Source organism: Vibrio sp. YYF0003 (genome assembly GCF_036350715.1).
Taxonomy (GTDB): domain Bacteria; phylum Pseudomonadota; class Gammaproteobacteria; order Enterobacterales; family Vibrionaceae; genus Vibrio; species Vibrio natriegens.
Genome location: NZ_JAZDWA010000005.1, coordinates 115,343 through 346,028 on the forward strand (window position 1 = coordinate 115,343; position 230,686 = coordinate 346,028).

The 230,686-nt window shown below is 45.1% G+C and carries 220 protein-coding genes (2 of these 220 cut by a window edge); 154 read left to right on the top strand and 66 right to left on the bottom strand.

The window, feature by feature from the left end:
* The 3 genes from pnp to V1U08_RS15325 all read left to right on the top strand — a co-directional run.
* Positions 1-1,132, top strand: the 3' portion of a protein-coding gene (gene pnp, locus V1U08_RS15315; protein ID WP_014232881.1) for a polyribonucleotide nucleotidyltransferase. 1,004 nt of this gene lie to the left of the window's left edge; only the last 1,132 of its 2,136 coding nucleotides appear in the window; its start codon lies off the left edge, out of view; its stop codon occupies positions 1,130-1,132.
* A gap of 198 nt (positions 1,133-1,330) precedes the next feature.
* On the top strand, positions 1,331-2,248 hold the full coding sequence (nlpI, locus tag V1U08_RS15320; protein ID WP_330470953.1) for a lipoprotein NlpI: 918 nt from the start codon (positions 1,331-1,333) through the stop codon (positions 2,246-2,248).
* A 215-nt stretch (positions 2,249-2,463) separates the two neighbouring features.
* Positions 2,464-3,810, top strand: coding sequence for an MATE family efflux transporter (locus tag V1U08_RS15325; protein WP_330470954.1), 1,347 nt, complete (start codon positions 2,464-2,466; stop codon positions 3,808-3,810).
* Positions 3,811-3,864: 54 nt separating this feature from the next.
* On the opposite strand, the gene V1U08_RS15330 is transcribed toward V1U08_RS15325, so the two are convergent.
* The 3 genes from V1U08_RS15330 to V1U08_RS15340 all read right to left on the bottom strand — a co-directional run bounded on the left by V1U08_RS15330 (position 3,865) and on the right by V1U08_RS15340 (position 7,935).
* Positions 3,865-4,743 (bottom strand): U32 family peptidase, encoded by an 879-nt coding sequence (locus V1U08_RS15330; protein WP_330470955.1) that lies wholly within the window; start codon positions 4,741-4,743, stop codon positions 3,865-3,867.
* 20 nt (positions 4,744-4,763) lie between these two features.
* Positions 4,764-5,777, bottom strand: a complete 1,014-nt coding sequence (ubiU, locus tag V1U08_RS15335; protein WP_014232877.1) for a ubiquinone anaerobic biosynthesis protein UbiU — start codon at positions 5,775-5,777, stop codon at positions 4,764-4,766.
* Between the two features lie 118 nt (positions 5,778-5,895).
* Entirely contained in the window at positions 5,896-7,935 is a 2,040-nt protein-coding gene (locus tag V1U08_RS15340; protein ID WP_020333899.1) for a sensor domain-containing protein, read from the bottom strand.
* Between the two features lie 352 nt (positions 7,936-8,287).
* Between V1U08_RS15340 and ubiT the strand changes: the two genes are divergently transcribed.
* The 12 genes from ubiT to deoD all read left to right on the top strand — a co-directional run bounded on the left by ubiT (position 8,288) and on the right by deoD (position 19,702).
* Complete coding sequence (gene ubiT / locus V1U08_RS15345) at positions 8,288-8,815, top strand: ubiquinone anaerobic biosynthesis accessory factor UbiT (protein WP_014232875.1); 528 nt, start codon at positions 8,288-8,290, stop codon at positions 8,813-8,815.
* Entirely contained in the window at positions 8,799-9,302 is a 504-nt protein-coding gene (locus tag V1U08_RS15350; protein ID WP_014232874.1) for a GNAT family N-acetyltransferase, read from the top strand. The genes ubiT and V1U08_RS15350 overlap by 17 nt, the downstream gene beginning before the upstream one ends.
* Before the next feature lie 221 nt (positions 9,303-9,523).
* On the top strand, positions 9,524-9,922 hold the full coding sequence (locus V1U08_RS15355) for a DNA polymerase III subunit psi (RefSeq protein ID WP_330470956.1): 399 nt from the start codon (positions 9,524-9,526) through the stop codon (positions 9,920-9,922).
* A gap of 72 nt (positions 9,923-9,994) precedes the next feature.
* Positions 9,995-10,450, top strand: a complete 456-nt coding sequence (gene rimI, locus V1U08_RS15360) for a ribosomal protein S18-alanine N-acetyltransferase (protein WP_330470957.1) — start codon at positions 9,995-9,997, stop codon at positions 10,448-10,450.
* A 166-nt stretch (positions 10,451-10,616) separates the two neighbouring features.
* Positions 10,617-12,206, top strand: coding sequence for a peptide chain release factor 3 (gene prfC / locus V1U08_RS15365; RefSeq protein ID WP_065297327.1), 1,590 nt, complete (start codon positions 10,617-10,619; stop codon positions 12,204-12,206).
* Between the two features lie 154 nt (positions 12,207-12,360).
* The gene (locus V1U08_RS15370; protein ID WP_014232870.1) at positions 12,361-12,543 is read left to right on the top strand and encodes a DUF5363 family protein; all 183 of its coding nucleotides are present in this window, start codon (positions 12,361-12,363) and stop codon (positions 12,541-12,543) included.
* Complete coding sequence (locus tag V1U08_RS15375) at positions 12,530-13,303, top strand: TatD family hydrolase (RefSeq protein ID WP_330470958.1); 774 nt, start codon at positions 12,530-12,532, stop codon at positions 13,301-13,303. Before V1U08_RS15370 ends, V1U08_RS15375 begins: the two co-directional genes overlap by 14 nt.
* A 204-nt stretch (positions 13,304-13,507) precedes the next feature.
* On the top strand, positions 13,508-14,791 hold the full coding sequence (locus tag V1U08_RS15380) for a NupC/NupG family nucleoside CNT transporter (protein WP_014232868.1): 1,284 nt from the start codon (positions 13,508-13,510) through the stop codon (positions 14,789-14,791).
* 550 nt (positions 14,792-15,341) lie between these two features.
* Positions 15,342-16,118 carry a deoxyribose-phosphate aldolase gene (deoC, locus tag V1U08_RS15385; protein ID WP_014232867.1) on the top strand — a complete coding sequence of 259 codons (777 nt, stop codon included), beginning with the start codon at positions 15,342-15,344 and terminating at the stop codon, positions 16,116-16,118.
* A gap of 93 nt (positions 16,119-16,211) precedes the next feature.
* Entirely contained in the window at positions 16,212-17,540 is a 1,329-nt protein-coding gene (gene deoA / locus V1U08_RS15390) for a thymidine phosphorylase (protein WP_329350310.1), read from the top strand.
* Between the two features lie 83 nt (positions 17,541-17,623).
* Positions 17,624-18,844: a phosphopentomutase gene (locus tag V1U08_RS15395; protein ID WP_065297323.1), complete on the top strand. Its 1,221-nt coding sequence runs from the start codon at positions 17,624-17,626 to the stop codon at positions 18,842-18,844.
* A 138-nt stretch (positions 18,845-18,982) separates the two neighbouring features.
* A complete protein-coding gene (gene deoD, locus V1U08_RS15400; RefSeq protein ID WP_014232864.1) occupies positions 18,983-19,702 on the top strand; it encodes a purine-nucleoside phosphorylase in 720 nt (239 codons plus the stop codon).
* Between the two features lie 83 nt (positions 19,703-19,785).
* On the opposite strand, the gene V1U08_RS15405 is transcribed toward deoD, so the two are convergent.
* Complete coding sequence (locus V1U08_RS15405; RefSeq protein ID WP_014232863.1) at positions 19,786-20,391, bottom strand: YtjB family periplasmic protein; 606 nt, start codon at positions 20,389-20,391, stop codon at positions 19,786-19,788.
* A 91-nt stretch (positions 20,392-20,482) separates the two neighbouring features.
* Here V1U08_RS15405 and serB point away from each other — a divergent pair, with 91 nt between their 5' ends.
* Positions 20,483-21,463, top strand: coding sequence for a phosphoserine phosphatase (serB, locus tag V1U08_RS15410; protein ID WP_014232862.1), 981 nt, complete (start codon positions 20,483-20,485; stop codon positions 21,461-21,463).
* Positions 21,464-21,527: 64 nt separating this feature from the next.
* On the opposite strand, the gene V1U08_RS15415 is transcribed toward serB, so the two are convergent.
* Positions 21,528-23,876 (bottom strand): PilZ domain-containing protein, encoded by a 2,349-nt coding sequence (locus V1U08_RS15415; RefSeq protein WP_330470959.1) that lies wholly within the window; start codon positions 23,874-23,876, stop codon positions 21,528-21,530.
* A 121-nt stretch (positions 23,877-23,997) separates the two neighbouring features.
* On the opposite strand from V1U08_RS15415, the gene radA reads away from it, so the two are divergent.
* Both radA and fusA read left to right on the top strand, forming a co-directional pair.
* A complete protein-coding gene (gene radA / locus V1U08_RS15420; protein WP_014232860.1) occupies positions 23,998-25,377 on the top strand; it encodes a DNA repair protein RadA in 1,380 nt (459 codons plus the stop codon).
* 205 nt (positions 25,378-25,582) lie between these two features.
* Entirely contained in the window at positions 25,583-27,670 is a 2,088-nt protein-coding gene (fusA, locus tag V1U08_RS15425) for an elongation factor G (RefSeq protein WP_239948426.1), read from the top strand.
* 72 nt (positions 27,671-27,742) lie between these two features.
* On the opposite strand, the gene V1U08_RS15430 is transcribed toward fusA, so the two are convergent.
* Positions 27,743-28,687, bottom strand: coding sequence for a LysR substrate-binding domain-containing protein (locus V1U08_RS15430; protein ID WP_330470960.1), 945 nt, complete (start codon positions 28,685-28,687; stop codon positions 27,743-27,745).
* Between the two features lie 97 nt (positions 28,688-28,784).
* On the opposite strand from V1U08_RS15430, the gene V1U08_RS15435 reads away from it, so the two are divergent.
* The gene (locus V1U08_RS15435; protein ID WP_330470961.1) at positions 28,785-28,994 is read left to right on the top strand and encodes a DUF1127 domain-containing protein; all 210 of its coding nucleotides are present in this window, start codon (positions 28,785-28,787) and stop codon (positions 28,992-28,994) included.
* A gap of 55 nt (positions 28,995-29,049) precedes the next feature.
* On the opposite strand, the gene V1U08_RS15440 is transcribed toward V1U08_RS15435, so the two are convergent.
* A complete protein-coding gene (locus V1U08_RS15440) occupies positions 29,050-30,744 on the bottom strand; it encodes an AMP-binding protein (RefSeq protein WP_330471056.1) in 1,695 nt (564 codons plus the stop codon).
* A 149-nt stretch (positions 30,745-30,893) separates the two neighbouring features.
* Positions 30,894-31,622, bottom strand: a complete 729-nt coding sequence (locus V1U08_RS15445; protein ID WP_330470962.1) for a helix-turn-helix domain-containing protein — start codon at positions 31,620-31,622, stop codon at positions 30,894-30,896.
* Between the two features lie 402 nt (positions 31,623-32,024).
* Here V1U08_RS15445 and V1U08_RS15450 point away from each other — a divergent pair, with 402 nt between their 5' ends.
* The 16 genes from V1U08_RS15450 to V1U08_RS15525 all read left to right on the top strand — a co-directional run bounded on the left by V1U08_RS15450 (position 32,025) and on the right by V1U08_RS15525 (position 45,963).
* Positions 32,025-32,204, top strand: coding sequence for a Flp family type IVb pilin (locus tag V1U08_RS15450; protein WP_014232854.1), 180 nt, complete (start codon positions 32,025-32,027; stop codon positions 32,202-32,204).
* A 160-nt stretch (positions 32,205-32,364) separates the two neighbouring features.
* A complete protein-coding gene (locus tag V1U08_RS15455) occupies positions 32,365-32,544 on the top strand; it encodes a Flp family type IVb pilin (protein WP_014232853.1) in 180 nt (59 codons plus the stop codon).
* Positions 32,545-32,564: 20 nt separating this feature from the next.
* Positions 32,565-33,047 (top strand): A24 family peptidase, encoded by a 483-nt coding sequence (locus tag V1U08_RS15460; protein ID WP_014232852.1) that lies wholly within the window; start codon positions 32,565-32,567, stop codon positions 33,045-33,047.
* Between the two features lie 75 nt (positions 33,048-33,122).
* The gene (locus tag V1U08_RS15465) at positions 33,123-34,430 is read left to right on the top strand and encodes an ATPase AAA (RefSeq protein ID WP_014232851.1); all 1,308 of its coding nucleotides are present in this window, start codon (positions 33,123-33,125) and stop codon (positions 34,428-34,430) included.
* Positions 34,431-34,445: 15 nt separating this feature from the next.
* The gene (cpaB, locus tag V1U08_RS15470; RefSeq protein WP_041170265.1) at positions 34,446-35,183 is read left to right on the top strand and encodes a Flp pilus assembly protein CpaB; all 738 of its coding nucleotides are present in this window, start codon (positions 34,446-34,448) and stop codon (positions 35,181-35,183) included.
* Between the two features lie 12 nt (positions 35,184-35,195).
* A complete protein-coding gene (locus tag V1U08_RS15475; RefSeq protein WP_014232849.1) occupies positions 35,196-36,662 on the top strand; it encodes a type II and III secretion system protein family protein in 1,467 nt (488 codons plus the stop codon).
* An 11-nt stretch (positions 36,663-36,673) separates the two neighbouring features.
* Positions 36,674-36,895 (top strand): hypothetical protein, encoded by a 222-nt coding sequence (locus V1U08_RS15480; RefSeq protein ID WP_014232848.1) that lies wholly within the window; start codon positions 36,674-36,676, stop codon positions 36,893-36,895.
* A gap of 36 nt (positions 36,896-36,931) precedes the next feature.
* A complete protein-coding gene (locus V1U08_RS15485; RefSeq protein ID WP_014232847.1) occupies positions 36,932-38,206 on the top strand; it encodes a pilus assembly protein TadG-related protein in 1,275 nt (424 codons plus the stop codon).
* 1 nt (position 38,207) lies between these two features.
* On the top strand, positions 38,208-38,678 hold the full coding sequence (locus V1U08_RS15490) for a TadE/TadG family type IV pilus assembly protein (protein ID WP_014232846.1): 471 nt from the start codon (positions 38,208-38,210) through the stop codon (positions 38,676-38,678).
* On the top strand, positions 38,675-39,190 hold the full coding sequence (locus V1U08_RS15495; protein WP_014232845.1) for a TadE/TadG family type IV pilus assembly protein: 516 nt from the start codon (positions 38,675-38,677) through the stop codon (positions 39,188-39,190). Before V1U08_RS15490 ends, V1U08_RS15495 begins: the two co-directional genes overlap by 4 nt.
* A gap of 10 nt (positions 39,191-39,200) precedes the next feature.
* The gene (locus V1U08_RS15500) at positions 39,201-40,424 is read left to right on the top strand and encodes an AAA family ATPase (protein WP_041170264.1); all 1,224 of its coding nucleotides are present in this window, start codon (positions 39,201-39,203) and stop codon (positions 40,422-40,424) included.
* A 120-nt stretch (positions 40,425-40,544) separates the two neighbouring features.
* Positions 40,545-41,876, top strand: a complete 1,332-nt coding sequence (locus tag V1U08_RS15505) for a CpaF family protein (protein WP_374953218.1) — start codon at positions 40,545-40,547, stop codon at positions 41,874-41,876.
* Between the two features lie 8 nt (positions 41,877-41,884).
* Positions 41,885-42,853 carry a type II secretion system F family protein gene (locus V1U08_RS15510; RefSeq protein ID WP_014232842.1) on the top strand — a complete coding sequence of 323 codons (969 nt, stop codon included), beginning with the start codon at positions 41,885-41,887 and terminating at the stop codon, positions 42,851-42,853.
* A 2-nt stretch (positions 42,854-42,855) separates the two neighbouring features.
* Positions 42,856-43,815, top strand: a complete 960-nt coding sequence (locus tag V1U08_RS15515) for a type II secretion system F family protein (protein WP_014232841.1) — start codon at positions 42,856-42,858, stop codon at positions 43,813-43,815.
* 21 nt (positions 43,816-43,836) lie between these two features.
* On the top strand, positions 43,837-44,853 hold the full coding sequence (locus tag V1U08_RS15520; protein WP_330470963.1) for a tetratricopeptide repeat protein: 1,017 nt from the start codon (positions 43,837-43,839) through the stop codon (positions 44,851-44,853).
* A 195-nt stretch (positions 44,854-45,048) separates the two neighbouring features.
* Positions 45,049-45,963 carry a phosphatase PAP2 family protein gene (locus V1U08_RS15525; protein WP_330471057.1) on the top strand — a complete coding sequence of 305 codons (915 nt, stop codon included), beginning with the start codon at positions 45,049-45,051 and terminating at the stop codon, positions 45,961-45,963.
* Here the strand turns inward: V1U08_RS15525 and V1U08_RS15530 are convergent.
* From V1U08_RS15530 to chrA, 3 genes are all read right to left on the bottom strand, one after another.
* On the bottom strand, positions 45,882-47,156 hold the full coding sequence (locus V1U08_RS15530) for an O-antigen ligase family protein (RefSeq protein ID WP_330470964.1): 1,275 nt from the start codon (positions 47,154-47,156) through the stop codon (positions 45,882-45,884). The two genes, V1U08_RS15525 and V1U08_RS15530, sit on opposite strands and share 82 nt — an antisense overlap.
* Before the next feature lie 8 nt (positions 47,157-47,164).
* Positions 47,165-48,400 carry an O-antigen ligase family protein gene (locus tag V1U08_RS15535; protein WP_014232837.1) on the bottom strand — a complete coding sequence of 412 codons (1,236 nt, stop codon included), beginning with the start codon at positions 48,398-48,400 and terminating at the stop codon, positions 47,165-47,167.
* Positions 48,401-48,571: 171 nt separating this feature from the next.
* On the bottom strand, positions 48,572-49,711 hold the full coding sequence (chrA, locus tag V1U08_RS15540; protein WP_330470965.1) for a chromate efflux transporter: 1,140 nt from the start codon (positions 49,709-49,711) through the stop codon (positions 48,572-48,574).
* 114 nt (positions 49,712-49,825) lie between these two features.
* Between chrA and V1U08_RS15545 the strand changes: the two genes are divergently transcribed.
* Complete coding sequence (locus tag V1U08_RS15545; protein ID WP_330470966.1) at positions 49,826-50,743, top strand: LysR family transcriptional regulator; 918 nt, start codon at positions 49,826-49,828, stop codon at positions 50,741-50,743.
* 6 nt (positions 50,744-50,749) lie between these two features.
* Here the strand turns inward: V1U08_RS15545 and ebgR are convergent, their stop codons facing one another.
* Together ebgR and V1U08_RS15560 are read right to left on the bottom strand one after the other, a co-directional pair.
* On the bottom strand, positions 50,750-51,742 hold the full coding sequence (ebgR, locus tag V1U08_RS15550; protein ID WP_330470967.1) for a transcriptional regulator EbgR: 993 nt from the start codon (positions 51,740-51,742) through the stop codon (positions 50,750-50,752).
* A 640-nt stretch (positions 51,743-52,382) separates the two neighbouring features.
* Positions 52,383-53,381: a substrate-binding domain-containing protein gene (locus V1U08_RS15560; RefSeq protein ID WP_330470968.1), complete on the bottom strand. Its 999-nt coding sequence runs from the start codon at positions 53,379-53,381 to the stop codon at positions 52,383-52,385.
* A gap of 460 nt (positions 53,382-53,841) precedes the next feature.
* Between V1U08_RS15560 and V1U08_RS15565 the strand changes: the two genes are divergently transcribed.
* Complete coding sequence (locus V1U08_RS15565) at positions 53,842-54,444, top strand: outer membrane beta-barrel protein (RefSeq protein WP_330470969.1); 603 nt, start codon at positions 53,842-53,844, stop codon at positions 54,442-54,444.
* Positions 54,445-54,476: 32 nt separating this feature from the next.
* Here the strand turns inward: V1U08_RS15565 and V1U08_RS15570 are convergent, their stop codons facing one another.
* Entirely contained in the window at positions 54,477-55,028 is a 552-nt protein-coding gene (locus tag V1U08_RS15570; RefSeq protein ID WP_065300131.1) for a gamma-glutamylcyclotransferase family protein, read from the bottom strand.
* A gap of 213 nt (positions 55,029-55,241) precedes the next feature.
* On the opposite strand from V1U08_RS15570, the gene V1U08_RS15575 reads away from it, so the two are divergent.
* The gene (locus tag V1U08_RS15575; RefSeq protein WP_330470970.1) at positions 55,242-56,426 is read left to right on the top strand and encodes an NnrS family protein; all 1,185 of its coding nucleotides are present in this window, start codon (positions 55,242-55,244) and stop codon (positions 56,424-56,426) included.
* Between the two features lie 56 nt (positions 56,427-56,482).
* Here V1U08_RS15575 and V1U08_RS15580 read toward each other — a convergent pair whose 3' ends face one another.
* The 5 genes from V1U08_RS15580 to V1U08_RS15600 form a co-directional block, all read right to left on the bottom strand.
* Positions 56,483-57,430, bottom strand: a complete 948-nt coding sequence (locus V1U08_RS15580; RefSeq protein ID WP_014232829.1) for a CorA family divalent cation transporter — start codon at positions 57,428-57,430, stop codon at positions 56,483-56,485.
* 142 nt (positions 57,431-57,572) lie between these two features.
* Complete coding sequence (gene glpD / locus V1U08_RS15585) at positions 57,573-59,132, bottom strand: glycerol-3-phosphate dehydrogenase (RefSeq protein WP_330470971.1); 1,560 nt, start codon at positions 59,130-59,132, stop codon at positions 57,573-57,575.
* Between the two features lie 175 nt (positions 59,133-59,307).
* Positions 59,308-60,102, bottom strand: a complete 795-nt coding sequence (locus V1U08_RS15590) for a DeoR/GlpR family transcriptional regulator (RefSeq protein ID WP_014232827.1) — start codon at positions 60,100-60,102, stop codon at positions 59,308-59,310.
* Positions 60,103-60,281: 179 nt separating this feature from the next.
* Positions 60,282-61,799, bottom strand: a complete 1,518-nt coding sequence (glpK, locus tag V1U08_RS15595) for a glycerol kinase GlpK (RefSeq protein ID WP_014232826.1) — start codon at positions 61,797-61,799, stop codon at positions 60,282-60,284.
* 59 nt (positions 61,800-61,858) lie between these two features.
* Positions 61,859-62,710: an MIP/aquaporin family protein gene (locus V1U08_RS15600; protein ID WP_065297295.1), complete on the bottom strand. Its 852-nt coding sequence runs from the start codon at positions 62,708-62,710 to the stop codon at positions 61,859-61,861.
* Positions 62,711-63,458: 748 nt separating this feature from the next.
* On the opposite strand from V1U08_RS15600, the gene glpT reads away from it, so the two are divergent.
* Positions 63,459-64,823, top strand: a complete 1,365-nt coding sequence (gene glpT / locus V1U08_RS15605; RefSeq protein WP_020334317.1) for a glycerol-3-phosphate transporter — start codon at positions 63,459-63,461, stop codon at positions 64,821-64,823.
* 56 nt (positions 64,824-64,879) lie between these two features.
* The gene (glpQ, locus tag V1U08_RS15610) at positions 64,880-65,935 is read left to right on the top strand and encodes a glycerophosphodiester phosphodiesterase (protein WP_330470972.1); all 1,056 of its coding nucleotides are present in this window, start codon (positions 64,880-64,882) and stop codon (positions 65,933-65,935) included.
* Between the two features lie 79 nt (positions 65,936-66,014).
* Here the strand turns inward: glpQ and dapD are convergent, their stop codons facing one another.
* The 4 genes from dapD to V1U08_RS15630 all read right to left on the bottom strand — a co-directional run bounded on the left by dapD (position 66,015) and on the right by V1U08_RS15630 (position 70,922).
* On the bottom strand, positions 66,015-67,046 hold the full coding sequence (dapD, locus tag V1U08_RS15615; protein WP_014232822.1) for a 2,3,4,5-tetrahydropyridine-2,6-dicarboxylate N-succinyltransferase: 1,032 nt from the start codon (positions 67,044-67,046) through the stop codon (positions 66,015-66,017).
* 462 nt (positions 67,047-67,508) lie between these two features.
* Positions 67,509-69,263, bottom strand: coding sequence for a PKD domain-containing protein (locus tag V1U08_RS15620; RefSeq protein WP_330470973.1), 1,755 nt, complete (start codon positions 69,261-69,263; stop codon positions 67,509-67,511).
* A gap of 328 nt (positions 69,264-69,591) precedes the next feature.
* Positions 69,592-69,888, bottom strand: a complete 297-nt coding sequence (locus V1U08_RS15625) for a YebG family protein (RefSeq protein WP_330470974.1) — start codon at positions 69,886-69,888, stop codon at positions 69,592-69,594.
* Between the two features lie 128 nt (positions 69,889-70,016).
* Complete coding sequence (locus V1U08_RS15630) at positions 70,017-70,922, bottom strand: LysR substrate-binding domain-containing protein (protein WP_014232819.1); 906 nt, start codon at positions 70,920-70,922, stop codon at positions 70,017-70,019.
* A 109-nt stretch (positions 70,923-71,031) separates the two neighbouring features.
* Here V1U08_RS15630 and V1U08_RS15635 point away from each other — a divergent pair, with 109 nt between their 5' ends.
* The gene (locus tag V1U08_RS15635) at positions 71,032-72,006 is read left to right on the top strand and encodes a TDT family transporter (protein WP_065297292.1); all 975 of its coding nucleotides are present in this window, start codon (positions 71,032-71,034) and stop codon (positions 72,004-72,006) included.
* Positions 72,007-72,082: 76 nt separating this feature from the next.
* Here the strand turns inward: V1U08_RS15635 and V1U08_RS15640 are convergent, their stop codons facing one another.
* Positions 72,083-73,906 (bottom strand): DUF3413 domain-containing protein, encoded by a 1,824-nt coding sequence (locus V1U08_RS15640; protein WP_330470975.1) that lies wholly within the window; start codon positions 73,904-73,906, stop codon positions 72,083-72,085.
* A 250-nt stretch (positions 73,907-74,156) separates the two neighbouring features.
* Between V1U08_RS15640 and recC the strand changes: the two genes are divergently transcribed.
* From recC to recD, 3 genes are all read left to right on the top strand, one after another.
* Positions 74,157-77,648, top strand: a complete 3,492-nt coding sequence (gene recC / locus V1U08_RS15645) for an exodeoxyribonuclease V subunit gamma (RefSeq protein ID WP_330470976.1) — start codon at positions 74,157-74,159, stop codon at positions 77,646-77,648.
* 387 nt (positions 77,649-78,035) lie between these two features.
* Positions 78,036-81,638, top strand: a complete 3,603-nt coding sequence (gene recB, locus V1U08_RS15650) for an exodeoxyribonuclease V subunit beta (protein ID WP_330471058.1) — start codon at positions 78,036-78,038, stop codon at positions 81,636-81,638.
* Positions 81,638-83,797: an exodeoxyribonuclease V subunit alpha gene (recD, locus tag V1U08_RS15655; protein WP_330470977.1), complete on the top strand. Its 2,160-nt coding sequence runs from the start codon at positions 81,638-81,640 to the stop codon at positions 83,795-83,797. The genes recB and recD overlap by 1 nt, the downstream gene beginning before the upstream one ends.
* Positions 83,798-83,836: 39 nt before the next feature.
* Here the strand turns inward: recD and argA are convergent, their stop codons facing one another.
* Positions 83,837-85,174, bottom strand: a complete 1,338-nt coding sequence (gene argA, locus V1U08_RS15660; RefSeq protein WP_014232813.1) for an amino-acid N-acetyltransferase — start codon at positions 85,172-85,174, stop codon at positions 83,837-83,839.
* 264 nt (positions 85,175-85,438) lie between these two features.
* Here argA and V1U08_RS15665 point away from each other — a divergent pair, with 264 nt between their 5' ends.
* The 5 genes from V1U08_RS15665 (at position 85,439) to V1U08_RS15685 (ending at position 89,716) form a co-directional block, all read left to right on the top strand.
* On the top strand, positions 85,439-85,795 hold the full coding sequence (locus V1U08_RS15665; protein WP_020334309.1) for a DUF2850 domain-containing protein: 357 nt from the start codon (positions 85,439-85,441) through the stop codon (positions 85,793-85,795).
* 237 nt (positions 85,796-86,032) lie between these two features.
* Entirely contained in the window at positions 86,033-87,136 is a 1,104-nt protein-coding gene (gene mltA, locus V1U08_RS15670) for a murein transglycosylase A (protein WP_330470978.1), read from the top strand.
* A 102-nt stretch (positions 87,137-87,238) separates the two neighbouring features.
* On the top strand, positions 87,239-88,048 hold the full coding sequence (gene tcdA, locus V1U08_RS15675) for a tRNA cyclic N6-threonylcarbamoyladenosine(37) synthase TcdA (protein ID WP_014232810.1): 810 nt from the start codon (positions 87,239-87,241) through the stop codon (positions 88,046-88,048).
* 21 nt (positions 88,049-88,069) lie between these two features.
* Entirely contained in the window at positions 88,070-88,498 is a 429-nt protein-coding gene (gene csdE / locus V1U08_RS15680; RefSeq protein WP_330470979.1) for a cysteine desulfurase sulfur acceptor subunit CsdE, read from the top strand.
* 300 nt (positions 88,499-88,798) lie between these two features.
* The gene (locus V1U08_RS15685) at positions 88,799-89,716 is read left to right on the top strand and encodes a sensor domain-containing diguanylate cyclase (RefSeq protein WP_330470980.1); all 918 of its coding nucleotides are present in this window, start codon (positions 88,799-88,801) and stop codon (positions 89,714-89,716) included.
* Between the two features lie 34 nt (positions 89,717-89,750).
* On the opposite strand, the gene csdA is transcribed toward V1U08_RS15685, so the two are convergent.
* The 4 genes from csdA to V1U08_RS15705 form a co-directional block, all read right to left on the bottom strand.
* Entirely contained in the window at positions 89,751-90,962 is a 1,212-nt protein-coding gene (csdA, locus tag V1U08_RS15690; protein WP_239951241.1) for a cysteine desulfurase CsdA, read from the bottom strand.
* The gene (locus V1U08_RS15695; protein ID WP_263837333.1) at positions 90,962-91,561 is read right to left on the bottom strand and encodes a DJ-1 family glyoxalase III; all 600 of its coding nucleotides are present in this window, start codon (positions 91,559-91,561) and stop codon (positions 90,962-90,964) included. Before V1U08_RS15695 ends, csdA begins: the two co-directional genes overlap by 1 nt.
* Positions 91,558-92,448 carry a 2-dehydropantoate 2-reductase gene (panE, locus tag V1U08_RS15700; RefSeq protein WP_330470981.1) on the bottom strand — a complete coding sequence of 297 codons (891 nt, stop codon included), beginning with the start codon at positions 92,446-92,448 and terminating at the stop codon, positions 91,558-91,560. The genes V1U08_RS15695 and panE overlap by 4 nt, the downstream gene beginning before the upstream one ends.
* Positions 92,449-92,557: 109 nt before the next feature.
* A complete protein-coding gene (locus V1U08_RS15705; protein WP_020334302.1) occupies positions 92,558-93,376 on the bottom strand; it encodes a nucleoside-specific channel-forming Tsx family protein in 819 nt (272 codons plus the stop codon).
* A 323-nt stretch (positions 93,377-93,699) separates the two neighbouring features.
* On the opposite strand from V1U08_RS15705, the gene V1U08_RS15710 reads away from it, so the two are divergent.
* Genes V1U08_RS15710 through V1U08_RS15725 form a run of 4 tightly spaced genes read left to right on the top strand, consistent with a single transcriptional unit; the run spans position 93,700 to position 96,935 of the window.
* Positions 93,700-94,296, top strand: coding sequence for an LON peptidase substrate-binding domain-containing protein (locus V1U08_RS15710; protein ID WP_020334301.1), 597 nt, complete (start codon positions 93,700-93,702; stop codon positions 94,294-94,296).
* Positions 94,293-95,651 (top strand): DUF4397 domain-containing protein, encoded by a 1,359-nt coding sequence (locus V1U08_RS15715; RefSeq protein WP_330470982.1) that lies wholly within the window; start codon positions 94,293-94,295, stop codon positions 95,649-95,651. The genes V1U08_RS15710 and V1U08_RS15715 overlap by 4 nt, the downstream gene beginning before the upstream one ends.
* 43 nt (positions 95,652-95,694) lie before the next feature.
* A complete protein-coding gene (locus V1U08_RS15720; RefSeq protein WP_014232801.1) occupies positions 95,695-96,279 on the top strand; it encodes an RNA polymerase sigma factor in 585 nt (194 codons plus the stop codon).
* A complete protein-coding gene (locus tag V1U08_RS15725; protein WP_020334298.1) occupies positions 96,276-96,935 on the top strand; it encodes a ChrR family anti-sigma-E factor in 660 nt (219 codons plus the stop codon). Before V1U08_RS15720 ends, V1U08_RS15725 begins: the two co-directional genes overlap by 4 nt.
* Before the next feature lie 73 nt (positions 96,936-97,008).
* Here the strand turns inward: V1U08_RS15725 and V1U08_RS15730 are convergent, their stop codons facing one another.
* The 4 genes from V1U08_RS15730 to V1U08_RS15745 all read right to left on the bottom strand — a co-directional run bounded on the left by V1U08_RS15730 (position 97,009) and on the right by V1U08_RS15745 (position 100,741).
* Positions 97,009-98,361, bottom strand: a complete 1,353-nt coding sequence (locus V1U08_RS15730; RefSeq protein ID WP_014232799.1) for an AmpG family muropeptide MFS transporter — start codon at positions 98,359-98,361, stop codon at positions 97,009-97,011.
* 68 nt (positions 98,362-98,429) lie between these two features.
* Complete coding sequence (locus tag V1U08_RS15735) at positions 98,430-98,975, bottom strand: peptidylprolyl isomerase (protein WP_014232798.1); 546 nt, start codon at positions 98,973-98,975, stop codon at positions 98,430-98,432.
* Positions 98,975-99,544, bottom strand: coding sequence for a YajG family lipoprotein (locus V1U08_RS15740; RefSeq protein WP_014232797.1), 570 nt, complete (start codon positions 99,542-99,544; stop codon positions 98,975-98,977). Before V1U08_RS15740 ends, V1U08_RS15735 begins: the two co-directional genes overlap by 1 nt.
* A 42-nt stretch (positions 99,545-99,586) precedes the next feature.
* Positions 99,587-100,741, bottom strand: coding sequence for a methyltransferase (locus V1U08_RS15745; protein WP_329350396.1), 1,155 nt, complete (start codon positions 100,739-100,741; stop codon positions 99,587-99,589).
* A 267-nt stretch (positions 100,742-101,008) separates the two neighbouring features.
* On the opposite strand from V1U08_RS15745, the gene bolA reads away from it, so the two are divergent.
* The 11 genes from bolA (at position 101,009) to dinB (ending at position 110,583) form a co-directional block, all read left to right on the top strand.
* A complete protein-coding gene (bolA, locus tag V1U08_RS15750; RefSeq protein WP_014232795.1) occupies positions 101,009-101,317 on the top strand; it encodes a transcriptional regulator BolA in 309 nt (102 codons plus the stop codon).
* 471 nt (positions 101,318-101,788) lie between these two features.
* Positions 101,789-103,129 (top strand): Na(+)-translocating NADH-quinone reductase subunit A, encoded by a 1,341-nt coding sequence (locus V1U08_RS15755; RefSeq protein WP_014232794.1) that lies wholly within the window; start codon positions 101,789-101,791, stop codon positions 103,127-103,129.
* A 5-nt stretch (positions 103,130-103,134) separates the two neighbouring features.
* Positions 103,135-104,379 (top strand): NADH:ubiquinone reductase (Na(+)-transporting) subunit B, encoded by a 1,245-nt coding sequence (locus V1U08_RS15760; protein ID WP_014232793.1) that lies wholly within the window; start codon positions 103,135-103,137, stop codon positions 104,377-104,379.
* Positions 104,369-105,139: a Na(+)-translocating NADH-quinone reductase subunit C gene (locus V1U08_RS15765; RefSeq protein WP_014232792.1), complete on the top strand. Its 771-nt coding sequence runs from the start codon at positions 104,369-104,371 to the stop codon at positions 105,137-105,139. Before V1U08_RS15760 ends, V1U08_RS15765 begins: the two co-directional genes overlap by 11 nt.
* Positions 105,139-105,771, top strand: a complete 633-nt coding sequence (locus tag V1U08_RS15770; protein ID WP_014232791.1) for an NADH:ubiquinone reductase (Na(+)-transporting) subunit D — start codon at positions 105,139-105,141, stop codon at positions 105,769-105,771. The genes V1U08_RS15765 and V1U08_RS15770 overlap by 1 nt, the downstream gene beginning before the upstream one ends.
* Before the next feature lie 7 nt (positions 105,772-105,778).
* Positions 105,779-106,375, top strand: a complete 597-nt coding sequence (gene nqrE, locus V1U08_RS15775) for an NADH:ubiquinone reductase (Na(+)-transporting) subunit E (protein ID WP_014232790.1) — start codon at positions 105,779-105,781, stop codon at positions 106,373-106,375.
* Positions 106,376-106,408: 33 nt separating this feature from the next.
* Positions 106,409-107,632 carry an NADH:ubiquinone reductase (Na(+)-transporting) subunit F gene (gene nqrF, locus V1U08_RS15780; RefSeq protein ID WP_014232789.1) on the top strand — a complete coding sequence of 408 codons (1,224 nt, stop codon included), beginning with the start codon at positions 106,409-106,411 and terminating at the stop codon, positions 107,630-107,632.
* A 143-nt stretch (positions 107,633-107,775) separates the two neighbouring features.
* Positions 107,776-108,780, top strand: coding sequence for an FAD:protein FMN transferase (locus V1U08_RS15785; RefSeq protein WP_014232788.1), 1,005 nt, complete (start codon positions 107,776-107,778; stop codon positions 108,778-108,780).
* Between the two features lie 22 nt (positions 108,781-108,802).
* Positions 108,803-109,036: a (Na+)-NQR maturation NqrM gene (nqrM, locus tag V1U08_RS15790; protein ID WP_014232787.1), complete on the top strand. Its 234-nt coding sequence runs from the start codon at positions 108,803-108,805 to the stop codon at positions 109,034-109,036.
* 116 nt (positions 109,037-109,152) lie between these two features.
* A complete protein-coding gene (locus V1U08_RS15795; protein ID WP_014232786.1) occupies positions 109,153-109,386 on the top strand; it encodes a DUF2789 domain-containing protein in 234 nt (77 codons plus the stop codon).
* 132 nt (positions 109,387-109,518) lie between these two features.
* Complete coding sequence (dinB, locus tag V1U08_RS15800; RefSeq protein ID WP_014232785.1) at positions 109,519-110,583, top strand: DNA polymerase IV; 1,065 nt, start codon at positions 109,519-109,521, stop codon at positions 110,581-110,583.
* A gap of 28 nt (positions 110,584-110,611) precedes the next feature.
* On the opposite strand, the gene V1U08_RS15805 is transcribed toward dinB, so the two are convergent.
* The gene (locus V1U08_RS15805) at positions 110,612-112,537 is read right to left on the bottom strand and encodes a RecQ family ATP-dependent DNA helicase (RefSeq protein WP_330470983.1); all 1,926 of its coding nucleotides are present in this window, start codon (positions 112,535-112,537) and stop codon (positions 110,612-110,614) included.
* A gap of 76 nt (positions 112,538-112,613) precedes the next feature.
* Here V1U08_RS15805 and V1U08_RS15810 point away from each other — a divergent pair, with 76 nt between their 5' ends.
* The 3 genes from V1U08_RS15810 to V1U08_RS15820 all read left to right on the top strand — a co-directional run bounded on the left by V1U08_RS15810 (position 112,614) and on the right by V1U08_RS15820 (position 115,544).
* Complete coding sequence (locus V1U08_RS15810; RefSeq protein WP_329350406.1) at positions 112,614-113,093, top strand: GreA/GreB family elongation factor; 480 nt, start codon at positions 112,614-112,616, stop codon at positions 113,091-113,093.
* A gap of 61 nt (positions 113,094-113,154) precedes the next feature.
* Complete coding sequence (locus V1U08_RS15815; RefSeq protein ID WP_065300081.1) at positions 113,155-113,898, top strand: YggN family protein; 744 nt, start codon at positions 113,155-113,157, stop codon at positions 113,896-113,898.
* A gap of 281 nt (positions 113,899-114,179) precedes the next feature.
* Entirely contained in the window at positions 114,180-115,544 is a 1,365-nt protein-coding gene (locus V1U08_RS15820) for a sodium-dependent transporter (RefSeq protein ID WP_014232781.1), read from the top strand.
* 81 nt (positions 115,545-115,625) lie between these two features.
* Here V1U08_RS15820 and V1U08_RS15825 read toward each other — a convergent pair whose 3' ends face one another.
* The 4 genes from V1U08_RS15825 to tsaA form a co-directional block, all read right to left on the bottom strand.
* Positions 115,626-115,817 (bottom strand): DUF4250 domain-containing protein, encoded by a 192-nt coding sequence (locus V1U08_RS15825; RefSeq protein WP_330470984.1) that lies wholly within the window; start codon positions 115,815-115,817, stop codon positions 115,626-115,628.
* Positions 115,817-116,023 carry a YaeP family protein gene (locus V1U08_RS15830; RefSeq protein ID WP_014232780.1) on the bottom strand — a complete coding sequence of 69 codons (207 nt, stop codon included), beginning with the start codon at positions 116,021-116,023 and terminating at the stop codon, positions 115,817-115,819. Before V1U08_RS15830 ends, V1U08_RS15825 begins: the two co-directional genes overlap by 1 nt.
* A 199-nt stretch (positions 116,024-116,222) precedes the next feature.
* Positions 116,223-117,938, bottom strand: a complete 1,716-nt coding sequence (locus V1U08_RS15835) for a proline--tRNA ligase (RefSeq protein ID WP_330470985.1) — start codon at positions 117,936-117,938, stop codon at positions 116,223-116,225.
* A 111-nt stretch (positions 117,939-118,049) separates the two neighbouring features.
* Positions 118,050-118,760: a tRNA (N6-threonylcarbamoyladenosine(37)-N6)-methyltransferase TrmO gene (tsaA, locus tag V1U08_RS15840; RefSeq protein ID WP_330471059.1), complete on the bottom strand. Its 711-nt coding sequence runs from the start codon at positions 118,758-118,760 to the stop codon at positions 118,050-118,052.
* A 136-nt stretch (positions 118,761-118,896) separates the two neighbouring features.
* Between tsaA and V1U08_RS15845 the strand changes: the two genes are divergently transcribed.
* The 3 genes from V1U08_RS15845 (at position 118,897) to V1U08_RS15855 (ending at position 121,103) form a co-directional block, all read left to right on the top strand.
* On the top strand, positions 118,897-119,151 hold the full coding sequence (locus tag V1U08_RS15845; protein WP_020335158.1) for a type B 50S ribosomal protein L31: 255 nt from the start codon (positions 118,897-118,899) through the stop codon (positions 119,149-119,151).
* Between the two features lie 10 nt (positions 119,152-119,161).
* On the top strand, positions 119,162-119,287 hold the full coding sequence (gene ykgO, locus V1U08_RS15850) for a type B 50S ribosomal protein L36 (protein ID WP_005380299.1): 126 nt from the start codon (positions 119,162-119,164) through the stop codon (positions 119,285-119,287).
* Positions 119,288-119,516: 229 nt separating this feature from the next.
* A complete protein-coding gene (locus V1U08_RS15855; protein WP_014232776.1) occupies positions 119,517-121,103 on the top strand; it encodes an AbgT family transporter in 1,587 nt (528 codons plus the stop codon).
* A gap of 71 nt (positions 121,104-121,174) precedes the next feature.
* Here V1U08_RS15855 and V1U08_RS15860 read toward each other — a convergent pair whose 3' ends face one another.
* Positions 121,175-121,618, bottom strand: a complete 444-nt coding sequence (locus tag V1U08_RS15860; protein ID WP_014232775.1) for a YaiI/YqxD family protein — start codon at positions 121,616-121,618, stop codon at positions 121,175-121,177.
* A complete protein-coding gene (locus V1U08_RS15865) occupies positions 121,615-121,908 on the bottom strand; it encodes a hypothetical protein (protein WP_065297271.1) in 294 nt (97 codons plus the stop codon). Before V1U08_RS15865 ends, V1U08_RS15860 begins: the two co-directional genes overlap by 4 nt.
* Before the next feature lie 1,045 nt (positions 121,909-122,953).
* Here V1U08_RS15865 and V1U08_RS15870 point away from each other — a divergent pair.
* Positions 122,954-123,439, top strand: coding sequence for a GNAT family N-acetyltransferase (locus V1U08_RS15870; protein WP_020335154.1), 486 nt, complete (start codon positions 122,954-122,956; stop codon positions 123,437-123,439).
* Here the strand turns inward: V1U08_RS15870 and V1U08_RS15875 are convergent.
* Both V1U08_RS15875 and V1U08_RS15880 read right to left on the bottom strand, forming a co-directional pair.
* Positions 123,399-123,698, bottom strand: a complete 300-nt coding sequence (locus V1U08_RS15875; RefSeq protein ID WP_014232771.1) for a DUF3301 domain-containing protein — start codon at positions 123,696-123,698, stop codon at positions 123,399-123,401. The two genes, V1U08_RS15870 and V1U08_RS15875, sit on opposite strands and share 41 nt — an antisense overlap.
* A 13-nt stretch (positions 123,699-123,711) precedes the next feature.
* Entirely contained in the window at positions 123,712-124,749 is a 1,038-nt protein-coding gene (locus V1U08_RS15880) for a DUF3549 family protein (protein WP_330470986.1), read from the bottom strand.
* Between the two features lie 79 nt (positions 124,750-124,828).
* Here V1U08_RS15880 and V1U08_RS15885 point away from each other — a divergent pair, with 79 nt between their 5' ends.
* On the top strand, positions 124,829-125,143 hold the full coding sequence (locus tag V1U08_RS15885; RefSeq protein ID WP_020335152.1) for a YqcC family protein: 315 nt from the start codon (positions 124,829-124,831) through the stop codon (positions 125,141-125,143).
* A gap of 5 nt (positions 125,144-125,148) precedes the next feature.
* The gene (truC, locus tag V1U08_RS15890) at positions 125,149-125,925 is read left to right on the top strand and encodes a tRNA pseudouridine(65) synthase TruC (protein WP_330470987.1); all 777 of its coding nucleotides are present in this window, start codon (positions 125,149-125,151) and stop codon (positions 125,923-125,925) included.
* An 84-nt stretch (positions 125,926-126,009) separates the two neighbouring features.
* Here truC and V1U08_RS15895 read toward each other — a convergent pair whose 3' ends face one another.
* The 3 genes from V1U08_RS15895 to map form a co-directional block, all read right to left on the bottom strand.
* Positions 126,010-126,393 (bottom strand): DUF3461 family protein, encoded by a 384-nt coding sequence (locus V1U08_RS15895; protein ID WP_237315147.1) that lies wholly within the window; start codon positions 126,391-126,393, stop codon positions 126,010-126,012.
* 141 nt (positions 126,394-126,534) lie between these two features.
* The gene (gene glnD / locus V1U08_RS15900; RefSeq protein WP_330470988.1) at positions 126,535-129,159 is read right to left on the bottom strand and encodes a bifunctional uridylyltransferase/uridylyl-removing protein GlnD; all 2,625 of its coding nucleotides are present in this window, start codon (positions 129,157-129,159) and stop codon (positions 126,535-126,537) included.
* A 99-nt stretch (positions 129,160-129,258) separates the two neighbouring features.
* Positions 129,259-130,137, bottom strand: coding sequence for a type I methionyl aminopeptidase (gene map / locus V1U08_RS15905; protein WP_014232765.1), 879 nt, complete (start codon positions 130,135-130,137; stop codon positions 129,259-129,261).
* A 395-nt stretch (positions 130,138-130,532) separates the two neighbouring features.
* On the opposite strand from map, the gene rpsB reads away from it, so the two are divergent.
* From rpsB to V1U08_RS16010, 21 genes are all read left to right on the top strand, one after another.
* Positions 130,533-131,261 (top strand): 30S ribosomal protein S2, encoded by a 729-nt coding sequence (gene rpsB / locus V1U08_RS15910; RefSeq protein WP_014232764.1) that lies wholly within the window; start codon positions 130,533-130,535, stop codon positions 131,259-131,261.
* Between the two features lie 131 nt (positions 131,262-131,392).
* A complete protein-coding gene (gene tsf / locus V1U08_RS15915) occupies positions 131,393-132,238 on the top strand; it encodes a translation elongation factor Ts (protein WP_014232763.1) in 846 nt (281 codons plus the stop codon).
* Between the two features lie 147 nt (positions 132,239-132,385).
* Entirely contained in the window at positions 132,386-133,117 is a 732-nt protein-coding gene (gene pyrH, locus V1U08_RS15920) for a UMP kinase (protein ID WP_005494271.1), read from the top strand.
* Between the two features lie 95 nt (positions 133,118-133,212).
* Complete coding sequence (frr, locus tag V1U08_RS15925; protein ID WP_014232762.1) at positions 133,213-133,770, top strand: ribosome recycling factor; 558 nt, start codon at positions 133,213-133,215, stop codon at positions 133,768-133,770.
* Positions 133,771-133,866: 96 nt separating this feature from the next.
* Positions 133,867-134,622, top strand: a complete 756-nt coding sequence (locus V1U08_RS15930; RefSeq protein WP_014232761.1) for an isoprenyl transferase — start codon at positions 133,867-133,869, stop codon at positions 134,620-134,622.
* Between the two features lie 12 nt (positions 134,623-134,634).
* On the top strand, positions 134,635-135,477 hold the full coding sequence (locus V1U08_RS15935; protein WP_041170259.1) for a phosphatidate cytidylyltransferase: 843 nt from the start codon (positions 134,635-134,637) through the stop codon (positions 135,475-135,477).
* 50 nt (positions 135,478-135,527) lie between these two features.
* Entirely contained in the window at positions 135,528-136,733 is a 1,206-nt protein-coding gene (gene ispC / locus V1U08_RS15940; protein WP_118119108.1) for a 1-deoxy-D-xylulose-5-phosphate reductoisomerase, read from the top strand.
* A complete protein-coding gene (gene rseP / locus V1U08_RS15945) occupies positions 136,733-138,091 on the top strand; it encodes a sigma E protease regulator RseP (protein ID WP_330470989.1) in 1,359 nt (452 codons plus the stop codon). The genes ispC and rseP overlap by 1 nt, the downstream gene beginning before the upstream one ends.
* 43 nt (positions 138,092-138,134) lie before the next feature.
* On the top strand, positions 138,135-140,549 hold the full coding sequence (gene bamA / locus V1U08_RS15950) for an outer membrane protein assembly factor BamA (RefSeq protein WP_065302771.1): 2,415 nt from the start codon (positions 138,135-138,137) through the stop codon (positions 140,547-140,549).
* 13 nt (positions 140,550-140,562) lie between these two features.
* Positions 140,563-141,072 carry an OmpH family outer membrane protein gene (locus V1U08_RS15955; RefSeq protein WP_014232756.1) on the top strand — a complete coding sequence of 170 codons (510 nt, stop codon included), beginning with the start codon at positions 140,563-140,565 and terminating at the stop codon, positions 141,070-141,072.
* Positions 141,073-141,078: 6 nt separating this feature from the next.
* Positions 141,079-142,110, top strand: coding sequence for a UDP-3-O-(3-hydroxymyristoyl)glucosamine N-acyltransferase (gene lpxD, locus V1U08_RS15960; protein WP_065300071.1), 1,032 nt, complete (start codon positions 141,079-141,081; stop codon positions 142,108-142,110).
* A 253-nt stretch (positions 142,111-142,363) separates the two neighbouring features.
* Entirely contained in the window at positions 142,364-142,816 is a 453-nt protein-coding gene (gene fabZ, locus V1U08_RS15965) for a 3-hydroxyacyl-ACP dehydratase FabZ (protein WP_014232754.1), read from the top strand.
* A gap of 1 nt (position 142,817) precedes the next feature.
* Positions 142,818-143,606 carry an acyl-ACP--UDP-N-acetylglucosamine O-acyltransferase gene (gene lpxA, locus V1U08_RS15970; protein ID WP_014232753.1) on the top strand — a complete coding sequence of 263 codons (789 nt, stop codon included), beginning with the start codon at positions 142,818-142,820 and terminating at the stop codon, positions 143,604-143,606.
* Between the two features lie 112 nt (positions 143,607-143,718).
* The gene (lpxB, locus tag V1U08_RS15975; protein WP_065302770.1) at positions 143,719-144,858 is read left to right on the top strand and encodes a lipid-A-disaccharide synthase; all 1,140 of its coding nucleotides are present in this window, start codon (positions 143,719-143,721) and stop codon (positions 144,856-144,858) included.
* Between the two features lie 8 nt (positions 144,859-144,866).
* Entirely contained in the window at positions 144,867-145,520 is a 654-nt protein-coding gene (gene rnhB, locus V1U08_RS15980; protein ID WP_330470990.1) for a ribonuclease HII, read from the top strand.
* Between the two features lie 79 nt (positions 145,521-145,599).
* Positions 145,600-149,079, top strand: a complete 3,480-nt coding sequence (gene dnaE, locus V1U08_RS15985) for a DNA polymerase III subunit alpha (RefSeq protein ID WP_330470991.1) — start codon at positions 145,600-145,602, stop codon at positions 149,077-149,079.
* A 47-nt stretch (positions 149,080-149,126) separates the two neighbouring features.
* Entirely contained in the window at positions 149,127-150,086 is a 960-nt protein-coding gene (gene accA / locus V1U08_RS15990) for an acetyl-CoA carboxylase carboxyl transferase subunit alpha (RefSeq protein WP_014232749.1), read from the top strand.
* A 76-nt stretch (positions 150,087-150,162) separates the two neighbouring features.
* Positions 150,163-151,479, top strand: a complete 1,317-nt coding sequence (gene tilS / locus V1U08_RS15995) for a tRNA lysidine(34) synthetase TilS (RefSeq protein WP_330470992.1) — start codon at positions 150,163-150,165, stop codon at positions 151,477-151,479.
* Positions 151,480-151,538: 59 nt separating this feature from the next.
* On the top strand, positions 151,539-151,850 hold the full coding sequence (locus tag V1U08_RS16000) for a c-type cytochrome (RefSeq protein ID WP_014232747.1): 312 nt from the start codon (positions 151,539-151,541) through the stop codon (positions 151,848-151,850).
* Between the two features lie 175 nt (positions 151,851-152,025).
* Positions 152,026-152,364 (top strand): nitrogen regulatory protein P-II, encoded by a 339-nt coding sequence (gene glnB, locus V1U08_RS16005; RefSeq protein ID WP_014232746.1) that lies wholly within the window; start codon positions 152,026-152,028, stop codon positions 152,362-152,364.
* Between the two features lie 106 nt (positions 152,365-152,470).
* Entirely contained in the window at positions 152,471-153,316 is an 846-nt protein-coding gene (locus tag V1U08_RS16010) for an endonuclease/exonuclease/phosphatase family protein (RefSeq protein WP_330470993.1), read from the top strand.
* Here V1U08_RS16010 and V1U08_RS16015 read toward each other — a convergent pair.
* From V1U08_RS16015 to gloB, 3 genes are all read right to left on the bottom strand, one after another.
* Positions 153,313-153,999 carry a YIP1 family protein gene (locus tag V1U08_RS16015; protein WP_330470994.1) on the bottom strand — a complete coding sequence of 229 codons (687 nt, stop codon included), beginning with the start codon at positions 153,997-153,999 and terminating at the stop codon, positions 153,313-153,315. The two genes, V1U08_RS16010 and V1U08_RS16015, sit on opposite strands and share 4 nt — an antisense overlap.
* A complete protein-coding gene (locus V1U08_RS16020) occupies positions 153,996-155,576 on the bottom strand; it encodes a lytic transglycosylase (RefSeq protein WP_330470995.1) in 1,581 nt (526 codons plus the stop codon). The genes V1U08_RS16015 and V1U08_RS16020 overlap by 4 nt, the downstream gene beginning before the upstream one ends.
* A gap of 252 nt (positions 155,577-155,828) precedes the next feature.
* Positions 155,829-156,587, bottom strand: a complete 759-nt coding sequence (gene gloB, locus V1U08_RS16025; RefSeq protein ID WP_330470996.1) for a hydroxyacylglutathione hydrolase — start codon at positions 156,585-156,587, stop codon at positions 155,829-155,831.
* A 37-nt stretch (positions 156,588-156,624) separates the two neighbouring features.
* Between gloB and V1U08_RS16030 the strand changes: the two genes are divergently transcribed.
* Positions 156,625-157,380 (top strand): class I SAM-dependent methyltransferase, encoded by a 756-nt coding sequence (locus tag V1U08_RS16030; RefSeq protein ID WP_014232741.1) that lies wholly within the window; start codon positions 156,625-156,627, stop codon positions 157,378-157,380.
* Here the strand turns inward: V1U08_RS16030 and rnhA are convergent.
* On the bottom strand, positions 157,377-157,841 hold the full coding sequence (gene rnhA / locus V1U08_RS16035) for a ribonuclease HI (RefSeq protein WP_020335128.1): 465 nt from the start codon (positions 157,839-157,841) through the stop codon (positions 157,377-157,379). The two genes, V1U08_RS16030 and rnhA, sit on opposite strands and share 4 nt — an antisense overlap.
* Positions 157,842-157,900: 59 nt before the next feature.
* Between rnhA and dnaQ the strand changes: the two genes are divergently transcribed.
* Both dnaQ and V1U08_RS16045 read left to right on the top strand, forming a co-directional pair.
* On the top strand, positions 157,901-158,623 hold the full coding sequence (dnaQ, locus tag V1U08_RS16040; RefSeq protein ID WP_014232739.1) for a DNA polymerase III subunit epsilon: 723 nt from the start codon (positions 157,901-157,903) through the stop codon (positions 158,621-158,623).
* A gap of 8 nt (positions 158,624-158,631) precedes the next feature.
* Positions 158,632-159,882: a TIGR03503 family protein gene (locus V1U08_RS16045; RefSeq protein WP_020335127.1), complete on the top strand. Its 1,251-nt coding sequence runs from the start codon at positions 158,632-158,634 to the stop codon at positions 159,880-159,882.
* Between the two features lie 90 nt (positions 159,883-159,972).
* On the opposite strand, the gene V1U08_RS16050 is transcribed toward V1U08_RS16045, so the two are convergent.
* Both V1U08_RS16050 and fadE read right to left on the bottom strand, forming a co-directional pair.
* Positions 159,973-161,736, bottom strand: a complete 1,764-nt coding sequence (locus V1U08_RS16050) for a SulP family inorganic anion transporter (protein ID WP_330470997.1) — start codon at positions 161,734-161,736, stop codon at positions 159,973-159,975.
* 184 nt (positions 161,737-161,920) lie between these two features.
* Positions 161,921-164,365, bottom strand: coding sequence for an acyl-CoA dehydrogenase FadE (gene fadE, locus V1U08_RS16055; protein WP_330470998.1), 2,445 nt, complete (start codon positions 164,363-164,365; stop codon positions 161,921-161,923).
* 356 nt (positions 164,366-164,721) lie between these two features.
* Here fadE and lpcA point away from each other — a divergent pair, with 356 nt between their 5' ends.
* Both lpcA and V1U08_RS16065 read left to right on the top strand, forming a co-directional pair.
* On the top strand, positions 164,722-165,297 hold the full coding sequence (gene lpcA / locus V1U08_RS16060) for a D-sedoheptulose 7-phosphate isomerase (protein ID WP_014232735.1): 576 nt from the start codon (positions 164,722-164,724) through the stop codon (positions 165,295-165,297).
* 56 nt (positions 165,298-165,353) lie between these two features.
* Positions 165,354-166,199, top strand: a complete 846-nt coding sequence (locus V1U08_RS16065) for a class II glutamine amidotransferase (RefSeq protein ID WP_330470999.1) — start codon at positions 165,354-165,356, stop codon at positions 166,197-166,199.
* 81 nt (positions 166,200-166,280) lie between these two features.
* Here the strand turns inward: V1U08_RS16065 and purN are convergent, their stop codons facing one another.
* Both purN and purM read right to left on the bottom strand, forming a co-directional pair.
* Entirely contained in the window at positions 166,281-166,928 is a 648-nt protein-coding gene (gene purN, locus V1U08_RS16070; RefSeq protein ID WP_014232733.1) for a phosphoribosylglycinamide formyltransferase, read from the bottom strand.
* Between the two features lie 175 nt (positions 166,929-167,103).
* A complete protein-coding gene (gene purM, locus V1U08_RS16075; RefSeq protein WP_014232732.1) occupies positions 167,104-168,144 on the bottom strand; it encodes a phosphoribosylformylglycinamidine cyclo-ligase in 1,041 nt (346 codons plus the stop codon).
* Positions 168,145-168,324: 180 nt separating this feature from the next.
* On the opposite strand from purM, the gene upp reads away from it, so the two are divergent.
* Positions 168,325-168,951, top strand: a complete 627-nt coding sequence (upp, locus tag V1U08_RS16080) for a uracil phosphoribosyltransferase (RefSeq protein WP_014232731.1) — start codon at positions 168,325-168,327, stop codon at positions 168,949-168,951.
* 92 nt (positions 168,952-169,043) lie between these two features.
* On the opposite strand, the gene V1U08_RS16085 is transcribed toward upp, so the two are convergent.
* Positions 169,044-170,297 carry a uracil-xanthine permease family protein gene (locus tag V1U08_RS16085; RefSeq protein WP_014232730.1) on the bottom strand — a complete coding sequence of 418 codons (1,254 nt, stop codon included), beginning with the start codon at positions 170,295-170,297 and terminating at the stop codon, positions 169,044-169,046.
* 454 nt (positions 170,298-170,751) lie between these two features.
* Here V1U08_RS16085 and V1U08_RS16090 point away from each other — a divergent pair, with 454 nt between their 5' ends.
* Positions 170,752-171,951, top strand: coding sequence for a DUF2066 domain-containing protein (locus V1U08_RS16090; protein WP_330471000.1), 1,200 nt, complete (start codon positions 170,752-170,754; stop codon positions 171,949-171,951).
* Positions 171,952-172,018: 67 nt separating this feature from the next.
* Here V1U08_RS16090 and V1U08_RS16095 read toward each other — a convergent pair whose 3' ends face one another.
* Genes V1U08_RS16095 through V1U08_RS16110 form a run of 4 tightly spaced genes read right to left on the bottom strand, consistent with a single transcriptional unit; the run spans position 172,019 to position 174,870 of the window.
* Positions 172,019-172,459 carry a DUF2069 domain-containing protein gene (locus tag V1U08_RS16095; protein WP_014232728.1) on the bottom strand — a complete coding sequence of 147 codons (441 nt, stop codon included), beginning with the start codon at positions 172,457-172,459 and terminating at the stop codon, positions 172,019-172,021.
* Between the two features lie 22 nt (positions 172,460-172,481).
* Positions 172,482-173,051, bottom strand: a complete 570-nt coding sequence (gene wrbA, locus V1U08_RS16100) for an NAD(P)H:quinone oxidoreductase (RefSeq protein WP_014232727.1) — start codon at positions 173,049-173,051, stop codon at positions 172,482-172,484.
* The gene (gene arsC, locus V1U08_RS16105; protein ID WP_330471001.1) at positions 173,052-173,402 is read right to left on the bottom strand and encodes an arsenate reductase (glutaredoxin); all 351 of its coding nucleotides are present in this window, start codon (positions 173,400-173,402) and stop codon (positions 173,052-173,054) included.
* 16 nt (positions 173,403-173,418) lie between these two features.
* Positions 173,419-174,870: a beta-barrel assembly-enhancing protease gene (locus V1U08_RS16110; protein ID WP_014232725.1), complete on the bottom strand. Its 1,452-nt coding sequence runs from the start codon at positions 174,868-174,870 to the stop codon at positions 173,419-173,421.
* A 315-nt stretch (positions 174,871-175,185) separates the two neighbouring features.
* Here V1U08_RS16110 and V1U08_RS16115 point away from each other — a divergent pair, with 315 nt between their 5' ends.
* Together V1U08_RS16115 and V1U08_RS16120 are read left to right on the top strand one after the other, a co-directional pair.
* A complete protein-coding gene (locus V1U08_RS16115) occupies positions 175,186-175,422 on the top strand; it encodes a sulfurtransferase TusA family protein (RefSeq protein ID WP_014232724.1) in 237 nt (78 codons plus the stop codon).
* Positions 175,423-176,496 (top strand): AI-2E family transporter, encoded by a 1,074-nt coding sequence (locus tag V1U08_RS16120; protein WP_330471002.1) that lies wholly within the window; start codon positions 175,423-175,425, stop codon positions 176,494-176,496.
* Between the two features lie 112 nt (positions 176,497-176,608).
* Here V1U08_RS16120 and bcp read toward each other — a convergent pair whose 3' ends face one another.
* Positions 176,609-177,079, bottom strand: a complete 471-nt coding sequence (gene bcp, locus V1U08_RS16125; RefSeq protein ID WP_330471003.1) for a thioredoxin-dependent thiol peroxidase — start codon at positions 177,077-177,079, stop codon at positions 176,609-176,611.
* A 16-nt stretch (positions 177,080-177,095) separates the two neighbouring features.
* Entirely contained in the window at positions 177,096-177,638 is a 543-nt protein-coding gene (locus tag V1U08_RS16130) for a glycine cleavage system protein R (protein ID WP_020333622.1), read from the bottom strand.
* Positions 177,639-178,022: 384 nt separating this feature from the next.
* Between V1U08_RS16130 and dapA the strand changes: the two genes are divergently transcribed.
* Both dapA and bamC read left to right on the top strand, forming a co-directional pair.
* A complete protein-coding gene (gene dapA / locus V1U08_RS16135; RefSeq protein ID WP_014232691.1) occupies positions 178,023-178,907 on the top strand; it encodes a 4-hydroxy-tetrahydrodipicolinate synthase in 885 nt (294 codons plus the stop codon).
* A gap of 60 nt (positions 178,908-178,967) precedes the next feature.
* Positions 178,968-179,987 (top strand): outer membrane protein assembly factor BamC, encoded by a 1,020-nt coding sequence (gene bamC / locus V1U08_RS16140; protein WP_014232690.1) that lies wholly within the window; start codon positions 178,968-178,970, stop codon positions 179,985-179,987.
* Between the two features lie 73 nt (positions 179,988-180,060).
* Here bamC and V1U08_RS16145 read toward each other — a convergent pair whose 3' ends face one another.
* The 4 genes from V1U08_RS16145 to V1U08_RS16160 are packed head-to-tail and all read right to left on the bottom strand — an operon-like array spanning position 180,061 to position 182,500.
* Positions 180,061-180,264, bottom strand: coding sequence for a DUF2897 family protein (locus V1U08_RS16145; RefSeq protein ID WP_014232689.1), 204 nt, complete (start codon positions 180,262-180,264; stop codon positions 180,061-180,063).
* Positions 180,261-180,962, bottom strand: coding sequence for a M15 family metallopeptidase (locus V1U08_RS16150; protein WP_020333619.1), 702 nt, complete (start codon positions 180,960-180,962; stop codon positions 180,261-180,263). Before V1U08_RS16150 ends, V1U08_RS16145 begins: the two co-directional genes overlap by 4 nt.
* 32 nt (positions 180,963-180,994) lie before the next feature.
* On the bottom strand, positions 180,995-182,131 hold the full coding sequence (gene dapE, locus V1U08_RS16155; RefSeq protein ID WP_330471004.1) for a succinyl-diaminopimelate desuccinylase: 1,137 nt from the start codon (positions 182,129-182,131) through the stop codon (positions 180,995-180,997).
* 18 nt (positions 182,132-182,149) lie between these two features.
* Positions 182,150-182,500 carry an ArsC family reductase gene (locus tag V1U08_RS16160; RefSeq protein WP_065297222.1) on the bottom strand — a complete coding sequence of 117 codons (351 nt, stop codon included), beginning with the start codon at positions 182,498-182,500 and terminating at the stop codon, positions 182,150-182,152.
* Positions 182,501-182,829: 329 nt separating this feature from the next.
* Between V1U08_RS16160 and V1U08_RS16165 the strand changes: the two genes are divergently transcribed.
* Complete coding sequence (locus tag V1U08_RS16165) at positions 182,830-183,117, top strand: winged helix-turn-helix domain-containing protein (protein WP_014232685.1); 288 nt, start codon at positions 182,830-182,832, stop codon at positions 183,115-183,117.
* 67 nt (positions 183,118-183,184) lie between these two features.
* Here the strand turns inward: V1U08_RS16165 and V1U08_RS16170 are convergent, their stop codons facing one another.
* Together V1U08_RS16170 and V1U08_RS16175 are read right to left on the bottom strand one after the other, a co-directional pair.
* Complete coding sequence (locus tag V1U08_RS16170) at positions 183,185-183,514, bottom strand: DUF4156 domain-containing protein (RefSeq protein WP_268668677.1); 330 nt, start codon at positions 183,512-183,514, stop codon at positions 183,185-183,187.
* Between the two features lies 1 nt (position 183,515).
* Positions 183,516-183,872, bottom strand: coding sequence for a DUF2956 domain-containing protein (locus tag V1U08_RS16175; protein ID WP_329350613.1), 357 nt, complete (start codon positions 183,870-183,872; stop codon positions 183,516-183,518).
* Between the two features lie 220 nt (positions 183,873-184,092).
* Between V1U08_RS16175 and V1U08_RS16180 the strand changes: the two genes are divergently transcribed.
* From V1U08_RS16180 to ccmI, 48 genes are all read left to right on the top strand, one after another.
* On the top strand, positions 184,093-184,578 hold the full coding sequence (locus V1U08_RS16180) for a DUF2919 domain-containing protein (protein ID WP_065297221.1): 486 nt from the start codon (positions 184,093-184,095) through the stop codon (positions 184,576-184,578).
* Between the two features lie 46 nt (positions 184,579-184,624).
* Complete coding sequence (locus V1U08_RS16185) at positions 184,625-185,527, top strand: Dyp-type peroxidase (protein ID WP_014232681.1); 903 nt, start codon at positions 184,625-184,627, stop codon at positions 185,525-185,527.
* A gap of 166 nt (positions 185,528-185,693) precedes the next feature.
* Positions 185,694-186,827 carry a flagellin gene (locus V1U08_RS16190; protein ID WP_330471005.1) on the top strand — a complete coding sequence of 378 codons (1,134 nt, stop codon included), beginning with the start codon at positions 185,694-185,696 and terminating at the stop codon, positions 186,825-186,827.
* A 262-nt stretch (positions 186,828-187,089) separates the two neighbouring features.
* Positions 187,090-188,223 (top strand): flagellin, encoded by a 1,134-nt coding sequence (locus tag V1U08_RS16195; RefSeq protein WP_014232679.1) that lies wholly within the window; start codon positions 187,090-187,092, stop codon positions 188,221-188,223.
* A gap of 300 nt (positions 188,224-188,523) precedes the next feature.
* On the top strand, positions 188,524-189,654 hold the full coding sequence (locus V1U08_RS16200; protein ID WP_065300054.1) for a flagellin: 1,131 nt from the start codon (positions 188,524-188,526) through the stop codon (positions 189,652-189,654).
* A gap of 63 nt (positions 189,655-189,717) precedes the next feature.
* Positions 189,718-190,152 (top strand): flagellar protein FlaG, encoded by a 435-nt coding sequence (gene flaG / locus V1U08_RS16205; protein ID WP_014232677.1) that lies wholly within the window; start codon positions 189,718-189,720, stop codon positions 190,150-190,152.
* Between the two features lie 184 nt (positions 190,153-190,336).
* Positions 190,337-192,343 carry a flagellar filament capping protein FliD gene (gene fliD, locus V1U08_RS16210; RefSeq protein ID WP_330471006.1) on the top strand — a complete coding sequence of 669 codons (2,007 nt, stop codon included), beginning with the start codon at positions 190,337-190,339 and terminating at the stop codon, positions 192,341-192,343.
* A 3-nt stretch (positions 192,344-192,346) separates the two neighbouring features.
* Positions 192,347-192,652 (top strand): flagellar protein FliT, encoded by a 306-nt coding sequence (locus V1U08_RS16215; RefSeq protein WP_118119072.1) that lies wholly within the window; start codon positions 192,347-192,349, stop codon positions 192,650-192,652.
* 13 nt (positions 192,653-192,665) lie between these two features.
* Positions 192,666-193,076 (top strand): flagellar export chaperone FliS, encoded by a 411-nt coding sequence (gene fliS / locus V1U08_RS16220; RefSeq protein ID WP_020333610.1) that lies wholly within the window; start codon positions 192,666-192,668, stop codon positions 193,074-193,076.
* 287 nt (positions 193,077-193,363) lie between these two features.
* Positions 193,364-194,830, top strand: coding sequence for a sigma-54 dependent transcriptional regulator (locus V1U08_RS16225; protein WP_065297216.1), 1,467 nt, complete (start codon positions 193,364-193,366; stop codon positions 194,828-194,830).
* Between the two features lie 179 nt (positions 194,831-195,009).
* A complete protein-coding gene (locus tag V1U08_RS16230) occupies positions 195,010-196,041 on the top strand; it encodes a sensor histidine kinase (RefSeq protein WP_118119070.1) in 1,032 nt (343 codons plus the stop codon).
* A 27-nt stretch (positions 196,042-196,068) separates the two neighbouring features.
* Positions 196,069-197,478, top strand: coding sequence for a sigma-54-dependent transcriptional regulator (locus V1U08_RS16235; protein WP_014232670.1), 1,410 nt, complete (start codon positions 196,069-196,071; stop codon positions 197,476-197,478).
* 145 nt (positions 197,479-197,623) lie between these two features.
* Positions 197,624-197,935, top strand: a complete 312-nt coding sequence (gene fliE / locus V1U08_RS16240) for a flagellar hook-basal body complex protein FliE (RefSeq protein ID WP_014232669.1) — start codon at positions 197,624-197,626, stop codon at positions 197,933-197,935.
* 14 nt (positions 197,936-197,949) lie between these two features.
* The gene (fliF, locus tag V1U08_RS16245; RefSeq protein WP_014232668.1) at positions 197,950-199,692 is read left to right on the top strand and encodes a flagellar basal-body MS-ring/collar protein FliF; all 1,743 of its coding nucleotides are present in this window, start codon (positions 197,950-197,952) and stop codon (positions 199,690-199,692) included.
* A complete protein-coding gene (gene fliG / locus V1U08_RS16250) occupies positions 199,685-200,740 on the top strand; it encodes a flagellar motor switch protein FliG (protein ID WP_014232667.1) in 1,056 nt (351 codons plus the stop codon). Before fliF ends, fliG begins: the two co-directional genes overlap by 8 nt.
* 69 nt (positions 200,741-200,809) lie before the next feature.
* Positions 200,810-201,610 carry a flagellar assembly protein FliH gene (gene fliH / locus V1U08_RS16255; protein WP_330471007.1) on the top strand — a complete coding sequence of 267 codons (801 nt, stop codon included), beginning with the start codon at positions 200,810-200,812 and terminating at the stop codon, positions 201,608-201,610.
* 3 nt (positions 201,611-201,613) lie between these two features.
* Positions 201,614-202,933 (top strand): flagellar protein export ATPase FliI, encoded by a 1,320-nt coding sequence (gene fliI, locus V1U08_RS16260; protein ID WP_020333605.1) that lies wholly within the window; start codon positions 201,614-201,616, stop codon positions 202,931-202,933.
* A gap of 5 nt (positions 202,934-202,938) precedes the next feature.
* Positions 202,939-203,382 carry a flagellar export protein FliJ gene (gene fliJ, locus V1U08_RS16265; RefSeq protein ID WP_330471008.1) on the top strand — a complete coding sequence of 148 codons (444 nt, stop codon included), beginning with the start codon at positions 202,939-202,941 and terminating at the stop codon, positions 203,380-203,382.
* 171 nt (positions 203,383-203,553) lie between these two features.
* Positions 203,554-205,488, top strand: a complete 1,935-nt coding sequence (locus V1U08_RS16270; protein ID WP_330471009.1) for a flagellar hook-length control protein FliK — start codon at positions 203,554-203,556, stop codon at positions 205,486-205,488.
* A 79-nt stretch (positions 205,489-205,567) separates the two neighbouring features.
* The gene (gene fliL / locus V1U08_RS16275) at positions 205,568-206,071 is read left to right on the top strand and encodes a flagellar basal body-associated protein FliL (protein ID WP_014232662.1); all 504 of its coding nucleotides are present in this window, start codon (positions 205,568-205,570) and stop codon (positions 206,069-206,071) included.
* Positions 206,072-206,078: 7 nt separating this feature from the next.
* The gene (gene fliM / locus V1U08_RS16280; RefSeq protein WP_014232661.1) at positions 206,079-207,125 is read left to right on the top strand and encodes a flagellar motor switch protein FliM; all 1,047 of its coding nucleotides are present in this window, start codon (positions 206,079-206,081) and stop codon (positions 207,123-207,125) included.
* A gap of 58 nt (positions 207,126-207,183) precedes the next feature.
* The gene (gene fliN / locus V1U08_RS16285; RefSeq protein WP_005448377.1) at positions 207,184-207,594 is read left to right on the top strand and encodes a flagellar motor switch protein FliN; all 411 of its coding nucleotides are present in this window, start codon (positions 207,184-207,186) and stop codon (positions 207,592-207,594) included.
* A complete protein-coding gene (gene fliO, locus V1U08_RS16290; protein WP_330471010.1) occupies positions 207,594-208,019 on the top strand; it encodes a flagellar biosynthetic protein FliO in 426 nt (141 codons plus the stop codon). The genes fliN and fliO overlap by 1 nt, the downstream gene beginning before the upstream one ends.
* Positions 208,006-208,875 carry a flagellar type III secretion system pore protein FliP gene (fliP, locus tag V1U08_RS16295; RefSeq protein WP_330471011.1) on the top strand — a complete coding sequence of 290 codons (870 nt, stop codon included), beginning with the start codon at positions 208,006-208,008 and terminating at the stop codon, positions 208,873-208,875. The genes fliO and fliP overlap by 14 nt, the downstream gene beginning before the upstream one ends.
* Before the next feature lie 24 nt (positions 208,876-208,899).
* A complete protein-coding gene (gene fliQ, locus V1U08_RS16300; RefSeq protein ID WP_014232658.1) occupies positions 208,900-209,169 on the top strand; it encodes a flagellar biosynthesis protein FliQ in 270 nt (89 codons plus the stop codon).
* A gap of 8 nt (positions 209,170-209,177) precedes the next feature.
* Positions 209,178-209,960 (top strand): flagellar biosynthetic protein FliR, encoded by a 783-nt coding sequence (fliR, locus tag V1U08_RS16305; protein ID WP_014232657.1) that lies wholly within the window; start codon positions 209,178-209,180, stop codon positions 209,958-209,960.
* Between the two features lie 9 nt (positions 209,961-209,969).
* Positions 209,970-211,100 (top strand): flagellar biosynthesis protein FlhB, encoded by a 1,131-nt coding sequence (gene flhB / locus V1U08_RS16310; RefSeq protein ID WP_020333596.1) that lies wholly within the window; start codon positions 209,970-209,972, stop codon positions 211,098-211,100.
* A 205-nt stretch (positions 211,101-211,305) separates the two neighbouring features.
* Entirely contained in the window at positions 211,306-213,405 is a 2,100-nt protein-coding gene (flhA, locus tag V1U08_RS16315) for a flagellar biosynthesis protein FlhA (protein ID WP_239948547.1), read from the top strand.
* A gap of 30 nt (positions 213,406-213,435) precedes the next feature.
* A complete protein-coding gene (gene flhF / locus V1U08_RS16320; RefSeq protein ID WP_330471012.1) occupies positions 213,436-214,956 on the top strand; it encodes a flagellar biosynthesis protein FlhF in 1,521 nt (506 codons plus the stop codon).
* 14 nt (positions 214,957-214,970) lie between these two features.
* The gene (locus tag V1U08_RS16325; RefSeq protein ID WP_020333595.1) at positions 214,971-215,858 is read left to right on the top strand and encodes a MinD/ParA family protein; all 888 of its coding nucleotides are present in this window, start codon (positions 214,971-214,973) and stop codon (positions 215,856-215,858) included.
* A complete protein-coding gene (locus V1U08_RS16330) occupies positions 215,851-216,585 on the top strand; it encodes an RNA polymerase sigma factor FliA (protein WP_330471013.1) in 735 nt (244 codons plus the stop codon). Before V1U08_RS16325 ends, V1U08_RS16330 begins: the two co-directional genes overlap by 8 nt.
* 46 nt (positions 216,586-216,631) lie before the next feature.
* Positions 216,632-217,000, top strand: coding sequence for a chemotaxis response regulator CheY (cheY, locus tag V1U08_RS16335; protein ID WP_020333593.1), 369 nt, complete (start codon positions 216,632-216,634; stop codon positions 216,998-217,000).
* Positions 217,001-217,115: 115 nt separating this feature from the next.
* Positions 217,116-217,856: a protein phosphatase CheZ gene (locus V1U08_RS16340; protein WP_014232650.1), complete on the top strand. Its 741-nt coding sequence runs from the start codon at positions 217,116-217,118 to the stop codon at positions 217,854-217,856.
* Positions 217,857-217,865: 9 nt separating this feature from the next.
* Positions 217,866-220,052 (top strand): chemotaxis protein CheA, encoded by a 2,187-nt coding sequence (locus tag V1U08_RS16345; RefSeq protein WP_330471014.1) that lies wholly within the window; start codon positions 217,866-217,868, stop codon positions 220,050-220,052.
* A gap of 29 nt (positions 220,053-220,081) precedes the next feature.
* Entirely contained in the window at positions 220,082-221,194 is a 1,113-nt protein-coding gene (locus V1U08_RS16350; protein WP_330471015.1) for a protein-glutamate methylesterase/protein-glutamine glutaminase, read from the top strand.
* Positions 221,195-221,202: 8 nt separating this feature from the next.
* Complete coding sequence (locus V1U08_RS16355) at positions 221,203-221,979, top strand: ParA family protein (protein ID WP_330471016.1); 777 nt, start codon at positions 221,203-221,205, stop codon at positions 221,977-221,979.
* Positions 221,972-222,976 carry a chemotaxis protein CheW gene (locus V1U08_RS16360; RefSeq protein ID WP_330471017.1) on the top strand — a complete coding sequence of 335 codons (1,005 nt, stop codon included), beginning with the start codon at positions 221,972-221,974 and terminating at the stop codon, positions 222,974-222,976. Before V1U08_RS16355 ends, V1U08_RS16360 begins: the two co-directional genes overlap by 8 nt.
* A 35-nt stretch (positions 222,977-223,011) precedes the next feature.
* Positions 223,012-223,506: a chemotaxis protein CheW gene (locus V1U08_RS16365; RefSeq protein ID WP_330471018.1), complete on the top strand. Its 495-nt coding sequence runs from the start codon at positions 223,012-223,014 to the stop codon at positions 223,504-223,506.
* Between the two features lie 14 nt (positions 223,507-223,520).
* Positions 223,521-224,012: a DUF2802 domain-containing protein gene (locus V1U08_RS16370; RefSeq protein ID WP_330471019.1), complete on the top strand. Its 492-nt coding sequence runs from the start codon at positions 223,521-223,523 to the stop codon at positions 224,010-224,012.
* Between the two features lie 242 nt (positions 224,013-224,254).
* Positions 224,255-224,872: a cytochrome c biogenesis heme-transporting ATPase CcmA gene (ccmA, locus tag V1U08_RS16375; RefSeq protein ID WP_014232643.1), complete on the top strand. Its 618-nt coding sequence runs from the start codon at positions 224,255-224,257 to the stop codon at positions 224,870-224,872.
* A 1-nt stretch (position 224,873) separates the two neighbouring features.
* Positions 224,874-225,542: a heme exporter protein CcmB gene (gene ccmB, locus V1U08_RS16380; protein ID WP_014232642.1), complete on the top strand. Its 669-nt coding sequence runs from the start codon at positions 224,874-224,876 to the stop codon at positions 225,540-225,542.
* Positions 225,543-225,662: 120 nt separating this feature from the next.
* On the top strand, positions 225,663-226,406 hold the full coding sequence (locus V1U08_RS16385) for a heme ABC transporter permease (RefSeq protein ID WP_014232641.1): 744 nt from the start codon (positions 225,663-225,665) through the stop codon (positions 226,404-226,406).
* 11 nt (positions 226,407-226,417) lie between these two features.
* Positions 226,418-226,624, top strand: coding sequence for a heme exporter protein CcmD (gene ccmD / locus V1U08_RS16390; RefSeq protein ID WP_014232640.1), 207 nt, complete (start codon positions 226,418-226,420; stop codon positions 226,622-226,624).
* Positions 226,621-227,106: a cytochrome c maturation protein CcmE gene (ccmE, locus tag V1U08_RS16395; RefSeq protein ID WP_014232639.1), complete on the top strand. Its 486-nt coding sequence runs from the start codon at positions 226,621-226,623 to the stop codon at positions 227,104-227,106. Before ccmD ends, ccmE begins: the two co-directional genes overlap by 4 nt.
* Positions 227,103-229,088, top strand: coding sequence for a heme lyase CcmF/NrfE family subunit (locus tag V1U08_RS16400; RefSeq protein ID WP_014232638.1), 1,986 nt, complete (start codon positions 227,103-227,105; stop codon positions 229,086-229,088). The genes ccmE and V1U08_RS16400 overlap by 4 nt, the downstream gene beginning before the upstream one ends.
* A complete protein-coding gene (locus V1U08_RS16405) occupies positions 229,081-229,635 on the top strand; it encodes a DsbE family thiol:disulfide interchange protein (protein ID WP_020334587.1) in 555 nt (184 codons plus the stop codon). Before V1U08_RS16400 ends, V1U08_RS16405 begins: the two co-directional genes overlap by 8 nt.
* Positions 229,632-230,117, top strand: coding sequence for a cytochrome c-type biogenesis protein (locus tag V1U08_RS16410; RefSeq protein ID WP_020334586.1), 486 nt, complete (start codon positions 229,632-229,634; stop codon positions 230,115-230,117). Before V1U08_RS16405 ends, V1U08_RS16410 begins: the two co-directional genes overlap by 4 nt.
* On the top strand, positions 230,117-230,686 hold the 5' portion of the coding sequence (ccmI, locus tag V1U08_RS16415; protein WP_065302725.1) for a c-type cytochrome biogenesis protein CcmI. It continues 645 nt past the right edge of the window; only the first 570 of its 1,215 coding nucleotides appear in the window; its start codon is at positions 230,117-230,119; its stop codon lies off the right edge, out of view. Before V1U08_RS16410 ends, ccmI begins: the two co-directional genes overlap by 1 nt.

A 230,686-nucleotide genomic window follows, 5' to 3' on the forward strand; every position in this document is an offset into this window, starting at 1 on the left:
TCCACGTACTCACGGTTCTGCTCTATTCACTCGTGGTGAAACTCAGGCGATCGTTACAGCAACTCTTGGTACGCAGCGTGACGCGCAAATCATTGATGAGCTGACAGGTGAGCGTAAAGATCACTTCCTACTACACTACAACTTCCCTCCATACTGTGTAGGTGAAACTGGTTTTGTAGGTTCTCCAAAGCGTCGTGAAATCGGCCACGGTAAACTAGCTAAGCGTGGTATCGCAGCAGTAATGCCATCTGTTGACGAGTTCCCATACACAGTTCGCGTTGTATCAGAAATCACTGAATCTAACGGTTCATCTTCAATGGCTTCTGTATGTGGTACTTCTCTGGCTCTTATGGATGCTGGTGTGCCAATCAAGTCTTCTGTTGCGGGTATCGCAATGGGTCTTGTTAAAGAAGGCGACGATTTCGTTGTTCTTTCTGACATCCTTGGTGACGAAGACCACCTAGGTGACATGGACTTTAAAGTAGCAGGTACTAACACTGGTGTTACTGCACTTCAAATGGACATCAAGATCGAAGGTATCACTAAAGAAATCATGCAAATTGCGCTTAACCAAGCACAAGGTGCACGTAAGCACATCCTATCTGTAATGGATGAAGCGATTTCTGGTGCTCGTGATGATATCTCTGAGTTCGCTCCGCGTATTCATACAATGAAGATCAGCGCTGAGAAGATCAAAGACGTTATCGGTAAAGGTGGTGCAGTTATCCGTGCTCTAACTGAAGAGACAGGTACAACTATCGAAATCGAAGACGACGGCACGATCAAAATTGCAGCGACTGAAGGAGCAGCAGCGAAAGAAGCGATCCGTCGCATTGAAGAGATCACTGCTGAAGTTGAAGTTGGCCGTATCTACACTGGTAAAGTGGCACGTCTGGCGGACTTTGGTGCATTCGTAACAGTACTTCCAGGTAAAGATGGTCTAGTGCATATTTCTCAAATCGCAGAAAAACGTGTTGAGAAAGTGTCAGACTACCTAACTGAAGGTCAGGAAGTTCAAGTTAAAGTTCTTGAAATCGACCGTCAGGGACGTGTACGTCTAAGCATGAAAGAAGCAGTAGAAAAGCCAGCTGAAGAAGCAGCGGCTGAAGCACCTGCTGCTAAAGACGAGTAATCTAATACTCGACTTTCGGTCTTTTATTAGCTTAAGGGCCTGAAAGCATGCTATAAAAGGGGAGCAATTTTGCTCCCCTTTTTTTGTTTTGTTTCGAGGCGTTTACCCTCAGGTGAGGCAATTTATTCTACTATTGCATATAAAGATAAGGCATAAGAGAAACAGACTCGGAGCAGTCCAAATTAGGAGTATCAATTAGTGAAATGGTTTCAAACCGCAAGTTTATGTGTTGCTATCGTACTGACCGGTTGTGCAAATACTTCTCAGCAATCGGCCATGCAGTGGGTTTACCCACCAATGGCGGTACCTCTGCAACCTAGCGTGCAGCAAGAGGTGCAAATTGCGCGTTTATCTCAGCTTCTTCAACGCCCTGATCTGAGTGATGAAGTTCGTGCAAAAATGCACTATGAGCGCGGCAATTACTATGACAGCGTTGGCTTACGTGACCTTGCTCGTTTGGATTTCAACCAATCTTTACAATTGAACCCTGCTCAACCTGATATCTTCAATCTATTAGGGGTTTACTTTACTCAGGTTGGAGAGTTTGATGCCGCTTATGAAGCCTTTGATTCAACCTTAGAACTGGCTCCTGATAACACGTATGCCGAAAGAAACCGTGCTATCGCGTTGTATTATGGCGGCCGGATTGAACTCGCTCTGGAAGACATGAATAAGCACTATGAAGAGATGCCAAGCGATCCATTTCGTGCGTTGTGGCTTTACATCATTGAAGCTGAACAGGATCCGGAGCAAGCAAAAGCGAATCTGCAGAAGCACTATCAACGAGATCGAAGTGAAGAGTGGGGATGGGTCTTAGTGGCCATTATGCTGCGTGACGTTTCAGATGAGCAAGCGCTGAAATTGATCATGGATGGTACACGAGAGAACTACCGTCTTGCTGAGCGACTCACGGAGACTTACTTTTACTTAGGGAAGCGTCATCAGCTGCAAGGCGATTTGGCGAGTGCAATATCACTGTATAAATTGGCGATATCCTTCAACGTTTATGATTACGTAGAGCATCGGTACTCATTTCTCGAGTTAGCTCAGATTTATGAGCAGTTGCAGCAGGACAGGATGGCTAAGCTGAAAGCTGAGCAACAACCAGATAACTAGTCTAAAGCCGCTCACTGAGCGGTTTTTTGATGCTGTCGTGACTCGACGGATGTTCTTTTCCGGTAAGTAAAGGCGAGTGTCTTCTCTGGTTAGTCTTACTTGATTAGAACTCATCACGTTTGCTGTTCGTGTTTTGTTATACATGTTTTTGTCCAGACAGAACAAAATAATTATTAATATTAATTGGTTAGCTTTGCTAACTGCTGGTGGTTGTTATGCAAGGCTCGATATATAGACAGTTTTGGAAGTACACGATTCCAACCGTTGCTGCCATGTTGGTGAATGGTTTGTATCAAGTGATCGACGGCATTTTTATTGGCCGCTATGTTGGTGCTGATGGGCTGGCTGGAATCAACGTGGCGTGGCCTGTGATTGGGACAATCTTAGGCGTCGGCATGATGGTTGGCGTCGGTACGGGGGCTCTTGTTTCCATCAAGCGTGGTGAACAAGACCAAGAAGGTGCCAAACGCATTTTATCTACCGGGTTATTATTACTCGCCGCATTGATGCCAGTCGTTGCGATGGTTCTTTTCTACTTTTCGGACGATTTTATTCGTTGGCAAGGAGCGCAAGGTCAAGTATACGAGCTAGGTCTACAGTACTTACAAATATTGATTGTGTCGTGCATATTCACGCTTGGATCGATCGCTGCGCCATTTTTATTGAGAAACGATGATAGCCCTAACTTAGCCACGATACTGATGGTGACAGGTGCTGCGATAAACATATCGCTAGATTATGTCTTTATTGCTTGGTTGGGCTGGGAGTTGACCGGAGCTGCCATTGCAACCGCGTTGGCACAGATGGTCGTGACGGTTCTTGGTATTGGTTACTTCTTCAGTTCTAAAGCCAAGCTGCGCTTACGTTTTAGCGATTTGCAAATACAGTTTGAGTTCGTGCCTAAGGTCGTGATGATCGGAAGCTCGAGCTTTTTTATGTACGCTTACGGCTCGATCATGGTGGCACTGCATAATTCGTTGTTTGCTCAATATGGTAGTGCGTTATTGATCGGTGCGTATGCGATTCTCGGTTATATCGTCACGGTTTATTTCTTAGTTGCAGAGGGCATTGCTAATGGCATGCAGCCTCTGGTGAGCTATAACCATGGGGCGCGTAATCCGCAAAATATTCGTAAGCTGCTAAAGATAGCCATGGGCACCGCGGTGCTGGGAGGCTTTGCTTTTGTTTCCTTGTTGAATGTTTTCCCTTATGAGGTCGTTTCGGTCTTTAATAGCTCGGATCAGCAGTTAATTGAAAGTGCAGTGATGGGTATCCGCTTTCACATGTTTGCCTTGTTCTTAGATGGTTTCTTAATGGTCTCGGCCGCGTATTATCAGTCGATGAATAAAGGCAGTAAGGCGATGTTCATTACAGTTGGTAATATTATGGTTCAGCTACCATTTCTGTTTATCATGCCTAAAATATTCGGCGTGGTGGGGATTTGGATTGCCTTCCCATTGTCAAACATTGCGTTAAGTTTGGTGGTAATGAGTATGTTGTGGCGTGATGTGAAGAAGTTGCTCAGTGAGAGCCCAGTTGAACCTAGCATGCAATCGTCTTGACAGAAACAAGCAAAATAAAGCGAGGCATTGACCTCGCATTATGTATATCTAGAGTCAGATATTTTTGACGTCCAGACCGGCTAGTTGGTGCCAGTAACCATTGCATTGACGGTCTTCGAGTTTCTGAGGTTTTTCGCCCTGTTCATTGGCACGGAATTGATCTAATTCCGATAGAGTGCTGATACCAAGTGGGCTAAGTCGTACCACATCCACTAATCCCTGCATGCCGGGTAAGTCATTGATTAAGTTGTAGCAGTAACCAGATTGAGTTTGGATACCATTAAGGTTGAAAACTTCCTGGCCCTCTTGGCTGCTTACCTGAATGCCTGTTGGGTACTTAATGCAGCAGGTCTCGCAATCGTCTTTTGCACGGTTCTCAGCGCGCGCCGTAAAGCAACGAGCCGAGTAGGCCAGTGGCAGATAGCCATGGCTGAACACTTCCACTTCAAATTTATTGCGGATACCAAGACTCTCACATTGCGCTAATGTATCACGTAACCAATCACGCGACAGTTCCACAGGCATACACCAGCGCGTCATACCCTGTTGCAGGAATAGGTTTAGTGTATGGGCGTTATAGGTATTAATGGCTGGACCAACAATAAACGGCACTCGGTGCTCTGCGGCTAGCTGAACCGCAGAAACATCATTGGCCTCAATCGCGAAATCACCATTATCGATGTATTTCTTCATGATGTTGACTTCACTTGGTGCTTCCAGCAACGCCATTGTTGATAGCACGACCTGTTTACCCGCAGCGGAGAGTTCTTTTGCGATATCAAACCAATGGGCTGGTTTCATTTCTCGTCGTTTAGAGCAGACCGTTTCACCTAGATAGATGATGTCCGCGGTACTCTCTTTTACTTGCTGATAGAACGCTTCCACATCTTGTTTTGGCCAGAAATAGAGTAATGGACCAAGTGCGTATTTCATTGAATTTTCCATTTTTACCTCTACTGCCATTGGCGGTGATAAGCGCCTAATGTGGTTTGCGTGCCTTCTGATACGTTAGCTAACGTTGCATTCCAGGCTTCTTCCACTTGGTACGCGGCAGGGTTTGCCTGATAACGGTCAATCGCAGCTCGCCAAGTGCGAGTTACTTGTTCTACGTAAGCAGGGCTTCGCTGACGGCCTTCAATTTTTACTGACGCAACATTGGCTGCAAACAGTTCCGGAAGCATAGACAGCGTATTCAGGCTGGTTGGCTCTTCCAGTGCGTGGTAGCGCTTTTTCTCACCTTCGATTTCCGCTTCAAAGCGGCCTTTACATAAGGTCGGATAACCCGCGTTTTCCCCTTCGCTGTAACGGTCAATCAGAATGTTATTGAGTCGCGATTCCAAACCTTGCTCGGTCTCTTGCCAGCGTACGTATTTTGCTGGTGAGCAAGCGCCAACGGTATTCGGTGATTCACCCGTCATGTACGACGATAAATAACAGCGGCCTTCAGACATGATGCATAAACTACCAAAGGCAAACACTTCTAGCTCTACATCGCTGGTGATATTACGCGATAACTGTTTAACCTGATGAATAGACAGGACTCGTGGCAGCACGACACGTTTAACGTTGAAATTCTGTTTATAGAACTCAATGGCTGCCACATTGGTGGCTGAGGCTTGTACTGATAGATGAAGCTCTAACTCTGGGTATTTTCGCGCCGCATACTCCAATACCGCGATGTCAGCGACGATAAGAGCATCAACGCCCAATGACGCGGCGTTGTCTACGGCATTTGTCCAGCGTTCAAAACCATTTGGATGGGCAAATGTGTTGAGCGCTACGTGGATTTTTTTGTTGCGGTCGTGAACGTATTGCACCGCTTTCTCTAGCTTCTTGCCATGAAAGTTTAATCCAGCAAAGTGACGTGCATTGGTATCGTCTTTAAAGCCGATATACACGGCATCTGCGCCACAATCAATAGCAGTCTTTAATGCAGGCAGGTTGCCCGCAGGACACAAGAGTTCCATATGCTCATAATCATTGAGAAAAAGGTGTTCGCATTTTATGAAGGATTATGAATAGCAAAATTGACCTAAGTTAGGTTTAGCTCAATAAACTCAATATTTACTCTTTGGGAGTAACGAGTTAATTCTTGTGACGACGATTTTGCACAAAGAGCTCTTCAATTTCGTGTTTAGGTTGTGGGCGGTAAAAGTGGAAGCCCTGAATCGAGTGACATTGCAGGTTAGAAAGCAGCGTCGCTTGCTGATGGGTTTCGACCCCTTCCGCGACCACGGATAAATCTAAGGATTTACCCAGGTTGATGATGTTTTCGATAACGGTTACTTGTTTAGGCAGTGTGTCAATATCACTAATAAAAGCGCGATCTATTTTGAGCTCATCAATAGGGAAGCGGGCTAGGTAAGAGAGAGACGAGTACCCGGTTCCAAAGTCATCAATCGACAGGGCAAATCCCAGTTTTTTGATGGCGTTTAGCATTTGCAATGTATGTTCACTGTCGCTCATTACGGCGCTTTCTGTTAGCTCAAACGTAATACAGCTTGGATCCAGCTCTGTCGTGCGCAGTAACTTTTCCATAAAGTCGATAAGTTGTGGGTTGCCAAACTGCTCGGGAGATAAGTTAATCGCGACACGCCCTGGCAATACACTTTGCTGCTTCCAGCGTTTTACTGTATTGAAAACATCACGCATCACCACTCGTCCAAGGTGCTCGATTAACCCAGCTCGTTCGGCGACGGGAATGAATGCGCCAGGGCTAATATAGCCCTCGACCGGGTGTTTCCAGCGCACCAGTGCTTCTGCACCGTTGATACTGAAATCGCGCGCGTTTACTTTTGGTTGATACCAGACTTCCAAACCATTTTGCTGCAGTGCTTTTTGTAGCTCAATTTCCAGCCACAAACGCATGCGCGCTTCTTTATTCATTTGATCGTTGAATTTGATCAGTCGGTTTCGCCCGCGATCTTTCGCCTCGTACATAGCAGTATCGGCGTTTTGCAGCAAAATTCGGGCATCTTGGCCATCTTCTGGATAGCGGACACTACCAATTGAACAAGCAAGACGTTTACTAAAGTGATGTAGATCGAAAGGCTGGTTGATCAGAGAGATAATGCGATCCGACAGAATTTCAGCCATTCGCGCATTTTCAGGCTCAGGTAACAGAATACCGAATTCATCACTCCCCAGGTGCCCAAGAATTGCCTGACTTGGTAATAATCGCTTCAGGCGTGCTGAGACCTCTTGGATCACTTTGTCACCAATATGATGGCCCAGTGAATCATTGATATTTTTAAAGTTATCGATATCCAGATAGAAGAGCAGTAGTGGTGTCTGCTTTTTGATCAGTTGTTCCAGGCGTTTAGTAAAACCAAAACGGTTGTACAACTTGGTCAGGGAGTCAATATTCGCATCTTCACCCAAAGACGCCGATAAATTCTTGGGTGCATTGTCGGCATCCTGAATCAAAATGATTTGTGAGGCACTACCCAGAATGGCCGTTGAATCAGCATGAAGCTGTACTTTACGCTCAAATCCACATCGCGCGCTGGTTAGGCAAATAAAAGGTTTATCAGAAATCAGTGTACTTAAAGGGTGGCCGAAGACTTTTTTAGTATTTTCATCAATGAACAAACGGCTAAGCTTTTCACCAAGCAGATCATGCGGTGAGTTTATCCCGAGCAACCTTGCCGATGCTGGATTCGCCGAAATAATGACATCTTCTTCGATAAGTAATAAACCATCGGGCAAAAGTTGGGTGAGTTTGGCAAACTTGCTCTCGGACTCTTCTAGGGAGCGGACAAGAATTTGTTTCTCTGAGGTATCGACAGCATGAAAAACTACATGCCGGATTTCGTTACCTTCATAGACTGGCGACAAACTAAAATGCAGGCTGGTTTCTAGATCCGTTTCATCCAGAGTAATCTCGGCTTCTATATGCGTACCATCGAAAGCGCGTTGATAATAAGGTGCCAGCTTTTTATAAAACTGCTCTCCCAAAACGTGAACATCGTTGAGTCCGATGATCTCTGCATTACTCAATCCGGCGATATCACAATAGCGATCACTCACCATTCGATAATTGTGTTTTTTATCAAGGATGGCGAAAAAGAAAGGGCTATTTGAGGTTAGCGTGGCAAACCAATGTTGTAATTGCTGGGAAGGCATTAGGTTGTTACCGATCTCCGATGAGCCAGATTGCTCGCCCGTTTTAAACGTGCTAGTTGAAAAAAGTTGCTACGGTGACGTTCAACGAGTTAACCGACCACCATTCGTTAAGTCATTGACTTATTTGAATTGAGTTGTTAATTGCCACCAAAATACGGTCGTTCACTATAACTTTGAAAATAGAGTTGTTAAAGCGTTTATCTCATTGTTCTCATCAATAATACACGTAAGGTCAAAAAACGAAGCATTTTTGGTCATCTGAAAACAAGCTGTTTATTGATGCATAACAGGAATCAGTTTCACACAATTGCTTAATATGATCGCCCTGATGATAAAGTAACGGATAATGAACGTGTTAAACAAGATTCGCAGTCAACTAGTCAAGAACGCAGCCAATATCTTGCGCTCTCCAGTCCAGTTATTACCTCAAACGGTTCAGAAAAAAGCCCTACTTGAAGGTTTGAAAATGATATTCAAAGAGGCGCTGGAAGATGGCGATTTTGAATTTCTGGAAGATAAGTGGTTAAAAGTTGCGATTAAAGACTTGAATTTAGCATGGTACATCAGCTATCAAGATGAAAACTTACTTGTTGCTGAAAAACCAGTTCAGGAAGATGTGAGTTTTAGTGGTAATCTAAACGACCTAGTATTAATTGCTGGTCGTAAAGAAGACCCTGATACGTTGTTCTTCCAACGTCGCCTTTCTATTGAAGGGGACACTGAGCTTGGCTTAGAAGTGAAAAACTTAATGGACAGTGTGGACTTAGAGCAGTTACCAAAAGCCATGCAAGTCGCTCTGAATCAATTGGCGGATTTTGTCCAAAAAGGGGTTCAAGAGCCTGCACAACAACCCGGAGTAGCGAATGCTTATTCGAACTGAAGCCCCTGCGGACATTCTAACCATTGACCGCTTATTGAAACACGCTTTTCCAACAGATGCAGAAGCTAATTTAGTGATGCGTTTACGTGAAAATGGCAAGCTGACCTTGTCATTGGTGGCGTGTACGGATGAGGGGGAAGTTATTGGTCATGCTTTATTTAGCCCAGTTACCTTAAATGGTGAAGATTTGTCATGGCAAGGACTCGCGCCATTAGCGGTACACGAAGACTATCGACGTCAAGGTATCGGAGCCGAGTTGATCAAAGAAGGCTTCGACTCTTTGCGTGATTTTGGTTATCCGGTATGTGTCGTGCTTGGCTCGCCAGATTACTATGCTCGTCAGGGCTTTAAAGCTTGTGATGAGATGGGGTTTGAATGCGCATGGGAAGTGCCTCAAGGTGCGTTCCGTATTGCTGAAGTTGTTGAAGGCCAATGTGCAGGACGTTCTGGTCGCATTGATTATTCGCCTGAGTTCGACGACTTATAAGCATCTGAGCAGCTGGTGGTTATGAACCGGCTGCTTTTACAATCGCTGTAGTAAATCGCAAAGTGATGGCTTTGCTATACGTATTAACGTCGAATTCTAGTTAAATCTTTTCCTTTCTTTTTATTTCCCTTATTCCTTCATCGATACATCCAATGTCTTTGGTTGTTAGGTATCGTCACTATAATTTGATAGTATTGCCTGGTTCAAACAGGTGACGGAAAATGTCGATTAACGAGAAACAGTACTTACATGAAATGGGAATCAGCACTTGGGAGTTGATTCATCCAGATAGGTTAGCGGGCTATCAATCACCAATGATTGATCTGCCAAGTGCTTGCAAGCTTCTACTGGTTTCCCCAATCTGTCCTGTGAATGAGTCAGCGATCCTATTCGAGAAAATACTTAAGAGTATGAAGTTAACCCTCGATCAAGCCATGCATCTGGAACCTGAACGCTTCCCTTTATTAGGGGAACATCAGTTGGAGTGGGTATGGTTTGCCGGGTGTGATGTGAATGGGGATCCAAACAGCAAGCAACTCACTTCACCATTACTTCAGGACATTGATGGGAACAACGAACAAAAAAGAGCACTTTGGCAGCAAATTTGTTCTTATTCGTAATGCTGATAAAAGCTCTGGTGTGCGATACGAATCTAAGGCGTATCACTAGCTAAGCATTAAATAGGTTAAATCATGACGATTGAAATTATCCCGATGTGTGAAGCGCATTTGGAACAGGTTTGGCAAATCGAACAGCAAGCACATTCTCATCCTTGGGCTGAGTCATTAGTTCGTGACTTATCAAGCCGAGGTGCTTGTCACCATGTAATGGTAGAAGGTGACTCGGTCCTTGGTTATTTTTATGCTCAGAACATTGTCGGAGAAGTAACACTGCTGAATATTGCAGTCGATCCTTCGCAACAAGGCAAAGGCCATGGTCAAAAATTGCTGGATGCATTTCTATTTCACTGTGAGCAAGTAAAAGCAGAAAGTGCTTGGCTGGAAGTGAGAGAAAGTAACCACGCTGCCATCCATATTTATGAACAAGCGGGTTTTAATGAATTGGACCGCCGTTATAACTATTACCCTGCCAAAACAGGGAATGGTAAAGAAGATGCGATCATCATGAGTTATATCTTCTTCCATTAGTTACCCACAGACTTCATTCGGGATGTTGCCCCTAGAGCAATCAGTTGCCCCTAAAGCGATCTGTTGCCCCTAAAGCAATAATAAGCGAGAATACCGCGCAAAATTGAATCTAAAATGTGCGTTTGCTTTTAAGGCAAGCATACAGACATCAAAGAAGACCAGTTTCATGTCAAATACACCTTTTCTAGGCGAAGTCTCTAAACGTAGAACATTCGCTATTATTTCTCACCCGGATGCGGGTAAAACAACCATTACCGAAAAAGTACTTTTATTCGGAAACGCGATCCAAAAAGCAGGTACCGTTAAAGGTCGTGGTAATGCTCAGCATGCTAAATCTGACTGGATGGAAATGGAAAAGGAACGTGGTATCTCTGTAACCACTTCTGTGATGCAGTTTCCTTACAACGATTGTCTGGTTAACCTACTGGATACTCCGGGGCACGAAGACTTCTCTGAAGATACTTACCGTACATTAACCGCGGTTGACTCTTGTTTGATGGTTATCGATGCAGCGAAAGGTGTCGAGGATCGTACTCGTAAACTGATGGAAGTTACGCGTCTTCGTGATACACCAATTGTCACCTTCATGAACAAACTTGACCGTGACGTTCGCGATCCAATGGAAGTTTTGGACGAAGTTGAAAACGAACTGGGCATGATGTGTGCGCCAATTACCTGGCCGATTGGCTGTGGTAAAGAGTTTAAAGGTGTGTATCACATTCACCGTGACGAGACGATTCTTTACGAATCTGGCCATGGTCATGAGATTCAGGAAGTTCGCATCATCAAAGGTTTGGATAACCCAGAACTGGATGAAAAAGTCGGTGCAGATCTGGCAGAAAGCGTACGTGAAGAGCTTGAACTCGTAATGGGCGCTTGTCCAGAGTTCGAACTGGAATCATTCCTGACTGGTGAGCTAACACCAGTTTACTTCGGTACGGCATTAGGTAACTTCGGTGTTGACCACATGTTGGATGGTTTGACAGAGTGGGCGCCTGCGCCGAAAACTCGTCAAGCGGTTGAGCGTGAAGTTGAAGCGACAGAAGAGAAGTTCTCTGGTTTCGTGTTTAAGATTCAGGCAAACATGGATCCAAAACACCGTGACCGTATCGCCTTTATGCGTATCGTATCGGGCACTTACACTCAAGGCATGAAGATGAACCACGTTCGTCTAGGCAAACAAGTAAGTATCTCTGATGCCGTAACCTTCATGGCTGGTGACCGTTCACGTGCAGAACACGCTTACGCTGGTGATATTATCGGTCTGCATAACCACGGTACTATCCAGATTGGTGATACCTTCACGCAAGGTGAATCACTTAAGTTCTCTGGTATCCCGAACTTTGCACCGGAATTGTTCCGTCGTATTCGTCTGAAAGATCCACTAAAACAGAAGCAGCTGCTGAAAGGTTTGGTTCAGTTGTCTGAAGAAGGTGCGGTACAGGTGTTCCGTCCACTGCAAAACAACGATCTTATCGTTGGTGCGGTTGGTGTGCTTCAGTTTGATGTGGTTGTGGCTCGTCTGAAGTCTGAATACAACGTAGAAGCGATCTACGAAGGTGTAAACGTGGCAACGGCTCGTTGGGTTGAGTGCGGCGACGCGAAGAAACTGGATGAGTTCCAACGTAAGAATCAGAGCAACTTAGCACTTGATGGTGGTGACAATTTAACGTACATCGCGCCGACAATGGTTAACCTGAACCTGGCGAAAGAGCGCTTCCCGGATGTTGACTTCCGTGCGACTCGTGAGCACTAATCGACGTTAACTGAAGCTCGCTTACACCGCGACTGGATTTTAAAACGCCCTTGGCTATAGACTTAGTTAAGGGCGTTTTTATATCAGCAGAAATGATGTGGATTGGACTATATCCATTAAAGTTAAACAAGTGATTAGAGATAGCGGAGTAAAAATGAATTGGTTGAAAAGAGGCATTAAGCGCTACGACGACTGGTGCAAAGAGATGGGGCTCACGCCGGATCAAAAACGTAGCTGTGTGCCTTATAGAAAAGATCCTGCTCATCAGAGTGAGGAGCCAAACGCAGCACCGAAATCTGCCGAGAGCAATAGAAAGTCACAAGATGAAGCTCTTTGATACGCACTGTCATTTTGATTTTGACGTGTTTCAGGATGATTTTGAGCACAACCTGGCTCTTGCTCAAGAACAAGGGGTGAGCCGAATCCTGATACCCTCAGTCGGACCTTCAAACTGGTCACGCATTCAAACCTTAGCCGAGAAATACTCACACTTATACTATGCGCTCGGGTTCCATCCGTATTTTCTGGAAGAGAACTTTGAGCAGCACCTTGCTGAGCTGGAGCATTATCTCAAACAAAAGCCGCCACAGTGCGTTGCAATAGGCGAGTGCGGATTAGATTTTGCTATTGACGTCGATCCTCAGTTGCAAGAAAAGGTGCTTGAAACTCAATTTGAGCTCGCCAGACGTTTCGACCTTCCGGTCATTTTACATAGCCGAAAAGCGCACAATCGACTTATTCAAATGGTCAAAGCGGCGAAGCTACCTAAAGGCGGTGTCGTACATGCTTTTGCTGGTAGCTATCAGCAAGCGATGGAGTGGGTCAGATTAGGTTTTTTCATCGGTGTAGGGGGTACTATTACCTACCCACGAGCCCAAAAAACCCGCGACGCAATTCAAAAATTAGCCCTAGAAAACCTACTTATCGAAACAGACGCTCCAGATATGCCTATACTTGGATATCAGGGGCAGCCCAACCACCCGGCGAAACTCATTCATGTATTAAATGTGCTCGTAGAGTTGCGTAGAGGAGAAAAGCAATCGATTGCGTCGCAACTGTGGAAAAATAGCAATTTTGCCTTATCAATATGTGAATAGAATTCAAAGAAACTGTTTAGATTCGAAAACGTTTTCCTTTTTATTGTGAGTTCTATCACAAAGATTAGTGAATCAATAATGAATCTTATGGGAAAGTGTGAGGGCGGCATTACTTTAATTGATGATGCATGAGTATAATTGCCCCGCTTTTATAGCTCCATTTTGTTACACGCCAATAAATAACTTATAAGGAAGTCATAAACTATGAGCCTGTTTATGAGCCTGGTTGGTATGGTTGTGCTACTTGCTATCGCACTAGCATTCTCATCTAACCGCAAAGCTATCAACTTTAGAACTGTGGGTGGTGCATTCGCTATCCAATTCGCATTAGGTGCATTTGTTCTTTATGTACCTTGGGGCCGTGATCTACTAAACGGTTTCTCTAGTGGTGTATCTAACGTTATCAACTACGGTAACGATGGTTCATCATTCCTGTTCGGTGGTCTTGTTTCTAACAAGATGTTCGAAGTATTCGGTGGCGGTGGTTTCATCTTCGCATTCCGTGTTCTTCCTACACTGATCTTCTTCTCTGCTCTGATCTCAGTTCTGTACTACATTGGCGTTATGCAATGGGTTATCAAGATTCTTGGTGGTGCACTACAGAAAGCGCTTGGTACTTCTCGTGCAGAATCAATGTCAGCAGCAGCTAACATTTTCGTAGGTCAAACTGAAGCGCCACTTGTGGTTCGTCCATTCGTTCCAAAAATGACTCAATCAGAGCTATTCGCGGTAATGTGTGGTGGTCTAGCTTCTGTTGCTGGTGGTGTACTAGCGGGTTACGCATCAATGGGTGTACCTCTAGAATACCTAGTTGCAGCATCATTCATGGCAGCACCTGGTGGTCTACTATTCGCTAAAATTCTTCACCCTGAAACTGATCAGCCTCATGAAAGTATCGAAGAGGCAATGGACGGCGGTGACGACAAACCTGTTAACGTAATCGACGCGGCAGCGGGCGGTGCAGCTTCTGGTCTACAACTAGCACTAAACGTAGGTGCAATGCTAATCGCATTCGTAGGTCTGATTGCTCTTGTTAACGGTATGCTAGGCGGCATCGGTGGTTGGTTCGGTATGCCTGAGCTGACTCTTGAGCTAATCCTGGGTTACGCGTTCTCTCCACTAGCATTCCTAATCGGTGTTCCATGGGCTGAAGCAGTAACTGCTGGTTCATTCATCGGTCAGAAAATTGTAGTGAACGAATTCGTTGCATACTTGAACTTCACACCTTACATCGGTGAAAACGCTCAAGTAATCGCAGCAACTGGTGAAGTAATGTCTGAGAAGACTACGGCTATCATCTCATTTGCACTGTGTGGCTTCGCGAACCTTTCTTCTATCGCGATCCTACTAGGTGGTCTGGGTGGTCTAGCGCCAAGCCGTCGTCCAGATATCGCTCGCATGGGTGTTAAAGCAGTACTAGCTGGTACGTTGTCTAACCTAATGGCAGCGACAATTGCAGGCTTCTGCTTAAGCCTAGCAGCTCTGTAATTTAGAACTGGTTTTTAATATATAGACGCCATATTAAATCATGCCCTGTAGCAAGAAATTGCTGCGGGGCTTTTTTCGTTTTCAGGGCTGAAAACTTTTAGTGCGTCAAATGTAAGGGGTCTTAACTGACGGACTAGAGAATAGAAACCTGGAAATTTTGAGATACAAACCGTTTGCGCTCTATTTGGTGCTACAGTTTTGCGATGAATATCTATAATGTAGACATCACAAGGTGGATACAACCTAATCGATGGGTAAATGAATTACCCTGAAATATTAGATCTCAACGGCATTTTGTTGGGGAGATATGATATTAAAGACACCGCAATCATAGATTGTTGTGCCATAGGCCAAATTGGTACTGTGCGGTGACAAGGATAGCAATTGGCATAAGAAATTTTCGCTGTATATGCCGAGTCTTCATGGAACCAAGTCCGTTCATAAATAGACTACTGAGTCATTTTTTACACAATCTCAACTCGTTGATTATAGTTAGAGTTGCGATGTAAGGCTGAGTAGTGAATTTTTTGAATATTGATCGGAGATAGAAATGAGCGATTTAAAAGCAGCAGCACTACGTGCACTAAAACTTATGGATCTAACTACGCTGAATGATGACGACACTGATGCAAAAGTGATCTCACTATGTCATGACGCGAAAACAGCAGTAGGCAACACGGCTGCAATCTGTATTTACCCTCGCTTTATTCCTATTGCTAAGAAGACACTTCGTGAGCAAGGCACACCTGAGGTTCGCATTGCTACCGTTACCAACTTCCCACACGGAAATGACGACATCGAGATCGCAGTTGCTGAAACAAAAGCAGCGGTTGCTTACGGTGCAGACGAAGTTGACGTAGTGTTCCCATACCGTGCACTAATGGCGGGCGATGAGAAAGTGGGCTTTGAACTGGTTAAGCAATGTAAAGAAGCTTGTGGTGACATTCTTCTTAAAGTGATCATCGAAACGGGTGAACTAAAAGAAGAAGCGCTAATCAAAAAAGCTTCACAAATCTGTATCGAAGCGGGTGCAGACTTTATTAAAACTTCAACAGGTAAAGTGCCTGTGAACGCAACACCAGAATACGCTCGAATGATGCTAGAAGTAATTCGTGATATGGGTGTAGCAGAAACAGTTGGTTTCAAACCTGCAGGTGGTGTGCGTACTGCAGAAGACGCAGCGGCTTACCTAGCAATGGCAGATGAAATCTTAGGTGATAACTGGGTTGATGCTCGTCACTACCGTTTCGGTGCGTCAAGCCTGCTAACTAACCTGTTAAATACATTAGAAGTAACAGACGAAACGGCTGATCCAACAGCGTACTAATTCTAAAAATGTCTGACTGGTAGCCCCAAACAGGGGGCTACCAACCTTCTGTCCTACTTTTACCAAAGCTTTCATCGAGCTTGGGAGGCACTAATGTATTTACCGCAAGAAATCATTCGTAAAAAACGCGACGGCGAAGTTCTTTCTGCTGACGAAATCAACTTCTTTATTCAAGGCGTAGCAAATAACACAGTATCTGAAGGTCAGATCGCGGCATTTGCTATGACTATTTTCTTCAATGAAATGACCATGGATGAGCGTATTGCCCTGACTTGTGCAATGCGCGATTCAGGCATGGTTATCGACTGGAGCCACATGAACTTTGGCGGCCCTATTGTCGATAAGCACTCTACAGGTGGCGTGGGTGATGTGACCTCTCTCATGCTTGGCCCAATGGTGGCGGCGTGTGGTGGTTTCGTACCAATGATCTCTGGTCGTGGCCTTGGTCATACTGGCGGTACACTCGATAAATTAGAGTCAATCCCAGGCTACAACATCACGCCAACTAACGACGTATTTGGTCAAGTGACGAAAGACGCTGGCGTTGCAATTATCGGTCAAACTGGTGATTTGGCTCCAGCCGATAAGCGTGTTTACGCGACCCGAGATATCACGGCTACCGTTGATAACATCTCGTTAATTACGGCGTCCATTCTTTCTAAGAAATTGGCTGCGGGCTTGGAATCTCTAGTGATGGACGTGAAAGTCGGCTCGGGCGCATTCATGCCAACTTATGAAGCATCAGAAGAGCTAGCCAAATCTATCGTTGCGGTAGCAAATGGCGCAGGCACAAAAACAACAGCAATCCTGACAGACATGAACCAGGTTCTAGCGTCTTCAGCCGGTAATGCGGTTGAAGTTCGTGAAGCGGTTCGTTTCCTGACTGGTGAATATCGTAATCCACGTCTGCTTGAAGTCACAATGGCGTCGTGTGCGGAAATGTTGGTGCTTGGTAAGCTGGCAGAAAATACAGATGACGCACGTGCGAAACTGATGGAAGTGCTCGATAACGGCAAAGCGGCAGAATGCTTCGGCAAGATGATTGCTGGTTTAGGCGGCCCTGCAGACTTCGTAGAAAACTACGAAAACTACCTAGAAAAAGCAGAAATCATCAAGCCAGTGTATGCGACGGAAACAGGCATTGTCTCTGCGATGGACACACGTGCTATCGGTATGGCTGTGGTCGCGATGGGCGGTGGTCGCCGCGTTGCAACGGATGAAATCGACTACGCGGTTGGTTTTGATGAGTTCATCCGTTTGGGTGAGGTCGCTGATAGTGATAAGCCTCTGGCTGTTATCCACGCTCGCAGTGAAGAGCAGTGGGAAGAAGCGGCAAAAGCACTACGCAGTGCAATCAAAGTTGGTGGTGAATACACACCAACCCCAGAGGTTTACCGTCAGATTCGTGCAGAAGATATCTAGGTCACCAGACCCTAACTGATTAAGTAATTACATAAGGCCTACTCAACCATACTTATTCGCCGAGTGGGCCTAAGGAACGAGCAATGAAAAGAGCATTTATTTTAGTACTAGACTCATTCGGCATCGGTGAAACGGCTGATGCTAAAGAATTTGGTGATGTAGGTTCAGACACTCTAGGTCATATTGCGGACCAGTGTGAAAAAGGCTTAGCAGATAACGACAAACGTCAAGGCGCACTTCGTCTTCCAAACCTATCTAAACTTGGTTTGGCGATGGCACATAAAGAATCAACAGGTCGCTTTGCTCCTGGTCTAGACGCAGATGCAGAAATCATCGGTGCTTACGGTCACGCGGCTGAGCTGTCTTCTGGTAAAGACACTCCGTCTGGTCACTGGGAAATTGCTGGTGTGCCGGTTCTATTTGATTGGGGTTACTTTAGTGACAAAACCAACAGCTTTCCTGAAGAGTTGACGAATCGCATTCTCGAGCGTGCTGGCTTAGATGGCTACTTAGGTAACTGCCATGCTTCTGGTACTCAAGTACTGGATGATTTGGGTGAAGAGCACATGAAGACAGGTTTACCTATCTTCTATACTTCAGCAGACTCGGTATTCCAGATTGCGTGTCACGAAGAGACATTTGGCCTGGATCGTCTATTAGATCTTTGCCAAATCGCTCGTGAAGAGCTCGCTGATTACAACATTGGCCGTGTTATTGCGCGTCCATTCATTGGCCCGGGCAAAGGTCAGTTTGAACGTACTGGTAACCGCCGTGACTTATCAGTTGAGCCGCCATCAGCTACTGTTCTACAGAAATTGGTAGAAGAGAAACAAGGCAATGTTGTTTCTATCGGTAAGATTGCCGATATCTACGCAAACTGCGGTATCACTAAGAAAGTGAAAGCAACAGGTATCCCAGCACTGTTCGAAGCTACGCTAGAGCAGATCAAAGAAGCAGGTGATAACACCATCGTATTCACTAACTTTGTTGATTTCGATTCAGCTTATGGTCACCGTCGTGATGTGGCGGGTTACGCTGCGGCGCTTGAGTACTTTGATGGTCGCATCAACGAAGTGCTAGAGCTAATGGATGAAGACGACGTACTTATCCTAACTGCGGACCACGGTTGTGACCCGACATGGCCAGGTACAGACCATACTCGTGAGCACATCCCAGTATTGGTTTACGGTCAAAAAGTGCCTGCTGGCTCTCTTGGCCGCCGCGAAACGTTCGCAGATATCGGCCAAACGTTGGCGAGCTACTTCGGTACTTCACCAATGGAATACGGTAAGAACTTCCTGTAATCGGGATACTAAAAACTGGGAGCCTAATGCTCCTGGTTTTATGTTTGCAGTATGAAAGTGCTGCTTGTCGGAAATGAGAAGACTCTGGCTGACAGCGCCTTAAGCGCGGAGCGCTAGAGAAAGGTTAAGGAGAAAAAAATGGCAACTCCACATATCAACGCTGAAATGGGTGCATTCGCAGACGTAGTACTGATGCCGGGTGACCCGCTACGTGCAAAATACATTGCAGAAACTTTCCTTGAAGACGTTGTTCAAGTGTGTGACGTTCGCAACATGTTCGGTTATACAGGAACATACAAAGGTCGAAAAATCTCTGTAATGGGCCACGGTATGGGCATCCCATCATGTTCGATCTACGCGACAGAACTTATCAAAGACTTCGGTGTGAAAAAGATCATCCGTGTTGGCAGCTGTGGCGCTGTGAATGAAGACATCAAAGTACGTGATGTTGTGATCGGTATGGGCGCGTGTACGGATTCAAAAGTAAACCGCATTCGCTTTAAAGGCCATGACTTCGCTGCTATTGCTGATTACAAAATGGTTCGTGCCGCAGAAGACGCAGCAAAAGCACGTGGCATTGATGTGAAAGTGGGTAACCTTTTCTCTGCAGAGCTTTTCTACACGCCTGATCCAGAAATGTTCGATGTAATGGACAAGTACGGTATTGTGGGTGTTGAAATGGAAGCAGCTGGTATTTACGGCGTAGCAGCAGAATACGGTGCTAAAGCACTAACCATCTGTACGGTTTCTGACCACATCAAAACTGGCGAGCAAACCACTTCAGATGAGCGTCAAACCACGTTCAACGACATGATGCTGATTGCACTGGATTCGGTATTACTTGGTGATAAAGAGTAAGCCCCTGTAATCGCAACTAAGCACCTAAAAAACAGCCCGCACAATGCGGGCTGTTTTTATATTCAATTCTGATTACCGGCGAGTTATTTGGTTAGCAGAAGGTTTTCTGCCTTCTTTCTGCGAATTGGTTGCCTGCGTAAAATCATAATGAACAGCATGCCACACACAAAACTCATCAAGACCATCATGTACATGTAGCGATCACTTTTGCGATAGTGGTGGTCAGAAATCGCGGTAACACGGCCTGTTTCGAACGTCACTCGGACAAAACCGACAACAGAACCGTCAGCAATGACAGGCTCAACCAGTTGTTGTCGACCAATTGAAGCGGTTGCCAGTGGGGTGTCTAATCCTAGAACTTCTCGTACTGATAATGCTTCTTCACTAGAGGCCAGGCGCACGCCTTGTGCATCATAGATGGTTGCATCAAATACCAGACGATCTTGTGCAAGTTGATTCGTCAACTGCAGTAATCGCTCCTGATCATTGTTCACAATCATTTCACTGGCAGACAAAGATGCCTGCGAGATCAAAACCTTGGTGAGTGTCTCAAGCTGATGTGCTTGAATTTTTTCGTTGCCCTTACTGATCACCACACTGTTTTTTATCGTGATAAATAGCATCACACACAGTAGTATTAGCGCCAGAATTCGTAGGGCATTCCTTACTGAGAACAAGGACTCACTCATGCTCTTTACTCATCCATTTAAAATAAAACAAAGACTTGCCTTTTTAGCTTGTTGAGGTAACGTTTTAGCAAAGTCACCAAGGATTATATACATGGACGCGTCAAAAAGCTTGCCTATAAGAAAACATACGACACTTTTAAATCGACTGCCTGAAACTCGCTTTGCCTCTCAGTTGGATAGAGCCAAAGCAAATTGGATTATTTTTTCTACTTACCTTTCACCGCGTCATTTTGAAGACATTGACTTTTATACTGGTTTTTACAATCCGGTCCTAGAAACATGGAAGGTGGGTCAGTACGAAGTCGCATTGATGTCAGGTGAACTTACGTCTCAACACGAAACGATTTTAAAAAGCCTTAACTTAGATTACGCATCACTCAATGAAGTTCCTGATTTATCGACTACAGGACTCATTGTGTTTGATATGGATTCGACAGCCATTCAAATTGAATGTATTGATGAGATTGCGAAGTTGGCTGGTGTTGGCGAAGAAGTCGCTGAAGTTACTGAACGTGCGATGCAAGGAGAACTGGATTTTGAACAGAGCCTTCGTCAACGAGTTGGTAAACTCAAAGGTGCTGATGAATCTATTCTTGAACAAGTACGCTCGCAACTTCCATTCATGCAAGACTTTGAAGCTCTGATTGCTACAATGAAAGCGTTGGGCTGGAAAACCGCGATTGCTTCTGGTGGCTTCGACTACTTCTCTGATTACATCAAAGATAAGGTGGGGTTAGATTTCGCTCGCTCGAACAAGCTGGAAATCATCAACGGAAAACTCACGGGTAAAGTGCTTGGTGACGTCGTCAACGCGCAAGTGAAATCCGATATTTTGGTTGAATTAGCGGATGAGTACGAAATCGAGCAGCATAATACGGTTGCGGTAGGTGACGGCGCGAATGATTTGGTGATGATGTCTGCTGCTGGTTTGGGGATCGCGTACCATGCGAAACCGAAAGTCGAGGCACAGGCTCAATCTGCGATTCGTTATTCTGGTTTGGGTGGTGTGCTTTGTATCCTGTCAGGGGCGCTGGTTAAACAACAGAAAATTAGCTGGAAGTCTAAGCCATAGCCTATTGGTAAAAGACAGCTAACTTGCTTCAATATTGAAACACCGCCGAACAGGGCGGTGTTTTTTATTCGGTTAGCTCTAGCCTAACGAGTACTTCTTCCGTGATGTCTTCAAACTCACTGTAACCGATAAGTGCAGTAAGCTCTTTTTCTAGTTTGCTTGCCTGATGCACACTAAACTGGGTTAACTCACTCAAGTCTCTTTGCAGTAGAGAGGTCATAGGTTCAAAAATAGGCGCGGTAGAGAGACGCAGAACATAGAAATCGCCCATCATGCGCGCTTTTTTTATAAACTGAATGCGCTCTTTCAGACTGCTAAAATCCTGATGCAGTTTGGACTCTATACCAGTAACCTTGTTACCGATTTTTGAAGCGCTGATGTAAATGTCTTCGTGTTTTTCCTGTACGCCTTCTATACGTTTGATTAGGTCTGCGATCAGAGTGCTCGTACGACCTTTAAAGATCGGATCCAGAATAAACTTATTGTCATGACCAATCTGAGCAAAAATCTCAACATGTTTGGGTAAGGGCAGGTTTACACCGATAACCGGTGTTTTAAACGATCCCGTTGACGTTTTACTAATGAAAACCGGAGAACTCAGGCTTCTGGAAAGAATAGTACTATGCAGCCTCTCCAGTAGCTCATGGCTTGGCAGTACATCTGCCTGCTGAAGCAACTTGTTCTTATTATGCTCAATGACTTTATTAAGAAATGCGATCACTCGACGTGCTTTGCTGCTTTGACCAATGACCAATTGAACTCTATGACCATCGGGGCTGACTCGTACGACTCGATAAGGCACGTCGGATAGCGGCAAGTTGCTATCGTACAATTGCAGTTCACGAAAGTTAATGGCGACCTCTTGACCTGCGCGCAAGGAGGCTGGAGTTTCTAGCTGAATTCCGAGTCCTCGCTTCGAAATATCAACACTGTATCCCGAACTATTTAATTGCCCTGACATTAACGCGAGTGGCGTTTTAAATCGATATCGAGGCTCTTTACGCCGAGATTGCGCATCAAAATACATCCCTTTGGGTTGGCCGGTTATTCGCCTCGGATGTCGAAACGCATTTAAGGTGTTTGAGGGCAAACGAGGTTTTTCGGTTAACAGATAGTCTTGTCCTGAAGCTTCGTCCGAGATTTCTTGCAAGATCCCCACATGAGTGAGTAAATTCGAGGTTTCTGCCAGCTCAGATGAAAATGAGGCGAGTTCCTCTTTTTCTTGCTCGGAAAGTTCGAAGATAGACACGCGAAAAACTCGCCAGCTTTTTCGCTTTGCTCCTAAATGCCAGAATAGTTGGCGTTGCTCTCTGGTTGCTTCCGGTCTCAGCATCGAATAGAAATAAGTTTTGTTATCGTGCTCGTGAGTAAATGAATAGAGAACGTTAGTGGTGCCTTTTACTCCCGGTGTAATCAGCGATGTCATTCTTTCTTCATGGAACAGGGAGCCAAAAACTTGTTGGTTACGTTCATCGTGCCAGTATTGCCATAGCTTTTGATTATTCGGCGTTAGCATGGCAAGTTTTAGCTCGCTGCCTTGAAAGAACAGCGGCAAGTTGCTGGTATGTTTCAGAGCCAAATGCTCATATCCGCGCGTACGAGCCCGAATGATCTTATCCTGATTATCATGACGTGTGCGTTTCGCATCGCTATTTAGCACTTCATCAATGACTTTGTCGATCACATTGGTTTCGGTTAGGAGAATGGTTCTCAGATATCGAATGGCATCATTTTCGTAGCAGTCTTCAACAGCCAAAATCCGATAAGTCAGAGGTTTTTCAATTCCGGCTAATTGAGATTTACTGGCAAAGTCGGTAAAAGTCACCTCAATGATTTCACCAAGGTTGTATTTAAAGGCGCTGGGTACTTTGAATTTTGCACCAGAGCTTGATAGATCAATGCTTACACCGTGGAGCAGTTGGCCTTTTGAACGATGTATTTCTACTTGTGACTGGACTTTTAAACGCTTCTCCTGACGCTTTAAGTCAAAACCTAATTGGATAGGTACGGCACTAAACGGGCTTTGAGTCTCAGATAGGGAGGAGTGATGTTCTTCGACAGCTTGTTTGCCCATTACTCGAAAATTATTCCGGGTGCTAATAAGCGTTTCCCAGACGCCTTCGGTATAACCACCATACTTTCTGGTGCTTTTGTGATAGGCATTGAATGCAACATCATCTAACCAGTGTGGAATGCCATCAAATATGTATTTTCTGCATTCCCCGTTAACACGGCCGCGTAAATCAATGCTTTTTTTGCACGGTGCCATTAATCGGTTTAATTCTATCTTGACCAAAATTTTGGCTGAAGGTGGCGCGTCCTCGGTCAGTTGGCCAAGGACAAAATCAAAGTCTACAGAACCATAGACCGGGATGAGCCGTTCCGCGAGCGAGAGAATTTCAGATTGCAGCATTATTTCTGTTAGAGTATGTCGTTATTTGAATTGTATCGGCTAAGCGCAGTAAACCTTGAGTATATTCAGTTCTCAAGTCAGTTGGCAGTGCTTGGTCACATTTGTTAAAAATTGAGGCATCATGGCGAAAGCAAAACGAGCGTATGTTTGTAATGATTGCGGCGCAGACTTTCCGCGTTGGCAGGGGCAATGTAATGCGTGTGGTGCATGGAATACGATTACAGAAGTACGAATTGCTGCTTCGCCGACCGTCGCCCGCAATGAACGCTTAAGTGGTTACGCAGGTTCTGCGACAGAATCTCAGGTACAAACGTTATCAGAAATTAACCTGCAAGAAGTGCCACGCTTTACCAGTGGCTTTAAAGAGCTTGATCGTGTGCTTGGTGGCGGTGTCGTTCCCGGCGCTGCGATATTGATTGGTGGTAACCCCGGAGCAGGTAAGTCAACGTTGCTTTTGCAAACCATGTGTTCTTTGTCGGGACAAATGCCGACTTTATACGTAACGGGCGAAGAGTCGCTGCAACAGGTTGCGATGCGTGCTTCTCGTCTTGGTTTGCCAAAAGATCACCTGAAGATGTTATCTGAAACCAATGTGGATAAGATCTGTCAAATTGCTGAGAAAGAGCAACCTCGTATTATGGTGATTGACTCGATTCAGGTGATGCACGTTTCTGATGTTCAGTCTTCGCCTGGTAGTGTCGCGCAGGTCCGTGAGTCCGCGACAGCGCTTACACGATACGCGAAGCAAAACAATGTTGCGGTATTTATCGTTGGTCACGTAACCAAAGATGGTACGCTCGCTGGTCCAAAAGTTCTTGAGCATATTATTGACTGTTCTGTGTTACTAGACGGCGGCACTGATAGCCGATTCCGAACGTTGCGCAGTCACAAAAACCGTTTTGGTGCAGTGAACGAACTTGGCGTATTTGCAATGACAGGGCAGGGGCTCAAAGAAGTGAGTAACCCATCGGCGATTTTCCTTTCTCGCGGTGAAGAAGAGACTTCAGGGTCTTCAGTTATGGTTGTATGGGAAGGGACTCGCCCTCTATTAGTCGAGATACAAGCTCTGGTGGATTATTCGCAACTCGCTAACCCACGCCGAGTGGCTGTAGGCCTCGAACAAAACCGTCTATCTTTATTACTGGCTGTGCTGCATAAACACGGCGGGTTACAAATGGCAGACCAAGACGTGTTTGTTAATGTCGTCGGTGGTGTGAAAGTCACCGAGACCAGTGCGGATCTTGCGTTAGTCATGGCGTTGCTATCGAGCTTTCGTGATCGTGCTCTACCCAAAGATGTGGTTATCTTTGGTGAGGTTGGCTTAGCGGGGGAAATTCGTCCGGTGCCAAGTGGGCAAGAACGCTTAAACGAAGCGTTTAAGCACGGCTTTAAAAAAGCAATTGTTCCTGCCGCGAATATGCCTAAAGGCGGGATTCCGGGCATGCAAATTCATGGGGTTAAAAAATTATCAGAAGCAATCGAAGCATTTGATGAGTTATAACGCGCTAAAATAAGCGTTTCAAAAATGTAAAATCCATTCTCAAATTGAGCGAATAAAGCACATAAATCGCGATACTTGGCTATCATTTGAGGATGGAAAATTTACGTTAAAAATTTTTTTCGTCCATCTGCACGCAAGGGTATCAGTCTTGACAGATTGTGTTATACTCTGCGCGCAATTTATACCTTATAAACAGAGTAAGACAATGGCAGATTTATCAAAGTACAGAAACATTGGTATTTTCGCGCACGTTGATGCGGGTAAAACTACCACCACTGAGCGTATTCTAAAGCTTACTGGTAAAATCCACAAAACTGGTGAAGTACACGACGGTGAGTCTACAACTGACTTCATGGAGCAGGAAGCTGAGCGTGGTATTACAATCCAATCAGCAGCGGTAACTTGTGAGTGGAATGGCCACCGCCTAAACGTTATCGATACTCCGGGACACGTTGACTTTACAGTAGAAGTATACCGTTCACTTAAAGTTCTTGATGGTGGTATCGGTGTATTCTGTGGTTCTGGTGGTGTTGAGCCTCAGTCAGAAACTAACTGGCGCTACGCGAACGAATCAGAAGTATCTCGTCTGATCTTCGTTAACAAACTAGACCGTATGGGTGCAGACTTCTTCAACGTAGTTGACCAAGTTAAGAACGTACTAGCGGCGAACCCACTAGTAATGGTTCTTCCAATTGGTCGTGAAGATGACTTCGTTGGTGTTGTTGATCTGCTATCTCGTAAAGCATACGTATGGGATGACTCAGGTCTTCCAGAGAACTACGAAGTTCAAGACGTTCCTGCTGACATGGTTGACGACGTTGAAGCTTACCGTGAAGAGCTAATCGAAACTGCGGTAGAGCAAGACGACGACCTAATGGAAGCTTACATGGAAGGTGAAGAGCCTTCTATCGAAGATCTAAAACGTTGTATCCGTAAAGGTACTCGTGACCTAGCATTCTTCCCAACATTCTGTGGTTCTGCGTTCAAGAACAAGGGTGTCCAGCTAGTGCTAGACGCTGTTGTAGATTACCTACCTTCTCCAACAGAAGTTGATCCTCAGCCTCTAACAGATAAAGAAACTGGTGAGCCAACAGGTGAAGTAGCGACTGTATCTGCAGAAGAGCCACTACGTGCTCTAGCGTTCAAGATCATGGACGACCGTTTCGGTGCCCTAACATTCATCCGTATCTACTCTGGTGTAATGAAGAAAGGCGACACTGTACTTAACGCTGCGACAGGTAAAACTGAGCGTATCGGCCGTATGTGTGAAATGCAAGCTGACGACCGTAACGAGATCACTGAAGCTCAAGCTGGTGACATCATCGCTGTTGTTGGTATGAAGAACGTTCAAACTGGTCACACTCTATGTGATCCTAAGCACGAATGTACTCTAGAACCAATGATCTTCCCAGAGCCAGTAATCTCAATCGCTGTTGCTCCAAAAGATAAAGGTTCAACTGAGAAAATGGGTATCGCGATCGGTAAAATGGTTGCAGAAGATCCATCATTCCAGGTTGAAACTGACGAAGATTCAGGCGAAACCATCCTTAAAGGTATGGGTGAACTTCACCTAGATATCAAAGTTGATATCCTTAAGCGTACTTACGGCGTTGAGCTAGAAGTAGGTGCTCCTCAGGTTGCTTACCGTGAAACTATCACGCAAGCAATCGAAGACAGCTACACGCATAAGAAACAGTCTGGTGGTTCTGGTCAGTTCGGTAAGATCGATTACCGTATCAAACCAGGTGAGCCAAACTCTGGCTTCACGTTCAAATCAACAGTTGTTGGTGGTAACGTACCTAAAGAATTCTGGCCTGCAGTAGAGAAAGGCTTCGCTAGCATGATGGACACTGGTGTTCTAGCTGGCTTCCCAACTCTAGACGTAGAAGTTGAACTATTCGACGGTGGCTTCCACGCAGTTGACTCTTCAGCTATCGCTTACGAAATCGCTGCAAAAGGCGCATTCCGTCAGTCTATGCCTAAAGCGGGTGCACAGCTTCTTGAGCCAATCATGAACGTTGACGTATTCTCTCCAGAAGACAACGTTGGTGACGTAATCGGTGACCTTAACCGTCGTCGTGGTATGATCAAAGATCAACAAGCTGGTGCTACTGGTGTTCGTATTAAAGCAGACGTTCCTCTATCAGAAATGTTTGGTTACATCGGTCACCTACGTACTATCACTTCTGGTCGTGGTCAGTTCTCTATGGAGTTCGCACACTACGCACCTTGTCCAGCAAACGTTGCTGAGCAAGTAATCTCAGAAGTTAAAGAGCGTAACGCTAAGAAGTAATTCTTAAGTTAACTCTATGACTTTAAAGCCCCGCCTAGTGCGGGGCTTTTTATTAATATCAAAAATAATTTGTCATTCAGTTGGAATGCTTCCGTCTGATAGCACGATGGTTTTAAAGTCTCTATTAACCGACTTTTCAAAGTTGTCTATCTCTTCTTTTAACCATTTTGCAAACTGCTGTGCTTTAGGCCGCTGGAGGTATCCCTTTGGGGCACATAAGTAGTAAGCGAATTTAGGTTTGATGGCGATGTTGCCAATCCGTACCAATTTGCCCGTTCGAAAATATTGATAGGCCAAACTGTGTTTTACAAGCGCCACCCCTTGTAATGATAAGGCAGCCTCAAGTACTAGGTGGGAACCGCTGTATTTTAGCGCTGGTTTGGCAGCATGTTGTCCTAGTCTTTCTAACCACATATTCCAGTCGAGATCAGGCCAAAGATCTTCGATAAGCTCCGCTTTACTCAAATCTTCGATGTTATAAATGCCGTGCTCTTTTTGATAAACCGGATGACAGGCAGGATAGAAAGCTTCATCCATTAACCATTGCGATTCTAAACTAGGGTAGTTTCCTGAGCCGTAACGAACGCATAAGTCTATTTGACTATCTTGAAAAGAAACCAGTTCATTTGTGGGCTCCAGCAAAAGTGAAAGTTCAGGATGACGTTGTCTAAAGGCCGTTATTTTAGGAACTAGCCAATGGTGTGCAAACGAGGGAAGTGTTGAGATAGAAAGTTGGTTTGGGTTGGGATCTTGGTTAATTAGACGAACACCTTGTTGTATATGACTAAATCCTCGTTCTGCTTGAGCAAATAGCAACTCTCCCTGAGGTGTTAGCAATATCTTCCTGTGTTGGCGAACAAACAGGTCAGTACCCAAAAATTCTTCTAACTGCCTGATTTGTTGGCTAATTGCTGCAGGCGTAACAAACAAGTTTTTGGCAGCGGTCTTAAAGCTGCCTTCTTTCGCTGCGATGAAGAAATAGTATAAGCCTTGTAGAGGTGGCATCCGATCTTTCACATTAGTTTTCCTTAACTCAATGGCAGGTTCTATCGTTTGAGATTATTAAGGTAGTCGTTGATTATTAGCTGGTCAATAGAATAAAAGGGTGAAAGAGATGGAAAACATCACGAACAATTGTGAACGAGCTTTGCTAACGACACAACAAAATTGGATTCAGTTAATTTTTTCTAAACTCTACTTATGGAAAAGAAATCATAGGACTCGTCGTCATCTAAGAGAGTTACCTGAACATCTTTGGAATGATATTGGTTTGGAAAAGCATGAGGTGTTAAAAGAAAGCCACAAACCATTTTGGAGGCAGTAGTTTGAAGCAAGGTTGGGTGGCACTCCTCAACGGCTATTGAGGAGTGCTAGCTTAATTATAAGTCTTCTTCCCAGAGTACTAATTGGCCTTTCGGCCAGTTATGGCCAAGTTCGTGGTACTTTTGTTCAAGTACGTGGCGCTTTATTTTCAGAGTTGGGGTAAGAACGCCATTTTCGATATTCCATGGCTCTTTTATCATCAACACGCCTTTTATTTGCTCGTGAGATGCCAGCTCTTTATTCATTCTCTCAATGACTTTACGAGTGGAACGTTCATAACGCTCTTTGTCGAAGTGAGGGAAATCATGAGGCACGACCAGCAATATTGGGCCTGGTAAGCCAAGACCAATCAGACACATCATTTCTATGCGACTGTATTCGAACAATTTCTTTTCTATCGGTACGGGAGAAACGAACTTCCCTTTCGCGGTTTTAAACGTGTCTTTTTTGCGGCCTTGAATCGTAAGATAACCATCAGCATCTATCGCTCCGATGTCACCAGTGTGCAACCAGCCTTCTGAATCGAAAGATTCTTGAGTCGCGATATCATTTTTATAGTAGCCAGAGAATAATCCTTTACCTCGAACCATGATTTCACTGTCATCAGCAATTTTCAGTTCTATACCAGGCCCCGCATTGCCGACAGTACCAATTTTATCGGCTCTAAAAGGATAATTAATCGTGCTGTAAGCAAAGGACTCCGTCATCCCCCAAGCTTCGGTAATATTAAGCCCAACGCTGTGGTACCACTCTAACAAAGCTGGTGATACGGGAGCAGAGCCACACCCTAATACTCGGGCTTGGTCTAAACCTAACCCAACGGCAAGTTTCTTCTTAATCAGCGAATTCACAAAGGGGATCTTGAGAAGAATGTTCAAAGACTTTTGCGGTAACTTATCCTGAATTCGCTGCTGGAATAATGTCCATAACCTTGGCACTGATATGAACAAGGTTGGTCTATGCATTTTTACATCTTCAATAAATGTGTCGAGTGACTCTGGAAATGCTGTGGGTACGCCACCCATAATTGAAGAACCAAATATATACACTCGTTCAGTAATGTGTGCGAGTGGTAGGTAGGAGAACAATCGGTCGTTTGGTTGTATGCCAATATGATTGATCAGCTGTTGCACGGACCAACTGAATGCGCCGTAGGTCAACATTGCACCTTTTGGTAAGCCTGAAGTACCGGATGTATAAACCAGCGACATGAGCTTATCGTCGTAATGTTGTGGACGTTCTACACTTGGCACTTCATTTGCAATGAGTTCAGCATATTGATGCTGGCACATCGGTGCAGAGTTATATGGCAGTGCGATACTGATCAGATCGCCCATTTCATTAATTACTTGCTGAGTTGCCTTTGAGTCGTCCAACTTACCGCCGATAAGCACCTTACTTTCACTGTGCGTGAGGCAGTACTCAATGGTGTCTGCTCCAGCCGTTGGGAAGATGGGCACACTAACGTAATCACCCAGCATCATAGCTAGATCACAGATAAACCACTCTGCGCAATTTTTGGAGATTAACGCTACCTTATCACCTGGATTAACACCAAGGTTGCGTAATGCGCTCACCAGCTTTAGAGCTTGGTCTGCGACTTCAGCGTAAGTGAATTCAACGAATTCCCGATTAATGATTTGCTTTAAGTAAACCTCATTTGGACGCTCTTCTGCCCATTTTAGAATCATTTCATTTGGCGGAGGGAGAGCGCAACCAGCAGAGGAGTTGGCTACATTCGGCTGTTGCATCATAAGTGACTCCATGTCTTCTCGTTTTTTATAATTGTTAACATAATGTTAACTTTAGCATGTGAGTTACTGTACGGGAATGTATTTCGATGAAATTTGCGGCCAAGACAGTGCTATATCTTTTGCAAAACCTACCTAAAAGCTGAGCTCTAAAATTGTTGTCGGTAGCTTGCTGGTGAGAAGCCAGTCTTTTTCTTAAAAATCCGAGAGAAATAAGAAACATCGTGATAGCCGCATTGGTAAGCGATGTACGCAATTTTCATTGAATTGTCTTCGGTGAGCATCTTTTTCGCTAATGCAATACGCTTAGCGGTAACATAATCACGAAAGCACATACCAACCTTGCGACGGAACACTTTCGAAAAGTAGGTGGTAGAGTAGTGGCAGAGAGCAGCTGCATCTTCTTCTCGCAACTCTCGATGTATATTATTTGAGATATAATCAACGACCTCAGAAAAGTTGGCTTTGCCATTCTTAGAGCATGATTTGTTTGGTAACAAAAGAGAGCTTTCAAAGCTATGATTGAAAAAGTATTTTAGCTTTATCTGAGATAACCAATGTGACAGATAGTTATCGTCTAATGCGTAGTATTCAGCGGTTATATGTTGAGGTGGTAGTTTGTTAGCTTCGATACCTTTTGTGTATACAACAATGAGTTTTTTATCTAGATTTTCACAAAGCGTTACAACGCTTTGTAACAAGTCAAATGGACTATCCGTTACGTAATAAAAAAAGTAATTGAATTCTTTATCGCTGATTACTGATATGTCATTGCTGTGGTCGAGTAATTCGAAGTATTGTGTAAATACCCATCGAAAGTGCTCTGGCAGGGATGGTAAAGCCCCCCCAATCCAACACGCTTTAACAAGCCTTTCCATATAAAATCCATTTAATTCATACTTATACAAGAATTTAACGTGGATCAACCCATCTGAATCTCAATCCTTGAGTGTTTAGATTAACCCTTTCGTTTATTAATTTCTGGTTCAAATCATATTTTAGTTTTATCAATTAACTGATTATGGTGGGGATTTTAACGATTAAGTGTGATGTCTATCCCATATTTCATAGCCACCAATCTCATAGTTAATACAGCATACTGATAAATACATTGATAGCAAAAAAGTACCAATGAATGGCAAAAATATCCTAACGTTCTAACACTTTTCTAACCTAAATTGATTTCGAAACCCCTACTTAAGTAGGGACGTTTCATGAGGGGTTAAACACTAAAATCAATATTAAAGATCTCTAAAACGGATCTTTAGGGGGCATTTAAAATGGATAAATTTACACAAGTACTTAAAGACTTTTGGAATGATGAAGAAGGCTTGACACTTCTTGAATATATTCTTGGTGCGGCACTGATTGTGGCGGCAATGCTAAGCTTGGGGTTCTGGTCAGCTTTAGCAACAACGTTCGGCACGATAGAGGGCAAGATCTCTGGTAAAGTTAGCTAAAACATTCCGTTTATTGATTCTGGTTTTGGTGTCTCTTATTCGGGGGCACCAAGTTACCAGATGAACAGTTGACCCGATGATTGTGGCGATGAGTGAAATTGCAACGGTAACGGTATAGTCAGTCACAGCAGTTTTGTTTTTTAGGGGGCAGGATTTTTAAATGAGCAATCTAGTAGATTTTCTCAAAGATTTTTGGGAAGACGAAGAAGGCCTTACGCTTCTGGAGTACATTTTGGGTGCAGCTTTGATTGTTACAGCGTTCTTGAGTTTGGGCTTCTGGACAGGTGTAAAAACCTCGTTTGGTTTAGTCTCCGGTAAAATAGCAGACGAAGCGAGTTAACCTTGCTTAAAGACTATTATATGAATTTACTTATCTGGGTTTTGTTATTCATCATTGGTGTGTCTGATGTCCAGAGGAATCGTATACCAAATAATCTTGTAATAATTCTATTATTGATAGTTGTTATAGATCTGTTTCAGACTCCTGGTTTGTTATGGACTTTGCATATTAAAGGTATGCTAATAACTTTGGGTGTGGGATTTGGCTTGTATGTTGTTAAAGCGATGGCTGGTGGAGATGTGAAGCTCCTGACGGTGGTAGGCTTGTGGTTGGGCGCAGAAGTAATGTGGCAGGTGACCGCGTATGTAGTTGTGGCTGGTGGTATTATTGGGGCGTTTTATCTCATGCTACATATGGCATCTTCAGGGCAATCTTTTAAAGAGCACGTTAAAGTTTATGCAGTTCAACGGGTAACTCGAGGGTGGAGCACCCAGTATCCTCTGGTTATTCCTTTTGCTCCAGCGATTGTAATTGGAATGGCTTATTATTTTTATATTTTTTAGTAAATCATCTTAGATGACATAAACAAGGACATCAACTTACATCTGTCAAGTGCCAATATTAGGAGGGTACCGTCTATGACTATGGTCTCTAAGGGCACTTTAGTGCCACAAATTGATCCACCACCTATACCTTCTTCTGAAGAACACCTAGATATTCCGGCTGCAGTCGTTGAGCATTTATTACTTAAGCATTTAATGGCATTTCCTAAATCTGATTTGATAGAGCTGTCTAATAGAATGTGTGTGGTTTCTTCCATTATCGAGTCGTCACTAGCCCATCTTCGGGGGCGTAGCTGGGTTGAAGTGTATCAGCCATTAAACGCGACAAGCTCTTACTCCAATATTCGTTATGGATTAACAGATCTTGGTTTGGCGGAAGCAGAACTTGCCTTTCGTAAAGAGGCTTATATCGGGCCTGTACCTGTGTCACTAGAACAATATTGGGATATTGTACGTAGACAGCATCTACGTAATCAACCTATAGCAAGAGCTGATGTAGAGAGGGCTCTTGATGATGTTTATGGTGCTGAACGCCTTATTCCAGTTTTGGGGCCTGCGATTAATTCAGGGCGAGCTCTATTACTTTACGGACATGCCGGTACCGGTAAGAGTTACGTTGCGGCTAGAGTATTAAACGCATTAAATACTTCGGTGTTCATTCCTCATGCTGTTTTTGCTGATGGAAATATTATTAAGGTGTTTTCACCGCACCACCATAAAAAACTCGACAACTCGGATACCAAGTCGTTTGTTAAGCTGAGTGATCATTATGATAAACGCTGGGTACTATGCGAAAGACCCAACATTCAAGTTGGTGGCGAGTTGACCATGGATATGCTCGAAGTCAATCATACTGAGCACAATCGAGTTTGGATAGCACCACTACAAATGATGGCCAACAACGGAATCTTAGTTATCGATGACTTAGGTCGTCAATCTATGCCAGTTGCAACTGTACTTAATCGCTGGATTGTGCCGATGGAGTATTTTGTAGATCACCTTGGTTTACCTAATGGGCAACAAATATCGGTCCCGTTTCTGCTTACTCTTGCATTTTCATCCAACCTTCCGCCGAGTTCTATCGCGGATCCGGCATTTTTAAGACGACTTGGCTACAAGATTGAATTTAATCCTCTAGAGTTAGAAGAGTACTGTCAGTTGTGGATGGATTTGTCAGAAGCTTATCAACTGGTTTTAGAAGACGGTTTTTTTGACCGATTAAAGCAGCTTCATGATGATACGGGTACTGGGTATTTCCCATGTCTACCAAAAGATATTTTAGGGATTAGTAGAGATATTTTGAAGTTTGAGGAAATAGGGGAGCTTGTGTCAACAAAGATTCTGACGCGTGCTTGGGGGCTCTATTTCACTGTTGATGAATAAAAGTGAGGGGATGTCATGAGCAGGACACAAATTGTCATGCTGCTATTGTTATCAATCGCGTTCGGTTTGGGGGCCGTGATGATTGCAAAGCAGTGGTTAGATAGTCAGACGCAACCTACCGTGAAGCTTGAAGAAGTTGAGCGACACCCGGTGCTCGTTGCTGCTATGGAAATAGAACCTGGCGTTATTATTGAAGAGAAACACCTTACAACTAAATTGATGGAAGTTGATTGGATAGAGGAAACAACACTAACAGATGCATCTCAAGCAGTGGGCAAAGTGGCTGCAAACTCCATATATGAGGGGGAGTTAGTCAACCCAAATAGAATTGCAGTATTGGGTGAAGGGGTGACATTAGCTGCTATGATACCTGAGGATAAACGAGCTTTAACTATTCGTGTAAACGATGTTATAGGTGTTGCTGGTTTTCTATTACCAGGAAACAAAGTTGATATTCTGAACACAAAGGGCGGCGGAACTAGCACCGTTTTGAAGAATATTAAAGTGTTGGCCGTGGATCAGACTGCTAGAACCAAGGATAACAAACCAGTAATTGTTCGCGCGGTTACCCTAGAAGTGTCACCAAAAGAAGCGGAAAAGCTGTTAACTGAAAATAGTAAAGGCCGAATCCAATTGGCGCTAAGAAACCCACTCACTGTAGATAAAGCACCGCCGAAGAGAACTTATACGCCACGACCAAGTGTAACTGTTATTAAAGGTTCTCAAACTTCCAATGTTCGCGTGAGTAATTAGGTGAATTGAATTATGAAAAGAACAATATTAATTTTAAGCCACTTATTCATGTTACTAGTAAGTGTAACAGTTCATGCGGCTGCGCAGTCCGGGCGAGTGGTAAGCGTACCTCACCACCAGTCAACTCAATTAATGATTTCGGGAAATGCTAAAAAAGTAACCTTAGGTGATCCTAGCATACTGGATATATTGGTACTCAAATCGAACGAGCTTTACTTAATTGGCAAAAAGTTGGGTACTACCAATGTATCGGTTTGGGATCGTAGTGGGCGAATTATTGAATCGTTTAATGTGGAAGTAACGCACGATCTCAATACGTTAAAGTCTAAGCTTTATCAGTTTTTGCCTGATGAGAATATTGAAGTACATAGCACTCAGGACAAAATTGTATTGAGGGGTTTGGTTAGCAATCAGCAAAACATGGATGTGGCTCTAAAGGTGGCTGAAACATTTGCCTCAGGTAAATCAGCAGATCAAAGTGAAGATAAAGAAAATAAAAGCTCAGTCATTAACTTGCTGTCTATTGGGGGCGCACAACAGGTGACGCTTGAGGTTACTGTTGCGGAAGTTCAAAGAACGTTAGTTCGCACCTTTGATTCCAACTTTCACTTTTTTCAAAAAAGCGGGGATATAACGTGGGGAGCTACGACAATAGGAAGCGCGATTGATGATATTGGGCCGATTTTGAGTGGTAACGCAGGTGTCAACGAGTTTGGTTTTTTAGGCTCTTTTCTCGACAGCAATACACTATTTACGTTTGCTCTTGATATAGCCAAACAAAATGGCGTAGCGAAGGTACTGGCTGAACCTAGCTTGACAGCATTGAGTGGCACTAAAGCCGAGTTTGTTGCCGGTGGTGAGTTCCCTATTCCCGTTCCTAACGACGATGGCATCACGATCGATTACAAAGAATATGGCGTAACACTGGACTTTATACCCTATATTCTTAGTGATAAAAAAATAAATTTAAAACTAAATGTCAGTGTGAGTGAGTTGGCGACTTCTGGTGTAGTGACCTATAGCGTTGGTGATACAAACGCTGCTTATTATATACCGCCTTTAACTACACGTAGTGCGGGAAGTACTTTAGAACTGGCTGATGGTCAAACAATGGGCATAGCTGGATTACTCAGTGAAAATGCTCGAAATGTAGATGAAGGTTTACCAGGCGTCGCTGATTTACCAATACTAGGACGTCTTTTCAAAAGTGAACAATTCACTTCAGGAGAGACGGAGTTGGTTATATTAGTTACCCCTCGGTTAGCAAAACCAGTTGATAGACGTAGGATTACATTGCCAACTGATGGGTTCGTCAGTCCAAATGATGTTGAGTTTTACCTACTTGGTAAAGGAGCGCATTTAGACTTCGATAAGTATCAACTTGACAGTAATGATAATACAGTGGAGCAAAACCATACTGATTATCAATTTAGCACTGGGGAAGGTGGTACTGATGGACAGTTTGGCCACAGTTTATAAGGGAGAACAAAATGAAAAAATTATTTAAATTAACTGCTTGTTTTGTATCCCTTTCCTTAGCAGGGTGTGCCAATGATCCTAATTTAGGGGTAGCTTTGAGCCAATTACAAGCAGAACAGACACTCAATTCAGATGCGTGGTACGAAAACATAGACTATCTACCAGACGGTAGTGGTGAGCGTACACAAAGAAGCTTAAAAGTGTACAACAGTAATAGTTCAGCCAAAAAGTAAGCGATCTATGAGTCGCTAATTGGCTAGGAGGTTGCTATGAGGTATACAAAACCAATAGCTACAAGACGATCTCAGCGTGGGATCACTCTAGTGTTAATTAGCCTAATAATGCTGATATTAATAGGCATGGGCGCATTTGCTATGGACTTAAATCACCAAGTTCTTAATAAAGCACGCTTGCAAAATGCGGTGGATTCGGCAGCTCTGGCGGCGGCTGTTGTTGCAGATAATACAAGTGACGTTGACCTCTCTGAAGCTGCCGCAATCAGTGCCTTAAATAGTTTTGCAGCAGCCTCCGGTAATCAAGAGCTTGTCTATACTGCAGAAGATATATCTGTAACCTTCTCCAACGACAAGCAATCCTTTGTTGATGCTGACAGTTTTTCCTTTAGTAGTGGAGATGACGATATTTATGTTCGTGTAGCAGTGAGTGACGTTTCTTTAACTCAATATCTAAGCTATGTATTTGGAGTGGGGAAAAATGTGTCAGCCAGTGCTGTTGCCGGACCTAGTTCTGCAATTCAGTACTCATGCAACATAACGCCTATGGCAGTGTGCGGTGACGCTACTGCAACTGATGAACAAGTATGGGGCTATAATCCTAGTGGCTATGACCCAGAAATATCAAAGGATCCTTCTACAATTAATGCACTTAAAGTAGGAGACCAAAGTAGTACTGATATGGGGCCGGGGAACTTCCAATTATTAGACTTTGGACAAGATACTACGGGAGGAGGTGCAGCTTTAGTAAAAGACGCTCTTACCGGAAATTATAATGCTTGTGCAACTATCGGAACAACAGTACAAACCAAGCCAGGTGGTAGTGTTGGTGCAGTAGCACAAGGCCTTAATCCTCGATTAAATGTTTACAAAGGCTCGATAAAAAATGATGGGACTGTACTCCCTGATATTTATGTTAAACAAGCCGATATCAGTAAAGATGCTGTAACTGGTGATATTACAGGTAGTGACTTCTATTACAAGGACTATAACGACTGTAAAACAGGTGGCTGCGGAGTTGCTTCAGATTACCCGAGTAATGGTACGGCAGAAAGAAGGATTTTAAGAGTCCCAATCGTTGACTGTACGGATTCTGGGTCGGGTAAAACCGACTTTGATGTCCTAGGGTTTGGTTGCTTTTTCTTGATGAAAGAAGTTGCCGGAGATAGTGGTACAGGCTCAGACGACAATGTGTATGGGCAATTCTTATATGATTGTCCAATAAACAACGGCTCTACCAGTGTGGAGCCTTCCGATTCAGGTTTTTATCGTATCCAGTTGTATAAAGATCCTCTAAGCGGAGTATCTTGATATGAGTAATGTACACAAATCTTTAGTTGGAGCTGGTAAATACAGCCAAACAGGCCTAGCGGCACTGGAATTTATTATTTGTCTGCCAGTGTTGCTTATGCTCGCGGTATTACTAATCGATGTCAGTCGGGCATTTATTCAGTACACTGAAATTAATAAAGCATTGCAAAATGGGGTTAGATACGCAGTAGTCGATACGTACGGGACGCTAGATTTTGGAAGTATCGCAGATGAGGCTCAAATTAAAAATATGGTGGTATATGGCAAGCCAATTACAACTGATGCTGATACGAAAGTTGTTAGTTATCTTAACACGGCAGATGTGATTGTTACTCCACCAACTGCTTCTTCGAAAGAAGTAATGATTTCTGCCAGCTATACATACGTGCCAATTTTTAGCAGTCTTCCTTTTACTGACAGTTCGCTTGCTTTTGAAATTGGTGCATCAAGTAAAATGAGGACTTCTCCATGAGTAGATGGTTGCTTCGTCAGAAAGGGGTTACTCAGGTTGAATTTACACTAATTGCATTAGCGGTATTATTAGTTATTTTCTCTATTATCGAGTTCGCACTTTATTTTTACTCTATTCAAATGGCAAATGAAGTCACGCGCAGGGCGGCTCGTTTAGCAACGGTTTGTTATATAGCTGATAGGGACGATATTAAGGAACTTTCTTCTGTTGAAGGTTTGTACCCTCCTGGTTTCAGCAAGGACAACTTGAAGATTAGTTATCTCAACGCGAATGGTAACGAAGTTAACGTGGACGCTTTTTTTTCTTCCTCTACTGACCCAGATGTCCTTAATTCAATTTTTGTGACGATTCGCTATGTGAAAGCCGAAGCTGATTACACCTTTAAATTTTTGGTTTTGTCTTTATTAATTGATGCCGTCGGTGCAACCCCTGACTTTAAGACCATTTTACCTGCCGAGAGCTTAGGGGTTTTAAGGCCGGAGTCAGGACTTGATGTTCATGAAGATTGTTAAGGGAATAGTCATGTTGAAACCAGTAGAAATGAATAAAGAAATTAAAACAAGCAGCATCCACTCCCTAAAAACGAATATTAATATTTGGGTGATTTATGCAACCGCTGAGTTTAAAAGTACGTTGGAAGCTGAGCTATCTAAGTGCGTCAACGTCAATATTGAATGGATAGATTTAAGTAAAATAGCGGTAACCGCCTTAGGCGATATAAGAATACCTGATGTCATTTATATTGAAGCGGGAAGCAGTTGGGCGCAGAAGATCTCCCATATTTACTCCAATGAAGGTAACTTACAGCGAAACCAGACTGCATTGGTAGTATTTGGTGATGAGCATGATACCACTTCACTTAAGTTAGCACTAAAATTAGGGGCTTCGGACTACTTACATCGTGAAGTCGGTTTCTATGAACTGCTGCCGCTGTTGGAGGATATCGCAAACGAAAAAGCTTCAAGCAGTGAGATTGGTGAATTATCTTTGTTTATTAATACCAAAGGTGGATCAGGTGCAACAACTGTGGCAATGAATACTGCCATTGCGTTATCTGAATATTCAAAAGGGAAAGTACTACTTATTGATCTGGGTATGCAATTTAGTGATGCGGCGGATTATCTTAATAGTAAGCCTAAATATAGTATTAATGACGTCATTGATACGATGAATGATCTTGATGACTTATCATTAGACGGCTTGGTATACAAGCACTCTTCTGGTGTTAACTATTTATGTTTTAGTGCTGATAGCATTAAAGATAATTATGATCGCGCGACAAAAGTCAGTGCTTTGGTTCCTTTATTACGTCAATACTATAAGCATATTATTGTTGATATGTCCCATGGAGTTGAACATGTTTTCCAACATGTAGTTGCTCCTGCTTCTTATGTTTATCTGGTTATGCAGCAAAATGTTACGTCAATTAAACATGCTGCGAATTATTTAAAGTCTCTTCAACTGGATTATGGCTTAACAAGTGGTCAGGTTAGGTTGATAATTAATCGTTATGAAAAGAAAACATCAATAACGATTAAAGACATCGAACAAGCATTTCCAAATCAAGACATTCTTTTAGTACCAAATAATTATTCTATTGCAATGGAGTGTTCAAACCTTGGTAAGCCCATTGTGCAATCAAAGAAAAATAGTGCAATTAAGTCCTCTCTAATTGATATTTCACATCAGTTAGAAGAACCAGCAGAAACACAGGTTCAAGGTTGGTTGGGTAAATTATTTTCTTAGCAGGGAGTTGCTATGTTTTTTAAAAGGAAAAATGTCGGCAGTAATTTTTCAGAAGCTGAACTGCTGAATACGAAATCAGAAGCTCAAGTAGAGCATGTTTCCAAGACTAAAAATAGTAGTATGGTTCACTCTTCAGCGATTGAAGAAAAAGTCCGTAAGATGGAAGCTGAAAGAAAGCAGTTAGAGCATGACCAAACGATAAAACATTACTATCACAGTAAGTTACTTGACACCTTGGATTTAGGATTACTTTCTCACCTTCAAGAAGATAGAGCCAAAGAAGAACTACGAGAAGCGGTGGTACATTTAATAGCCGAAGATCAGACTCATCCTTTAAGCTCAGAAGCTCGAAATAGGATGATTCGTCAAATTGAAGATGAGATCTTTGGTCTAGGTCCGCTTGAGCCTTTACTGGATGACTCCACAGTTTCGGATATTCTGGTTAATGGCCCTAAAAGTATTTTTGTTGAACGTTTTGGTAAACTTGAAAAAACACCCCACACATTTTTAGATGACCGCCATTTACGCAGTATTATTGATAGAATAGTCAGTCAAGTAGGCCGACGAATTGACGAGTCTTCTCCTATGGTAGATGCCCGACTTAAAGACGGTTCTCGTTTTAATGCAATCATCCCGCCTTTAGCCATTGATGGTGCATCTGTATCTATTCGTCGCTTTGCTGTCGAGCGACTAAATATGGATAACTTACTACACTTAAACTCTCTTTCAGAAGAGATGGCCAAATTTTTAAATGCAGCTGTGGTTGGCGAACTCAACATTCTTATCTCCGGTGGTACGGGTTCAGGTAAAACTACCACTCTTAATATCTTATCTGGCTTTATTCCTTCTGATCAGCGCATTGTAACCATAGAAGATTCAGCAGAGTTACAACTTCAGCAGCCTCATGTGGTTAGACTCGAAACTCGCCCTGCTAATATTGAGGGTAAAGGTGAAATTTCTCAGCGCGAGTTAGTAAAAAACTCTCTACGTATGAGACCAGACCGAATAGTTGTTGGTGAGGTGCGAGGCAGTGAAGCGGTCGATATGCTATCTGCAATGAATACGGGCCATGATGGCTCTCTCGCGACCATACACGCTAATACCCCAAGAGATGCTTTAAGTCGTGTGGAAAATATGTTCTCAATGGCGGGCTGGAACGTATCAACGAAAAACCTTCGCTCTCAAATTGCGTCAGCCATCAACCTGGTCGTGCAGATGGACAGGCAAGAAGACGGTAAGCGTCGTATGGTCAGTATTCAAGAGATTAATGGGATGGAAGGTGAAGTGATCACTATGTCTGAAATTTTTAAGTTTCAAAGACAAGGTGTGGATGAAAATGGCAATGTGGTTGGTGATTACATTGCTACTGGGATTGTACCTGATTGTCATGATCAATTGATTAAACGAGGTCTGGACGTTCCATTTGAGATATTTAATGAGAAGGTTCGTTAGGAGGGATTATGGACGGTCAATTACCACTGTTTTTACTCTTGTTATTCCTATCAGTATTTTTCATCAGCCAAGCGTTGATAATGCCGTCAGCTGGGAAAAAAGTAAAACATAGACATTTAATTCAACGCATTAAAGATAGCCATAAACACATTGATCAAGAGAGTGTTTCGTTATTAAAAGAAAACTCGCTCAAAAATTTATCAGGCATAGAGCGATTTTTAGTTCAGTTTTCTTTATTTGAAGTGTTTAAAAAGAAATTGGAGCTTGCAGGTATTGAAACAACATTTGGAAAATTCTTATTTTTATCCTTTATTTCAGGGGCTATAGTTTTATTGATCCTCGTTTTAATTGGACAACCTTGGTATATAGGGGTTGGTTGTATGATATCAATTTGGGTTGTTGAATATTTTATTGTTCAAAAGCGTATTGCTGATCGACTCATGAAGTTTGAAGAGCAATTGCCTGAAGCATTGGATATTATAAAGCGAGTACTTCAAGCAGGGCAGCCGATCAACCAGGCGTTTGGAGAAGTCGGAACAGAGATGCCAGCACCTATTGGACCTGAATTTAAGAACACCTTTAGTTTATTGAATTATGGTTATGACATGAGATTGGCCATAATGCAAATGAGTGAGCGCGTACCCACTGTTTCGATGATGGCATTTTCTAGTGCAGTTCTATTACAAAAAGAAACAGGGGGTAACTTAATAGAAAATATTGAAAAATTATCTCGTGTACTGAGGGATAGATTCAAATTAGCAAGAAAAATTAAAACCATTTCTGCTGAGTCTAGGATGTCAGCATGGGTTCTTGTACTTGCACCTTTTGCTATGTACATCATTATTGCAATATTAAAACCAGATTATATATCCACTCTACATAATCATCCAACAGGAATAAAAATGATTATAGGAGGAATGATTTCTTTGTTCTTGGGTTCTATATGGATTAGAAAAATAGTCAATTTTGAGGTGTAGTTATGGAGTTCATAAATAATATATTAGCTAATGCTAATATAAATAAAGAAACATTGTTTATGTTATTTGTTCTCGTAACGACAGTATTGTTTGTGATGACAGTTGGATATATATTTATAGGAGTAAATTCACCTGTTAAAAGAAAGTTAGCTGATTTGTCCGTAGGTCAAAAAGAAAGTCATTCTTCCGCTAATGAAAAACTTTTGAATAGACTGGAGTCTTTAGCTCCACTAACTTCATCTAGTAATGAAAAAGAACGAAACTCTACTCGTATGTTATTAATGCATGCGGGTTACCATCAGAAAAATTCACTCTCTCTTTTTTATTCGATTAAATCTCTAACCACTATTATAGGATTAGTAATTGCTATGGGGTTGTATATATTGCTACCTCAATCTAATAAGCTGTACATATACATGGCTGCTTGTGTATTTATAGGATTAATTTTACCCGATATTCTTTTAAAAAGAATGGTGAAAAAACGTCAGAACAGGATTCGTTCCGGAGTAGCAGATATGCTTGACTTGTTAGTTGTTTGTACTGAGTCAGGGCTCGGTTTTAATGCTTCTTTGCGTCGTGTAGCAAACGAAATGGTTATTTCTCATCCCGAGTTAGCTGAAGAGCTTGATACGGTCTGTATGAAAATTCAAGCGGGTAAATCCATGCCTGATAGTCTGAGAGAAATGATAGTTAGAACAGGATTAGAAGAGTTTCTAGGGTTAGTCAGTATGCTAAGTCACGCTTCACGAGTCGGTGGGAGCTTAGTGGATTCTTTACGAGAGTATACAGAAGACTATAGAGATAAAAGACAGCAAGCCGCAGAGGAAATAGCTGCTAAAATTCCAGTAAAAATGATGTTTCCTATGGTTATATTTATTTGGCCTTGCTTTTTTATTGTTGCAATTGGACCATCATTGATTACTCTGTCTGAAGCATTTTCAGGTGGAAACGCTTTAGGTTAATTTTTATTAAAGGGATTTTTTATGTGGAAGGTTTTTATATTTGTATGTGTCACCATCTTTATCTCTGGATGTGCAAGTAATGATACTAAACAAACAGCATTTGATAAAAGCTTATATTCAGGTAAGCCTGTAGAAGCTTTGACTAACGAGCAACCTCCAAAGAATGAAGAAGAAGCAATATCTCGAGGAGATAGTGCACTAACGAGTAACAATACCGATCTTGCGTTGTATGAATATATACGCTCTCTTACATTTGAAGATGGTATTCATAAGGATAAAACATTGTATACCATTGGGCGTATTCACGAGTCACGAGGTGATTTTGAGCTCGCAGACAAGTCTTATAGAGCTTCTCTGGCTGAAAATCAAAATCATATAGGTTCACTAGAAGAATTAGGGAAGCTTTACACAAGGAAAGGTAAAAAAGGAGTAGGAAAAAGTTATTATCTGAGGGCCCTAAATGCTGATCAATTGCGCCTTGGCGGGGGGGGGGATATAACAGTAGACGATATATCTAGTGAGAGCATTTTATCTCTAAGATATGATGAGAAATCGCCTGTAAATGCCTACACTGGGTTGGGTGTGCTCTATGATATCAACAATAACCATGAGGTAGCCCAAGCATTTCTACGTAAAGCGATAGATATTAAACCTTACAATGAAAGTGCACTTATAAGTCTTGGTTACTCGTATTATATGGTTGGTGACTACAGAAAAGCATCTAACTTTACTAACGCAGCTTTGAATTTAAACAATAATAACGAAAAAGCTATTAATAATTTAGGACTAATAGCTATAGCTCAAGGACAGCCTCGTAAAGCTTTAGGTATTTTTGGGCAACATATGTCCACATCTGAAGCATTGAACAGTGTTGGATATTTCCTAATTCTCAGGGGAGAGCCTGGAGAAGCGATACCTTACCTTCAAGAGGCCATTGACCAGAGTCCATCCTACTATGCAAAAGCAAATGAAAATCTCGAGAGAGCGCTATCTATGGTTAGAGCAGATAGAGATACATCCAAAGCCATTATTCAGTGATAGAAGCATTAGTTAATGGAATTAGAAGGTAAGGGAGCAGAGGCTCTACCTCTATATTTAGAAATCAAGCATGTATTGCGAACTGATAAGTCGCTATTCATGCTTGTTCTTCTTTCAAGCATAATTACATTTTTTATCATTCATTATTTTGAAAATGAGATCACTTACGAGTATCAGTTTAGAGATTACTTGTCGATGGTAATTGGGTGTCTTTATGCTACCTTTCTCGCATGGTCAATTTATCTATATTTTAAGTTTATACTTAGTAGAGAAAATAAACCAACAAAAAAATATATACTTGCTATAAAGAATTTTTTTACCCCTATAAATAAACCTATTGTTTTTATAGTTAGAATTCTGATACTTAATATTTGCTTTTCTAACTATACATACCTGAAACAGATAATCCCAGATATAAACCCATTTAAGTATGATCAGCTATTCTCAAATTTAGACTTTTGGATTCATGGAGAAAAGTTTCCTTGGGAGTGGACACATACGTTCTTTTCCCATTCTATATTTACATACTTTTTTATGTTCTCCTACCAAATTTGGTTCGTATTAATTTGGGGGAGTTTTTTGTACTTTTTGTGTGCCTGTAAAATTGAAAATTATAGGCAGCAGTATCTGCTTAGCTTTCTTTTATCATGGTTTTTCTTAGGAAGTATAATGGCATTATTACTATCATCAGCAGGGCCTTGCTTTTTGAATCACCTTAAACCTAGTAATAATACTTATCTCCCATTATTAGAAATACTCGAAAGTCAAATGCAGTTTCTTGATAATATTCCATTTTATCAAGGGAATGTTATCAATGTACAAAACTACCTATGGGACATCTACGTAAATGGTGATACCAATATAGGAGCTGGTATATCAGCGATGCCAAGTATGCACGTATCTTCTTCTGTTCTTATGGCTTTAGGTGCTTATCAAGTTAATCGAACAGTGGGAATGCTATTTTGGATTTATGCATTAATAATACAAATAGCATCTGTTCATCTTGGTTGGCACTACGCGGTTGATGGTTACTTTTCTTTTATAGCTACGTTATTTGTTTGGTTTTCGGTGAAATTATTTCTTAGCTTGAAATTTCCTGCTAATACATAAGCTGTTGCTATAATAAATAAAATTACTGGTGGTGCATGGTATAATGTTCCGTCATATAAACCATGAATTGTTATTCCTACAACAACTCCGTAACAATAAACATTATTAATATTGTTATCCATTTTAACATTGCGTATAGCCATTCTAATTATATTATAGAGAATTGCTATAAATCCTATGGTCCCTAATATCCCAAACTCTAATAAAAATTGAAGAACAAAATTGTGAGGTTGTAAGAAACCTATTTTAGTCTTGAATATATGCGCTTCTGGACCATGTCCAATAATTAGATTTTCTGATATCAAGTTTATCGACTCTATCCACAAGTCAAGACGCCCTGTAGACAATTTATCTAACGTCAAATCTGGGGATTGTGATAATCGGAAAAATCTATTCAGACCATTCCATTGGTATACATTAAAGGGGATAGAAATTATACATGATACAGTCATTAAGCCCAACGTATACAATACACTTTTAGCTTTTAAAATGAAGTTAATTGATATTAATGATATAGACAATAATGTACTAATCAGTAAGGCGAGTATTGCTCCTCGTCCTCCTAACCAAAAAAGCAATGAGAAGTTAATTACAAATAAAGCATTTAAATACATTTTTTTCTTAAAGCAACTCTCTAATGTCATAGATATTATACAGTATAAGCAACCAAGCATGGCAATATAACCTAAATATCTTATGTTGCTAGCTATAATTATACGGTTTTTCTCATAATTCATAATACTATTTGGATTAAAGTTATAATCCAAGAAAAGTACTAAAGCAGCTATACATATAGATAGACATACTGGAAGAAAAAAGTGCTTATTTTGTCTGTTGTAAGTAAAGTAGATAGATAGATAAAAACAAAATATTATATGAGTAACTATTTCTAAATATCTTATTAAACTATATAAGCTCCTAACTTCTCCCAAATAAACATACAATGATATCAAAGTAGAAATTGTAATTATGGTTAAAAATAATAATAAAATAATCAATTCTTTATAATAAATTGACTTTACATGATTTTTTATCAGTTTTTTGTATATAATATGAATTAAATTAATTACAGATATTTCAAAGAAAAGAACAAATAAAGACCCATAAAAAGGAGAATTAAAGTTAATAAAGGCCGCTATGGAAAGTATAAATAAAACCCTAATTTTTATATTGTCATAGTCTAGCTTATTCATATCCATCCTTAAGTATGATTTATAATTTTATGAGAGCTATATTTTGAATAAGAATATGAAGCTACAACACATAAAATAAAAAATGGTGGCGAGTAGTATAGTGTTCCTGAAATAAAAGCATTAGATATAATGCTTACTAGAATAGCGATAGAGAATAAATTATTAGTGCTTAGCTCATTTTTTATATTAATATAACTGGTTTTATTAATATAAATGATAAATGACAAGAATAGTATTAAACCTATTATACCATAATCAAATAACCACTGAACTATAAAATTATGTGGGTGTCTATATACTGTATCAGAGTTCAGTATGAAACTTTCAGCACCATAGCCAAAAAAAGGCTTTTCTTTTATGAAATTCCAGCTTGTTTCCCATAGTTCAATCCTATTAGTTGATAATGCATTGAGGTCTTTAACATAGTATTCTTTAGCATCTAATAGCCTGTTTAAACCATTCCAAGAATACACGTTGAAAGGTAACGATAAGATTAATGAAGTTATAATAAGACAAATTAAGGTTACCGAGTTTTTAATCTTTAACTCATTGTGTTTATAAATAAATATGATAACTAATGAAATCCCAATCAGATACGACAAAATTGCACCTCTTCCTCCCAACCAAATAATCAGTGAGATACTAGTTATTGTAGATAGTGTAAAGAGTATATTGTTTATCCGCTCACCCATTAATATCTTAATTGATAAGTACAAGGTGCTGATAATCACTATGTGACCTAGGTGTCTTATATTACTGGAAGTAATGATTCTTAGTCCCTCATTATAATCAATATTAGTTAAGTTAAAGTTAATATCAATGAATAACAGTGAGGAAGCTATCAGTATTGAGTGAGGAAGAAAATCAAATGGAAGTTTGTCACTAAGAGAAAAGTATTTAGCTAGACTCATAATAAAAACAACGTGTGTAACCATCACTAAGTATCGAAATATTGATACTACAGTTTCAGCGCTCCAACCCAGCCTATGGATCATTAACAGGCTTGATATAGTTATAGAAGTTATATATAAATATATAACTATATGGATTGGCTTTAATGATAGATAGGTATCATTATTTTTTAAGTTATTTACTAGCCATATTATTGATAACTGAAAGAAAAGTACAATGAACTCCCCTACTAATGGTAAATAAAAATGCATAAAAGGTGTTAGAAATACAGCTAATTTAAGCCTATTATCAATTTGAGACAAAATTGACTGCTGTTCCATTTTTGCTTCCATTCCTAGCCACCACTTTATTTGCTTTTATATGTAATCCTAATTCTAAATTTAATAGATATATTGTTGTTTTTCCAATAAATGTATTTAAATTGAATTTTTACATAGTAAATGTGACTTAGAATCAACTTAGTTTATTTTAAAGAAAGAAAAAGAATGGTTTCAGTCTGTTTTTTATGATAATTGCGGCATGAGGGAAGCCCCAACAAAAAACACAATCATCCACAGCACTGAAACATTCAACTTCTTAAGCAGATAGAAACCCGCAATCACCAAAGCAACATCTATTGGTACAACTACGGCACTGATAAACACAGGTTGGTAAAGTGCTGCGAGTAGTAGCCCTACAACGGCCGCATTTACGCCACTTACAGCTCCGGAAATCGCTGGTTTCGCTGCTAGTTGTTGCCAGTTCTTTAGTACACCGAGTAGCAGAAGGAATCCAGGTAAGAAAATACCTAACGTTGCTACTAGTGCGCCCAGCACTGGTGTATCCGACAACTGATAACCAATATACGTAGCGAACGTAAACATCGGGCCAGGTACGGCTTGGGCGGCTGCATAACCAGTTAAAAATGCGTCCTGGCTGATTTGATCACCAAGGATATTTTCCAACAAAGGAAGTACCACATGACCACCGCCGAATACTAAACTTCCTGCCTGAAAGAAGTCATTAAGTAGGCTTACCATTGGGGTTGTATGTGCAATGAGAGGTAGCCCGAACAGTAGTACTGCAAAGATCACGAGTGGTGTTAAGTTGGGTTTAAACGGTTGTGCAGGAATGGCTGATTCTTTCTTCAAGTAGCGTACACCGACCATGCCAGCGATAATCAAAACCAGCATCTGAGTTGTTATGCCTGGCAGAAGCAAAAGTGCGATCGCTGTTGCGACACATAACCCGGCCGTTAACTTAGTTTGGCAAAAGTTCTTGTACATTCCCCATGTCGCATCGGCTACCACCACAACGGCCAGCAACTTTAATCCGTGTACGATGTTTTGAAACAGAGCCGTATCGGTGACTTGGCTGCTTACCATGGCTAATACCAGCATGATGAGCACCGAAGGTAGCGTAAAACCTATAAAAGCCGCGCATGCTCCCCCTAAGCCACCACGTTTATATCCCAACGCAAATCCCACCTGGCTTGAACCTGGGCCGGGTAAAAACTGGCTTAATGCTACGATTTGTGCATATTCGCTGTCATCCAGCCATTGGAGCTTTTCAACGAAAGTTTGGCGGAAGTAGCCAATGTGAGCGGCAGGGCCACCAAAGCTGATCCAACCGAGCCAAAAGAAAGTTTTAAAAATAGTGAACATGTTGAGCCTATTTATCTAAATAGAATTTTCATGTTGTTAATTTAGCGAGTGGTTTAAAATGACTCAAATTGATAATCTGAATTTAATTTATGAATGAAATAGGATAGGTAGCTAATGAAAGACGACGTTCAATGGCGCAATATTGACTTGAATCTGTTGGTGACATTTTCTTACTTATATCGATATCGAAGTGTCAGTTTAGCGGCTGAGAATAGCTATGTGAGCCAATCCGCAATGAGCCATAGTCTATCTCGTTTACGGTTACTTTTTGATGATCCACTATTCGAGCGTAAAGGACACAAAATGGAACCAACAGAACATGCTCACAATATTGCTCCAATCGTACATAATCTTCTGGACTCGATAACAAAAGACCTACTGACTAAATCTGAGTTTCAGCCAAAGAGTTACTCAGGAGTGTGTCGCATTGGTTTAACGGATTACGCTGAGTTCATTTTTGCGCCAGCTATCTATGATGAAATTCACAGGCAAGCACCTGACGCGAAAATCAGCTTTATTAATGTTGATCGAAGTAATTACATGCAACGAACCGAGCGCGATAAGTTAGATCTTGTGATTGGTAGCATTCCTGCTCCTGAAGAGGACTATTGTAGCCAGTACCTCTATACAGAGAAGCATGTATGTTTATGTGATAAGAAAGTGTTGAACGGTAAGTCAGTGTTATCTGTTGTTGAGTTTGCCAATATCAAGCAAGCATTAGTCAGTCCTGATGGTAGCTTAAAGACACAAGTAGACCAAAAGCTCGCGGAGCACGGTTTGAGCCGCCAGGTCACCGTGGCATCACGTAATTTTCTTACTATTCGTCACTTACTTAAACAGCGAGATCTCATAGCGATTGTGCCGGAAAAGATGGCGCTGGCTGAAGGTTTTTCAGATGATTTAGTGACGATTCAACCACCTATTTCAGTGGCGGATTTTGAGATTTCTATGATATGGCACACCAGTCGCGAAAATGATGAGAAAGGTATCTGGTTGAGAAAGTTAGTAGCAGAAACGATTACTTCTCAGTGATAACGTTTAACCTGTTTTGGTCGTATTACGTAAAATGAGCTCGCTAGGAACATAAACTTTAAGAGGCAACTTACGATCATCACGGTACTTTTCCACCAATAAGTTAACCCCTTGAGTCCCCATCATTTCAGAGTGGATACGTACCGTTGATAGTGGAGGGAAGGTAAAACTAGCGGTTGGAATGTCGTTCATACTGATCACAGCAATGTCGTTTGGAATGTGCAGTCCGCACTCATGGATAGCGCGTAAAACTCCGATTGCAATCGTGTCTGAGGTGACAAATATGGCAGTAGGAATATCTCCTTTAGCCAACATCTCTGTGCCTAAGTCATAGCCGGACTGGCTTGAACCGTCGCCGTAATAGATATCTGATTCTGAAATTAAACCTCTTGGGCTAGCGTATTCGACAAATGCAGTCTTTCGGCTATCAGTCGAGACTGTGTGGCTTTGACCACCTATAAAGCCAATTCTCTGAAAGTCCTGATTGGCATAAAAATCTACGACTTGTTTACTTATCCGCTCGAGATCAGCACTTACACAATCATATGGATTATCTTGTTCAGAGACATCGATGCAGCAAATAAAGCTTTCTAAACGCTTAGGTAACTTATTGATAATCTTTTGCTCTATGTCGCCAACAAGAAGGATACCTGTGATTTTCTGCGTATCGGCTTCCAACTCATTGTTGTAGCAGTTGGTGAGGGTAATACCGAGCTTGTCGCATTGGCTTTCAATGCCATGACGAATCGACAAGTAGTAAGGATCACAACTTTCGACTTCTTGTCGGTAATTATAAAGCGCTAAGAAATGATGCCGCTGGGTGCTCTTTACGGCCGAGCCTTTTGAACTTTTGGAGCGATATTCGAGTTTTTCTGCAATCTCTAAGATCCGACGTTTGGTTTCTTGTTTTACATTTAATGTCGGATCATTATTTAAAACACGCGATACCGTCGCAAGTGATACACCAGCCTCGCTTGCAACGTCTTTTAATTTTGCCATGTACCATTCCCGTAGACACAACGCGCGATCTCGATGAGAAAGCAGTAATACCGCTATTTTAAACAGTGGGTTATGCAGAAACAAATTTTCCGCACTGTTTTCTTTTTGCATTTCATTTGAACATCCACCTTAATGACTTTTCTCCTTAATATAGAGCCCTTTGTTTTTCATAAACGGTGTTTAATTGATCAACTTAATCAATTAAATAATCTTGTGAAAACGTTTACACGATTAGAGGTTGATCACGGATTTCGATCGATATTGGTTGCTAGAATTTAGCCAGTTCTTTTTCAACTATACCCGTGTTGGGCTGATGCTCATGCAGAGCGCACCGCTTAAAAAAACGGTACTCGATGAACTGGCTTTGGAAACACAGTATTCGGGAAGACTAATTAAACCAGATAATGGGGGCTCAACAGTGGGGTGTTGAGCTCTGGGGGTTGCTATCAGCGGCAAACTGTTTATTAGTTTGAATTTATAGATAGCGTTTTGGGTGGGCGATTACCAGCTTAACTAAGTCGTTGATCATTATTGTCCTAGACGAGGTGAACAGCGACTTATCTAGGATGGTAGTTAGCCCACTTTTTCTTACTAAGGCAGCTGCGCTCTTAATCACGTGTGGTCAACTGTTGTTGATAAATTATACTTTTGCCACAGAATCTCTGCGAACTAACGTAGGGCTGAAAATGATCGTCTCATCTTCAACTTTTTCGTTACGAGAAAGCGCTAATGCTAAACGAGTAGCGCGTTCTGCCATCATTTCAATAGGGTAGCGGATGGTAGTTAAGCCTGGATGGACAAAGCGAGCTATGAGTCCATCATCAAATCCCACCATAGAAACTTGTTGAGGCACACCAATGCCGTTTTGATCTAATGTCGCTAAAGCGCCCGCGGCCATGTAGTCGTTATAGGCCACAACTCCTGTGATTTCGAGAGACTTTGTCAGCAGGTTGGTCATTGCTACTTCGCCCCCATCACTGTTTGGCTCACCATATTCGACATAGCTTTTTGACAGCTCAATACCATGTTCTTTTAGTGCACTTTGATAACCTTGTAAGCGCTCATCGGTATCTTCGATGTCATGAGAAGAGGCGATACAGGCGATCTTACGATGTCCGTGACGAATCAAATATTCAGTGGCTAAGAAGGCACCTTTGCGGTTATCGAGAGAAATGCAGCGTTCGGCCAGCTCGGGAATATGACGGTTGATCAATACCAATCCTTTGACTTCTTTGGCATAGGCGATGAGTTCCTCGTCAGAAAGCCCTTTGGCGTGAATGACAAGAGCGTCGCATCGGCTGTTCGCTAATAAATCCAGAGCGCGGCGTTCATCGTCTGCATTATGGTAACCATTGCCAATCAGGATGTGCTTACCATTTTCACGTGCAACGTTATCAACGGACTTTACTAACGTACCAAAAAAAGGATCGGATACATCACTTACCAGCACACCAATAGTATTGGTACTCTGGCTTACCAATGCTCGGGCAGCGGCATTAGGGCGGTAGCCTAATTTACTCATAGCTTGTGTTACAGCATCAATGGAGTTTTGGCTCGCTTTTGGCGATTTATTGATTACGCGAGAGACGGTAGCGACGGATACACCTGCTTCTTTTGCAACATCTTTGATGGTTGCCATATTTGACCTTTATGGGCGAGAACATTTGACTGAAAGTATTAAACACCCATAGTGTAATCAGTTCAATTCAATAGAGAGTTTGCAGTTGGAAATGAGATCTTTACCACCTGTTTTTATTAAGTTTACTGTTAGTGTAAACGTTATACCTTTTATTAAAGTTTTAAAGCGTGTTTTATCATGGAAAACAGCTCATACTCAGACTTTGTCTAGATGAGTAGTGAGACGTCGGAATACATATTGTTATCTTAGAAATGCATGATCAATCTGAACGCGTGTTACTGACTTTTGAAGGCACGACGCTTGTTTAGGAAGTACGTTTAAATAGGTAATATTTATATCAACCATATTTATGTATTGCGTCGCATTTTATTTATCTATCAATATGAATAAGCTTCACTGTAATTATAATCCCTGCGCTTTTTGAAATCGTTTAAATGTATGAAAGGTATAGGAAATTATAATGAAAAAAGTAATGCCACTATTGGTTCTAGGTGCAGTGGTTGCGTCAGCGTCAGCGTCAGTTCAAGCAAATGATAACTGGTATGTTGGTGTTGATGTTCTTAATTCTGATCTTGAAGTTGAAGGGATCTCTTCTGATGATTCGGTGACGGGTTTGGGCATCGTTTTAGGTAGCGAAGTGCAATACTCAGAAAACTTCAAACTGGCTTTGGAAGCTGAGTACGTTAGCTACGGTAGCTTCGAGAAGAAAGAATCTTCCATGGGTGACTGGGTAAAGGTTTCTATTGATGGTTACGCTTTTAACTTGAATGCTAAACCTAAGTACCAATTCTCTGAGTCTGGTTTTTACATCGGTGCGCTAGCTGGCCTTGGTGTAATTGGTGTTGACTTCGAAGTAGCTTCAAACATTTTGGATGCAAATGGCAAAACTGACGGCAGTGATGTGGGTTTTAACTACGGCGCTGAAGTAGGCTATGAATTTGATTCAGGTGTTATTGTTTCTGGCGGTTACCGTGCTTCTTCAGTAACGATTGATGTTGAAGGCGGTGGCGAACTCGATTTCGATTTCGACAGCGTTTATGTTGGCGTAGATTACAAGTTTTAATCTAAAACTAACTGAATACGAAAAAGGAGCCTTTAGGCTCCTTTTTCGATCAACGCATCAATCAGTTCATAATGATGGTCATGAACACCTGCGAGGTTTCCGTATTTCGGTTGATGACGATCATTCTCTTTCGCGTGTTGCCAACCCACGGTATGCCTAACAAAGTGTTCGGCAAAAGAGTGGGAAACCTCCAGACAACCAGCCAAAACGGTATCAACGTAGCTTTGCATTATCGGGCTGTTAGAGCAGGGCGGCAGTGGCTCGTCCTTTACATAAACCCAAATAGCGTGATCGGGATTAAATGGTTGGTCTGTTTCAATTTGATCGGGACTAAGCTGAATACGGTGATAGCCACGTTCACGACGATCGAATTCTGCTAAAGCTTCATCATTGACTTCAAGTAACACGCCGTTGACTTGTCCTTGTCCTTCGTTAACGACCAGCGGGGACAAGGTGTAGCTGTCATCGATTTTGCCCCAATAACGAACTAATCCGTGTGCGATGACTGGAATCGCTGCGCCTGTTTGTCCTGTCAACTTTCGAGAAGCGGAATTAATCAAGCTGCCATAGCCGAATATGTACATCTGTTTACGTCCCTTACTTAATTGCGAACCGCCTTTCTTTATACCTAACCCTTAGTAGAAGCACAAACTTTACCCCCAAAGTATAGTCTTCTCATTAACATGTATTTTTAATGTATGTTTATGGTAGTATCCATTTTGTCGCTGAAAATATCTGGGCTGGCAAGAATGATCCGATCATTCAACCTGCATCGAAACAAGCTTGAGGGCCAAAAAATGCTGAATATCACCGATAAAAAAGTGGAAGAAAAAATCCCTGCATGGCTGCGTTTAGGGTTTCGACCGTTTTTCCTATTTGGCGCTATCTATGCCATCGTCGCGATTGCTTTGTGGGTGTGGATGTTCCAGACCGGACAGCCCAGTGCACTGCGCGTTCCTGCTCTTTGGTGGCATGTGCATGAAATGTTATTTGGTTTTTCAATGGCGATCGTCGCTGGCTTTGTGTTAACCGCGGTACAAAACTGGACGGGAATAAATGGCACCAAGCATTACACACTGTTGGCTATTTTTTCCTTGTGGCTTGCGCCCAGAATTTTACTTTGGACGCCAATCCCTTTGTGGTTAACGAGTACTATCGAAGCGTTATTTTTATTGTTTGTCGCTTATGAAGTAGGGATCCGAGTATACCGCTCTAAAGGGTGGAGAAATCTGTTTTTTGTCCCGCTGTTCTTATTGGCGATCTTTGCTAACTTTGCCAGCTACGCGACGGTGAAGGGCATGCCACCATTTTCCTCTTCAGCGGTTTGGCACGCTATGCTGTGGTGGTTTACCTTGTTATTGTCAGTAATGGGTGCACGGGTCATTCCGTTCTTTACTGCCCGCCGTTTTAATTTCGAAAAAGCGCAACCTTTGGTATGGCTTGATTGGCTGGCAAACCTTCCTTTGGTAATGTTGTTTATCTTAAGCTTCTTCCCTGTAACTTTTTCTCAACTTGGTCAACCTTTAATGGTGTTTGCAGGCATTGCTCAGTTGGTTCGCTTCTTACGTTGGAAGCCATGGCTAACCTTAAGTGAGCCACTGGTTTGGTCGTTGCACGCGGCGTATTTATGTTTACCCGTGAGTTTACTTTTGCGTGGAGCTTGGGGGGATGCATTTGCCAGTCATAACCTGATTCACTTATTTGCGATAGGTGCCTTAGGCGGTTTAATTCTAGCGATGATTTCGCGTGTCACCATGGGGCATACGGGGCGTATGATTTACAAAGGACCGAATATGAGTATCGCCTTCGCTGCCGTTATTGCCGCAGCTGTGGTTCGCAGTTTTGCTGTGATATTTGACCCGGCCAGAATGATGTTGTGGATAGATATCAGCGGCGGATTGTGGATATTCGCATTTGGCATGTTTGTATGGCGATTTGGTTTTATGCTGGTTACCCCGCGTGCCGACGGTCATCCAGGATAAAGCTACAGCGTAAAAAAGAGGAGAGCACATCTCCTCTTTATTGTATCTTCGCGAAACTATTCGTCGTCGCTTTTGTTAGTTAACCCGAAGCGTTTTAACAGCAGCCACTCCAGAGCAAATATAATAATTAATGCTACGCAGAACCAAGTGAAGGCAGTTGCAGAGTCCACGCCAGGCATGCCGCCGATATTAATTCCCAGTAGCCCAGTTAAGAAACTGGTCGGTAAGAAAATAGTGGCAACCAGTGTAAATAGATAACTGTTCTTATTGGTTTTTTCATCGCGATTGTGCTTAATCTCTTCCTGGAACAATGCCACTTCGCCCAGATAAAAGTCGATGGTTTCGTTTATGCGTGTAATATTGTTGTGCGCAAATCGGTACTGGTGGGGTCTGGAAACTACGAGATCGGAGCTTGATTCCAGCAAATCACGGATCGCATATTGCTGCGGACGTATAAAGCGTTTGATGGAAATAAGCGCCTTTTGAGCGGAGATATGCTTATAGGTGGACTCATCGTTCACGTCGAAATGATTAAGAGTTTCTTCAATCGTATCCAGATAAAGATCAATCTTCCCGTTTAAGCCTTCGATGATTTGATTAAGCAGGCTTGCCAAACTCTTTGGTCCCTTCTGTTCAGCCAAGGCCTGGCGGATTTCCATAATCGCACGCGAAGGGATTTTCCGTGTTGAAATCAACGCACCTTGGAAATATAAAATCCGAATACTAAGCATATCTTCTGGAGACGCATTCTCATTCATATTGATGCCACGCAGAATCAACATGAAGTTTTCGTCGTCCAGAGGGTGAAAAGAGGGGCGACTTTCATCGGCGAGTAAATGATCAACGGTCGCTTTAGGCACTTGGTTGTGCTCCAGCCAGCCACGAATATCTGGATGAAGTCTTTCGCAGTGGTACCAATGTTTCGCTTTGATTTCTTGTGATGTCGTTGCTTCTTGAGTTGCTATTGGCGTTGAAAAATCCCAATGCTCAATCATAAACCCCATATTCTTTTCCTTATCATGAGATTACTTGCAGTCTATTGAATGAGTATGATTGCATTTTTAGCGAAAAGTCTACGAAAAATTTCCGAAAGCGCTAAAACAACAAAGCCTGCACGAAGCAGGCTTGGTCACGGGATTGGAGTCATTAGCCCACTTGTGAGAGGTTCACGACTTTCTGTTGTAACTTTTCTTTTAAGTATTCTGCAAGAGATAGCTTTTCTTCGTCGCTCATGTAGAGCCCGAGCTTGGTACGACGCCATAAAATGTCTTCGTCAGTCAGGGCCATTTCATGGTTCATCAAGTAGTCAATTTCACGCTGATATACGCCACCGGCTTGTGTAGAGAAAGCTTGGCCTAAATCGGCTTCACTTGTCGCTCCCTTCATTAGCTCCCACGTTTGTGTTCCAAACTGAGTGACGTAACGCAAAATAAGCGCTTCTGATGCCCAGGCGTACTTGGCGTGGATCTGTTTCGCCAGTTGTTCGCGACTACAGCTGAAGTTACCGCCCGGCAGAGCTTGGTTTGCTGTCCAGTTACCGCCCATTTGTGGCAGGAATGGCGCCAGCTTTTTCATCGCCGCTTCACCCAGTTTTCGGTAAGTCGTTAGTTTACCGCCGAAAACCGAAAGTAATGGAGCCTGATCGAATTCTGCATCTAGCTCTAGCGTGTAGTCTCGCGTGATCGCCTGTGGCGAGTCTGACTCATCATCGCACAGTGGGCGCACACCGCTGTATGTCCACACCACATCTTCGCGCGATAGCTGGTGGACGAAGTGTTGGTTAACAATGTCGATCAGATAATCGACTTCGTCATCAGAGATCGCAACTTCTCGTGGGTCGCCTTTGTATTCGACATCTGTGGTACCGACGATCGAGAACTTATCTAAGTACGGGATCATAAACACGATGCGGTTATCTTTGTTTTGCAGAATATAAGCCTGAGGCTCGTTGTGGATACGAGGAACAACAATGTGCGAACCTTTGATCAAGCGAATATTACGTGGAGAAGCTTGCTCTAATCCTTCATCAAAGAACTGTTTTACCCACGGTCCCGCAGCGTTAACCAGTGCTTTCGCTTTACGTTCAAAACGTTGATCTGTCATTGTGTCGTGGATTGTGACATGCCAGATGCCGTTTTCGCGATGTGCTTTTTCTACCCGGCAGTAGTTACGAACTTCTGCATGGTTTTCACGTGCTGCGAGAACGTTAAGTAGAACTAAGCGAGCATCATCTACCCAGCAGTCGGAGTATTCGAAACCTGTTTTTATCTCTGGTTTTAATAAGCCAGACTTTGCCAGATTAACGGTCTTGCTGCCTGGGAGCGTGGTGCGTTTACCCAAGTTATCGTAAAGGAACAAACCACAGCGGATCATCCACGCTGGACGTAAAAATGGACGATGAGGTAAACGGAAACGCATAGGTAACGCAACATGAGGTGCTTTGCGAAGGATTACTTCACGTTCTGCGAGCGCTTCCGAAACTAAACGAAACTCGTAGTGTTCAAGGTAGCGTAATCCACCATGAATAAGTTTGGAGCTTGCTGAAGAGGTTGCAGATGCAAAGTCGTTAGCTTCATACAAACCAACACTTAATCCACGGCCTGCAGCATCAGCAGCGATACCAGCCCCGTTAATGCCGCCACCGATAATGATCAAGTCTAAAGGAGTGGATGAGTCAGTTGTGGAAACATTTTTTTGTATACTCATAAATTTGACCTCTTTGGTGAGCGAACGAGCATTTTAGAACATGGTTTAATCCTATCTTAGGTTTCGTTTGTGGTCATCTGTTATTTTCGTTTTTGAGCGTTTTGTGTGATTTTGGCACAAAAAAACCTCTGTCTAAGTAAGGCAGAGGTCATTTAAAGGTTCAAGTTTGAGCGAATTATTTATTTTCTTCGTCTGTCGCCCCGTTTGCGTCGACAACTTCAAGAGGGATGGAGGCTTCTTTTAAAATAGACAGAATTTCTTCAGGTGGCTGCTTATTGGTAAATATCATGTTTAACTGAGCGATATTGCCCAGTTTCACCATCGCATTGCGGCCAAACTTAGTGTGGTCTACGGCCAGAAATACGCTGCGACTGTTATCGATGATAACCTGTTTTACTCGTACTTCATGGTAATCGAAGTCCAGCAGTGAACCATCGAAATCAATACCACTGATTCCGAGAATACCGAAATCGAGGCGGAATTGTTTTACGAAGTCCAGAGTGGCTTCACCAACGATACCACCATCGCGGTTACGAACTTCGCCGCCAGCCAGTATCACTTTGATTTCTGGGTTAGGGTAAAGAATGGTCGCAACGTTGATGTTGTTAGTGACCACTCGAAGTTGTTTGTGGTTTTTATTGAGTGCACGTGCAACGGCTTCCGGCGTCGTTCCGATATCGATAAAGAGCGTCGCGCCATCAGGTATGTGTTTGACCACCTCTTCTGCAATCACATCTTTTTCGTTGAAGTTAAGTGCCTTACGCGTGTTGTAAGAGGTATTTTCCGAGCTGAGAGGGATGGTGGCGCCACCGTGATAGCGACGAATTCTGTTATCGTCGGCGAGTTCATTGAGATCGCGTCGGATGGTTTGTGGGCTGACATTGAATCGTTCGACCAACTCATCCGTGCTGACATAGCCTTGTTTTTTCACCAACTCGACAATCTGCTGGTGTCTAGGTATTTGCTTCACTTACGACTCCATTGTGCACGGGTAGCTAGCTCCCAATGCTTAACATTCGAAATATATTGAGTAATTTGGAGATATTGTGCTCGAATTTGCGCGTTGTGAGAAGTAAAGCGATCAAGGAATCGGGGATAAGACGCAAAAAGAGCGCTCGAATGGCGCTCTTTGGTCGTGTTTGTAGGGGATTAATCGTCTTCGTCGTGAAGTTCTGACCAGGTTTGAGCACATTTCACTGCACGCTTCCAGCCTTTGTAGCGACGATTACGTTTCTCTTCATCATCATGAGGCTCAAATGTACGATCAATTACCGCTTTACCTTGCAGTTCATCGAGGCTATCCCAATATCCTACCGCTAAGCCTGCCAGATAAGCTGCACCCAGAGCGGTTACTTCAGTGACTTCAGGGCGAAGTACTTGCGTATTTAGCACGTCAGACTGGAATTGCATCAAGAAGTTGTTTGCTACTGCGCCGCCGTCAACTCTTAGGTTAGCCAACTGGATTCCAGAGTCGGCTTGCATTGCATCCAATACGTCACGGGTTTGGTAAGCGATGCCTTCCAAAGTTGCACGAATAATATGGTTTGAGTTAACGCCTCGAGTTAAGCCAACAATGGTTCCTCGTGCGTAAGCATCCCAGTATGGTGCGCCAAGGCCAGTAAAGGCTGGTACGACGTACACACCATTGGATGTGTCTACTTTTGTTGCGAAGTATTCAGAGTCTTCTGCGCCATTAAGAATCTTAAGCTCGTCACGTAGCCACTGAATAGACGCACCGCCCATGAACACCGCGCCTTCGAGTGCGTATGCCGGTTCACCTTTCGGGCCACATGCTAGTGTTGTCAGCAGGCCGTGTGTAGAGGTCACTTTTTCCTGACCAGTATTCATCAACAAGAAGCAACCTGTACCGTAGGTGTTCTTTGCCTGACCTGCTTCAACACACATCTGGCCGTAAAGCGCAGCTTGTTGGTCACCAGCAATACCAGCAATAGGAATACGCGTACCACCTTTACCACCAATGTTGGTTTTGCCATAGATTTCAGATGAACGTTTTACTTCAGGCATCATTGACGCAGGAATACCCAACTCATCCAACAGCTTTTGGTCCCAACATAGGTCATTGATATTAAATAGCATCGTACGTGAAGCGTTGGTGTAATCCGTTACGTGCACACGGCCTTGTGTCATTTTCCACACCAGCCAGGTATCAACCGTACCAAATAACAGTTTTCCTGCTTCGGCATCTTCGCGGGCACCTTCGACGTTATCAAGAATCCACTTCACTTTGGTACCAGAGAAGTAAGGGTCAAGCACTAAGCCTGTGTTATCACGTACGTAGTCTTCTAAGCCGCGGCGTTTTAAGTCTTCGCAAATTTCTGCGGTGCGTCGACATTGCCAGACGATAGCGTTGTAAACCGGTTTGCCTGTTTCTTTGTTCCAGACGATCGTTGTTTCACGTTGGTTTGTGATGCCAATAGCCGCTAATTGATCGCTGCGGATGCCTGACTTAGCTAAAGCTTCAACTAAGGTTGAACTTTGTGTTGCCCAGATTTCCATTGGATCGTGCTCAACCCAACCTGCTTGCGGATAAATCTGAGTAAATTCGCGCTGAGCGACGCTGACGATATTCGCGTCGTGATCAAGAATTACTGCGCGAGAGCTTGTCGTACCTTGGTCTAGGGCAACAATGTATTTTTGCTCAGTCATGGTAAGAATCCTTTTATTTCGTTATTTATATTTTAGTAAATGTTCGGGTTATGTCGGTTTTAAGCGCGAGCTTGTTCTGTTTCTTCTGTGTCACACTGATTCGGGATCGTACAGCCGTGGCCTTGCTGTGGAAGATAAGCTGCAATCGCTTTTGGATATAGCCAACCACCAAAGCATGCACCTGCGATTGGGGCGAGAATTGGGACAATAAAGTAAGGGATATCTTTCGCGCCAGTCAGTGCATAATCCCAGCCAGCAAAGTAGGCGAACAGTTTTGGTCCAAAGTCACGAGCTGGGTTCATCGCAAAGCCGGTTAGTGGGCCAAGTGAACCACCAATAACAGCAATAAGAATACCAATCAATAGTGGGTTCATTGCGCCGCGAGACGCACCGTTGCTTTCATCACCCAGAGCAAGAATCGCAAACATTAATACCGCAGTAATAACGAATTCGACAGCAAAAGCTCCCATGAAAGAAAGAGAAGCATTTGGGTAGGTAGAGAAAATTCCCGCTGTTGCTAAGGCCTCTTGGCTACTACGAACGAAATTGTGTGCGATTTCATAATCAGTAAAGAGGTTGGCGTACAAGCTGTAGACCAAAGCTGCGGAACAAAACGCGCCAAGTAATTGAGCGATGATGTATGGCAATACTTTTGCTTTATCGAAGCCATGGAACATGGCAAGAGCAATGGTCACCGCTGGGTTAATGTGAGCACCTGAAACGCCGGCTGTACAGTAAATAGCGATGGTCACACCTAAGCCCCATACTATGCTGATTTCCCACTGTCCAAAAGATGCGCCAGTTAACACTAGGGCTGCGACGCAGCCAACGCCGAAGAATATAAGTAATCCTGTACCGATAAATTCGGCCAAACATTCTCCGAACAGAGAAGGGTGTTTGTTGGTTGTCATGGTAAGAGTCCTTTAGTTAATTTTGCTTATCTAGCACGGTAGTATTGTGCATATAAATAATCTTTCGAAAACAAACGAGCGTTGAATTTGAGCGTTTGAGCATAAAAATGTTAATCAAACTCTTAATTTTTGTTAAATAGCGCATCTTTTAATCATAAAGGAAACTTACCGATCATCATTTTTTGAAGTTTAAGGTGTGATGCTTCATTCATGTTACCGATGCGTACATGAATGGGAAACTGGTAAGAGGAGTTTTGTGATGCTGCTGCGTGAAAGGTGATTTGTTGCACTGGTTTAGCATAATAAGTAACCCTAAATAGTTAGATCTTATAAGGAGTTATACGGGCTCTATTAAAGGGGGGGAGTAAGCGACATTCCCGTTTTAGACCGGGATACGTGCTCGCAGAAGCCCAGTTTTGTCTAAACTCGCGTCTAATTTATGCTGCGCCATTGGGGAGGTGCTATCACGTTAGTCACTTTGTGTTCGTCGGATTAATTTTGCGATTTGGTGAGAGAATGCTCTTTTTCAAACATCCACAACATTAACGAAATATGCGTAAAGTTGAACGAAGTTCTAACTAATGAGTTCTAATTAACTGTATTTACTACAATTTAATTCTTATGCAACATTTGTCACAGAAATAGAGTTTTAACTTCATACAATGCGATAAGTTTCGAACGAATGTTTGTTTTGTTTCGTTTTTGTTTTTGGGTTTCTTACCATCGCATTATAAATAATGAGGTTCCTATGTTTGGAATATTCAAACCTAAGGCGCACATCGATCGTCTATCCCCGGACAGTATTGATAGCACCTACTCTCGTCTACGTTGGCAACTTTTCATTGGTATTTTTGTCGGCTATGCGGGCTATTATCTGGTCCGAAAAAACTTTAGTTTGGCGATGCCGTACCTAATTGAACAGGGCTTTAGCCGTGGTGATCTCGGGGTTGCGCTTGCGGCCGTATCTATCGCATATGGACTGTCTAAGTTCCTGATGGGCAGTGTTTCTGACCGTTCTAACCCTCGTTACTTCCTCAGTGGCGGTTTGTTGATGTCTGCGCTTGTCATGTTCTGCTTTGGTTTTATGCCGTGGGCGACGGGCAGTGTAACCGCGATGTTTATTCTGCTGTTTTTAAACGGTTGGTTCCAAGGTATGGGATGGCCAGCTTGTGGGCGAACCATGGTTCACTGGTGGTCACGCAAAGAGCGTGGTGAGATTGTTTCGGTTTGGAACGTTGCCCATAACGTGGGTGGCGGTTTGATCGGGCCACTATTTATCCTTGGTCTTTGGGCTTTTAACGACGACTGGCGTACCGCATTTTACGTTCCTGCTTTTTTTGCCACGTTGGTCGCGGTCTTTATCTGGATGACGGTTCGAGATACTCCTCAATCTTGTGGTCTTCCTTCGATTGAAGAGTACAAAGATGACTACCCTGATGATTACGATAAATCTCACGAACAGGAAATGACGGCGAAGGAAATATTCTTCAAGTATGTGTTCAACAACAAGCTGTTATGGTCGATTGCGATTGCCAACGCGTTTGTTTATTTGATTCGCTACGGCGTGTTGGACTGGGCACCGGTATACCTAAAAGAAGCGAAGGATTTCTCGGTCGATAAATCGTCGTGGGCTTACTTCCTGTATGAGTGGGCGGGTATCCCTGGCACGCTATTGTGTGGTTGGATTTCTGACAAGATATTCAAAGGTCGTCGTGCTCCTGCGGGTATTCTGTTTATGGCTCTTGTGACTGTTGCGGTTCTGGTTTACTGGTTTAATCCAGCAGGCAATCCGACGGTAGACATGCTGGCTCTGATTGCGATTGGCTTCTTGATTTATGGCCCTGTCATGTTGATTGGTTTGTACGCTCTTGAGTTAGCGCCGAAGAAAGCAGCAGGCACAGCGGCGGGTCTGACAGGATTGTTCGGTTACTTAGGTGGTGCCGTGGCAGCAAACGCCATTCTTGGTTACACGGTTGACCACTTTGGCTGGGATGGAGGTTTTATCATCCTAATCGGCTCATGTATCACTTCTATTGTGTGTTTGACCTATGCATTTTTAGGCGAACGAGCACATCACGATCAGAAAGCGCGCGAAAAGGAAGCAGTAGCGTAATATTTATTTAAAGAGGCAGTGGAATACTGCCTCTTCGCTTTATCAAGGAAATATCAATGAAAACAACGTCAGTATGTCTAACATTCTTAGCTCTGAGCTTATCAGCCGGAGCGATTGCCAAACCACTAGTTATTGCTCACCGAGGCGCCTCCGGTTATCTACCAGAGCATACGTTAGAAGCCAAAGCGCTTGCTTATGCCATGAAACCAGATTACATCGAACAAGATGTCGTGATGACCAAAGATGATCAGTTGGTGGTATTGCATGACCATTACCTAGACCGAGTTACCGATGTTGCAGAGCGTTTTCCCGATCGCGCACGTAAAGATGGCCGTTACTACGCGATTGACTTTACTCTGGCAGAAATAAAATCGTTACGAGTGACAGAAGGGTTCAATATCGATGACAACGGTAATAAGGTTGCAGGGTATCCAACTCGATTCCCAATGTGGAAATCTGATTTTACTGTCCCTACGTTTGCTGAAGAAATCGAGTTAATTCAGGGACTAAACAAAACTCTGGGTTACGACATCGGTATCTACCCGGAAATCAAAGCACCTTGGTTCCACCGTCATGAAGGGAAAGACATTTCAAAAGCGGTTCTGAAAGTTTTGAAACAGTATGGCTATGATTCGCAAGACGACAACGTGTATCTGCAGTGTTTTGACGCCAACGAACTTCAACGTATCAACAGCGAGTTGATGCCAGAAATGGGGATGGATCTAAAGCTTGTTCAGCTGATGGCCTACACCGACTGGAATGAAACTATGGTCTACAAGGGCGATACTGCAACGCCATATGACTACGATTGGATGTTCGAGGCGGGTGGTATGAAGAAAGTCGCCAGTTATGCAGAGGGGATTGGCCCTTGGAAACCGATGCTGGTGGATGATAAATCAACCCAAGATAACATCATTATCAAACCACTGATGAAAGCAGCAAAAGATGCCGGTTTACAGGTGCATCCTTATACTTTCCGTGCCGATCCGGGTCGTATTCCTGCTTACACCGATAGCTTCGAAGGCATGATGGATGTCTTCTATAATCAGGTGAAAGTCGATGGTTTGTTTACAGATTTCCCAGACAAAGCGGTAAGTTTCTTGAGTAAGTAACGGATATCGCAAAGTGACAGAAACAAAAATCCCCCAACCGTTTCCGGCTGGGGGATTTTTATATTCTAATTCAAAAAAATTAGTTGTTTGAGTGCAGTTCGCTGTTCAGTTCAACCGCGCTCTTGTTTGCAAGACACTCAACCTGACCTGTTTGAGAGTTACGACGGAATAGCAGGTCAGATACGCCAGCAAGGTCGCGAGCTTTAACGATTTCTACTTCGTTACCTTCTTTATCCAGCATACGAACTTTAGTACCAGCAGTTACGTACAGGCCTGACTCAAGAGTACAACGGTCGCCCAGTGGGAAGCCAAGACCCGCGTTCGCGCCTAGTAGTGAGTTCTCACCGATAGAAACAACCACAGTACCGCCACCTGATAGTGTACCCATGATAGAAGCACCACCACCGATATCTGAACCGTTACCAACCACAACACCAGCAGAAATACGGCCTTCAACCATGCTCACGCCTGTTGTACCTGCGTTGAAGTTGATGAAACCTTCGTGCATAACTGTTGTACCTTCGCCCACGTGTGCGCCAAGACGTACACGAGATGTGTCAGCGATACGAATACCAGTTGGTACCACGTAGTCGACCATTTTAGGGAACTTGTCGACACAATCTACGCTTAGCGTGCGACCAGCCAGACGAGCTTCGATTTGACGATCTGCCAGTTCAGGCAGGTCGATTGGGCCTTCGTTTGTCCATGCGATGTTGTGTAGCAGACCGAAGATGCCATCCAGAACGGTGCCGTGTGGCTTAACCAGACGGTTAGAGATAAGTTGTAGCTTTAGGAAACCTTCAGCAACAGATTGTGGCTGCTCGTCAGAAGCTAGGATAACCAAAACAAGTGGTTGTGCAGATTCTGCTGCTTTAGTTGCGAAAGATGCGTTTGCAGCATCGCCGTTTGCTTCGAAAGCTGCTGCAAGTTCTGCGCTTTGTGCTGCAGAGATCTCGATAGCTTGGTTGCCTTGCTCGTATCCAGCTACTGCCGCTAGCGCGTTTACTAGCTCGTCGCTTGGGTTAAGAACTGGGTTTGGAAAAAACGCTTCGATGATTTTACCGTCACGGTTTTTAGTTGCCGTACCAAAGGCTAGAGAAAAGAAAGCCATAGTTGATCTCCGTCTGTTGAGTCTGGTCTCGTCGTTCGCTGACAAGAAATTAATTATGCCAATCACAGTAAATAAGGGTTCAGAGATTGCGCTGGAAAAATGCTTGAGGACAAGGCAAAAATTTTTTGATGAGTAGTTACTCTACAATCAAAATTTTTAACGCAGTTATCACGCATTTTAACAAGCTAGAACGACCGGTTATTTACTACGATTGATATCAGTTGATAGTCATCATAAAGACACTGTTGGGGAGTTTAAAGAGGTGAAATACAGAAAGTCTGTAGATGGATACCTTTTGTCTTTTAAGAGATATGTCTGTCTGATGAGAAATGTAACCTAAACGCAGCATCTCGCTTGAACAGTAAGAAGTCCAAGGCTCTGAAATGAAACAAGCCAAGTCAAAAAGACTTGGCTTTGTGAACTAACAAGTTACTCGGATATTATCCATCCAGAAGATGGGAATTACTTAACCCTGACCAGTTCAGGTTGCGCATATTCCCAACTAGTCGTGTAGTCATTCAGTGATTTAATCATGTAGATTTCTCCGCCATCAGCGACAAAGGCAAACTGAATATGCTCTTCACCTGTCCCCCATGAACCTTCACGATTGGTTGCCGCAAAACTTTTTGTGACGGTGTTGCTAACTTTGTCAATCACACGGAGCTGGCGACTTTGCTCGCCTTCAGCAATCACATATTCGCTGCCTGTATCAATAAATGCAGTGATTGATGGTTTGTAAGTGTCACTCCAGTTAGATAGGGGAAGTCGACCTGCCCACTGCAAATCTAAGCGGTTGCCATCCTTTAGCGTATAGTAGTTGCCGTCGCCATCGATATAATGGTCACCTGCTTTATCAAACCAGAATACCCCGCCGTGTGAATAGTTTCCATGGTACTCATCTTCAGTATTCTGCAAGTTCCATTGCCCTGACTCAACGAATACGCCAGTAAAACTTTGTGGCGAAAGATTGGCCTCTAAGCCTAACAATACGTCCCCGTTATTACCCAGTTTAATATCGGGGGAATACCAATAGACTCCTTCAGAGATCTCACTGCTTTTCGTGGAAATATCGATCACTTCTAGGTTTGAACCCGCAGCAAATAGATCATCACGACGCACAGCAATGCTTGGAGAATTATAACTTGTAGAGATCTGTTGGCGGGTTGGCGTCGCTAAATCTGCGGAATTAAAATCAAATACTTCAGCTTGATATTCCGTCGCGACAACAACTCGACCTTGTTTGGCAAGAGTATCAACAGTCAGAGAAACAGGCTGGTTAGAAAGGCTAAAGTTTTGTGTTTCACCCGTTGCTAAATCATATACATACAACTGATTAGTTGGTGAATCTGAAGTCATCACTAACAGGTTTAAGCCTGGAACGTAGGCCGCTTGTAACACTTCATACCCGAACTTCAAGCGTTCGTTTACCGCTAGCGCGTTACTTAAGGCTTGTGTTGGTGCTTCAATCACAAAGTCCATTGGCACCTGAAGTGGGCTACCTGATACAGGGTAATCACACTGCTCGTCGTAACATACATTGAGTTCTAAATCGCCACTATAATCGCCAACAGCGAGGTTATGTGGCAACTTTAAGTCAATTAAAGCAGCGTATTCATCATAGGATTTTGGTGTCAGAGATAGCTGGTTGACCCGCACTTCACCGTCTGAACGTGATAGCTTGAGCTGATCGCCATGGTTACCACGAAGACGGATGGTGCGCTGCTTGAGATTATTATCTACGAGAGCGTTGGTTGCCGCGTGATAGTGGATCGTCTCGTTTTCTAACAGGATCGCCTGTTCGTTAAGTTCGACACTATAGTTAATCGTTGCGTTAATTGGAGAGCCAGGAACATGCTCATTACAATACTCATCAAAGCAGGCCAGCATAGAAATCTGATGTTGGGTTGTGCCATTGCCTGCTTTGTAGCCAGGCTCTAAGTCAATCTTTAGTATCCCGCCAGTTTCAGAAGTAAACACAATCTCAGCGTTTTTCACCAGAGGACTTTCTGAAGCAACACCCACATGGATCTGTTGTGCGGTCACTCCTTTTGAATCAAATGCGATATGCGCAGTTAATGGCAACATCGTATGACCGACAATATCGACCGTCGGCTGTGGGCTGAACACGCGAATATTACCGCTGCTATCACTACCACCGCCACCACCTCCGCAGCCGACCAAAAATAACGCAATAACCAAAGAACTAAATTTGTACATAATTTCACCTCTCTGAAAAGTGCCGATATTTTGTACTGCCAATTCATTAACAACAACAATTAGTTACCGTCAAATAGGGCGGCTGGTGCGAATTTCGAGTCATATCAATTAATGGGCAGGATGTCACAATTTTGGATGGCAGTTACTCAACTAAAAGGGATGATTTCAGCCTAGGAAAGAAGTTTTAGGTGGGTGTTTTTACTAAACTAAATGCGTATTGAATATTTTAATTTAGAGCAAGTGAGGCCTTGTTTACATGTTTCATCTGCGGTCTACAGGCATAAAAAAACGCCACAAGATGCGGCGTTTTTTGAAAAGCTTGGAAATCTTATGCGGCGTCTTCGTTTTTGTCTTCTTCAACAGCTTCAAGTTTCTTCGCTTTCTTTGGTGTAGGTCTACGTTTTGCACCTAAAGCATAAAGCACTTCTTCTTTGTTTTGCGCAAGGAACATGGCAAGATCTTCCTGCTTATCTTCCTCTTCAAGAAGTTCACTCTTACCTAGCAGAGAGAATAGCTCGTCCGCCATATCCAGCATTTTGTCATATGCGTCAGCTTCCGCTTTAGAGGTAAAAGTCATTTTCTCTTCTCCATTGCGTTCTACCACGTACTTGACTATTACAGCCATGGTTAGTCCCCTAATTTGGTGAATTGATACTGGCTTTTTATACAGTTTTTAACCAGCTAAGTCTAGAGCAGTAAAGCCTGGTGAGTTAAGAATGCGAAGCGAGTAGAGCTAACTGACCAGCTATTGAACTATTTATTATTTACGGGAGACTGCCAACTCTGGCAAAACTCGATAAAGGTTTTTAGCAGTGGACTTTGATATTTTTCTTTGTGCACTAATAGCCAGAACCGACGTTTCATATCCAGCGGCATTTCAAGAACCTTTACGCGACCTTCGCGAATTGCCGGATCGGCTGATAAACGTGACAAACAGCCAAGCCCTAAACCTGCAGATACGGAGTTGATGAGTGCTTCAGTGGTATTGAGCTGAAATGCCTCGTGCCAGTGCTCTAGACGAGGTGCGATGACACGCAAAAAGAACTCACGTGACCCAGAACCTGCCTCGCGCAATATCCATTCGCTATTTTCCAGCTCTGCCAGATTCATCATTCCCTCGTGCGCTGCGGGATACTCTGGCGAGCAGATCACGCACATCTCATCTTCACTAAATTGTGACGACTGAAGCTCGGGGTGCAGTGTTTTGCCTTCGATCAGGGCGATATCCAGCTCGTAGTCGGTCAATTTGTCACATATTTGCGCCGAGTTTGAGATAAACAGGCTTTGAGAACGGTGGTTGGTGTGCTGGCGAAATGCGCTTAAGAGAAAAGGAGCGACTTGATTGCCGATGGTATCACTCGCTCCAATTCGTAGTTGCCCGGTTAGGGCGTGATCACCTTCAAAAATGCTCTCAATATCTTTAGCACGGTTTAATAACTCATCCGCTAAGGGCAGCAACTTTTGCCCTTCTTGATTGAGAATCAATCGGTTATTGACCCGATCAAACAGATGATGACCGATCTGCTTTTCCAGTTCAGACAGCGCCATACTTACCGCCGCTTTAGAAAGGAAGAGGCTCTCAGAGGCGGCCGTCAGCGTTTTGTGCTGAGTGATGGTGGTAAATACCTTGAGCTGTTTAAGAGAAATATGACTTGCCATAGAATTATGTTTAGTAAACCTGAACGTATGTTCTAAATAATTAGATAGTTTGGAACGAAGTGCAAGCGTATTATTAGCCACATCGAGACTGGCTCTGATAGAGGTTGTGATGATTCAGAAAACAAAAGCAAAACTAATCGACGCACCGACTCCGATGGCGGGGTTAGCACTTGGTATTGCGAGTTTGGGTTGGAGTTGGGAAAACTTCGCTGAATTACATGGCTATGGACAGTGGGTGAGTGCTGGCATTGCCAGTGTATTGCTGACCATTTTGGCGATTAAATTCATTCTACATCATCAATTGTTAAGGCAGGACCTTGCGCACCCAGTCGTGGGAAGCGTTGTACCAACATTTGCAATGGGAACGATGGTGGTTTCTAACTCATTAGGTCAGTGGTTACCGCTTGCGGGTGACGCACTCTGGCTGGTCGCGGTTGTTCTGCACATCGTGTTTTTAGTGAGTTTTGTTTACCATCGAGCAAAAGAGTTTGAATTGCACCACATGGTTCCAAGCTGGTTTGTACCACCTGTAGGCATCATCGTTGCAGATGTGTCGTTCTCGGGTAATCCGGTTTTAGCACCAGTGGCTCAAGGCGCGTTGATGTTTGGCATGGTAGCGTATGCGATCATGTTACCGATGATGATTTACCGTTTCATGTTTACCCATGAAATTCCAGATGCAGCGAAACCAACGATGGCAATCATGGCTGCGCCAGCGAGCCTGTCTTTGGCGGGTTATCTAACCGTCACTGCGACGCCATCGCCAGTGATCATCGCTATGCTATTTGGTATCGCGGTATTGATGACAGCGATCATCTACCTAGCATTCTTTAAATTACTCAGACTGCCATTTAGCCCAGGCTATGCAGCGTTCACTTTCCCAATGGTGATAGGTGCGACAGCGCTGTTTAAAATGGCGAACTGGATGGAGACACAAGGTTTAGCATCGGATTATGTTCAACAAGTTCGAGGCTTAGCGGGTCTTGAACTGATTGTGGCGACATTTGTTGTCTCTTATGTGGCATTACAATACATCAACAACTTGTTGATTCAGCCTCGCTTAATACAAGCGCATCACGCCTAAATAGCAAGATATGAAAAAGCCTCTTGGTGTTACCACCTAGAGGCTTTTTTACTTTTAAGGGGAAGCGAATATGGATTCAGCCTTTTTTATAAAAGCGCGACATCTCGTCGAGAAAATGACGAATAATATTAACCGGAATATGGTGTTCTTTTTCGACGTTTAACTGGTTGTCCAGTTGCTGAGAATGACCGCCTGGGTTTACCACCAGCATCAAATCTTTTCCGATCAAAGCATAGTTATAGTAACTGCCCGCGATGTACCAATCACGAGGGGCAGAGCTATCCAGTAAGTTGTGGCCCACGCTGTAGGCGCTTGTTTTACCCTGAACATCAAACAGCATATTCATCATGGTTGGTACGACGTCAAAATGCGTAGTACGGTAATCAATTTTCTCAGGTTGATGATTGGGTATGGATACGTAAAGAGGAACATGCACCTGAACGTCACTGTAGTTCCCCGTATGGCCCCAGTAGTTCATCTTGTGATCGTTAAACTCCTCGCCATGGTCAGAAGAAATCACCACGATAGTGTTGTCTAAATCGACGCTCTTCAGTACTTCACCAATCAAACTATCGATGTAATACAACGAGTTTTTGTAGCGGTTGTGATAAAGCGAAGCGTCAAAATCGTTGTTTAAAAGAATGTGATCGACGCGTTCCCAGTACGGTTTGAATTTAGCGAACTCAGGTTCTGGGAACAATGTGCCGTGGGCAGAATCATAGAACAGAAAGCCAAAGTATGGCTGTTCACTGTCCTGCTTTTGGAACTCGATGAACTTATCCGTGATCTGTTGATCTCGTTCTACTGCCGTTTCACCTGTCTGTTTCAGGGTTAAGTCGGGTACTTTTTTGAATACCGTGCGAGAAAGCGGTGGGCTGGTCAATGGTGCAGAGCCAAAAATACCCATGCGGTAGCCTTCTTGTTGCAGTGTATCCATAAATAGTGGGGATCGTTGGCTCGCGTAAAAGCTTTCCCAATAGGTGGCAGGTAAACTATAAAATAGGCTAAAGATGCCAGCTTGAGTCGAGTTACCACCGCTCATATGTTGAGTAAAACTCACTGTTTGTTTAGCGAACTCACTGACATTTGGCATGACTTCAGGGGTTGCATCACTGTAGCGCCAAGCATCCACCAAAATAAATAAAACGTTTGGGAGTGTCTTTTTACTTTGCACTTGAACAGGCTCAAGCGGATAGTTTAGAGAGCTACTTTCCACATTGGATAACTCCACCCGGTTCTTCGACGCGATACTTTCATCAACAAGGTTGTGTTTGTAGATAAATTTACGAGCAGTAAGCGGATAGTAAAGCGGCCAGTTGTTCGAATACTGACTGACTTCATCATCGTAAAGTGCGTTTTTGTACGCATGGATCATTTGTGTGCTAAGCAACATGGCAAACCACGCACTGATCAACAAGAACTTTGCTCGGCTTTCTGCGAGCTTATTACTCAGCCAAACGGTACATGCAAGTCCTAGTACTAGAACGGTGACTTCACTGCCGAAAATGAGCCAGCTCATCCAGGAAATATCAAACACATCGCTACCACCCTCAAAAAACATGCGGATTAATAGAGCATTGATGTGGAATTTATATTGTTGAAAAACAAGGATATCGACTTTGAATATGATCAGAAGGCAGATAGAGATAGCGATAACGATGCCTTTGAACAAACGAGTCGGTAGAAAAGAGAGCAATAAACTCAACAACATAAATGGAAGAACAACCAAACCGAGCCACCCAAATTGAGTGGAAGCTAAGTAATAACCTTGCAATAAGGTTAGCGGTTCATTCTGATTGCTAGACAACACGAACGGATAGCAAGTGATAGACAGATACACTGCAAAGCAAGCAAAAAAAGCAATCAGCCAAGCGCTGTTGGACGACGGTTTGCGAATCATACTTTTCATATTTATAAATTATAGGTGGTTAGATTATAAAACAGTGTTTTTTATTTTGGAATGGATGTGAACAATGTCACGTTATGTGTGGGTTTAATCGGAGCTTATTACGTCATTGAAAAGTAGTGTTTTATGCTCAAACTGCGTGATATCTAGCCTTTTGTTATTCCAAGTAAAGAGAACACTGCGGGTTTAAATAGCGCTGTGCTAAGCTAGCTAACAGTTTCAATCGGCACTCGGTGTTCCCAATTTGTTTACTGTTTATCACTCCAACCAAGTTGACGTTCTCAAATCACTTCTAGTTGAACTGATTCGCATCAGTCCGCTGGAAAACCCGTTCGAAAAAGAACAAATACTGGTTCAAAGCCCCGGTATGTCTCAGTGGTTAAAAATGGAACTGGCCAAAGAGTTTGGAGTGGCGGCGAACATCGATTTTCCGCTCCCTGCGACCTTCATTTGGGAAATGTTCACTCAGGTATTGCCTGATGTGCCAAAACGTAGTGCATTTAACAAAGAAGCCATGACGTGGAAGTTGATGCACCTGTTGCCAGGGCTTCTAAACCAAGAGACGTTTTCACCGTTGGCGCAATATCTCAAAGACGACAGTGATAACTCCAAGCTGTATCAGCTGGCAGAAAAAATTGCCGATATATTTGATGGCTACCTGGTATACCGTCCGGAATGGATCGCCAGCTGGGAAGCGGGTCAGAGTGTGCCAGAGCTGGAAGACGAGCATCCGTGGCAGCCAATTTTGTGGCAAGCATTGTACGACCACACGGTTTCTCTGGGGCAGTCTCCTTATCACCGAGCTAACCTTTATGAACACTTTATCGACACGTTAGAGAACTTTAACGGCTACTTCGATCATTTGCCCAAGCGTTTGTTTGTTTTTGGTATCTCCTCTTTACCACCACGTTACATGGATGCGCTAAAAGCGATTGGCGAACACATCGACGTGCATTTGATGTTCACCAATCCATGTCGTTATTACTGGGGTGAGGTTCGAGATCGCAAGTACCTGGCTCGCTTGGCAGCGAAACATCGTCAGCATGTAGTTTGGCAGGATGACCACTCTGAAGTGCAAGGTGAAACCGAGCAGTTGAAAGGGTCTGTAGAAGATAATGTGCTCGACGAACTGCACACTGATGTGGTCGGAAACAGTCTATTGGCTTCGATGGGGAAACTTGGCCGCGATAACATGTATCTGCTTTCTCAACTGGAGTCCCATGAGATTGAAGCGTTTGTTGATGTCGAGCGTGATAGTCTGCTCCATCAACTGCAAGCGGATATTTTAAACCTTGAAGAACACCAGGACGACCAGCAGATTGAGCATAGTGGCCACAAGCAAGTGGTTAGTCTGGGCGACAAATCGCTAAGTCTACACGCTTGTCACAGTCCAATGCGTGAAGTCGAAGTGCTTCATGATCAACTTCTGGCGATGTTCGATGCTGACCCAACGTTAAAGCCACGCGATATTATCGTCATGGTTGCGGACATCAACGCCTACAGTCCCGCAATTCAAGCAGTATTTGGTAATGCGCCGGGTGAGCGTTTTATTCCATATTCGATTTCAGACCGAACGGCGGATCAGGAGAGCCCGATTCTTGCGGCATTTATGCAGTTGGTAAACCTACCGAACACGCGCTGCTTGGCATCGGAATTACTTGAACTGCTGGAAACTCCGGCGATATTGAAGCGTTTTGAGCTAAGTGAAGACGATTTCTTACAAGCCAAACAGTGGGTTGAAGCCTCGGGTATTCGTTGGGGATTGGATGCCAATACCGGACGCGAATTTGAACTGCCGGAAACGCGTCAAAACACCTGGCAGTTTGGCATTCAGCGAATGTTACTGGGTTATGCGATGCCAGAGTCGGCAGGTTTGTTTGAAACCGAGCAAGGCAGTTTGTCTCCGTACAACGAAGTGCAAGGCATGGGCGCAGAGCTTGTGGGTAAGTTAGCGCACTTTATCCAACAAGTCAGCACTTATCGCCGCAAACTCTCTCATGTTCAGACGATTGATGGCTGGCGAGAAACTTTAGTTACACTGCTGGATGACTTCTTCTCAGTCGAGTTAGAAGGCGAAATGGCGCTCAAATCCATTCGCGATACGCTTAGCCAGTTGAAAGAACAGCTCGCCGATGCCGCATTCGAAGAGGTATTGTCACCAGCAATCATCAGCCAATATTTGCAAGATAAACTGTCCGGTACGCGAGTCAGCCAGCGTTTCCTTGCCGGGCAAGTGAACTTCTGTACCCTGATGCCAATGCGTTCCATTCCATTCAGAACCGTATGTCTGCTTGGAATGAATGATGGCGTGTATCCGCGTTCCATGCCGCCGGAAGGTTTTGACTTGATGACGGGCAGAACTAAGCCGGGTGACCGTTCTCGCCGAGATGATGACCGTTACCTGTTCTTAGAAGCAATGTTGTCCGCACAGCAAACGCTGTACATCAGTTATGTCGGTCGTTCGATTCAAGACAACACCGAGCGCGTACCGTCAGTGCTGGTTTCTGAGTTGATGGAATACTGTCACCAAAATTACTGTTTAGGCGGTGATGAAGGTTTACCGGTTGATGAGTCTGGCGACAACTTATTGAAAGCGTTGGTCAATACGCACGCCATGGTGCCATTTAGCCCAAGTGCCTTTCAGGGGATGCACTCCAGCTACGCCAAAGAGTGGATTCCCGCGGCGTTAACCCAGAGTAGCCAATCTCAAGGCTACGTTCGTCATGACTTTAATCGCGCATTGGACGATTATCTGCTGGGAGCCACGTTCCCACTAGAGCTCGATTTAGTCGAGCTGCAACGTTTCTGGCGCTTACCAGTACAGTACTTTTTTAATCGCCGCTTAAAAGTGGTATTTGAGCCACCATTGCCAGTCATGGAAGATGATGAGCCATTTGTACTCGGTGGGCTGGAAAGCTATCAAATGCGTGATGAGCTGTTAGAAACCTTGCTCGAAACCACGTTGACACAGCCAGAGAAGAAAACAGATGTGCTTAAGCACTTTATGAGTCAACAACGTGCACAAGGTAAGTTACCAGTCGGTGCGTTTGGTGATATCGAGTTTGAAACTAACCGAGTTCAGGCTGAAGAGCTGGTGGACAAACTGGCGTTTCTATCTGGCGCACCGCAAGACGATTTAGAAATCGACCTGACCTTTGACTCGTTATTCGAAGGCAATGAAGGCGATGAGAAAAAAGTTCGCCTGACAGGCTGGCTTACTCAGTGTTACCAATCCGGGTTGATTCGCTACCGTAGCGGTAGGGTTCGTTCACAGGATTATCTGGCCGCTTGGATTGATCATCTTGCCATGTCAGCTTCGGGTCATGCCAAGAAAACCCATATTATTGGCTATGACCGCAAAGAAGGTGCGGTTCATTTAATCTACCCTGAAATTGCTGACGCGCAGTATGCCAAGCAATTACTTACGGAATTGGTTCGTCTGTTCTTTGAAGGCATGACTAAGCCTTTGCCTTATTTCCCGCAAACGGCGTTAGCATGTGTTGAAGCCGGATTTAGTCGTGGACACTGGGCTGACGACGAAGAAAAATCTTTGAAGAAAATGGCAGATACATTCAACGATGGCTACATGAGTTCAGGCGAAGGAAACAATGCGTATATTGCACGTATTTGGCCAGCTTGGAATGATGATTTGGCGAAAGAAGTACGCTTATTGACGGCGTTGGTGCTACAAGGTGCGCGTTTAGCGGTTCAAGATGCGGACGATATAAAAGCGTAGCAAGGACAGTTGGATAGAGTAAAGGGAGAGTAGGGTGGCCGCCAGAAAATCATTATTTTGTGTAGGGCGTTCGCTGTACGGCCACAAGGTCAGAGGGACCATGATACTTTTGCTTAATTCATTTGAGTGTTGCCGCCTGAAAGGCTTGGCTTATCTCGTGAGGCGCATACTAACGGTGCAACAGATGGATAACCGTGAGAAAGATCCCACAAAGCCCTAAATTATCCAACTTGGTAAACATATAAATAGAATTTTTAACGATAGATCACACTTCTATCAGTTGATAATCCGGAGAGATTCAGCGTTATGGATCAAATGTCAGGTGCAGAGCTACCTAACCATGATTTAGAAGCCACTGGGCAACAGCAGCCAACACCACTAGAAGCGATGATGTTTCCTTTACATGGTGCGAGGTTAATTGAGGCATCCGCGGGTACGGGCAAAACCTTCACTATTGCGGGTTTATACCTGCGCCTTTTGCTTGGTCACGGCAGTGCAGAGACCAAACATCGCGTCCCGCTTACCGTTGATCAAATTCTGGTTGTGACCTTTACCGAAGCGGCGACAGCGGAGTTGCGCGATCGTATCAGGGCGAGAATCCATGATGCGCGTATCGCTTTTGCTCGCGGACAGAGTTCCGATCCAGTCATTCAGCCTTTGCTTAGTGAGTTCGACGATCACAAGCAAGCGGCGGAAATTCTTCTCCAGGCAGAGCGTCAAATGGATGAGGCTGCGGTCTACACCATTCACGGTTTTTGCCAGCGCATGCTGACACAAAATGCTTTTGAATCCGGCAGCCGATTTAATAACGAGTTCGTGACGGACGAAAGCCACCTTAAAGCTCAGGTGGTAGCTGACTATTGGCGACGTAACTTCTACCCATTGCCATTCACTTTAGCGGGGGAAATTCGTCAGTTGTGGGGTTCTCCATCTGCACTGTTGTCTGACATCAGCAATTACTTAACAGGCGCACCGTTAAGCCTTTCTGTACCTGCGATGAAAGGCAATTTGGCCGATGTTCATACTGAGAATCTGAAAAAAATTGATCAGCTGAAAGCACAATGGCGAGATAGCCAGGATGATTTTTTAGCGCTGATTTCGGATTCAGACATCAACAAACGCAGCTACACCAAAAAGTCTCTGCCGACTTGGTTAGAGGCGGTGAATGCTTGGGCTGCAACAGAAACCACAGGTTATGATTATCCTGACAAGCTGGAGAAGTTTGCGCAAAATATCCTGTCGGAAAAAACACCTAAAGGTAGTGCGCCGCAGCACGCCGTTTTTGAAGCGATTGAGGCTTTTCTTGCCAATCCTATTAGCTTAAAAGCGCCACTGCTTGCCCATGCGATTGAACACTGTCGCGTGATGTTAGCCAGCGCGAAAAATCAGAAGCAATGGCTATCTTTCGACGATTTACTGACTCAACTTTCTGCTTCTATCGATACCGATGAAAGCGAGCTACTGGCTGAGCGAATTCGCACTTTGTATCCGGTCGCGATGATTGATGAATTCCAAGATACCGACCCGCTGCAATACAGTATTTTTAGTCGTATCTATCTGAACAATCCAGAATGTGGTTTGTTTATGATCGGTGACCCGAAACAGGCGATTTATGGTTTCCGTGGCGCAGACATTTTCACTTATATTAAAGCTCGTAACCAAGTAAGTGCCCACTACACGCTAGGAACCAACTGGCGTTCAAGTGCGGATATGGTGCAGGCAGTTAACCAAGTGTTTGCCTTGCCAGACAGCCCATTTATCTATGATTCGGACATTCCTTTCTTACCCGTAAACTACAGTCCAAATGCCGATAAACGCATTTGGACTATGGGTGGTCAAAAGCAACCAGCACTGACTTATTGGTTGCAAAACGCTGAAGAAAAACCGCTGCCAAAAGGCGAATATTTAACTCGAATGGCGGAGGCAACCGCGAGCCAAATCCAAACGATTTTGACTCAGGCTCAGCTGGGGCAAGCGTGTCTGGTGAACGGTGAAAAAGTGAAAGCCGTTCAAGCTGGCGATATCGCAGTACTGGTTCGTACTGGTAGCGAAGGCCGAATGATTAAACAGGCGTTGGCAGATCAAGGCATTGCCAGCGTATATCTGTCTAACCGAGACAGTGTGTTTACCAGCTCGGTGGCTCAAGATCTGCAGCGTCTTCTGCAAGCGGTACTGACACCGGAAAATGACCGAGCGCTGCGTGCGAGTCTCGCCTCTGAACTGTTTGCATTGGATGCCGCCAGCTTGGACGCACTCAATAACGATGAAATCGTATGGGAAAATGCAGTTAATGAGTTCAAAGAATATCGCAAACTTTGGGTTCAACGTGGGGTATTACCCATGCTGCGCGCGGTGATCAGCAAGCGCCATATTGCCGAACGATTGTTAGAAGAAGGCGCGAGCTCACAAGGAGAAAATGGTGAGCGAGTACTTACCGATTTAATGCACATCGGTGAACTCCTTCAGCAAGCCAGCAACGAATTAGATAGTGATCATGGGCTGCTGCGCTGGTTAGCTCAGTCTATCAGTGATGCGGAAAATGGGTTGGGTGGTAGTGATGACCAAATCCAACGTTTGGAATCTGAGCGTAATTTGGTACAGATCGTCACTATTCACAAATCAAAAGGCTTGGAATATGAGCTTGTGTTTCTGCCGTTTGTGTTCAGTTACCGAGAAGCAAGCGAAGCCAAATACTACGACGCCGCCAATGATCGCACTGTTCTGGATATCACCGGTAACGACGCATCAATGCAGCAAGCGGACAAAGAGCGTTTAGCGGAAGACTTGCGTCTGATATATGTAGCGTTAACGCGCGCCGTGTATGCTTGCTTTATTGGCGCTTCGCCTTTGCGTAACGGACGCTCAACCAAAGAACCAACTGGTGTTCACCGCAGCGCAATCGGCTACTTGGTGCAAAATGGTCAAGAGGGCGGAATAAACGATTTGTACCAAGGTTTAAAACAGCAGCAAGATAAGCTTGATTGCGTCGCTTTAGGTGAGCCGCCACAGCAGCTCGAAGAGATGTATGTAGCGCCACAAGAAGAAGTGTGTGACCTCACAGCTAAAGAACTACAAAATCCTATCGACAGAAACTGGCGTATCACCAGTTATTCTGGTTTGGTCAAGCAGGGCTCTCATCAGACTGAACATGACGCCACCATTGAGATTACTGGCTTTGATATTGACTCTTCTGACGAGCAAGACGAAGAGAATTTGGTTGAGCCTGAGCGTTCTATTTTCACCTTCCCAAGAGGCGCGCGTCCGGGGACGTTCCTTCACAGCTTATTCGAGGAAATTGAGTTTACTCAGCCAGCCACGACGGAAGAGAATACCCAAATCATTCTCGGTTTGATGGAAAGTGAGCAGCTGGATGAAGAGTGGTTGCCCATTTTACAACAGCTGATTGATACTGTGCTTGCCACGCCATTAGACGGAAAGTCATTGCTGCTTAATCAAAAAGCGCCATCGCAGCGTTTGGTGGAGATGGAGTTTCTTCTGCCAATTGAAGTGTTGTCCGCTCCGGCGCTGAACCGTGTGATTCAAAGACATGATCCATTGTCTGCCAAAGCGGGGGATTTAGGTTTCCAGACGGTTCAAGGCATGCTCAAAGGCTTTATCGACTTGGTGTTTGAGCATCAAGGCAAGTACTACGTGCTGGACTGGAAATCGAACCACCTTGGCGACGATGTGACTCACTACCATGGTGAAGCACTAAAATCTGCGATGGCGGATCACCGCTACGATTTGCAGTATCAAATTTACGCGTTAGCGCTGCATCGCTTTTTGCGCAGTCGGCTGGCTAATTATCAATACGATCAGCATTTTGGTGGCGTGTATTACTTGTTCTTACGCGGTATGGATGGGCAAAGCGATCACGGCATATTTTCCGCTAAACCAACGTTAGAATTTTTACAAGAGATGGATCGTTTGATTGATGGTCAAGCACTGGAAACACGATCGACTCAGGCTGGGCAGATGGAGCTACTGTAATGACGACCAATAACAATCTTCCATCTAACCAAGATAACCTGTTGGTAACACTTGAACGCTTGGCACACAAAGGGGCGATTCGTCAGCTCGATTTCCAATTCGCACGTTTTCTTTATGCTCAAACTGATGGTGTGCAGAGTGAATCACAATCAGACGGTCAGGCACTGGCGTTTATCGCTGGTGTCGTCAGTAGTGAGCTTGGTAAAGGACATATCTGTTTGCCTCTCTTCGATGCGCAAGGTCAGCCGACTGATTTGGCCAGTAAGTTGGGGCTGTTCGGTGAGGCAGCGTTAACGCTCAATACTCAACTGCAAGGTATTAATTGGCCCCAATTATTGGAAAATTCCAGTTTGGTTGGCGCACAGGGAGAAGCCTTGCCGCTAATGTTCGATGGTGAGCGTTTGTATTTACATCGTTACTGGCACTATGAAGTGACTCTAGCGAAAAAGCTCAATCAGCTGGGCGCGACGGTTAGCTTGCAGCCGCAAGAATTTACGCGATTATCTGAGCTGCTTAACCATCTGTTTGCGCGTCAATATCATTTTCTTTTTAACGCGATTGCCAAAGCCACTGAAGCTGGCAATAACAACCAAGTTCTGCGTCAGCAATTGGTGTGTGACCACCTAGATGTTGTCGCAAGCGACGCGTTGGATTGGCCAGCGATTGATGCGGTGTTAAGCCAAGCCAATAACGTTCAGGACTTACAACCTCTGGATGACCTCGTGCCACTTTCTGCTTGTGTAAACTGGCAAAAAGTCGCGGCCGCAGTCGCTCTAACCCGTCGCTTTGCGGTGATTTCTGGTGGACCGGGCACCGGTAAAACGACCACGGTAACCAAATTACTTGCCGCGCTGATAGAGCAGGCCTCACAAGAGAAGAATCTAACCATCAAGCTGGTGGCTCCGACGGGTAAAGCAGCTGCACGATTAACCGAGTCAATTGGCAAAGCAGTGCAAGAGTTACCCGTTTCTCCTGAGTTAAAAGCCAAAATCCCGACTGAATCGAGCACCTTGCACCGTTTGCTGGGCGCGATCCCTAATAGCGCGGAGTTCCGTCATAACAAGCAGAATCCGCTGCATCTGGACATCTTAGTCATTGATGAAGCGTCGATGGTTGATTTACCCATGATGTACAAAGTGGTCGATGCATTGCCTAAGCATGCACGACTGATCCTGCTTGGCGATAAAGATCAGCTCGCCTCGGTAGAAGCGGGGGCAGTGTTGGGCGATATTTGCTCGTTCCATGCTTTGGGTTATGGCAAAGAGCAGGCTTCGGCTATCGCAAAGCTGACCGGCTTTGACACCTTGGCCCACAGTAGCAACAGTGCGTCCAGTATTGCGGACAGTCTGTGTATGCTGCAAAAGAGTTACCGGTTTGATGCACGATCTGGCATTGGTCAATTAGCAAAAGCGGTGAACTTGGGCTCTGCAGCTAGTGTGGACAATGTATGGGCGCGAGACTTTTCAGATATCGAACATTTTGCTCTGAGTAGCCAAAACTACAATCAGATGATGCAGACGTTAGTACAAGAATACGGTCGTTATCTGAAGCGTATTGGGCAGCAAGAGCAGGATCCAAATACTGGAGAACCTGAAACGTTAACCCGAAAAGCCAAAGCGGTGTTAGACACATTTAACCAGTGCAGACTGCTTTGTGCGATTCGCGAAGGTGACTTTGGTGTGGCTGGGATAAACCAGCGCATAGAGAAAGCACTTGCAGCACGTAAGCTGATTAAGGTGCAGGATGAGATTTGGTATCACGGCAGACCTGTGATGGTTACGCGCAATGATCACGGTTTAGGTTTGTATAACGGTGATATTGGTATTTGTATGCGGGATGACAGCGAAGAAGAGCAGCGTTTGAAAGTCTTTTTCGAACTCCCTGATGGTAGTGTTAAGTCGGTACTGCCAAGTCGAGTGCCAGAGCATGAAACGGCCTACGCCATGACAATTCATAAATCGCAGGGCAGTGAGTTTGATTACACCTTAATGATTCTGCCGCCAGATTTTAGCCCGATATTAACCCGCGAGCTGATTTACACAGGCATCACCCGAGCGAAGAAACGTTTAGCGCTTTACGCGGAGCTGAATGTGCTTAAACGAGGAATAAAGGTGAAAACAACGCGAGCCAGTGGATTGGTGCAGCGACTAGCCAACTAGAAACTAAAAGACCGAGTATGCACTCGGTCTTTTTAATCTTTATAAATCCAAAGCTAAGATTTTTGATTTGCGCTGGAAGTTGTATAAACCTTGCTTTGCTCCCGGTAAATAATCCACACCCACTTCGTAAAAGCCTTGCTCTCTGAACCAGTGCAGGCTGTGGGTCGTGAGCACAAAGATCTGATTAATGTTTTCTGACTTTGAGCGGTGCTTCATGTAATTCAGTAATAACAATCCACGGTTACCATCGCGGTAATCCGGATGAATCGCTACGCAAGCCATCTCCGCTTTGCGCTCTTCGGCGTATGGGTACAACGCGGCGCAACCAATGATGAGCCCATCTTTTTCGATGATGGTGAATTTGCCAATTTCTTGTTCCAATTGCTCGCGTGAGCGTCTTACCAGTATACCTTGCTCTTCCAGAGGGCGGATTAAGTCTAAAATTCCGCCGATGTCGTCGATGTTGGCTTGACGGACTTGCTCAGCACTGGCCATGACCACTTGCGTACCAATACCATCGAAAGAGAACAGTTCCTGAATTAAGGCACCGTCGACTTTATAACTGATCAAATGGCTGCGTGGTACGCCCGCACGACAAGCGGCAATCGAGCCTTTCAAGAAACGTAGTGTACCGGTGTAGTAGTCTGAATCTGGTGAGCTTTTTTCCGTTAAGGTTTTGATAACATGCTCTGCCTCGATAGGAAGTAGCTCAGCGACCGCATTGCCGTTGTCATCAATGACCCCTTGTTCTGAACAAAAACCGATCAGTTTGTCCGCGCCTAATTTAATCGCAAGCTGGGTGGCGACCTCTTCAGAAAGTAAGTTGAAACACTCACCCGTGACGGAGCTGGCAATTGGACCAAGCAGAACAATCGAACCTTGGTCCAGAGTGCGATTAATCGCGTCAGTATCGATGCGGCGAATCCGTCCGCTGTGGCAGTAGTCGACACCATCATCCACACCCAGAGGTTGAGCAATAATATAGTTCCCGGATACAACGCTTAGCTCTGTCCCAGCCATAGGTGTATTGTTCAGGCTCATGGATAGGCGCGCAGTAATCGCCAGCTGTAGTTGACCTGCGGCTTGCATAACTACTGACAAAGCTTCTTCATCAGTAATTCGGATGTCTTTATGGTATGGCGTAGTAAGGTTTTGTTTTACCAATAATTGGTTAATTTGCGGACGAGCGCCATAAACCACCACCACTTTAATGCCAAGGCTATGCATTAATGCAATGTCATTGATAATGTTTCCAAAGTTGTTGTGGGCGACCGCTTCTCCACCGAGCATGATCACCATGGTTTTGCCACGGTGTGCATTTACATATGGGGTTGATTGGCGGAACCCTTTAACGAGTGCGGTACTACGAATTTTCACTACAGCCATTCCTTGTGTTTATTTATGCTTAAATAATGTCTTTTTATTCATCTAATGGCAAGGTGAATTTTTTGGAATAAAGGACAAATATATGAAGAGTGGTCCTTTGGGGAATAATAGGATGAAGGATAAAATGCCTCAATCTTTCCGCTATCAGTGGTCATCACATCTTCAGCCCCAGAGAGGAATGCTACGATTACTACTCAGCCCCAATCTGACTCATCCAAAAAATCCCAACTTCGAAAAGGCGTAGAGCGCTTTCTGATGCTTATCGCAGTGGTTGGTACAATTATCGCTGGTATGTTGTACAGTGACTGGATTTCTCGTTATATCAACCCGCCTGTTGAAAAATCAATTATTTATGGCAAATGGGTAGAGCAAGAGGTCGCACCATATGCTCGTGAGGTTTTTGAGTTAAGCGAAAGAGGTGTCACCGTTAATGGTTCTACAGTTGCGACCGATTTTGACTTCGATGGAGATGCTTTGTCTTATAAGTTTGGTTCGAGTGTTCGCCGGTTTAGGTTTATTGGGCAGCAACACACGGAAATGAAGTTGGATGCTAACGTACATTATCTGCCAATTTTTCGATTGGAGAGAAGTTTCGACAGCACCTTGCGCTGAACGTGATATTCATTCCCGTTCCATTTTGGACAGCTCAAATAACGTATATTCAAACACTTTCTGGACAATTGCGTATTCGTCCCCCTGCTATCATGTTGTTAATTCGAAACTAATTGGATGGAATTACAGCATATTTAACAGTTGACCTAGTTTTGAAACACTTTGACGCGGCTTTTCAATTGCGTTGCCTGTCTTTGTTTGCCATCCTTTTGCTATCTTTTATTACGGAATAATCACGTGCTAAAACAACTTCTTCCTATTGTTACTCTAGGCCTTCTGTTTGGTTGTGCTCAGAAAAACGATCTTGCCCATCAATACATCGATGGTGAGTTTCCTCAAATTCTCAATAAAGTGGACGTGGTTGATTCGAACAAGCCTCGCGACTTTACCGAGTTCAACAAGCAAGTTGAACAGGTTTTGATTAAATCTCCCTCTATGGCGAAGATGTACCAACCGCTGTATCACAGACTGAGTGAGTGGGCTCAGCAAAGTGGCGACACCAGTGTGCTTAGCGCTTACGGTATTCAAGCTGCGCAACTAGGTGGAGGCGACAAGAAAGGCAATGTGTTGTTTACGGGATATTTCTCTCCGGTGATGGAGTTGCGTCATCAGCCAAATAACATCTTTAGATATCCAGTTTATGGTAAGCCGAATTGTTCATCTGACTGCCCGACGCGTGCCGAGATTTACGATGGTGCATTAGACGGTCAAGGTCTGGTGCTTGGCTATGCCCCAAATCGAATTGATCCTTTCATGATGGAAGTACAGGGCAGTGGCTATGTGCATTTCGAAGACGATGACACGTTGGAGTACTTTGCCTATGCAGGAAAGAACAACAAAGCCTACGTCAGTATCGGGCGAATTTTGATTGAGCGCGGTGAAGTACCGCGTGAAGAAATGTCGATGAAAGCGATTAAAGATTGGGTGATGGCTAATGATGAAGCGACCGTTCGTGAGCTGCTTGAACAGAATCCATCTTACGTGTTCTTTGCCCCTAAGTCAGAAGCGCCAGTGACTGGAGCCGCGGGCATTCCACTGTTACCAATGGCAGCAGTAGCGGGTGACCGTTCAATCTTGCCAATGGGGACGCCAGTTCTGGCAGAAGTACCATTACTTAATGCGGATGGAACATGGAGCGGAGCACATCAATTACGCATTCTGCTTGTACTCGACACAGGTGGTGCAGTGAAACGTAACCACTTGGATCTTTATCATGGTATTGGTGCAAGAGCGGGAATCGAAGCGGGTCATTACAAACACTTTGGTCGTGTTTGGAAACTTGGCTTAGAGAACACGCCAACGCAAGCGCCTTGGGCTTTATCACCAGAAAAGATACAATAGTGGATTGATAAGCGAGAGGAACGTCCTCTTGTCTAGACATTTTCTCAAAGAGTGCGTATAAATCGCACTCTTTGTTTTTCTATCGATCATCTGGATTTCAATATGCGCGAACTCGATACTCCGGCATCTGACAACTACAATCAACGTTTTGGCGGCACTCGTCGTCTTTATGGTAACAGCGAAGTCGAAATTCTTCGTGCTGCGCATGTGTGTGTGATTGGTATCGGTGGCGTTGGTTCCTGGGCGGTAGAAGCGCTGGCGAGAACTGGAATTGGCGAGCTGACGCTGATTGATATGGATGATGTGTGTGTAACGAACATTAACCGTCAAATCCACGCTATGTCTGGAACGGTTGGCCAAAGCAAAATTGAAGTGATGGCCGAACGCGTTAAGCTGATTAACCCGGAATGTAAGGTGAATCTGATTGATGATTTCATCACGCCAGACAACCAGCATGAATACTTGAGCAAAGAGTTCGATTACGTGTTGGATGCGATCGACAGCGTGAAAGCAAAAGCGTCTCTATTGGCTTACTGCCGTAGTAACAAGATTAAAGTGATCACGACGGGTGGCGCTGGTGGTCAGGTCGACCCAACACAAATTATGGTGGCGGATCTGACCAAGACGATTCAGGATCCACTGGCCAAAAAAATTAAAGACACCTTACGTCGTCATCATAACTTTCCGAAGAATCCTGCGCGTAAATTTGGCATTGACTGCGTGTTCTCTACCGAGCAGCTAAAATACCCACAAGCGGACGGTTCGGTATGTGGCGTGAAGTCTACAGCAGAAGGACCTAAGCGAATGGACTGCGCAAGCGGATTTGGCGCGGCAACCGTTGTGACAGCAACGTTTGGCTTTGTTGCGGTTTCACGCATAGTAGAAAAGCTGATTCAAAAGTATAAGAAGTAATAACAAAGAGAAGTACACATCATGACTGATTTCCCAGCTTCACCATTTGGTTCTGAGATAACAAGTGACGATATTGTCGCGACGATGCAGCAGTTTAAAGGCTGGGAAGATCGCTACCGCCAAGTTATCCAGTGGGGAAAGAAATTACCTCAAATGCCCGAAGCGCTGAAATCAGAACAAGTCACGGTGTCAGGCTGTGAAAGCTTAGTTTGGCTGGTTAGTCAGGAGCACGATGGTGTTTGGCATTTCTGTGCGGATTCTGATGCGCGTATTGTCCGTGGCTTGATTGCCCTGGTGATGGCCGCGTTTGACGGAAAAACCGCTGAGCAGATCCAAGTGTTCGACATTGATGCGTATTTTGAGCATCTCGGTTTGATTGCACACTTAAGTCCATCTCGTGGTAACGGCCTGAAAGCGATTGTTGAGCAGATCAAACAAACCGCTAAATAACAGTTTCGTTGGTTCTGAAAGGCGCTGGGTAGCGAACGTTACTCGGCGCTTTTTTATTTGGGCAAAGGGGATGGAAGAAGGACTTAAAACCATTCCACTACGTCGGCGGTTTTGGCTTTAGTTATTGTTCGTTATTGATCTCATTTCTCGGCGCACAGTCCGGTTTTACACCAATATTTGTAGTTACAATTTGTCTGCATTAGATGATAGATATATTCTTAAAGAGGTTTTTATTATCCCTTTGTAGAAGGTTTATAGGCAATTGGGTTAGTTAGTACAAATACTAGGAACCTCTCTTTTATGCGATTCTCCTTGGAACATGCGCAAGACGTGTTATCCGGAATGCCAGACCCCACTTTTATACTGAGTGAAGATGGTCTCTATATTGATGTTTTTGGTGGTATAGATAGAAACGCCTATCATGATGGCAGTAGTTTGATTGGTGAAACGCTGCATAGTGTGCTTGAAAAAGAACAAGCAGACTGGTTTATTAAGCAGATTAATCGCTGTCTGACGGAAGACAGTATTATCACCATAGAATACAAGATGTCCGCCGACAACGTTCAGGGCATTGATCCCACTACAGGGCCAAACGGATTACTCTATTATGAGGGGAAAGTATGTCCTCTTGGTATAACGTACCAAGGTCGCAGAGTCGTCCTTATCCTTACCCGCAATATTTCTAACCGTCATCAAGTTGAAACTCTTCTGCGTCACCAAAGCCAAATCGACGCTTTAACAAACATCTATAATCGCCGTGTTTTCTTCGAAAAAGTGTCCGAAGAAATCACCAAGTGCGAAGCTCAAAGTTATCAAGCCGCCTTACTGTTTTTTGATCTCGATTTCTTCAAATCTATTAATGATGAGCGAGGTCACGATGCCGGTGACTACGTCTTAGAAACGTTGGCGGAGTTAGTTTCTAGTCTTTTAACAAAAGATGAAACCTTCTCGAGAGTGGGAGGGGAAGAGTTTGCGATTATCCTGCCTGATGTTTCATTGTCTTCGGCAACAGAGATCGGCGAGGAAATTCGTTCAAATATTGAAAAAAATCAGTTTGAGTTTGAAAACGTTCAAATTCCTGTGACAGTCAGTGTTGGCGTGGTGAATATCATCGGTTATGAATCGACAAAGCGATTGTATGCAAGGGCAGACAAAGCACTCTATGCGGCAAAACGTAATGGTCGAAACTGTGTGATAACGATGGAGAGCGAATCGTAGCAACCAAATCGGTTACTACGATTTCGTGGTTTGGTTAGAGCATATCGACGGCTTTTTCTACTGCGGCGATCAGCCTGTCAACGTCTTCTAAGGTGTTATAAATTCCAAACGAGACACGTACTGTTCCTTTAACCTTTAGTGCGTCCATTAACGGGTGGGCACAATGGTGTCCGGCGCGTACTGCAATACCTTGCTGGTCGAGTAGTGTCGCAATGTCTTGGTGATGGACACCATCCATAACAAATGTCAGTACCGATGCATTAGGCTGGTAACCAAGAATGTGAATATCATCCAGCTGACTAAGCGCTTGATAGGCTTTGTTTTGTAAAGTGTGCAGGTGCGCTTCCACTTCTTGATGATCAAAACTCTGATACCAATCAATGGCTTTTGCGAGTGCGATAGCCCCAGCCACATTCGGCGTACCTGCTTCGAATTTTCCGGGTAACGCAGAAAAGGTGGTTTTTTCAAACGATACTTTCTCAACCATTTTTCCGCCACCATGCCAAGGCGGCATCGCTTCCAGTAAGGCTAACTTGCCATAAAGCACGCCAATCCCTGCTGGGGCATAGAGCTTATGTCCTGAGAATACATAAAAATCGATATCCAGCTCAGCAAGGTTTAACGGCTCATGCACGATACCTTGAGCACCATCCACCACGACAACGGCACCAAACTGATGTGCCAGTGTGGTAATTTCTTCGATAGGTTGACGTGAACCAGTGACATTAGTGATTTGTGCACACGCTACAATCTTACAGCGTTCAGACAACAGCGACTTAAATGCTTCCAAATCAAACTGACAGTTGGAAGTCATTGGCACTTTTACTACTTTTGCTCCGGTCTGCTCAGCAACAATTTGCCATGGCACGATGTTGGCGTGATGCTCCATCTCGCTGATCAATATCTCATCACCTGCTTGTAAGTTGCTACGAGCATAGGTCTGAGCGATCAAATTGAGCGCTTCTGTCGCTCCACGTGTCCAGATGATTTCTTTTGAGCTGGCTGCGCCGATAAAACGGGTGACGGTTTCACGAGCCGCTTCGAACTGGCTGGTGGCATTGGCGGTTAAGCTGTGACTGCCACGATGCACGTTAGCATTTTGAGCACTGTAATAATGACTGATAACGTCAATCACACATTGAGGCTTTTGCGTGGTTGCAGCGCTATCAAGGTAGACCAAAGGCGTGTCATTAATTGACTGATTTAAAGCGGGAAACTGCTTACGAACCGCATTGACGTCAAACATTACTCTTCACCAATTTTGTGATAGTGCAACGTCGGAATGGTCACCATAGGTTCGGCGATAGTCCACGCATGTTTTTTGCCAGAGAGTTTGATGATCACTTCCATTGCAAATTCTAACGCTGTTCCCGGCCCCTGACTGGTGATCAGATTATGGTTAATATCGATAGTCACGCGTTTGCTACGCCAGTTTGCTTCAGGAATGTGTGACTGGAAACTTGGGTGACAGGTCATTAAGGCTTTAGGGAATAGATCATGATGTTGTAGCACCAACGCTGGAGCTGCACAGATAGCCGCAACCAGTTTTCCTTCATAAATATGTTGTTTGAGGATTTCTATCATGACTGTGCTGTCGCGAAACACTTCCGAACCACCGACACCACCCGGCAGTGCAATGACATCAAACTCGTCATCGGCGATATCGACCAGTTTGCAATCCGCGGTTAGCGTGACGCCACGAGAAGCTTTCATCGTTAAAGCCCCATCGAATGCTGCACTGGCTACCGTCACGTCATATCCAGCTCGAACCATCATATCGATAATGGTCACGGCTTCCATTTCTTCGGTACCTGGAGCGATAGGTACTAAGATTTTTACACTCATTGTTCTGTCCAGCTTTTTTCTATCTGTTTAATACGTTGGTAAAGGCTGAGGTTCTCAGGCGTCTCGATATGGTGTTTCTCTGCAGTTTGCAATAAATAACCAGTAATAAAGTCGATTTCGGTGCGTCGCTGGTGGTAAACATCCTGTCTCATTGAAGAGTAATTCTCAGCGGTAGCATTGACGACTTGCATGATAACCCCGAACAAATTATCGAACTCAGTATCGAGCCCTTCTTTATTCATTACCTCAATCAATTCGCGCGTAATGTTTCGCAGCGTATCCTGAAACTCCTGCTGTGCAAGCGCGCCATTTTTGCATTGATGGATAGCGGTTAATGGATTAATTGCACAGTTGATAGCGAGTTTAGTCCACAATGCTGCATTGATATTTGGGTTCCATCCCACTTCAGGTAGGGCGTGATGCATTACTTCCTGTAAAAACTGACACTGTTCGCCCAAATTATTGAAGCCGCCTAACTGCGTGTTGCCATGACCTGTATGCAACACTTTTTGTTTGCAAGGTTTATAGGCTCCGTGAGTTGTGGTCGCTAAAACGATAGGGTTGTTTTGAAGCAATTCTGAAACGCGTTGTGCGGTTCCCATGCCGTTATGCATCAGCATCACGATTGTGTCGGGGTGGATATGTTCAAGCAGAGGAGAAATGGCTTCTTCGACTTGCCACGCCTTGACGGTCACCACAATCAAGTCAGCACTTTTTACAGAAAGAAGGTGATTATTTAGGAAAGTGTCACCGACTGAGTCATCAAGTTGCAACGAAAGCTGAGTTTCTGAACTTCTGCTCCAAAGAGACACATGATGTCCTGCTTGCTTTAATTTTATTGCCCAGAGTGAGCCGATAGCTCCAGGGCCTAAGATGACAATATTCACCAAACGCTCTCATTGAAAAGGTTTGCTGCAAGGATAATGAGGGGAAAAAGGAAAGCAAATAAAAAATGGCGCCAATGGGCGCCATTTCTGAAGAAACTTATTGGTTCTATTAGAACTTGTAAGTTACCGCTACGTAGTGACCTGCACCAGATGATTCTGGTTTGTGGCCCCACGGTAGAGCTTCGCCATCTTTGAAGCCGTATACGTCTTTGTATAGTTTTAGACCGTAACCAACCGCAAAACGGTCTGAGTGCCAGTAGATACCGTTGAACATTGCACCGCCATTAGACGCTGTAGTGTTGAACTTGTTACCTTCGTCGTCATCCATACCAAATTGGTAATCGATGTAACCTTGGTAAGAGATGAATGAACCGTTCTCGAAGAAGAAGAATGGTTTGAACCAGTTAGTAGAAACTTGGAAACCGTTCCAGTCTTTCTCATTACCAGCGTAAGTACCGTATAGGTTTAGGCCTACTTTGCCAAACCATGGAACCATTACGTCAGAACCTAGACCGATTTTTTGAGAGTTAACGTCAGAGTTACCGCCCCACTCGATTAGAGATGCAACGTAAAGCTCTTGAACAGGACCGAAAGAAAGATCTTTACCAGTTAGTGCATCCAGAGACATACGTGGAGCGAACTTCATGAAGATTTTCTCGCCGCCAGCTTTGTCGCTGCCTGGATCAGAAGCTAGGTTGAATACGTCAACGTAACCGTAAAGATCGAAAATACCAGAGCGACCACCGAATTCCATCTCTAGGTAATCGTGAGAAGATTCAGCATAACCTTTCTCGTTAAATGCACCCATCAGGTTGAACTGCATCCACTTGTAATCGTTTTTGTGGATATCGCCGTCAGAGTAATCAGCTGCCATAACTGGAGCCGAAGTAGCCGCTAGAAGGCCAAGAGCTAAAAGTGATTTACGCATAAGGGGACTCTCTATGTTTGTAATATTTCAGAATAAGCAATCTATGCTGCGTTTTCCTAGTGGCGGGAATAATAGCGATAATAATCCCAAAAGAAAGTGATAAAAGGTGCAAAATAAAACCTTTTTAGTGATCAATGTCACAAAGGTATCTTTATTTACGGAACTTTTTATTTATTGCATTTTATTGCAATAAATATGTGATTTAGATCGTTTGCGTGGCGATTTTCGTGACTTTTTAAGCCAGTCGATTAACCAACAAAAACCGTTAGTGATCGGAGTGAACAGAGTTTCGTACTAGACGATGAACTAAAGAGGACTTATTGATGAACGAAGTTATGTTATTTCCACTTACTTCAGTTGTACTCCCTGAAGGAAAAATGAATCTGCGTATTTTTGAGCCTCGTTACATACGTATGGTGAAAGAGTGCAGTTCGAAAAATATGGGTTTTGGCGTCTGTCTGGTAGGTAACGACGGCGATCCGAAAGAAGTTGGAAACGTTTCTTCGATAGGTTCGTTAGTACGGATTGTTGATTTTGAAACATTAAGTGATGGGCTTCTTGGAATCACAGTGGTTGGTGAAAAACGCTTTAAGGTACTGCGCGTTAGAGCAGACTCCGATGGTTTAAGGCATGCCGAGGTTGAGTGGATGGACAACTGGGCTGTTCCGAAAGGGCTGTACAGCTTTGATTACTTAAGTCAACAGCTGGCTTACGTTTATGAGGAGTTCCCTCAGCTTGGGTCACTTTATGAGCACCGCTTTTATGACGACCCATCTTGGGTCACACAGCGTTGGCTTGAGCTACTGCCGTTGGAATGCCACCTGTTCGATAGGTTGGCAGGAGCAGAGGATTGTCTTCCAGCTTTGCATTTTCTACACCAAGCACTTGAAGCCCCTAAAAACAAAGAGGCACGGTTATGAAACTAACAGGTAAAGCGGTTCTGGTTTTAATGGGATCTCTGGGATTGGCTGCGTGTGGTTCAGACAGCGATACAATAGAGTTCTCCAATGTTCAGGCAGTGCATGCATCAGCAGATGCACCACTGGCGAATGTATGGATTAACGACAAAGCTACGCTAACTGGCGTCGATTATGGTGTTGGATCAGGGTACATGATGGTTCGTGAGGGCAGTAACGCAGTTCAGGTCGATGTGCAGTTGCCAGGCAGTGAGGTGGCAACAGTAGTGCCAAGAACGTTGCTCGATCTCGATTCAGACCTCAAGTACACCGTGTTTGTGGTCGGTGATGCCGACGGTAACCCAAATCCTGTTGAGCCACTAATTGTGACACGCCACGCGGAGTCGATGGCGGATGAAAGCTCTCTGGATGTACAAATTGTGCACGCTGCTTCAGGCGTTCCAGCTGTGGATGTGTACGTGACAGATCCAGGGGCTGATTTATCGACAGTCATGCCTTTAACTAATCTTGCTTATAAAGCGGCGACAGACACGCTTAATATCCAGGCTGGTGATTATCAAGTGAGATTGGCGGTTGGGGATGATGTCGTGTTTGATTCTGGAACGCTTTCATTGGCGGGAAATGCTAACTTAACTATCGCTGCCATTAAAACCGGCGACTCCAGCAGCTCTTCTCCCGTTAAGTTGTTGGTTTTAGATGGTTCGGGATCTTCTATAATTCAGGATATGGGCAGCCAAGCTGAAGTTCGGGTTGGGCATGTCGTGGATGGTGCACCAGCTGTAGACGTGAATGTAAATGATGCTCCATTCGCTCCACTTGCTGATTTAGCCTTCAAAGAAATTCGCGGCTATTTGGATCTTGATCCTCAGTCTTATGACATCGATGTTTTCGTTGATGGTACCACCACAGACCCTATTTTCAGTATTGACGATTTATCTGTGGAAGCAGGGATGGATTACAGTATCTACGCTGTTGGCGTTGTGAGCCCTTCGGTCGCTGTGGAACCTTTAATTGTAGAGGACATGAGAAGAGCAGTGGCCACCAGTGCGACATTGAATATCACTCATGCAGCGGCAAATCCGGTTGCTGAGAACGTGGATATTTACCTCACTACCAGCGCTGGTATAGACGGTAGTGATCCAACCGTTTCTGATTTTACGTACAAAAAGAGTCTGAAAGGACTTTACGTTGAGGAAGGAACCTACTTTGTCACTGTCACTGCAGCAGGCGAGCCTAATACTGTTGCAATAGATTCTGCTCCTGTGGATTTGATGAACGGTGTGGTCTATCAAGTCGTAGCGATAGACGATGGCAATAGTGGTGGTTTCAACCTGTTAGTTAATGACATCACAGACTAGGACGGAGTGGGAGGGCGAGACTCCTCCCTACGATAAGGCCGATATGATGAGTGATAGCCGACAAAAACTGGGACGGCATGAATGGAACGCGTATATGGACAAAGTCAAAGCACGAGATCAAGACGCCTTTGCTTTTGTATTCCAATTTTATGCCCCCAAATTAAAACAGTTCGCTTATAAGCACGTAGGGAATGAGCAAGTCGCAATGGAAATGGTACAAGAAACCATGGCCACGGTTTGGCACAAAGCTCACTTGTACGATGGAAAGAAGAGTGCGTTATCTACTTGGATATACACCATCATCCGCAACTTGTGCTTTGACTTATTACGAAAGCAAAAGGGCAAAGAGCTACACATTCATGCGGATGACATCTGGCCTTCAGAATATTATCCACCAGATCTCGTCGATCACTACTCTCCCGAGCAAGACATGCTGAAAGAGCAGGTAGTGAAATTTTTAGATACATTGCCGAAAAATCAAAGAGACGTTTTGCAAGCGGTATATCTTGAAGAGTTGCCGCATCAGCAAGTGGCAGAACTGTTTGATATCCCACTTGGCACCGTTAAATCTCGTCTAAGACTTGCGGTAGAGAAATTAAGACATTCAATGCATACGGAGCAACTATGAACAATCATCCAGATAACAAATTGCTAGAAGCTTATGCTTTGGGCAGCATTGATGCGGTTTCTGGTCTTGTGGTCGCGACGCACTTAGAAACATGCTCCAAGTGCCGAGACTACGTCAATCGGGTAGAAGCAGAGCAAGCGAATGTCGTCAGTAACGTTCCTTGTGTTTACGTGCCTGAATTTGATGACATGTTTAATGCCATTGTTACGGCCCCTCCCATGCGAGACAGTGTCATTATTAGAGACTCAGCAAAAGTGTCCGTGGCAGGCAAAAGCTTTGAGTTACCCAAAACTCTGAGCCGTTTCTCTGATTTGGTCGGCTCTTGGAGAAGTTATGGCGGCAAAGTATATAGTGCTCAAATTGATTTGGGCGAAGATGCCAGAGTAAACCTCATGTATATCAGTGAAGATGTGCAGATTCCTCAACATACGCACAAAGGAATAGAGTCAACCTTGGTCTTACATGGCGGATTTAGCGATGAGGATGGTGAGTACGAAGAGGGCGACCTGATGATTCGTGATGCGTCTGTTAAGCACAGCCCGTATACGAAAGCCGGGGAAGATTGTTTGTGTCTTACTGTCTTAACTGAGCCAATGATATTTACTCAGGGTGTGGCAAGAATCTTCAATATGTTCGGTAAGGGGCTTTACCCTTAAACGTCAGCAGCTTCCCACAATGCTGTTTTTAAAAGAACCACCGTTTTGCGGTGGTTCTTTTGTTTCCAGTGATTTAGTGTTTATGGCGTGCTTTTTCTAGCAGGTCATCAAAGTAGTGGCGTAGTGAATACAGCATGATCAAACTTGGTATCACCATAACCGCTGTAAGAATGAAGAAGGTACTCCAGTCATTAAGGTAATCTACTAGCTCACCACTGAATGAGGCCAGAGTGGTTCGTCCAAAGTTGCCTAAAGACGCCAGCAATGCGTATTGTGTTGCTGAAAACGCTTGTCCGGTTAATAACGTTAAGAAAGAGACAAACGCCACGGTTGAGAATGCTGTAGTAAAGTTATCGACAATGATAGTGGCTAAGTACAGGTGTTCATTAGGGCCGACAGAAGCAATCCAAGCAAACATCAGATTACTTGCCGACATGGCAATGCCACCGATCATCAGGCCGCGAACCAGGCCAAACCTCACATTGAACATACTGCCTACTAAGGTAAAGAATATTGTCGCGCCCCAGCCGATTAGCTTGGAGTAGTAGCCAATTTGTTCGTTACTAAAGCCGATATCTTTATAGAATGCAATCGACATCCGGCCTAAGAAGGCTTCGCCAATTTTGAACAAGAAGACGAAGAGCAATAAAGTTATCGCAACGCGCACCCCATTTCGGTTGAAGAAATCCAGGAAAGGCTCAACGACGGTTACTGTAAACCACGCAACGATTCTAGAACCAACTACTTCTTTGTGACGTTGTTCTGCTTCAGACTGTAACTGCTCACGTTGAGTTTTAGGTTCTCCGACTAAGAGTGTAAACACCATTAAAACAACAACGATAAATGCCATTCCGTAATAAACGCCATTCCAGCCGATGCTATCAGCATTAATAAACGCTAAATAGCCAGGCAGGGAGTAGCCAGTCCACCATCCGATGACCGCCATTGCTGACGCCTGTGGCAGTTTAGAGGCTTCAGATTTTGGGAAGGTATCAATACGAAAAGCGTCGATGGCGATATCTTGTGTTGCCGATGCCGTCGCAATACACAGGGCTAAAACTGATGCAAAAGCCAGGTTTTGTGCCGGGTTTACATCTGCAATTAGAATGGTGGCGACAAGCACGATGCTTTGACAAAAGAAAATCCAACTGCGTCGCTGCCCAAGAAGACGGTGCAACAGTGGGAGTTTTAGCCGGTCTACCAGTGGAGCCCAGAGGAAGTTAATCGCATACACGGCAAAGACGCTACCAAAATAACCAATCGCAGAAAGCGTTAAGCCTGCATCTTTAAGCCAGCCAGACATGTTAGAGCCGATCAATACCCATGGGAAGCCGCTTGAGCATCCCAGCATAAAGACCCATAACAAACGTTTATCGAGGTAACTTTTTACCGTTTCCAACCAAGTGATGGAAGGTAATGAAGACATAGATTAATCCAATAAAATGACGCCGTTGAAAGAGAAAACCCTTCGAATATTCAAAGGGTTTATGATGGCTATTTGAGTAATGTTGCTTTCGTGATGACGATTTGAGTTTCTGGTACGTCACGCATTCGGCCAGATGAAGATGTTGGCTGTTTTGCCATGTTTTGGATGACGTCAAAGCCTTCAGTTACCTGACCAAAGACTGCATAACCCGGTGGTCGAGCGCCGTAGTTAAGAAAATCGTTATCCACCAAATTAATGTAAAATTGGCGAGTAGCCGAGTCCGGCGCGTTGGTGCGAGCCATCGCGATAGTCGCCTGGTCGTTATTTAAGCCGTTATTACCTTCATTTTTGATAGGCTCGTACGTATCAACCATTTGCATCTCTTGGTTGAAACCGCCACCTTGCGCCATAAAACCCGGTATTACACGGTGGAAAATCGTGCCTTCGTAGCTGCCATCCTCAACATATTTAAGGAAGTTCGCCACCGTTATTGGTGCTTTCTCTTCATTTAACTCAACGGTAAATGAGCCCAGTGTTGTTTCAAACGAGACCTTAGGTCCGGCCCAAACGCTACAGCTGAGTAGCGCCAGAGAAAGAATTGCTTTGCGTATCATTAGAATCGCTCCTGCATGTACTGACGAAGTTCTGGGTCGTTGGCGATTTCTTTCAGAGTTAGATCAACCACATCGTTTAATGTCTGTTCGATATCTGAGTCTGAAGCGCTGAACGTACCGGAGCGATTTGCACTACCCGTATACGTTTTGACTAATCGGCCTTGTGGGTTTTCTGCTGTGATTTCTAATACAACCTTAGCACTCATCTCTTTTTCCATGACCGAATGCTTTACGTTCACGAGCGCTTCCTGAACTTTAAGTTCAATCACATTATTACTGTTAAGGTCTGAGTGGAATCCTTGGGATGAGAACTGCTTCTCCAACGCTTGCTCAAGAGCAATACGTAAATTCTGCTTCGCGTGGAGAGGAAGAATGTTAGAACGTCCATTATCCACCAACGCAACGTATTGAGCGGCACGTACATCTTTACTGATTAAGCTGTATGTTTTGCCTTGTACAATAGGATTGGTGCTAAGTGTGCTTTCAGGCATCAGGTTCAGTTGTACCTGTTGTGGGGCTGAACATGCAGCCAGCAAGGCAACTGAAGCCGCGATTACCAATTTTTTCATTTGATTATTCCTTGTAAACATTCTTCTCAGTAAGGAGCTTTTTTATTTTGCGTTTAATTTAGCAGGATTTTTTGTTGCCTGTAAAATCACGAACTTATTGTTAGACGCGACAAGATTCACATTGTTGGCACCAAACAGACGCTTGAGTTTAGCGTCGTAGCCAAGGTGTCGATTTCCTATGACAAGTAACCGACCGCCTTTGTTCAATACCTGCTTTGAATCGCAGAACATTTGCCATGCGATATGGTCGGTGATGGCTTGCTGCTGATGGAAGGGTGGGTTGCACATGATAAGAGAGCAGCTATCGTGATCAAAACCATCTAAGCAGTTGTTCGCGATGCATTGTACTTCGCGCTCTTCGCCTAAGTTATCCAGTAAATTCTGCTTAGCCGACTCCAGCGCCATAAAGCTTTCATCAACACAAGTCAGGCGAGCATTTGGGTTTAACTGCCCCGCTTTCACTGAGAGTACGCCGTTGCCACATCCAAGGTCGACAATATGAGTGATGGAAGCATCTTGAGGAATATGCTGCAACATAAATCGGGCACCCAAGTCTAAACTTTCGCCTGAGTATACATTTGGCAGATTTTTGAGCTGAATATTCTCGCCATCCACACTCCACGCCGTAATCGGGTCGACTTCGACAATCGGCTGAGCATTGGCTTGGGAGAAAACCAGTCGGTGCTTCTTCCAGGCAAGGGACGTTTTCGTTTCACCTAAATGCTTTTCAAAGAGTTTGAGCGTCGAAGTGTGGATCTCTTTGACCTTATTAACGCCAATAACCGGGCATGACTCAGGGAGCGCATTTCTAAGCTGGCTGAGTATCCAAGTCAGGTGACGATTGCTTTTTGGAAGTTGCAGCAAAACCAAGTCAGCATCTGCTGGAATGTCATCCATCGTGCTAAGAAATGTCACGTCTTTACATTGATTCGCTTCAAGGTTTACTTGAGTACCTTTATGAGAAATAAAAGAGTCGCTCATAAACGTCACACGATGTTTTTCAGAAAACCAGCAAGCCAAAGCGCCAAAGCTGTCATTGATTACCACAATATGTTGATTGTCGTTTAGCGCCAGCTCTTCGACATGATTAATCAAATATTCATCACCAGCGTCCCAAGCCTGCAGTGTTTCGTTGGAGCGCTTAGGGAAGCGGTGAAGCGTTAGGCTTCTGCCGTGAAGGTTCAGTTCGGTTTTCATAAGTAAACGTAGGTTGATTCAATAAACTAGGGAATATTGTCGCAAATGATGGCAAGTGTAGATACAAAAAGCTGTTAAATTTTGAGTTTACTTGCTTTTACGTTATTCAAAGGCTCAGACATGACTCAACTCTGAGTTTTAAACTATTGCGTTGATTGAGGTTAGGATTTAATTTTTAGACTTATACTTCAACAGCGAGAGCTGGATACTGCAAGTTACCGTGAGTTGGGTATATACTTATGAAATTCGAATCGATGAGGAACGAATATGATCCAAGAAATCATAGAGAAAAAGCTGCATAGTGAGCTGCAACCTAGCTACTTAAAAGTGATCAATGAAAGCTATATGCATAATGTACCGCCAGGTTCAGAAAGCCACTTTAAAGTCATCGTTGTCAGCGACTCGTTTGCTGGACATAGACTGATTGGCAGACACCGACAGGTTCATCAAATTCTCGCAGATGAGTTGGATAATCACATTCACGCATTAGCGATTCATACTTACACCGATGAGGAATGGAAGAGCGAGCAAAATGGCGCGCCTGATAGCCCAATGTGTGTCGGTGGTGGTCGTTAACGCCATTAAAAATAGATTTTTGAAAGATGGTGGAAACCATCTTTTTTTTCGTTTTACCAAGCGTAACACCAAAGAATAGAGCTATCCCGGTTAAAGAAATTACGTTAACAGTGTTTCAACAAATGAATGAAAATCAAAGATTGTTTCAGCCGGTGAATGTTGCTTTACCATACGGTATGTGTGGAATATTGTATTTGTGCGATTGGTCAAAGTTATGAGTATTCTTTGACCTTTTAGACCTTATTCTACCTAAATATCCGCTCTATTCTTATGATTGGTCATGGCATCAAGTTCCTAAAAAATGCTAGAATATTGCACCTGAGAAATCTCGAGTATTTCTTGTAACGAGATTTTTAATAGGATGTTGCGATTTTAGTGTTTAAAACAACACTGAAACCGGACACTAATGTCGTGTCTAAAAGTTACGCAATCAAAAGAATCTTTTTCCCGATAAAAGTAGTGCAAGTGCGTATGATTACAATAAAGAAGGGCTTGGATCTTCCTATCGCAGGAACTCCATCCCAGGTGATTAATGATGGTAAGACCATCAAAAAAGTCGCCTTGCTTGGCGAAGAGTACGTTGGCATGCGTCCAACCATGCATGTCCGCGTTGGTGATGAAGTGAAAAAAGCGCAAGTTCTTTTTGAAGATAAGAAGAACCCAGGCGTGAAATTCACTGCACCGGCAGCCGGTAAAGTGATCGAAGTTAACCGTGGCGCTAAACGTGTCCTTCAATCAGTAGTGATTGAAGTGGCAGGTGAAGAGCAGGTGACATTCGATAAGTTCGAAGCCTCTCAACTTTCTGGTCTAGATCGTGAAGTGATCAAGACTCAATTGGTTGAATCTGGCCTATGGACCGCTTTACGTACTCGTCCGTTTAGCAAGGTTCCAGCAATCGAGTCTTCAACTAAGGCGATTTTTGTAACTGCAATGGATACTAATCCACTAGCAGCTAATCCTGAGTTGATAATTAACGAGCAACAAGAAGCATTCGTTGCTGGTCTAGACATTCTTTCAGCCCTGACAGAAGGCAAGGTTTACGTATGTAAATCTGGCACTAGCTTGCCACGCTCTTCACAGTCTAACATTGAAGAACACGTCTTCGATGGCCCTCACCCAGCAGGTCTTGCTGGCACCCACATGCATTTCCTATACCCAGTAAATGCTGAAAATGTGGCGTGGAGCATCAACTACCAAGACGTTATTGCGTTCGGTAAGTTGTTCCTAACTGGTGAACTTTACACTGACCGTGTTATCTCTCTGGCTGGTCCAGTAGTGAATAACCCTCGTCTAGTTCGTACGACGCTAGGTGCTAGCCTAGACGACGTGACAGACAACGAGTTAATGCCAGGTGAAGTTCGTGTGATTTCTGGTTCGGTACTAACAGGTACTCATGCAACTGGTCCTCACGCTTACCTAGGTCGTTACAACCTACAAGTGTCTGTTCTACGTGAAGGTTATGAAAAAGAGCTGTTCGGCTGGGCAATGCCTGGTAAGAACAAGTTCTCTGTAACTCGCTCATTCCTTGGTCACCTATTCAAAGGTCAGTTGTTCAACATGACAACCACGACTAATGGTAGTGACCGTTCAATGGTTCCAATTGGCAACTACGAACGCGTAATGCCACTAGATATGGAACCTACTCTGCTACTTCGTGATCTATGTGCAGGCGATACAGATAGTGCAGCAGCACTTGGCGCTCTGGAGCTAGACGAAGAAGACGTAGCATTGTGTACCTTTGTTTGTCCTGGTAAGTACGAGTACGGTCAGCTACTTCGTGAATGCCTAGATAAGATCGAGAAGGAAGGGTAATTTTCATGTCTCTTAAAAAATTTATTGAAGACATCGAGCATCACTTTGAGCCTGGTGGTAAACATGAGAAGTGGTTTGCCCTTTATGAAGCAGCAGCAACGCTGTTTTATACTCCGGGTCTTGTAACAAAGAGAAGCTCACACGTTCGTGATAGCGTTGACCTAAAACGTATCATGATCATGGTTTGGTTCGCGGTATTCCCAGCAATGTTCTGGGGTATGTACAACGCGGGTGGCCAAGCTATCGCAGCACTGACTCACATGCACGCTGGTGACCAACTAGCGACAGTAGTAGCAGGCAACTGGCATTACTGGCTAACCGAAATGTTCGGTGGAACCATCTCCGCTGATGCAGGGGTTGGCAGTAAGATGCTACTAGGTGCGACTTACTTCCTACCAATCTACGCAACAGTGTTTATTGTTGGTGGTTTCTGGGAAGTTCTGTTCTGTATGGTGCGTAAGCACGAAGTTAACGAAGGTTTCTTTGTAACTTCTATCCTGTTCGCACTTATCGTTCCGCCAACACTTCCTCTATGGCAAGCTGCACTAGGTATTACCTTCGGTGTTGTTGTTGCGAAAGAGATCTTCGGTGGTACAGGTCGTAACTTCCTAAACCCTGCACTAGCAGGCCGTGCATTCCTATTCTTCGCTTATCCTGCGCAAATCTCGGGTGACGTAGTGTGGACTGCTGCTGACGGTTTCTCTGGTGCGACTGCTCTTAGCCAATGGGCTCAAGGTGGTAACGGTGCTCTAGTAAACACAGTTTCTGGTGCTCCTATCACTTGGATGGATGCTTTCATCGGTAACATCCCTGGCTCAATTGGTGAAGTATCGACTCTTGCTCTGATGATCGGTGCAGCGATGATCGTGTACATGCGAATCGCTTCATGGCGCATTATTGCGGGTGTAATGATCGGTATGATCGCGACAGCAACGCTGTTCAACGTTATCGGTTCTGATACTAACCCTATGTTCAACATGCCATGGCACTGGCACCTAGTTCTAGGTGGTTTTGCATTCGGTATGTTCTTTATGGCGACAGACCCTGTATCTGCTTCATTTACCAACAAAGGTAAATGGTGGTACGGCGCTCTAATCGGTGTAATGTGTGTTCTTATCCGTGTAGTTAACCCAGCGTACCCAGAAGGTATGATGCTGGCGATTCTATTCGCGAACCTGTTTGCACCTCTGTTCGACCACTTAGTTATTGAGAAGAACATCAAGCGGAGACAAGCACGCTATGGCAAGTAATAACGACAGCATTAAAAAGACGCTGGGTGTTGTTGTCGGGTTGAGCCTTGTTTGTTCAATCATCGTATCAACAGCAGCAGTAGGTCTACGCGATAAGCAAAAAGCTAACGCTGTACTAGATAAGCAATCTAAGATCGTTGAAGTTGCGGGCATTGATGCTTCAGGTAAAAAAGTACCTGAGCTATTTGCACAATACATTGAACCACGTCTGGTTGACTTTAATACTGGTGACTTTGTAGAAGGTAACGCTGCAACTTACGATCAGCGTAAAGCTGCAAAAGATCCTGCTGAGTCTATCAAGCTATCTGCTGAAGATGACAAAGCGAAGATCCTTCGTCGTGCGAATACAGGTGTTGTATACCTAGTGAAAGACGGCGACGCAGTATCTAAAGTTATCATTCCGGTTCACGGTAATGGTCTTTGGTCTATGATGTACGCATTTGTTGCTGTTGAAACAGATGGCAACACAGTATCTGGTATCACTTACTACGAGCAGGGTGAAACTCCTGGACTTGGTGGTGAAGTTGAGAACCCAAGCTGGCGCGCGCAATTCGTAGGCAAGAAACTGTTTGACGAAAACCACAAACCAGCTATCAAGGTTGTTAAAGGTGGTGCGCCAGCAGGTTCTGAGCACGGTGTTGACGGCCTGTCAGGTGCGACACTAACTAGTAACGGTGTTCAACACACATTTGACTTCTGGTTAGGTGACATGGGCTTTGGTCCATTCCTAGCAAAAGTTCGTGACGGAGGTCTGAACTAATGTCTAGTGCACAAAATGTTAAAAAGAGCATTCTAGCGCCAGTATTGGACAACAACCCAATCGCGCTACAGGTTCTTGGTGTATGTTCTGCTCTGGCAGTAACAACTAAACTAGAAACTGCGTTTGTTATGACGCTGGCAGTAACGTTTGTAACTGCTTTGTCTAACTTCTCAGTATCTCTAATCCGTAACCACATTCCTAACAGCGTACGTATCATCGTTCAGATGGCTATCATCGCATCGCTAGTAATCGTGGTAGACCAGGTGCTTAAAGCTTACCTTTACGATATCTCTAAACAGCTATCAGTATTCGTAGGTCTTATCATCACGAACTGTATCGTAATGGGTCGTGCTGAAGCATTCGCAATGAAATCTGCGCCAATCCCATCTCTTATCGATGGTATCGGTAACGGTCTTGGTTACGGTTTCGTTCTTATCACTGTTGGTTTCTTCCGTGAGCTATTCGGCTCGGGCAAACTATTTGGTATGGAAATCCTACCTCTAGTGAGCAACGGTGGTTGGTATCAGCCAAACGGCCTGATGCTTCTAGCGCCATCAGCATTCTTCCTAATCGGCTTCCTAATCTGGGCAATCCGTATTCTGAAACCAGAACAAGTAGAAGCGAAGGAGTAAGGACGTCATGGAACATTACATTAGTCTGTTAGTTAAATCGATTTTCATCGAAAACATGGCTTTGTCTTTCTTCTTAGGTATGTGTACGTTTCTTGCGGTATCTAAGAAAGTTAAGACCTCTTTTGGTCTAGGTGTTGCGGTTGTAGTAGTACTTACTATCGCTGTTCCAGTAAACAACCTTGTTTACAACCTAGTATTGAGAGAAAACGCTTTAGTTGAAGGTGTCGATCTTAGCTTCCTAAACTTCATCACCTTTATCGGTGTAATCGCTGCACTTGTACAGATCCTAGAAATGGTTCTAGACCGTTTCTTCCCACCTCTGTACAACGCGCTAGGCATCTTCCTACCGTTGATCACAGTAAACTGTGCGATCTTCGGTGGTGTATCTTTCATGGTACAACGTGACTACAACTTTGCTGAATCTGTTGTTTACGGTTTCGGTTCTGGTGTGGGCTGGATGCTAGCAATCGTTGCTCTTGCAGGTATCCGTGAGAAGATGAAGTACTCTGACGTACCTCCTGGTCTACGTGGTCTAGGTATCACGTTCATCACTGTAGGTCTAATGGCGTTAGGCTTTATGTCTTTCTCTGGTGTTCAACTGTAAGTCGGGTAAACCGCAACAATTAAGGAATAGTCAATGGACATTATTCTTGGTGTAGTGATGTTTACTCTGATCGTACTTGCTCTAGTACTAGTGATTCTTTTCGCTAAGTCTAAGCTTGTACCAACAGGTGACATTACAATTTCTGTGAACGACGACCCTAATCTGGCGATCGTTACACAACCAGGCGGTAAACTACTAGGCGCTCTTGCTGGCGCTGGTGTTTTCGTTTCTTCTGCCTGTGGTGGCGGTGGCTCATGTGGTCAGTGTCGCGTAAAAATTAAATCTGGTGGTGGTGATATCCTTCCTACCGAGCTTGACCACATTACTAAAGGTGAAGCACGTGAAGGTGAGCGTCTAGCATGTCAAGTTGCAATGAAAACAGACATGGACATCGAACTTCCAGAAGAAATCTTCGGCGTTAAGAAGTGGGAATGTACAGTTATCTCTAACGATAACAAAGCGACATTCATCAAAGAGCTTAAGCTACAAATTCCAGATGGCGAATCAGTACCTTTCCGTGCTGGTGGTTACATCCAGATTGAAGCGCCTGCTCACCACGTGAAATACGCTGACTTCGACGTACCAGATGAGTACCGTGAAGATTGGGACAAATTTAACCTGTTCCGTTACGAGTCTAAAGTAAACGAAGAGACAATCCGCGCTTACTCAATGGCTAACTACCCAGAAGAAGAAGGCATTATTATGCTAAACGTGCGTATCGCTACGCCGCCGCCTAATAATCCTGACGTACCACCTGGTATCATGTCTTCATACATTTGGTCTCTTAAAGCAGGTGACAAGTGTACGATTTCTGGTCCATTTGGTGAGTTCTTCGCGAAAGACACTGATGCTGAAATGGTATTCATTGGTGGTGGTGCTGGTATGGCTCCGATGCGTTCGCACATCTTTGACCAACTTAAGCGTCTGAACTCTACTCGTAAGATGTCTTTCTGGTACGGTGCACGTTCTAAGCGTGAAATGTTCTACGTAGAAGATTTCGACGGCCTACAAGCAGAAAACGACAACTTCGTATGGCACTGTGCTCTATCAGATCCAATGCCAGAAGATAACTGGGATGGTTACACTGGTTTCATCCACAACGTACTGTACGAAAACTACCTGAAGGATCACGAAGCTCCTGAAGATTGTGAATATTACATGTGTGGTCCACCGATGATGAACGCGGCTGTTATCGGCATGCTGAAAGATCTTGGTGTAGAAGATGAAAACATCCTTCTAGATGACTTCGGTGGTTAATCCATCTAAGTAATTGAAATTTGTGGCTGACTCTTACGGGTCAGCCATTGTTTTTTCTGAATATTAATTGATATAGAAAATCGGTTTATATCGACACAACTTATTCTCTATATCCATTTCAATTTTCCATAGGAGTTAAACAAGTGAAAAAGTGGCTTGTTGCTTTTGCTTCTCTTTTAGTTCTTGCAGGTTGTGAACAGCCAGCAGAGCAAGTACATCTAACTGGCCCTACAATGGGGACGACTTACAACATTAAATACATTGCTGCGGAAGGTATTCCAGCTGCGGCTGAACTACAAAAAGAAGTCGACCGTTTACTCGAAGAAGTGAACGATCAAATGTCGACTTACCGTAAAGATTCAGAGCTAAGTCGTTTCAACCAGTACACCGAATCTGATGCATTTGAAGTATCACCTCAAACCGCGACCGTTGTAAAAGAAGCGATTCGATTGAACAAACTAACGATGGGTGCACTGGATGTGACCGTAGGGCCTCTGGTTAACTTATGGGGCTTTGGCCCGGAAGCTCGCCCTGAAGTCGTGCCAAGTGATGAAGAACTAGCGGCGCGTCGCGCAATGACAGGTATCGAACACCTAGAAGTTGCAGGTAACACACTGAAGAAAGACATTCCAAACCTATACGTAGACTTGTCTACCATCGCGAAAGGGTGGGGCGTTGACGTTGTGGCAGATTATATCCAATCTCAAGGCATCATGAACTACATGGTGGAAGTCGGTGGTGAGATGCGCGTGAAAGGTATTAACCGTGAAGGTGTATCTTGGCGTATAGCGATTGAGAAGCCGTCTGTTGAAGAGCGAGCTATCCAAGAGATCATCGAGCCGGGTGAGATGGCTATTGCAACCTCTGGCGATTACCGTAACTATTTTGAACGTGATGGCATTCGTTACTCGCACATCATTAATCCAGAAACAGGGAAACCGATCAACCACAAAGTGGTATCAGTAACGGTACTGGACAAATCGTCGATGACTGCAGACGGTCTAGCGACTGGCCTGATGGTGATGGGCGAAGTAAAAGGGATGCAAGTAGCACAAGAAAACAATATTCCGGTGCTAATGATTGTTAAGACCGAAGATGGCTTTAAAGAGCTGGCATCTGATGCCTACAAGCCATACGTAAGCCAATAATTACATAAGTGAGCATGTCTTTATGAGTACATTTCTAATTACATTTGCCGTGTTTGTCGCTGTGATTGCGGCAATGTCGATCGGCTATATCATCCAGAAAAAAGTTGTAAAAGGTAGCTGCGGCGGCCTCGGTGCTGTAGGCATTGAAAAAGTATGTAACTGTCCGGAGCCTTGTGACGCTCGTAAAAAGCGCGAAGCTCGTGAAGCTGCACGCGCAGAGAAGCTGGCGGCTTGGGAAAAAGACCGAATCGCGTAACTCTGTAAAGAGTAATTATCAGACATTAATAACCCAGCTTTATGCTGGGTTATTTTTTATCGTCTGCCTGACAGGGTATATACTCTTGGTTAGTGATCCTGTTTGAGGAGGTAGATATGGAAATGCATCAACACGGAATGACCGAATTGTTTGAGCAGCTCGGTTTAGGTAGTTCACCAAGGGAAATTAAAGACTTTGTGAATAACCATCGACATAAACGTGATTCTGCGCCGATATATGAAGCGAGCTTTTGGACACGCTCACAGTCAGCTTTCTTGAAGCAGGCTATTGAGCAAGATGCGGATTGGGCAGAGTTGGTCGATCAACTGGACGTTATGTTGCGGGACTAACAAACGCAATAACTGAGCAGTCAATGACTTACCAAGCATAGTGAGTTTGACGGTTAATTCGCCCGTTAAACTTTCATTTTCTTCGGCTAGGAAATTATCTATACTGTATTTTTAAACAGTGTAATGTGGGTTATGTCAGAGCGAATCAGAAAAATCATTCATGTCGATATGGATTGTTTTTATGCTGCCGTAGAGATGAGAGATAACCCAAATTACCGAAACGTCGCACTGGCTGTCGGTGGCCATGAGAAACAGCGTGGGGTGATTAGCACCTGTAACTATGAAGCACGTAAGTATGGCGTGCGCAGTGCGATGCCGACTGCTCGGGCGTTACAGTTGTGTCCCAATCTGGTTGTTGTGCCGGGACGCATGCATGTTTACAAGCAGGTTTCTCAGCAGATTAGAGCGATTTTTGAACGTTATACCCCCATTATTGAACCCCTATCTTTAGATGAAGCCTATTTAGACGTGACTGATGCCACAGCATGTCACGGTTCCGCGACACTTATCGCTGAAGCCATTCGAAAAGATATCTGGAATGAGCTTAGTTTGACGGCTTCTGCAGGGGTCGCACCAATCAAGTTTCTCGCCAAAGTTGCGTCAGATATGAACAAACCCAACGGCCAGTTCGTGATTCCTCCAGACAAAGTTCAGCAAGTCGTGGACAAATTACCATTGGAGAAAATTCCGGGTGTGGGCAAAGTCAGCTTGGAAAAACTGCATCAAGCGGGTTTCTACCTTTGTGAAGACATTAAAAACAGTGATTACCGAGAGTTGCTGCGTCAGTTTGGCCGCCAAGGTGCGTCGTTATGGAAACGGAGTCAGGGAATTGATGACAGAGAAGTGGTCGTTGAACGAGAGAGAAAGTCTGTCGGTGTGGAGCGCACGTTTAGCCAGAATATCTCCACTTACGACGAATGTTGGCAGGTAATAGAAAGTAAACTTTATCCCGAGCTTGAGAAACGATTAGAGCGCGCTAGCCCTGACAAGTCGATCATCAAGCAAGGCATAAAAGTGAAGTTCGCCGATTTTCAGCTCACGACGATTGAGCACATCCATCCACAGCTTGAGTTAAATGACTTCAAAACTCTGCTTAAAGATATTCTCAAGCGCCAGCAGGGACGAGAAATCCGCCTTTTAGGCTTGAGTGTGATGCTCAAGCCGGAAACGCAAGCTCGCCAGCTCAGCTTCTTCTAAGCGCGGTTTTTATTAACAACTGTTTCCTTTAAGCACGGGCGTCATTCACCAGCTCGATGACTTTATCGAAGGATACATTGGCCATCGCGCCATATCCGGATTTTTTTGTCGCTTTAAGTTGGCTGATAAGCGGTGTGCTAATCCCACATAGGAACCGGGCAACTGCCTCATTGCTGATGGTGGTCGGAGACAATTGTACAAACTCCTTCACCCAGGATACGACCTGTTCATGTTCTGGTGGTTCATTTGACTGAGCCGGAAACTCCGCGACTTGGCCACGACATACAGAGCAATGACCGCACTCTGTTGGCGCGTTGTGATCAGCAAAGTAGTGTGCCAGTTGATAGCTTAAGCACTCTGACGATTGAAATAAGCCCAACATCGTATGAATACGCTCGATATCTTTGCGCTCTTTAGATTGAAACAGCTCGTAAAGATGTTGTTCCAGCGTCTCTGAGCTTTGTTGAATCGGAAGAACCGCGTACACATCGGTTAACTGTTTGCTCTCCAGTTCAATCCATCCGTTTTGATGAAAGTAATCCAGTGCCGCGACCACACGGCTTCGCTCTGATTGATAGTGCATCCAGAGTGCGTCTAAATCTACCTGACACCATACTTTGGCTTTTGTTGAGCAAGTGAAAATGGCTTCTACAAACTGGCGTCGTTCCCCTTGAAACTGATTAAGAATAAATTGCTGATCTTGGAGAAACTTGAAGCGATATTCAGCAAAGTAGCTGTATTTGGCCTCGATAACTTTTTCTAACTCCAGATACACCAAGAGTGTTTTTAGCGGTAACTGGCGTATATTGCTGTCGCGAGACAGGCGCAGTGGCACGACTTCCCACTGAGGAGTGTGTTCACGCGCTTGCTCTAATACATAGCTGATGGAGGTACGTTCAGGGGTGTCACCATAGACAAAGTTCTCCAGTACCGTCAGACCAGATGTGTTGCCAAGTAAAATACATTCAGAGCGTTGACCATCACGTCCGGCTCGACCAATTTCCTGTGCGTAGTTCTCAATTGATTTCGGCAGGTCGAAGTGAATCACACGGCGGATATCCGATTTGTCCACGCCCATACCAAAGGCAATCGTTGCGACAATACAGTCGATTTGGCTATCCATAAACTGCTGCTGAATTTTTTCCCGGACGTCACTCTTCATTCCAGCATGATAAGCATGGGCGTTAATGCCGATGTGAATTAGCGATTTTGCCACCTGCTCAGCTGTTTGCTGTTGAGTCACATACACAATGGTTGGCAAGGTAGGCTGGGTGGCCACGATAGTATTTAGCTGAGTCTGTTTTTCTGATTCATGGCATGGCACCACTGAAATATCTAAGTTGGGACGATAGAAGCCCGTAACGGTAATATGTTCACTGGCGATATTGAATTTCTGCTGCATATCGTCAATAACGGCGGGTGTTGCTGTAGCGGTAAGCAGCAAGGATTGAGATATGTTCAACTCACGCTGATATTGCGGCAATTTCAGGTAATCAGGGCGAAAGTTATGCCCCCATTCGGAAATACAGTGTGCTTCATCTACCACCATTAAGGAAATGGGGATCTGACGGATAAACTCACGGAAGCGTTCATTCTTGAGTCGCTCCACTGAAATCATCAGAATTTTAATCTGGCCGTTTTTCACCCCCGCCATCACTTGCTGGGACTCTTCCCGACTTTGGCTGCTATCGATGGATGCTGCCGCAATGCCTCTACTTTGTAAAAAACTAAGTTGGTCTTTCATTAGGGCAAGTAGGGGCGAGATCACCAAAGTAAGGTTTGGCAGCTGAGTTGCGGGTAGCTGATAACAGAGTGATTTACCGGAACCTGTCGGAAAGATTGCCGCTGCTGAGTTACCATTCATCACGGCTTCAATGACAGGTTGTTGGCCTGAGCGTAATGAGTCAAAACCAAACACAGATTTAAGTGTTTGCTGCAACGGAATACTTTGCATAATAGGTAAACCTTCCTTTGATGATAAACTAGGGCACAATACCATAATCTTTGTGCTAAAAGTGCGTCTTAAAAGTATGAACAAAGCAGAGTTAGTCCAAATAATCATTCAAAAGCTGGAAGAAAAACTTCAGGTTGCACACGCTTCTACTCAGAGAGCTATTGATGCCGCGACGGATGAAGAAACGGTACCAGAACACAAGTACGACACTTTGGCGTTAGAGGCTTCCTATCTTGCTCATGGTCAGGCAATGCGAGTTCAGGAGAGTGAAGAAGAATTGCGCCAGTACCGTTCGCTAGTGGTTAAAGACTTTACAGATGCACCGATTGGTGTCGGAGCTGTCGTCTTACTGGAAGACAATGACTTGACTGAAAAGTGCTTTTTTATCGGCCCTTGCTCTGGTGGGTTAACCGTTGAGTGGCAAGGTAAACAAGTTTTTGTCTTAACGGCGAAGTCCCCGCTAGGTCGAGCACTCATGGGGAAAGAAGAGGGCGATGATGTCAATGTTAAAATTGCCGATAAAACAATTAGTTATGCTGTTGTGACGGTTTTCTGACATCAAATATATAACCCAGTGTTATGTTTAACAGTAGTAAAGTTGGATAAAAGAGAAAGACATGAAGAAACTGCTTACACTTTCATTGCTGGTAGTGAGTGCTTCTGGCTACACAGCGCAGTGTCGTGTGGACATCAATAATGAAGTTCGCCTGGATGGACAGAGTTTGGAAATTCATCAGACTACTGGTGATAGTGCAGTTGTCGATGAAGATAACAACCTGTTTATTAAAGGGGAGCAAGTCGAACTTGATTCCGACCAGAAAGCCGCGCTTGAAGGTTATCGAGAGAAAATGAACGCTTACATCCCTCAGGCTAAACAATTGGCGAGTGATGGTTTAGAGCTGGCGAATGCCATCATCGATGATGTCGCGGCGAGTCTGGATGCACCTGACGCTTTTGATAATGTAAAAGCATCGGTCAAAACATTTTTTGAAGACGTAGAATCGCGCTACTACAAAGATGGTGACTTTATTTTGCCTGCTGAAAGTTTTGAATCGATGACTCAAAGCTGGACGGACGATTTTGCTAAAGCTCAGGAAATCTTCAACAAAGAGTTTTTGGCAAGTGCGTTTGAAGCGTTGTCGAAAAAGATGCAAGAAGAAGACGGACTTAATCTGACGGCGCTGTCTGAAAGTATGACGGAGTTGAGTGCAAAAGTTGAACAACGTATCAATGAGCACTCGCAAGGTATAGAGCAGAAAGCGGAAGAGTTGTGTGACTCACTCGATGATATGGCCGCTCAGGAGGATAACGTCCTGAAGAAAATCCCAGAGCTGAAAGATTACCGAGTCTTTACGATTTAACCTCTGAACATAACCAAAGAGAGCGCCATTGTGCGCTCTCTTGCTATATGGGTATTTAAACCATCACATGCAGCTGACGTTTTATTGAGTGTTCTGCTAGGTAATCTCTGATCATCAAATGCATCACTACGACAAACTTTGAGATGTACGTAATATTTTACAAACTGAATTTCTGCTGATCGTTCTTGTTGTCGAGTATTTAACCTACTTGCTCTTGCTGATTAGTTGATATTTCTATAATGTACTAGCCAACTAGTTCATTGATGTATTGTGTGAGTGGTATGACACAACAAAATTCTTCTCAGCCTCGTGAGCATTTTGGCTCTCGTCTCGGATTCATTTTAGCTGCAGCAGGTGCGGCAGTGGGTCTGGGCAATATTTGGGGCTTTCCAACGCAGGCTGCCAGCAATGGTGGTGGTGCATTTTTGTTAGTTTACTTGGTGATGATTCTAATCGTCGCTTTCCCGATGCTTGTGGTTGAAATGGCGATTGGTCGTCATGGTCAGGCAAACCCAGTCGATAGCATGCGTGCGTTGACTCATAACCCTGTCGCTAAGAAATTTGGTGGTCTGGTCGGTTGGATCGGTCTGAGTGTACCAAGCGCGGTATTAGCGTTTTACTCCATTGTTGGCGGTTGGTTGATCTGCTTTTTACTTGGTGCGATCACTGACATCATGGGCTTGGTAGAAGTGACCGCTTGGTTCAAAGGATTCAGTGTAGAGCGCAACCTGTTCGGTACGATTACTTTTTATGTTCTTACCGTTTTGATCGTACAGGGTGGCGTTAAAGAAGGTATCGAAAAATGGTCAACGCGTTTGATGCCTGCACTGTTTGTGCTGTTTGGCTTGCTGTTTGTGTACATCATGACACAAAACGGTGCAATGGAAGGCCTTAAGCATTACCTGGTACCGGACTTTGAAAAAGTTTGGGACAGAAAGCTTATCTTGGCTGCAATGGGGCAGGGTTTCTTCTCACTGACCATTGGTGGCTGTTCGATGCTGATTTACGGTTCTTACTTAAGCAAAAAAGAGAACCTGCCTAAAATGGCGATGAACGTGACTCTAGTAGATACCGCCGTAGCATTTATTGCTGGTCTGGTCGTTATGCCTGCGATGTTCGTAGCGATGCAGAAAGGTGTTCAGATTTACGCGGATGATGGCTCGTTGCTTAGCTCGGATACCTTGGTATTTACGGTATTACCGCTGATGTTTGATAGCCTGGGCCTCCTTGGCCAGTTGTTCTCAATCGTGTTCTTCTTATTGCTGACAATTGCTGCGCTGACATCATCTATTTCTATGCTTGAGTGTCCGGTAGCGCTGGTCAGTGAACGCTTTAATACCAAACGCAGCGGAACCAGCTGGGTTCTTGGTGGCTTAATTGCTCTGTTCAGTGTCGTGATTGTTTATAACTTCGGTGCAATGTTTGGCTTGGTGGCAACTGTGGCGACTCAGTACTTACAACCAACGGCGGCGTTACTGTTCTGTCTGTTTGGTGGCTGGGTATGGAGCCGTAACTCGAAGATTAAAGAGCTCGAACAAGGCTTCCCAGAATTTACTTTAGGCTGGTTTGGTAAAGTATGGCCAGCTTACGTGAAGTTTGTTTGTCCAGTGCTTGTGGCTACCGTTATCTGGGCTTCATTCGGATAATCGACTGATTCAGAGATAAAAGAAAAGGGCTTGATGATTGTTCATCAGCCCTTTTTGTATTCTTGCGGTTAAGTTAGCCTATTAACGGAACTGACCGGCTTCTGGAAGGAAATCAAAACCCGCAGTTGCCAGCTTTGCTTCCAGCGCTGAGCGGTCAATATCAAAGAAAGCCACTAGCTTATCCAAATCGCCGTCAAAGTCATCACGTAGCTTCATGTTGACGATGCTCATCAGCATCACAGGATCCATAGACTCAAAATTCGCTAGATTCATTACTTATCCTCAAAATCAGAAATCAGTAAGTTTGCCGCGGCAAATGCTGCAGCTTCACGAGTTTCTTGCGGTAATGACTCGTTTGCAGCAACGTCATTCAACGCTTTTACTGCACAAGAAATTGCTTGTGGCACATAAGCTTGATCGCCACTGCCGATTTGAGCGTAAAGCTCACGAACTAGTTCACAACAGCCGTATACTTGCATTGCATAATCCTTAAAAGTGATAACTGCTCTCAAATATACACATAGCCGATTTGAAACTCAAAGCAGAGACTTGTCTTGCCTCAATTAGTTGTTCGCATTGAGCATGGATTAATCAAAGGTGGTTCATGGGGGCTATATATAGGTATAAAAAAGGGCTGACCGAAGCCAACCCTTTCTAACAACAAGATTTGTTTAGAACTTATTGTAGTTGAGCTTTAATGTGCTCAACAATATCAGCCATTGCTACGGCTGTTTTCTCACCACTACGACGATTCTTGTACTCGAAGTTGCCTTCTTTCATTGAACGATCGCCAATGATGACCGTGTGCGGTACGCCTAGTAGCTCCATATCAGAGAACATTACGCCCGGACGCTCTTTACGGTCATCAAACAGTACTTCTACACCCATAGCGGTCAGTTCTGCGTACAGCTTCTCAGCCGCTTCTTTCACTTCTTCTGACTTGTGCATGTTCATTGGTACGATTGCTACCTGGAACGGCGCAAGTGCGTCTGGCCAGATGATACCGTACTTATCGTGGTTCTGTTCAATAGCAGCAGCAACTACGCGAGTAACACCAATGCCGTAACAGCCCATCTCCAGAATAACGTTCTTACCATCTGGACCAAGCACGCCACAGTTCATCTTCTCAGAGTAGTTCTTGCCTAGCTGGAAGATGTGGCCAACTTCGATACCACGTTTAAGCTGTAGAGTACCTTTACCACATGGGCTTGGGTCGCCTTCAACCACGTTACGTAGATCTTCAACTTGGCCAAGCTCAACGTCACGACCCCAGTTAATACCGAAGTAGTGTTTATCGTCGATGTTAGCACCGCCAGCGAAGTCACTCATTACCGCGACGCTGCGATCAACGATGAATGGCAGTTTAAGGCCAACCGGACCAAGTGAACCTGGACCTGCGCCAACAAGAGCACGAATCTCTTCTTCTGTTGCCATTTCTAATGGAGCAGCAACTTGTGGAAGGTTTTCTGCTTTTACCTCGTTAAGTTCGTGGTCACCACGTACGAGTAGGGCAATGATCGGTGCATCAACTTCATCAGACGCTTTAACGAATAGTGTCTTGATGGTTTTTTCGATCGCAAGACCGTGTTGTTCTACCAGCTGTGCGATGGTTTTCGCATCTGGTGTGTCTACCAGTGTCATTTCTTGAGTTGGCGCTGGCGCTGAGTCCGCAGGTGCCAAAGCTTCTGCTTTTTCAAGGTTCGCTGCGTAGTCTGACTCAGTAGAGAAGGCGATAAGGTCTTCACCACTTTCAGCCAGTACGTGGAACTCTTGAGAGCCGCTACCACCAATTGCACCGCTATCTGCAAGTACAGGACGGTAATCCAGACCCATACGGTCAAAGGCTTTACAGTAAGCATCGTGCATTGCGTCGTATGACTTTTGCAGACCTTCTTTGTCGATGTCGAAGCTGTAGGCATCCATCATAGAGAATTCACGAGAACGCATTACGCCAAAGCGTGGGCGTCGTTCGTCACGGAATTTAGTCTGGATTTGGTACAGGTTCAAAGGAAGCTGCTTGTATGAGCTTACTTCGTTACGTACCAAGCTAGTGATCACTTCTTCAGCGGTCGGGCTAAGAACAAACGGACGTTCATGGCGGTCAGTAAAGCGAAGCAGTTCAGGACCCATTTTCTCGCTGCGGCCTGTCTCTTCCCAAAGTTCAAACGGCTGAACAACGGGCATCAAAGTTTCGATTGCACCTGCATTGTCGATTTCTTGACGAACGATGTTTTCGACTTTACGCATTACACGTAGACCAGTAGGTAGCCAGGTGTATAGACCTGAAGCCAGCTTACGGATCATACCTGCACGTAGCATGAGCTGGTGGCTCACTACTTCTGCGTCGTTTGGAGTCTCCTTCAGAGTAGAAAGAAGATAATTACTGGTACGCATTAAATTTATCCGTTTATTTAAGTTAATTACTCATGTCAGTGCTGACGAGAGTATGGAAGTCCCACAATGGGAAATTTGTTAGCCGCCTATAATATCAGCCAATTGGCTTTGTCAAAAGCTTTCGATCGCGGTAACCGTTATTAAGTTGTCCTTAACCGTAAACTTGACGTTTAAATCGAACAAATTTACCGCATATTCTTTGCTGTCTGGCTTGTTTTTCTTGTACGCCGGACGAGGATCCTGCGCTAAGACTTGTTCGATCACTGACAGTACATTATCGGTATTGGATTGCTTTTTCACCATTGCTAACGCTTGTGATGAGAGAGCTTGCGAAGAAAAAGTAACAGGCAATTTTTCTGGTTCTTCTCCCGCATAACCACCTTGCGCATCGGGAATTGAATCCGAGTAGGGGATATAGGGCTTAATGTCGATAATCGGTGTGCCATCAACTAAATCGACACTGCCTAGATCCAGGTAGATTTGGTCACCCTGCTTGATCACGCCTTTTACTTCCACGGCTGACATACCGATGCCATTTGGTCGAAAAGTCGATCGAGAAGCAAACACGCCCACTCTTTCGTTGCCGCCTAAACGTGGTGGTCTGACTGTCGGTTTCCAGCCAGCCTCTAAATTTTGATCGAAGAGAAACAGCAACCACACATGAGAAAACTGCTCTAATCCTCTGACCGCTTCTGGGCTATTTGCTTCGCCTAATAGTTTTACTCTTGCTTTTGCGGCGGGAACCAATCTCGGCTGGCGAGGAACCGCGAATTTTTCTTTATATGGAGTTTCAATGATGCCAATTGGCTCAATGGAATACATAGTGGACATCTTTAAGTATCTTCACGCAAAAACTATTAATGCAGAAAGTACCACAAATTTCTCTTGCATTTCTTTATGAGAATAGTTATTAATTAAAATGTTATAACATAACATTAAATCTCAAAAGGAAAACACGATGAAACCAGGTATCCACCCTGAATATCGCCCAGTGGTATTCCACGACACCAGCGTAGATAAATATTTTGTTGTTGGTTCAACCCTTAAAACTGACCGAACCATCGAATGGGAAGACGGTAAAACGTACCCGTACATGACTTTGGATGTGTCGTCAGCATCTCATCCGTATTACACGGGCAAACAGCGTGTGGTTCAGGCTGAAGGACGTATTGCTAACTTCAATCGTCGTTTTGGGCAATTTACTAAAGAATAAGGAGAAAAACATGAAAGTGGTTAAATCATTAAAGAGTGCGAAAAGCCGTCATCCAGATTGCCAAATAGTGAAACGAAGAGGGCGTCTGTACGTTATTTGTAAAACGAACCCTAGATTCAAGGCCGTACAGAAGTAGCAATATATTATCTCGGTTGATTATGGTTTTGTTTAATTGATAGTGTTGAGTTATCTGTTTTATATGGATGAAATATCTGCATTTTTAATATTAAGTGGTTAAATGTTTGTCTATTAGTTACACTTTGTAACGTTTTTGACTTTGAATTGACTCTTTACTCAAGTACCCTTCGCTCGCTTTTTGACAACTTTGTCACATTTGCATAGGAATAAAAACAAGGAGGGAACAGATGAGTTCATCTGCTTCAATTAAACAAAACACGCCTAAAAAGCCGCTGTTTACGCGCTTTTTGGATACTGTCGAATATTTGGGGAACCTTTTACCCCACCCGATTACACTATTTGCCATTTTCTGTTTAGCCATTTTGGTGATGTCGGGCATAGCTGGTTACTTCGAAGTTTCAGTTATGGACCCTCGTCCAGAGGGTGCAAGTGGTCGTTCCGCAGACGGTATGATTCACGTTGTCAGCTTACTTAACGCTGATGGTCTACAACTTATCGTTACTAACCTAGTGAAAAACTTTGTTGGTTTCGCACCGTTAGGTACAGTACTTGTAGCAATGCTTGGCGTTGCAATTGCAGAATACTCAGGCCTACTTTCAGCAGCGATGCGTGGTCTTGTAATGGGTGCTTCTCAGCGCATGGTTACAGTGACGGTCGTCTTTGCTGGTATCATTTCTAACACAGCATCAGAGCTTGGCTATGTGGTACTGATTCCACTGGCTGCAATGCTTTTCCACTCATTAGGTCGTCATCCTCTTGCTGGTCTTGCTGCTGCCTTTGCTGGTGTATCCGGTGGTTACTCTGCAAACCTACTTATCGGTACGGTCGATCCACTGCTTTCAGGTATCACTGAAACTGCAGCTCAAATGATCGATCCAAACTACACAGTAGGCCCAGAAGTAAACTGGTACTTCATGTTTGTCTCTACTTTCTTTATTGCAGGCATGGGTGCATTTGTTACTGAGAAAATCGTTGAGCCAAAACTTGGCAAATACAACGAAGAAGAAGCCTCAGAAGATCTGTCTAAAGACAAAATGGGTGGCCTGACAGACCTAGAAAAGAAAGGTCTGAAACTGGCAGGTATTGCAATTCTGGCAGTATCAGCACTATTGGCTTGGACAATCGTTCCAGAAGACGGCGTTCTACGCTCTGACGCAGGTACTATTGCTGGTTCACCATTCCTGAAAAGTATCGTTGCTTTCATCTTTGTATTCTTTGCTATCCCTGGCTTTGTATACGGTAAAGTTGTAGGCACGATGAAAACTGACCGCGATGTTATCGATGCGATGTCTAAATCTATGTCTTCTATGGGCATGTACATCGTACTGGTATTCTTTGCAGCGCAGTTTGTTGCTTTCTTTAAATGGACGAACTTTGGTCAGGTATTCGCAGTTGCGGGTGCAGACTTCCTGCAAAGCATCGGTCTGACTGGTCCAATGTTGTTCTTCGCATTCATTCTAATGTGTGGCTTCATCAACCTGATGATTGGTTCTGCATCGGCACAGTGGGCTGTAACAGCGCCAATCTTCGTACCAATGCTTATGCTAGTGGGTTACGCACCTGAAACTATTCAGGCTGCTTACCGTATCGGTGACTCGACAACCAACATCATCACACCAATGATGAGTTACTTTGGTTTGATTCTAGCGGTTGCAACTCGCTACATGAAGAATCTAGGTATCGGTACGTTAATCGCGACCATGCTACCTTACTCAATCTGCTTTATCGTAGGTTGGAGTGTGCTGTTCTACCTATGGGTATTCGTATTTGGTCTACCAGTAGGTCCAGGCGCGGCAACTTACTACACGCCGTAATAAAAAGCACCTCACACAGCTCCAAAAAAAGCCTGCGAACTTCGCAGGCTTTCTTCGTTTTGGACGTTTGGTTAACGCTTGGCGAGAATTCTATCTAAGTGATTGGCAAATTCTCGGCGTTCAGTTTGTGACAGTGAAGCGGGACCACCGGTTTGGATACCACTAGAACGCATGGTGTCCATAAAATCACGAATGTTGAGGCGTGCTTTAATGGTGTCTTTGGTGTAAAGCTCTCCACGAGAACTCAATGCCAGTGCACCCTTGGTTATCACTTCATCGGCGAGTGGGATATCGGAGGTGATCACCAAATCATTGGCTTCCACTCGTCTCACAATTTCGTTATCGGCAATATCAAAGCCTGCTGGTACTTGAAGCGAATGAATATTTGCTCTTTTCGGAACAGGTACAATGTGGTTGGCGACAAAAGTGCATTCAACACCGGTGCGTTCTGCTGCGCGAACAATGGTCTCTCGAATGACCTTTGGGCAAGCATCTGCGTCTACCCAAAGCTTCATGATTTTTTCTCGCTCAGTTTTTTTTCTAGCTCTTCAATACGTGCCGTCAATTGGGCGATTGTATTTTCAAGCGTAGTCAGACGGTCTTCTTCCGATGTTTTTTGTGCGGCGATTTCAATTTTTGGAACACGATTAGCGCTCTTCCAGCTCTTAAGCGCAGTGATGAGTGCAGGCATTGGAACTGGCGTTTTCATTCGTGCTTTAACTAGAGCCACACTCGGTTCTTTGCCCTCTTGTTGGAGCTGTTCCATTACCGTTTCCAGTTCTTTAGTGACGTCTTGGGTTAACATTTTCAATCCTTAACAACGATATTGTTATCATCATACGTCGAGCGGCTACATTTAGCGAATGGCAATTTGGATCGCATCTTGTGAGAGATCTCTTACAAGCGGTGTGAGAGAAAACGATTTCTTTAGCAGATAAACAGAAAGACCTTGTTGTAATGCATTGATATATTTGATTTTAACTTTTATTTAACAATTAAATTCTGAAAAAATGTTAGTGGGCATGATTGTGATTGCAAAAGAAAAGAGTAAATTAAACCTTGTCAGCAGGATGCAGACACGGAACAGGAAAGCACCACGGATTGGTTGTCGTCAGGAAGACGATTTGGTCACTTGGGATGAGTGAACAAGCACGGAGCACTGGACATTGTACGGACACAATCATCAATAGGATGTTGATGACTAAGGATAGACAATGGACCCCTCATAGGATTGAGGTAGGACAGCATCAGGACGATGCAACGGACACCGCTCAAGGAACAAGTGAAGTGCGCTAACGGGGAATGTTGGCTATCAGGATTGATAAGGACACCGCTAGGACGGCGACGAAGGACAGGACTGATGGATTCAGTCACTATTATGGATGATGCATGGAGCATTATTTAGTAGCCGGACTGCTGCGAGTAAGATCATGACCCCGATACTTTTGTGTCGGGGTTTTTCTTATTTAAAGTAAATGCTTTAAATCTGGTCAGTATGACGTCATTGGTGAGAAGAGGCGATTAATTGCGCTCGAATGGCTGATACAACCCAAAATAAGGAAGTCGTTAAGAACTGACAACATTGTCAGACGATTCCTACATGGCATTTAGTGACTTTAATAAAATTATTATCATAAGATAAGAACAATATAATAATAAATTGCAATTCAACATGTTGTTAATTAAGCAATTATCGAATAGTGCCCATTCCAATCAGTTGGTTTACTTTTGGCTTTTCTACAAAGTTTTATGCCCCGCAGGTGATGAATCGTATCTTTAGAATACGCGATATGCGGGTATTTTTGGTTTGTTGTAATCAAGGAAATGATGTGGCCATAGTGACCAGAAGAATGCTTCTTCTACCCTACGATGAGTCGTTACAACTCGAGTTTGTAATGCTTAACTGCTGCGCAAAAAACCGCGCCGAAATGAACGGTCCGCATACTGTAGCATCTGCTAAACAGCTATTTGAAAAAATACTGGATGATAGAAATATTTATAGCCTGGCTGTTCTCGAAAGTTCCAGCCGTGATTATATGGGGCATATCTTTATTTCTCAGCTCGACTCTGAGCCAGAGCTAGGATTTATCTTTGATAAAGCTTACTGGGGGAAAGGGTTAGCGACAGAAGCGCTGAAGGCTTTCTTCCCGAAAGCTTGTCGAGAGTTAGGCCTGCACAAAGTTACCGCAAATGTTAATAGTGGCCATCACGCTTCATTGGCTGTTTTGGAAAAACTTGGTTTTGTTGTCACCCGTGAAAGTAAGGACTTATACGGTCCTTACTTTGAAATGACCTTTACAAGCGATGAGGCGGTAGGTGAAAGCTCTGCGGCCTGAAACCAACCATAGTCAATTCCCCTTGGTAGCAGTCATCGCCAAGGGATGAAAACTCAAATTGATACACAGTATGCCAACGCCAGAGTCCATCTGGCGTTTTTAGTTTATGCGCACCAAAAGCGATGCTCACCAATTGGAGATCCAACTGATCACATTTCCTTGTTATTGCTGCTTTTGCCAGTTCAGATTGACGGCGCTGTTGCCAAAATAGAAAACAGAAAAAGCACAGTCCCAATATTGCCAGTAGATCTCCTATCATCCCTAATCCTTTATTAACCCTTTGTCGCTTGCTGTAAATTGACGAGCGCACGCGTCAACTCTTCGGATGGACTGGAATGCAGCAATGGCAGCAATACCATTCTCAGTTCTGGCAGCATAACTAAATCAGCAAACAGTTGATTAAACAGGGTTTGATTGCCAGTTTGAGCAAGACGTAGTAAGAATTGTTCTGCGATTTCTGCGTCGGCTAGTAGATGCCAAGTACGGCCTGCAATGCCAATCAGTACTTCTTGGTGGCTGAGACGAGGGCTTTGCAGAATCGCTTTTAACACAGGAAGAGCGATGTTTGTAGGTGCTCCTGCTAATGCTCGAATGAGTGCAGACAGCAAGAATAGATCGGGTTCGTTACTCTCTATCTCTTTGTGTGCTTTTTCAGCGATACGCTCTGCAAGACGCTCTTGAAGGTCTACGTGTTCTAGTGCCCCTAACAGTGCATACAAAGGCTCGTTTGGTAGATGGTGAATGGCTTTGCGCAGGGCTACGGCATTTTGTTCTTTGCCTAAGCGAGCTGCCATGTCGGTAATGCCTTGCAAACCGACAGTCTGCCAGTTTTCCCAGCCAAGACCACCAGAGAAATAGTGCTGTGTATGTTCGTAATACTGGCTGGTGGGCAAATCCAAACTAGAGCGAATTAAGCTATGGAATACCGCCATTTTGTCTTCAGAAGGTTTAAAGGTATATGGGTTATTGGACAGCTTTTGTTGCTGATCTTCAGACATATCGTCACTCAGACGCGTCCCCATCGCTTCAACCACGTATTTTATGAAGTTACCAATATCAGACTGCTTCAATAGGCCGCGTTCATCGAGCTCGAACTTAAGAAACCAAATCCAAGGTTGCTTTTGCTCATTCCAGTAAGCGATGGCCAGATGTGCTTTGCGCTGCATCGGGAAAGGGTACGGGCACTGTCCTTTTTCCACATCGGCAAAGACTTGTGGCTCAATGGCCTTGATGCGACGACCAAGGTCGAAGATTTGATAATCACAGTTGCTGTTGTGCAGCAATTGAGTGAGGGTCTGAATGTTTTCCATTAAATACGACGTCCTAACGTTCTTTTCACAAGAGATGGTATCATTCTTGGCTAATTCAAGGTTCGATATGTAAAAGTTAATGACTACAAGCACAAAATTGGCGGAATTACTTCACCAACTTGAAGGGCAACTGCACAAGCACCAACTTTGGCAACAAACGATGCCATCGCCACAAGCATTACAAAGTGTGGAGCCGTTTGCGATAGATACCCTTCATCCACATGAATGGTTACAGTGGATATTTATTGCCCGAATGCGCGTTTTGGTTGAAAGTAACCAGCCTTTGCCTCGTGGTTTTTCAATTGAACCCTATTTTTCAGAGGTGTGGAAACAAGAGCCGCAATACGCTGAGCTATTGGTCACCATCCGAACTATCGACGAACTATGTAAGTAACCTCAATGTCAGAACAAGAAACATCACAAGCCGTTTCTCCAGTGGAATTGGAGATTGTTTATCAAGATGAATACTTTGTAGCGGTGAACAAGCCTGCCGGTATGCTGGTACATCGTAGTTGGTTAGACAAACACGAAACCCAGTTCGTCATGCAAACGTTGCGTGATCAAATTGGCCAGCACGTTTTTCCTCTGCACCGTTTAGATCGACCAACGTCTGGAGTACTAGTGTTCGCACTTTCCAGTGAGGTCGCATCTCAAGTGATGCCGATGTTTGCTGAGCATAAAATGGAAAAAACCTATCATGCCATCGTGCGCGGCTGGATTGAGGAAGAGGGCGTTTTAGATTACGCGCTTAAAGTCGAATTGGATAAAATTGCGGACAAGTTCGCTTCTCAGGAAAAAGAAGCGCAAGAAGCTTTCACAGCTTATAAGCCTCTAGCAAAAGTTGAAGTGCCGTACTCTACCGGGAAGTTTCCAACCACGCGCTATTGTCTAGTGGAAATGAAACCCAAAACGGGACGTAAGCACCAGCTTCGTCGCCATATGGCCCACTTACGCCATCCGATAGTGGGTGACACTTCTCATGGTGATGGTAAGCACAACAAACTGTATCGAACTGAATTTGATTCTCACCGTTTGTTATTGCATGCATCAGAGCTTCGTTTTGTTCATCCATTTACCAATGAAGAGATCGTGATGAAAGCGAATATCGATGAGACATGGCAGCAGCTATTTGCTCGATTTGAATGGGATGAAGGGCTTGTTAGTCCAAAGAGCTAACGGACTCGTTCATTCTTAAAAAACGAAAGAAAAAGGGGTTGGTGAACTTACCAACCCCTTTATTATTTTTATGTATTTAAATCGTTACTTGAGTTTTTCTAGATCCGCTTCGATCTCTGCGATCTTGCTTGATACGACTTTTTCTAAATGGCGAAGATCAGACAAGATTTTCTGTTTGACGTCGACTTCAGCCACTTTGGTTGGTTTAGTGATTTTATTTAGTTCGTCAATAACTAAAGTGAGGTTGCGATTGATTTCGGTGACTTCTTTGTATTGATGACTGCCACTGTCTACAAGTACATTTTTGATTTGGCGTGGGTATTTAAATTTGACACTTTTGGCGAAGAGCTCGCCTTTTTGTTTTTGGAAGTAGATTTTCAGCACATCTTTATGTGCCTCTTGACGAAGGGAATAACGTTCAATCTGTTTTGGGTCTTGAATGCCCAAACCAGTGAGGTGTGGAAACATAGGCTACCTCTATATACGGAAATGATACCAGTTTTACTTTAGCAGCCTATGTACGTGCTAGATAGCTGATAATTAGTTAAATTGCTCAACTTGTGGGCAAGATCGCTATCACTCTTGCCCACGTTAATCGAGTTCCTTTACTTAATCGGTGACCGCCTCAGAAAGTGTCTCAATGAGCTGCTCTCGCAACGCATTTTGTTGCTCTTCACTGAGTCTTCCGCCTGTACCGCTGGTGAGAATGAATAAGTCTTCCGCTCGTTCTCCGATAGTCGTAATTTTTGCGCCGTGAATATTAATATTCAAATCCGCAAAAGTACGCCCGACTTTGGCCAGTAAGCCCGGGGTATCTAACGCAACAAATTCCATTAAGGTGTGTTTCTTACCTCTGGTCGGCAAGAAATCCACTTTGGTTTTGACATTAAAGTGTTGGAGTTTATGCGGGGTGCGACGGGTTTTAATCTTTGTTGGCCTGCCGTCTTCTAACACATGAGTTAAGTGTTTGATCACCGCCGCATGGCGAGACTCATCGATTGCTTCACCGTGTTGGTCAAGAACAATAAAGGTATCGATGACATGACCGTCTTTACTCGTCATGATCTGCGCGTCATGCACGTTGAAGTTGCGTCTGTCCAGCTCTGCTACGACGGTCGCAAATAACGCTGGTTGATCTTTGCTGTAAACGAAAACTTCAGTACCACCACGAGTGGCTTTTTTACTGATCAGCACCAATGGTTTGGTTAGATCGTCCATACGCAGTAAGTGCGCACAGTGCCACGCAATCTGAGTATGGGTGTGACGCAGGAAGTAATCGGCCTTGAAGCGTTGCCACAACACTTCTATCTCACGCGCTGAGAACCCTTCTTTGCGCAACAGCGCTGATGCCATTTGTTGATTGTGGCGAATGCGTTCACGCACATCAACCGGGTTTTCCAAACCTCGACGCAGAGCACGCTGTGTAGAGTAAAATAGCTCCGCAAGTAGGGTACGTTTCCAGGCGTTCCAGAGTTCTGGATTGGTCGCACTGATATCCGCGACTGTCAGACAAACCAAATATTCCAGTGACTCTTCATCACGAACCTTTTTGGCGAATTCAGTAATCACGTCCGGATCGTAGATATCTCGTCGTTGAGCGGTAACAGACATCAGCAAGTGGTGTCTTACCAGCCAGCTGACGAGTTTCGCTTCTGGTTTCGATAGCCCATGCTCTATACAGAAATCATACGCTTCTCCCTCACCAATTACCGAGTGATCGCCACCTCGTCCTTTACCAATGTCATGGAAAATTGCTGCAATGATCAGCAGCTCTTTCTTTTGCATGCGAGGGTAGATATCGCAACAAATTGGATGCTTCTCGTGATTCGCTGGGTCGTTAAACGTATGAATGTGCTTCAATAAACGGATGCTGTGCTCGTCAACGGTATAAGCGTGGAAAAGGTCAAACTGCATCTGGCCAACAATTTGGCTCCACTGCGGCAGATAAGCGGCCATGACGCCAAGTCGATGCATCAAACTAAATGCTTTGTGCAATGCATTTGGGTGTCGGCACAACGCGATGAATTTTTCACGTGCAGCGGGGATGGTATGCAGGAACTTGTTCAAGCGGCGGCGAGCGGTTCGCAACTGACGTAAAGTAGGGGGGCTGACCCCTTCAATAGTGGAGTCATTCGCGATGTGCAAGAACATATCGAGTATGGTTTCTGGTCGAGCCTGAAACAAAGCTGGCTTGCGGGCTTCAATCAATGAGCCGCGTCGCTGAAAATCGCCATCTAATATTTCAGCATTTTCCGTGATGCCACCATTGATGATCGCTTGGTCAAACAGCTTGAGCAACATTTTGTTCAGCTCTGCAACACGACGAAGGGTACGATAAAACTCCTTCATCATCATTTCGACCCCACGATTGCCCTCGCCAACGTAGCCAAGGCTCTCTGCAACTTGAGCTTGATGAGCGAAAGTCAGGCGGTTGTCGTAGCGACGTAACTCTAGGTGCAAAGCAAAGCGAACACGCCATAAGAAATCCTGACACTCGACCAGTTCGCGGTACTCGGCATCGGTCAAAAAGCCGTAACGACTCATCTCGAGCAAAGAGGTAGCACCAAAGTGTCGGCGAGCAACCCAGCTAAGCGTATGAATATCGCGCAGGCCACCAGGTGTTGACTTTATATCAGGCTCTAGGTTGTATGTGGTGTCGTGATAACGAGCGTGACGCTCTCTCTGTTCTTGTATTTTGGCACGATAAAAGGTTTCACTTGGCCAAAACGAGTCGGATAACACGACTTTTTTTAGCGCCTGGAAGGTGTCTTCGCTGCCGCACAGCAGCCGAGCTTCCTGAAGATTAGTGGCGACAGTAAGGTCATGGCGACCAATTTCCGCACACTCACTAACAGTTCGAACAGAATGACCAACTTCCAGCTTGAGGTCCCATAAAAGCGTAATGAACTCGCTGATTTTTGCTTCTAGTGAAGTTGGTAGTTTTTTATTCGAAAGAATCAGGATATCAATGTCAGATAATGGGTGAAGCTCTCCGCGACCATAACCACCTACGGCAACCAAAGAGATATTGTAAATATCGTTGAAGCCAAAGTGTTGCCACAAACGCTTTAGAAGCAAATCCATGTACTCCGCTCGGGCGAGAACCAAGCTCGTAACAGGATGGTGATTAAGAAATTCTTGTTTTTGTTCTGAGCCAAATCTCTCTAGCTCTTGTTTTAGTTCCCCGATATTGATTTGGTCATCGGTAAACGTAAGAGGGGACTGAAGTGACATATTTGCTATCCGTGCAAGCTAAAACTATTAGCAATCTAACAAATTTGATGCAGATAAAAAATATCCCCGCGAGGGCGGGGATATGATTGAGTGAAATTATTACGCGTTTTTCATCAGGCGAGGAATGGTATCGTCGCTGCGAAGTGTTAGGACTTCACAACCTTCTTTCGTTACCACAATCGTGTGCTCGTATTGCGCTGAGTTTTTGCCATCACCTGTGTATACCGTCCAGTCATCTTGTGCATCGACACTACAACCAAACTTACCGGCGTTAATCATCGGCTCGATAGTGAAACACATGCCTTCTTTCAGGACACGACGATCTTTGTTCTTGTAGTGAACCACTTGTGGCTCTTCATGGAACTCATCACCAATGCCGTGACCACAGAAATCCTTCACAATAGAGAACTTGTTGCGAGGGTTGTTCTTATTGTTTTCTTTAATGTACTTTTCGATAGCCGTACCGATATCACCAACCGTAGCACCTGGCTTAACCTGACGCATGCCTACGTAAAGCGCTTCTTGCGTTACCATGCACAGACGTTTATTAGCTGGCGATACTTCACCAACCAGGAACATCTTCGACGTGTCACCGTGGTAACCTTGAGGGCGAACGCTCAGGTCTGCGTTTTCATCGTTAGGAACGATAACCGTAATGTCGACGTTAATAATGTCGCCATCTTTTAGTACTGCAGGTTTAAGTTGCCCGTTGCTGCCAACCTCATCTTGCTCGGCTGGAATACCGTGACAGACGATGTGGTTGATAGACGTACAAATCGATTTAGGGAATCCATGGTAATCAAGTGGTGCCGAGTACGCGCCTTTTTCTAGTGCGTATTCATGACAAATTTTGTTGAGTTCTTCTGTCGTCACGCCGACCTTAATGTGCGGTTCGATCATCTCTAGAACGTCAGCGGCAAGCTTGCCCGCAATGCGCATGCGTTCGATTTCTTCAGCAGTTTTAATCTTGATTGACATTGGCTTTCTCTACTTATTCGTAAGCACGTAAACGTGCGAATGGCCGCATTCTAACAGACATCGGGCGGTGAACCCAAGCCAGTTAAGAATATGAGTCATTCTTACTTGAAGTGTAGTAAGAGAATTAAGGCTGAGTAGGGAGGTATCGTGCCTAAAATGAAAAGTATAAGAAACAATTTTTACTAGCCATCTTGAGCTAAAATATGATATAAAGCGCGCCGGAATAGAGGTCTGTTCTCTTTGCTTAGTCAAAGCTATAGCAACGAAGCTGGTTTCATCCGACAAACTTTTATCTTTAAATCACACACATTCCGTCACATATTCCGGGGTGCTGAGCAGAAGCTTGGTCGGAGTTATGGGGGATGTGGAGGCCTAACCCCATAGAGGATTTTAAAATGGCAACTGTATCAATGCGCGATATGCTGAAAGCTGGTGTTCACTTCGGTCACCAAACTCGTTACTGGAACCCAAAAATGAAGCCATTCATCTTTGGCGCTCGTAACCGCGTTCACATCATCAACCTAGAAAAAACTGTACCAATGTTCAACGACGCTCTAGCTGAAATCGCTAAAGTTGGCGAGAAAAAAGGTAAAGTTCTTTTCGTAGGTACTAAGCGCGCTGCATCTGAAGCTGTTAAAGAAGCTGCTATCGCAAGCAACCAGTACTACGTGAACAACCGTTGGTTGGGCGGTATGCTAACTAACTACAAAACTGTTCGTCAGTCTATCAAGCGTCTAAAAGACCTAGAGACTCAGTCTCAAGACGGTACTTTCGACAAGCTAACTAAGAAAGAAGCTCTAATGCGCACTCGTGAAATGGAGAAGCTAGAGAAATCTCTTGGTGGTATCAAAGATATGGGCGGCCTACCAGACGCTCTATTCGTAATCGACGCTGATCACGAGCACATTGCAATTAAAGAAGCTAACAACCTAGGTATTCCAGTATACGCTGTGGTAGATACTAACTCTAACCCAGACGGCGTTGACTACGTTATCCCAGGTAACGACGACGCGATCCGCGCAGTACAGCTATACCTAAACGCTGCTGCTTCAGCAGTAACTGAAGGTCGTAACAAAGACGTTGCTGTAGTTGCTGAAAAAGACGGTTTCGTAGAAGCTGAATAATAGCGGCTCTAGTCACACTTGGTCTATGTGAAACCTTTGTGTAGCATAAACTAAGTTATAGTTAGTAATGGGGGCCAACAATGTTAGGCCCCTGTTTTTTACCTTATTTCGAATCAAACGAGGAATACAGAATGGCAACTGTAACTGCTGCTCTAGTTAAAGAACTTCGCGAGCGCACAGGCGCTGGCATGATGGAATGTAAGAAAGCGCTTGTAGAAGCAAACGCAGACATCGAACTAGCAATTGAAAACATGCGTAAATCAGGCGCAGCGAAAGCAGCTAAGAAAGCTGGTAACGTTGCTGCTGAAGGCGCAATCATCATCAAAGAAGAAAACGGCGTTGCTGTTCTTCTTGAAGTTAACTGCCAAACTGACTTCGTTGCTAAAGACGGTAACTTCACTGCATTCGCAGACGAAGTTGCAGCTGCAGCTCTAGCTTCAAAAGCTACAGTTGAAGAACTACAAGCTCAATTCGAAGAAACTCGCGTAGCTCTAGTAGCTAAAATCGGTGAGAACATCAACATCCGTCGCGTACAGTACGTTGAAGGTGCTGCAATCGCTTCTTACCGTCACGGTGAGAAAATCGGTGTTGTTGTTGCTGGTGAAGGCGACGCAGAAACTCTTAAGCACGTTGCAATGCACGTTGCAGCTTCTAAGCCAGAGTACGTTAACCCAGAAGACGTACCAGCTGACGTAGTAGCTAAAGAGAAAGAAGTTCAAGTTGAAATCGCTATGAACGAAGGCAAGCCTGCTGAGATCGCAGAGAAGATGGTTGTTGGCCGCATGAAGAAATTCACTGGCGAAATCTCTCTAACTGGTCAAGCATTCATTATGGAACCTAAGAAAACTGTAGGTGAAATTCTGAAAGAAAAAGGCGCTTCAGTTGCTACATTCGTTCGCCTAGAAGTAGGTGAAGGTATCGAGAAAGCAGCAGAAATGAGCTTTGCTGAAGAAGTTGCTGCGGCTCAAAAAGGTTAATCCTTAGAGACTGCATAAAAATTAGACCGTAGCCTTGGCTGCGGTCTTTTTATGAGCAGTAGACGATTTGCCGTGATGAATAGCTATAAGCAAGCTTGTGGCTATCCATGACTGTTAATCAACAACTCTCTTTGGAAGGTAAACTCCATGACTACGAACCCTAAACCAGCGTATCAACGTATTCTATTAAAACTGAGTGGTGAAGCTCTTCAAGGTGAAGACGGTTTTGGTATTGATCCAGCGATCCTTGATCGTATGGCGCAAGAAGTTAAAGAACTTGTTGAACTAGGTGTTCAGGTTGGTGTAGTTATCGGTGGCGGTAACCTGTTCCGTGGTGCTGGTCTTGCAGAAGCTGGCATGAACCGTGTAGTGGGCGACCACATGGGTATGCTTGCTACAGTAATGAACGGCCTTGCAATGCGTGACGCTCTGCACCGTGCATACGTAAACGCGCGTGTAATGTCTGCAATTCCTCTTAAAGGCGTATGTGACGACTATAATTGGGCTGATGCGATTCGTGAACTTCGTCAAGGCCGCGTTGTTATCTTCTCTGCAGGTACAGGTAACCCATTCTTTACAACGGATTCAGCAGCGTGTCTACGTGGTATCGAAATCGAAGCAGACGTAGTTCTAAAAGCGACAAAAGTTGATGGTGTATTTACTGCTGACCCAGTAGCAAACCCAGACGCAGAGCTGTATGATAAGCTATCTTACGCAGAAGTTCTGGATAAAGAGCTTAAAGTAATGGATTTGGCTGCGTTCACACTTGCTCGTGACCACAAAATGCCTATCCGCGTATTTAACATGAACAAGCCAGGCGCACTACGTCGCGTGGTGATGGGTGAAGAAGAAGGCACTCTGATCAACTCTGACGCATAATTCTAGACGCCATCCAAGAAGTGTTGGATGGCGTATCGCTTTGCTCAACCCTTTTAAGCTTTCTTCAGGAAAGATGACATTTTTAAGGTGAAACCGTGATTAACGAAATCAAAAAAGACGCTCAAGAGCGCATGGACAAAAGCGTTGAAGCGCTAAAGAACAACCTTTCTAAAGTTCGTACTGGTCGTGCACATCCAAGCCTACTATCTGGTATCTCTGTTGAGTACTACGGTGCTGCTACTCCTCTTAACCAAATTGCGAACGTTGTAGCTGAAGACGCACGTACTCTAGCAATCACAGTTTTCGACAAAGAGCTAACTCAAAAAGTTGAAAAAGCGATCATGATGTCTGACCTTGGTCTAAACCCAATGTCTGCTGGTACTATCATTCGCGTTCCACTTCCACCGCTAACAGAAGAGCGTCGTAAAGACCTTGTTAAGATCGTTCGTGGTGAAGCTGAAGGTGGTCGTGTTGCAGTACGTAACATCCGTCGTGACGCAAACAACGATCTTAAAGCGCTTCTAAAAGACAAAGAAATCTCTGAAGACGAAGATCGTAAAGCACAAGACGAGATCCAAAAACTGACTGACGTAGCAGTTAAGAAGATCGACGAAGTTCTTGCTGCAAAAGAAAAAGAGTTGATGGAAGTTTAATACTCCCACCTACATCACTGTTGGAAAACGCTGTGCTCACAGCTCAGCGTTTTTTTATGTTAGTCTGTCCAACTGATGGAACTCAATTAACTCCTTATGCAAAATTCTCAAGCCTTCTCTGACTCCCTTCCTAAACATATTGCCATCATAATGGACGGTAATGGTCGTTGGGCTAAGTCCAAAGGAAAACCTCGTGTATTCGGCCACAAAAAAGGCGTAAGTGCGGTTCGTAAGACGGTCGCAGCGGCTTCTCGGCTTGGTATAAAATCCATGACGTTATTTGCTTTTAGCAGCGAAAATTGGCGTCGTCCCGAGGAAGAAGTTGGCCTATTGATGGAACTGTTTATCTCAGTTCTGTCCAGTGAAGTAAAAAAACTACATAAAAACAACTTACAGTTGCGAGTGATCGGTGATACCAGCCGATTTAGCGAGCGCCTGCAAAAGAAGATTATCGAAGCAGAAAAGCTAACGGCAGAAAACACTGGTATGGTGATCAACATTGCAGCCAATTATGGCGGCAAATGGGATATCACACAGGCAACCAAAGCGTTAGCACAAAAAGCACGTAATGGTGAAATACGTGTAGAGGATATAAATGAGCAATTAATCACCGAGCATTTGACCATGGCAGACTTACCTGAGGTGGATCTTCTTATCCGCACCAGCGGTGAGTGCCGCATTAGCAACTTTATGTTGTGGCAAATGGCATATGCTGAGATGTACTTTACACCAGAATACTGGCCAGAATTCGATGAAGACAGTCTGGTCGAAGCAGTAACCTGGTTTATTAACCGAGAGCGCCGTTTTGGCTGCACTGGTGAACAAGTAAAGGCATTGATGGCAGCTCAATAAGGACTAATTAGTTTGAAACAGAGAATAATAACGGCACTAATTTTAGCTCCCCTGGTTATTTTAGGCATTTTTAAGTTACCCCTGATGGGTTTTATCATCGCATTGACAGCGATAACCTTATTAGGATTTTGGGAGTGGACCCAGTTTACAGGCAGTCGTTCTAGAATTGCAGCGCTTATTCCGGCAGCAATTGTTACCGGACTTAGTTTTTTTTACATCTCACCAGAGGCAAATAGCCTCAATCACTTATCAACGCCGCACTATGTGATGCTTGGACTTGGTTTCGTATGGTGGATTATTGCCAGCTTAATGGCGATCACCTACCCAAAAACCACTAAAACTTGGCAGAGTAGCCTTGTTCTAAGGCACATTTTTGGCTTCCTGACGTTAATTCCTTTTCTTTGGAGCGTCATCATCCTGAGAGCTTCCGATATCACGGTAGATCCATACCACGGCGCAAAGCTGGTTCTTTTCGTTTGTTTCTTGGTATGGGCTGCAGACAGCGGAGCTTACTTTGCTGGTAAAAGTATGGGTAAGCGCAAAATGGCGCCAAATGTTAGTCCAAATAAGACCATCGAGGGCTTAATTGGAGGCATCATTGCTGCTCTGCTCGTTGGTTGGTTATTCGCTGACTGGTTTGATATTCATTTCACGAGTTCAGTTCATATGGTGATCATCACGCTTATCACGGTTGTCATTTCCGTGCTTGGCGACTTGGTGGAAAGTATGTTCAAACGCGTCTCAGGCATTAAAGACAGCAGTAATATAATTCCAGGACACGGCGGCGTGCTTGATCGCATCGATAGCCTAACCGCTGCATTTCCCGTCTTTGCTCTTCTTTACTACGTATTCTAATTTATCGGGAGCGGCTTTACGCTCCTGAGTTTTTATAACGGTCTTACAACATGCAAAAGTTAACGATTCTTGGTGCAACAGGTTCAATAGGTGCAAGCACACTTAAAGTGGTCGAACAGAATCCAGAGCTATTTTCTGTCGTAGCACTTGCAGCCGGTACTAACGTTGAAAAGATGGTGGCACTTTGTCGTAAATGGCAGCCTAAATACGCTGTTATGGCGGATAAGTCTGCGGCCACTGCGCTTAAGTCTGAAATCGATTCTTTAGCTCCGGGTACAGAGGTGCTTGGTGGTGTTGACGCTCTTTGTCATGTTGCTTCATTAGATGAAGTCGATAGCGTAATGGCGGCGATTGTTGGTGCTGCTGGTTTATTGCCTACGATGGCCGCGGTAAAAGCAGGTAAACGAGTGCTACTGGCGAACAAAGAAGCATTGGTCATGTCAGGGCAGCTATTCATTGATGCGGTTGAGCAGTATGGCGCAGAGTTGCTGCCTGTCGATAGCGAGCACAATGCTATTTTCCAGTGTCTTCCAGAGCAAGTTCAAACCAGCTTAGGTCGATGTCATCTAGATGAGCATGGAATTTCTCATATTTTACTGACAGGCTCTGGTGGGCCATTCCGTTATACTGACATTGCTGAGTTAGAAAAAGTCACGCCAGCACAGGCTATTGCACACCCTAATTGGTCAATGGGGCCAAAAATCTCGGTTGACTCTGCGACAATGATGAACAAAGGCTTAGAGTACATCGAAGCGAAATGGCTATTTAACGCATCACGCGAGCAGTTAAAAGTAATTATTCATCCGCAGTCAGTGATTCATTCTATGGTGCAGTATCGCGATGGTTCTGTTTTGGCTCAAATGGGTGAGCCAGATATGGCAACGCCAATTGCACTGACCATGTCTTACCCGTCTCGCGTTCATGCAGGGGTTAAACCGCTGGATTTCACTCAGGTGGGTGAGCTGACATTTTTGCAGCCTGACTTTGCGCGATACCCATGTTTGAAACTGGCGATTGACGCGTGTTACGAAGGTCAACATGCGACGACGGCACTTAATGCAGCGAATGAAGTAGCTGTTGATGCATTTCTAAATAATCGCCTTGGTTTTACTGACATAGCTCGCATCAATGGGGCTGTGTTGAATAAAATCAGTGCAAGCTGCAAAGCTGAGAATGTGAATAGCTTGGAAAGCTTGTTAGAGCTAGATAGAATGGCTAGAACTATCGCCCTTGAATTGATACGCGAGCGTGGCTAATGACTGGTATTTTGTGGAATCTCGTTTCTTTTATCGTTGCACTTGGCATTCTTGTGGCTGTGCACGAGTTTGGTCACTTTTGGGTTGCGCGTCGTTGCGGCGTTAAAGTTGAAAAGTTTTCAATCGGTTTTGGTAAGTCAATCTGGAAAAAGATGGGCAAAGACGGAACCGAATACAGCATCTCTATGATCCCTTTTGGCGGCTATGTCAAAATGGTGGATAGCCGTGTTGATGACGTTCCTCAACATGAAAAGCACTTAGCTTTTGATCAAAAGCCGCTTTGGAAGCGCACCTCGATTGTGGCTGCTGGCCCCATCTTTAACTTCTTATTTGCTATCTTTGCTTATTGGCTGGTTTTCCTCATTGGTGTACCCGCAGTTAAGCCTGTAGTGGGTGATGTTACGCCCAATTCGATTGTTGCTGAGGCAGGAATTGAATCTGGGATGGAACTAAAAGCAATCTCTGGTATCAAAACTCCGGACTGGGAATCAGTAAATATGGGATTGATTTCTCATATTGGTGATGATTTGATGACAGTTACCGTGGAAGCAAATGATGAAATCGGCTCTGAGGTGACAAAGACGCTCGACCTTCGTGATTGGAAATTTGATCCGGAAACAGAGTCTGCGATGCACTCACTAGGTTTTGAACCGTATACTCCGGAGATTTATACGACGATCCAGCAAGTTACAGAAGGTGGTGCTGCGGAGCTAGCCGGAGTAATGCCAGGAGACGAAATTGTTTCGATTGCTGGTAAGACGGTTACCGTTTGGGATGATGTGGTAGAAGCAGTTCGCTCTAACCCAAATACACCAATCGAGTTGACCGTTCTACGTGACGGTTATCATCAGAATTTAACGTTGACCCCAGGCAGTCGTGAGCTGGCTAACAAAGACGTCATTGGCTTCGCGGGCATTGCCCCTGAAGTCGCAGAATGGCCCGAAAGTTATCGCTTCGATTTACAGTTTGGTGTATTCGAATCAATTGGCAAAGCGATTGATAAAACGGGTCAAGTTGTCGGACTGACAGTCAGTATGCTCAAGAAACTGGTTGTCGGCGACGTTGGCCTGAATAATCTGAGTGGCCCTATTTCAATTGCGAAAGGGGCAGGGGCGACGGCAGACTATGGTCTGGTCTATTTTTTAGGTTTTCTCGCTCTAATTAGTGTTAACCTAGGTATTATTAACCTCGTACCTTTACCAATGTTGGATGGCGGTCATTTGTTGTTTTTTGCAATTGAAGCGGTTATTCGACGCCCAGTTCCAGAAAGAATACAGGAAATGGGATACCGAATTGGTGGTGCGATCATCTTCTCGCTCATGGCGTTAGCGCTATTTAATGATTTTACTCGTCTGTGAGAGTTCAGAGACAAAGCAGTAGCAAGGAATAATTAGAACAAGTATGGCGATTAAGCGAATTCTATTTGCAAGTTTACTGGCGACCAGTGTGTCTGCAAATGGAGCAGAGAACTTCGTAGTTCAAGATATTGAAATCGATGGATTGCAGCGTGTTGCACTAGGTGCTGCGTTGCTGAAAATGCCTGTCCGCGTCGGTGATACCATTGGCCAAGGCGATGTTGCAGAAATTATCCGCGCACTGTACGCATCTGGTAACTTTGAAGATGTAAGAGTACTGCGTGATGGTGAGGTGCTTGTCGTTCAAGTAAAAGAGCGTCCGACCATTGCTAGCATCTCATTTTCAGGCAACAAAGCAATCAAGGACGAGCAGCTACAAGAAAACCTGAACGCATCAGGTATTCGTGAAGGCGAAGCGCTTGACCGTACAACGCTGAGCAATATCGAAAAAGGCTTGGAAGACTTTTACTACAGTGTGGGTAAATATAACGCGACAGTAAAAGCGGTCGTTACTCCATTGCCACGTAACCGTTCCGATCTGAAGTTTGTCTTCACCGAAGGTGTATCGGCAAAAATTCAGCAAATCAACTTTATTGGTAATGAAGTCTTTTCTGACGAAGAACTATTGTCCCGTTTCAACTTGAATGTTGACGTGCCTTGGTGGAACTTCCTAGCTGATGAAAAATACCAAAAGCAGGTACTTGCTGGTGATATCGAAGCGCTGAAGTCTTTCTATCTTGATCGTGGTTACCTGAAATTTAACGTTGATTCAACACAGGTAGCAATCTCTCCTGACAAGAAAGGGGTATACATTACTCTTGGCTTGGAAGAGGGAGAGGTGTACACCGTTAAGGACGTAAAATTCCGCGGTGACCTTGTAGGCGAACAAGATGCATTCGAAAGCATGGTGCCATTTGAAAGCAACGAAACTTACAATGGTTCGCTTGTCACTTCGATGGAAGAAGGCGTTAAGCGCGTTCTAGGTGAGTCTGGTTATGCGTATCCGCAGGTAAATACCATTCCTGAATTTGATGATGAAAACAAAGAAGTTTCATTGGTCGTAAACGTTGACCCGGGTAACCGAATTTACGTTCGTGATATCCGCTTTACGGGTAACAACGCGACAAAAGATGAAGTGCTTCGTCGTGAGATGCGTCAGATGGAAGGCAGCTGGTTGAATTCTAAGTCGATTGAAACGGGTAAAACTCGTCTTAACCGTCTTGGCTACTTTGAAAACGTTGAAGTACAAACCGTTCGTGTTCCAGGAAGTGATGATCAGGTAGATCTTGTTTACTCAGTGAAAGAAGCGAACTCAGGTAGTGTCAACTTTGGTGTTGGCTACGGTACTGAATCTGGTGTCAGCTTCCAGGTTGGTCTACAGCAGGACAACTTCTTAGGCAGTGGTAATCGCGTTGGTGTTAATGCCATGATGAACGATTACCAAAAGAACATCAGCTTAGATTACCGCGACCCATACTGGAACCTCGATGGGGTAAGTTTGGGCGGTAAGATCTTCTACGATGAGTTTGAAGCCTCTGAAGCGGGTATTGTTGACTACACCAACCAAAGTTACGGTGGTAGCCTGACATGGGGTTTCCCATTCGATGAGCTAAACCGCTTTGAGTTTGGTGTTGGCTACACGCACAACAAGATCGGTAACTTATCACCTTATTTACAGGTAGAGCAGTTCTTGCGTGCGCAAGCGGACAATATTGATTCAGATGGTTCATTGAACACTAACGATTTTGACATCAATATCTCCTGGACACGCAATAACCTGAACCGTGGTTACTTCCCGACGGCAGGTAATCACCAACGCGCGTTTTACAAAATGACGGTACCTGGCTCTGATGTTCAGTACTTCAAAATGCAGTACGATGTTCGTCAATACATGCCTTTGACCGAAAAACACGAGTTCACGCTCTTGTTCCGTGGTCGCCTAGGTTATGGTAATGGCTACGGTGAAACGAATGGTAACGATAACTTGTTCCCATTCTACGAAAACTACTACGCAGGTGGCTTTACATCGCTACGTGGTTTCGGCTCCAACTCGGTTGGTCCTAAAGCGGTATACCGTGATTACTCGGGCTCAAACAATGGTGCTGATACGGCAACAGACGATGCTGTGGGTGGTAACGCCGTCGCATTGGCAAGCCTGGAACTTATCGTTCCAACGCCGTTCGCATCGGATGAAGTTCGTAATCAAATTCGTACCAGTATCTTCTTCGATATGGCAAGTGTCTGGGATACGGAATTTGACTACCGCGACTCTGGTGCGGAGTATGGTGATAAATACTATTACGACTACTCAGATCCAACCAACTACCGCTCATCTTATGGTGCGGCGTTGCAATGGATGTCTCCAATGGGGCCTCTAGTATTCTCACTAGCGAAACCAATTAAGAAATATGATGGCGATGATGAAGAATTCTTCACCTTCACTATCGGTCGAACCTTCTAAAGAGGAAAATATTTTGAATAAAATGATCAAAGCGGCTGGGATTGGCCTTCTTGTACTTAGCTCATCAATGTTTGCAAACGCGGCAGAAGCGGCACAAAAAATTGCATACGTGAATACCGCTCAAGTTTTTCAAGCACTTCCTCAGCGTGAAGTTGTTTTGCAAAAAATGCAGAAAGACTTTAAAGGTAAAGCCGACGAACTTAAGAAAATTCAATCTCAAGCAAAAACGAAGATTGAGAAACTACAGCGCGATGGCGAGCTTCTAGGTCAGGACGAAATTGAAAAGCTACGTATCGATATCGCGAAACTAGACAGTGAGTACAAAGTAAAAGCGCAAGCACTAGATAAAGCAAGTGCTCGTCGTGAAGCAGAAGAAAAAGCGAAGCTGTTTAAAACGATTCAAGATGCCGTGACAAAAGTTGCGAAGAACAAAGGTTACGATCTCGTTATTGATATCTCTGCACTTCAATACGGTAAGCCAGAATACAACATCTCTGAAGACGTAATTAAAGCTCTAAAATAAGAAGTTATGAAGACATTAACATTAGCCGAGTTGGCAACAATTACTGGTGGCGAATTATTTGGTGATGACACGCTTGTTGTTAGCCGTGTCGCTCCAATGGATAAAGCACAAGAAGGTGATGTGACCTTTTTGTCTAACCCAAAGTATGCAAAGCACTTATCTGAGTGCCAAGCAACGGTTGTGATGGTAAAAGCAGAGCATAAAGACAAATGTTCAGGTAATGCACTTGTTGTTGCGGATCCTTACGTTGCTTTTGCGCACGTTGTTCAGGCAATGGACACAACCCCACAACCTGCACAAGATATTGCACCAAGTGCCGTGATTGCATCTGACGTCAAGATGGGTGATAACGTTGCAATTGGGGCAAACGCTGTCATTGAAACGGGTGTAGAACTTGGCGACAACGTGATTGTTGGCGCAGGTTGCTTTATCGGTAAAAATGCTAAGCTGGGGAATAACACCAAGCTTTGGGCTAATGTGACTATCTATCATGAAGTTTCTCTGGGCGATGATTGTTTGGTTCAATCAGGCACAGTGATCGGCTCTGACGGTTTTGGTTATGCGAATGACAAAGGCGAGTGGATTAAAATCCCTCAACTTGGATCTGTGCGTATCGGAAACCGTGTTGAGATCGGCGCATGTACGACAATTGACCGTGGTGCATTAGAAGATACGGTTATTGAAGACAACGTGATTCTTGATAACCAGCTTCAAATCGCGCACAACGTTCACATCGGATATGGTACCGTGATGCCTGGTGGTACTATTGTGGCGGGCAGTACTACAATTGGTAAGTACTGTCAGATCGGCGGCGCGTCGGTTCTTAATGGCCACATCACCATTGCAGATGGTGTTGCTATCACCGGTATGAGCATGGTCATGCGCAGTATCGAAGAAAAAGGCCTTTATTCATCGGGTATTCCACTACAGACGAACAAAGAATGGCGTAAAACCGCAACTCGAGTTCACCGTATTGATGAAATGAATAAACGCTTGAAAGCCGTTGAGAAACTGCTAGAGCCAAAAGAAGAATCTTAGTTCCATATTCTGAGCAAAGACTCGCGAAATGCGAGTCTTTTTCTTCTATAATGACGCGCTATTAGTATATTGAATATCAATCACAGTAAGTAAGTGGTCAGAAATAGCGTATTAACAAGCTAGAATGAACAGCTGTTTACTACGATTGATATAACATCAAGCTGGTATACACTTTGCAGGCATTTTAATTTTTTGCGGCTATTGCCGCTGCCGTGCCATCTTGGTTATAGAGAATTTATATAGGAATACGACTTTGACTACTGAAAAGAAAACGATGAACATCTCTGAGATTCAAGAGCTTTTACCTCATCGCTACCCATTCTTATTGATCGACCGTGTGACTGACTTCCAAGAAGAGAAATACCTTCACGCGCTTAAAAATGTGTCGGTTAACGAACCTCAGTTCACAGGTCACTTTCCTCAACTACCCGTATTCCCAGGTGTTTTGATTCTTGAAGCGATGGCTCAGGCTACGGGTCTATTAGCATTTAAATCATTTGGTGCACCAACAGAGAATGAACTGTACTACTTTGCTAGTGTAGATGGCGCGAAATTCCGCAAACCAGTCGTTCCAGGTGACCAGTTGGTGATTGAAGTTGAATTTCTGAAAGAGCGCCGTGGTATTGCTGCATTTCGTGGTGTAGCGAAAGTAGACGGCGAAGTAGTATGTTCAGCTGAGCTGAAGTGTGCTCGTCGAGAGTTTTAATATGATTCATGAAACCGCTAAAATCCACCCGGCAGCGGTGGTAGAAGAAGGTGCCAAAATTGGCGCTAATGTGACCGTCGGGCCATTCACCTACATTACCTCAACGGTAGAAATTGGTGAAGGCACAGAAGTCATGTCTCACGTTGTAATCAAAGGTCATACCAAAATTGGTAAAGATAACCGTATATTCCCGCACGCTGTCATTGGTGAAGAAAACCAGGACAAGAAATACGGCGGCGAAGAGACAACAGTGGTTATCGGTGACCGAAATGTGATTCGCGAAGCGGTTCAGGTTCATCGTGGTACTGTTCAAGATAAAGCAACCACAGTGATCGGAGACGATAACCTTCTGTGTGTGAATGCTCATATTGCGCACGACGTTGTTGTAGGAAATCACACTCACATCGGTAACAACTCGATTCTGGGTGGCCACGTGACGGTAGATGACTACGCTGGCGTAATGGCGCTTTCTGCGATTCACCCATTCTGTACAGTCGGCGCTTATGCTTATGTTGGTGGTTGTTCTGCGGTTGTTCAGGACGTTCCAGCGTATGTGCTTGCGCAAGGTAACCACGCTACGCCATTTGGCTTGAACTTAGTTGGGCTAAAGCGTAACGGTTTCGAGAAGCCAGAAATTCGTGCTCTTCAAAAGGCGTACAAAGAAATTTACCGTTCAGGTAAAACGCTGGAAGAAGTGAAGCCAGTTTTGGCTGAAATGGCGCAAGAGTTTCCTGCAGTGAAGCGTTTCTCTGACATTCTGGAAACCACGGAACGTGGTATCATTCGTTAATTCACGGATGTTCAAATAAATTGAAAAGATCGCGCCCCCAATTGGGCTGCGATCTTTTTGTGTTTTATGGATAGGGAATTACCTTATCCATAGTACATAGAGCGGGAACGATATGGAAAAACCATTACGTATTGGCATCATTGCCGGAGAACTTTCTGGTGACACTCTGGGCGAAGGCTTTATTAAAGCTGTGAAAGCGCAGTATCCAAACGCCGAGTTTGTCGGTATTGGTGGTCCTAAAATGATTGCCCAAGGCTGTGAATCCCTCTTCGATATGGAAGAGTTGGCTGTAATGGGTTTGGTTGAAGTTCTGGGTCGCTTGCCTCGCTTACTAAAAGTGAAAGCAGAATTAGTTAAGTACTTCACTGAAAATCCACCAGACGTCTTTATCGGTATTGATGCACCGGATTTCAACTTACGACTTGAGTTGGATCTTAAACAAGCGGGCATTAAAACGGTTCATTATGTCAGCCCTTCTGTTTGGGCCTGGCGTCAAAAGCGTATTTTTAAGATTGAAGCCGCGACGAATCTGGTTTTGGCCTTTCTTCCGTTCGAAAAAGCGTTTTACGATAAGTTTAATGTGCCATGTGAATTCATTGGTCACACGCTGGCCGACGCCATTCCGCTGCGCTCAGAGCAAGCACCGGCAAGAGAGTTACTTGGTTTAGATCAAGATAAAAAATGGTTGGCCGTATTGCCAGGTAGCCGTGGTAGTGAATTAAAAATGCTATCACAGCCGTTTATTGAAACCTGTAAATTACTGCATCAGAAATACCCGGATTTAGGGTTTGTGGTGGCTCTGGTCAACCAAAAACGTCGTGAGCAGTTTGAGCAAGCTTGGAAAGAGCATGCGCCTGAGCTGAATTTTACGCTGGTGGATGATACTGCACGTAACGTGATAACTGCTTCAGATGCGGTCATGTTGGCATCAGGCACCGTTGCATTGGAGTGCATGCTGCTAAAACGCCCAATGGTGGTTGGTTATCGTGTTAATGCGTTAACGGCGTTTTTAGCTAAACGTCTGCTGAAGACCAAGTATGTGTCATTACCTAACATCCTTGCTGATGACGAACTGGTAAAAGAATATTTACAGGATGAATGCACGCCAGAGAACCTGTTCGAAGAAGTCTCTCGTCTATTGGAAAGCGATAATAGAGAAATGATCGACAAGTTTACTGAAATGCATCACTGGATCCGCAAAGATGCAGATCAACAAGCCGCAAGCGCGGTATTAGAACTGATTAAGAAATAGAGAACCACATGGTTGCGAAAGCTAAGTCCACCAAAACCAAGACGACAAAAACAAAGGTCGAATTACCACCGTTTGAAATGCCACAAGGCTATCAGCTTATCGCTGGTGTCGACGAAGTAGGGCGTGGCCCTTTAGTCGGGGATGTCGTGACCGCCGCGGTTATTTTAGATCCGAGTAACCCGATCGAAGGGTTAAATGACTCCAAAAAGCTTAGCGAGAAAAAGCGCTTAGCTTTGCTTCCGGAAATCAAAGAAAAAGCGCTCGCTTGGGCGGTGGGTCGTTGTTCGCCACAAGAAATTGATGAGTTAAATATTCTTCAAGCGACCATGGTGGCAATGCAACGTGCGATTGTTGGCTTAAATGTTCAGCCAGATCTTGTGCTTATTGATGGCAACCGTTGTCCTGAGTTGCCAATGGATGCACAAGCGGTGGTCAAAGGTGACCTGCGAGTCGCTGAGATTAGCGCTGCGTCTATCATTGCTAAAGTCGTACGTGATACAGAAATGGAAGAGCTCGACAAACAATACCCTCAATTTGGCTTTGCAAAGCACAAAGGGTATCCAACAAAAGCGCACTTTGATGCAATAGAGCAACATGGTGTGATTGATGAACATCGCAAGAGCTTCAAGCCGGTAAAGAGAGCACTCGGCATAGAATGCTAAATTAATTGGATGGGTGTTATAAACCCGACTCCCTTTAGGTTAGAATCCCAAACAAAATAGAGTTACACGGTACCTGTTAATGTCAGATCCCAAGTTCATTCACCTTCGAGTTCACAGTGATTTTTCGATGGTGGATGGTATCAGCAAAGTTCCACCGATAGTTAAGAAAGTCGCCGAGCTTGGCATGCCTGCAATGGCATTGACCGATTTCACTAACCTGTGTGGTTTGGTGAAGTTTTACGGCACAGCACATGGCTGCGGTGTAAAACCGATCATCGGTGCAGATTTCAAAATGCAATCTGACGAGTTCGGCGAGGAGCTGACACAGCTAACAGTACTGGCAGCCGATAATGTCGGTTACAAAAACCTGACGCTGCTTATCTCCAAAGCGTATTTGCGTGGTCATATCCAGCATCAGCCAGTGATTGATAAGGCTTGGTTAGCCGAGATGTCAGAAGGGTTAATCGTTCTTTCTGGCGGTAAAAATGGTGATATCGGCAAAGCGTTGCTCAAAGGTAACCGCAACTTAGTCCAGAGCTGTGTAGAATTTTACAAACAGCATTTTCCAGATCGTTATTACCTAGAATTACTCCGTACTGGCCGTCCGGATGAAGAAACCTACTTGCACTTCGCCGTTGAACTGGCAGAGCAAGTGGATCTGCCTGTTGTTGCAACAAACGAAGTGGTCTTCCTTAGTTCTGATTTGTTTGATGCTCATGAGATTCGCGTAGCGATCCATGATGGCTACACATTAGAAGATCCTCGCAGACCAAAAAACTACAGCCCACAGCAATACCTCCGCAGTGAGGAGGAAATGTGTGAGCTGTTTGCGGATATTCCTGAAGCACTGGAAAACAGTGTTGAGATAGCCAAGCGTTGTAACGTCACCGTTCGTTTGGGTGAGTACTTCCTGCCTGCGTTCCCAACTGAGGGAATGAAAGAGACTGAATTCTTGGTCATGAAGTCTCGCGAAGGTCTGGAAGAGCGTCTGGAGTTCCTGTTTCCGGATGAAGAAGAACGCAAAAAGCGTCGTCCTGAATACGATGAACGTTTGCAAATTGAGCTGGACGTTATCAACCAGATGGGCTTCCCGGGATACTTCCTGATCGTAATGGAGTTCATCCAGTGGTCGAAAGACAATGATATTCCTGTAGGTCCAGGGCGAGGTTCGGGTGCGGGCTCTCTGGTGGCATACGCACTGAAAATCACAGACCTTGACCCACTAGAATATGATCTTCTCTTCGAACGTTTCTTGAACCCAGAACGTGTATCCATGCCCGATTTCGATGTCGACTTCTGTATGGATAAACGAGACCAGGTGATTGATCACGTAGCAGAAATGTACGGTCGCGATGCGGTATCTCAGATCATTACCTTTGGTACGATGGCTGCCAAAGCGGTAATTCGTGATGTGGGCCGCGTGCTTGGTCATCCGTTTGGTTTTGTCGACCGAATCTCGAAGCTTATCCCACCAGACCCGGGTATGACGCTAGATAAAGCATTCAAAGCCGAGCCAGCACTTCCTGAGCTCTATGAGGCAGATGAGGAAGTTAAAGAACTCATCGACATGTGCCACATCTTGGAAGGTTGTACGCGAAACGCAGGTAAGCACGCGGGTGGTGTCGTTATCTCGCCAACCACGATTACGGATTTCGCGCCAATTTATGCGGATTCAGAAGGTCACTTCCCGGTAACACAGTTTGATAAGAACGACGTTGAAACTGCGGGTTTGGTTAAGTTTGACTTCCTTGGTCTTCGTACACTGACCATTATTGACTGGGCGCTTGGGTTGATTAACCCGCGTTTAGAACGTGAAGGTAAAGCGCCGGTTCGTATAGAATCTATCCCGCTCGACGATCAGGCATCGTTCCGCTTGTTACAAAACTCAGAAACCACCGCCGTATTCCAGTTGGAATCGCGTGGGATGAAAGAGCTTATCAAGCGACTTCAGCCAGACTGTTTTGAAGACATTATCGCACTGGTGGCACTTTTCCGTCCGGGTCCATTGCAATCAGGCATGGTAGATAACTTTATTGACCGTAAACACGGTCGGGAAGCGATCTCTTACCCTGATGAAAAGTGGCAACACGAGTCATTAAAAGAGATTCTCGATCCGACTTACGGCATTATCCTGTATCAGGAACAGGTAATGCAGATCGCGCAGGTACTGTCTGGCTACACGCTTGGTGGCGCGGACATGCTTCGTCGTGCGATGGGTAAGAAGAAGCCGGAAGAGATGGCCAAGCAGCGTGCTACCTTCGAGGAAGGCGCGGTGAAGAATGGCGTCGACGGCGAGTTGGCGATGAAAATCTTCGACTTGGTAGAAAAGTTCGCTGGCTACGGCTTTAACAAATCGCACTCTGCCGCATATGCATTGGTTTCTTACCAAACGTTGTGGCTAAAAATGCATTATCCAGCAGAGTTTATGGCTGCGGTAATGACAGCTGATATGGACAACACTGAGAAAGTGGTTGGTCTGGTCGACGAATGTTTCCGTATGAAGCTTACCGTACTGCCACCGGACATTAACTCAGGGTTGTATCGCTTTAATGTTGATGAAAACGGCGCTATTGTTTACGGTATCGGTGCGATTAAAGGCGTGGGTGAAGGTCCAATTGATGCGATTTTGGAAGCGAGAAACAAAGGTGGTCACTTTAAAGACCTGTTTGATTTCTGTGCTCGAATCGATCTGAAACGTGTGAACAAACGTGTCATTGAAAAATTGATTTATGCAGGTGCCTTAGACAGACTTGGTCCACATCGTGCTGCGATGATGGCATCACTCAATGATGCTGTTAAAGCCGCAAGCCAACACCATCAGGCAGAGGCATTTGGTCAGGCGGATATGTTTGGTGTACTGACTGATGCACCTGAAGAAGTGGAGCACAAATATACCCAGGTTCCGCCTTGGCCGGAAAAAGTTTGGCTAGAAGGTGAACGCGAAACTCTCGGTTTATATTTGACTGGGCACCCCATTAACGCGTATTTGAAGGAACTAAATAAATACACCAGTTGTCGACTAAAAGACGCGACACCAACACGTCGTGATCAATCAGTGACGGTAGCTGGTTTAGTCATAGCCGCTCGTGTGATGACAACCAAGCGTGGAACACGTATTGGTATCATGACATTGGATGACCGAAGTGGTCGAATGGAGGTAATGCTATTCTCCGATGCGCTTGATCGGTATGCTGAACTTCTCGAAAAAGACAGAATTTTGGTCGTTTCAGGACAGGTCAGCTTTGATGACTTCAATGGTGGCCTTAAAATGTCGGCGCGTGAAGTTATGGATCTCGGCAGCGCGCGTGAAAAATACGCTCGTGGTCTGTCGGTATCGATTGATGCAAATCAGATCAATGATCAATTCTTTGAGCAGTTCAGTCGTATTTTAGAACCGCACAAAGCCGGAACCGTACCCGTCAATGTATACTACCAGCGTGCCGACGCCAGAGCGCGGTTAACATTGGGCACCGAGTGGCGAGTAACGCCAAGTGATACATTAATAGACGATTTAAAACAGTTACTTGGAACAAACCAGGTAGAACTTGAATTTAACTAAAAAATTCAGCGTATTATCTTAGACGCTGAGTAAACAAGGATTCATAGATGAGCCTAAACTTTCTTGAATTTGAAAAGCCAATTGCAGAACTTGAAGCAAAAATTGAAGCCCTGCGCGATGTATCTCGCCACGGTGGTGATGCTGCGGTTGACCTGGATAAAGAAATCGAACAGCTTGAGAAGAAAAGCCTGGAACTGAAGAAAAAAACATTCAGCAACCTAGGCGCTTGGGAAACAGCTCAACTGGCTCGTCACCCATTACGTCCATACACTTTGGACTACATTCAGCATGCATTTGAAGAGTTTGATGAACTAGCGGGTGACCGTGCTTTTGCGGATGACAAAGCGATTGTTGGTGGCATTGCTCGTCTGGAAGGTCGACCAGTGATGATCATTGGTCACCAAAAAGGCCGTGAGACCAAAGAAAAAGTGAAACGTAACTTTGGTATGCCAAAGCCAGAGGGTTACCGTAAAGCATTACGCTTAATGGAAATGGCAGAGCGTTTTAACATGCCTATCATCACATTCATCGATACCGCTGGCGCATACCCAGGTGTTGGTGCAGAAGAACGTGGTCAGTCTGAAGCGATCGCGAAAAACCTGAAAGTGATGTCAGGTCTGAAAGTACCAGTAATCTGTAACGTTGTCGGTGAAGGCGGTTCAGGTGGTGCACTTGCGATTGGTGTGGGTGACTACGTGAACATGCTTCAGTACTCAACTTACTCAGTTATCTCTCCTGAAGGTTGTGCTTCTATCCTATGGCGTGATTCAGATAAAGCACCTCAGGCAGCAGAAGCAATGGGTCTGACAGCTCCGCGTCTTAAAGAGCTTGAGCTTATCGATGAGATCATCGAAGAGCCGCTAGGCGGTGCGCACCGTAACCACGCTGAAATGGCTGCAAACATGAAAGCAACATTGCTTCGTCAGTTGGAAGATCTAGAACAGCTTGACGAAGAGTCGCTACGTGAGCGTCGTTACCAGCGTCTGATGAGCTACGGTTACTGCTGATATCTGGTTAGATAACGGATAAAATAGAAAGGGTTGGATGTGAGTCCAGCCCTTTTTTGTATCGATCGGATTGCTTATGGAATCGCTTTATCAGCACTTTACACAATTACTGACTGCCAATTACCAGCCTCAGACGAAAGTTGTCTTAGCGTTTAGCGGAGGTGTGGACTCGCGCTTATTGTTGGCGCTACTGAGTCGCTTTCAGCGCGATCACGAAATACCCTGCCAAACGGTATACGTTCATCATGGATTAAGCAGTAATGCGGACGGCTGGGCTGAAAAATGTAAAGCGTGGGCGAAGCAAGCGGGTGTATCGCATTCAACAGAGTATGTACACCTAGATATTAACAGTGGCGAAAGTATTGAATTACTTGCCCGCGAAGCGCGTTACCAAGCGTTAGCAAAATATATTGAGAGCGGCGATCTTCTTCTCACTGGGCAGCACGCCGATGACCAGCTTGAAACCTTTCTCCTAGCGCTTAAACGTGGCAGTGGCCCTAAAGGATTGTCGTGCATGGCAGAAAGCGCGCCTTTTTCTGCTGGCACTTTAATTCGACCATTACTGACGACTCGACGTGAACAAATTGAGCAAATTGCACACTCGTTAAATCTGGAATGGGTTGAAGATGAAAGTAATCAGGATACGCGCTACGACCGAAACTTTCTGCGTCACCACGTGGTGCCTGAATTGTCTCAACGTTGGCCGAGTATTCACCAGGCCGTACAACGCAGTGCGTCTCTCTGTGCTCAGCAAGAAACGTTATTAGACGAACTACTTAACGACGTTTTTTATCGTGCGTTGCAAGCAGATCTCAGTCTGGATATTGCGGAATTAGCCTCTCACAGTGAACTTGCCCGCGCTCGATTGATTCGTATGTGGTTAGCTAAGCAGAACGCGCAAATGCCAACTCAAGTACAGCTTAGCCTGATTTGGAAAGAAGTGGCGTTGGCCCAACAAGATGCCAACCCAAAGCTTAAGTTAAAACAAGGCGAAGTTCGTCGATTCCAGAATAAGCTTTACTGGGTGTGCGATAAAGCAGAGGTTTCCGGTTGGCAGGTTCACATTCAAGTTGATTGTGCGCTTGTTCTTCCTGAAGGTTTGGGCGAGCTCATGTTAAGTACGACTACAGAACAAGCGACCATTGCTTTGCCGCCGCAGCCGGAGTTGTTGAGCGTCACGTTTAATCCTGAAGGGTTAACTGCGCATCCAGTGACGCGTAATCACAGTCGTAAATTGAAAAAACTGTTTCAAGAATACCATGTGCCAAGCTGGCTACGTCGCCAGATACCGATTCTTATGTATCAAGATCAGGTGGTTGCGGTAGCCGACTTGTTTGTTGATAAGGCATTTAGTGGTCAGGATTGTGAGCTGATTTGGCGTAAGCCTTTGTAATTCGTGACACAATATCGAACACAAATTGTACTTATAAATAAAAACGATTAGGTGAAGCAATGAAGAAAACAGTAATAGGCGCAGTAATGGCGTTAACTATGTTATCAGGGCAAGCATTCGCAGCGGGCGATGTCGCGGCTGGGCAGGCAAAATCGGCAGTGTGTGCTGCCTGTCATGGTGCGGATGGTATGGCAACCATTCCCGGATACCCAAACCTGAAAGGGCAGAATGCTCAATACATCATGAGCTCCATCAAAGCTTATAAAAACAAAGAGCGCACGGGTGGGCTTGCTCCAGTAATGCAGGCACAAGCGTCACTACTTTCTGATGATGATATTGCCAACTTAGCGGCATACTACTCTAGCTTATAGTCGCTACCTAGCATTCACGAAAAACAAAACCAGAGCAATGTTCTGGTTTTATAATTTTCGCTCTAATAAATTTCATTAAACTCAAGATTTTACGATACCAAAACGAGACAAAGATTGAATGTTGTAAGACGGTAAACGATAATATCCGCATACGATTAAAGCTTAAGGGATGAACATGAAGAAGATTGAAGCGATTATCAAGCCATTTAAACTGGATGATGTTCGAGAAGCGTTAGCTGAAGTTGGCATCACAGGGATGACCGTTTCTGAAGTCAAAGGTTTTGGTCGTCAGAAGGGTCACACGGAATTATACCGTGGTGCAGAATACATGGTGGACTTTCTACCTAAAGTGAAACTTGAAATCGTAGTTACTGAAGATGTCGCAGACAAATGCGTTGAGACAATCATCGAAACCGCTCAAACCGGTAAAATTGGCGATGGTAAAATTTTCGTCACTGATGTTGAGCGTGTAATCCGCATCCGTACTGGTGAAGAAGACGAAGACGCGATTTAACATTTCACTCTAAATTTATTTTTGATTAAGCTAAAAGGGAGCCTGATACGGCTCCTTTTTTATTCTGTAACCGTCAGTCAGGTTAAACACATTCAGGTACGCCTTTATGCTTAAGCGTTTCGTCCTAGCAGTAGTCTTTTTTTTCATGGCAGTTGTACTTGGCTTTCAAGTCATTTTCACGGTTCCTGACCATCCACAAATTATCACCCAAACCGGTGATGAAATTACTGAAGATATTCAATGCATCGAGTTCAATGATTCGCAAGTGTTAGATGATCAGGGTGAACTCAACGTATTGATTTGGAATATTTACAAGCAAAGCAAAGACAATTGGCAAAGTGCACTTAATGCGCTTTCAACGGACAAGCAATTGTTATTACTTCAAGAAGCCAGCATGACTGAGCCGTTCAAACAGTGGCTGGTGGACGGAAACTGGATGAGCAATCAAGTAAGTGCGTTTAAAGCTTTGGGCAGTGGTGCTGGTGTGATTAACATTGCGCAAAAGTTGCCTCAGAAAGCCTGTGCGTATACTTCCACAGAACCTTGGCTTCGTTTACCAAAATCCGCACTCTACAGTCAGTATCGTTTGAGTAATGGCAATACGCTTGCGGTCGTAAATATACACGCGATTAATTTCACTGTTGGAACGGAAGAATACCACTCTCAAATAGCGGCTTTGGAGGCATTACTAACGCAACACTCCGGGCCAATTCTGTTTGCTGGTGATTTTAACAGTTGGAATGAATATCGTGTCGAAGCCATGAAGCAGGCGTTACAGAAGGCAAACTTACAAGAAGTGTCGTTTTCACCGGATCATCGAACTCAGTTTATTACCGGTCAGCGTCTCGATCATGTGTTTTATAGAGGGCTTGTGCTCAAAAACGCGAAAGCGCCGCAGAGCGACGCTTCCGATCATAATCCATTACTGGTCTCGTTTACTTTGGACAACTAACTGACGACGATATAAAGCGCCCAAATGACGTAAAACATCACCCAAGGCAGGCTGGCGATAACCAAAGCTTGCCCACGTTCAAACTCGGTCCAGGTCAAGACAACACCGTAACCTAAAACGATGTACCAAGGTAACAGCAGTGGCAGTGAACTTGCGAAGTGAGACCACTCATTGGTTAGCGGCAGTTTCAGCAAGCCGTTGAGGCTGTTGAGATCTGCAGCGTAAGTCATCACTTCGCCATGGTTGAGTATTAAGCTCGCGTAGCTTGCCACATCACCAAGTACCGCTGGGAATAATATTGCACAAGCGGCAGCGAACCACTTCCAATAACCGTATTGCTGTTTGCTGGCTTTCGTCGCAAGGAAGAACCAAAATGCGAGCAGAAGCAGGGTAGCAAATCGGTTAACCACATCATTGATGATCGCGCTCGCCATTAACGTGTTTGGTTCCAACAAGTCGATCTGCTGAGGATCGATTTGTTGCAGCTGTGGGGTGAGTTGCTCACTCAACCAAGTAAAGTCTACGTTAGAGAAGTACGCTCCCCAGAATAGAAACGGGCTGACCATCAAAAGAATGAAGAGTTGCCAGCCCCAACCACCACGTTGGTATAACGCCAAAAAGCATGAGGTAGGTGAACGAAATACATCCAACAACATCACAAGCGGATTGCTTGATGGTTTCATACACTTACCTTAGTGACGTCAACGTACAGCTTAAGTTTTTGACCTGGTTGTAGGTATTTTTTCTGTTGGAGAGAATTCCATTTCACAATGTCAGTACTCTTCACTTTAAACTTGCTTGCGATACCGCTGATCGTGTCACCAGAACGAACATTGTAGAATACCGTACGAATGACTGAGTCATCGGCCGCTTTCTTCCAAATGACGATCTTTTGGCCTTTTCTTAATGTGTCTTTTGGTCCCATGCCATTCCATTTAGCAAGAGATTTGTACGACACGTTATTGTCACGAGCAATTGACCACAAGCTTTCACCAGACTGCACTACGTGCGTCAGTTTAAGCTGGCCGCGCGCTGTGGATTGCGTTTTGCTCAAACGGTTACTTGCCGATAACGCGTATTTCGAGTCATCTTTCGTCGATGTTGGGATCAGCAGGTGTTGGCCGATGCGAATATTATCATTCGACAAGCCATTTGCTCGGCGAATTACTTTTGTCGTCGTGCCATACTTACGTGCCAAAACACCGAGCGAGTCACCCGATTTTACCTTGTAGCGAGCAACTTTAACGCCTTTGCCACGGTTCTCTGCTACCTGAGCAAGGAACGCATCCTTCTTTTCGATCGGGATCAGCAGTTTTTGTGGACCGTTTGGTGACGTAGACCACTGGTTGTAAGCTGGGTTGTAGCTTTGCAGCTCTTTGACACCGATGCCTGCATAATCAGCTGCAATCGCGAGATCGAGTTGCTCTTTAGGATCTACGAGTGCTAATACCGGCTTGTTAGGGATAGCAGGAATATTAAGACCATACTTATCCTGATTTGCGACCACATCAGCAAGCGCTAAGAGTTTAGGCAAGTAGCTGCTGGTCTCTTTAGGTAAATCCAAAGAGAAAAAGTCAATCGGCTTACCAAGGCTCTTGTTTTTGCGAATAGCTCTGGATACACGACCACCACCGCTGTTGTAGGCTGCGATAGCGTGTTCCCAGCTTCCATCAAATTGCTTGTTCAGTTGAACTAAGTAGTCTAATGCTGCTTCAGTCGAGGCCGCTACATCGCGACGTCCGTCATACCAGTAATTTTGTTCAAGGCCCATCATTTTTCCGGTACCCGGAACAAATTGCCAAAGGCCTGCTGCACTACCATGTGAGTAGGCAAAGGCATCGAACGAGCTTTCAACCACTGGTAACAAAGCCAGTTCCATTGGTAAATCTCGTTTTTCAATCTGTTCAGCGATCATGTACAGAAATGGTTCTGCACGTTGTGACACGGTTTTAAGATGGTTTGGGTGTTTTAGATACCAGGTACGGTAGTAATCCACCTTTTTATTGTGCGGGATGTCCATTTCAAGCTGCATAGCAATACGTTGCCATACATCTTCTTGTTCCTGAGGAGAAAGCACCTTTGGCGTCTCTTTGACAGCACCTGTCAAAGATTGCTTACTTTTTGCTTGTTCCTTAGCTGCTTTTTGTTTAGCCGCTAGCTCTGATTTGTTGGTCTCTGGTGTTGACGTTGTTGAATCTGGAGAGGTCATCTGACAACCAGAAAGCAATAACGCCAAAGCCAAACTGTACTTCAAACGCATGGATTCAGCCTATTTAGGGCCTTTTTATCTTCTCCAGCCTGTCGCGTAGCAAGCGCTACGTGGCAATCGCAAGATAATAGACATATTTCTTTAAACACTAATAAATGAGGTTAAAACCTCTGAATATGCAATGGGTCGAAATAAAATTAGATTTATATTCTACCCAAAACGCAGAGAAGCGCCGAAAGCGCCTCTCTGAAAAATCAATCCATGATAATACTGGGGTCTTGTAAACTTACAAGTAAAAATTGGTTAAAATTCGTTCTTCCACACTCTTAATGCCGTAAAAACAGAGCATGGATCGTCATTTTTTATGCGATTCGTCACAGACTTAATGACTTCTGGGCTATTAGTGCGCAAAAATGGATTGATCCATTTCTCTTGACGTAACGTGGTTGGAAGGGTAGGGATGTTCAGTGCACGTAGTCGGTTTACATCATCGCGGTACTGGCGAAGCTTCTCATTGTCTGGCTCGACAGCAAGCGCGAACGCGACGTTACTGGCAGTGTACTCATGCGCGCAATAGACGTGGGTTTCATCAGGAAGCGCAGCGATTTTACTCAGTGAATCAAACATTTGTTCTGCTGTGCCTTCAAAAATACGACCGCACCCTGCAGAAAATAGCACATCACCGCAAAACAATTTGCCATCACCAACATAGCCTATATGACCTAGCGTGTGACCTGGTAAACCCATCACCATAAAGATTTCGCCGAACAGCTCTAGTTTGTCACCTTCTTCCATTGGCGCGGTTAGCGTTGGGATAGGCTCTGCTTTAGGGCCAACAACGGTAACATCAGGAAATGCACGGACTAAATCTGGAACACCACCAATGTGATCATTGTGGTGGTGCGTAATCATAATCGCTTCTAAAGTTAACTCGTTAGCTTGTAAGTATTCCAATACAGGCTTTGCATCACCCGGATCAACAACGGCACAACGTTTATCGCTATTTTGTACTAGCCAGATGTAATTATCATTAAATGCGGGTATGCTTTTGATCTCTAACACGATTCGTTCTCCGTCACCCATTATAGTTAGGTGGTTAATGAAACCAGCACTCAGCAACAAAACTATACCACACCCGTCGACTTGGTCCGATCTGAATAATGGACCTTGGGTGCTTGAGTCAATCCAAACTCGGTTTGATGAGTGGTGTCCGAAACTCTTCGGATACCACATGCTCAAACTGGGCGGGTTGAGCTGTGAGCTAACCAGCAGTAATTGTAACATTCAACACCAAGTCAACGTAGATATCCAGAACCCGTTGCATAATGTCGTTGCGGATGGTTACGAATTACCCTTTTTGGAAAAAAGCTTTGATGTGGCAATTCTGGCTCATCAGCTAGACTACGCACGTGATCCTCACCGTCTATTAAGAGAAGTGGACAGAGTGATGATGGATGATGGCTACCTGATCATTACTGGTTTTAATCCATTTAGCTTTACTGGCTTGGCGAGTCTGTTCCCGTGGCGTAAAAACAATTTGCCTTGGAGTGGCCGAATGTTCTCATCGAACCGTGTTCAGGACTGGCTGGGGCTGCTTAACTATCAGGTGATTCATCGTGATCGCTATGCACTTTTCCCTATGACACGCTACCGCACAATGTGGACTTGGTTTGAAAATAGTTTAGGGGAATGGGCATCGCCAGCGGGCAGTCTGTATTATATCGTTGCCCGTAAACGAACATACCCTCTCAAGCCAATCAAGCCGCACTGGCGTTTAAAGAAAAAGCTCACACCACTAGGGGTTATGAATCGAGAGGGTGCTGGAGTGAAAAAGATGTCGAGCGATAAGCGCTAGGAAGCTTGATAGCCAGTGTCTTCTTCAGTCGGGTTTTCCGCTGCTGTTCGGGCTAATTCATCACAGATTTCGTTTTCTCTGTGGCCCGCATGACCTTTTACCCAATGCCATTCAACTTCATGGCGGGCGGTTTCTTTATCGAGCGCCTGCCATAAATCTGCGTTCTTCACTGGCTTTTTATCCGCTGTTTTCCAACCACGTTTTTTCCAGTTGTGAATCCACTGAGTAATGCCTTGGCGGACATATTGGCTGTCGGTTGTTAATGAGACTTTGCAAGGCTCTTTTAGCGTTTGCAGCGCAACAACTGCAGCGAGCATTTCCATACGGTTGTTGGTCGTTAGGGTGTAGCCTTTAGATAGTGTTTTTTCCACGTCTTTGTAGCGCAGAACGACGCCGTAACCACCCGGTCCAGGGTTACCTAAACAAGATCCGTCAGTGAAAATCTCAACGTGTTTGGTCATATTTTTTGGTACTATTAGCCGAAACATTTATTAAAGCATAGTCTGACACATATAAGCTTATGAATACCAGCAGCAATTCTGAATATAATCGCATTGTGGTTCTCGATACCGAAACCACGGGTATGAACCAAGAAGGCGGTCCTCACTACATGGGGCACCGTATTATTGAGATCGGAGCCGTGGAGATCATTAACCGCAAGTTGACCGGGCGTCACTTTCACGTTTATCTAAAGCCTGATCGTGAAATTCAGGCAGAAGCGGTTGGGGTTCACGGTATTACCGATGAATTCTTAGTTGATAAGCCTGAGTACGCTAGTGTGCACCAAGAGTTTATCGACTTCATCAAAGGTGCCGAGCTGGTTGCCCATAATGCGCCCTTCGATACCGGCTTTATGGACTACGAGTTTGAAATGCTCGATCCGAATATCGGTAAAACAGATGATTTCTGTAAGGTAACCGATACCCTTGCCATGGCGAAGAAGATCTTCCCGGGCAAGCGAAATAACCTCGATATCTTATGTGAACGTTACGGCATTGATAACTCGCACCGTACACTCCACGGGGCTTTGCTCGATGCGGAGATTCTGGCTGACGTTTACCTATTGATGACTGGTGGACAAACAAGCCTTGAGTTTAACGCCAACAAGCAAGAAGGAGGCGTAGAAAGCGTTCGCCGAGTTGAGGGAAGAAAAGCGCTAAAGGTTTTGCGAGCAAGTGCCGATGAAATAGATGCGCACCAGAAAAGGTTAGAGCTGGTGAACGACAGTATTTGGCTTCAATAGGAGAAACTATGCTCAGGGCTTTGTCGGTTGCTATCCTGGCAATCTGGAGTTGTCTTGCGAGTGCCGCGAGTGAATCTACGATGTCTCTGTTAGATAATCGCTTTCGTGTCGATCCTAGTATCGAGCAAATCACATTTCTGGTCCATCGCGAGCAAAGTTCTCAACCCGTTGTCTTAGTTCGTCCTGACGGTAAAAAATACTATGCTTGGGGCTCCTACGATAATATTCGCTGGTATCAGGAGCCTGCACTGGATATTGTCTCGATCGATCAGCCGATGCCGGGTCCATGGCAAGCGGTGGGTAAAGTCACGCCTAAGAACAACATTCGCTTAATTTCTCATTTGAAGTTAAGCACTGACGCTTTTCCGAATCATCTCTATCACGGTGAAGCACTCAAATTTACCTCACGACTGACTTCAGACGACAAGCCTCTGGTGTTAAGAGACTTTCTCGACCGAGTTAACCTCCAGGTCACCTTTACCAAGTTTGTTGAAAACGAAGATGAGCTGATTAACGAGGAGCGACCAGTTCCATTAGTGATTGGTGATTTCCAGGATGACGGCCGAGATTTGGATGAGCAAGCTGGTGACGGCGTATTCACTGTTCAGCTGCCAATTGAAGTTCAACCGGGAAAATATCGTGCACGTATTGTCTCTGGGAATGGCGTCTTCTTGCGTGCTGAAGAGCAGGTAGTACTTGTATATCCGAACCCTATTTCGCGTACCTTTATTCAATCTCGTGAACAAAACCAACCTCATCAGCTGGTGGTCAGTGGCGAGCAAGGCATGATTGCGCCTGGTTCACTCTTGGTAAGTGTGGAAAAAAGTGCTCCCGATGGTTTTAAGAGTTATGGCCAAGGTCAAGTTTCTCAAGACGGTCTGAAAGCGACATTGAATTTGGATAATGACCCTGAGCTAGGTAAATACTCTTGGCAAGGCGTTATCTTTGCGACGGATTTTGCCACTCAACGTCCTCTGATTTTCCCAATTCAGGAGCAGACATTCAGTGTCGTTGATGACGTTGATTTGGAGGCCGCGCGTAAAGCCAAAGAAGCCGAACTTGCCGAGCAGCACCGAATCGAGACAGAAAAGCGCATCCTTGCTGAACGAGAAGCAGAACGTAAGCGCAGTCTACTAATGATCGCGGTAGGTAACGTGGTGATGTTAATTATCGGTATCTTAGTTTGGCTGATATGGCGCAAGCTAAAAGCTAAAAGAGAAGCCATTCCTGAAATGCAGCTGCAAATGCCAAAGAATTAGAATAAGCGGAACCGATTGGTTCCGCTTTTGGTTTGGTCATGGTCAGCATTCAAGGTCTCAAGCCATTGGACTGAATTAATCTCGCCAGTACTAAGCCACTTCGGGAATCGGCTTCGGAGTTTGTTCCAAATCGGGCTCTTTTTGCACGGCTGGAACTTGCCCTTCACCAACAGCACTGATGTAGCATCCGCTGAGTTTGATGGCGAGATACATATCGGCACGCAGTAAGATCCCGCCATCGCTGGTGCTGATGCCCGTTAGATCACACCATTGGCGTAAGCGGCGTTTTCGACCAGCAAGAATCAATCGTATGCCGCGTTTTTTCAGCATTTCATGAAGATCTGACAGGGTTGCCATCACGCTTAAATCAAGGTGAGTAAAGCTGGATACGGCGTCTACCACCACGCAACTGACGTCTTTTGTATGTTCTGCTTGTTCCAATACCCGGCGTTTAAAATAAGGGGCGTTAAAATACGTCAGTGGCGAGTTAAACCGGTAAATCACCATCCCTGGTATCGGAGTAGCTTTACCTGTTCCATCGACAGTTCGTATTGTGCCTCTCTCATCCAAACCCAGGATTTGATCGCTCGGGCGCATGACAATCCGCAAAAATTGGAATAGCCCCAAAAGCACCGCTAGTGTAATCCCCGGAATCACCCCAATAACCAATACGGAGATGAAGGTGATGCCTGCTAGGTTGAAGGCATCTTTGTCGCGCTGGCGTAATGTCCATATCGCTTTGAGGTCGAGTAACGATAATGAAGCGATGACCAATACTACGCCAAGTGAAGCGATAGGGATAAACTGTAAAGGCTCATAAATAAAGATCGCGATGACCGCGATAGTCAGTGCGGCAATAATGGATACCAACTGCGATTTGCCGCCATTGGCATCGTTGACTGCCGTCCGAGAGTCTGCACCACTGATAGCAAAACCTTGCGAAAATGCCGACGCGATATTGGCAAATCCTAATGCTCTGAATTCTTTGTTTGCATCAATGTCATAGCCATTTTTCGCTGCGAAGCTACGTGCAGTGAGCATCATGCTTACAAAGCTGACAATAGCAAGGTTCAATGCAGGGACCACCAGTTCACGCACTTCACCGAGTTCAAACTTTGGTGCTTGAAATTGAGGGAACCCACCCTGAGTAATGCCCACCACCGACACACCCATGTCTTGTAAATGGAGTAGCCAAACCGAGCCTGTTGTAACCAGTATCGCGAGCATCGCTGCTGGCCAAGCGGGGCGAAAACGTTTGGTGACCAGATAAACGACGACAGTGGCAATACTTAACGAGACGGTAGGCCAGTGAACTTCGGTTAAGCGTTGAGGCGCTTCCCATAAACGTTCCAATAGGTAACGCTGTTCGTATCTCCAGCCGACAACTTTAGCGAATTGGCTGACAATGATGGTCAGTGCAACACCGTTAAGTAATCCAAGCAGAATAGGGCGGGAGAGAAAATCCGCAAAAATCCCTAATTTAAATCGGCTCGCCACGACACACCAAATGCCCGTCATGGCTGTCATGGTCATCACTAACTGCCAGTGTTTGGTTGGGTCGCCAGCTGCAAGCGGAGTGACAACAGCAGCAATCACCGCACAGGTAGCGGCATCAGGGCCAACAATGAGTTGTCGAGAAGTCCCCATCAAGGCATAAACCAACATCGGCAACACACATGAATAGAGGCCGACAACAGCAGAAACACCCGTTAGTTGTGCATAAGCGATGGCGACAGGTAAGGCGACGGCAACGACAGAAAAAGCGGCTCGAAAGTCATTAGTGAACCATTCACGCTGATAATGCTTAAGCTGAACGAGGCCAGGGAACCACTGCGAGAATAATTTTTTGGCCACAGATGCACCCCCTAAAAAATGGTTTATTTACAGTAAAGTATACATCGTTCTGTTATTGCGTCCGTGAGCTGTTTATCACTCATCAGCGCACAAGTCGCATATCGCTATCAATCTAGGGCCAGAAAAAACAAAAAACCGAGAGCCGTTTGGCTCTCGGTTTGCTTATTACTTTGGCGTTATTGTCTTAGGCGACGCTGTCCATGTGAGGATAATTCGGCTTTGCCGCCAATTGCTCTGGCTCAAAGTCGTCGACATTGATGGTATCTAAACGGTGCTGCTCTGCTTCTCTGAGAAGTTCCGCTTCTTCCTGACTAATAATGCCTTGCTCTAGCCCTTCTTCCGCAATCATATCCAGACGTAAGAACGGGCGACGTTTGCCTTGTGCTTTACACACTTTGTCGAATACTGGCTCGGCTTGAAGAATCACAGACAATGCTAATTCAATCTTACCTGCCGGGTTATGTTCTGTTGGTGCCAGATACTGACCACGACCAATGCGCGAACGCGTTGCGCTAGGTGTTTGCAAAATACGTGCGACTTTGCTGTCGAGCTTGTCGCTTGGCGCTTTGCGTACACGACCAAACGGCATTATTAATACGCGCAGCGTGCGAGCAATGACTTTGTTCGGAAAGTTAGCCAAAAACTCATCAACGGCGGTTTCTGCTTGCTTCAAGCTGTCTTGCAGAGCCCAGTGAACCAAAGGCAAATCTTCAACCGGACGGCCATCTTGTTCAAAGCGTTTTAGCGCTGCTGAACTTAAGTAAAGTTGGCTAAGGATGTCACCAAGACGAGCAGATAGACGCTCTTTACGTTTCAATGAGCCGCCAAGCACTGCCATCGAAATATCAGACAGAAGTGCTAAGTTAGCGCTGTAACGGTTAAGTTGTTGGTAGTAACGTTTGGTCGCGTCTTTGGTTGGCGCGGATGAACCCAAACCATCACTCAAGCCAAACCAAATACTGCGTACAAGGTTACTCATGGTGAAGCTGACGTGACCTGCCAGTGCCTTATCAAACTTTTCGACGGCATCACTTGCATCAGAGTAGGCTGCGTTCATCTCTTCGAGAACGTATGGGTGACAACGGATGGCACCCTGACCAAAGATGATCATTGAGCGAGTCAGAATATTTGCACCTTCTACGGTCACCGCAATTGGTGAGCCTTGGTAGCCACGAGCGAGGAAGTTTGACGGGCCAATACAGATGCCTTTACCACCGACAATATCCATGGCATCAATGATGCTCTGTTGACCACGGTGGGTACAGTGGTACTTCACGATGGCAGAAATAACAGACGGTTTCTCGCCAAGGTCGATACCAGCAACTGTTAAGTTGCTCGCAGCATCCATTACGTAGGCGTTACCACCAATACGTGCCAAAGGCTCTTCGATGCCTTCCATGTGGCCGATAGGCTGTTTGAACTGATGACGAATACGCGAGTATGCGCCGGTTGCCAGTGCAGCTGTTTTAATGCCACCCGTTGAGTTTGAAGGAAGTGTGATACCACGACCAACCGATAGACACTCAACTAGCATTCGCCATCCTTGGCCTGCCATCTTCTCACCACCGATAATGAAATCGATAGGAACGAAGATATCTTTACCGCGTGTTGGGCCATTCTGGAAAGGGACGTTAAGAGGGAAGTGACGATTTCCGATTTCAACGCCTTTAACATTGGTTGGGATCAGTGCACATGTGATACCCAAGTCTTCTTTATCACCTAGCAGTCCTTGTGGATCGCGCAGTTTAAATGCAAGACCCAGAACAGTTGCTACAGGAGCAAGCGTGATGTAACGCTTATTCCAGGTCAGGCGCATGCCGAGTACTTCTTTGCCTTCCCATTGACCTTTACACACCACACCATAGTCTGGGATAGAGCCCGCATCGGAACCCGCTTCTGGGCTGGTTAAAGCAAAACATGGGATCTCTTTACCTTCTGCCAGTCGAGGTAAATAGTAATCTTTTTGCTCTTCTGTACCGTAATGTTGCAGTAGCTCGCCCGGACCCAGAGAGTTAGGTACGCCAACGGTAGAAGAAAGCACGCCAGAAACACCGGTCAGCTTTTGCAATACCAGTGATTGCGCGTAAGCAGAAAACTCCAGACCGCCGTATTTTTTCTTGATGATCATGGCGAAGAATTTGTGGTCTTTTAGGTATTGCCAGACTTCTGGTGGCAAATCCGCAAGCTCATGCGTTACCTGAAAGTCGTTGACCATGGCACAGACTTCATTAACAGGGCCATCAAGGAAAGCTTGCTCTTCCGCACTCAGCTTGGGAGTCTGAATCGCGTGCAGCTTTTTCCATTCAGGTTTACCCTTAAATAATTCTGCTTCCCACCAGACCGTACCTGCATCTAAGGCTTCTTTCTCGGTTTGAGACATCGCCGGAAGGACTTTTTTGAAAACAGCTAAAGCCTTACGACTGATAAGAGATTGACGAATACCTGATACAGCAAATACGGCGATGGCAAGGATGTAAATAGCCCAGCCAATAAAGCCTGCAGAACCAGCGATGGTCAGCACTAACATGGCAGCAGTTAGAAGGCTGACGGATTTTACGAGTGACATTCGGTGATAGAGCGTAATGCCTAAGACGATTGTCATCGCAACGATTGAAAGCAAGATGTCCATATATGTTTTCCTTTTCAGACGTTATAAGTGTTGTGCGTCTGTATTCTGATAAGAGGTCTAACCAGTTCTTGTAATTGTAATCAGAATATTAACAAAATGTAAAACTTGGTTTTGGATAAAAAGTGATCTAAGTAGAGTAAAAATTCTAAAAGTGCGATTTTGGTGCTGTTTTCTTGAGCAAGTTACTAAGTTTATTACTTCTACCAATCCAAATCTGTTGGTTCGCTATCGACACTAATTCTCGTTTGTGGGTAAACTCTCTGTAACGAAATGTCTGGTGTCAGATTGGCAACAGAACCATTTGCCAAGGTAATGTGATTGCATACCAAGGGCCGAAATAATAAAGAGAACGTCTTATGTACCAAGATCTGATTAAAAGTGAGTTAAACGAAGCTGCTGAAGTGCTCAACAAATTTTTAAGCGATGACCATAACATTGCTCAAATTGAAGCCGCTGCGAAATTGATTGCTGATTCTTTTAAACAAGAAGGCAAGGTGCTGTCATGTGGTAATGGTGGTTCACACTGTGATGCAATGCATTTCGCTGAAGAGTTGACAGGTCGTTACCGTGATAACCGTCCGGGTTATGCTGGTATTGCGATTTCTGACCCAAGCCACCTTTCTTGTGTGAGTAACGATTTTGGTTACGACTTTGTCTTTTCTCGCTATGTTGAAGCAGTAGGTCGTAAAGGCGATGTACTGTTTGGTTTATCGACATCTGGTAACTCAGGCAATATTCTTAAAGCCATTGAAGCCGCGAAAGCAAAAGGCATGAAGACCATTGCACTGACAGGTAAAGACGGTGGTAAAATGGCAGGTCTGGCAGACGTTGAAATTCGTGTGCCTCATTTTGGCTACGCTGATCGTATTCAGGAAGTACATATTAAAATTATTCACATCGTCATTCAGTTGATTGAAAAAGAGATGGAATAATTAGGACGGCAGTTCCTGTTTAAGGTTGGTATTTTAGGTAAGGAGTTCTTTAAACCATGTGTGAATTGCTCGGCATGAGCGCCAACGTTCCAACGGATATTTGTTTCAGTTTTACTGGGCTGATGCAGCGTGGAGGCCGAACTGGCCCGCACCGTGATGGGTGGGGAATCACTTTCTATGAAGGTAAAGGATTTCGGACGTTTAAAGATCCGAAGCCAAGCTGCGATTCAAAAATTGCGGAACTGGTTCAGAACTACCCAATCAAAAGCCGCGCTGTAGTCAGCCATATTCGACAGGCTAATCGTGGCGGAGTCAACCTGGAAAATACGCATCCATTTACACGTGAGTTGTGGGGTAAGTATTGGACATTTGCTCACAATGGTCAGTTGTCAGATTATCAGGATTTACATACAGGTCGGCACCGTCCTGTAGGTCAAACTGACAGTGAACTGGCGTTTTGTTGGTTGTTGAAGCAGATGGAAGATCGATACCCAGAGCCTCCAGAGGATATGGCGTCGGTTTTTGTCTATGTTGCGAAGTGCTGTGATCAACTGAAAGAGAAGGGCGTATTTAACATGCTGCTGAGTGACGGTGAGTTTGTCATGACGTATTGCACCAATCACCTGTATTGGATTACGCGACGAGCTCCTTTTGGTAAAGCGGCATTACTGGATGAAGATGTTGAAATCAACTTCCAGGAAGAAACAACACCAAATGACGTTGTGTCTGTGATCGCAACTCAGCCACTGACCGGTAATGAAGCATGGCAGCGAATGAAGCCAGGCGAATATGGTCTGTTTCATTTAGGTGAGTTGGTTGATGGTAATGCAGTAGCGCTGAAAGACGTCGCATTCGCGCCAAAGAAAGTAGCCAGCCAGGCTCCGACGGAACCGTTAGAATAATCAATGCTTTCCAGCTATGAATAAAAAGGCAGTCATTACGACTGCCTTTTTTTGATTTGGTTTTGAGTTTGCCGAAGAGCGTTACTCTTCTTCAGCGGCTGCATAGCCGTGAGCACCAAGCTCTTGGCCATCTAACCACGCTTTGCCGTCTTGCATCTTTAATCTGTCTTCAACCAGCCATTTAGTGACGATTGGATAGATAGTGTGCTCTTGAGTTTGAACTCGAGCCGCAAGGGTAGCTGCATCATCATCTTCAAATACAGGTACTTTTGCCTGCAGAACAACCGGACCACCGTCAAGCTCTTCCGTTACGAAGTGAACACTGGTGCCGTGCTCTTTATCTTTCGCGTCAATCGCACGTTGGTGAGTGTGCAGCCCAGGGTATTTTGGCAACAGTGAAGGGTGAATATTGATCATCTTACCCATGTAGTGTTGCACAAATTCGCTGCTAAGAATGCGCATGTAACCAGCCAATACGATGACATCTGGTTGATACTGGTCGATTTGCTTCATCAATTCTGCATCAAATGCTTCACGAGACTCAAATGCTTTTGGGTCGACAAAATGGCCTTCAACATTAAATTGTTTCGCGCGCTCCAATCCGTAAGCGTCCGCTTTATTTGAGAAAACGGCAGCGACTTGCGCGTTAGGCATATTTGCTTCGCACGCTTCCAATATCGCTTGTAGATTACTGCCACTACCAGAAATTAGGACCACTATATTTTTCATGATGTTGAGACTGCCTTACTACTGTAGGTTTTTTAAATTATATCAATGTTAGCAAGAATGATTATCTCATTACGGAATTGATATCACCTACTATTGAAATGGTTTTCGAGTTCCAGATAGCAAAATGAGGACATAGCGTCCTCATTCTTTTTACTTTTTGAGCAAGAATCGCAAGTTATTTGATTTCAACTTGTTCTTCATTTGCTTCCGCTTGAGCGATTTCACCAATCACCCATGCGTTTTCGCCTTCTTCTTGCAGAAGTGCAACCGCTGCTTCTGCTTGATCTTTAGGAAGAGCAACGATTAGACCAACACCACAGTTAAATGTGCGGTACATTTCGTGTGTTTCAACGTTACCTTTCTCTTGTAGCCATTGGAAAATCACTGGCCATTCCCAGCTGTTACCGTCGATCACTGCTTTAGTGCCTTCTGGTAGAACGCGTGGGATATTTTCCCAGAAACCACCACCTGTGATGTGAGAAATTGCATGAATGTCGTGCTTCTCAATCATTTTAAGTGCTGATTTGATGTAAATCTTAGTTGGTTCTAGAAGATGCTCACCGATAGTGCGACCTTCTAGCATTTCGTTTTTGTCTGCGCCAGATACTTCAAGGATCTTGCGAACCAGAGAGTAACCGTTTGAGTGAGGGCCGCTTGAACCTACTGCGATAAGAGCATCACCTGCCGCTACTTTCGTACCGTCGATGACTTCTTCTTTTTCTACCACACCTACACAGAAACCAGCAACGTCGTAGTCTTCACCTTCGTACATGCCTGGCATTTCAGCAGTTTCGCCACCGATTAGGGCACAACCTGCTTGCACACAGCCGTCTGCGATACCAGATACAACGTCAGCCGCTGTATCGACATCCAGCTTGCCTGTCGCGTAGTAATCTAGGAAGAACAATGGCTCTGCGCCTTGCACGATAAGATCGTTTACACACATCGCAACTAAGTCGATACCGATAGTGTCGTGCTTGTTCATATCCAGTGCGAGGCGAAGTTTTGTACCTACACCGTCAGTACCAGAAACCAATACAGGTTGTTTGTATTTCGTCGGCAATTCGCATAAAGCGCCAAAACCACCGATACCACCCATCACTTCAGGGCGACGAGTACGTTTTACCGCACCTTTAATACGATCTACAAGCGCGTTGCCTGCATCAATATCAACACCAGCGTCTTTATAGCTAAGAGAAGAGTTATTACCACTCACAGGGAAGTCCTCGGTATTTAAGTTGGATATGAAAACGGCGCTATTCTACCAGTGCTTAAATACAGATAGCAAACGTTTGCGCAGGTTTTTTTCTTCAGCGATATATCCTGATTTCCTAGCAGAAATCGTGTATAATCTGAAGGTTTGTTTAAATATTGCCTATTATAGCCGGAGATGGACATGAAAGTTGTTGAAGTAAAACACCCTCTAGTAAAACATAAAATTGGTCTAATGAGAGAAGGTGACATCAGCACAAAACGTTTTCGTGAGTTAGCGACCGAAGTCGGTAGCCTACTTACTTACGAAGCGACAGCAGACTTTGAGACAGAGAAAGTTACTATCGAAGGTTGGAACGGTCCGGTAGAAGTTGACCAGATTAAAGGTAAGAAAGTAACGGTTGTGCCAATCCTACGTGCTGGTCTAGGTATGATGGATGGTGTTCTTGAGCATATGCCAAGTGCACGTATCAGTGTGGTAGGTATCTACCGTGATGAAGAAACGCTTGAGCCAGTTCCATACTTTAACAAGCTTGCTTCTAACATTGATGAGCGTATCGCACTGGTTGTTGACCCAATGTTGGCAACTGGCGGCTCTATGATCGCGACGATCGACCTTCTGAAAGAGAAAGGTTGTAACCAAATTAAAGTTCTTGTTTTGGTAGCGGCACCGGAAGGTATCGAAGCGCTAGAAAAAGCACACCCAGATGTTGAGCTATACACAGCGGCAATCGACGAGAAACTAAACGACAAAGGTTACATCGTTCCTGGTCTAGGTGATGCGGGTGATAAGATTTTCGGTACTAAATAAGCGTCTAACATAACGCAGATTCAGTTCTGAACAAAAACAAAGGCTTGGTTATTACCAAGCCTTTTTTGTATGTGTCGAATTGAACCTACGAATTAGTTCGCTTTGTCTTCTTCGATCTGAGCGTTATCTACAACGTGGTTTTCGCCTAGGTCGTGTGGAAGAACCAGGTTCAGAATGATTGCCACGATACCGCACAAGCTAACGCCTTGTAGGCTGAATTCACCAATACCGAAAGCCATGCCACCAATACCAAATACTAGCGTAACAGCAACGATAACCAGGTTGCGAGACTTGTGTAGATCAACGTGGTTTTTGATCAGCGTGTTCAGGCCTACAGTAGCGATAGAACCAAACAGTAGGATCATGATGCCACCCATTACAGGAACAGGGATGGTCTGAAGGATAGCGCCTAGCTTGCCAACCAAAGCCAGAACAATAGCGGTCACTGCTGCCCATGTCATGATCTTCGGATTGAATGCTTTCGTCAGCATTACCGCGCCAGTTACTTCGCTGTAAGTCGTATTTGGTGGCGCGCCAACCATTGCCGCTGCCATCGTCGCTACCCCGTCACCCGCGATAGTACGGTGTAGACCTGGCTTTTTAAGGTAATCTTTGCCTGTCACGTTAGAAATAGCCAGCATGTCACCTACGTGTTCTACAGCAGGAGCAATCGCAACCGGAATCATGAACAGAATCGCGTTGATATTGAATTCTGGCGTGGTGAAGTTTGGCAATGAAAGCCAAGCTGCTTGAGCGACAGGGGTAAAATCAACAACGCCATAGGCAAGAGACACGGAGTAGCCTGCCAAGATACCACCAACAATTGGTACTAGCTTTAAGAAGCCTTTCGCAAACACGCTCAGTGCAATAGTTGTTAATAGTGAAACGGCAGAGATCATGATCGCTGCATCACCATTGACTAGTTGAGCTGCGCCGTCACCAGTTTTACCAATCGCCATGTTAACGGCTGTTGGAGCCAAGCCCAGGCCGATTACCATAATCACTGGGCCAACAACCACAGGTGGCAGAATCTTATGAATAAAGCCTACGCCACGAACTTTAATCGCTGCGCCCAGGGCAATATAAACCATACCTGCTGCCATTAAGCCGCCCATAGTTGCACCGATACCCCATGTTTGGATACCGAACATAATAGGAGCAATAAACGCAAAAGAAGAAGCAAGGAAAATTGGGACAGAACGTTTAGTGATTAATTGGAAGAGGAGGGTACCAACACCAGCGCCGAAGAGTGCTACGTTTGGATCGAGGCCAGTTAGAAGTGGCACGAGTACCAAAGCACCAAAAGCGACAAAGAGCATCTGAGCGCCTTGTAACGCATTTTTCATAATCATTTCCTATTTAAAGATACGCAGACAAATCCGGCGAATAGTACCATTCGGCAAACGTTTGCGACAATGATCAGATCAAACTTTTCGATGATTTTAAGTGGTTAAAATATGCTTTTAGAGCGGTTTTCTTACAAAAGTGCCTGTTTTACGAGCTAAAGTTCATATTTTGTTAGATGAATTGCAAAGAAAAAGATGTAATCGCCTGCTACTCACAAGGTCAGGCTTAATGTTGGAGATGGGATTTTCTGCTATCTAGTTAGCCCGGGGAACTCAGTTTTTGTATACGCATATAGATTGATAAGAATAAGGGTGACTCATTAATTGACACTGAATACTGCGCCGCAATTGACGTAAGTTGCTCAAATTTTAGGCTATTTTCTTGTGGCTCGCCTTGCTCAAGGTTTGATAGTTGCTTATTATGCTTTCTCTTATTTAGAGGAAAATGAAAACTATGCGCTATTTAGCTCTTTTACTGATAGGTTGGTTGTCTCTGCCCGTTTACGCCTTAACGCAGGTAGATATCTATCGTGCTGAAGTGATTATCGACAGTGAGCAAGATAACGGTGAGTCTTTGGCTCGTGAACAAGGTATGAAAGAGGTGATTGTTCGAGCAACTGGTTCTCAATCCTCTTTAAGTAATACTGTTATTCAAAAAGCGCTGAGCTCAAGCTCACGTTACATTTCTCAACTTGGTTACGGTCAAGTTGACGGCAAACCAAGTCTGGATATGCGCTTTAACAGTGGTCAGATTCATTCTCTTTTGACTCAAGCACAGTTGCCATCGTGGTCGCCTCATCGCGCCAATATTCTTGTCTGGGCGATTGAAGAGCAAGCTTATGAACGCACCATTGCTTGGGAGAATTCCGACTCAGCGCAGGTTTCTGCATTGCGCGTTGCAGCGGAAACACGAGGCCTGCCGATTACTGTCCCAGTGGGTGACTTTGATGATGTGACTGGCGTTGATGTCTCTGATCTATGGGGCGGATTTGTTGAACCCATCGCGAAGGCGAGTCAACGTTACCCCGTTGATGCGGTGATGGTACTTAAAGCTCAGGGCGATCAAATTCGCTGGACGTTATACGACCAATCACCATCGGCGATTCTTGTATCGCAGCGTTCTCCTCGTAGTGGTTCGGCAACTGGGGTGAATGCGATGGCAGAAGTGGTCGATGCTATTTCCGACTATTACGCAGGCAAGAGTGCCGTGGTTGTGTCGGGCGAGTCTTCTGATGGGATCACGATGAAAGTGGTTAACATCCATTCAGCGAAAGATTTTTTCCACTTAGAAAGCGCCTTAAAGAAACTTAACTCTGTTGCTGGCACTGAGGTTAAGCGAGTTCAGGGGAATGAACTGACACTTAAACTTCATCTATTGGCTTCTAAAGAGGCGTTTGAAAAGGAAGCGTCATCGATTTCGCAACTGGGTGACTACCAAGAGCCAGTAACGCCAGTGGAAGCCGCCGCGCCTTTACAACCTGTTCAAGAGCCAATTCAACCAGAACTTGCAACGCAAGAAGAGTCATTGGCTTCAGATGTTGTGACCGCTGACGTCGCAGTTGAAGAAGTGAAAGAATCTGAGCCTGTTGTAGTCCAGCCAGCGCAAGAGCAGTATGACGTTATTTATGAATGGACTTCTAGTCAACGTTCATAGAATGCTAACGTTTTGAAAATAAAAAAAGAGTCGCAAATCGCGACTCTTTTTTGTTTCATCGTTGGCCTTATTTGTTGAACTTCGCTTTTTCTTCTTTCTCTACTTGGGATAAGCGTTTGAGTTTGAGGCCCAACTCTTTGCCTCTTGCTCTCGCAAAGAGAATGTTGCCAAAAAAGCCTAGCGTCGTTAGCAGAAGCTCGACTGCGGCAAGCCAACGTTCTCCGCCATCAACATATAAGATGGTTAATGCATGAAGGAAATACAGCATTAACACAAAGTTTGCCCAAGCGTGAGTATAGGGTTTGCCTGCCAATATGCCCGGCAACGGAAGCAATAATGGAATACACCATGCAATCGCTAGCGTTGTACTGCTCAAGTGAGGGTGAGGAGACAGCGCGAGTTGCCATATCGCTACCCAAGCCAGTAAAGCCAAGTTGCCAAACAAAGCCAAGTAACGATAGCTTTTGGTTTGTGCACTAAGTGCAGGTTGGTCAAAAGATTCAGACATCGATTTACTATCCTTGAATTTACTAGCTGCTCTTCAGCTTTAGTGCTGCTGTTGCTAGTCGTTTACCCAACTTCTGTGCCAGACGAGCCTCATCATTGGTGAGTGTTGGCTCTTTGCCGACACTGCTCGCGCCATACGGTGTACCACCTGACTGAGTTAAGTGCAGCTCTGGTTCTGCATAAGGAATTCCCAATACCATCATCCCGTGATGCAACAATGGAGTCATCATGCTTTGTAGTGTGGTTTCCTGACCACCATGCATCGAAGAGGATGAGGTAAATACACACGCTGGCTTATCGATTAAGTCTCCGCTTACCCACAAAGGTGTGGTTTGATCCCAGAAGTGCTTTAACGGCGCTGCCATGTTGCCAAACCAGACGGGACTACCAAACGCAAGACCATCGCATTTTTTCAGTTCTTCTAGAGTAACAATTGGATCGGAAGGGGTATGTGAGTGAGGTGACAATTCTTCAACTGTACGCAAAATTGCTTCGCAGTGAGGAGTCGATTCGACCCCTCTTGCTATCTGTCTTGCCAGTTGTTTTGTTGCGCCGTGACGGCTGAAGTACAAAATAAGGATCTGGCAATCCATTTATAGAATATCCAACACTTGCTCTGGTGGACGACCGATTTTCGCTTTGCCGTTTGCGACAACAACAGGGCGCTCGAATAGTTTTGGATTTTGTGCCATTGCTTCGAACAGTTGTTCATCACTGACAGACGCTTCACCCAAGCCTAATTCCTTGTACTCGGCTTCTTTTGTACGCATCATGTCACGAACAGCTGAGAACTCTAGCTGAGCGTAGAGTGCTTTTAGTTCTTCCACGGTAAGTGGGTTATCCAAATATTTTACGACTTCAGGTGTAACACCATTTTGTTCCAGCAGCTCAAGAGTTTGACGGCTCTTTGAGCAACGAGGGTTGTGATAAATCACGACTGACATGGTTTTCTCCATTTCGTTATTGTAATGCCATGAATCGATCTCTTTGGATCATGAGCTGGTCAATTCGAGCATCGTATCGTGCTTGCTCTAAACTGCCCAACTTGGCCATTTTACTTGCTTCACTGTAATATTGAATCGCTTTATTCCAATTCGCTCGCAAAGCCAAAATCTCGGCGCGTGCAGCCAACTCTTCATCGTTGCGCCCTAACTCGTTGTAGGTCTTCGACAACAGTTGCCAACCATTGGTATCTTCAGGGTTGTCATGGGTGTATCGTTGAAGAATACGCACCGCTTGCTCATCTTTATTGTCTTCGAGCAGCGCATTCGCGTAGTTAATCGTCAAAACTTTATTTTGCGGATTGCGTGCGAGCGCTTTACTCAACATATCGGCCGCTTTTTCGGGTTGTTTTTTCTCGATATACAGATCACTCATCGCATCAAGATAAAAGGGATTTCCCGGATCTTGCGCCAACAGTTTCTTCAATATTGGTTCGGCTTTCGATAACTGTTTGCTGTCCAAATGAACCAGCGCACGCCCATAATCAAATGCTGGCATGATATCGGCTGTGGCTTTCTTCTGCGTACGCTCAAACCAGCCTAAAGCGGCTTGCGAATCAATGCTTGCATAACGGGCTACGATACGCGCACGGGCGAGGTGATAGTCAATCGACGGAAGTATACGCAGCGGAGGATAAGCCTGTGCGCGTTGTCGACTGTCTGTGATTCGGTCTTCTGGAAGCGGGTGAGTAAGCAACATCGGAGGCGGCTTACTCGCATAGCGATATTCGTCGGCTAAGCGTCCGAAGAAGCGAGGCATGGCCTGAACGTCAAATCCTGCTTTCGCCAGTGTAGATATGCCAAAACGGTCGGCTTCTTTCTCGTTTGCGCGCGTGTAGTTTATTTGGCTCTGCATGTTACCAGCCGTTGCCGCGGTAATAGCGGCAATCCCCGCTTCTGGTGCCGCAATTGAAAGTAGCAGAGCTCCCGCTAACGCCGCCAATGAGGCTGGTGAACGTCTTGCTTGCTCTTCCATACTACGAGCAAGGTGTCGCTGCGTAACGTGCGCGATTTCGTGGGCAACCACTGAGGCGAGTTCACTTTCACTGCGAGCGTGCAGAAATAAACCGGAGTGCAGAGCGACATAACCGCCAAAAAACGCAAAAGCGTTGATGTTGCGGTCACGAATCATGAAAAAATGGAACGGTGTCTTTACGTCATTTGCATTGGCCACTAAACGGTGGCCAAGAGAATCAATATACTCATTAATCACAGGATCGTTAACAAGCGGCTTGCTCGCTCTGAGCATGCGCATGTAGGCATCACCATAAATCAACTCTTGGTCTATCGATAGAGTGCTACCTGCGGCTGTCCCAATATCGGGTAAGTCGATACTATTAGCGTAGGTTGTTGGCGAACTAATTGCTGCAGCAATACATAAGCAAACTAGCGATCGAGTGCGTTTTAACATACGTTTTAAAGGTTCTCCCAAATACCTGAGCATGTGGTAGGAGGTCGCGAACCTCACAACGTCACCACTATACTGTACGGTCATCCTGTTATTAGTATGCCCAAATAACCTCGAGAAACTCGCGGTATCATGCACCTTGAAATCATTTGGGTATATGCTAGCAATAAGACCGAGAATAAACGAATTGGTTTCGTAAATTGTTTATATCTGAGTGATTTCAGGATCTGGTTAAATCATGTCAGAAGTGCTAGCACCAACTTAAAAAGCCGTTACAATACAACCCTATCATAAGTGCAGAGCAATACAATGGAATCCATGCTACTTGATTTGCGCAAGCAACGCTGCCCCTTAGCGCTGTTACTTGCAAAGCGTCACACTGTTGAGGCATTTGAAGGAGAAAATCCGCAATATCAAAAGCTTGTCATTCAAGTTACGGATAACAGCTCTAAACAAGATATTGTGAAATACCTAAATGCTCAAGGGTACGTGGTTGATTGCCAACCAACATCAGATCACTACACATTGACTGTTTTCAATAAGGAATCCGCTTAGATGTTCGAAATGGTAAGTCGTTGGTATCAACGTCGATTTTCTGATCCACATGCAGTGAGCCTGGTAGCGATTTTGCTGTTTGGTTTTATCACTATTTACTTCTTCGGTCATCTCATTGCTCCACTATTGGTGGCGATTGTACTCGCTTACCTGCTGGAGTGGCCGGTAGTGCAAATGTGCCGTATGGGGGTGCCGCGCACACTCGCTGTCATCATTGTATTGCTTATCTTCATTAGTTTGATGTTGATTGCTTTGTTTGGTTTAGTGCCGACTATCTGGACTCAGGTTGGCAACTTAATTAACGATATCCCTAATATGTACAATGGATTACAGAAGTTCATTGTTACGCTTCCAGAGCGTCATCCTGAACTGGCGAACCTAGAAATTGTAGAAACTATCGTAGCCAATGCGAAAAACCAGGCTTTAGGGCTTGGAGAGAGCGTCGTCAAAGGGTCTTTGGCTTCTCTAGTCAGCCTCGCGACGTTAGCGGTGTATTTAATTCTGGTGCCTTTGCTGATTTTCTTTTTGCTCAAAGACAAAGAGGAAATGCTTGGTATGGCCAGTGGTATTCTGCCTAAAAACCGCAGACTAGCGAACAAAGTTTGGCACGAGATGAATGAACAAATCTCAAACTATATCCGCGGTAAAGTGCTCGAAATCCTGATTGTCGGTGGAGTAAGTTATGTCACCTTCGCGATTCTGGATTTACGTTATTCTGCATTGTTAGCCGTCGCGGTCGGTTTGTCCGTTCTTATCCCATATATTGGCGCAGCAGCGGTTACTGTCCCTGTGGCTATCGTCGGGCTGTTCCAGTGGGGGCTTACACCGCCATTCTATTGGCTACTGCTCGCGTACGGGATAATCCAGGCATTGGACGGGAACGTGTTGGTTCCGGTGCTGTTTTCTGAAGCAGTAAACCTTCATCCCGTTGCTATCATTATTGCTGTGCTGGTCTTTGGCGGACTGTGGGGTTTTTGGGGCGTCTTCTTTGCTATCCCATTGGCGACGCTAGTAAAAGCCGTTTGGAATGCGCTACCGAGTACAGAAGAGAGTGAACCTGCGGAGCAGGAATAGCGATACCAAGCTTGTCTGCATTAAGAGAATCAATTCTCACTGTCTGAGAAAAAAGAAAGCCCAGCATGTACTGGGCTTTCTTGTATTTAGGAGTTCGGTTCAAGCCGACGGTTTACGCGTTTTCTTTGAGGTAATTTAAAACCACTTCATGGTGATCTTTGGTTTTAAACTTATTGAACACGTGTTCAATCACGCCTTCTTCGTTGATAAGAAAGCTGATGCGATGCAGACCATCGTAGATCTTACCCATGAATTTCTTTTCGCCCCAAACACCAAACTGGTCTGCGACCGCGTGGTCTTCGTCAGACAGTAGCGTGAAGTTAAGCTCATCGCGCTCGATAAACTTGCCCAGACGTTTTACCGGGTCAATGCTGACGCCAAGCACAACAACATTGTGCGCGTCGAGTTCTGCTTTAATGTCACGCAGGCCTTTTGCTTGCGTTGTACAACCCGGAGTCATCGCTTTCGGGTAAAAGTAGAAAAGTACTTTCTTGCCTTTAAAATCACCAAGTGTCACTGTGTTGCCGTCTTGGTCGAGCAAAGAGAAGGCTGGCGCTGGCGAGCCTGCTGTCAGCGTATTCATTATGATTTCCTTTACTTTATAGTGTGTTTTTAATGAAATTCAGAGAACCTTGTACGTTGAGCGACTTACAAAGTTCATCGAAATCTTCTTGTAATTGCATCAGATTGCAATCGGCACTCACCGATGCAGTAATGGCGATGTGGAATTGATCAACATCGGCCTGAATCTTTGACTTGCTGATGGTTTGTGCGCTCAGTGAGTCCAGGCCAATCTGCTGGTCTGCAAAAAACTGAGTGAATTTCTCAGTGAGCCCAGGACGGTCTTCTGACTCGATAAACACTTCCATGGTGTAGCTGTTGTCGAGTAACTCGTGAGCAGCGGTACGCTTCATTATCGTGATCAGGTCGTGTTCTTGCCCCAGTAAAGGCATCTGTGTTTCGACGCGAGTGATATTACTGGTGCTACCTGTCAGCAGCATGATTAGGGTAAATTCATTGCCAAAAATAGCAATTCGGCTATCGACAATATTACAGCCAGCTTGCGTAACGAGCTTTACGACTTGGTTACAGATACCTGGACGATCCGTTCCAACTGCTGTAAGTACCAGATGTTGCTTCATAAATGAGCTTCTTGTCCTTTCTTCAATAGAAAGATGTTAGCACAGATATTCCAGAGAAAGATCGAGTCAGTCCGCTTTTGTTTACAACATGGTTTTTTTATTCACTCAAGTCTGACTTGATTCAGCGCGCCGAAGAGTATATTTCTGAGCATAGTAAAAATGAGGTCTTTCTTTTGCTCGCGCCTTGTTCTTCAAAATTGAATCAGTTAACTAACGCTGTTATCCAGTTTTGTGCGAGTCCGGCCAAAGCGAGCATTTAATTTGCTAGATCTCTAACATCTGATAATTATTCACTCATTTGTACTTTGTAAGCGAGTTTACGCTCTTGTGTTTTTCAATCGCATTACAGTACCATGCAGAAAGAACTAAATAAGGGAGATAAACATGTTTTCAGGAAGTATCGTAGCGCTGATTACGCCATTCAAAGCGGATGGCGAAGTAGACTTTGATAGTCTACAAAAGCTAGTGGAATACCATATCGAATCTGGTTCCGATGGTATTGTGGCAGTAGGCACAACCGGAGAGTCAGCGACACTGACGATTGAAGAGCATGTAAAGGTTGTTAATAAGACGGTAGAGTTTGCCAATGGTCGTATCCCGGTGATAGCTGGTACGGGTGCAAATGCTACCCACGAAGCCGTGACGTTCAGTAAACTACTGGCGGATTCTGGTATCGCTGGTTTCCTAAGTGTAACGCCTTACTACAATAAGCCGACACAAGAAGGTTTGTACCTGCACTATAAAGCTATTTCAGAAGCGAGTGATGTGCCGCTCATTCTTTACAATGTACCAGGTCGCACGGCGGTAGATATGAAGCCTGAGACAGTGGCACGTTTGTCAAAGCTTGATAATATAGTTGCTCTAAAAGATGCGACAGGCGATTTGGACAGAGTTGCAATTCACCGTGAACTTTGTGGCGAAGATTTTATCTTACTAAGTGGTGATGATGCGACGGGCTTAGATTTTGTTAAGCTTGGTGGCAATGGGGTTATCTCGGTAACCAACAACATCGCGGCAAAAGATATGGCAGACATGTTCCATTTGGCAAGTGAAGGTAAGTACGAAGAAGCAGAAGCGATTAACGAGCGTTTAATGACTCTGCATAAGAATCTATTCGTTGAAGCAAGCCCGATCCCAGTCAAATGGGCAGCAGAAAAGCTGGGTTTGATCGAGGATGGTAGCTTACGTCTTCCTCTAACCACGCTTTCTGAAAATCTGCAGCCTATCGTGGAACAGGCGTTAATCGACGCCCGTATTTATAAAGATTGAGCTACTAGGATTGACGTTCATACTGGGGGCCACTGAGCCCTCAGTGTTTTAGGAGTATAAATGAAGCTTTCAAGCCAGTTAGTGTTAAGTTCATTAGCTGTATTCGTATTGACTGCCTGTACAGGTGGTGCCAACCAACGTCGTCAGGCAAAGGACGATTTCGAGTATTTAAACACCCCAACGCTGGGTGAGTGGAATACGCCACAAGGCGTTCAGCCTCAGCTCTACCCAAACTACGAGATCCCTCAGGGTGCTTATGCTGGTGGCGTGGGTAAAGACGTTGATATTCGTCCACCACAGCAAGTGTTAGAACTTATTCCTGGCGCTCGCTTGGATCGCAGTCAAAATGGTGAAGTGACGTTGTGGTTGCTCCGTAAAGACGAGTTGGACAAGGTTTGGCAAACTGTACAAGGTATGGTTGAGGCCAGAAAAATTCCGGTTGAGAGTCAGACCGATTCACGTATTGAAACGGGTTGGGTAACTTGGGATTCTCCAGATGAAGACATGGAGATTGGCAGCCGATACGAGATCTTGCGTACACAGCAAGGCGGTCGTTATGGATTTAAAGTCGGTCTTATTGACTGGCGTGAAGGTGGCCAAGTAAAAGAAGTCACTCCGACAAACCGTGAGCGTTACAATGTGTTCATGACTAACCTGGTAACCGCTCGCTACGATCAGCAAGTCCGTGAAGATGCTCAGCGTAAAGCTCAGGAGCTGGTAAAACAGATTCCTGTTACGATGGGTACAGACCGAAGTGGACTTCCAGTCATCATCGCTCGTGCTCAATATGACGTATTGTGGCCGCGTCTGCCTGTGATTCTGCCTAAGATGGGTTTCACGGTTGAAGATCGTACTCAATCCCAGGGTACAGTAGAAGCGAGATACGCATCACCGGATGATGAGTTCTGGAATGATATTGGCGTTAAACCTGTTGACTTGAAGGCGGGTAAATACACCTTCCTATTTGGCGACTTGGGTAACCGTACGTCAATCAACATTACTGACTCTTCAGGTAAGCCTGTTGAAGAAGAATTCCTTAAATCACTAGCGCCAGTTCTGGCAGAAGTAGTGAAGCAGTAATTGTTCAGTGCATAAGTATTTGTACAGTGCATAGAGAAAAGGGACCGTTTGGTCCCTTTTTTAATGGCATTCATTAACGAGAACGATCGTCTTTGTTCTCTTTATCCCCGTAGCGTTCCTGGTCGAGCTCATTCAGTTTATCCAAGTCGTTTTTACGGCTTTTATCCATTTGATTAAACTTCATTTTGGCTGTGTATTTCAGGGCGGCAATATTACCGATGATGACACTTAACACGACAATAATGATAACCCAAGGGTTAGTGAGCAGCTCTATCATGGTGCCTCCGGCGGTGGTGCAATGTTACGAATAAACGTAGACATGATCTTATCTAGATTATTTAGTATTGAATCTATTCCCGCAATCTTGTGCTGCTCGTTTTGCTTAATCAGTTCACTTCTTAGCAACTCAGACGTTAGCTGTGAGCAACATTGCTGACCGACAATTTTGTGGCTAATGTGCCATGGTTCAATAGCGACGCCACCAAGATCGTCTTTGTATGGGAAGAAAAAGCCAAACTCATTGAGGTGCGTTTTCAGCCATAGATAGAACTCATACTGGTGGCCTTCTAGATACTCCCACGGTTCCAGTTGCAGATCTGTACCTTCAGGTAACAAGTTACGAGCATAGACATCAAAATCGCATCCCCAGTGGTGACGGCTTCCACCTGGCAGAGCTGACCACCGCAAAATCGCCATTAGCTTCTCTTCGTCACTCAACGCAGACTTATTCAGTGGCTTTGAGTCTGAATCAAGAATTGGCAACCCACCAGAAAACTTTCCGTTCCAGATTGAGCGCTGACGTGAAAAATCTCGAAAGCCGCTGGCAATCTCCATTTTAAAACCAGCATCCGTTGCAGCCTCAATCATTCTTAGCAGGTCATGAGCCACTTCTGGATGAAGCAAAAAGGCTTTTTGACCCACCATCGTTGATTGAAGGTGAGAATCGGTGGTTCCTGTAAGTTGCGATGGTGTCATGTTGTTCTCGTTAACTGGCTGTTAGCGGCCGATTACTTCGCCAATAAATGCTTAAGCGTATTTTGGTACATGTCCGTTAACTTTTCTAAGTCATCGACTTTCACGCACTCGTTCACTTTATGAATGGTTGCATTCACAGGACCAAGTTCCACGACTTGACCACCCATTCGAGCAATAAAACGGCCATCCGAAGTTCCGCCAGTTGTCAGTAGCGCTGGTTTGGTGTGGTTTACTTCATTCACTGCTGCGACGACGGCATCCAGCAACGCGCCTGTGTCGGTTAAGAATGGGTCACCGTTGAACGTCCAGTTCAGCTCATAGTCCAGGGCATGCTTGTCTAGCGTTTCTGTCACTCTTTGAACAATAGTGTCGTTATTCAACTCTGTGCTAAAACGCAGGTTGAATTGAACATTGAACTCGCCCGGAATTACGTTTGAAGCACCAGTACCTGCCGACACGTTCGGAATCTGGAAGCTGGTTGGCGGGAAGTAGTCGTTACCCTTATCCCATTCCGTTGTTGCTAACTCGTGAATGGCTAACAGAGAAGAGTGAACAGGGTTATTAGCCAGATGTGGGTAAGCCACGTGTCCCTGAGTACCTTTAACCGTCAGGTCACCAGTGATTGAACCACGGCGACCATTTTTCACGACATCACCAACGATCTCGGTACTTGAAGGTTCACCCACGATACACATATCAATGTTTTCACCACGTTCCATCAGCGCCTCTACCACGCGAACGGTACCGTTGATGAAAGGACCTTCTTCATCTGAAGTAATCAAAAAGCCGATAGAGCCTTTATGATCAGGGTTCTCTGCAATAAAACGTTCCACAGCGACAATCATTGCCGCCAGAGAGCCTTTCATATCCGCCGCACCGCGACCGTGCAGGTAGCCATCGATTATTGTTGGATCAAATGGATGCGTATCCCATTGTTCAAGCTTGCCCGCAGGCACTACGTCAGTGTGGCCAGCAAAGGCAAATAGCGGTGCTTCGGTACCACGGCGAGCCCAAAAGTTGGTTGTATCTTCAAACACCATGACTTCAATTTCAAAACCAAGCGCTTTTAGTCGCTCGATCATTAAGTCCTGGCAGCCCGCGTCTTCAGGCGTTACGGATTGTCTGCTGATTAGGTCTTTCGCAAGAGCCAGTACTGGACTGTCTGTCATCCTTGAGTGTTCCTTAATTTATGAGTTAAAAATCGTTGTGTATTGATCAGCTTTAAAACCAATATGGAGCTGATCATTCACTTTTAAAATTGGGCGCTTAATCATCGCTGGGTTTTCCACTAGCAGCTTGATAGCATTTTCTTCATTCAGAGAATCTTTCTGTTCCTGAGTTAACTGGCGGAAAGTGGTACCACGTTTGTTGAGCACGATTTCCCAGCCTAGAGCATCACAAAATTCTGTCACCAATGCTTCATCTACGCCTTGTTTGCGGTAGTCATGAAACTCATACGCGATATCTTCCGCTTCTAACCATTTCTTGGCTTTTTTAATTGTGTCGCAGTTTGGGATACCGAACATGGTAATCGTCATAATTGTTTCCTTTTATCTTTACTTTGTTTTTATGCACAGAGGCTGAGATTCTCTGGTGCTCAAGCAATTTTGGGCTGTGTACCGCATCCTACCAAGAAGCAATCAAACTGACAAAATGCGAAACAAAATAATTTATGACCTCGAAGCACGCCAAATTGCCGAGTTGGAAACGTTGATAACTTACAGAATGAGCGTAAATGGGAATTAACTTGTAGGAATTTGAGTAAAAAGACACCAAAAAAGGGTGGATAAGTCGAGTTATTGATCAAACGCAACATCTCTCTGTGCAAAAACGAAATAATGATTCAGCACAAGTTTAGGAGGTGTCAATGGAGTTGAGTCCTGTTTTTGCAAGGCGGTTATATTTGGCCTTGTTGGTCGAAAGCCTGGAAAGGCCAAATGTACCAAAATTAATCGAACAAACGGGTTGGCCTCGACGTACAATTCAAGATGTACTCAAGGCATTACCGGGTATCGGCATCGAGCTTATATTTGTTCAAGATGGTCGACGTCACAATGACGGCTATTACCAACTTTCGGATTGGGGACCTTTTGATAGTCAATGGGTTCTGGAGCGAGAGCGTGATATCGCTAGTAGCCTTGGATTTCGTGCATAAGCCAGCAATCGCTGGCTTTTTTTATCTGTCGAGGCAGGAGATAAATTCCCTGAATAGGCAAGATGAATTACTTGCAGCGGTAGGCAACACCTAACAGGTTGAAAGACGTGACGAAATATTGAGGAGACACCATAAATACCGTATCAGCACCCATGGTCATCGCGTTGTTTTTTAGGTCGTTAACCGCACCTTTGATCATGCCATCATTGCTGTAGAACAGGTAGTTATACCAATGCCCTTCATCGCCAGTTACTTCACCAAGGTACTCGCACTGAGCAGGGTCGAACTGGCTATCAATCCGCACTTCGACCTGTTGGCTTTTATCGTGAGGATTGAGAGTTGTCGATGAGCAGCCAAAGAGAGTAAAGATTGATATGGCGACAATGATTCGAAGCATATTATTTTCCCATGAAAATAGTGGCGGCGAAGCCAATCCAACTGAGAACAAGTAGCACCCATGGCAGCGCGGATGATTTTGCCGTTGAGGACTCTAGCGCAATTTGAGGCTCGTGTTGTGTTTGTTCTTCGGACTCGCGTTGTTTTTCTCTTTGCTGTTTCTTTTTCGCTTTGTCTGCTTGGCGGCTTCGCTCTTTTTGTTGTTTTTTATACAACGCAATGCCTTTCTCGATACCCTGAGCAATGAGTTTGGTTTGTTCCTTTGTTTGCCCTGGTTTCTGAGTCGCTCTGGCAATGTTCATTGCTTCGTTCTGAGTTTCTTGGGAAGGAACGGGAGCTGCTGTATTTTTCTTTTTCATGTTTTTATTTACTCGGCGCTAGGAGCCTGCGTTTGAAATTACTTAAGCCTAGTCTACTCGCCAAGTTGGTTGAAATGAACCTTAGAGCGCAAGTTCTCTGAACTAGCTTTCGCTTTTTGCGTGGGGTGTGAGGCTTTATTACTGGCGGGAGGTACTTGCGTTGCAGTTTCGCTGTGATCAGGTAAAGTGACCACAGTAAGTTATTAAAGAAGAAGATATTGTGCGCTACGCATTTGATCAATATGACGCTCATGGCTTTTTAAAAGCGCCTATTTTTGTTTGGTTAGGGTGGATGTTTCTTGCCCGATCTTGGGTGGTGTTTGCCATGGCCGGTGTGAGCCGGGAGAGTGGAAGTAAACTGCTATCGATTGTTTATCCAGATTCGAGCACACTGTATTTGGGTTTGTTAGCCGGTGTTCCCAGCTTACTATTGATGTGGTTGATGGGTTTACGCCAGCCAGACCGAAAATGGGTGAACAAAGTGATGAGCTACGGGCGAGAGGTGACCTTGATCTTGTGTAGTATTCAGCTTGCTCAGACCATGTATCATGTCTACCTGGAACATGGTGTATTCAATTGGGCAAACGCTCTTACCATCACCTTAATTACCTGGTTTATGATCTACCTTTTGAACGGAAGGTGGGTAAAAGACTGTTTTAATGTGCCACAATTTGAGCATAATAAAGAACAGCCTTCAAAGAATTAAAAATCAACAACTTCCCGCACAGGGGCAAAGTATAGAGGAAACCTCAATGTTACAAGCTCAAACGGCAATTGTGCCAGAAGCAGGACCATTTGCACTGTACACTCAACTGAAAGTAAACCAAAACCGTGAAAACGTATTGGCGAAGCTAAAAGCCCTTCCAGAGCTGGTTGAAGAGCTAAATAACAGCCAGCCAGGTGCTGACCTCACACTATCCATCGCATTCACAAAATCATTCTGGCAGCACTTAAATATCGATGCGCCTGAAGAGTTGATTGACTTCCCACAGTTAGGGGAAGGGGATGTTGTGGCGCCAGCAAGCGATGTTGATGTGCTCATTCACTGCCACTCAACTCGTCACGATTTACATTTTTATGTTCTGCGTAAATTCCTGGTCGACACGGCAGAAGATGTGACTGTCGTTGATGAAACGTATGGCTACCGTTACCTGGACGCTCGTGATATGACTGACTTTATCGATGGCACAGAGAACCCAGAAGGTGAAGCACGAGCTGAAGTTGCCTTGATCAAAGAAGGCCCATTTGCTGGTGGTAGCTACGTAATGGCTCAGCGTTTCGAACACAACCTTCCTGCATGGAATCGTTTGAACGTAAAAGCACAAGAGAAAGTGATTGGCCGTACTAAGCCAGATTCTGTTGAGTTGGATGATGTGCCGGCTGCGTCGCACGTTGGCCGTGTAGACATCAAAGAAGAAGGTAAAGGCCTGAAGATCGTTCGTCACAGTTTGCCATACGGCACCGTGACGGGGGCTCATGGCCTGTTGTTCATCTGCTACTGTCATACACTGCATAACATTAAAGTGATGCTTGAGAGCATGTACGGTGTGACGGATGGTAAAACCGACCAGCTTCTGCGCTTTACTAAAGCCGTCACTGGTGCGTACTTCTTTGCGCCATCTCAGGCTATGCTGGCGGAACTTGCGATTAAGTAATTCTAAGCTGGTAATTTTGAAGCTCTCCAACCGGAGAGCTTTTTATTTTCTGGATCTTTCCCGCATCCTATCTTTTTGCTCGTAATCCTATTTCTAAAAGCACTAAACCTTCCAAGAATCCGGCCGATAAATATCCAATACCTTCATCTTATTGGAGCACATATTTGTGGCTATCACCGTTAATACCAATATTTCAGCTCTGGTGGCACAGCGTCATTTAACTAACGCAACGGATATGTTGAACCAATCCATGGAGCGTTTGTCTTCAGGCAAGCGCATTAACAGCGCGAAGGATGATGCCGCAGGTTTGCAGATTTCTAATCGCTTACAAGCGCAAATGCGTGGTCTGGATGTCGCCGTTCGTAATGCAAACGATGGTATTTCGATCATGCAGACCGCTGAAGGCGCAATGAATGAAGTCACCAATATTATGCAGCGTATGCGAGATCTCTCCTTACAGTCGGCAAATGGTTCAAACAGCAATGCAGAGCGTATTGCATTGCAAGAAGAAGTCAGCGCATTGAATGATGAGCTGAATCGTATCGCGGAAACCACTTCGTTTGGTGGACGCAGATTGCTCAATGGCAGCTTCGGTAAATCAGCGTTTCAGATTGGCGCGGCTTCAGGAGAAGCGGTACAAGTTGAATTAAAGTCTATGCGTACTGATGGGCTAGATATGGGTGGATTCAGTTACATTTCGCGGGGCAGAGCAGGGTCTGATTGGAAAGTGAAGAATGACTCAAACGAGCTTACCATGTCTTTTGTCAACCGCTTGGGTGAAACAGAACAAGTCCATATTAGCGCGCAAGCCGGTGACGACATTGAAACGTTAGCCACGTACATAAATGGTCAAACCGACAAAGTGTCAGCGTCAGTGAATGAAGATGGGCAATTACAGATCTTTATGGCCGGCAAAGAAACCTCTGGCACGATTTCATTTTCCGGCGATTTGGCGAACGAGTTGGGTTTGGAGCTAAAAGGTTATCAAGCGGTCGATAGCATTGATGTCACTAGCGTTGGTGGAGCGCAGCAAGCTGTGGCGGTTCTGGATACGGCAATGAAGTATGTGGATAGTCACCGTGCCGAGCTCGGTGCTTATCAAAACCGTTTTAATCATGCGATAAATAATTTAGACAACATTCATGAGAATGTGGCGGCTTCTAATAGTCGAATTTTAGACACCGACTATGCCAAAGAAACCACACAAATGGTCAAACAGCAGATTTTGCAACAGGTCAGTACTTCTATTCTTGCTCAAGCGAAACAAGCGCCAAATCTGGTTTTGTCTTTACTGGGGTAATGTCATTCCCGTTTAAAATTTAGAAAAAAACTGCCTGTATCGACAGGTGAAAAAGAAGCTTTAGTGAAAATTTAACGTTTTTTGTCTTTTTTACCTATTTCGTCACGATCCCGCCTAAATATGAACTTTTTCTAAAAAAATCGAACATTTTTCCTAAAGAAATCAGATTGTGCGTCGTTAATAAAAGTAACTTTGAGAGAACTACTTGGTTTTCCGAGACGTCGGAAACCGCTACACCGGAAAATCAATTGGAGAAATCACCATGGCAGTGACTGTAAACACAAACGTATCAGCGATGACCGCTCAGCGTTACCTTAACAATGCAAACTCAGCTCAACAAACGTCGATGGAGCGTCTGTCTACAGGCTTTAAAATCAACAGCGCAAAAGATGATGCAGCTGGCCTTCAAATCTCGAACCGTTTGAATGTGCAAAGCCGTGGTCTTGATGTGGCTGTTCGCAACGCGAATGATGGTATCTCTGTTGCACAAACTGCTGAAGGTGCAATGAACGAGACAACCAACATACTGCAACGTATGCGTGACCTGTCACTTCAATCTGCAAACGGTTCTAACTCAAAAGCAGAACGTGTTGCGATTCAGGAAGAAGTAACTGCACTGAACGACGAGCTTAATCGTATCGCGGAAACCACTTCATTTGGTGGTAACAAACTTCTTAACGGCACATACGGCACCAAATCGTTCCAAATCGGCGCAGACAATGGTGAAGCCGTCATGCTTGAGCTGAAAGATATGCGTTCTGACAACCAAATGATGGGCGGTCTTAGCTACCAAGCTGAAAATGGCAAAGGTAAAGACTGGAATGTTTCTGCCGATAAATCAGACCTGAAAATCAGCCTGACAGACAGCTTTGGTCAAGAGCAAGAAATCTCGGTTAATGCAAAAGCAGGCGATGATATCGAAGAGCTGGCAACTTACATCAACGGTCAGACTGACTTGGTAAAAGCTTCAGTGAATGAAGATGGCCAATTGCAAGTCTTTGCTGGTAACAACAAAGTGGAAGGCGAACTGTCATTCTCTGGTGGTCTATCTGGCGAATTAGGTCTGGATAAAGGCAACAGCGTCACGGTTGATTCTATTGATGTTACCTCTGTGGGCGGCGCACAAGAGTCAGTAGCAATTATTGATGCTGCTCTGAAGTACGTAGACAGCCACCGCGCGGAACTAGGTGCATTCCAAAACCGTTTCAACCATGCGATCAACAACTTGGATAACATTAACGAGAACGTGAGTGCATCGAAGAGCCGTATTAAAGATACCGACTTTGCAAAAGAAACGACGGAAATGACCAAGTCACAAATTCTATCGCAGGCGTCAAGCTCAATCCTTGCGCAAGCGAAACAGGCGCCGAACTCAGCGCTAAGTCTGCTAGGTTAAGGGTTATACCCAGATTAACCCCAGACGAGAACCTCATTGGCTCGTGGTGAGAGATGAGCGAGTAAACCCAGCTTCGGCTGGGTTTTTTTCTATCTGAGGAAAGCACGCTGACGTGTTAATTTGGTCGCAGTTGATACCGGTCACACTTCTCTAAGTAGAGGATACTAATCGCAAAAAAATGGGAAATTCTCCTAAAGGATATGTATTGATCGCCGTTAAAGGGATTGAGAGAAATGAGATGTACCCAAGTGAGGTGAGAGACACGAAGGTACATTCACAAAAGCCTTAAGGAGAACAACTATGGCGATTAACGTTAATACTAACGTTTCTGCGATGACCGCACAGCGTTACCTGAATCAGGCCGCTGAAGGTCAACAAAAATCAATGGAGCGTTTGTCTTCGGGCTATAAAATTAATAGCGCGAAAGACGATGCTGCAGGTCTACAGATTTCAAACCGCTTGAACGCGCAAAGCCGTGGCTTGGACATGGCAGTGAAAAACGCCAACGACGGTATTTCTGTTGCACAGGTTGCTGAAGGTGCAATGAATGAATCTACCAATATCCTACAACGTATGCGTGACCTTTCGCTTCAGTCTGCGAACGGTTCTAACTCAAAAGCAGAACGTGTCGCGATTCAGGAAGAAGTAACAGCCCTAAACGATGAGCTAAACCGTATTGCGGAAACGACATCTTTTGGTGGTAACAAGCTGCTTAATGGAACTTACGGTACACAGTCTTTCCAAATCGGTGCTGATTCAGGTGAAGCAGTAATGCTTTCTTTGGATAGCCTGCGTTCTGATACTTCTGCTATGGGTGGTAAGAGCTACGCTGCAGAAGAAGGCAAAGATGCATCTTGGGCTGTTGGTGAAAAAACTAAGCTTGAAATGAGCTACACCAATACACAAGGTGAAGAACAAAAGCTGACTATCAACGCGAAGCAAGGCGATGATCTTGAGCAGTTAGCGACTTACATCAACGGTCAGAGCGATGACGTGAAAGCGTCAGTAGGCGAAGACGGTAAGTTGCAAGTATTTGCTTCTTCTCAGAAAGTAAATGGTGAAGTTGAATTCTCAGGCAACCTGGCTGGCGAAATTGGTTTCGGTGATGCTAAAGACGTCACGGTTAAAGACATCGACGTTACATCGGTAGCTGGCTCTCAAGAAGCTGTGGCTGTTATCGACGGTGCACTAAAGTCAGTAGACAGCCAGCGTGCGTCTCTTGGTGCTTTCCAAAACCGATTCAACCACGCGATCAATAACTTAGATAACATTAATGAAAACGTTAATGCGTCTAAGAGCCGTATTCAAGATACTGACTACGCGAAGGAAACAACGGCAATGACTAAGTCGCAAATCCTTCAGCAAGCGAGTACTTCGATCCTGGCACAAGCGAAGCAGTCACCATCTGCAGCGCTAAGTTTGTTGGGCTAATTAGGCTGGATCAGTCAAGCGATAGACCCTATCGTTAGCTCATAAGTTGGAAGGGAGATTGTAATGGAAATAGCCTCCTACACATCGAACATCCAGTCTTACGGTGCAGAGGATGGCACCAAAGTTGCTAGTAAAAATGGCTATGGCATAGGCGTGCCGGACCCAGCAAGTTCAGTCGGTGATATTTCTCTGTCAAAAGTGAAAGACACCGAGCGTGATTTCTCTGTTCAAGCTGCAATCAAAATGGCGGAAAGCCGTCAGGAGCTGAACAGAGAAGAACGTGAAAAAATGGTCGCACAAATGAATGAATTTGTGACATCCATAAATAAGGGAGTGGCGTTTCGCGTGGATGAAGAATCTGGCCGAGACGTTGTGACGATTTACGAAGCCAAAACGGGCGACGTGATTCGTCAAATTCCTGATGAAGACATGCTGGTCGTTTTACGTCGCCTAGCTGAGCACACAGCTAACAGCGGTTTGTTAGTTGAAAAAGTTTAATACCAATCGTAGTAAATAACTGGTCATTCTAGCTTGTTAAAATACTCGATAACGACGTTAAAATTTTTGATTGTAGAATAACTACTTATCGAAAAATTTTGCCTTGTTCTCAAGCATTTTTCCTACGCTATTTCTGATCACTTACTTACTGTGATTGGTATAAGCCGTTTTTAGAGGTGATTTAATGAGTTTAGGCCCGTTGGGGATGTCTGGTGGCATGGATATTAATGCCATGGTCAGCAAAATTGTCGATGCCGAGCGTGTACCAAAGCAGCAGAGCATTAACAATGAACGCACGACGATAGATGCCAGCATCAGTGCTTATGGGCGACTCAGAGAATCGTTGGATACGATGAAAAACCTCATGGTGAACTTCCGTCAGGAAAAAGCTTTTGCTGCCCGAACGGTTGATACCACGGACGATAAAATCGTATCTGCCACTGCAACTACCGATGCTATAGCTGGTAAGTATGCTATCGATGTGTTGCAGCTTGCACAAAGCCATAAAGTTGCGTCTGATGTGTTACCAGAAGACGCAAAGCTTGGTCCGGGTAAGCTGCATATTTCGCTTGGTGACGACAGCTTTAACATCAATGTCCGTTCAAGATCTAAGCTCGTAGATGTAGTACGTAGCATCAACGGTGCGAAAGACAACATCGGCGTTCGTGCTTCACTTATCAACGATGCCGAAGGCCCCCGCCTTATCCTTGCCTCAAACCAATCTGGTAAGGATCACCAAATTACCGTCACAGTGGACGCAGAACAAGGCAATCCACTTAAAAAATTCGCATACCAAACACTTGAAGAGCGAGTACGAGCTTTGGAAGAAGCACGTGCTGCCGCTGAAGAGGTGTTAGGTCCTTTGCAAGATCCACAATCAGCCGAACCTGTTTTACTGGATGAAAGCGGCAACCCTCTACCTCCCGAAATGCAATCCTCGCAAGAGGAACTAGCAACTCAACAGGGGAGTGCAGTTGGTGAGCCTGTTTCTGCTGCCGGCGCAGATGCTGCCAAAGCGGGACAAGATGCGTTTGATAAAGCGCAAGAACGCGCAAGTTGGCGTCCAGAGGATCGCATTCCTGGCTGGACGGAAACGGCCTCAGGCACCTTACTGGATTCATACCAAGAGCCAGAGCTGGAGCTGGACGAAAAGGCGATTGAAAAAGCGCCTGATGTTCCGGGTTGGAGCAATGCTGCATCTGGTACGCTGACCGACTCTTATGTCACCACCAAAGAAGCAAAGCAGCGGCTTGATCAAGAAAAAGCAGAAATTGAGCAGAGCATTGCTGATGAAAAACAGGAACTTGATGCGAAAGTAAAACGTGGTGAATTGACGCAAGAGCAAGCGAAGCAAATCCATCGCGCTCAGCTTTCACCTGAAGAGCGCGAGCGACTCGAAAAAATAGACGCTGCCGAAGCCAAAATTGCTCAGGCCGAATCTATGTTCGAAGGTTATAGCGGCATGACCGAAGTTCAGGCCGGCCAAGACTCGGTCGTGTTACTCGATGGCGTTGCGAAACTCTCGAGTCACAACAACGTGATTGAAGATGCGATAGAAGGCGTAGACCTCACATTGAAAGGGAAGTCTGAACCTAATCAAGCACCGGCGGAAATAGGCGTTGAATATGATCGTCAGGGCGTTCGCAGCGATATAGAAAACTTTGTTGCGGCTTATAATTCGTTTTATCAAACCTCTCGGGCGCTCTCGAGCGTTGATCCTCTTACCGGACAAAAAGGCCCTTTATCGGGCGACAGCACCGTACGAAGTGCTGATGCCAGACTTAAATCGGTCTTTTCCGCCCAAATTGACAAAGCGCCAGAAAACCTCAAATCACTCACTGAGTTTGGTATCACCACGACTCGCCAGGGAACGCTCGAAATTAACTACGACATGCTCGATCGTCAGTTAAATAACAACTTCAATGAACTGGAAAGTTTCTTTGGTGGTAACACTGGTTTCGCAAAGCGCATTGAAGATGCCATTCATGGCATTACCGGAGTTACTGGCAGCATTCGTACCCGCGAAAAAAGTCTTACAGAACAGAATTACCGTTTAAATGATGATCAAACGGCCCTCGATCGCCGCATGGCGAGCTTAGAAGAGCGTACCCATGCAAAATTCTCTGCCATGCAAGATGCAACAGGCAAAATGCAAGGACAGCTAGGCGCATTAATGAGTGCACTGGGTTAATCAATGCAAAACGAACTTATTGAAATTAACGATTTGGATCAACGCATTAGCCAAGAGCTGCAAAAAGTCGATATTAATACTGAAGAAATTCTTCGTTTGGTCGATATCAGAGAAAGCTTATTGCAAAACTTGCTGTCAGTGGTTCAGAAAAACCCATTGGTTAAGCAAGACGTCGAGTGGCAAGACTTGCTTGCTCGTACCCAAAGTATTGTTGAACTGATGCAATCAGAGACGTCAAAAGTTGGAAAAGAGTTGCATAAATTGCGCTATGGCCAACGTTCGCTTCAGCAATACAAAAAGTTTATTTAGAAAGAGGATTACTATGCGCGGATCTTTGCAAGCATACAAAAAGGTATCAGTCGACAGCCAGCTAAGCGCGGCTTCTCCGCACAAAGTCATTCAAATGCTAATGGCGGGAGCAATTGAGCGTCTTATTCAAGGTAAAGCAGCGATGCAAGCGGGCAACATACCAGTAAAAGGTGAGCGTTTGGGTAAGGCATTAGACATTATCATTGCGCTGAGAAGTTGTTTGTCAATGGATGATGGTGGCGAGATTGCCTCAAACTTAGATTCACTTTATGAATTCATGATTACGCAGATTTCTGCGGCAAATCACCAAAATGATCCGCAACTTATTGATGACGTTATCGATATTATTCGAGAGATAAAATCAGCGTGGGATCAAATTCCGGCAGAGTTCCACAACCTAACGGCCGAAGAGGTCGGTATTTAATAAATAAAACAAATCGTTATATTGACTTGAATATATATTGAGCGCCTAAGCAACAAGTTGTGCAGCAAGGTCACAATCACGCTTAGAGCTCTCGATTGCTTGGTTGCCTTATTTTTATATTCAAATAAAATAAGCGCCATTAGTAGCCCTAATGGCTTTTTTTGTTGCTGATTTCCCCTTTGTCTCTCGTGCATTGAGTGTGGCGTTCCCGCCTTTCTGAACACTCATTTGAGCTAATCAAGGTTTGGCCGCAACACATCCAAAAATAAAGGCAATCATTCTTAGTTATGCAAGGTTTGGCAAAACTGCTTGTAATTGATGACGATGCTTCAAGTCGTTTAAATTTAAGCAATATATTGGAATTTGTTGGAGAAAGTTGCGAAGCGGTCAGTTCTGATCAGCTAGGTGATGTTGATTGGTCTGAACTCTGGTCTGGTTGCATTATCGGCAATATTTCTTCAGCTTCAGCAGCGACAACAGTCATGGCGCATCTTAGCGATGCTTACCACATTCCATTGCTCGTAATGGGGCGCTTATCGCTACCTGTTGATGACTTGCCAAGTTACGTTGGTGAGTTGGAACTGCCTTTAAACTACCCTCAACTTAGTAACGCCTTGCGTCATTGCAAAGACTTCCTGGGGCGAAAAGGTGTGAACGTGATCGCAAGTGAGCGCAAAAATACACTTTTCCGCAGTTTAGTGGGTCAGAGTCGTGGCATTCAGGAGGTTCGTCACCTTATTGAGCAAGTCGCCAAAACCGAAGCTAACGTTTTAATTCTTGGTGAGTCGGGTACGGGTAAAGAAGTGGTTGCGCGTAATATCCACTACCATTCCACGTACTCGAGTGGACCATTTGTGCCGATTAACTGTGGTGCGATTCCTCCTGAACTTTTAGAGAGTGAGCTGTTTGGTCATGAAAAAGGTGCTTTTACCGGGGCGTTAACCTCGCGTAAAGGTCGTTTTGAATTGGCTGATGGCGGAACCTTATTCCTTGATGAAATTGGTGATATGCCAATGCCAATGCAGGTGAAGCTACTTCGTGTGCTTCAAGAGCGTTGTTTTGAGCGAGTGGGTGGTAACAATACGATTAAAGTGAACGTTCGCATCGTAGCTGCGACGCATCGCAACCTCGAGAGCATGATCGAAGAAGATACCTTCCGAGAAGACTTGTTCTATCGCCTCAACGTATTCCCAATTGAAATGCCTGCGCTGAAAGAACGTAAGCGTGACATTCCTCTGTTGCTGCAAGAATTGATGGCTCGTCTGGAAGCCGAAGGTGGACAGCCTATCTGCTTTACTTCGCGCGCGATTAACTCTTTGATGGAACACGACTGGCCGGGGAACGTGCGAGAGCTGGCAAACCTGATCGAGCGCATGGTGATTCTTTACCCGAACAGCCTGATCGATGTGAATCACTTGCCGACGAAATACCGTTACAGTGATATCCCGGAATTCCAGCCTGAAGGGAATCCTTTTGTCTCAGTCGAAGAGCAAGAGCGTGATGTCTTTCAGGATATTTTCTCGGGAGATTTCAGTTTTGATGAACTCAATGAGTTAGAGAGCAACGCAAATGCGCCGCAGGAGCTTCCTCCTGAAGGCGTAAACCTAAAAGAGCTATTGGCAGATCTGGAAATCAACATGATCAGCCAAGCACTTGAAGCCCAAGGTGGTGTTGTCGCTCGAGCAGCCGATATGCTGGGAATGCGCCGCACGACTTTGGTTGAGAAAATGCGTAAGTACAACTTGCAACGCTAACTCTGCACGCCCAATGAGTGGTTTTCTCCAAAATAAAACCGCTCATATTCTTATGTCAACTTAGTGTCAATTTATTGTCTGTTAAATAAATTGCTGATAAATAAGGTAAAACACCCTGGTACGCTAATTGCTTACTATGCTGTTTTACTATTTAGTGGCGATATTTCGACAGGCAGTTAATGGAAGATAACACCAACCAATCCCATTTAGACTCAGTAGAAAACCAGGTCGAACGTTATAAACAGGTTCTGGATGTGATGCCTGCGGGAGTCATCTTGCTCGATACGTTCGGTGTTGTGCGCGAAGCGAACCCGGAAGCACACCGCATTCTTGAAATACCCTTGGTCAGCGAAAAGTGGTTTAACGTCATTCAGGCAGCATTTGACCCGCGTGAAGATGACGGCCATGAGGTCTCTCTGCGCAATGGCCGCAAAGTGCGTTTGGCGATTTCTGCTTCTGAAACGGGTCAGCTCATCCTTATTACTGACTTGACCGAAACGCGCTTACTTCAATCCCGAGTGAGTGACTTGCAGCGCTTATCGTCTTTAGGGCGAATGGTGGCTTCTCTTGCTCATCAAGTCAGAACGCCTTTATCCAGCGCAATGCTGTATGCGTCAAACCTGGCTGCGCCGAATCTTCCTGCCAATACGAGAGATCGATTTCAAAGTAAATTGATGGATCGACTGCACGATTTGGAAAAGCAGGTTAACGATATGCTGCTCTTTGCCAAAGGTGGCGATAATAAAGTCATTAAGCCATTTACGATTGCTCAGTTGGTTACGGAATATCAACCAATGGTTGAAGCTGCCTTAAAAAACAACAACATTGACTACTTTCTTGAAGTAGAGGAAGAGCAAACTGACCTGCTTGGAAATGCTAATGCGATTGCATCTGCCTTGAGTAACTTAGTCATGAATGCGATTCAGATGTCAGGTAAAGAATCGCAAATTGATATTTTCTTCCGCCCGGTCAACGGTGAGCTGCGCATTTCTGTGCAGGACAACGGACCGGGTGTACCTAAAGAGCTACAAAGCAAAATCTTAGAGCCATTTTTTACCACCCGTTCTCAAGGAACAGGGTTAGGTCTTGCGGTAGTTCAAATGGTTTGCCGTGCCCATGACGGTCGATTAGAGCTTATTTCTGAGCAGGGTGATGGAGCCTGCTTCACCATGTGCATTCCGCTAGAGCGAGTGCAAGCAGAAGTGCAATAGTCGCTTCTGCCAATTAGGAGAATCAAAATGGCGCAAAGCAAAGTGCTGATCGTAGAAGATGACGAAGGTCTTCGTGAGGCCCTGGTAGATACTCTGGCTCTGGCAGGCTATGAGTGGTTAGAAGCGGGCTGTGCAGAAGAAGCTCTGGTTAAGCTGAAATCAAACACAGTAGACATTGTCGTCTCTGATGTGCAAATGGCTGGCATGGGCGGTTTGGCCTTGCTAAAAAACATCAAACAGAACTGGCCCAATCTTCCTGTTCTGCTGATGACGGCGTACGCGAATATTGAAGATGCGGTCTCAGCAATGAAAGACGGTGCGATAGACTACATGGCGAAGCCATTCGCACCTGAAGTGTTACTTAATATGGTCAGTCGTTACGCGCCTATCAAAAGTGACGATAGTGGCGATGCGGTGGTTGCAGACGAAAAAAGCCTGCGACTGCTAGCGCTGGCCGAACGAGTGGCGCGTACTGACGCCAACGTAATGATCCTAGGCCCAAGCGGCTCAGGTAAAGAAGTTATGTCGCGTTACATCCATAATGCTTCAAGCCGTAAAGATGGTCCTTTTGTCGCGATAAACTGTGCTGCCATTCCAGATAACATGCTTGAAGCCACGCTATTTGGCTACGAAAAAGGCGCTTTTACCGGTGCTGTTCAAGCGTGTCCGGGTAAATTCGAACAAGCGCAAGGCGGGACGATTTTGCTGGATGAGATCAGCGAAATGGACCTCAACCTTCAGGCCAAGCTGCTGCGTGTACTACAAGAACGTGAAGTCGAACGTTTAGGCAGTCGCAAGAGCATTAAACTGGATGTTCGAGTCTTGGCAACCAGTAACCGCGATCTTAAACAATATGTGTCGGAAGGTAACTTCCGTGAAGATTTATATTACCGCCTCAACGTTTTCCCAATTGCATGGCCAGCTCTGTGTGAGCGTAAAGGCGATATTGAGCCATTAGCCAAACATCTGGCGGAACGTCATTGTGGCAAGATGGGTATGCCTGTACCTAAAATCTCGGCATCTGCGGTAGATAAACTGCTCAACTATCCTTGGCCGGGTAACGTGCGTGAACTCGATAACGTCGTTCAGCGTGCTCTGATTCTGAGCGAAAATGGCGACATTGATGGCGAACATATTTTGCTCGAAGGTGTCGACTGGCAAGATGCGAACAGCCTGCAACGTGTGGTGCAAAATGCACAAACTTTGGTACCAGACGTCAAGCCCGTTGCTCAGGCAGAAAGCGTGAGTCGTATTGTATCTGGTGGTGAAGGGCTAGGCAGCGAGCTACGTGACCAAGAGTATGCCATCATCCTTGATACCCTGGTTGAGTGTAACGGTCGTCGAAAAGACATGGCGGATAAACTTGGTATCAGTCCACGCACACTGCGCTACAAACTGGCTAAGATGCGTGATGCGGGTATCGACATTCCCAATTAGTTCTGCTGAGTTTAGCGGAGCCTTTTGCGTATAGAGTCACAATGCTTGGGCAAAACCAAACAAATCATTACCGCCTTATGGCACGTTAATTGCTTTGATAATGAACAATTTTATTAATAGTCAAAGATTTGGCTCCGGGGTGGTAATGAAAATTGATGGTATTCAAGCAGATATGCGCGCCATGATGGTAGAGGCAACGAACACGGCGCCTGTGGCAACAGGTGCCAAAGTTGGTGCCGATTTTGGTGATCTCCTCACATCCGCTATCAATAACGTAAATTCACTTCAAAAAGCCTCGGGTGATCTTCAAACCCGCTTTGACCGTGGCGACGCCGATGTTTCCCTTTCAGACGTGATGATTGCCCGAAACAAATCCAGTGTGGCGTTTGATGCCACAGTCCAAATCCGCAATAAGCTCGTCGAGGCCTACAAAGACCTCATGAATATGCCAGTGTAATTTAGGTAATCAGTGTGGCAGACAAGTCTACAGATTTAACCGTCACTGATGGCGGTGCAGATGGTGCGCTTATCGCGAATTCTGAACTGGATGTGGAAAGTCAAAATCCAGATTTGGAAGAGCGCAGCGCGTCAAAACTAGATATGGCCGTAGGCGATCTTGACTTACTTCGTCAGGTCGTTCTGGTGTTGTCCATTTCCATCTGTGTTGCGTTGATCGTGATGCTATTTTTCTGGGTGAAAGAGCCAGAAATGCGTCCGCTTGGCGCATATCAGACCGAAGAACTGATCCCGGTTCTGGACTATCTTGATCAGCAAAAAATTGACTACAAACTGGATGGTAATACCGTTTCGGTTGAGGCGAGTGATTACAACTCGATCAAACTTGGTATGGTGCGAGCGGGGGTCAATCAGGCTACAGAAGCTGGCGATGACATTTTGCTGCAAGACATGGGTTTTGGGGTTTCTCAGCGCCTGGAGCAAGAGCGTCTGAAACTCAGTCGTGAGCGACAACTTGCTCAAGCGATTGAAGAAATGAAGCAGGTTCGCAAAGCTCGGGTGTTACTGGCGTTGCCTAAACACAGTGTTTTTGTTCGCCACAACCAAGATGCTTCGGCCTCCGTTTTTCTGACTTTATCCACTGGGGCTAACCTCAAGCAGCAGGAAGTCAATTCTATCGTCGACATGGTCGCCAGTGCGGTTCCGGGAATGAAAACCTCGCGTATCACCGTAACGGATCAGCATGGTCGTTTGCTGAGTTCAGGCTCTGAAGATCCGGCGTCGGCTGCTCGTCGAAAAGAGCAAGAGTTGGAGCGAAATCAAGAACAAGCGCTACGTGAAAAAATTGATTCCGTGTTACTGCCAATTTTGGGCATCGGCAATTACACCGCGCAGGTTGATATCAAAATGGACTTCAGTGCGGTAGAACAAACCCGAAAACGCTTTGATCCAAATACGCCAGCGACACGCAGTGAATATGCATTGGAAGATTACAACAACAGCAACACGGTGGCTGGGATTCCTGGCGCTCTGAGTAACCAACCGCCAGCCGATGCGTCGATTCCACAAGATATTGCTCAGATGAAAGATGGGTCGTTATCAGGGCAAGGTTCCGTGCGTAAAGAATCGACACGTAACTTTGAATTGGACACCACTATCAGCCATGAGCGTAAACAGACTGGTACCGTTGCGCGTCAAACGGTTTCTGTGGCAATCAAAGACCGCCGGGAAGTCAACCCAGACACCGGTGAAGTCACTTACACGCCGATGTCTGAGCCCGAAATTAATGCGATTCGTCAGGTGTTAATTGGCACCGTCGGTTTTGATCAGTCGCGTGGTGATTTACTCAATGTATTGAGTGTCAAGTTTGCCGAGCCAGAAGCGGAGCTGCTTGTCGACCAACCAATTTGGGAACATCCAAACTTTAACGATTGGGTTCGCTGGTTTGCCAGCGCCTTGGTCATCATCGTGGTGGTGTTGGTTCTGGTTCGCCCTGCTATGAAGAAACTGCTTAACCCTACCAGCGACAACGAAAATGAAATGTACGGCCCGGATGGCATGCCTATTGGTGCGGACGGTGAAACCAGCCTGATTGGCAGTGACATTGAGAGTAGCGAGCTGTTTGAGTTTGGTTCAAGTATCGACTTGCCGAATTTACACAAAGATGAAGACGTACTGAAAGCGGTTCGTGCGCTGGTGGCAAACGAACCAGAACTGGCAGCTCAGGTTGTGAAAAACTGGATGAATGAAAATGGCTAACGATATCGTACCTCAGGGTGAAAATGGCGCAGGCATGCCAGTGGAGTTTGATGCATCAACCATCAGCGGTGAAGATAAAGCCGCCATTTTGTTGTTGAGCCTCAATGAGCAGGATGCGGCGGGCATCATTCGCCACCTGGAACCAAAACAGGTACAGCGTGTTGGCGGTGCGATGGCTCGAGCAAAAGATCTGAGCCAGGAAAAAGTGTCTTCTGTACACCGTGCTTTTTTGGAAGATATCCAGAAATACACCAATATCGGTATGGGCAGTGAAGACTTCATGCGTAATGCGTTGGTAGCCGCTCTGGGTGAAGACAAGGCGAATAACCTGGTTGACCAGATTCTGCTTGGTACGGGTTCAAAAGGTCTGGATTCCTTAAAATGGATGGACCCACGTCAAGTCGCAAGCATCATTGTCAATGAGCACCCACAAATCCAAACCATTGTTTTGTCGTATTTAGAAGCAGATCAGTCGGCAGAAATTCTGTCACAGTTCCCGGAACGTGTGCGTCTGGATTTGATGATGCGTATTGCCAACCTAGAAGAAGTTCAGCCATCGGCATTAGCGGAGCTGAACGAAATTATGGAGAAGCAGTTTGCTGGTCAGGCTGGCGCGCAGGCTGCCAAGATTGGTGGCCTGAAGGCAGCAGCCGAAATCATGAACTACCTCGACAACAATGTCGAAGGCATCTTGATGGACCAAATCCGAGATCAGGACGAAGACATGGCGACGCAAATTCAGGATCTGATGTTCGTGTTCGAGAACCTGGCGGAAGTCGACGATCAGGGTATTCAGAAATTGCTGCGTGACGTCCCACAAGATGTACTTCAGCGAGCACTGAAAGGTGCCGACGATTCTCTGCGTGAGAAAGTATTTAAGAACATGTCAAAACGTGCGGCTGAGATGATGCGTGACGACATTGAAGCGATGCCGCCAGTGCGTGTCGCTGATGTGGAATCAGCGCAGAAAGAAATTCTTGCGATTGCACGCCGTATGGCGGATGCGGGCGAGCTCATGCTCTCTGGTGGCGCAGACGAATTCTTATAATCTCTTTTGCCCTGCTATTTTCCTACCGCAGGGCAACTTCAACACAAATCAAATATGCATAGGTAACCCATGGTTGGCGATAGAAAACGTGGATTTATTCGTCCTGATGAAGATGATGCGATGATCGAACCGCAACGCTGGGGGCTGCCTGACTACGGCGAGCCAAAAGCCAAACAAGCCAGACAAACGGCGCTGAATTATGATCCGGGCTGGACTCCAAACTTTGATGAGCCAGAAGAAGAGCAAGTTCTTGAACTGACCGAAGAGCAGATTGAGCTGATTAAGCAAGGCGCTTATCAGGAAGGATTGCACCAAGGTCAGGAGGCGGGCTTTAAACAAGGTTACGATAAAGGCAAAGAAGAAGGTTTGCAGGCGGGTCATACTGAAGGTTTAGAACTCGGTAAAGCAGAAGGTGTGAGTGCCGGACAAGAGTTTATTCAGCAGCAGGTGGAAGTATTCATGAATCTGGCTAATCAGTTCGCGCAACCTCTGGAGCTGATGAATGCTCAGGTTGAAAAACAGCTGGTGGACATGGTGCTGTGCCTCGTTAAAGAAGTGGTTCACATCGAGGTTCAGACCAATCCTCAAATTATTCTCGATACGGTCAAGCAATCGGTTGAAGCACTGCCTATCTCTGGTCATCCCATTACGTTACACCTGAATCCGGAAGACGTGTCCATCATTCGCTCTGCATACGGTGAGCAGGAATTAGATTGTCGTAACTGGACGCTGGTCGCTGAGCCTTCACTCAATCGTGGTGATGTGCAGATCGCAGCAGGTGAATCGAGCATTAATTATCGCATGGAAGAGCGGATTAAAAATGTACTGCAGAGCTTTTGTGGCGCAAACCGTCACCAAGAGGGTGAGTAACCCATGTTAGCGCTGGCGGACCGTCTAAAAAACTACAAAGTCGAAGGGTTGACCACAAGACCGGTGGCATCTGGCAAGCTTGTTCGGGTTGTTGGTTTGACCTTAGAAGCGACAGGATGCCGGGCTCCGATTGGCAGTTTATGTCTGGTCGAGACCATGTCCGGGCACATGGAAGCTGAAGTGGTGGGCTTTTCTGGCGACAACCTGTTTTTGATGCCGAGTGAACAAATCACCGGTATTTTGCCTGGCGCAAAAGTAACGCCATTGACCAGTGACGCAGGCTTACCAGTAGGAATGGAGCTACTTGGGCGTGTTATTGACGGTGTGGGTAATCCACTCGATGGCCTTGGCCCTATCTATACCGATCACCGTGCTTCATTTAATGCGGAGCCCATCAACCCACTGGCGCGTAAACCGATTTCAGAACCTCTCGATGTGGGATTAAAAGCGATTAACGGATTGCTGACGGTTGGTAAAGGTCAGCGTATTGGTCTGTTCGCTGGTTCTGGTGTGGGTAAATCGGTCACGCTGGGCATGATGACCAGAGGCACTACCGCGCAAGTTGTGGTTGTAGGGCTGATTGGTGAGCGTGGACGAGAAGTTAAAGAGTTCATCGAAGAGATCTTGGGTGAAGAAGGGCGTCGTCGATCTGTTGTGGTCGCAGCGCCTGCCGATGCTTCTCCACTGATGCGTTTAAAAGGCTGTCAAACCGCGCTGACCATAGCAGAGTACTTCCGCGATCAAGGGTTGGATGTGCTGTTGCTCATGGACTCTTTGACCCGTTTTGCTCAGGCACAGCGTGAAATCGCCTTATCTGTTGGCGAGCCGCCTGCAACCAAAGGTTATCCGCCATCGGTGTTTGCCAAATTGCCGGCATTGGTCGAGCGGGCGGGTAACGGCGGCGCAGATCAGGGCTCAATCACTGCATTTTTTACCGTTCTAACCGAAGGTGACGACCTGCAAGACCCGATTGCCGATGCATCTCGTGCGATTCTTGACGGTCACATTGTGCTGTCTCGTGAAATGGCGGATGCGGGACACTACCCGGCGATTGATGTCGAGAAATCCGTCAGCCGTGTGATGCCGCAAATCACAACCGAAGAGCACGTATTGATGTCAAAAGCCGTTCGTCAGGTGCTGTCGATTTGCCGCAAAAATCAGGACTTGGTTTCGATTGGTGCTTACAAACCGGGTACCGACCCTGCTATCGACAGTGCATTTACGCTTAAGCCGAAGTTAGACGAATACTTGCAGCAGCGTATGAAAGAATCCGTTCCATACGACATGTGTGTCAACATGCTGAGAAGTATTTTAGGTGGGTAATTGCTATGAATAACGCCATGGAGTTTTTGTTTGATCAAGCAAAAGAGCGGGAAGAGCAAGCCGTATTAGCTTTGAATAAAGCGCGTGCTGAGTTAGAGGATTACTACCGTCAAGTTGAACAAATTGAAAAGTATCGACTCGATTACTGCCAGCAGTTAGTAGACCGGGGACAGGCTGGATTAACGGCAAGTCAGTATGGTCATTTGAATCGATTTCTTACTCAGCTGGATGAAACCTTGTCTAAGCAGAAGCAAGCGGAAAGCCACTTTAGAGAGCAAGTCGAAAACGGTAAAGAGTACTGGCTGAAAATGCGTCAAGAGCGCATGTCTTATGAGTGGATGATTGAGAAGCGAGCTAAAGAGAAACAAGCCGAAGAAGCCAAGCGTGAGCAAAAGCAAATGGATGAGTTCTCGACGTTGCTCTACAGCCGTAAGGTCAAAATGTTCTGACCATTATTCAGAGAGCTTTTGAACGATCACTTTGATGTTCTTTCAGCGTCAGGAAAATTACGTTTTGTATTGGCGTGATTTTTGCAAATTCACCTTTTAATAATTCAACTTACCTCTGACATGTGATTTGGCTGAGCGAAGTCGTTCATTGCCAAAAACGAGAATGTTTATATGAATGTGAATTTGTCTAATGTTGCTGCGACCAATAAGACCTCGGTGTCTGAGGTTGGCGCAAAAACGTCTACAGAAGGCTCAGAAAGCAAAGGTTTTATGGAAACCTTAGCTGGAGTATTCGCAGATTCACTCAAAGTTGAAGTGACTGATGAAAAATTGACGCCAGATGTACCTGAAGTTACAGAAACGAGTGATAACGCTCGAGCTTCTTCCGTGGAAACCTCTGAAGCAGAAAGTGAAGTTGAAGAGGCCGTTGTATCTGAAGGACAAAGCGAAAATCAGTCAACAAAAGTATTGTTAGAACAAGACAACGGGCAGGCAGAGCCTGAAGAACAGGTAATGCCGTCGGTAACGCGCGAGAGTGGAAGTCAGGAGATGGCCACTAGCAATCAGGTCGCACCTACAAAACTAGCGCCGTCTGATCTTGAACAGACCGTCGTGGAGACAGGCAAGCCTGAGCCGAAAATTGCCAAAAGTGATGAAGTTGTCGACCTTGATGTCACTCGTTCTATGGACGAAGGACAGCAACTGCTCGGACGAATTGAACAAGCGAATCAAGCCCTGAACTCTGTCAATCAAGAGCTAGAGCGTGGCAAGGTTTTGCCTCCCAAGACGATTGATATTTTGGAACACGTTGGCAGCAAGAACGCTAAACACCCAGAGGATTTAGAACTCGTGAAACCTTTTGAGCCTGTTGAAGGTGTCGAAAGTGTCAAAAAACTTGTTGCTGAAGATGAACTGAAGCCCGCTGTCATTGAAGCAAAAAATCATGATTCTGATTTGGCTGGTGGGAAAGATGGTTCTCCTTTGAGCTCTGAGCCTGAAACAACACTGGAACCAAATACCGTCAATATCGAGGCTATGGCGTACACAGCGAGTGCTATTAGCAACGATGAGCTAGGTGTCATGAGTGCGAATGCAGTTCAGCGCGTCTCGATTGAAGAACTTGAAGTTATCGACACCAAACTGGCTCAGGGTAAACCACTGACGAACCAAGAGTCTGACATTATTGACGGTTTGAAAACGGGTGCCGTTATCGCGGAGTTATCCGACGGTGAACTTTCTCAATTAGTGGCTTTTCCAAACGAAGTAAAACTCGCAATATCAGAGCCACAAACGGCGCAGCACAACGTAACGCGCCACCAGATGAACGCTTCGACTCCGACACCGCAAGTGGCGGCTCAAGAGTTGAAAGCCGCGGTTGGACAAGTACCAACGCAGGTGGCTGAAAAAGCCGATTTACCTGCCATGCCGGAAGGGCTAACGACGGCTACTGTCAATCCTGCGATTGGGCAGACGCTGGCAAATACCGAAGCCAGCCACAAAGCGATGAACTCAGCATTAGCGGCCGGAATCCTCAAAGCTACGACGGATAAGCAGGATAAAACCGAGCCACAGCAGGGGTTAGCTGGTCAGTTGCAAGCCGCTGTCAGTCAGCAAGGCGTAACCACGCCACAGCAAGCCCGAATCGATGCCGCGCAGCAAGCACAATTACCACTGCAGTTGACCAAGGAGTTGGCTAACGATCAGGTAGCAGAAAAAGTGCAAATGATGATGTCGAAAAACTTGAAGAACCTTGATATCCGCCTTGATCCACCTGAGCTTGGCCGGATGCAGATTCGCATGACTATGAACAGCGATTTGGCCAATGTTCACTTTACGGTATCCAATCCGCAGGCGCGTGACATTATTGAACAAACACTGCCTCGACTGCGAGAAATGCTTGCCCAGCAGGGTATGCAGTTGGCTGACACTTCGGTTCAACAGCAAAATAGTGGCCAGCAGCAACGTGGATATTCTGCGGCGGAGCAAAATAAGCAAGGCGGCTTTGGGCGAGGTTTCTCAGGTCAGACTGATGAAGACTTTGATGGCGGCGTTGAACTTAATGTGAATGTCACCTCGCCGCGTGATGGGATTAGTTTCTACGCATAACATTATTGAATTTGGATGATGAGAACCAATATGGCCTCGTTATCCGCCAGATTAAATAAAACAAAAATAAGAGAAAAGAATGGCTGAAGAACAGTTACAAGGGGTGGGCGCACCAAAAGGCAAAGGTAAGCTACTGATTATCATAGCAGTCGTGGTCCTTTTGTTGGGAGGCGGTGCAGCTGCGTTCTTTTTCATGGGATCGGATGATTCGGAGAAGTCGAGTAATGCGGAACCGCAACAAGCTCAAGTCGCCGCAGCCGAAGTTCCCATTGCGTATGTAAACCTTCCCCAGCCGTTTGTTTTCAACGTGACCGGAGACAGCCGCGACAGACTGGTACAAATCAAAGCTCAGTTGATGGTACGTGGTTCAGAGAATGAACAACTGGCACGTTATCATTCGCCATTGATCGAAAGTTCACTGTTGTCGACGTTCGCTTCGGCAACCGTAGAGCAGTTGCGCTCGCCAACGGGACGAGTGGAGTTACGCGATCGCGCGTCAGAAGATATTAAAGCAGCACTGAATGCCGCTGTCGGAAAGTCAGTGATTGAAAAAGTACTGTTTACAGATTTTGTTATTCAATAGGTAAAACGTGACCGATCTATTAAGCCAAGACGAAATTGATGCGCTATTGCATGGCGTTGACGATGTTGATGACGTTGACGATTCCATCGATGACGATCCCGGTGGTGCTGTCAGTTTTGACTTCTCATCTCAAGACCGAATAGTCCGTGGTCGTATGCCGACGCTCGAGCTTATCAACGAGCGTTTTGCCCGACATATGCGTATTAGCCTGTTCAATATGCTACGCAAAACGGCAGAAGTGTCGATTAACGGCGTTCAGATGATGAAATTCGGCGAGTACCAGAACACCTTGTATGTTCCAACCAGTTTGAACATGGTTCGCTTCCGACCGCTAAAAGGTACTGCGCTGATCACCATGGAAGCGCGCTTGGTATTTATTCTGGTAGAAAACTTTTTTGGTGGTGATGGTCGATTCCACGCCAAAATTGAAGGCCGCGAATTTACGCCGACTGAGCGACGCATTATCCAACTGCTGTTGAAAGTCGTCTTTGAAGATTACAAAGAAGCATGGTCGCCAGTCATGGGGGTGGAGTTTGAATACCTCGACTCGGAAGTCAATCCGAGCATGGCCAACATTGTCAGCCCAACAGAAGTGATTGTGGTCAGTTCTTTTCACATCGAAGTCGATGGTGGCGGCGGTGATTTCCACGTGGTCATGCCGTACTCCATGGTTGAACCGATCCGTGAACTGCTTGATGCCGGTGTGCAGTCAGACAAGATGGAAACTGACGTTCGCTGGAGCTCGGCTCTGCGCGAAGAAATCATGGACTGTCCGGTTAACTTCCGCGTGAACCTGCTGGAAAAGAACATTTCGCTGCGTGATCTGATGGAGCTGCAACCCGGAGACATCATCCCGATAGAAATGCCGGAGCATGCGACCATGTTCGTCGAAGACTTGCCGACCTATCGAGTAAAAATGGGACGTGCAGATGACAAGCTGGCGGTACAGATATCACAAGAGATTGAGCGACCTCACGTCGTGAAAACCGATTTAGCTTTCTTGAGTAAAGACATCATGTCTGAACTTGAGAAGGACAACCAAACAGAAGATTAAGACACCTTACAGGGCTCCTATTTTGAGGGGCAAGTAAGGAAAAGCACAGGATAGAAAAATGGAACCAAGTGACGATCAAAAGCTAGCGGACGAATGGGCGGCCGCTCTGGGCGAGGACCCGTCTGCACCGTCAATTGACGTAGATGAAGTATTGGCAGCACCTCTGGAGGAGCTGAAAGATACCTCAAGCCCAATATCTGATGATGAGCGTCGTAAACTCGACACCATCATGGATATTCCGGTAACGATTTCTATGGAAGTTGGTCGTTCGCAAATCAGCATCCGCAATCTATTGCAATTGAACCAAGGCTCCGTGGTGGAACTGGATCGTCTGGCGGGTGAATCACTGGATGTGTTGGTTAATGGCACTCTGATTGCGCACGGTGAAGTGGTTGTGGTCAACGACAAGTTCGGTATCCGTTTAACAGACGTGATCAGTCAGACTGAACGAATTAAGAAGCTTCGCTAATGAGCATTGGTTCAAAAAGATTGAAGCAAATAGCTGGCGCGCTGAGCGGCACATTAAGTGCGCCACTGGCGCTGGCTTCTTCTGCTTCGATGTCTGCGCCAAGCAGTTTTGATTTGCTGACGACACTCGGTTCTCTGGTGCTGGTTATCGGGGTGATATTGCTGCTTGCCTGGTTGTTGAAGCGCATGCAAGTGCCAGCATTCGGGCAACAAAAAGGCTTAAAAATCGTCAGCCAGTTACCTGTGGGAACCAAAGAGCGAATTGCAGTGATTCAGGTTGGTGAAGAGCAATTTTTAGTCGGCATCACTAGCCAATCTATCCAAACGCTTGCCAAGCTCGAGAAGCCTCTCAAAGAGGAAGAGTTGGCGAATACTGCTTTTGCCAATCAATTTAGTCAGCTGATAAAGAAAAATGACAAACGCTAACCCAATTCGTCTCATCATGAGCACCTTTATTTTGCTGGCGAGCGTACTGCTTTCTTCACTTTCGTTTGCTCAGGTTGAGGAGTCTTCACTGCCTGCTAATTTGGCAGAAGGGAACAGCGTAACCGTTCAGGCTATGCAGAGTGAGACAGGCGCGAGCCGCACGATGTCGGTCACCAATAGCGGTGGAATACCAGCGTTTACCATGACCACCAATCCGGATGGTAGCGAAGATTATTCCATCACGCTGCAAATCCTCGCCTTAATGACCATGCTTGGCTTCTTGCCAGCAATGGTGATTTTGATGACGTCATTTACGCGAATTGTCGTGGTCATGTCGATTCTTCGTCAGGCGATGGGCCTGCAACAAACGCCTTCCAATCAGGTGATCATTGGTATCGCACTTTTCCTTACCTTCTTTGTGATGTCACCGGTGCTGAACGAGATAAACGATACCGCCATTCAACCTTATTTGAATGAGCAGGTGACTGCCAGAGAAGCGTTTGATGCCGCGCAGGTGCCAATGAAAGCCTTTATGCTCAAACAGACTCGAATTAAAGACCTAGAAACCTTCGTCAATATGTCGGGCGAGCAGGTGACAAACCCAGAAGACGTTTCTATGGCTGTACTGATTCCGGCGTTTATTACCTCTGAGCTGAAAACCGCCTTCCAAATTGGCTTTATGTTGTTCTTACCGTTTTTGATCATCGACCTTGTCGTCGCTTCAGTACTTATGGCGATGGGTATGATGATGTTGTCACCGATGATTGTATCGTTGCCGTTTAAGCTGATGCTATTCGTGCTGGTGGATGGCTGGAATTTGATACTGTCGACGCTCGCTGGCAGTTTTGCCCTGTGATTGGCGCGGAGTAGAGGATAAGACATGACTCCAGAAATGTTTGTCGAGCTGTTTCGCGAAGCGCTGTGGATGGTGCTGATCATGGTCTGCGCCATTATCATACCAAGCCTGCTCGTGGGTCTGATCGTGGCCGTTTTTCAGGCGGCAACATCAATTAACGAACAGACCTTAAGCTTTTTGCCTCGTTTGATCATCACTTTGCTCGCTCTGATGCTATTTGGACACTGGATGACACAAATGTTGATGGAGTACTTCTACGGTTTGATTGAGCGCCTGCCTCAAGTGCTGTACTAGGGACGAGCATGGAATACCCGTCTGGTATCATTTTAGAGTGGATTGCCAACTATTTTTGGCCGTATGTCCGTATCTCTTCCATGTTGATGGTGATGACCGTTACCGGGGCACGTTTTGTGTCGCCTCGAATTCGTCTCTACCTGGGGCTCGCCATTACGTTTGCGGTCATGCCTGCGATACCGACTGTTCCACAAGATATTGAGCTGGTCTCATTTCGCGGTTTTATGACTATTGCCGAGCAGATGATTATTGGCATTGCGATGGGCATGGTGACTCAATTCATGATTCAGACCTTTGTCTTGTTAGGTCAAATTCTTGGCATGCAATCCAGTTTGGGCTTTGCGTCGATGGTTGATCCGGCTAACGGACAAAATACCCCGTTGCTCGGTCAGCTGTTTATGTTTTTAACCACCATGTTCTTTCTTGCCACAGACGGGCATTTAAAAATGTTGCAGCTGGTGGTTTTCAGCTTTAAAACACTACCTATCGGCTCTGGCACTCTAACGGCAGTGGATTTCCGTGAGTTGGCGGGGTGGCTGGGCATCATGTTCAAAACGGCATTAAGTATGTCGCTATCAGGTATTATTGCTCTGTTGACCATCAACTTATCGTTCGGTGTGATGACGCGTGCAGCACCGCAGTTAAACATCTTTTCACTTGGCTTCGCGTTTGCTTTGATGGTCGGTTTGTTAATTTGTTGGTACATCTTGGCTGGCTTGTACAGCCATTACGAGTTGTACTGGGCTGTGGGTGAGGAGCAGATTTGTCGCCTCATTCGCCTGGATTGTTAGGAGGCTGGTTTGGCAGAGTCAGACGGTCAGGAACGCACCGAAGAAGCCACGCCCCGACGGTTACAACAAGCCAGAGAAAAGGGGCAGGTTGCTCGGTCTAAAGAGCTTGCGTCAGCGTCGGTATTGATAGTTGGGGCTATTTCGCTGATGTGGTTTGGTGAGACATTAGCACGCGCGTTATTTTCCATAATGAGCCGTCTGTTCAATCTGACCCGTGATGAAATTTTTGATACCGCTAAGTTGTTCGATATCGCGTTAGGCGCGATGACTGAACTATTTTTTCCACTCTTCCTGATTCTGGCCACCTTATTTGTTGCCGCGATGATAGGTGCAGCGGGTGTTGGTGGCATCAGTTTTTCTGCCCAGGCGGCCATGCCTAAGCTGTCAAAAATGAACCCGCTTAGTGGCCTTAAACGTATGGTTGGCATGCAAAGTTGGGTTGAGCTGATCAAATCGATCTTAAAAGTCGTACTGGTGACCGGATTCGCTATGTATTTGATTCAGGCGTCTCAAGCGGACTTGATTCAACTCAGTATGGACGTTTATCCGCAGAATATTCTCCATGCCCTCGATATCTTGCTGAACTTTATCTTACTGATCAGTTGCTCGTTACTGATAGTGGTTGCCATCGACATTCCCTTTCAGATTTGGCAACACTCCGATCAATTGAAAATGACCAAGCAAGAGGTCAAAGATGAATACAAAGAGACAGAAGGTAAGCCTGAGGTTAAAGGGCGAATCCGTATGTTGCAGCGGGAAGCCGCTCAGCGCCGAATGATGGCTGACGTACCTCAAGCGGATGTCATCATCACCAACCCTGAGCACTTCTCGGTTGCGCTGCGCTATAAGCAGAAAACGGACCGTGCCCCTGTGGTTATCGCCAAAGGCACCGACCATATGGCAATGAAAATCCGCGAGGTGGCTCGTGAGCATGACATTACCATTGTCCCTGCGCCACCATTAGCTCGTGCGCTCTACCACAGTACGGAACTGGAGCAGGAGATCCCGGATGGTCTGTTTACCGCAGTGGCGCAAGTACTCGCATTTGTCTTCCAGTTAAAACAGTACCGCAAGCGGGGTGGTCAGAGACCTAAGCTTCAGGACTATGACTTGCCTATCCCACCGGAACATCGTCACTAGACGGAGTAGTGCGTCAAATAAAAGTTCTTTGATTCAATGATTTGTGACCTGTTGAGCCTTTAGTCATTATTTTGGCGTAAATCATGGTACGCAGATTGCTAAGAATGATGTAACTATCAACAATTCCTAAACTTTTAGGCTAAAGCCGTCGCGCATAATCTCGTTACCAACGCGATGCTTTCACTCGATTGAGATACCTTGCAGTATGAAGTTAAACCTGCCATTTGCAGATAAATTGCCACGAATTCCTCAGCGTGAAATGCCAGCCATTGGCGCACCTGTTATGGTCTTGGCCACCCTTGCAATGGTGGTGTTGCCGATACCTGCATTCCTGCTGGATATGTTTTTCACCTTCAATATCGCGCTATCTATGGTGGTGTTGTTGGTGACGGTTTACACCCGGCGTCCGCTCGACTTTGCGGCATTTCCTACTGTCCTGCTTATTGCAACACTACTGCGTCTGGCACTAAACGTCGCGTCGACACGTGTCGTATTGCTGCACGGTCATGAAGGCGGAGATGCGGCAGGTAACGTTATCGAGGCGTTTGGTAACGTGGTAATTGGCGGCAACTACGCAGTTGGTTTGGTTGTTTTCCTCATCTTGATGATCATTAACTTTATGGTGGTCACCAAAGGTGCCGGTCGTATTTCAGAGGTAAGCGCTCGCTTTACTTTGGATGCTCTTCCGGGCAAGCAGATGGCGATCGATGCTGACTTGAATGCGGGTCTAATCGATCAGGAACAAGCGCGCGTGCGCCGTTTTGAAGTGACCAAAGAGGCGGATTTTTACGGCTCAATGGACGGTGCATCGAAGTTTGTGAAAGGGGATGCGATTGCTGGCATCCTGATTCTGTTTATTAATATTATCGGTGGTCTTTCCATCGGTATGGCGCAATACGGTTTAGGCTTTGGTGATGCGATTGAAATCTACACGCTGTTGACCATTGGTGACGGCCTTGTCGCACAGATTCCGTCACTATTGCTGTCGATTGCCGCTGCAATGATGGTGACGCGTCAGAACACGGATGAAGACATGGGCGAGCAGTTGGTGTTCCAAATGTTCGATAATCCCAAAGCGTTGATGATCACTGCAGCGATTCTTGGTGTGATGGGCATCGTCCCGGGCATGCCACACTTTGCGTTTTTATCGTTAGCCGTTGTGGCCGGAGCGGGCGCTTACTTTATCGATAAGCGTCAAAAACAGAAAGCCAAAGAGCCTGCTTTACCCGCGACAGCCGATGAGGGTAATGAGCCATCTTCACAACGTGAGCTTTCGTGGGATGACGTTCAACCCGTTGATATTATTGGCTTAGAAGTCGGCTATCGTCTGATTCCGCTTGTTGACCGTGATCAGGGTGGGGAACTGCTGGAGCGCGTTAAAGGTGTGCGTAAAAAGTTATCTCAGGACTTCGGCTTTCTCATCCCCGCCGTCCATATCCGAGACAATCTGGAACTGACCCCAAATAGCTACCGTATTACCTTGATGGGCGTCGCGGTAGGTGAAGCAGAAATCCGTCCGGACCAAGAACTCGCGATTAACCCCGGGCAGGTTTACGGCATGATTGATGGGGAACCAACCATTGATCCGGCATTTGGGCTTGAAGCCGTATGGATTCGTGAGGAGCAGCGCGAGCATGCTCAGGCGCTGGGTTACACAGTGGTGGATTCGTCCACGGTACTGGCAACGCACCTCAGTCAACAGCTGACCAACAATGCCTCGCAATTGATTGGTCATGAAGAAGTTCAGAACCTGATGGAAATGCTGGGTCGAAGTGCACCTAAGCTGGTGGAGAATTTTATACCCGATCAGTTACCGCTGGGTGTGGTGGTGAAAGTACTGCAAAACCTGCTTAACGAAGCGATTCCAATTCGAGATATCCGTACCATCGTGCAAACCTTGGCGGAGTACTCCAGTAAGAGTCAAGAACCTGACATTTTAACGGCGGCCGTTCGTATCAGTCTGAAACGTTTAATTGTTCAGGAAATCAATGGTATAGAGCCTGAATTGCCAGTGATTACGCTGATTCCTGAACTGGAACAGATATTGCATCAAACAATGCAGGCGTCGGGCGGCGAATCTGCAGGTATTGAACCTGGGCTTGCCGAACGATTGCAGTCTTCACTGAGCCAAGCAACGCAAGAACAAGAATTGAAAGGCGAACCTTCTGTTCTGCTAACTTCTGGCGTTCTGCGCTCCACGTTGGCTAGATTTGTGAAGAACACAATCCCTAATCTTCGGGTACTTTCCTATCAGGAAATACCGGATGAGAAACAGATCAGAATTGTGCAAGCCGTGGGTAATTGATTCTCACGCCTTTTTTAATGGATTGATAGTTTGAAAATAAAGCGATTTTTTGCCAAAGACATGCGAACAGCGCTGCTCCAAGTAAAAGAGGAGTTGGGTGCGGAAGCGGTAATCATGTCGAATAAGAAAGTGGCTGGCGGGGTAGCTATCGTGGCTGCCATCGATAGTGAATCAAACTCGTCTTCACCACAGGCTTCTGCGCAACCTAATCGCGCTACCTCTCTACCTAATCGCTACAACGAACATCGTCAAATGTCCTCTTCAGCGGCTGAGCGCTTTCAGGAACGCAGCTTAGAAGAAGATAAAATCAGCCTGCGTAGCAATAAAACGGATTCTCACGAAAAATCAGGCTCAATGACGCAGCGTTTTGCGAGCATGCTTAAGCATTACAGTGGTGGTGCAGAGGACCCGGATGAGTACGTTGCTGAAAATGAAGATTCACTGTCAGCACTCTTAAAGCGCCAAAACAAGCAACGTGACGAATATAGCCAAGAAAGAACTGCGCCTTATCAGCCCGATTCTCCGTTGGCGAAGCTGATCGCTCAAGACGATCGCTTTGAACGTCCAAAGCCAAAACTCGACCCAACACGTTACGATCGCCGCAGACCTTCAGATGCCCGTGATGACTCACCGACAGAGCTGGAAAACATGCGCGAAGAGATGACATCAATTCGACGTCTTTTGGAGCATCAGGTTTCTGGTTTGATGTGGCAGGAAGTAGAGCGCCGCGAGCCGTTAAGAGCCATGCTCATCAAACGATTAGAACGGATGGGCGTGTCTCCTGAGCTGGCGGATCAAATGGCGTGCTATATCCCAGAAGATACCAAACCAGCACGAGCATGGAAGGCGCTACTTTCTCTCGTCGCGGATCAAATCCATATTCCAAAGCAAGATATTTTAAAGCGCGGTGGTGTGGTTGCATTGCTTGGACCAACAGGCGTCGGTAAAACCACAACCGTAGCAAAGCTGGCGGCCAGGGCAGCGATGGAATACGGTGCCGACAACGTGGCACTGGTGACTACAGATACTTATCGTATCGGTGCACATGAGCAGCTCTCAATTTATGGAAGAATTATGGGTTGTCCCGTAAGAGTTGCTAAAGATTCTAAAGAGTTAGCCGATGTAATATATCAGCTACGAAACAGAAGATTGATTTTGGTTGATACGGCAGGGATGGGCCAACGAGATGTGAGGCTGACCGAGCAACTCGACACCCTTATGCAAGAGAGCGGGGAAGTGATTCACAGCTACCTTGTTTTGCCCGCTACCGCACAACGCCGCGTTCTGCAAGAAACACTGGAACACTTCAGACGCATCCCACTGTCAGGTTGTATAATGACTAAACTTGATGAATCCCTGAGTCTAGGGGAGTTCATCAGTGTGGTGATTCAAAATGCACTGCCAGTGGCTTACATCGCTAATGGTCAGCGCGTGCCAGAAGACATTGTGATAGCACAACCAAAATACATGCTTGCGAAAGCAAATGAACTGTTAGAGAAGTCGATAGAGAACGAACCACACTTTTGGAACAGTGAAAGTGAAGGACTCTAGGGCGACGGATTACTATGACTGAGAATATGATACACGATCAAGCAAGCGGCCTCCGTCGCTTAACACAGCCATCATTAACCAAAGTAATTGCTGTTACTGGTGGTAAAGGTGGTGTGGGTAAATCAAACGTAACACTGGGTCTTGCGATCTCTATGGCTCGTCAAGGCAAGAAAGTAATGGTTCTTGACGCTGACTTAGGCCTGGCTAATGTTGACGTAATGCTCGGGATTCGTTCAAAGCGCAACTTAGGACATGTCCTGGCTGGGGAGTGTGAGTTAAAAGATGCGATTGTTGAAGGACCTTATGGCATTAAGATAATTCCGGCAACATCTGGCTCACAGAGCATGACTGAGCTTTCTCATTCACAGCATGCTGGGCTTATTCGTGCATTTGGCAGTCTTGAAGATGAAATGGATGTCCTACTGGTTGATACCGCTGCAGGTATCTCAGACATGGTGATCAGTTTCTCACGAGCCGCCCAAGATGTGGTTGTCGTTGTGTGCGATGAGCCGACGTCGATCACTGACGCCTACGCACTAATCAAACTGTTGAGTAAAGAGCATCAGGTTCAACGCTTTAAAATCGTCGCGAACATGGTTCGAAGCTATCGTGAAGGGCGAGAACTGTTTGCAAAACTGACACTTGTCACTGAACGATTCCTGAATGTAAGCCTTGAACTCGTCGCCTGCATTCCTTTAGATGATAAAGTCCGTCAGGCCGTTAAACGCCAGAAAATTGTCGTAGATGCGTTCCCACGCTCTCCTGCAGCGTTAGCGATCAGTTCTTTAGCGAATAAAGCATTAACGTGGCCAATACCAAAAACGCCAAGTGGACACTTGGAGTTTTTTGTCGAAAGGCTGCTAAATCGTAGTGAATTCACAGAGGACCCATTTGGTGAATAATGCAGTAACCTACGATCAACGCGGGAAAGTAAACAGTCAACAGGCGTTCATAGAGCGTTATTCTGTGTTGGTTAAGCGTATTGCTCATCACCTTTTAGGCCGCTTACCGCCGAGTGTTCAGGTAGAGGATTTAATCCAGGCCGGCATGATCGGCCTTATCGAAGCTCAGCAGAATTATGACGGCACGAAAGGTGCGAGCTTTGAAACCTATGCTGGTATCCGTATTCGCGGTGCCATGTTAGACGACATGCGCAAAGGAGATTGGGTACCGCGTTCGGTTCATAAAAACAATCGTGAAATTAATCAAGCTATTGCAGAGCTCGAAGGCATTCTCAACCGTGACCCGATAGACTCTGAAGTGGCGGCACATCTCGAAATGACTTTGGATCAATATCATAGTGCGCTAACTGATATAAACTGCTCAAAGTTAGTCGGTATTGAGGATTTAGGCGTTTCAGATGATGTCATTTCTCCGTCAGATGAAAGTGATAACAGCAACCCATTTAAAGGTGTGGCTGACGAATCTTTTCGTAAAGCACTGATTGAATCAATAAAACAGCTTCCAGAGCGTGAAGCATTGGTACTTTCGCTTTATTATGACGAAGAACTTAACTTAAAAGAAATTGGCGATGTTTTGGGCGTAAGCGAATCTCGCGTAAGTCAAATTCTGAGTCAATCGATGCAACGTTTACGCACCAAGCTGAGTGCGTGGACACAAAATAATTAGAAAACACTGACTTTATGATTCAGTGGAGGCAATTTTGAATAAAAATATGAAGATCCTTATTGTTGATGATTTCTCAACAATGCGCCGTATTGTTAAAAACCTGCTTCGTGACTTGGGTTTCAATAACACTCAAGAAGCGGACGACGGTTTAACTGCATTACCAATGCTGAAAAAAGGTGACTTCGATTTTGTGGTAACTGACTGGAACATGCCAGGTATGCAAGGTATCGATTTGCTAAGACATATCCGCGCGGATGCTGAACTAAAGCACCTTCCTGTTCTTATGATTACAGCTGAAGCGAAACGTGAGCAGATCATCGAAGCGGCTCAAGCTGGCGTTAATGGATACATTGTTAAGCCATTTACCGCTGCAACACTAAAAGAAAAACTAGAGAAAATTTTCGAGCGTTTATAACTCTTTTATTCTTTGTTAGTCGAGTCATTCATACCAAATAAAAAAACCTCAACAATGACTCGACTAGTGTTTCCCAAAGCGATAAGAAGAACTAAACGTAAAAGGTCTATTCAGAATGATCTCACTAGAGCAGGCGAAGTCGCTCGTTCAAATGTTAGAGAACGGGCAACAAGAGCAAGCCAATATGCTCGTTGCTTCGTTATATGAAGGCGTTGAGAATCCAATGCTTCAAGAAATTGGAGCCTTAACTCGCGATCTTCACGATTCACTCAAGCAGTTCAACTTCGATCAGCGCATGACCGAAATAGCTCAGGATGAAATCCCGGATGCACGGGATCGTCTTAACTATGTGATTGAGAAAACGGAGCTGGCAGCCAACAAAACGATGGATGCAGTCGATTGCTGCCTTCCCATCGCAGATAACTTGCATGAAGGTCTTCTGCAAGTCCGTCCTCAATGGAATGAACTGATGCGCGGTCGTATAGAGTTAAGTGAATTTAAAGCACTTTGCCATCGTATCGACAAGCTATTGGTTCAGGTAGAAGGCGACAGCACCGAATTGCGCGGTCAATTGACCGAAATTCTCATGGCACAAGACTTCCAAGACTTAACAGGCCAAATCATTCGACGAGTGATCACACTGGTGAATGAAGTGGAAGGCCGTTTGGTAGACATCCTCACCGTATTCTCTGGTAACAAACCAGAAGAACAGACTCAAGTTTTGACAACATCGGCAGATAAAAAGAATAAACCATCAAGTGAAGCCGAGGGTCCGATTCTTCACCCTGAACTGAGAGAAGATGCGGTTTCATCGCAGGACGAAGTCGATGACTTGTTGTCCAGTCTTGGATTTTAAAGGTAACGTATGAGCTACGATTTAGACGAAGATATTCTGCACGACTTTCTCATTGAAGCGGGCGAAATTCTAGAGCTGCTTTCCGAGCAATTAGTAGAACTGGAAAACAACCCGGAAGACAAAGACTTACTCAATGCTATTTTCCGCGGTTTCCATACTGTAAAAGGAGGCGCTGGCTTCCTTTCATTAGCTGAGCTAGTGGATACATGCCATGGTGCGGAGAACGTTTTCGACGTATTGCGTAATGGTCAACGCTCAGTAACGCCAAGCCTGATGGATACCATGCTTAAGGCGCTGGATACGGTCAACACTCAATTCCAGGCAGTACAAGCCCGTGAAGTGCCAGAAGTCGCAGAACCAGCACTCCTCGCAGAGCTACACCGTTTATGTAAGCCTGAATCCGAAGATGAGGCAGTGACAATCGCAGTTGAAGAGCCTGTGACTCCATCAGAGCCAGCCGCTCCGCAGCAAGAACTGTCGTTACCGACTGCTGGTTCAAGTATTGGTTCTGTAGACGAAATTACTCAAGACGAATTTGAAAAGCTGCTGGATGAATTGCATGGTAAAGGCAGCGCTCCGGGTGTCTCTAAATCTGAACCTACACCAACACAAGCAAACGCTTCTGTCAGTGATAGCGGTGATATAACCGACGACGAATTTGAACGTCTTCTGGATGAGCTGCATGGTGTTGGTAAGAGCCCATCATCGTCGACTTCTGCGCCAGTTGAGCCACCAAAATCGCCAGAACCAGCCGCTCCGGTTAGTTCTTCATCATTTTCGGATAACGACAGTGATCTGATGACGGATGAAGAGTTCGAGAAGTTACTCGATGAACTGCACGGTACGGGTAAAGGACCATCGGTTGAAGAGCTCGACATGGCGACTAAGCCCGCCTCTACAAACCCAGCTCCAGTAGCACCGAAAGCGACAGCAGCGCCTGCACCACAGCCAACTGCCAAGCCAGTCGCGGTGAAGGAAGAAACCAAAGCTTCGGCACCTGCGGTTAAGAAACCACAGGCGGAGGCAACGGTACGTGTTGATACCTCCACGCTTGATACCATTATGAATATGGTTGGTGAGTTGGTATTGGTTCGTAACCGCCTATTAAGTCTTGGACTTAATAGTAACGACGAAGAAATGTCGAAAGCAGTGGCAAACTTAGATGTTGTCACGGCCGATCTGCAAGGTGCGGTCATGAAAACGCGCATGCAGCCAATCAAAAAAGTGTTTGGTCGCTTCCCGCGTGTTGTTCGCGATCTGGCGCGTAACCTGAATAAAGACATCGTGCTGGAAATGCGCGGTGAAGAAACGGATCTGGATAAAAACCTGGTGGAAGCCTTGGCCGATCCATTGATCCACTTAGTGCGTAACTCGGTTGATCATGGCATTGAAATGCCAGATGATCGCGTAAAAGCGGGCAAATCACGCACTGGTAAAGTGATTCTTTCTGCGTCTCAGGAAGGGGATCATATTGAACTGGCGATCGTCGATGACGGTGGCGGTATGGACCCGAACAAACTTCGTGGTATCGCCGTCAAACGCGGCATGATGGACGAAGATGCCGCTGCTCGCTTGACCGATAAAGAATGCTTCAACTTGATCTTTGCTCCTGGTTTCTCAAGTAAAGAAAAGATCTCTGATATCTCAGGCCGCGGCGTTGGTATGGATGTCGTAAAAACCGCCATCAATACCCTCAATGGTTCAATCGATATTGATTCTGAACTTGGTAAAGGCACCAAGATTACCATCAAAGTGCCGTTGACTCTGGCTATCTTACCAACACTGATGGTTGGTGTTGGTGGTCATCCGTTCGCGTTACCTTTGGCGTCTGTGAATGAAATCTTCCATTTAGATTTAAGCCGCACGAACGTTGTCGATGGTCAGTTGACGATTATTGTCCGTGATAAATCAATCCCGTTGTTCTATCTGCAAAACTGGCTAGCGACTAAGTCCCCACGAGTTCAGGAGCGTACTGGTCATGGTCATGTTGTCATTGTGCAAATAGGCAGCCAACGTGTTGGTTTTGTCGTTGATACGCTGATTGGACAGGAAGAAGTGGTGATCAAACCGCTGGATAAGTTATTGCAAGGTACCCCGGGTATGGCGGGAGCAACAATCACCAGTGATGGTCACATCGCATTGATTCTTGATGTGCCTGATTTACTGACGCGATACGCATCAGGTTCTCGCATTTAACCGAAGCGGTCGTTTAGAAAAGGAATAAAATGGCGATTAAAGTACTAGTCGTTGATGATTCGAGTTTTTTCCGTCGTCGCGTTAGCGAAATCATCAACTCAGAATCGCGCCTTGAGGTGATTGACGTAGCTGTTAACGGCAGAGAAGCGGTAGAAAAAGCCAAATCTCTTAAGCCTGACGTCATTACCATGGATATTGAAATGCCCGTGATGGATGGCATCACGGCAGTTCGTGAAATCATGGCTGCGTCACCGACGCCAATCCTGATGTTTTCGTCACTGACTCATGATGGAGCGAAAGCAACGCTGGATGCGCTGGAAGCGGGTGCTCTGGATTTCTTACCGAAAAAGTTTGAAGACATCGCGCGCAACCGCGATGAGGCGGTATCGCTACTTCAGCAGCGCATCATTCAGATTGCGTCTAAGCGTGCTTTCTTACGTCGTCCTGTTGTCCGCACATCTCCAGCGGCAACAGCGTCACTGACTCGACCGCTTGCTACGCGCGATCCGATCCCGGCTGCACCAAAGCCTCGCTCTTCGGTGGCGAAGTATCGAGCATCCGGAAAACGATATCAGCTCACGGCCATCGGTACGTCGACAGGTGGCCCTGTGGCACTGCAAAAGATTTTGACGCGTTTGCCTGTGAATTATCCGCATCCGATCGTGCTTATTCAGCACATGCCGGCAACTTTTACCGCCGCTTTCGCCAGTCGCCTGAATACGCTGTGCAAAATTCAAGTGAAAGAAGCGCAGGATGGCGATGTATTACAAGCTGGCGTGGCGTATCTCGCTCCGGGCGGTAAACAGATGATGGTCGATGGCCGCGCAGGTGTAGCGAGACTACGCATTATTGATGGCGGCGATCGAATGAACTACAAACCGTGTGTCGATGTGACCTTTGGTTCAGCTGCGAAAGTGTACGGTGATAAAGTGCTCTCGTTAGTGCTAACCGGAATGGGTGCTGATGGCCGGGAAGGCGCACGCATGTTGAAATCGGCAGGTTCAACCATTTGGGCGCAAGACGAAGATAGCTGTGTGGTTTACGGTATGCCTCAGGCCGTTGCGAAAGCGGGGATTTCGTCTGAAGATTTACCCCTGGACCGTATTGCTGAGCGCATTCTGGTCGAAGTGGGGTTAGCGTAGGATAGATCATGATCGTTTGGAGTGTAGCTAACCAAAAAGGTGGGGTAGGCAAAACCACCACCACAGTGACATTAGCTGGTCTTTTAAGTCAGAAAGGTCATCGCGTGCTTATGGTCGATACCGATCCGCATGGTTCACTTACGACTTATCTCGGTTATGACGCTGATAACGTGGCATCAAGCTTGTTTGATCTTTTTCAGCTTAAGACCTTCACGCATGAAACCGTAAAGCCGTTGATTATTAAAACGGAACTGGACGGTATGGACATCATTCCTGCCCACATGTCTCTTGCGACGCTGGATAGGGTGATGGGCAATCGCAGTGGTATGGGGCTTATCCTGAAGCGAGCGCTCAAAGCGGTTTCCCAAGATTATGATTACGTGCTGATTGACTGTCCGCCGATTCTTGGTGTGATGATGGTGAATGCGCTTGCCGCAAGTGACCGTATTTTGATTCCGGTGCAGACAGAGTTTTTGGCGATGAAGGGCCTTGAGCGCATGATGCGCACCCTGAGTATCATGAAAAAATCACGTCCGAATGGTTTTAACGTCACGATAGTGCCAACCATGTACGACAAGCGCACCCGAGCTTCATTGCAGACCCTGACCCAACTGAAGCAGGACTACCCAACGCAGGTGTGGTCATCGGCCGTACCGATTGATACTAAGTTTCGTGATGCGAGCCTGAAACATCTGCCCGTTTCGCACTTTGCATCTGGCAGTCGCGGTGTCTTTGCGTATAAGCAGTTACTGATTTATCTGGAGAGGTTAGCGCTCGATGAGTAATCATGATGTCATATCCAGTGAACAGGCACTTGATGATTACTTCTGCGCATTGCTAGACGAAGACACTGAGCTTGAAGAGCTGGATGAAGAATTTGACTTACTTGCTCAAGAACTCGCATCTTCAGAGCCAGAGCCAGAGCCAGAGCCAGAGCCAGAATTGCAGTTGCAACCTATTCAAGATGAGCCTTCTTCATTTCGAGAAAACAATACTCCTGAGCTGGAAGCCCCTAACTTAGAAGACGTAGAACGTTTATTAAGTCAGCTTGAGTCGACCAATGTGGTTGACGAACTGGATATCGAAGAGATTCTGGCCCAGAACACCGTGGCGATTGCTCAGCAAGCTAAGCCGAGTTTGGCAGAGGCTTCTCAGTCTGCAGAAATGACTGAAGAAATTCAGGAATGGGTTACCGAAGTGCCGGTTATCGAAGTAAACCAGCCTGAAATAATCTCGGTTCAACCAGAACTTGAACAAGTTATCGAACCTGAGCCAGAACTGGCAGAGGCTTCTGAGTCCAAAGTTTTAGTAAGCTCATGGGAAACGACTCAGCGAAGTGAAGATTTTCAGGTGCTTTACTTCGATGTGAACGAAGTGATGTTTGCGGTCGCTCTCGATGAGTTAGGTGGCATTCATCGTATCACTGAACTGAATCATTTGATTGGTAAACCCGACTGGTATTTGGGGCTACAGACCAATCGAGAGCAAAAGTTTGATGTGGTTGATACCGCAAAGTGGGTGATGGCCGACAAGCTTTGCGGGGAAGAATACCAAGATAACTACCAATATGTCGTCATGCTTGGTGAGAGCATGTGGGGGTTAGCCAGTAACCAGTTGATGGGGACTGAGACGCTCAATGTCGACAACGTTCGCTGGCGTGAAAAGGCGGGAAAACGCCCATGGCTAGCGGGCATGGTGAAAGAAAAAATGTGTGCTTTAATTCACGTCCAAGCACTTATTGACATGCTAAACGCTGGTTTAGATGTCAAATCAATGAATTAGAATGAAGTCGGGAACGACATTAACGAGGATTAACTATGTCTCAAGCTTTTGAAGTTGAAGTGAAGAAAGATTCCACAAATGACGAAGTGCTTCAGTGGGTGACGTTCCAACTAGAAGAAGAAACGTACGGCATTAACGTTATGCAGGTACGTGAAGTTCTTCGTTATACAGAAATTGCACCTGTACCTGGTGCGCCAGATTACGTGCTGGGTATTATTAATCTGCGTGGTAACGTCGTTACTGTTATCGATACGCGTTCACGCTTTGGCTTAATTGAAGGCGAAGTGACGGATAATACACGTATCATCGTTATCGAATCTGAGCGTCAGGTGATTGGTATTCTGGTCGACAGCGTTGCTGAAGTGGTTTACCTGCGTTCTTCTGAGATCGATACCACACCTTCTGTGGGTACGGACGAAAGTGCGAAGTTCATTCAAGGTGTTAGCAATCGCGATGGCAAGCTTCTTATCCTGGTTGATTTGAACAAGCTATTGACTGAAGACGAATGGGATGACATGGCTCATCTGTAATTGGCTGAATGATCATGGCTGAAGTGAATTTTTTATCTATCCCCGTCATTGCTGGTGGTGTCGCTTTTATAGTGTTCGCACTGCTCGTTTTGCAACTGCGTATTCGCTCCGGTTTGCAAAGGAAAATCGAACAGCAAAGAGCCCAAACTCGACACACTGAGAAAGAAGTACAGAAACTGAGTAAGCAGCTACTGGAAGTTCGATCTGTGGTTGTTGGCTTAGGGCAAAAGGTTACCGAGCAACAAGATATTATCCAGCACCTCAACGAGCGTATTCGCGAGCTGGAACATGCCGATACAGACGGGCGCTTGTATAGCCGAGCCTCCAAAATGGTTCAACTCGGCGCGGATATTAACGAGTTGATTGAAGAGTGCGAATTACCTAAAGCTGAAGCTGAGCTAATGTTATCGCTACAGAAAAAGCTGGCCGGGAAAGAGAAAATTCCGCCACTCAGTAGCCGTCCTTCAGAGATGTCGAGGCATCCATCGTCAGGCATACGACGTTAGTTATAAAAGAAGCTTCGGCTTCTTTTTTTAATCTACCGCCCAAAACGGTAGGTTTTCTCTCTTATGAAATTAAGGCCTCATCCTCATTAATCTTTATAACCATTTATGGTTATATTTATCGAATTGTGTAAGTAAGTTAACAAAAATTCATGAACTTACTTACATCTCTTGGCTCTTGTTCTGTTTCGTCTTATCTAAGCTGTGCTAATATAGCCGCTCGTTCATTATTTAGTTGAAGCCCTATGTTAGAAGTGTCTAACCTTACTGCGATCCGTGACGAAAGGGTCCTGTTTGAAAACCTGAAATTTACGATAAAACCAGGCGAACTAGTCCAGATTGAAGGGCGAAACGGAACGGGCAAAACGACGTTATTACGCATTGTTACAGGGTTAGGCGACAGAGAAGACGGTATTATCAAATGGAAGGGAGAAGAGGTTGAAAAGTCTCGTGACATCTTTCACCGGGATCTACTGTTTCTGGGCCACCAAACGGGCGTAAAACGTGAACTTACCGCATTAGAAAACTTACGTTTTTACCAGTCTATTCATAACAACCAAATCTCCGATGAAGAAATCTTTACTGCGTTAACTCAAGTTGGGTTAGCAGGAAGAGAAGATATTCCCGTCGCTCAACTTTCAGCTGGTCAGCAACGCCGCGTAGCGCTGGCGAGGCTTTGGCTAAGCAAGCAAATCTTGTGGATTCTGGATGAACCACTTACGGCGATAGATAAGCAAGGTGTCAAAGTGTTAGAGGCTTTGTTTGCTAATCATGCTGATAATGGTGGAATTGTGATTTTGACCACACACCAAGATATGTTTTCTGATAGCCCGAAACTTAGAAAAATAAAACTGGGTGATTAATATGATATCGGCCATGACTACTATTATCCGTCGTGAACTCTTGATTGCGTATCGCCGTCAAGCCGACATTCTGAACCCACTTTGGTTCTTTATTATTGTTATCACATTGTTTCCTCTGAGTATTGGCCCCGAGCCTAATTTGTTAGCACGTATTTCAGCAGGCATTGTTTGGGTTGCTGCATTGTTGTCTGCATTATTATCATTGGAGCGGCTGTTTCGTGACGACTTTCAGGATGGTGCATTAGAGCAAATGATGCTTATGCCTATTCCATTGCAACTTGTGGTGATTTCGAAAGTCATAGCACATTGGCTGTTAACAGGGTTGCCTCTGATTTTAATAAGTCCTCTGTTGGCGGTTTTACTTTCTCTGGATTTCGATACTTGGCTGGCGGTTGTACTTACGTTATGTATCGGGACACCGGCGTTAAGTTTTATTGGTGCCATTGGAGTGGCACTGACGGTTGGGCTACAAAAGGGTGGTGTACTTTTAAGTTTACTCGTTCTTCCGCTCTATATCCCGATTCTGATTTTTGCAACGTCTGCCATTGATGCCGCAGCGCTTGGTGTAGCGTATAACGGCCAACTGGCGGTGCTAGGCGCGATGCTGATGGGAGCGATGACCCTCACACCATTTGCAATAAGTGCAGCGTTGCGAGTTAGTGTTAACTAACATTAACCAATAGTCCCTTTACTACGATTGGTATTAATAGGACTTAAATAATGATTAAAGCACAGCGATGGCTTCGGCCTCAGAGATTGTGCCCCTATAAAGCAAAAGTGAGATTGAAATATGTGGAAATGGCTACATCCTTATGCCAAGCCTGAAGCAGCGTACCGCCTTAGTGGTAAGTTTCTGCCTTGGTTTTCTGTATTGGCCCTCGTATTTTTAACGGCAGGTACCATTTGGGGGCTGGCATTTGCGCCTTCAGATTACCAACAGGGTGATAGTTTCCGAATCATTTATATCCATGTCCCGTCTGCAATGTGGTCGATGGGCGCTTATCTGTCGATGGCAATTGCTGCTTTCATCGGTTTGGTATGGCAAGTTCGACTCTCAGATATGGCGGCGTTAGCAATGGCCCCTATCGGAGCGGTATACACCTTTATCGCACTTGTGACCGGTGCTGTATGGGGTAAGCCGATGTGGGGGACTTGGTGGGTGTGGGATGCTCGCCTGACTTCTGAGCTCATTCTTCTGTTTTTATATCTGGGTGTTATTGCGCTTTACCATGCTTTTGACGACCAGAAGACCGCAGCAAAAGCAGCAGGTATTCTAGCGATCGTTGGTGTTGTGAACTTACCGATCATTCACTTTTCTGTGGAATGGTGGAATACGCTACACCAAGGCGCAACCATCACAAAATTCGAACAACCATCCATCTCAGCTGACATGCTCTGGCCTCTGCTGCTGAATATCTTTGGTTTTGCGTTCTTCTTTGGCGCTGTGACGATGGTGCGTTTCAGAAATGAAATCATCAGCAAAGAGAGTCACCGCCCTTGGGTACGTCAAATTGCAACAGAAAAAACTCAGTGAGGTAGTGAATTATGTATTTTGAATCTCTGAGCGACTTTTTTGCCATGGGTGGCTACGCATCATACGTATGGAGCTCATTTGGCATCACGTTTCTATCGATGCTGATTCTCTTAATCACCAGCCTTCGTCGCGGTGATGCATTATTGAATGAAGTGAAAGCAAAAATAGACCGTCAAGCTCGAATTGACGCAGCGAAGAATATGGAGAACACCTTATGAACCCGAGACGTAAAAAGAGGCTAGGTATTGTACTGGCTATCTTTGTCGGTATTAGTGCCACCATTGGCTTGATGCTTTACGCGCTCAACCAGAATATGGACCTTTTCTACACGCCTACGGAATTGGTCAATGGTAAGCCTGATGGTACTAAACCTGAAGTTGGTCAACGTCTACGTATCGGTGGCATGGTAGTAAACGGCTCAGTTCGCCGTGATCCTGACTCTTTGAAAGTCAGTTTTGACCTACACGATATCGGCCCGAAAGTGACCGTAGTTTATGAAGGTATTCTTCCGGATTTGTTCCGTGAGGGGCAGGGTATTGTTGCACAAGGTGTCTTGCGTGATGCGACCACTATTGAAGCATTTGAAGTACTAGCAAAACACGATGAAGATTACATGCCGCCAGAAATCGCTGCAGCGATGGAAAAGACGCATGAACCAATGAAGTACAGCTCTGAGCAGACACAAGGAAGCGGCCAATGATTGCAGAAATCGGTCACTTTGCCCTCATACTATCGCTTGCGATGGCAGTGCTGCTGAGCATACTGCCACTCTGGGGGGCATCAAATAACAACACCATGCTGATGAACACCGCTCGTCCTCTGTCGTGGTCGATGTTTCTCATGTTGTTGTTCTCGTTCATTATTTTATGCTGGGGTTTTTATACCAACGATTTTACCCTGCAATATGTGGCAAGTAACTCGAACAGCCAGCTACCTTGGTACTACCGTTTAACTGCGGTGTGGGGTGCACACGAAGGTTCACTACTTCTTTGGGTGTTGATTCAGGCAGCTTGGACAGTTGCTGTCGCGACATTCAGCCGTGGTATGCCACAGGAATCTGTCGCGCGCGTGCTGGCAGTAATGGGGATGATTTCGGTCGGCTTCCTGATGTTTATTATTTTCACATCAAGCCCATTCCTACGTACCTTGCCGTTCTTCCCGATTGACGGTCGTGACTTGAACCCACTTCTACAAGACCCTGGGCTGATTGTTCACCCTCCGATGCTTTATATGGGGTATGTAGGTTTCTCGGTTGCGTTCTCATTTGCTATTGCTTCTTTGATGACGGGTCGTTTAGATACCGCCTGGGCTCGCTGGTCTCGTCCTTGGACAACGGCGGCGTGGGTATTTCTTACCCTAGGTATCGCGCTAGGTTCATGGTGGGCATATTACGAACTCGGCTGGGGTGGCTGGTGGTTCTGGGACCCAGTAGAAAACGCGTCCTTTATGCCTTGGCTGGCTGGTACCGCACTGATGCACTCTTTGGCCGTCACTGAAAAACGCGGCACCTTTAAAGCGTGGACAGTACTGCTTGCTATCTCTGCATTCTCATTGAGTCTGCTGGGGACGTTCCTGGTGCGTTCAGGTATTTTGGTTTCAGTGCACGCGTTTGCTTCTGATCCGGCCCGCGGCATGTTTATTCTTGCTTTCCTTGTATTTGTTATCGGAGGCTCGCTGCTACTGTTCGCGGTAAAAGGCGCATCGGTTCGTGTCCGTGGTAACTTCGATTTAGTGTCACGAGAGAATGTATTACTTGGCAACAACGTACTGTTGATCGCAGCACTGGTTGTTGTTTTAGTCGGTACATTGTTACCGCTGGTGCATAAGCAAATTGGTCTTGGCTCTGTCTCAATTGGCGCGCCATTCTTCGACATGCTGTTTGCATGGTTGATGATGCCATTTGCCTTCTTATTGGGTATTGGTCCGCTTATTCGCTGGAAACGAGATCAATTGTCATCAATCGTTAAGCCGATGGTGATCTCTGGCGTGACTGCTCTGGTACTGGCAGCGGTTTGCGTATACCTATTCGCAGATTTCTTCCAAATTATGGCTTACATCGGTTGGGTAATGGCAATTTGGATCATCGTCATGCACGGCTTCGAGCTTCACGAGCGTGCAACTCACCGACATAGCTTCGTCGAAGGCGTAGGTAAGTTGCAGCGCAGTCACTGGGCAATGATGTTAGGTCACATTGGTTTGGCGGTAACCGTTATCGGTATCGCGATGGTGCAGAACTACAGCATTGAGCGTGATGTGCGTTTGGCTCCGGGAGAACACTTCCAAATCCAGGGTTATGACTTCTATTTCTCTGGCTTGCGAGACAAAGATGGCCCTAACTACGATGGTTATATCGCGGATTTTGAAGTTACGCACAACGGTAACTACGTCAATACGCTGCATGCAGAGAAGCGTTTCTACCGTACTGCTAAGTCTATGATGACAGAAGCAGCGATTGATCGTGGCGTAACGCGAGATCTTTACATTGCGATGGGTGAGCGTTTAGAAGACAACCGCTCATGGGCTGTACGTATTTACTACAAACCGTTCGTTCGTTGGATTTGGGCTGGTGCTTTGATCATGGCAATTGGTGGTGGTCTGGCTATTTCAGACAAGCGTTACCGCTTCCGTAAGTCATCTAAGAAGAGTGCTAAGGCAAAGGAGCAGGTCGCACAATATGAATAAGAAAGTCTTGTTTATCCCGTTAGTCGCTTTCATGGTCCTAGCGGGGATCTTTGCAACCCAGTTGATGCGTAACCAAGAGGGTGATGACCCGACAAAACTTGAGTCGGTATTGGTGGGTAAACCTGTACCAGCCTTTCACCTTGAAGATTTGGCTGAGCCGGGTAAAGAATACGATCAATCTATTTTCAAAGGCGAACCTTTACTGCTCAACGTTTGGGCTACCTGGTGTCCAACCTGTTATGCAGAGCATAAGTATCTCAATGAACTTGCTGGTAAAGGTGTCAAGATCATCGGTATGAACTACAAAGATGATCGCACTAAAGCAGTAGGTTGGTTGAATGATTTGGGTAATCCTTACCTGATCAGTTTGTTTGACGGCAGCGGTATGCTTGGTCTGGACTTAGGCGTTTACGGAGCACCGGAAACTTTCATTATCGATGCTAATGGTGTTGTTCGTTATCGCCATGTTGGGGATGTCAATCCACGCAATTGGGCTGATACATTAGAACCGCTTTACAATCAGTTGGTTGAGGAGGCGAAGCTATGAGAAAGGTAATTTTAGCCGTATTTGCAGCGCTGACATTCTCGTTAGCGGCTCAAGCTGCTATTGAAGTGTACGAGTTTGACAACCTCAAACAAGAACAGCAGTTCAAAGAACTAAGCCACACTCTGCGCTGCCCTAAATGTCAGAACAACACGATCTCTGATTCTAATGCCGAGCTTGCTCAAGACTTACGCCATAAAGTGTATGAAATGACCAAAGAAGGTAAGTCTAAGGAAGAGATCGTTGATTACATGGTGGCGCGTTACGGTAACTTTGTGACTTACAATCCGCCATTCACCATTGCTACGGCTATCTTATGGCTGGGGCCGCTTTCTGTTGTACTGGGTGGCTTTGCTCTGATCGTATTACGTAGTCGCAAAATAAAAGCAAAAGTCGTCGCAAATCGTGATGAACAATGGGACGAACAAAAAGAAGCTCGCCTCAAAGCATTGCTTGAAGAAGAGAACGACGGAGATAAGAAGTAATGACACTATTTTGGATATCTACTGTTGTTCTTACGCTGATCGCTTGTGCTCTAGTAGCCATGCCGTTACTAAAACAAAAAGCGAACAACGATGAAGTACTACGCGATGAACTTAATAAAGCGTTTTACAAAGATCGTTTATCAGAGCTTCAAGAAGAGACCGAAGAAGGTTTGGTTGAAAGCCAGGAAGACCTGATTTCGGATCTTAAACAATCATTGCTAGATGATATTCCAGGCGATAAAGGGCACAAAGAAACAAAAATTTCTCCTATCGCGGTATTGGTTCCTTCTGTGGTGCTGACTGTTGTCTTGAGTTACGGTTTGTATTACCAATTTGGCGCATCTCAAGAAGTGGTTAGGTGGCAAGAAGTGTCGGCAAACTTACCTGAGTTGTCGAAAAAGCTGATGTCGTCTTCATCTGAACCTCTAAGTGATCAAGAGATGGAAGATTTAACCTTAGCACTGCGTACTCGTCTGCATTATCAACCGGAAGATTCAACCGGTTGGTTGTTGCTGGGACGTATTGCTTTGGCGAATCGTGATGTGACCACTGCTATCGATTCCATGGAA

Excerpts from the sequence above, each read along its gene's own strand:
- tilS (WP_330470992.1), top strand. The coding sequence starts at position 150,163 with ATGGAATCGCTTTATCAGCACTTTACACAATTACTGACTGCCAATTAC.
- glpD (WP_330470971.1), bottom strand. The coding sequence starts at position 59,132 with ATGAGTATACAAAAAAATGTTTCCACAACTGACTCATCCACTCCTTTA.
- truC (WP_330470987.1), top strand. The coding sequence starts at position 125,149 with ATGTCAGAACAAGAAACATCACAAGCCGTTTCTCCAGTGGAATTGGAG.
- V1U08_RS15405 (WP_014232863.1), bottom strand. The coding sequence starts at position 20,391 with ATGAGTGAGTCCTTGTTCTCAGTAAGGAATGCCCTACGAATTCTGGCG.
- V1U08_RS16215 (WP_118119072.1), top strand. The coding sequence starts at position 192,347 with ATGCAAAACGAACTTATTGAAATTAACGATTTGGATCAACGCATTAGC.
- tsaA (WP_330471059.1), bottom strand. The coding sequence starts at position 118,760 with ATGTATTCCATTGAGCCAATTGGCATCATTGAAACTCCATATAAAGAA.
- V1U08_RS15740 (WP_014232797.1), bottom strand. The coding sequence starts at position 99,544 with ATGAAAAAATTGGTAATCGCGGCTTCAGTTGCCTTGCTGGCTGCATGT.
- fliL (WP_014232662.1), top strand. The coding sequence starts at position 205,568 with ATGGCTGAAGAACAGTTACAAGGGGTGGGCGCACCAAAAGGCAAAGGT.
- V1U08_RS16350 (WP_330471015.1), top strand. The coding sequence starts at position 220,082 with ATGGCGATTAAAGTACTAGTCGTTGATGATTCGAGTTTTTTCCGTCGT.
- V1U08_RS16355 (WP_330471016.1), top strand. The coding sequence starts at position 221,203 with ATGATCGTTTGGAGTGTAGCTAACCAAAAAGGTGGGGTAGGCAAAACC.
- V1U08_RS15930 (WP_014232761.1), top strand. The coding sequence starts at position 133,867 with ATGCAAAATTCTCAAGCCTTCTCTGACTCCCTTCCTAAACATATTGCC.
- V1U08_RS15380 (WP_014232868.1), top strand. The coding sequence starts at position 13,508 with ATGAGCCTGTTTATGAGCCTGGTTGGTATGGTTGTGCTACTTGCTATC.
- V1U08_RS15600 (WP_065297295.1), bottom strand. The coding sequence starts at position 62,710 with ATGACAACCAACAAACACCCTTCTCTGTTCGGAGAATGTTTGGCCGAA.
- V1U08_RS15340 (WP_020333899.1), bottom strand. The coding sequence starts at position 7,935 with ATGCCTTCCCAGCAATTACAACATTGGTTTGCCACGCTAACCTCAAAT.
- V1U08_RS15415 (WP_330470959.1), bottom strand. The coding sequence starts at position 23,876 with ATGCTGCAATCTGAAATTCTCTCGCTCGCGGAACGGCTCATCCCGGTC.
- V1U08_RS15710 (WP_020334301.1), top strand. The coding sequence starts at position 93,700 with ATGAACGAAGTTATGTTATTTCCACTTACTTCAGTTGTACTCCCTGAA.
- V1U08_RS16340 (WP_014232650.1), top strand. The coding sequence starts at position 217,116 with ATGATCTCACTAGAGCAGGCGAAGTCGCTCGTTCAAATGTTAGAGAAC.
- fliS (WP_020333610.1), top strand. The coding sequence starts at position 192,666 with ATGCGCGGATCTTTGCAAGCATACAAAAAGGTATCAGTCGACAGCCAG.
- V1U08_RS15465 (WP_014232851.1), top strand. The coding sequence starts at position 33,123 with ATGACTATGGTCTCTAAGGGCACTTTAGTGCCACAAATTGATCCACCA.
- cheY (WP_020333593.1), top strand. The coding sequence starts at position 216,632 with ATGAAGATCCTTATTGTTGATGATTTCTCAACAATGCGCCGTATTGTT.
- ispC (WP_118119108.1), top strand. The coding sequence starts at position 135,528 with ATGCAAAAGTTAACGATTCTTGGTGCAACAGGTTCAATAGGTGCAAGC.
- V1U08_RS15810 (WP_329350406.1), top strand. The coding sequence starts at position 112,614 with ATGAACAAAGCAGAGTTAGTCCAAATAATCATTCAAAAGCTGGAAGAA.
- V1U08_RS15435 (WP_330470961.1), top strand. The coding sequence starts at position 28,785 with ATGGAAAACATCACGAACAATTGTGAACGAGCTTTGCTAACGACACAA.
- V1U08_RS15860 (WP_014232775.1), bottom strand. The coding sequence starts at position 121,618 with ATGAAGCTTTGGGTAGACGCAGATGCTTGCCCAAAGGTCATTCGAGAG.
- deoA (WP_329350310.1), top strand. The coding sequence starts at position 16,212 with ATGTATTTACCGCAAGAAATCATTCGTAAAAAACGCGACGGCGAAGTT.
- V1U08_RS15620 (WP_330470973.1), bottom strand. The coding sequence starts at position 69,263 with ATGTACAAATTTAGTTCTTTGGTTATTGCGTTATTTTTGGTCGGCTGC.
- V1U08_RS15350 (WP_014232874.1), top strand. The coding sequence starts at position 8,799 with ATGCTTATTCGAACTGAAGCCCCTGCGGACATTCTAACCATTGACCGC.
- fliR (WP_014232657.1), top strand. The coding sequence starts at position 209,178 with ATGGAATACCCGTCTGGTATCATTTTAGAGTGGATTGCCAACTATTTT.
- V1U08_RS15575 (WP_330470970.1), top strand. The coding sequence starts at position 55,242 with ATGCTGAATATCACCGATAAAAAAGTGGAAGAAAAAATCCCTGCATGG.
- V1U08_RS15490 (WP_014232846.1), top strand. The coding sequence starts at position 38,208 with ATGAGTAATGTACACAAATCTTTAGTTGGAGCTGGTAAATACAGCCAA.
- V1U08_RS15730 (WP_014232799.1), bottom strand. The coding sequence starts at position 98,361 with ATGTCTTCATTACCTTCCATCACTTGGTTGGAAACGGTAAAAAGTTAC.
- V1U08_RS16385 (WP_014232641.1), top strand. The coding sequence starts at position 225,663 with ATGTGGAAATGGCTACATCCTTATGCCAAGCCTGAAGCAGCGTACCGC.
- radA (WP_014232860.1), top strand. The coding sequence starts at position 23,998 with ATGGCGAAAGCAAAACGAGCGTATGTTTGTAATGATTGCGGCGCAGAC.
- V1U08_RS15450 (WP_014232854.1), top strand. The coding sequence starts at position 32,025 with ATGGATAAATTTACACAAGTACTTAAAGACTTTTGGAATGATGAAGAA.
- V1U08_RS15815 (WP_065300081.1), top strand. The coding sequence starts at position 113,155 with ATGAAGAAACTGCTTACACTTTCATTGCTGGTAGTGAGTGCTTCTGGC.
- V1U08_RS16065 (WP_330470999.1), top strand. The coding sequence starts at position 165,354 with ATGTGTGAATTGCTCGGCATGAGCGCCAACGTTCCAACGGATATTTGT.
- V1U08_RS16365 (WP_330471018.1), top strand. The coding sequence starts at position 223,012 with ATGTCTCAAGCTTTTGAAGTTGAAGTGAAGAAAGATTCCACAAATGAC.
- recB (WP_330471058.1), top strand. The coding sequence starts at position 78,036 with ATGATGTTTCCTTTACATGGTGCGAGGTTAATTGAGGCATCCGCGGGT.
- V1U08_RS16095 (WP_014232728.1), bottom strand. The coding sequence starts at position 172,459 with ATGTCTGAATCTTTTGACCAACCTGCACTTAGTGCACAAACCAAAAGC.
- V1U08_RS16325 (WP_020333595.1), top strand. The coding sequence starts at position 214,971 with ATGACTGAGAATATGATACACGATCAAGCAAGCGGCCTCCGTCGCTTA.
- V1U08_RS15565 (WP_330470969.1), top strand. The coding sequence starts at position 53,842 with ATGAAAAAAGTAATGCCACTATTGGTTCTAGGTGCAGTGGTTGCGTCA.
- V1U08_RS15640 (WP_330470975.1), bottom strand. The coding sequence starts at position 73,906 with ATGATTCGCAAACCGTCGTCCAACAGCGCTTGGCTGATTGCTTTTTTT.
- dnaE (WP_330470991.1), top strand. The coding sequence starts at position 145,600 with ATGTCAGATCCCAAGTTCATTCACCTTCGAGTTCACAGTGATTTTTCG.
- dapA (WP_014232691.1), top strand. The coding sequence starts at position 178,023 with ATGTTTTCAGGAAGTATCGTAGCGCTGATTACGCCATTCAAAGCGGAT.
- V1U08_RS15735 (WP_014232798.1), bottom strand. The coding sequence starts at position 98,975 with ATGATACGCAAAGCAATTCTTTCTCTGGCGCTACTCAGCTGTAGCGTT.
- bamA (WP_065302771.1), top strand. The coding sequence starts at position 138,135 with ATGGCGATTAAGCGAATTCTATTTGCAAGTTTACTGGCGACCAGTGTG.
- V1U08_RS15830 (WP_014232780.1), bottom strand. The coding sequence starts at position 116,023 with ATGCAAGTATACGGCTGTTGTGAACTAGTTCGTGAGCTTTACGCTCAA.
- V1U08_RS16410 (WP_020334586.1), top strand. The coding sequence starts at position 229,632 with ATGAGAAAGGTAATTTTAGCCGTATTTGCAGCGCTGACATTCTCGTTA.
- V1U08_RS15440 (WP_330471056.1), bottom strand. The coding sequence starts at position 30,744 with ATGCAACAGCCGAATGTAGCCAACTCCTCTGCTGGTTGCGCTCTCCCT.
- deoC (WP_014232867.1), top strand. The coding sequence starts at position 15,342 with ATGAGCGATTTAAAAGCAGCAGCACTACGTGCACTAAAACTTATGGAT.
- rnhB (WP_330470990.1), top strand. The coding sequence starts at position 144,867 with ATGGTTGCGAAAGCTAAGTCCACCAAAACCAAGACGACAAAAACAAAG.
- V1U08_RS16400 (WP_014232638.1), top strand. The coding sequence starts at position 227,103 with ATGATTGCAGAAATCGGTCACTTTGCCCTCATACTATCGCTTGCGATG.
- V1U08_RS15725 (WP_020334298.1), top strand. The coding sequence starts at position 96,276 with ATGAACAATCATCCAGATAACAAATTGCTAGAAGCTTATGCTTTGGGC.
- V1U08_RS15705 (WP_020334302.1), bottom strand. The coding sequence starts at position 93,376 with ATGCGTAAATCACTTTTAGCTCTTGGCCTTCTAGCGGCTACTTCGGCT.
- flhA (WP_239948547.1), top strand. The coding sequence starts at position 211,306 with ATGAAGTTAAACCTGCCATTTGCAGATAAATTGCCACGAATTCCTCAG.
- V1U08_RS16015 (WP_330470994.1), bottom strand. The coding sequence starts at position 153,999 with ATGAAACCATCAAGCAATCCGCTTGTGATGTTGTTGGATGTATTTCGT.
- V1U08_RS16200 (WP_065300054.1), top strand. The coding sequence starts at position 188,524 with ATGGCGATTAACGTTAATACTAACGTTTCTGCGATGACCGCACAGCGT.
- lpcA (WP_014232735.1), top strand. The coding sequence starts at position 164,722 with ATGTACCAAGATCTGATTAAAAGTGAGTTAAACGAAGCTGCTGAAGTG.
- V1U08_RS16195 (WP_014232679.1), top strand. The coding sequence starts at position 187,090 with ATGGCAGTGACTGTAAACACAAACGTATCAGCGATGACCGCTCAGCGT.
- V1U08_RS15495 (WP_014232845.1), top strand. The coding sequence starts at position 38,675 with ATGAGTAGATGGTTGCTTCGTCAGAAAGGGGTTACTCAGGTTGAATTT.
- V1U08_RS15805 (WP_330470983.1), bottom strand. The coding sequence starts at position 112,537 with ATGCAAAGTATTCCGTTGCAGCAAACACTTAAATCTGTGTTTGGTTTT.
- V1U08_RS15485 (WP_014232847.1), top strand. The coding sequence starts at position 36,932 with ATGAGGTATACAAAACCAATAGCTACAAGACGATCTCAGCGTGGGATC.
- V1U08_RS16085 (WP_014232730.1), bottom strand. The coding sequence starts at position 170,297 with ATGAAAAATGCGTTACAAGGCGCTCAGATGCTCTTTGTCGCTTTTGGT.
- fliO (WP_330471010.1), top strand. The coding sequence starts at position 207,594 with ATGAGCATTGGTTCAAAAAGATTGAAGCAAATAGCTGGCGCGCTGAGC.
- wrbA (WP_014232727.1), bottom strand. The coding sequence starts at position 173,051 with ATGGATTGCCAGATCCTTATTTTGTACTTCAGCCGTCACGGCGCAACA.
- V1U08_RS15455 (WP_014232853.1), top strand. The coding sequence starts at position 32,365 with ATGAGCAATCTAGTAGATTTTCTCAAAGATTTTTGGGAAGACGAAGAA.
- V1U08_RS15820 (WP_014232781.1), top strand. The coding sequence starts at position 114,180 with ATGACACAACAAAATTCTTCTCAGCCTCGTGAGCATTTTGGCTCTCGT.
- V1U08_RS15505 (WP_374953218.1), top strand. The coding sequence starts at position 40,545 with ATGGTTCACTCTTCAGCGATTGAAGAAAAAGTCCGTAAGATGGAAGCT.
- V1U08_RS15765 (WP_014232792.1), top strand. The coding sequence starts at position 104,369 with ATGGCAAGTAATAACGACAGCATTAAAAAGACGCTGGGTGTTGTTGTC.
- V1U08_RS16405 (WP_020334587.1), top strand. The coding sequence starts at position 229,081 with ATGAATAAGAAAGTCTTGTTTATCCCGTTAGTCGCTTTCATGGTCCTA.
- ccmA (WP_014232643.1), top strand. The coding sequence starts at position 224,255 with ATGTTAGAAGTGTCTAACCTTACTGCGATCCGTGACGAAAGGGTCCTG.
- nqrM (WP_014232787.1), top strand. The coding sequence starts at position 108,803 with ATGAGTACATTTCTAATTACATTTGCCGTGTTTGTCGCTGTGATTGCG.
- V1U08_RS15685 (WP_330470980.1), top strand. The coding sequence starts at position 88,799 with ATGCGATTCTCCTTGGAACATGCGCAAGACGTGTTATCCGGAATGCCA.
- fliJ (WP_330471008.1), top strand. The coding sequence starts at position 202,939 with ATGAATAACGCCATGGAGTTTTTGTTTGATCAAGCAAAAGAGCGGGAA.
- V1U08_RS15760 (WP_014232793.1), top strand. The coding sequence starts at position 103,135 with ATGTCTCTTAAAAAATTTATTGAAGACATCGAGCATCACTTTGAGCCT.
- ubiU (WP_014232877.1), bottom strand. The coding sequence starts at position 5,777 with ATGGAACTCTTGTGTCCTGCGGGCAACCTGCCTGCATTAAAGACTGCT.
- V1U08_RS16145 (WP_014232689.1), bottom strand. The coding sequence starts at position 180,264 with ATGATAGAGCTGCTCACTAACCCTTGGGTTATCATTATTGTCGTGTTA.
- purN (WP_014232733.1), bottom strand. The coding sequence starts at position 166,928 with ATGAAAAATATAGTGGTCCTAATTTCTGGTAGTGGCAGTAATCTACAA.
- V1U08_RS15880 (WP_330470986.1), bottom strand. The coding sequence starts at position 124,749 with ATGGAAAACATTCAGACCCTCACTCAATTGCTGCACAACAGCAACTGT.
- bcp (WP_330471003.1), bottom strand. The coding sequence starts at position 177,079 with ATGAATACGCTGACAGCAGGCTCGCCAGCGCCAGCCTTCTCTTTGCTC.
- glpQ (WP_330470972.1), top strand. The coding sequence starts at position 64,880 with ATGAAAACAACGTCAGTATGTCTAACATTCTTAGCTCTGAGCTTATCA.
- V1U08_RS15715 (WP_330470982.1), top strand. The coding sequence starts at position 94,293 with ATGAAACTAACAGGTAAAGCGGTTCTGGTTTTAATGGGATCTCTGGGA.
- csdE (WP_330470979.1), top strand. The coding sequence starts at position 88,070 with ATGACTGATTTCCCAGCTTCACCATTTGGTTCTGAGATAACAAGTGAC.
- V1U08_RS15855 (WP_014232776.1), top strand. The coding sequence starts at position 119,517 with ATGAGTTCATCTGCTTCAATTAAACAAAACACGCCTAAAAAGCCGCTG.
- V1U08_RS15875 (WP_014232771.1), bottom strand. The coding sequence starts at position 123,698 with ATGATAGGAGATCTACTGGCAATATTGGGACTGTGCTTTTTCTGTTTT.
- V1U08_RS15630 (WP_014232819.1), bottom strand. The coding sequence starts at position 70,922 with ATGGCAAGTCATATTTCTCTTAAACAGCTCAAGGTATTTACCACCATC.
- rimI (WP_330470957.1), top strand. The coding sequence starts at position 9,995 with ATGACGATTGAAATTATCCCGATGTGTGAAGCGCATTTGGAACAGGTT.
- V1U08_RS15665 (WP_020334309.1), top strand. The coding sequence starts at position 85,439 with ATGCTTATCGCAGTGGTTGGTACAATTATCGCTGGTATGTTGTACAGT.
- csdA (WP_239951241.1), bottom strand. The coding sequence starts at position 90,962 with ATGTTTGACGTCAATGCGGTTCGTAAGCAGTTTCCCGCTTTAAATCAG.
- V1U08_RS16020 (WP_330470995.1), bottom strand. The coding sequence starts at position 155,576 with ATGCGTTTGAAGTACAGTTTGGCTTTGGCGTTATTGCTTTCTGGTTGT.
- upp (WP_014232731.1), top strand. The coding sequence starts at position 168,325 with ATGAAAGTTGTTGAAGTAAAACACCCTCTAGTAAAACATAAAATTGGT.
- V1U08_RS15895 (WP_237315147.1), bottom strand. The coding sequence starts at position 126,393 with ATGTTTCCACACCTCACTGGTTTGGGCATTCAAGACCCAAAACAGATT.
- V1U08_RS15500 (WP_041170264.1), top strand. The coding sequence starts at position 39,201 with ATGTTGAAACCAGTAGAAATGAATAAAGAAATTAAAACAAGCAGCATC.
- V1U08_RS15445 (WP_330470962.1), bottom strand. The coding sequence starts at position 31,622 with ATGGAAAGGCTTGTTAAAGCGTGTTGGATTGGGGGGGCTTTACCATCC.
- recD (WP_330470977.1), top strand. The coding sequence starts at position 81,638 with ATGACGACCAATAACAATCTTCCATCTAACCAAGATAACCTGTTGGTA.
- V1U08_RS15570 (WP_065300131.1), bottom strand. The coding sequence starts at position 55,028 with ATGTACATATTCGGCTATGGCAGCTTGATTAATTCCGCTTCTCGAAAG.
- V1U08_RS15325 (WP_330470954.1), top strand. The coding sequence starts at position 2,464 with ATGCAAGGCTCGATATATAGACAGTTTTGGAAGTACACGATTCCAACC.
- V1U08_RS15515 (WP_014232841.1), top strand. The coding sequence starts at position 42,856 with ATGGAGTTCATAAATAATATATTAGCTAATGCTAATATAAATAAAGAA.
- map (WP_014232765.1), bottom strand. The coding sequence starts at position 130,137 with ATGTCAATCAAGATTAAAACTGCTGAAGAAATCGAACGCATGCGCATT.
- V1U08_RS15625 (WP_330470974.1), bottom strand. The coding sequence starts at position 69,888 with ATGGCTGTAATAGTCAAGTACGTGGTAGAACGCAATGGAGAAGAGAAA.
- V1U08_RS15870 (WP_020335154.1), top strand. The coding sequence starts at position 122,954 with ATGCTTCTTCTACCCTACGATGAGTCGTTACAACTCGAGTTTGTAATG.
- glnB (WP_014232746.1), top strand. The coding sequence starts at position 152,026 with ATGAAGAAGATTGAAGCGATTATCAAGCCATTTAAACTGGATGATGTT.
- ebgR (WP_330470967.1), bottom strand. The coding sequence starts at position 51,742 with ATGGCAAAATTAAAAGACGTTGCAAGCGAGGCTGGTGTATCACTTGCG.
- V1U08_RS15825 (WP_330470984.1), bottom strand. The coding sequence starts at position 115,817 with ATGAATCTAGCGAATTTTGAGTCTATGGATCCTGTGATGCTGATGAGC.
- ccmB (WP_014232642.1), top strand. The coding sequence starts at position 224,874 with ATGATATCGGCCATGACTACTATTATCCGTCGTGAACTCTTGATTGCG.
- accA (WP_014232749.1), top strand. The coding sequence starts at position 149,127 with ATGAGCCTAAACTTTCTTGAATTTGAAAAGCCAATTGCAGAACTTGAA.
- V1U08_RS15375 (WP_330470958.1), top strand. The coding sequence starts at position 12,530 with ATGAAGCTCTTTGATACGCACTGTCATTTTGATTTTGACGTGTTTCAG.
- V1U08_RS16110 (WP_014232725.1), bottom strand. The coding sequence starts at position 174,870 with ATGTTAAAACGCACTCGATCGCTAGTTTGCTTATGTATTGCTGCAGCA.
- fliQ (WP_014232658.1), top strand. The coding sequence starts at position 208,900 with ATGACTCCAGAAATGTTTGTCGAGCTGTTTCGCGAAGCGCTGTGGATG.
- cpaB (WP_041170265.1), top strand. The coding sequence starts at position 34,446 with ATGAGCAGGACACAAATTGTCATGCTGCTATTGTTATCAATCGCGTTC.
- V1U08_RS15480 (WP_014232848.1), top strand. The coding sequence starts at position 36,674 with ATGAAAAAATTATTTAAATTAACTGCTTGTTTTGTATCCCTTTCCTTA.
- flaG (WP_014232677.1), top strand. The coding sequence starts at position 189,718 with ATGGAAATAGCCTCCTACACATCGAACATCCAGTCTTACGGTGCAGAG.
- V1U08_RS16010 (WP_330470993.1), top strand. The coding sequence starts at position 152,471 with ATGCTTAAGCGTTTCGTCCTAGCAGTAGTCTTTTTTTTCATGGCAGTT.
- fadE (WP_330470998.1), bottom strand. The coding sequence starts at position 164,365 with ATGGACATCTTGCTTTCAATCGTTGCGATGACAATCGTCTTAGGCATT.
- V1U08_RS15885 (WP_020335152.1), top strand. The coding sequence starts at position 124,829 with ATGACTACAAGCACAAAATTGGCGGAATTACTTCACCAACTTGAAGGG.
- pyrH (WP_005494271.1), top strand. The coding sequence starts at position 132,386 with ATGACTACGAACCCTAAACCAGCGTATCAACGTATTCTATTAAAACTG.
- tcdA (WP_014232810.1), top strand. The coding sequence starts at position 87,239 with ATGCGCGAACTCGATACTCCGGCATCTGACAACTACAATCAACGTTTT.
- V1U08_RS16225 (WP_065297216.1), top strand. The coding sequence starts at position 193,364 with ATGCAAGGTTTGGCAAAACTGCTTGTAATTGATGACGATGCTTCAAGT.
- V1U08_RS16030 (WP_014232741.1), top strand. The coding sequence starts at position 156,625 with ATGAAACCAGCACTCAGCAACAAAACTATACCACACCCGTCGACTTGG.
- rnhA (WP_020335128.1), bottom strand. The coding sequence starts at position 157,841 with ATGACCAAACACGTTGAGATTTTCACTGACGGATCTTGTTTAGGTAAC.
- V1U08_RS15755 (WP_014232794.1), top strand. The coding sequence starts at position 101,789 with ATGATTACAATAAAGAAGGGCTTGGATCTTCCTATCGCAGGAACTCCA.
- dinB (WP_014232785.1), top strand. The coding sequence starts at position 109,519 with ATGTCAGAGCGAATCAGAAAAATCATTCATGTCGATATGGATTGTTTT.
- V1U08_RS16360 (WP_330471017.1), top strand. The coding sequence starts at position 221,972 with ATGAGTAATCATGATGTCATATCCAGTGAACAGGCACTTGATGATTAC.
- V1U08_RS16170 (WP_268668677.1), bottom strand. The coding sequence starts at position 183,514 with ATGCTTCGAATCATTGTCGCCATATCAATCTTTACTCTCTTTGGCTGC.
- V1U08_RS16345 (WP_330471014.1), top strand. The coding sequence starts at position 217,866 with ATGAGCTACGATTTAGACGAAGATATTCTGCACGACTTTCTCATTGAA.
- V1U08_RS16270 (WP_330471009.1), top strand. The coding sequence starts at position 203,554 with ATGAATGTGAATTTGTCTAATGTTGCTGCGACCAATAAGACCTCGGTG.
- V1U08_RS15520 (WP_330470963.1), top strand. The coding sequence starts at position 43,837 with ATGTGGAAGGTTTTTATATTTGTATGTGTCACCATCTTTATCTCTGGA.
- lpxA (WP_014232753.1), top strand. The coding sequence starts at position 142,818 with ATGATTCATGAAACCGCTAAAATCCACCCGGCAGCGGTGGTAGAAGAA.
- deoD (WP_014232864.1), top strand. The coding sequence starts at position 18,983 with ATGGCAACTCCACATATCAACGCTGAAATGGGTGCATTCGCAGACGTA.
- V1U08_RS15770 (WP_014232791.1), top strand. The coding sequence starts at position 105,139 with ATGTCTAGTGCACAAAATGTTAAAAAGAGCATTCTAGCGCCAGTATTG.
- V1U08_RS16090 (WP_330471000.1), top strand. The coding sequence starts at position 170,752 with ATGCGCTATTTAGCTCTTTTACTGATAGGTTGGTTGTCTCTGCCCGTT.
- V1U08_RS16370 (WP_330471019.1), top strand. The coding sequence starts at position 223,521 with ATGGCTGAAGTGAATTTTTTATCTATCCCCGTCATTGCTGGTGGTGTC.
- bolA (WP_014232795.1), top strand. The coding sequence starts at position 101,009 with ATGATCCAAGAAATCATAGAGAAAAAGCTGCATAGTGAGCTGCAACCT.
- V1U08_RS16115 (WP_014232724.1), top strand. The coding sequence starts at position 175,186 with ATGCTACTTGATTTGCGCAAGCAACGCTGCCCCTTAGCGCTGTTACTT.
- V1U08_RS15370 (WP_014232870.1), top strand. The coding sequence starts at position 12,361 with ATGAATTGGTTGAAAAGAGGCATTAAGCGCTACGACGACTGGTGCAAA.
- V1U08_RS15330 (WP_330470955.1), bottom strand. The coding sequence starts at position 4,743 with ATGAAATACGCACTTGGTCCATTACTCTATTTCTGGCCAAAACAAGAT.
- V1U08_RS16000 (WP_014232747.1), top strand. The coding sequence starts at position 151,539 with ATGAAGAAAACAGTAATAGGCGCAGTAATGGCGTTAACTATGTTATCA.
- V1U08_RS16175 (WP_329350613.1), bottom strand. The coding sequence starts at position 183,872 with ATGAAAAAGAAAAATACAGCAGCTCCCGTTCCTTCCCAAGAAACTCAG.
- V1U08_RS15580 (WP_014232829.1), bottom strand. The coding sequence starts at position 57,430 with ATGGGGTTTATGATTGAGCATTGGGATTTTTCAACGCCAATAGCAACT.
- V1U08_RS15745 (WP_329350396.1), bottom strand. The coding sequence starts at position 100,741 with ATGAAAACCGAACTGAACCTTCACGGCAGAAGCCTAACGCTTCACCGC.
- fliE (WP_014232669.1), top strand. The coding sequence starts at position 197,624 with ATGAAAATTGATGGTATTCAAGCAGATATGCGCGCCATGATGGTAGAG.
- nqrF (WP_014232789.1), top strand. The coding sequence starts at position 106,409 with ATGGACATTATTCTTGGTGTAGTGATGTTTACTCTGATCGTACTTGCT.
- rpsB (WP_014232764.1), top strand. The coding sequence starts at position 130,533 with ATGGCAACTGTATCAATGCGCGATATGCTGAAAGCTGGTGTTCACTTC.
- serB (WP_014232862.1), top strand. The coding sequence starts at position 20,483 with ATGGACGCGTCAAAAAGCTTGCCTATAAGAAAACATACGACACTTTTA.
- ykgO (WP_005380299.1), top strand. The coding sequence starts at position 119,162 with ATGAAAGTGGTTAAATCATTAAAGAGTGCGAAAAGCCGTCATCCAGAT.
- V1U08_RS15845 (WP_020335158.1), top strand. The coding sequence starts at position 118,897 with ATGAAACCAGGTATCCACCCTGAATATCGCCCAGTGGTATTCCACGAC.
- V1U08_RS16185 (WP_014232681.1), top strand. The coding sequence starts at position 184,625 with ATGTTACAAGCTCAAACGGCAATTGTGCCAGAAGCAGGACCATTTGCA.
- V1U08_RS15395 (WP_065297323.1), top strand. The coding sequence starts at position 17,624 with ATGAAAAGAGCATTTATTTTAGTACTAGACTCATTCGGCATCGGTGAA.
- V1U08_RS15525 (WP_330471057.1), top strand. The coding sequence starts at position 45,049 with ATGGTAATTGGGTGTCTTTATGCTACCTTTCTCGCATGGTCAATTTAT.
- prfC (WP_065297327.1), top strand. The coding sequence starts at position 10,617 with ATGTCAAATACACCTTTTCTAGGCGAAGTCTCTAAACGTAGAACATTC.
- V1U08_RS15795 (WP_014232786.1), top strand. The coding sequence starts at position 109,153 with ATGGAAATGCATCAACACGGAATGACCGAATTGTTTGAGCAGCTCGGT.
- fliP (WP_330471011.1), top strand. The coding sequence starts at position 208,006 with ATGACAAACGCTAACCCAATTCGTCTCATCATGAGCACCTTTATTTTG.
- V1U08_RS15865 (WP_065297271.1), bottom strand. The coding sequence starts at position 121,908 with ATGTTAACCCAAGACGTCACTAAAGAACTGGAAACGGTAATGGAACAG.
- glpT (WP_020334317.1), top strand. The coding sequence starts at position 63,459 with ATGTTTGGAATATTCAAACCTAAGGCGCACATCGATCGTCTATCCCCG.
- ccmE (WP_014232639.1), top strand. The coding sequence starts at position 226,621 with ATGAACCCGAGACGTAAAAAGAGGCTAGGTATTGTACTGGCTATCTTT.
- V1U08_RS16165 (WP_014232685.1), top strand. The coding sequence starts at position 182,830 with ATGGAGTTGAGTCCTGTTTTTGCAAGGCGGTTATATTTGGCCTTGTTG.
- V1U08_RS15720 (WP_014232801.1), top strand. The coding sequence starts at position 95,695 with ATGATGAGTGATAGCCGACAAAAACTGGGACGGCATGAATGGAACGCG.
- V1U08_RS15530 (WP_330470964.1), bottom strand. The coding sequence starts at position 47,156 with ATGAATAAGCTAGACTATGACAATATAAAAATTAGGGTTTTATTTATA.
- dapD (WP_014232822.1), bottom strand. The coding sequence starts at position 67,046 with ATGGCTTTCTTTTCTCTAGCCTTTGGTACGGCAACTAAAAACCGTGAC.
- fliI (WP_020333605.1), top strand. The coding sequence starts at position 201,614 with ATGTTAGCGCTGGCGGACCGTCTAAAAAACTACAAAGTCGAAGGGTTG.
- fliN (WP_005448377.1), top strand. The coding sequence starts at position 207,184 with ATGGAACCAAGTGACGATCAAAAGCTAGCGGACGAATGGGCGGCCGCT.
- lpxB (WP_065302770.1), top strand. The coding sequence starts at position 143,719 with ATGGAAAAACCATTACGTATTGGCATCATTGCCGGAGAACTTTCTGGT.
- glnD (WP_330470988.1), bottom strand. The coding sequence starts at position 129,159 with ATGTCACTTCAGTCCCCTCTTACGTTTACCGATGACCAAATCAATATC.
- V1U08_RS15635 (WP_065297292.1), top strand. The coding sequence starts at position 71,032 with ATGATTCAGAAAACAAAAGCAAAACTAATCGACGCACCGACTCCGATG.
- bamC (WP_014232690.1), top strand. The coding sequence starts at position 178,968 with ATGAAGCTTTCAAGCCAGTTAGTGTTAAGTTCATTAGCTGTATTCGTA.
- V1U08_RS16130 (WP_020333622.1), bottom strand. The coding sequence starts at position 177,638 with ATGAAGCAACATCTGGTACTTACAGCAGTTGGAACGGATCGTCCAGGT.
- rseP (WP_330470989.1), top strand. The coding sequence starts at position 136,733 with ATGACTGGTATTTTGTGGAATCTCGTTTCTTTTATCGTTGCACTTGGC.
- fusA (WP_239948426.1), top strand. The coding sequence starts at position 25,583 with ATGGCAGATTTATCAAAGTACAGAAACATTGGTATTTTCGCGCACGTT.
- V1U08_RS15535 (WP_014232837.1), bottom strand. The coding sequence starts at position 48,400 with ATGGAAGCAAAAATGGAACAGCAGTCAATTTTGTCTCAAATTGATAAT.
- dapE (WP_330471004.1), bottom strand. The coding sequence starts at position 182,131 with ATGACAGACAGTCCAGTACTGGCTCTTGCGAAAGACCTAATCAGCAGA.
- V1U08_RS16150 (WP_020333619.1), bottom strand. The coding sequence starts at position 180,962 with ATGACACCATCGCAACTTACAGGAACCACCGATTCTCACCTTCAATCA.
- V1U08_RS16160 (WP_065297222.1), bottom strand. The coding sequence starts at position 182,500 with ATGACGATTACCATGTTCGGTATCCCAAACTGCGACACAATTAAAAAA.
- fliH (WP_330471007.1), top strand. The coding sequence starts at position 200,810 with ATGGTTGGCGATAGAAAACGTGGATTTATTCGTCCTGATGAAGATGAT.
- V1U08_RS15460 (WP_014232852.1), top strand. The coding sequence starts at position 32,565 with ATGAATTTACTTATCTGGGTTTTGTTATTCATCATTGGTGTGTCTGAT.
- nqrE (WP_014232790.1), top strand. The coding sequence starts at position 105,779 with ATGGAACATTACATTAGTCTGTTAGTTAAATCGATTTTCATCGAAAAC.
- V1U08_RS16045 (WP_020335127.1), top strand. The coding sequence starts at position 158,632 with ATGCTCAGGGCTTTGTCGGTTGCTATCCTGGCAATCTGGAGTTGTCTT.
- glpK (WP_014232826.1), bottom strand. The coding sequence starts at position 61,799 with ATGACTGAGCAAAAATACATTGTTGCCCTAGACCAAGGTACGACAAGC.
- fliG (WP_014232667.1), top strand. The coding sequence starts at position 199,685 with ATGGCTAACGATATCGTACCTCAGGGTGAAAATGGCGCAGGCATGCCA.
- V1U08_RS16120 (WP_330471002.1), top strand. The coding sequence starts at position 175,423 with ATGTTCGAAATGGTAAGTCGTTGGTATCAACGTCGATTTTCTGATCCA.
- V1U08_RS15695 (WP_263837333.1), bottom strand. The coding sequence starts at position 91,561 with ATGAGTGTAAAAATCTTAGTACCTATCGCTCCAGGTACCGAAGAAATG.
- V1U08_RS15475 (WP_014232849.1), top strand. The coding sequence starts at position 35,196 with ATGAAAAGAACAATATTAATTTTAAGCCACTTATTCATGTTACTAGTA.
- fliD (WP_330471006.1), top strand. The coding sequence starts at position 190,337 with ATGAGTTTAGGCCCGTTGGGGATGTCTGGTGGCATGGATATTAATGCC.
- V1U08_RS15355 (WP_330470956.1), top strand. The coding sequence starts at position 9,524 with ATGTCGATTAACGAGAAACAGTACTTACATGAAATGGGAATCAGCACT.
- V1U08_RS15510 (WP_014232842.1), top strand. The coding sequence starts at position 41,885 with ATGGACGGTCAATTACCACTGTTTTTACTCTTGTTATTCCTATCAGTA.
- V1U08_RS16230 (WP_118119070.1), top strand. The coding sequence starts at position 195,010 with ATGGAAGATAACACCAACCAATCCCATTTAGACTCAGTAGAAAACCAG.
- dnaQ (WP_014232739.1), top strand. The coding sequence starts at position 157,901 with ATGAATACCAGCAGCAATTCTGAATATAATCGCATTGTGGTTCTCGAT.
- arsC (WP_330471001.1), bottom strand. The coding sequence starts at position 173,402 with ATGTCAGTCGTGATTTATCACAACCCTCGTTGCTCAAAGAGCCGTCAA.
- chrA (WP_330470965.1), bottom strand. The coding sequence starts at position 49,711 with ATGTTCACTATTTTTAAAACTTTCTTTTGGCTCGGTTGGATCAGCTTT.
- lpxD (WP_065300071.1), top strand. The coding sequence starts at position 141,079 with ATGAAGACATTAACATTAGCCGAGTTGGCAACAATTACTGGTGGCGAA.
- V1U08_RS15560 (WP_330470968.1), bottom strand. The coding sequence starts at position 53,381 with ATGGCAACCATCAAAGATGTTGCAAAAGAAGCAGGTGTATCCGTCGCT.
- tsf (WP_014232763.1), top strand. The coding sequence starts at position 131,393 with ATGGCAACTGTAACTGCTGCTCTAGTTAAAGAACTTCGCGAGCGCACA.
- V1U08_RS16235 (WP_014232670.1), top strand. The coding sequence starts at position 196,069 with ATGGCGCAAAGCAAAGTGCTGATCGTAGAAGATGACGAAGGTCTTCGT.
- ccmD (WP_014232640.1), top strand. The coding sequence starts at position 226,418 with ATGTATTTTGAATCTCTGAGCGACTTTTTTGCCATGGGTGGCTACGCA.
- V1U08_RS15835 (WP_330470985.1), bottom strand. The coding sequence starts at position 117,938 with ATGCGTACCAGTAATTATCTTCTTTCTACTCTGAAGGAGACTCCAAAC.
- V1U08_RS15545 (WP_330470966.1), top strand. The coding sequence starts at position 49,826 with ATGAAAGACGACGTTCAATGGCGCAATATTGACTTGAATCTGTTGGTG.